Source organism: Azonexus sp., from assembly GCF_041909095.1.
Classification (GTDB): Bacteria; Pseudomonadota; Gammaproteobacteria; order Burkholderiales; family Rhodocyclaceae; genus Azonexus.
In genome coordinates this window covers 745,941-969,229 of sequence record NZ_JAYREB010000001.1, presented here as the reverse complement: position 1 = coordinate 969,229, position 223,289 = coordinate 745,941, and the positions used below count along the sequence as shown (strand labels likewise).

217 protein-coding genes, 2 other RNA genes, 1 pseudogene and 2 riboswitches (2 of these 222 cut by a window edge) are annotated in these 223,289 nt (G+C 65.5%); of the genes and pseudogenes, 99 read left to right on the top strand and 121 right to left on the bottom strand.

What is annotated here, in order from left to right; translation table 11 throughout:
• Together ACE3OV_RS04675 and ACE3OV_RS04670 are read right to left on the bottom strand one after the other, a co-directional pair.
• On the bottom strand, positions 1-549 hold the 5' portion of the coding sequence (locus ACE3OV_RS04675) for a hypothetical protein (protein WP_374325515.1). Its footprint begins 195 nt before the window's first position; the window shows 549 of its 744 coding nt (coding positions 1-549); it begins with the start codon at positions 547-549; its stop codon lies beyond the left edge, outside the window.
• Positions 550-563: 14 nt separating this feature from the next.
• Positions 564-1,157: a DUF2726 domain-containing protein gene (locus tag ACE3OV_RS04670; RefSeq protein WP_374325513.1), complete on the bottom strand. Its 594-nt coding sequence runs from the start codon at positions 1,155-1,157 to the stop codon at positions 564-566.
• A 93-nt stretch (positions 1,158-1,250) separates the two neighbouring features.
• On the opposite strand from ACE3OV_RS04670, the gene ACE3OV_RS04665 reads away from it, so the two are divergent.
• Positions 1,251-2,033, top strand: a complete 783-nt coding sequence (locus tag ACE3OV_RS04665) for a sulfite exporter TauE/SafE family protein (RefSeq protein ID WP_374325511.1) — start codon at positions 1,251-1,253, stop codon at positions 2,031-2,033.
• Here the strand turns inward: ACE3OV_RS04665 and ACE3OV_RS04660 are convergent.
• Genes ACE3OV_RS04660 through ACE3OV_RS04635 form a run of 6 tightly spaced genes read right to left on the bottom strand, consistent with a single transcriptional unit; the run spans position 2,023 to position 7,644 of the window.
• Positions 2,023-2,709 carry a 2-phosphosulfolactate phosphatase gene (locus ACE3OV_RS04660; protein ID WP_374325510.1) on the bottom strand — a complete coding sequence of 229 codons (687 nt, stop codon included), beginning with the start codon at positions 2,707-2,709 and terminating at the stop codon, positions 2,023-2,025. The two genes, ACE3OV_RS04665 and ACE3OV_RS04660, sit on opposite strands and share 11 nt — an antisense overlap.
• A gap of 37 nt (positions 2,710-2,746) precedes the next feature.
• Positions 2,747-3,586 carry a YihY/virulence factor BrkB family protein gene (locus ACE3OV_RS04655; RefSeq protein ID WP_374325508.1) on the bottom strand — a complete coding sequence of 280 codons (840 nt, stop codon included), beginning with the start codon at positions 3,584-3,586 and terminating at the stop codon, positions 2,747-2,749.
• 7 nt (positions 3,587-3,593) lie between these two features.
• Entirely contained in the window at positions 3,594-4,769 is a 1,176-nt protein-coding gene (locus ACE3OV_RS04650) for a DUF1615 family protein (protein WP_374325506.1), read from the bottom strand.
• Between the two features lie 8 nt (positions 4,770-4,777).
• On the bottom strand, positions 4,778-6,541 hold the full coding sequence (dsbD, locus tag ACE3OV_RS04645) for a protein-disulfide reductase DsbD (RefSeq protein ID WP_374326228.1): 1,764 nt from the start codon (positions 6,539-6,541) through the stop codon (positions 4,778-4,780).
• Between the two features lie 2 nt (positions 6,542-6,543).
• Complete coding sequence (gene cutA, locus ACE3OV_RS04640; RefSeq protein ID WP_374325504.1) at positions 6,544-6,861, bottom strand: divalent-cation tolerance protein CutA; 318 nt, start codon at positions 6,859-6,861, stop codon at positions 6,544-6,546.
• 9 nt (positions 6,862-6,870) lie between these two features.
• Positions 6,871-7,644, bottom strand: a complete 774-nt coding sequence (locus ACE3OV_RS04635) for an ABC transporter permease (protein ID WP_374325502.1) — start codon at positions 7,642-7,644, stop codon at positions 6,871-6,873.
• Positions 7,645-7,755: 111 nt separating this feature from the next.
• Here ACE3OV_RS04635 and ACE3OV_RS04630 point away from each other — a divergent pair, with 111 nt between their 5' ends.
• Positions 7,756-8,523, top strand: a complete 768-nt coding sequence (locus ACE3OV_RS04630) for a TIGR01458 family HAD-type hydrolase (protein WP_374325499.1) — start codon at positions 7,756-7,758, stop codon at positions 8,521-8,523.
• Positions 8,524-8,786: 263 nt separating this feature from the next.
• On the opposite strand, the gene ACE3OV_RS04625 is transcribed toward ACE3OV_RS04630, so the two are convergent.
• The 7 genes from ACE3OV_RS04625 to ACE3OV_RS04595 are packed head-to-tail and all read right to left on the bottom strand — an operon-like array spanning position 8,787 to position 14,144.
• The gene (locus ACE3OV_RS04625; RefSeq protein WP_374325497.1) at positions 8,787-9,704 is read right to left on the bottom strand and encodes an ATP-binding cassette domain-containing protein; all 918 of its coding nucleotides are present in this window, start codon (positions 9,702-9,704) and stop codon (positions 8,787-8,789) included.
• The gene (locus ACE3OV_RS04620) at positions 9,692-10,330 is read right to left on the bottom strand and encodes an alpha/beta hydrolase (protein ID WP_374325495.1); all 639 of its coding nucleotides are present in this window, start codon (positions 10,328-10,330) and stop codon (positions 9,692-9,694) included. Before ACE3OV_RS04620 ends, ACE3OV_RS04625 begins: the two co-directional genes overlap by 13 nt.
• On the bottom strand, positions 10,327-10,635 hold the full coding sequence (locus ACE3OV_RS04615) for a ferredoxin (protein ID WP_374325493.1): 309 nt from the start codon (positions 10,633-10,635) through the stop codon (positions 10,327-10,329). The genes ACE3OV_RS04620 and ACE3OV_RS04615 overlap by 4 nt, the downstream gene beginning before the upstream one ends.
• 44 nt (positions 10,636-10,679) lie before the next feature.
• Positions 10,680-11,753, bottom strand: coding sequence for a VanZ family protein (locus ACE3OV_RS04610; RefSeq protein WP_374325491.1), 1,074 nt, complete (start codon positions 11,751-11,753; stop codon positions 10,680-10,682).
• 31 nt (positions 11,754-11,784) lie between these two features.
• Positions 11,785-13,209: a sodium:solute symporter family protein gene (locus ACE3OV_RS04605; protein ID WP_374325489.1), complete on the bottom strand. Its 1,425-nt coding sequence runs from the start codon at positions 13,207-13,209 to the stop codon at positions 11,785-11,787.
• A gap of 42 nt (positions 13,210-13,251) precedes the next feature.
• Complete coding sequence (locus tag ACE3OV_RS04600) at positions 13,252-13,932, bottom strand: pseudouridine synthase (RefSeq protein ID WP_374325488.1); 681 nt, start codon at positions 13,930-13,932, stop codon at positions 13,252-13,254.
• Between the two features lie 2 nt (positions 13,933-13,934).
• Positions 13,935-14,144, bottom strand: a complete 210-nt coding sequence (locus ACE3OV_RS04595; protein WP_374325486.1) for a hypothetical protein — start codon at positions 14,142-14,144, stop codon at positions 13,935-13,937.
• 204 nt (positions 14,145-14,348) lie between these two features.
• On the opposite strand from ACE3OV_RS04595, the gene recA reads away from it, so the two are divergent.
• From recA to hprK, 7 genes are read left to right on the top strand one after another with little or no spacing between them, the layout of a single operon-like run.
• A complete protein-coding gene (gene recA, locus ACE3OV_RS04590; protein ID WP_374325484.1) occupies positions 14,349-15,377 on the top strand; it encodes a recombinase RecA in 1,029 nt (342 codons plus the stop codon).
• On the top strand, positions 15,370-15,804 hold the full coding sequence (gene recX / locus ACE3OV_RS04585) for a recombination regulator RecX (protein ID WP_374325482.1): 435 nt from the start codon (positions 15,370-15,372) through the stop codon (positions 15,802-15,804). Before recA ends, recX begins: the two co-directional genes overlap by 8 nt.
• Positions 15,801-16,535: an LPS export ABC transporter ATP-binding protein gene (lptB, locus tag ACE3OV_RS04580; protein ID WP_374325479.1), complete on the top strand. Its 735-nt coding sequence runs from the start codon at positions 15,801-15,803 to the stop codon at positions 16,533-16,535. The genes recX and lptB overlap by 4 nt, the downstream gene beginning before the upstream one ends.
• A gap of 27 nt (positions 16,536-16,562) precedes the next feature.
• Positions 16,563-18,020: an RNA polymerase factor sigma-54 gene (locus ACE3OV_RS04575; RefSeq protein WP_374325477.1), complete on the top strand. Its 1,458-nt coding sequence runs from the start codon at positions 16,563-16,565 to the stop codon at positions 18,018-18,020.
• A gap of 13 nt (positions 18,021-18,033) precedes the next feature.
• Positions 18,034-18,360, top strand: a complete 327-nt coding sequence (hpf, locus tag ACE3OV_RS04570) for a ribosome hibernation-promoting factor, HPF/YfiA family (RefSeq protein ID WP_374325476.1) — start codon at positions 18,034-18,036, stop codon at positions 18,358-18,360.
• A gap of 56 nt (positions 18,361-18,416) precedes the next feature.
• Positions 18,417-18,866 (top strand): PTS IIA-like nitrogen regulatory protein PtsN, encoded by a 450-nt coding sequence (gene ptsN, locus ACE3OV_RS04565; protein WP_374325474.1) that lies wholly within the window; start codon positions 18,417-18,419, stop codon positions 18,864-18,866.
• Between the two features lie 9 nt (positions 18,867-18,875).
• Complete coding sequence (hprK, locus tag ACE3OV_RS04560; RefSeq protein ID WP_374325472.1) at positions 18,876-19,811, top strand: HPr(Ser) kinase/phosphatase; 936 nt, start codon at positions 18,876-18,878, stop codon at positions 19,809-19,811.
• A gap of 21 nt (positions 19,812-19,832) precedes the next feature.
• Here the strand turns inward: hprK and ACE3OV_RS04555 are convergent, their stop codons facing one another.
• Together ACE3OV_RS04555 and ttcA are read right to left on the bottom strand one after the other, a co-directional pair.
• Positions 19,833-20,732 (bottom strand): FHA domain-containing protein, encoded by a 900-nt coding sequence (locus ACE3OV_RS04555; RefSeq protein WP_374325469.1) that lies wholly within the window; start codon positions 20,730-20,732, stop codon positions 19,833-19,835.
• Positions 20,733-20,787: 55 nt separating this feature from the next.
• Complete coding sequence (ttcA, locus tag ACE3OV_RS04550) at positions 20,788-21,657, bottom strand: tRNA 2-thiocytidine(32) synthetase TtcA (protein ID WP_374325468.1); 870 nt, start codon at positions 21,655-21,657, stop codon at positions 20,788-20,790.
• Between the two features lie 107 nt (positions 21,658-21,764).
• Between ttcA and ACE3OV_RS04545 the strand changes: the two genes are divergently transcribed.
• Positions 21,765-22,925, top strand: coding sequence for a class I SAM-dependent methyltransferase (locus ACE3OV_RS04545; RefSeq protein ID WP_374325466.1), 1,161 nt, complete (start codon positions 21,765-21,767; stop codon positions 22,923-22,925).
• Between the two features lie 51 nt (positions 22,926-22,976).
• Complete coding sequence (locus tag ACE3OV_RS04540; RefSeq protein WP_374325463.1) at positions 22,977-23,168, top strand: YjfB family protein; 192 nt, start codon at positions 22,977-22,979, stop codon at positions 23,166-23,168.
• Here ACE3OV_RS04540 and ACE3OV_RS04535 read toward each other — a convergent pair.
• The gene (locus ACE3OV_RS04535) at positions 23,158-23,964 is read right to left on the bottom strand and encodes an alpha/beta hydrolase (RefSeq protein ID WP_374325460.1); all 807 of its coding nucleotides are present in this window, start codon (positions 23,962-23,964) and stop codon (positions 23,158-23,160) included. The two genes, ACE3OV_RS04540 and ACE3OV_RS04535, sit on opposite strands and share 11 nt — an antisense overlap.
• 58 nt (positions 23,965-24,022) lie before the next feature.
• Here ACE3OV_RS04535 and ACE3OV_RS04530 point away from each other — a divergent pair, with 58 nt between their 5' ends.
• Positions 24,023-24,220, top strand: coding sequence for a DUF2905 domain-containing protein (locus ACE3OV_RS04530; RefSeq protein ID WP_374325457.1), 198 nt, complete (start codon positions 24,023-24,025; stop codon positions 24,218-24,220).
• Here the strand turns inward: ACE3OV_RS04530 and ACE3OV_RS04525 are convergent.
• From ACE3OV_RS04525 to ACE3OV_RS04510, 4 genes are all read right to left on the bottom strand, one after another.
• A complete protein-coding gene (locus ACE3OV_RS04525; RefSeq protein ID WP_374325455.1) occupies positions 24,185-25,423 on the bottom strand; it encodes a multifunctional CCA addition/repair protein in 1,239 nt (412 codons plus the stop codon). The genes ACE3OV_RS04530 and ACE3OV_RS04525 overlap by 36 nt on opposite strands.
• Before the next feature lie 16 nt (positions 25,424-25,439).
• Positions 25,440-26,402 carry a complex I NDUFA9 subunit family protein gene (locus ACE3OV_RS04520; protein WP_374325454.1) on the bottom strand — a complete coding sequence of 321 codons (963 nt, stop codon included), beginning with the start codon at positions 26,400-26,402 and terminating at the stop codon, positions 25,440-25,442.
• Between the two features lie 75 nt (positions 26,403-26,477).
• Positions 26,478-28,523 (bottom strand): DUF1631 family protein, encoded by a 2,046-nt coding sequence (locus ACE3OV_RS04515; protein ID WP_374325452.1) that lies wholly within the window; start codon positions 28,521-28,523, stop codon positions 26,478-26,480.
• Between the two features lie 91 nt (positions 28,524-28,614).
• The gene (locus ACE3OV_RS04510; RefSeq protein ID WP_374325450.1) at positions 28,615-30,546 is read right to left on the bottom strand and encodes a transglycosylase SLT domain-containing protein; all 1,932 of its coding nucleotides are present in this window, start codon (positions 30,544-30,546) and stop codon (positions 28,615-28,617) included.
• 14 nt (positions 30,547-30,560) lie between these two features.
• On the opposite strand from ACE3OV_RS04510, the gene ACE3OV_RS04505 reads away from it, so the two are divergent.
• A complete protein-coding gene (locus ACE3OV_RS04505; protein WP_374325449.1) occupies positions 30,561-31,139 on the top strand; it encodes a 5-formyltetrahydrofolate cyclo-ligase in 579 nt (192 codons plus the stop codon).
• On the opposite strand, the gene ACE3OV_RS04500 is transcribed toward ACE3OV_RS04505, so the two are convergent.
• The 4 genes from ACE3OV_RS04500 to ilvA form a co-directional block, all read right to left on the bottom strand.
• A complete protein-coding gene (locus tag ACE3OV_RS04500; protein ID WP_374325448.1) occupies positions 31,123-31,401 on the bottom strand; it encodes a hypothetical protein in 279 nt (92 codons plus the stop codon). The genes ACE3OV_RS04505 and ACE3OV_RS04500 overlap by 17 nt on opposite strands.
• Complete coding sequence (locus ACE3OV_RS04495) at positions 31,398-32,528, bottom strand: MalY/PatB family protein (protein WP_374325446.1); 1,131 nt, start codon at positions 32,526-32,528, stop codon at positions 31,398-31,400. Before ACE3OV_RS04495 ends, ACE3OV_RS04500 begins: the two co-directional genes overlap by 4 nt.
• Entirely contained in the window at positions 32,525-33,457 is a 933-nt protein-coding gene (gene cysK / locus ACE3OV_RS04490) for a cysteine synthase A (RefSeq protein WP_374325444.1), read from the bottom strand. Before cysK ends, ACE3OV_RS04495 begins: the two co-directional genes overlap by 4 nt.
• 95 nt (positions 33,458-33,552) lie before the next feature.
• Positions 33,553-35,085: a threonine ammonia-lyase, biosynthetic gene (gene ilvA / locus ACE3OV_RS04485; protein ID WP_374325442.1), complete on the bottom strand. Its 1,533-nt coding sequence runs from the start codon at positions 35,083-35,085 to the stop codon at positions 33,553-33,555.
• Positions 35,086-35,123: 38 nt separating this feature from the next.
• On the opposite strand from ilvA, the gene ACE3OV_RS04480 reads away from it, so the two are divergent.
• The 7 genes from ACE3OV_RS04480 (at position 35,124) to ACE3OV_RS04450 (ending at position 43,467) form a co-directional block, all read left to right on the top strand.
• The gene (locus ACE3OV_RS04480; RefSeq protein WP_374325440.1) at positions 35,124-35,549 is read left to right on the top strand and encodes a YqaA family protein; all 426 of its coding nucleotides are present in this window, start codon (positions 35,124-35,126) and stop codon (positions 35,547-35,549) included.
• A gap of 100 nt (positions 35,550-35,649) precedes the next feature.
• Positions 35,650-39,525: a DUF3683 domain-containing protein gene (locus tag ACE3OV_RS04475; RefSeq protein WP_374325437.1), complete on the top strand. Its 3,876-nt coding sequence runs from the start codon at positions 35,650-35,652 to the stop codon at positions 39,523-39,525.
• A 109-nt stretch (positions 39,526-39,634) separates the two neighbouring features.
• Positions 39,635-40,072, top strand: coding sequence for an HIT family protein (locus tag ACE3OV_RS04470; protein ID WP_374326227.1), 438 nt, complete (start codon positions 39,635-39,637; stop codon positions 40,070-40,072).
• Positions 40,062-41,663, top strand: coding sequence for a hypothetical protein (locus ACE3OV_RS04465; protein ID WP_374325435.1), 1,602 nt, complete (start codon positions 40,062-40,064; stop codon positions 41,661-41,663). The genes ACE3OV_RS04470 and ACE3OV_RS04465 overlap by 11 nt, the downstream gene beginning before the upstream one ends.
• A 56-nt stretch (positions 41,664-41,719) precedes the next feature.
• Complete coding sequence (locus ACE3OV_RS04460; RefSeq protein ID WP_374325433.1) at positions 41,720-42,136, top strand: gamma-butyrobetaine hydroxylase-like domain-containing protein; 417 nt, start codon at positions 41,720-41,722, stop codon at positions 42,134-42,136.
• A gap of 5 nt (positions 42,137-42,141) precedes the next feature.
• Positions 42,142-42,879, top strand: a complete 738-nt coding sequence (gene ubiE / locus ACE3OV_RS04455) for a bifunctional demethylmenaquinone methyltransferase/2-methoxy-6-polyprenyl-1,4-benzoquinol methylase UbiE (RefSeq protein ID WP_374325431.1) — start codon at positions 42,142-42,144, stop codon at positions 42,877-42,879.
• 12 nt (positions 42,880-42,891) lie between these two features.
• Entirely contained in the window at positions 42,892-43,467 is a 576-nt protein-coding gene (locus tag ACE3OV_RS04450; RefSeq protein ID WP_374325429.1) for an SCP2 domain-containing protein, read from the top strand.
• A 69-nt stretch (positions 43,468-43,536) separates the two neighbouring features.
• Here ACE3OV_RS04450 and thiC read toward each other — a convergent pair whose 3' ends face one another.
• Complete coding sequence (gene thiC / locus ACE3OV_RS04445) at positions 43,537-45,453, bottom strand: phosphomethylpyrimidine synthase ThiC (RefSeq protein ID WP_374325428.1); 1,917 nt, start codon at positions 45,451-45,453, stop codon at positions 43,537-43,539.
• 55 nt (positions 45,454-45,508) lie between these two features.
• Positions 45,509-45,607, bottom strand: a riboswitch (TPP riboswitch).
• A 127-nt stretch (positions 45,608-45,734) separates the two neighbouring features.
• On the opposite strand from thiC, the gene ACE3OV_RS04440 reads away from it, so the two are divergent.
• The 5 genes from ACE3OV_RS04440 to ACE3OV_RS04420 are packed head-to-tail and all read left to right on the top strand — an operon-like array spanning position 45,735 to position 50,244.
• Positions 45,735-47,183, top strand: coding sequence for a carbonic anhydrase (locus ACE3OV_RS04440; protein WP_374325426.1), 1,449 nt, complete (start codon positions 45,735-45,737; stop codon positions 47,181-47,183).
• 52 nt (positions 47,184-47,235) lie between these two features.
• Positions 47,236-47,868: a TetR/AcrR family transcriptional regulator gene (locus tag ACE3OV_RS04435; RefSeq protein WP_374325424.1), complete on the top strand. Its 633-nt coding sequence runs from the start codon at positions 47,236-47,238 to the stop codon at positions 47,866-47,868.
• 60 nt (positions 47,869-47,928) lie between these two features.
• A complete protein-coding gene (locus ACE3OV_RS04430) occupies positions 47,929-48,582 on the top strand; it encodes a protein-L-isoaspartate O-methyltransferase (protein WP_374325422.1) in 654 nt (217 codons plus the stop codon).
• Positions 48,582-48,905, top strand: coding sequence for a rhodanese-like domain-containing protein (locus ACE3OV_RS04425; protein ID WP_374326226.1), 324 nt, complete (start codon positions 48,582-48,584; stop codon positions 48,903-48,905). The genes ACE3OV_RS04430 and ACE3OV_RS04425 overlap by 1 nt, the downstream gene beginning before the upstream one ends.
• A 7-nt stretch (positions 48,906-48,912) precedes the next feature.
• Complete coding sequence (locus ACE3OV_RS04420; protein ID WP_374325420.1) at positions 48,913-50,244, top strand: TolC family outer membrane protein; 1,332 nt, start codon at positions 48,913-48,915, stop codon at positions 50,242-50,244.
• On the opposite strand, the gene waaA is transcribed toward ACE3OV_RS04420, so the two are convergent.
• Together waaA and waaC are read right to left on the bottom strand one after the other, a co-directional pair.
• Positions 50,210-51,478, bottom strand: coding sequence for a lipid IV(A) 3-deoxy-D-manno-octulosonic acid transferase (gene waaA, locus ACE3OV_RS04415; RefSeq protein ID WP_374325418.1), 1,269 nt, complete (start codon positions 51,476-51,478; stop codon positions 50,210-50,212). The two genes, ACE3OV_RS04420 and waaA, sit on opposite strands and share 35 nt — an antisense overlap.
• A complete protein-coding gene (gene waaC / locus ACE3OV_RS04410; RefSeq protein ID WP_374325416.1) occupies positions 51,478-52,431 on the bottom strand; it encodes a lipopolysaccharide heptosyltransferase I in 954 nt (317 codons plus the stop codon). Before waaC ends, waaA begins: the two co-directional genes overlap by 1 nt.
• Positions 52,432-52,553: 122 nt before the next feature.
• Here waaC and glmS point away from each other — a divergent pair, with 122 nt between their 5' ends.
• Positions 52,554-54,377, top strand: coding sequence for a glutamine--fructose-6-phosphate transaminase (isomerizing) (glmS, locus tag ACE3OV_RS04405; RefSeq protein ID WP_374325414.1), 1,824 nt, complete (start codon positions 52,554-52,556; stop codon positions 54,375-54,377).
• 194 nt (positions 54,378-54,571) lie between these two features.
• On the opposite strand, the gene ACE3OV_RS04400 is transcribed toward glmS, so the two are convergent.
• Positions 54,572-55,447, bottom strand: coding sequence for a toll/interleukin-1 receptor domain-containing protein (locus ACE3OV_RS04400; RefSeq protein WP_374325412.1), 876 nt, complete (start codon positions 55,445-55,447; stop codon positions 54,572-54,574).
• 389 nt (positions 55,448-55,836) lie between these two features.
• On the opposite strand from ACE3OV_RS04400, the gene ACE3OV_RS04395 reads away from it, so the two are divergent.
• The 3 genes from ACE3OV_RS04395 to ACE3OV_RS04385 all read left to right on the top strand — a co-directional run bounded on the left by ACE3OV_RS04395 (position 55,837) and on the right by ACE3OV_RS04385 (position 64,202).
• The gene (locus ACE3OV_RS04395; RefSeq protein WP_374325410.1) at positions 55,837-60,918 is read left to right on the top strand and encodes an MG2 domain-containing protein; all 5,082 of its coding nucleotides are present in this window, start codon (positions 55,837-55,839) and stop codon (positions 60,916-60,918) included.
• Positions 60,919-60,942: 24 nt separating this feature from the next.
• Positions 60,943-63,249 carry a penicillin-binding protein 1C gene (pbpC, locus tag ACE3OV_RS04390; RefSeq protein ID WP_374325408.1) on the top strand — a complete coding sequence of 769 codons (2,307 nt, stop codon included), beginning with the start codon at positions 60,943-60,945 and terminating at the stop codon, positions 63,247-63,249.
• 122 nt (positions 63,250-63,371) lie between these two features.
• The gene (locus ACE3OV_RS04385) at positions 63,372-64,202 is read left to right on the top strand and encodes a symmetrical bis(5'-nucleosyl)-tetraphosphatase (protein WP_374325406.1); all 831 of its coding nucleotides are present in this window, start codon (positions 63,372-63,374) and stop codon (positions 64,200-64,202) included.
• A gap of 190 nt (positions 64,203-64,392) precedes the next feature.
• Here ACE3OV_RS04385 and ACE3OV_RS04380 read toward each other — a convergent pair.
• The 9 genes and pseudogenes from ACE3OV_RS04380 to ACE3OV_RS04340 all read right to left on the bottom strand — a co-directional run.
• A pseudogene (locus tag ACE3OV_RS04380) lies at positions 64,393-64,713 on the bottom strand (lysophospholipid acyltransferase family protein); the annotation flags it as partial.
• 200 nt (positions 64,714-64,913) lie between these two features.
• Positions 64,914-65,675 carry a GNAT family N-acetyltransferase gene (locus tag ACE3OV_RS04375; RefSeq protein ID WP_374325405.1) on the bottom strand — a complete coding sequence of 254 codons (762 nt, stop codon included), beginning with the start codon at positions 65,673-65,675 and terminating at the stop codon, positions 64,914-64,916.
• A gap of 80 nt (positions 65,676-65,755) precedes the next feature.
• The gene (locus ACE3OV_RS04370) at positions 65,756-66,694 is read right to left on the bottom strand and encodes a carbohydrate kinase family protein (RefSeq protein ID WP_374325403.1); all 939 of its coding nucleotides are present in this window, start codon (positions 66,692-66,694) and stop codon (positions 65,756-65,758) included.
• A gap of 4 nt (positions 66,695-66,698) precedes the next feature.
• Positions 66,699-67,682 carry a DUF3426 domain-containing protein gene (locus ACE3OV_RS04365; protein WP_374325401.1) on the bottom strand — a complete coding sequence of 328 codons (984 nt, stop codon included), beginning with the start codon at positions 67,680-67,682 and terminating at the stop codon, positions 66,699-66,701.
• Positions 67,658-68,548 carry a 50S ribosomal protein L11 methyltransferase gene (gene prmA, locus ACE3OV_RS04360; RefSeq protein ID WP_374325399.1) on the bottom strand — a complete coding sequence of 297 codons (891 nt, stop codon included), beginning with the start codon at positions 68,546-68,548 and terminating at the stop codon, positions 67,658-67,660. The genes ACE3OV_RS04365 and prmA overlap by 25 nt, the downstream gene beginning before the upstream one ends.
• A complete protein-coding gene (gene accC / locus ACE3OV_RS04355; RefSeq protein ID WP_374325397.1) occupies positions 68,549-69,907 on the bottom strand; it encodes an acetyl-CoA carboxylase biotin carboxylase subunit in 1,359 nt (452 codons plus the stop codon).
• Between the two features lie 8 nt (positions 69,908-69,915).
• On the bottom strand, positions 69,916-70,380 hold the full coding sequence (gene accB / locus ACE3OV_RS04350; protein ID WP_374325395.1) for an acetyl-CoA carboxylase biotin carboxyl carrier protein: 465 nt from the start codon (positions 70,378-70,380) through the stop codon (positions 69,916-69,918).
• A gap of 59 nt (positions 70,381-70,439) precedes the next feature.
• Positions 70,440-70,922, bottom strand: coding sequence for a type II 3-dehydroquinate dehydratase (aroQ, locus tag ACE3OV_RS04345; protein WP_374325393.1), 483 nt, complete (start codon positions 70,920-70,922; stop codon positions 70,440-70,442).
• 39 nt (positions 70,923-70,961) lie between these two features.
• On the bottom strand, positions 70,962-71,552 hold the full coding sequence (locus tag ACE3OV_RS04340; protein ID WP_374325392.1) for a hypothetical protein: 591 nt from the start codon (positions 71,550-71,552) through the stop codon (positions 70,962-70,964).
• Between the two features lie 50 nt (positions 71,553-71,602).
• Here ACE3OV_RS04340 and mpl point away from each other — a divergent pair, with 50 nt between their 5' ends.
• Positions 71,603-72,949, top strand: coding sequence for a UDP-N-acetylmuramate:L-alanyl-gamma-D-glutamyl-meso-diaminopimelate ligase (mpl, locus tag ACE3OV_RS04335; protein WP_374325390.1), 1,347 nt, complete (start codon positions 71,603-71,605; stop codon positions 72,947-72,949).
• The gene (locus tag ACE3OV_RS04330) at positions 72,946-73,533 is read left to right on the top strand and encodes an SCO family protein (protein WP_374325388.1); all 588 of its coding nucleotides are present in this window, start codon (positions 72,946-72,948) and stop codon (positions 73,531-73,533) included. Before mpl ends, ACE3OV_RS04330 begins: the two co-directional genes overlap by 4 nt.
• Positions 73,534-73,590: 57 nt before the next feature.
• On the opposite strand, the gene ACE3OV_RS04325 is transcribed toward ACE3OV_RS04330, so the two are convergent.
• From ACE3OV_RS04325 to ACE3OV_RS04295, 7 genes are all read right to left on the bottom strand, one after another.
• Complete coding sequence (locus tag ACE3OV_RS04325) at positions 73,591-75,867, bottom strand: NADP-dependent malic enzyme (RefSeq protein WP_374325386.1); 2,277 nt, start codon at positions 75,865-75,867, stop codon at positions 73,591-73,593.
• A 129-nt stretch (positions 75,868-75,996) separates the two neighbouring features.
• The gene (locus tag ACE3OV_RS04320; protein ID WP_374325384.1) at positions 75,997-76,791 is read right to left on the bottom strand and encodes an energy-coupling factor ABC transporter ATP-binding protein; all 795 of its coding nucleotides are present in this window, start codon (positions 76,789-76,791) and stop codon (positions 75,997-75,999) included.
• Positions 76,784-77,338, bottom strand: a complete 555-nt coding sequence (locus ACE3OV_RS04315; protein ID WP_374325382.1) for a hypothetical protein — start codon at positions 77,336-77,338, stop codon at positions 76,784-76,786. Before ACE3OV_RS04315 ends, ACE3OV_RS04320 begins: the two co-directional genes overlap by 8 nt.
• On the bottom strand, positions 77,335-77,979 hold the full coding sequence (locus tag ACE3OV_RS04310; protein WP_374325380.1) for an energy-coupling factor ABC transporter permease: 645 nt from the start codon (positions 77,977-77,979) through the stop codon (positions 77,335-77,337). The genes ACE3OV_RS04315 and ACE3OV_RS04310 overlap by 4 nt, the downstream gene beginning before the upstream one ends.
• Before the next feature lie 9 nt (positions 77,980-77,988).
• On the bottom strand, positions 77,989-78,978 hold the full coding sequence (locus tag ACE3OV_RS04305) for a hypothetical protein (protein WP_374325378.1): 990 nt from the start codon (positions 78,976-78,978) through the stop codon (positions 77,989-77,991).
• Positions 78,975-79,400, bottom strand: coding sequence for a hypothetical protein (locus tag ACE3OV_RS04300; protein WP_374325377.1), 426 nt, complete (start codon positions 79,398-79,400; stop codon positions 78,975-78,977). The genes ACE3OV_RS04305 and ACE3OV_RS04300 overlap by 4 nt, the downstream gene beginning before the upstream one ends.
• Positions 79,397-80,089, bottom strand: a complete 693-nt coding sequence (locus tag ACE3OV_RS04295; RefSeq protein WP_374325375.1) for a DUF4198 domain-containing protein — start codon at positions 80,087-80,089, stop codon at positions 79,397-79,399. Before ACE3OV_RS04295 ends, ACE3OV_RS04300 begins: the two co-directional genes overlap by 4 nt.
• A gap of 264 nt (positions 80,090-80,353) precedes the next feature.
• Between ACE3OV_RS04295 and ACE3OV_RS04290 the strand changes: the two genes are divergently transcribed.
• The 5 genes from ACE3OV_RS04290 to ACE3OV_RS04270 all read left to right on the top strand — a co-directional run bounded on the left by ACE3OV_RS04290 (position 80,354) and on the right by ACE3OV_RS04270 (position 87,401).
• Positions 80,354-81,619 (top strand): nitrate- and nitrite sensing domain-containing protein, encoded by a 1,266-nt coding sequence (locus ACE3OV_RS04290; protein WP_374325373.1) that lies wholly within the window; start codon positions 80,354-80,356, stop codon positions 81,617-81,619.
• Between the two features lie 338 nt (positions 81,620-81,957).
• Complete coding sequence (gene nirB, locus ACE3OV_RS04285; RefSeq protein ID WP_374325372.1) at positions 81,958-84,474, top strand: nitrite reductase large subunit NirB; 2,517 nt, start codon at positions 81,958-81,960, stop codon at positions 84,472-84,474.
• A gap of 20 nt (positions 84,475-84,494) precedes the next feature.
• A complete protein-coding gene (nirD, locus tag ACE3OV_RS04280; protein ID WP_374325370.1) occupies positions 84,495-84,833 on the top strand; it encodes a nitrite reductase small subunit NirD in 339 nt (112 codons plus the stop codon).
• A 26-nt stretch (positions 84,834-84,859) separates the two neighbouring features.
• Positions 84,860-85,672 carry a formate/nitrite transporter family protein gene (locus ACE3OV_RS04275; RefSeq protein WP_374325368.1) on the top strand — a complete coding sequence of 271 codons (813 nt, stop codon included), beginning with the start codon at positions 84,860-84,862 and terminating at the stop codon, positions 85,670-85,672.
• A complete protein-coding gene (locus tag ACE3OV_RS04270) occupies positions 85,659-87,401 on the top strand; it encodes a protein kinase (protein WP_374325366.1) in 1,743 nt (580 codons plus the stop codon). The genes ACE3OV_RS04275 and ACE3OV_RS04270 overlap by 14 nt, the downstream gene beginning before the upstream one ends.
• Positions 87,402-87,413: 12 nt before the next feature.
• On the opposite strand, the gene ACE3OV_RS04265 is transcribed toward ACE3OV_RS04270, so the two are convergent.
• Together ACE3OV_RS04265 and nikR are read right to left on the bottom strand one after the other, a co-directional pair.
• The gene (locus ACE3OV_RS04265; protein WP_374325364.1) at positions 87,414-88,739 is read right to left on the bottom strand and encodes an ATP-binding protein; all 1,326 of its coding nucleotides are present in this window, start codon (positions 88,737-88,739) and stop codon (positions 87,414-87,416) included.
• Complete coding sequence (gene nikR / locus ACE3OV_RS04260; protein ID WP_374325362.1) at positions 88,714-89,178, bottom strand: nickel-responsive transcriptional regulator NikR; 465 nt, start codon at positions 89,176-89,178, stop codon at positions 88,714-88,716. Before nikR ends, ACE3OV_RS04265 begins: the two co-directional genes overlap by 26 nt.
• 152 nt (positions 89,179-89,330) lie before the next feature.
• Here nikR and ACE3OV_RS04255 point away from each other — a divergent pair, with 152 nt between their 5' ends.
• Together ACE3OV_RS04255 and ACE3OV_RS04250 are read left to right on the top strand one after the other, a co-directional pair.
• Complete coding sequence (locus ACE3OV_RS04255; RefSeq protein WP_374325360.1) at positions 89,331-90,296, top strand: AAA family ATPase; 966 nt, start codon at positions 89,331-89,333, stop codon at positions 90,294-90,296.
• 116 nt (positions 90,297-90,412) lie between these two features.
• Positions 90,413-93,355, top strand: coding sequence for a PAS domain S-box protein (locus ACE3OV_RS04250; protein ID WP_374325358.1), 2,943 nt, complete (start codon positions 90,413-90,415; stop codon positions 93,353-93,355).
• Between the two features lie 9 nt (positions 93,356-93,364).
• Here ACE3OV_RS04250 and speG read toward each other — a convergent pair whose 3' ends face one another.
• Positions 93,365-93,886 (bottom strand): spermidine N1-acetyltransferase, encoded by a 522-nt coding sequence (gene speG, locus ACE3OV_RS04245; protein ID WP_374325356.1) that lies wholly within the window; start codon positions 93,884-93,886, stop codon positions 93,365-93,367.
• Between the two features lie 324 nt (positions 93,887-94,210).
• Here speG and ACE3OV_RS04240 point away from each other — a divergent pair, with 324 nt between their 5' ends.
• Positions 94,211-95,422 (top strand): hypothetical protein, encoded by a 1,212-nt coding sequence (locus ACE3OV_RS04240; RefSeq protein ID WP_374325354.1) that lies wholly within the window; start codon positions 94,211-94,213, stop codon positions 95,420-95,422.
• 35 nt (positions 95,423-95,457) lie between these two features.
• On the opposite strand, the gene ACE3OV_RS04235 is transcribed toward ACE3OV_RS04240, so the two are convergent.
• Genes ACE3OV_RS04235 through ACE3OV_RS04220 form a run of 4 tightly spaced genes read right to left on the bottom strand, consistent with a single transcriptional unit; the run spans position 95,458 to position 101,046 of the window.
• Positions 95,458-96,879, bottom strand: coding sequence for a nickel-dependent hydrogenase large subunit (locus ACE3OV_RS04235; RefSeq protein WP_374325351.1), 1,422 nt, complete (start codon positions 96,877-96,879; stop codon positions 95,458-95,460).
• Complete coding sequence (locus ACE3OV_RS04230) at positions 96,876-97,871, bottom strand: HupU protein (protein WP_374325350.1); 996 nt, start codon at positions 97,869-97,871, stop codon at positions 96,876-96,878. The genes ACE3OV_RS04235 and ACE3OV_RS04230 overlap by 4 nt, the downstream gene beginning before the upstream one ends.
• On the bottom strand, positions 97,868-99,352 hold the full coding sequence (locus ACE3OV_RS04225) for a sigma-54-dependent transcriptional regulator (protein ID WP_374325348.1): 1,485 nt from the start codon (positions 99,350-99,352) through the stop codon (positions 97,868-97,870). Before ACE3OV_RS04225 ends, ACE3OV_RS04230 begins: the two co-directional genes overlap by 4 nt.
• On the bottom strand, positions 99,349-101,046 hold the full coding sequence (locus ACE3OV_RS04220; protein ID WP_374325347.1) for an enoyl-CoA hydratase-related protein: 1,698 nt from the start codon (positions 101,044-101,046) through the stop codon (positions 99,349-99,351). The genes ACE3OV_RS04225 and ACE3OV_RS04220 overlap by 4 nt, the downstream gene beginning before the upstream one ends.
• Before the next feature lie 144 nt (positions 101,047-101,190).
• Between ACE3OV_RS04220 and ACE3OV_RS04215 the strand changes: the two genes are divergently transcribed.
• Positions 101,191-101,397 (top strand): hypothetical protein, encoded by a 207-nt coding sequence (locus ACE3OV_RS04215; protein WP_374325345.1) that lies wholly within the window; start codon positions 101,191-101,193, stop codon positions 101,395-101,397.
• A 9-nt stretch (positions 101,398-101,406) separates the two neighbouring features.
• On the opposite strand, the gene hypE is transcribed toward ACE3OV_RS04215, so the two are convergent.
• From hypE to ACE3OV_RS04130, 17 genes are all read right to left on the bottom strand, one after another.
• Complete coding sequence (hypE, locus tag ACE3OV_RS04210; protein WP_374325343.1) at positions 101,407-102,459, bottom strand: hydrogenase expression/formation protein HypE; 1,053 nt, start codon at positions 102,457-102,459, stop codon at positions 101,407-101,409.
• Between the two features lie 671 nt (positions 102,460-103,130).
• On the bottom strand, positions 103,131-104,255 hold the full coding sequence (hypD, locus tag ACE3OV_RS04205) for a hydrogenase formation protein HypD (RefSeq protein ID WP_374325341.1): 1,125 nt from the start codon (positions 104,253-104,255) through the stop codon (positions 103,131-103,133).
• Positions 104,255-104,503 carry a HypC/HybG/HupF family hydrogenase formation chaperone gene (locus tag ACE3OV_RS04200; protein WP_341744018.1) on the bottom strand — a complete coding sequence of 83 codons (249 nt, stop codon included), beginning with the start codon at positions 104,501-104,503 and terminating at the stop codon, positions 104,255-104,257. Before ACE3OV_RS04200 ends, hypD begins: the two co-directional genes overlap by 1 nt.
• A gap of 21 nt (positions 104,504-104,524) precedes the next feature.
• A complete protein-coding gene (gene hybE / locus ACE3OV_RS04195; protein ID WP_374325338.1) occupies positions 104,525-105,022 on the bottom strand; it encodes a [NiFe]-hydrogenase assembly chaperone HybE in 498 nt (165 codons plus the stop codon).
• Positions 105,019-107,514, bottom strand: coding sequence for a carbamoyltransferase HypF (locus ACE3OV_RS04190; RefSeq protein WP_374325336.1), 2,496 nt, complete (start codon positions 107,512-107,514; stop codon positions 105,019-105,021). Before ACE3OV_RS04190 ends, hybE (ACE3OV_RS04195) begins: the two co-directional genes overlap by 4 nt.
• Positions 107,511-108,575 (bottom strand): hydrogenase nickel incorporation protein HypB, encoded by a 1,065-nt coding sequence (gene hypB, locus ACE3OV_RS04185; RefSeq protein WP_374325334.1) that lies wholly within the window; start codon positions 108,573-108,575, stop codon positions 107,511-107,513. Before hypB ends, ACE3OV_RS04190 begins: the two co-directional genes overlap by 4 nt.
• 17 nt (positions 108,576-108,592) lie before the next feature.
• Positions 108,593-108,934, bottom strand: a complete 342-nt coding sequence (gene hypA, locus ACE3OV_RS04180) for a hydrogenase maturation nickel metallochaperone HypA (RefSeq protein WP_374325332.1) — start codon at positions 108,932-108,934, stop codon at positions 108,593-108,595.
• On the bottom strand, positions 108,927-109,826 hold the full coding sequence (locus tag ACE3OV_RS04175) for a hypothetical protein (RefSeq protein ID WP_374325329.1): 900 nt from the start codon (positions 109,824-109,826) through the stop codon (positions 108,927-108,929). Before ACE3OV_RS04175 ends, hypA begins: the two co-directional genes overlap by 8 nt.
• Positions 109,823-110,293: a [NiFe]-hydrogenase assembly chaperone HybE gene (hybE, locus tag ACE3OV_RS04170; protein ID WP_374325327.1), complete on the bottom strand. Its 471-nt coding sequence runs from the start codon at positions 110,291-110,293 to the stop codon at positions 109,823-109,825. Before hybE (ACE3OV_RS04170) ends, ACE3OV_RS04175 begins: the two co-directional genes overlap by 4 nt.
• Positions 110,290-110,490, bottom strand: a complete 201-nt coding sequence (locus ACE3OV_RS04165; RefSeq protein ID WP_374325326.1) for a rubredoxin — start codon at positions 110,488-110,490, stop codon at positions 110,290-110,292. The genes hybE (ACE3OV_RS04170) and ACE3OV_RS04165 overlap by 4 nt, the downstream gene beginning before the upstream one ends.
• Complete coding sequence (locus ACE3OV_RS04160) at positions 110,487-111,350, bottom strand: hydrogenase expression/formation C-terminal domain-containing protein (RefSeq protein WP_374325325.1); 864 nt, start codon at positions 111,348-111,350, stop codon at positions 110,487-110,489. The genes ACE3OV_RS04165 and ACE3OV_RS04160 overlap by 4 nt, the downstream gene beginning before the upstream one ends.
• Positions 111,347-111,805 carry a hypothetical protein gene (locus tag ACE3OV_RS04155; protein ID WP_374325323.1) on the bottom strand — a complete coding sequence of 153 codons (459 nt, stop codon included), beginning with the start codon at positions 111,803-111,805 and terminating at the stop codon, positions 111,347-111,349. The genes ACE3OV_RS04160 and ACE3OV_RS04155 overlap by 4 nt, the downstream gene beginning before the upstream one ends.
• Positions 111,802-112,104, bottom strand: coding sequence for a HypC/HybG/HupF family hydrogenase formation chaperone (locus ACE3OV_RS04150; RefSeq protein ID WP_374325322.1), 303 nt, complete (start codon positions 112,102-112,104; stop codon positions 111,802-111,804). The genes ACE3OV_RS04155 and ACE3OV_RS04150 overlap by 4 nt, the downstream gene beginning before the upstream one ends.
• On the bottom strand, positions 112,104-112,715 hold the full coding sequence (locus tag ACE3OV_RS04145; RefSeq protein ID WP_374325320.1) for a HyaD/HybD family hydrogenase maturation endopeptidase: 612 nt from the start codon (positions 112,713-112,715) through the stop codon (positions 112,104-112,106). Before ACE3OV_RS04145 ends, ACE3OV_RS04150 begins: the two co-directional genes overlap by 1 nt.
• Before the next feature lie 78 nt (positions 112,716-112,793).
• Positions 112,794-113,498, bottom strand: a complete 705-nt coding sequence (cybH, locus tag ACE3OV_RS04140) for a Ni/Fe-hydrogenase, b-type cytochrome subunit (protein ID WP_374325318.1) — start codon at positions 113,496-113,498, stop codon at positions 112,794-112,796.
• A gap of 22 nt (positions 113,499-113,520) precedes the next feature.
• Entirely contained in the window at positions 113,521-115,317 is a 1,797-nt protein-coding gene (locus tag ACE3OV_RS04135; protein WP_374325315.1) for a nickel-dependent hydrogenase large subunit, read from the bottom strand.
• 1 nt (position 115,318) lies between these two features.
• Positions 115,319-116,413, bottom strand: a complete 1,095-nt coding sequence (locus tag ACE3OV_RS04130) for a hydrogenase small subunit (RefSeq protein WP_374325313.1) — start codon at positions 116,411-116,413, stop codon at positions 115,319-115,321.
• Between the two features lie 250 nt (positions 116,414-116,663).
• Here ACE3OV_RS04130 and ACE3OV_RS04125 point away from each other — a divergent pair, with 250 nt between their 5' ends.
• A complete protein-coding gene (locus ACE3OV_RS04125) occupies positions 116,664-121,283 on the top strand; it encodes an EAL domain-containing protein (protein ID WP_374325311.1) in 4,620 nt (1,539 codons plus the stop codon).
• Here ACE3OV_RS04125 and ACE3OV_RS04120 read toward each other — a convergent pair.
• On the bottom strand, positions 121,265-122,170 hold the full coding sequence (locus ACE3OV_RS04120; protein ID WP_374325309.1) for a hydrogen peroxide-inducible genes activator: 906 nt from the start codon (positions 122,168-122,170) through the stop codon (positions 121,265-121,267). The two genes, ACE3OV_RS04125 and ACE3OV_RS04120, sit on opposite strands and share 19 nt — an antisense overlap.
• Positions 122,171-122,332: 162 nt before the next feature.
• Here ACE3OV_RS04120 and ACE3OV_RS04115 point away from each other — a divergent pair, with 162 nt between their 5' ends.
• The 10 genes from ACE3OV_RS04115 (at position 122,333) to ccmI (ending at position 130,054) form a co-directional block, all read left to right on the top strand.
• Positions 122,333-123,331: a cytochrome-c peroxidase gene (locus ACE3OV_RS04115; RefSeq protein ID WP_374325307.1), complete on the top strand. Its 999-nt coding sequence runs from the start codon at positions 122,333-122,335 to the stop codon at positions 123,329-123,331.
• Positions 123,332-123,455: 124 nt separating this feature from the next.
• A complete protein-coding gene (gene ccmA, locus ACE3OV_RS04110; RefSeq protein WP_374325305.1) occupies positions 123,456-124,070 on the top strand; it encodes a cytochrome c biogenesis heme-transporting ATPase CcmA in 615 nt (204 codons plus the stop codon).
• A 9-nt stretch (positions 124,071-124,079) separates the two neighbouring features.
• Complete coding sequence (gene ccmB, locus ACE3OV_RS04105) at positions 124,080-124,748, top strand: heme exporter protein CcmB (RefSeq protein WP_374325303.1); 669 nt, start codon at positions 124,080-124,082, stop codon at positions 124,746-124,748.
• Positions 124,745-125,497, top strand: a complete 753-nt coding sequence (gene ccmC, locus ACE3OV_RS04100; RefSeq protein ID WP_374325301.1) for a heme ABC transporter permease CcmC — start codon at positions 124,745-124,747, stop codon at positions 125,495-125,497. The genes ccmB and ccmC overlap by 4 nt, the downstream gene beginning before the upstream one ends.
• Positions 125,494-125,682 (top strand): heme exporter protein CcmD, encoded by a 189-nt coding sequence (gene ccmD / locus ACE3OV_RS04095; protein ID WP_374325299.1) that lies wholly within the window; start codon positions 125,494-125,496, stop codon positions 125,680-125,682. Before ccmC ends, ccmD begins: the two co-directional genes overlap by 4 nt.
• Complete coding sequence (gene ccmE, locus ACE3OV_RS04090) at positions 125,679-126,167, top strand: cytochrome c maturation protein CcmE (RefSeq protein WP_374325298.1); 489 nt, start codon at positions 125,679-125,681, stop codon at positions 126,165-126,167. Before ccmD ends, ccmE begins: the two co-directional genes overlap by 4 nt.
• Before the next feature lie 2 nt (positions 126,168-126,169).
• Positions 126,170-128,167, top strand: coding sequence for a heme lyase CcmF/NrfE family subunit (locus ACE3OV_RS04085; protein ID WP_374325296.1), 1,998 nt, complete (start codon positions 126,170-126,172; stop codon positions 128,165-128,167).
• Positions 128,164-128,748 carry a DsbE family thiol:disulfide interchange protein gene (locus ACE3OV_RS04080; protein WP_374325294.1) on the top strand — a complete coding sequence of 195 codons (585 nt, stop codon included), beginning with the start codon at positions 128,164-128,166 and terminating at the stop codon, positions 128,746-128,748. The genes ACE3OV_RS04085 and ACE3OV_RS04080 overlap by 4 nt, the downstream gene beginning before the upstream one ends.
• Positions 128,745-129,224: a cytochrome c-type biogenesis protein CcmH gene (locus tag ACE3OV_RS04075; RefSeq protein WP_374325292.1), complete on the top strand. Its 480-nt coding sequence runs from the start codon at positions 128,745-128,747 to the stop codon at positions 129,222-129,224. Before ACE3OV_RS04080 ends, ACE3OV_RS04075 begins: the two co-directional genes overlap by 4 nt.
• Positions 129,221-130,054: a c-type cytochrome biogenesis protein CcmI gene (gene ccmI, locus ACE3OV_RS04070; RefSeq protein ID WP_374325290.1), complete on the top strand. Its 834-nt coding sequence runs from the start codon at positions 129,221-129,223 to the stop codon at positions 130,052-130,054. The genes ACE3OV_RS04075 and ccmI overlap by 4 nt, the downstream gene beginning before the upstream one ends.
• Positions 130,055-130,061: 7 nt before the next feature.
• Here the strand turns inward: ccmI and ACE3OV_RS04065 are convergent, their stop codons facing one another.
• The 5 genes from ACE3OV_RS04065 to scpA form a co-directional block, all read right to left on the bottom strand.
• The gene (locus ACE3OV_RS04065; RefSeq protein ID WP_374325288.1) at positions 130,062-130,322 is read right to left on the bottom strand and encodes a hypothetical protein; all 261 of its coding nucleotides are present in this window, start codon (positions 130,320-130,322) and stop codon (positions 130,062-130,064) included.
• Positions 130,323-130,394: 72 nt separating this feature from the next.
• Positions 130,395-132,407 carry an acetyl-CoA carboxylase biotin carboxylase subunit gene (locus ACE3OV_RS04060; RefSeq protein ID WP_374325286.1) on the bottom strand — a complete coding sequence of 671 codons (2,013 nt, stop codon included), beginning with the start codon at positions 132,405-132,407 and terminating at the stop codon, positions 130,395-130,397.
• Between the two features lie 112 nt (positions 132,408-132,519).
• A complete protein-coding gene (locus ACE3OV_RS04055; protein ID WP_374325284.1) occupies positions 132,520-134,055 on the bottom strand; it encodes an acyl-CoA carboxylase subunit beta in 1,536 nt (511 codons plus the stop codon).
• Between the two features lie 28 nt (positions 134,056-134,083).
• On the bottom strand, positions 134,084-135,094 hold the full coding sequence (gene meaB / locus ACE3OV_RS04050) for a methylmalonyl Co-A mutase-associated GTPase MeaB (protein WP_374325282.1): 1,011 nt from the start codon (positions 135,092-135,094) through the stop codon (positions 134,084-134,086).
• Between the two features lie 7 nt (positions 135,095-135,101).
• Positions 135,102-137,252: a methylmalonyl-CoA mutase gene (gene scpA / locus ACE3OV_RS04045; RefSeq protein ID WP_374325280.1), complete on the bottom strand. Its 2,151-nt coding sequence runs from the start codon at positions 137,250-137,252 to the stop codon at positions 135,102-135,104.
• 166 nt (positions 137,253-137,418) lie between these two features.
• Between scpA and ACE3OV_RS04040 the strand changes: the two genes are divergently transcribed.
• Positions 137,419-138,090 carry a GntR family transcriptional regulator gene (locus tag ACE3OV_RS04040; protein ID WP_374325278.1) on the top strand — a complete coding sequence of 224 codons (672 nt, stop codon included), beginning with the start codon at positions 137,419-137,421 and terminating at the stop codon, positions 138,088-138,090.
• 14 nt (positions 138,091-138,104) lie between these two features.
• Here the strand turns inward: ACE3OV_RS04040 and ACE3OV_RS04035 are convergent, their stop codons facing one another.
• The 10 genes from ACE3OV_RS04035 to ACE3OV_RS03990 form a co-directional block, all read right to left on the bottom strand.
• Entirely contained in the window at positions 138,105-138,809 is a 705-nt protein-coding gene (locus tag ACE3OV_RS04035) for a phospholipase D-like domain-containing protein (RefSeq protein WP_374325276.1), read from the bottom strand.
• The gene (locus tag ACE3OV_RS04030) at positions 138,806-144,076 is read right to left on the bottom strand and encodes a DNA repair ATPase (protein WP_374325274.1); all 5,271 of its coding nucleotides are present in this window, start codon (positions 144,074-144,076) and stop codon (positions 138,806-138,808) included. The genes ACE3OV_RS04035 and ACE3OV_RS04030 overlap by 4 nt, the downstream gene beginning before the upstream one ends.
• Positions 144,077-144,102: 26 nt before the next feature.
• The gene (locus ACE3OV_RS04025) at positions 144,103-144,651 is read right to left on the bottom strand and encodes a zf-TFIIB domain-containing protein (RefSeq protein ID WP_374325272.1); all 549 of its coding nucleotides are present in this window, start codon (positions 144,649-144,651) and stop codon (positions 144,103-144,105) included.
• A gap of 4 nt (positions 144,652-144,655) precedes the next feature.
• Positions 144,656-146,770 (bottom strand): hypothetical protein, encoded by a 2,115-nt coding sequence (locus tag ACE3OV_RS04020; RefSeq protein ID WP_374325270.1) that lies wholly within the window; start codon positions 146,768-146,770, stop codon positions 144,656-144,658.
• A gap of 40 nt (positions 146,771-146,810) precedes the next feature.
• Complete coding sequence (locus tag ACE3OV_RS04015; protein WP_374325268.1) at positions 146,811-147,452, bottom strand: hypothetical protein; 642 nt, start codon at positions 147,450-147,452, stop codon at positions 146,811-146,813.
• Positions 147,449-147,790 (bottom strand): hypothetical protein, encoded by a 342-nt coding sequence (locus ACE3OV_RS04010; protein WP_374325266.1) that lies wholly within the window; start codon positions 147,788-147,790, stop codon positions 147,449-147,451. Before ACE3OV_RS04010 ends, ACE3OV_RS04015 begins: the two co-directional genes overlap by 4 nt.
• Positions 147,787-148,494 carry a PspA/IM30 family protein gene (locus ACE3OV_RS04005; RefSeq protein ID WP_374325264.1) on the bottom strand — a complete coding sequence of 236 codons (708 nt, stop codon included), beginning with the start codon at positions 148,492-148,494 and terminating at the stop codon, positions 147,787-147,789. The genes ACE3OV_RS04010 and ACE3OV_RS04005 overlap by 4 nt, the downstream gene beginning before the upstream one ends.
• Before the next feature lie 11 nt (positions 148,495-148,505).
• On the bottom strand, positions 148,506-148,925 hold the full coding sequence (locus ACE3OV_RS04000) for a DUF2170 family protein (protein ID WP_374325262.1): 420 nt from the start codon (positions 148,923-148,925) through the stop codon (positions 148,506-148,508).
• Between the two features lie 195 nt (positions 148,926-149,120).
• Complete coding sequence (locus ACE3OV_RS03995; protein ID WP_374325260.1) at positions 149,121-150,788, bottom strand: cation acetate symporter; 1,668 nt, start codon at positions 150,786-150,788, stop codon at positions 149,121-149,123.
• Entirely contained in the window at positions 150,788-151,108 is a 321-nt protein-coding gene (locus ACE3OV_RS03990) for a DUF485 domain-containing protein (protein WP_374325258.1), read from the bottom strand. Before ACE3OV_RS03990 ends, ACE3OV_RS03995 begins: the two co-directional genes overlap by 1 nt.
• 115 nt (positions 151,109-151,223) lie before the next feature.
• Between ACE3OV_RS03990 and ACE3OV_RS03985 the strand changes: the two genes are divergently transcribed.
• Entirely contained in the window at positions 151,224-152,000 is a 777-nt protein-coding gene (locus ACE3OV_RS03985; protein WP_374325256.1) for an enoyl-CoA hydratase/isomerase family protein, read from the top strand.
• On the opposite strand, the gene ACE3OV_RS03980 is transcribed toward ACE3OV_RS03985, so the two are convergent.
• From ACE3OV_RS03980 to ACE3OV_RS03960, 5 genes are all read right to left on the bottom strand, one after another.
• Positions 152,001-152,807: a sulfite exporter TauE/SafE family protein gene (locus ACE3OV_RS03980; RefSeq protein ID WP_374325254.1), complete on the bottom strand. Its 807-nt coding sequence runs from the start codon at positions 152,805-152,807 to the stop codon at positions 152,001-152,003.
• A 5-nt stretch (positions 152,808-152,812) separates the two neighbouring features.
• A complete protein-coding gene (locus ACE3OV_RS03975) occupies positions 152,813-153,274 on the bottom strand; it encodes an EVE domain-containing protein (protein WP_374325252.1) in 462 nt (153 codons plus the stop codon).
• A gap of 67 nt (positions 153,275-153,341) precedes the next feature.
• A non-coding RNA gene (gene ssrS / locus ACE3OV_RS03970) (6S RNA) lies at positions 153,342-153,521 on the bottom strand.
• A 24-nt stretch (positions 153,522-153,545) separates the two neighbouring features.
• A complete protein-coding gene (locus ACE3OV_RS03965; RefSeq protein WP_374325250.1) occupies positions 153,546-153,872 on the bottom strand; it encodes a cell division protein ZapA in 327 nt (108 codons plus the stop codon).
• Positions 153,872-154,069, bottom strand: a complete 198-nt coding sequence (locus ACE3OV_RS03960) for a hypothetical protein (protein ID WP_374325247.1) — start codon at positions 154,067-154,069, stop codon at positions 153,872-153,874. Before ACE3OV_RS03960 ends, ACE3OV_RS03965 begins: the two co-directional genes overlap by 1 nt.
• A 113-nt stretch (positions 154,070-154,182) precedes the next feature.
• A riboswitch (cobalamin riboswitch) is annotated at positions 154,183-154,389 on the top strand.
• Positions 154,390-154,493: 104 nt separating this feature from the next.
• On the opposite strand from ACE3OV_RS03960, the gene ACE3OV_RS03955 reads away from it, so the two are divergent.
• From ACE3OV_RS03955 to ACE3OV_RS03930, 6 genes are all read left to right on the top strand, one after another.
• Positions 154,494-156,323, top strand: coding sequence for a TonB-dependent receptor domain-containing protein (locus ACE3OV_RS03955; protein WP_374325244.1), 1,830 nt, complete (start codon positions 154,494-154,496; stop codon positions 156,321-156,323).
• Positions 156,324-156,329: 6 nt separating this feature from the next.
• The gene (locus tag ACE3OV_RS03950; protein WP_374325242.1) at positions 156,330-157,307 is read left to right on the top strand and encodes a FecCD family ABC transporter permease; all 978 of its coding nucleotides are present in this window, start codon (positions 156,330-156,332) and stop codon (positions 157,305-157,307) included.
• Complete coding sequence (locus ACE3OV_RS03945; RefSeq protein ID WP_374325240.1) at positions 157,304-158,077, top strand: ABC transporter ATP-binding protein; 774 nt, start codon at positions 157,304-157,306, stop codon at positions 158,075-158,077. Before ACE3OV_RS03950 ends, ACE3OV_RS03945 begins: the two co-directional genes overlap by 4 nt.
• A 4-nt stretch (positions 158,078-158,081) precedes the next feature.
• Positions 158,082-158,672: a cob(I)yrinic acid a,c-diamide adenosyltransferase gene (gene cobO / locus ACE3OV_RS03940; RefSeq protein WP_374325238.1), complete on the top strand. Its 591-nt coding sequence runs from the start codon at positions 158,082-158,084 to the stop codon at positions 158,670-158,672.
• Positions 158,672-159,952 (top strand): cobyrinate a,c-diamide synthase, encoded by a 1,281-nt coding sequence (locus tag ACE3OV_RS03935; RefSeq protein ID WP_374325235.1) that lies wholly within the window; start codon positions 158,672-158,674, stop codon positions 159,950-159,952. The genes cobO and ACE3OV_RS03935 overlap by 1 nt, the downstream gene beginning before the upstream one ends.
• A gap of 99 nt (positions 159,953-160,051) precedes the next feature.
• Positions 160,052-160,924, top strand: a complete 873-nt coding sequence (locus ACE3OV_RS03930; protein ID WP_374325233.1) for a Tim44 domain-containing protein — start codon at positions 160,052-160,054, stop codon at positions 160,922-160,924.
• Positions 160,925-160,975: 51 nt separating this feature from the next.
• Here the strand turns inward: ACE3OV_RS03930 and ACE3OV_RS03925 are convergent, their stop codons facing one another.
• Genes ACE3OV_RS03925 through ACE3OV_RS03915 form a run of 3 tightly spaced genes read right to left on the bottom strand, consistent with a single transcriptional unit; the run spans position 160,976 to position 162,730 of the window.
• A complete protein-coding gene (locus ACE3OV_RS03925) occupies positions 160,976-161,338 on the bottom strand; it encodes a hypothetical protein (RefSeq protein WP_374325230.1) in 363 nt (120 codons plus the stop codon).
• Between the two features lie 2 nt (positions 161,339-161,340).
• Positions 161,341-161,706: a YajD family HNH nuclease gene (locus ACE3OV_RS03920; RefSeq protein ID WP_374325228.1), complete on the bottom strand. Its 366-nt coding sequence runs from the start codon at positions 161,704-161,706 to the stop codon at positions 161,341-161,343.
• Between the two features lie 13 nt (positions 161,707-161,719).
• A complete protein-coding gene (locus ACE3OV_RS03915) occupies positions 161,720-162,730 on the bottom strand; it encodes an MBL fold metallo-hydrolase (protein WP_374325226.1) in 1,011 nt (336 codons plus the stop codon).
• Positions 162,731-162,801: 71 nt separating this feature from the next.
• Between ACE3OV_RS03915 and ACE3OV_RS03910 the strand changes: the two genes are divergently transcribed.
• On the top strand, positions 162,802-163,026 hold the full coding sequence (locus ACE3OV_RS03910; RefSeq protein WP_374325224.1) for a hypothetical protein: 225 nt from the start codon (positions 162,802-162,804) through the stop codon (positions 163,024-163,026).
• On the opposite strand, the gene ACE3OV_RS03905 is transcribed toward ACE3OV_RS03910, so the two are convergent.
• Positions 163,023-164,123, bottom strand: a complete 1,101-nt coding sequence (locus tag ACE3OV_RS03905; RefSeq protein ID WP_374325222.1) for a YeeE/YedE family protein — start codon at positions 164,121-164,123, stop codon at positions 163,023-163,025. The genes ACE3OV_RS03910 and ACE3OV_RS03905 overlap by 4 nt on opposite strands.
• 1 nt (position 164,124) lies before the next feature.
• Entirely contained in the window at positions 164,125-164,802 is a 678-nt protein-coding gene (gene queC, locus ACE3OV_RS03900; protein WP_374325220.1) for a 7-cyano-7-deazaguanine synthase QueC, read from the bottom strand.
• A gap of 99 nt (positions 164,803-164,901) precedes the next feature.
• Between queC and ACE3OV_RS03895 the strand changes: the two genes are divergently transcribed.
• The 6 genes from ACE3OV_RS03895 (at position 164,902) to ACE3OV_RS03870 (ending at position 169,742) form a co-directional block, all read left to right on the top strand.
• On the top strand, positions 164,902-166,068 hold the full coding sequence (locus ACE3OV_RS03895) for an ABC transporter substrate-binding protein (RefSeq protein WP_374325218.1): 1,167 nt from the start codon (positions 164,902-164,904) through the stop codon (positions 166,066-166,068).
• A 156-nt stretch (positions 166,069-166,224) separates the two neighbouring features.
• Complete coding sequence (locus ACE3OV_RS03890; RefSeq protein ID WP_374325215.1) at positions 166,225-166,428, top strand: hypothetical protein; 204 nt, start codon at positions 166,225-166,227, stop codon at positions 166,426-166,428.
• On the top strand, positions 166,425-167,339 hold the full coding sequence (locus ACE3OV_RS03885) for a branched-chain amino acid ABC transporter permease (RefSeq protein ID WP_374325213.1): 915 nt from the start codon (positions 166,425-166,427) through the stop codon (positions 167,337-167,339). Before ACE3OV_RS03890 ends, ACE3OV_RS03885 begins: the two co-directional genes overlap by 4 nt.
• Positions 167,340-168,287: a branched-chain amino acid ABC transporter permease gene (locus tag ACE3OV_RS03880; protein ID WP_374325211.1), complete on the top strand. Its 948-nt coding sequence runs from the start codon at positions 167,340-167,342 to the stop codon at positions 168,285-168,287.
• Positions 168,280-169,035, top strand: coding sequence for an ABC transporter ATP-binding protein (locus ACE3OV_RS03875; protein ID WP_374325209.1), 756 nt, complete (start codon positions 168,280-168,282; stop codon positions 169,033-169,035). Before ACE3OV_RS03880 ends, ACE3OV_RS03875 begins: the two co-directional genes overlap by 8 nt.
• Entirely contained in the window at positions 169,032-169,742 is a 711-nt protein-coding gene (locus ACE3OV_RS03870) for an ABC transporter ATP-binding protein (protein ID WP_374325207.1), read from the top strand. Before ACE3OV_RS03875 ends, ACE3OV_RS03870 begins: the two co-directional genes overlap by 4 nt.
• Here the strand turns inward: ACE3OV_RS03870 and ACE3OV_RS03865 are convergent.
• The 10 genes from ACE3OV_RS03865 to ybgC form a co-directional block, all read right to left on the bottom strand.
• The gene (locus tag ACE3OV_RS03865; RefSeq protein WP_374325205.1) at positions 169,739-171,454 is read right to left on the bottom strand and encodes a putative bifunctional diguanylate cyclase/phosphodiesterase; all 1,716 of its coding nucleotides are present in this window, start codon (positions 171,452-171,454) and stop codon (positions 169,739-169,741) included. The two genes, ACE3OV_RS03870 and ACE3OV_RS03865, sit on opposite strands and share 4 nt — an antisense overlap.
• A 103-nt stretch (positions 171,455-171,557) precedes the next feature.
• Entirely contained in the window at positions 171,558-171,920 is a 363-nt protein-coding gene (locus tag ACE3OV_RS03860; RefSeq protein ID WP_374325203.1) for a PilZ domain-containing protein, read from the bottom strand.
• Between the two features lie 15 nt (positions 171,921-171,935).
• On the bottom strand, positions 171,936-172,574 hold the full coding sequence (gene queE, locus ACE3OV_RS03855) for a 7-carboxy-7-deazaguanine synthase QueE (RefSeq protein WP_374325201.1): 639 nt from the start codon (positions 172,572-172,574) through the stop codon (positions 171,936-171,938).
• On the bottom strand, positions 172,575-173,300 hold the full coding sequence (gene ybgF / locus ACE3OV_RS03850; protein WP_374325199.1) for a tol-pal system protein YbgF: 726 nt from the start codon (positions 173,298-173,300) through the stop codon (positions 172,575-172,577).
• A gap of 2 nt (positions 173,301-173,302) precedes the next feature.
• Positions 173,303-173,851 (bottom strand): peptidoglycan-associated lipoprotein Pal, encoded by a 549-nt coding sequence (gene pal / locus ACE3OV_RS03845; RefSeq protein ID WP_374325198.1) that lies wholly within the window; start codon positions 173,849-173,851, stop codon positions 173,303-173,305.
• Positions 173,852-173,870: 19 nt separating this feature from the next.
• Positions 173,871-175,139 (bottom strand): Tol-Pal system beta propeller repeat protein TolB, encoded by a 1,269-nt coding sequence (gene tolB, locus ACE3OV_RS03840; RefSeq protein ID WP_374325196.1) that lies wholly within the window; start codon positions 175,137-175,139, stop codon positions 173,871-173,873.
• 33 nt (positions 175,140-175,172) lie between these two features.
• Positions 175,173-175,931, bottom strand: coding sequence for an energy transducer TonB (locus ACE3OV_RS03835; protein ID WP_374325193.1), 759 nt, complete (start codon positions 175,929-175,931; stop codon positions 175,173-175,175).
• 4 nt (positions 175,932-175,935) lie between these two features.
• Positions 175,936-176,334 carry an ExbD/TolR family protein gene (locus ACE3OV_RS03830; RefSeq protein ID WP_374325191.1) on the bottom strand — a complete coding sequence of 133 codons (399 nt, stop codon included), beginning with the start codon at positions 176,332-176,334 and terminating at the stop codon, positions 175,936-175,938.
• Between the two features lie 3 nt (positions 176,335-176,337).
• Positions 176,338-177,015, bottom strand: a complete 678-nt coding sequence (gene tolQ / locus ACE3OV_RS03825) for a protein TolQ (protein ID WP_374325188.1) — start codon at positions 177,013-177,015, stop codon at positions 176,338-176,340.
• Positions 177,012-177,434, bottom strand: coding sequence for a tol-pal system-associated acyl-CoA thioesterase (gene ybgC, locus ACE3OV_RS03820; protein WP_374325187.1), 423 nt, complete (start codon positions 177,432-177,434; stop codon positions 177,012-177,014). Before ybgC ends, tolQ begins: the two co-directional genes overlap by 4 nt.
• A gap of 123 nt (positions 177,435-177,557) precedes the next feature.
• On the opposite strand from ybgC, the gene ACE3OV_RS03815 reads away from it, so the two are divergent.
• Positions 177,558-179,042, top strand: a complete 1,485-nt coding sequence (locus ACE3OV_RS03815) for a diguanylate cyclase (RefSeq protein WP_374325185.1) — start codon at positions 177,558-177,560, stop codon at positions 179,040-179,042.
• An 18-nt stretch (positions 179,043-179,060) separates the two neighbouring features.
• On the opposite strand, the gene ACE3OV_RS03810 is transcribed toward ACE3OV_RS03815, so the two are convergent.
• From ACE3OV_RS03810 to ACE3OV_RS03770, 9 genes are all read right to left on the bottom strand, one after another.
• Positions 179,061-180,662, bottom strand: a complete 1,602-nt coding sequence (locus ACE3OV_RS03810) for a diguanylate cyclase domain-containing protein (RefSeq protein ID WP_374325183.1) — start codon at positions 180,660-180,662, stop codon at positions 179,061-179,063.
• A 5-nt stretch (positions 180,663-180,667) separates the two neighbouring features.
• Positions 180,668-181,084: a hypothetical protein gene (locus ACE3OV_RS03805; RefSeq protein WP_374325181.1), complete on the bottom strand. Its 417-nt coding sequence runs from the start codon at positions 181,082-181,084 to the stop codon at positions 180,668-180,670.
• A gap of 7 nt (positions 181,085-181,091) precedes the next feature.
• A complete protein-coding gene (locus ACE3OV_RS03800) occupies positions 181,092-182,366 on the bottom strand; it encodes a hypothetical protein (RefSeq protein WP_374325179.1) in 1,275 nt (424 codons plus the stop codon).
• A gap of 104 nt (positions 182,367-182,470) precedes the next feature.
• Positions 182,471-183,529 carry a Holliday junction branch migration DNA helicase RuvB gene (gene ruvB, locus ACE3OV_RS03795; RefSeq protein WP_374325177.1) on the bottom strand — a complete coding sequence of 353 codons (1,059 nt, stop codon included), beginning with the start codon at positions 183,527-183,529 and terminating at the stop codon, positions 182,471-182,473.
• The gene (locus ACE3OV_RS03790; RefSeq protein WP_374325175.1) at positions 183,526-184,581 is read right to left on the bottom strand and encodes an AI-2E family transporter; all 1,056 of its coding nucleotides are present in this window, start codon (positions 184,579-184,581) and stop codon (positions 183,526-183,528) included. Before ACE3OV_RS03790 ends, ruvB begins: the two co-directional genes overlap by 4 nt.
• Positions 184,581-185,159, bottom strand: a complete 579-nt coding sequence (gene ruvA / locus ACE3OV_RS03785) for a Holliday junction branch migration protein RuvA (RefSeq protein ID WP_374325172.1) — start codon at positions 185,157-185,159, stop codon at positions 184,581-184,583. Before ruvA ends, ACE3OV_RS03790 begins: the two co-directional genes overlap by 1 nt.
• Positions 185,160-185,193: 34 nt before the next feature.
• Positions 185,194-185,727, bottom strand: coding sequence for a crossover junction endodeoxyribonuclease RuvC (gene ruvC / locus ACE3OV_RS03780; protein ID WP_374325170.1), 534 nt, complete (start codon positions 185,725-185,727; stop codon positions 185,194-185,196).
• A 139-nt stretch (positions 185,728-185,866) separates the two neighbouring features.
• A complete protein-coding gene (locus ACE3OV_RS03775; RefSeq protein WP_374325168.1) occupies positions 185,867-186,721 on the bottom strand; it encodes a DMT family transporter in 855 nt (284 codons plus the stop codon).
• Between the two features lie 41 nt (positions 186,722-186,762).
• Complete coding sequence (locus ACE3OV_RS03770) at positions 186,763-187,488, bottom strand: YebC/PmpR family DNA-binding transcriptional regulator (RefSeq protein ID WP_374325166.1); 726 nt, start codon at positions 187,486-187,488, stop codon at positions 186,763-186,765.
• Positions 187,489-187,624: 136 nt separating this feature from the next.
• Here ACE3OV_RS03770 and ACE3OV_RS03765 point away from each other — a divergent pair, with 136 nt between their 5' ends.
• The 5 genes from ACE3OV_RS03765 (at position 187,625) to ACE3OV_RS03745 (ending at position 191,900) form a co-directional block, all read left to right on the top strand.
• Entirely contained in the window at positions 187,625-187,960 is a 336-nt protein-coding gene (locus ACE3OV_RS03765; protein ID WP_374325163.1) for a hypothetical protein, read from the top strand.
• A gap of 292 nt (positions 187,961-188,252) precedes the next feature.
• Positions 188,253-189,833: a helicase HerA-like domain-containing protein gene (locus ACE3OV_RS03760; RefSeq protein WP_374325161.1), complete on the top strand. Its 1,581-nt coding sequence runs from the start codon at positions 188,253-188,255 to the stop codon at positions 189,831-189,833.
• Positions 189,834-189,863: 30 nt separating this feature from the next.
• Positions 189,864-190,529 (top strand): SMI1/KNR4 family protein, encoded by a 666-nt coding sequence (locus ACE3OV_RS03755; RefSeq protein WP_374325159.1) that lies wholly within the window; start codon positions 189,864-189,866, stop codon positions 190,527-190,529.
• 4 nt (positions 190,530-190,533) lie between these two features.
• Positions 190,534-190,962, top strand: a complete 429-nt coding sequence (locus ACE3OV_RS03750; RefSeq protein WP_374325157.1) for a hypothetical protein — start codon at positions 190,534-190,536, stop codon at positions 190,960-190,962.
• Positions 190,959-191,900 (top strand): LysR substrate-binding domain-containing protein, encoded by a 942-nt coding sequence (locus ACE3OV_RS03745; protein WP_374325155.1) that lies wholly within the window; start codon positions 190,959-190,961, stop codon positions 191,898-191,900. Before ACE3OV_RS03750 ends, ACE3OV_RS03745 begins: the two co-directional genes overlap by 4 nt.
• Here ACE3OV_RS03745 and ACE3OV_RS03740 read toward each other — a convergent pair.
• Positions 191,825-193,183, bottom strand: a complete 1,359-nt coding sequence (locus tag ACE3OV_RS03740; RefSeq protein ID WP_374325154.1) for a tetratricopeptide repeat protein — start codon at positions 193,181-193,183, stop codon at positions 191,825-191,827. The two genes, ACE3OV_RS03745 and ACE3OV_RS03740, sit on opposite strands and share 76 nt — an antisense overlap.
• A 184-nt stretch (positions 193,184-193,367) precedes the next feature.
• On the opposite strand from ACE3OV_RS03740, the gene ACE3OV_RS03735 reads away from it, so the two are divergent.
• Positions 193,368-194,288, top strand: coding sequence for a branched-chain amino acid transaminase (locus tag ACE3OV_RS03735; protein WP_374326225.1), 921 nt, complete (start codon positions 193,368-193,370; stop codon positions 194,286-194,288).
• A gap of 4 nt (positions 194,289-194,292) precedes the next feature.
• Here the strand turns inward: ACE3OV_RS03735 and ACE3OV_RS03730 are convergent, their stop codons facing one another.
• Complete coding sequence (locus ACE3OV_RS03730) at positions 194,293-195,186, bottom strand: LysR family transcriptional regulator (RefSeq protein ID WP_374325152.1); 894 nt, start codon at positions 195,184-195,186, stop codon at positions 194,293-194,295.
• 86 nt (positions 195,187-195,272) lie between these two features.
• Between ACE3OV_RS03730 and ACE3OV_RS03725 the strand changes: the two genes are divergently transcribed.
• The 7 genes from ACE3OV_RS03725 (at position 195,273) to ACE3OV_RS03695 (ending at position 202,836) form a co-directional block, all read left to right on the top strand.
• Positions 195,273-196,442 carry an MFS transporter gene (locus ACE3OV_RS03725; protein ID WP_374325150.1) on the top strand — a complete coding sequence of 390 codons (1,170 nt, stop codon included), beginning with the start codon at positions 195,273-195,275 and terminating at the stop codon, positions 196,440-196,442.
• Entirely contained in the window at positions 196,439-197,338 is a 900-nt protein-coding gene (locus ACE3OV_RS03720; protein WP_374325148.1) for a DMT family transporter, read from the top strand. The genes ACE3OV_RS03725 and ACE3OV_RS03720 overlap by 4 nt, the downstream gene beginning before the upstream one ends.
• 24 nt (positions 197,339-197,362) lie before the next feature.
• Positions 197,363-197,752 (top strand): PTS sugar transporter subunit IIA, encoded by a 390-nt coding sequence (locus tag ACE3OV_RS03715; RefSeq protein ID WP_374325146.1) that lies wholly within the window; start codon positions 197,363-197,365, stop codon positions 197,750-197,752.
• A gap of 3 nt (positions 197,753-197,755) precedes the next feature.
• A complete protein-coding gene (locus ACE3OV_RS03710; RefSeq protein ID WP_121458751.1) occupies positions 197,756-198,025 on the top strand; it encodes an HPr family phosphocarrier protein in 270 nt (89 codons plus the stop codon).
• Between the two features lie 5 nt (positions 198,026-198,030).
• Positions 198,031-199,773 (top strand): phosphoenolpyruvate--protein phosphotransferase, encoded by a 1,743-nt coding sequence (ptsP, locus tag ACE3OV_RS03705; RefSeq protein ID WP_374325143.1) that lies wholly within the window; start codon positions 198,031-198,033, stop codon positions 199,771-199,773.
• A gap of 117 nt (positions 199,774-199,890) precedes the next feature.
• Positions 199,891-202,191 (top strand): TonB-dependent receptor, encoded by a 2,301-nt coding sequence (locus ACE3OV_RS03700; protein ID WP_374325141.1) that lies wholly within the window; start codon positions 199,891-199,893, stop codon positions 202,189-202,191.
• A 69-nt stretch (positions 202,192-202,260) separates the two neighbouring features.
• Positions 202,261-202,836, top strand: a complete 576-nt coding sequence (locus ACE3OV_RS03695; RefSeq protein WP_374325139.1) for a Crp/Fnr family transcriptional regulator — start codon at positions 202,261-202,263, stop codon at positions 202,834-202,836.
• A gap of 17 nt (positions 202,837-202,853) precedes the next feature.
• Here the strand turns inward: ACE3OV_RS03695 and ssrA are convergent.
• From ssrA to ACE3OV_RS03675, 4 genes are all read right to left on the bottom strand, one after another.
• Positions 202,854-203,184, bottom strand: a transfer-messenger RNA (tmRNA) gene (gene ssrA / locus ACE3OV_RS03690).
• Between the two features lie 6 nt (positions 203,185-203,190).
• Positions 203,191-203,703: a hypothetical protein gene (locus ACE3OV_RS03685; RefSeq protein WP_374325137.1), complete on the bottom strand. Its 513-nt coding sequence runs from the start codon at positions 203,701-203,703 to the stop codon at positions 203,191-203,193.
• A 5-nt stretch (positions 203,704-203,708) separates the two neighbouring features.
• Positions 203,709-204,305, bottom strand: a complete 597-nt coding sequence (locus ACE3OV_RS03680) for a riboflavin synthase (RefSeq protein WP_374325136.1) — start codon at positions 204,303-204,305, stop codon at positions 203,709-203,711.
• A gap of 60 nt (positions 204,306-204,365) precedes the next feature.
• Positions 204,366-206,075, bottom strand: coding sequence for a response regulator (locus ACE3OV_RS03675; protein ID WP_374325134.1), 1,710 nt, complete (start codon positions 206,073-206,075; stop codon positions 204,366-204,368).
• 145 nt (positions 206,076-206,220) lie between these two features.
• Here ACE3OV_RS03675 and mnmG point away from each other — a divergent pair, with 145 nt between their 5' ends.
• From mnmG to ACE3OV_RS03580, 19 genes are all read left to right on the top strand, one after another.
• Positions 206,221-208,119, top strand: a complete 1,899-nt coding sequence (mnmG, locus tag ACE3OV_RS03670; protein WP_374325132.1) for a tRNA uridine-5-carboxymethylaminomethyl(34) synthesis enzyme MnmG — start codon at positions 206,221-206,223, stop codon at positions 208,117-208,119.
• Positions 208,116-208,733 carry a 16S rRNA (guanine(527)-N(7))-methyltransferase RsmG gene (gene rsmG, locus ACE3OV_RS03665; protein WP_374325130.1) on the top strand — a complete coding sequence of 206 codons (618 nt, stop codon included), beginning with the start codon at positions 208,116-208,118 and terminating at the stop codon, positions 208,731-208,733. The genes mnmG and rsmG overlap by 4 nt, the downstream gene beginning before the upstream one ends.
• Entirely contained in the window at positions 208,730-209,491 is a 762-nt protein-coding gene (locus ACE3OV_RS03660; RefSeq protein ID WP_374325128.1) for a ParA family protein, read from the top strand. Before rsmG ends, ACE3OV_RS03660 begins: the two co-directional genes overlap by 4 nt.
• On the top strand, positions 209,488-210,348 hold the full coding sequence (locus tag ACE3OV_RS03655) for a ParB/RepB/Spo0J family partition protein (protein ID WP_374325126.1): 861 nt from the start codon (positions 209,488-209,490) through the stop codon (positions 210,346-210,348). The genes ACE3OV_RS03660 and ACE3OV_RS03655 overlap by 4 nt, the downstream gene beginning before the upstream one ends.
• A gap of 96 nt (positions 210,349-210,444) precedes the next feature.
• The gene (locus tag ACE3OV_RS03650; protein WP_374325124.1) at positions 210,445-210,786 is read left to right on the top strand and encodes an ATP synthase subunit I; all 342 of its coding nucleotides are present in this window, start codon (positions 210,445-210,447) and stop codon (positions 210,784-210,786) included.
• 2 nt (positions 210,787-210,788) lie between these two features.
• Positions 210,789-211,655, top strand: a complete 867-nt coding sequence (atpB, locus tag ACE3OV_RS03645) for a F0F1 ATP synthase subunit A (protein WP_374325121.1) — start codon at positions 210,789-210,791, stop codon at positions 211,653-211,655.
• Between the two features lie 78 nt (positions 211,656-211,733).
• On the top strand, positions 211,734-211,988 hold the full coding sequence (atpE, locus tag ACE3OV_RS03640) for a F0F1 ATP synthase subunit C (RefSeq protein WP_076097435.1): 255 nt from the start codon (positions 211,734-211,736) through the stop codon (positions 211,986-211,988).
• Between the two features lie 42 nt (positions 211,989-212,030).
• Positions 212,031-212,501 carry a F0F1 ATP synthase subunit B gene (locus ACE3OV_RS03635; RefSeq protein WP_374325118.1) on the top strand — a complete coding sequence of 157 codons (471 nt, stop codon included), beginning with the start codon at positions 212,031-212,033 and terminating at the stop codon, positions 212,499-212,501.
• A 5-nt stretch (positions 212,502-212,506) separates the two neighbouring features.
• The gene (locus ACE3OV_RS03630) at positions 212,507-213,040 is read left to right on the top strand and encodes a F0F1 ATP synthase subunit delta (protein ID WP_374325116.1); all 534 of its coding nucleotides are present in this window, start codon (positions 212,507-212,509) and stop codon (positions 213,038-213,040) included.
• A 9-nt stretch (positions 213,041-213,049) separates the two neighbouring features.
• Entirely contained in the window at positions 213,050-214,588 is a 1,539-nt protein-coding gene (atpA, locus tag ACE3OV_RS03625) for a F0F1 ATP synthase subunit alpha (RefSeq protein WP_374325115.1), read from the top strand.
• 15 nt (positions 214,589-214,603) lie between these two features.
• Complete coding sequence (gene atpG, locus ACE3OV_RS03620) at positions 214,604-215,467, top strand: F0F1 ATP synthase subunit gamma (RefSeq protein WP_374325113.1); 864 nt, start codon at positions 214,604-214,606, stop codon at positions 215,465-215,467.
• A 37-nt stretch (positions 215,468-215,504) separates the two neighbouring features.
• Positions 215,505-216,908, top strand: coding sequence for a F0F1 ATP synthase subunit beta (atpD, locus tag ACE3OV_RS03615; RefSeq protein ID WP_374325110.1), 1,404 nt, complete (start codon positions 215,505-215,507; stop codon positions 216,906-216,908).
• A 25-nt stretch (positions 216,909-216,933) separates the two neighbouring features.
• Complete coding sequence (locus tag ACE3OV_RS03610; RefSeq protein WP_374325109.1) at positions 216,934-217,359, top strand: F0F1 ATP synthase subunit epsilon; 426 nt, start codon at positions 216,934-216,936, stop codon at positions 217,357-217,359.
• Between the two features lie 186 nt (positions 217,360-217,545).
• Positions 217,546-218,943, top strand: a complete 1,398-nt coding sequence (locus ACE3OV_RS03605; protein WP_374325107.1) for a chloride channel protein — start codon at positions 217,546-217,548, stop codon at positions 218,941-218,943.
• Positions 218,940-219,188, top strand: coding sequence for a YkgJ family cysteine cluster protein (locus tag ACE3OV_RS03600; RefSeq protein WP_374325106.1), 249 nt, complete (start codon positions 218,940-218,942; stop codon positions 219,186-219,188). Before ACE3OV_RS03605 ends, ACE3OV_RS03600 begins: the two co-directional genes overlap by 4 nt.
• A 30-nt stretch (positions 219,189-219,218) precedes the next feature.
• Positions 219,219-220,040, top strand: a complete 822-nt coding sequence (locus tag ACE3OV_RS03595) for an undecaprenyl-diphosphate phosphatase (protein WP_374325104.1) — start codon at positions 219,219-219,221, stop codon at positions 220,038-220,040.
• A complete protein-coding gene (locus ACE3OV_RS03590) occupies positions 220,028-220,594 on the top strand; it encodes a YqiA/YcfP family alpha/beta fold hydrolase (protein WP_374325102.1) in 567 nt (188 codons plus the stop codon). Before ACE3OV_RS03595 ends, ACE3OV_RS03590 begins: the two co-directional genes overlap by 13 nt.
• 7 nt (positions 220,595-220,601) lie before the next feature.
• Positions 220,602-222,503, top strand: a complete 1,902-nt coding sequence (locus tag ACE3OV_RS03585) for a ribonuclease catalytic domain-containing protein (RefSeq protein WP_374325100.1) — start codon at positions 220,602-220,604, stop codon at positions 222,501-222,503.
• Positions 222,500-223,289: the 5' portion of an energy transducer TonB gene (locus ACE3OV_RS03580; RefSeq protein WP_374325098.1), read on the top strand. 98 nt of this gene lie beyond the right edge of the window; 790 of the gene's 888 nt are visible here — the first part of the coding sequence; it begins with the start codon at positions 222,500-222,502; its stop codon lies off the right edge, out of view. The genes ACE3OV_RS03585 and ACE3OV_RS03580 overlap by 4 nt, the downstream gene beginning before the upstream one ends.

The following is a 223,289-nucleotide window of genomic DNA, read 5'->3' as shown; positions in this document are numbered from 1 at the left end:
GACCTGGCCGATCAGCCGGCCATAGGCCGGCAAGGCCCAGGGACTGAAGCCATGGACGACCGGGTAGGCCACCAACAGCGTGACGAAGCCGCCGATCACGGCAAGGATGACGACGGCAGCAGCATTGCCGATGGCGTAGGGCAAGGCGGCGCGCAACACCGCATCGTGGTGACCGGCGTGAGCACACAGGCATTGCATCGCCATCGGCACTACGCGCATGGCGACGAACAAGGTGGACGCCAGCGGCAGAACCTCGACGACGAAGACGCGCAGGATGGCTTCCAGCGCCAGGTGGGTCAGGCCGTAGCTGTCGGCGGTGACGGCGACGATGCGGGTCAGTACCGCACTGATCAGCAGGCTGGCGAGCAGGTAGCCGAGCAGCGGCTGCCAGGCGGCGGCGCAGAGCACGCGGGCGGTGTGGTTGCGGGTGGCGCGGTCATGAATGCGCGGCGAGCAGGCGGCGATGAACAGCAGGGCCGCAAAGCGCAGATACCGGTATTGTCCGTGTATCCAGACGGCAGTCTGGCGCAGGAGTTTCGGCGTTGGCACGGACCCGGCCAGGATCAGGCGCGCTCGGCCTCCAGCCGTTTGCGGCGCAGGATGGCGTCGGCGATCTCACGGCTGATGGTATCGGCTTCCGGCAGCTTGTTGGGACGGAAGACGATCAGCGGAACGCCCAGGCTCTGCAGCGCGACACGCTTCACTTCTTCCGAATTGTCGGTCTCCTGGGCGCTGGTCGGCCAGGCCAGCTCGATGGCGGCGACGATCGAGAAATCCTCGTCGCAGATCACGAAATCGACGCCGCGGCCGGCCATCCGGTTCAGGCGCTGCGCTTCCTGACGGCCGCGCGCCAGCGCCAGCTGGGCAACGCCGACCTGAGCGAAGACGCGCAGGTTGGGCACGGCTTCGCACAAGCGGTGGTAGAGTTCCTGCTCGCTGTCGTTGAGCAGGCGGTATTGCTTGCGTTTCGGCGATTCGATGAAGCGGGTTTCCGGATCGGCGTTTCTTGCCGGTCGCGGTTCGAGGCGCTCGGCGGCTTCCTGGCGGGGCGACGGCAAATCGGCCGGGCTGGCGGCCTTGCCGCGACGTGCGACAATCAGCAGAAAGCCGGCAATGATGGCGGCGGCGATCAGGATGCCCAGAGTCAGAGAGTCCATGCAACGTATCCTTGGTTCGATGCCGCATTATAACGAGATGGCATCCAGCCTGATCACCTTGGGCTCAGCTCACTCCCCTTTCGCAGAATCTTCATGGAACTGATTTTTTCCCCGCTCGGCTGGCTCATCCTGGCCGCTTTTGTCGCTGGCCTGGTCGATGCCGTGGTTGGCGGCGGTGGCTTGATCCAGATTCCGGCGTTGTTTGCCGCCCAGCCCGGCGTGGCGCCAGCGACGCTGTTCGGCACCAACAAGTTTGCCAGCGTCTTCGGTACGACTAATGCCGCCTGGCGCTACGCCCGTCGCGTCGACATGCCGTGGCGCACCATCCTGCCGGCGGCGGCCGCCGCCTTCGTCTTTTCCTACGCTGGCGCGGCCGCGGTCGCCTGGCTGCCCAAGGAAGCGGTGCGGCCGCTGATCCTGGCGCTGCTGATCTTTTCTGCCGCCTACACCCTGTGGAAAAAGGATTTCGGCCAGTTGCACCGGCCGGCCCACAGCGGTCACCGCGAACTGCTCTACGCGGTCCTGCTCGGCGGCGTGATCGGTTTCTACGACGGGTTTTTCGGACCGGGAACCGGCAGTTTCCTGATTTTTCTGTTCATCCGTTTCTTTGGCTTCGATTTTCTGCACGCCTCGGCCGGCGCCAAGGTGGTCAATGTAGCTACCAACGTTGCTGCCCTCGCTTTCTTCGTGCCGGCCGGTCACCTCCTGCTCGGGCTGGCGGTCGGCATGGCGCTCGCCAACGTCGCCGGCTCGGCGACCGGGACCTGGCTGGCGCTGCGCCATGGCAGCGGCTTCATCCGCGTCGTCTTCCTGCTCGTGGTCGGCGTGCTGATTGCCCGCTTCGCGTGGGATACCGTCGTCGCCGTCAGCGGATGACGAGCTGGCCGTCCTCGCGGTGGACCGGCAGCGCGAAGTCGTAGCGGTCGACGCTGGCGCACAGTTCGAGGTCGGCCAGCGGCAGGTTCGGCCAGTTGGGATCGCCGAAGCGGCGGCCGAAATCCGATTCGCGGACGCGCCGGGCGTAGATGGCGGGTTCCGGCTGCCCGCCGTCGAGCAGGGTTTCGATGTAGTCGGCGCAGGCAATGTCCTCGTCACCGTCGCGGTCTACCCATTCGCCGGTGATGACGAAGCAGACTTCCTGGGCGGCGCTGGCGCGGATAGCCGCTGCGGTGGCCGCGGCGCACACCAGGCTGGCGGCGAACAGGCGGCTGGCGCCGTGAAAGCGCTGCAAGCCACGCACCCCGGCGGCGGTGCTCATCACTACCGGACGGCCAGCGAAGCGAGCGGCAGCGAGGCGCGACGGCGAATTACCGAAATCGAAACCGGGAATCGGATCGCCGCCGCCGACGGCACCGATCGACAGCGCGCCGGGCAGGCGTGCCGCCAGCGCGGCGGCAGCCGCCGCCCCGTCGACCGGGTGGATTGCCGCTGCGCCGTTGGCCAGGGCGACCGCCGCCGAAGTGAAGGAACGCAGCACGTCGATGACGACGACGGTATCGGCGTGCGCTGGCGGTGTTAGCAGGCGGTTCAGGTAGAGCCGGGAAAAGCGCATGGCGGTGAGCGTCGCGGGTAACCGGATGCGGCCGATTCTAGCCCGCGTAGCCGCCCTGCTCTAGTTCGGCGATCACCTGGGCGCCGAGCAGCAGCAGGATGGCGGCGACTTCGAGGCTGAAGAGAAGGACGACGGTGCTGGTCAGCGAACCGTAGACGACGCCGATGCGCGATGCCGAGGCAAAGTACCAGGCCAGCCCGTGGCGGACGATTTCCCACAGCAGGGCGCCGGCGAAGCCGCCGATGAAAGCGTGCGCCAGGCGGGTGCGACCGACCGGCACGATCAGGTAGAGCAGGCCGAGCACACAGCCGACGAGGACAATGCCGGGCAGCGGCAACAGGGTGTCGGCGACGCTGGCGAGCGAGCGGCTGTCGCCGAACAGGAACAACTCGCGGTCGCCCAGCGCCTGCAGCGCGCTGACGCCGAGGGTGAGCGGCAGCACGGTCAGTACCAGCATCAGGACCAGCAGGTAGGGCAGCACCGCTGAAACGAGGAAATGGCGCGGCCGGCGCTCGCCGCGATGGGCGAAAATCACCGCCAGCGCCTTCTCCAGCACCGAGAAGGCGGAAGCGCTGAAGAACAGGAGGGTGCCGAACATGGTCGCGCCGATCGTGCCGCGATGGTCGAGGAAGGCGCTGACGTCGGCGAGCAGCAGGCCGGCCTGGTTGGGCAGCAGCCAGTCGAGGTTGCGGCCGATGGCGTCGAGCAGGAGGCCGGGCTCGACCAGTTGCGAGAGGCCGATGATGCTGAGGATCAGTAGCGGCAGCAGCGAGAGCAGCGCGTAGTAGGCGAGTGCGCCGGCCATCAGGAAGCCCTGGTTGCGGTAGAAGGCGACGGCGACCCGGCGCAGGAAGGCGAACAGGGTGGCGCCGGGCATCGCCGGGTCAGCGCTGGAAACGCCGGCCGCGGCCGAGGCAGCCGAGGTAGCGGTTTTCGACCCGCTTGGCGAACCAGCCGGTGGTCAGTTTGCGGGTGATCTTCGGACTCTTCAGCTGGATTTCCGGCAGTAGCTGGCGCGGCAGCGTCTTGCCGGCCTCGGCTTCGGCCAGTTCGAAGATCTTGAGGAAAAGCGGGCTGCGCGAGAAGGTCTCGCTCTTTTCCTGCAGCAGGTCGCGGCGAATCTGCGGCCGGCTCATGTCGAGCCGGTCGGCGAGTTCGAGGGTCAGCGTCTCCACCTCGCTCGGCGTGGCGGATGGCTTGCCGTCATCGTAGCGCAGCAGGTCGCCGTCGAGCCCGAGCTTGCGGCCGGTCAACCCGCCCAGCGCCGCCTGGAAGGCGGCGTTGCGGCTGCTGTAGCGGCCGGCGTTGAAATCGGCGAAGCGATAGACGATGTGGTCGTAAGGCACCGCGTAATCGAGCAGGATGGCGGCGCCAAAATAAACGCCGCCGCGCCGGGTGAACACCTCGTTGCGCAGCTTGCCCTCGTAGGCATACGGGTACTTGCGCTGGCGCACGTGCTGTTCGGCGAATTCGATCGATACCTGCATCGGTCCGCCGGTACGTACCGGGTTGAAGCCGCCGAGCAGCTTTCGGCCGAAGGGCAGTTCGCCGATCATGTCCTCGAACAGCGCGTTGAGCTGGGTCTCGGTCTTCAAGGCGGCGATCCGCGCCTCGTAGGTCCGGCCGTCGGGCGAGGTCTTGCGCAGCGCCGTGTCGACCACCAGCTTCGGGATACGGTAGCGCTCCTCGCGTTCGGCCAGCTCGCGGCGAACGATGCGCGGCAGGCCGGGTACCGGCGGATCGGCCTGGAAACTCGACTCCTGGTCGATGATGGCGATCGCCGCGCAATAGGTCTGGGTGGCGTGCGGTACGCCCAGATGCTCGTAAGCGGTGTGCAGCTCTTCCGCCCAACCCTGGCGATCTTTGGCGCGGGCGGGAATCAGGCGGACGATGCGGCGCAGCCGTTCGTCGCGGTCCAGGGTTTCCGGCCAGGCCGACGCGGTCTTGCCCTTGGCCTGGTGCGCCATGTCCGGCGGCAGTGCCGGGCCTTCCTTCTCGCTGTCGAACAGCGAGCAGCCGCCGAGCGCGGCAAGCAGGACGAACGGCAGCCAGCGACGCACGATGCGCTTTAGCCGTTTACGCGGTTAAGGCTGGCGAGGAAATGTTCGGCGTCCTGGAAGCCGACCACGCGCACGCCCTTGATTTCCTGACCCGCCGGATCGAAGAAGATGATGCCGGGCGGTCCGAACAGGCCGAAGCGGGCAAGCAGCGCCTTGTCGTCGGGACTGTTGGCGGTGACGTCGGCCTTCAGCAGCAGGAAACCGCCAAGCTTCTGGCGTACCGCCGGGTCGCTGAAGGTGAATTTCTCCATTTCCTTGCACGAGACGCACCAGTCGGCGTAGAAATCGAGCATCACCGGCCGGTCGGCGCTCGCCAGGCGGGCGTCGAGCTCGGCCAGCGAGCTGACTTTCTGGAACGGCAGGGCCGGCGTTTCGGCGGCGATCGCGCTGCCGCGCAGGCCGGCCAGTGGTTGCAGCGGGTCGCGGCCGCCGGCCAGGGCGCCGATCAACAGTGCCGCGCCGGTAAGCAGCATGAGGATGCCGATGCCCTTCCAGAAGCGCTGCCAGCCGCGCGCGTGCGGCGGTAGCGGATCGAGCGCGTGCAGGTAGATGGCCGGCACGATCAGCAGCACCGCCCAGCCGAGCATGCTGGCCAGCGCCGGGATCACCGGCGACAGCAGCCACAGTGCGGTGGCCAGCAGCAGCACGCCGAAGGCCCGCCGCACGCCTTCCATCCACGGCCCGGCCTTGGGCAGCAGCGAACCGCCGGCGACGCCGACGGCGATCAACGGGGCGCCCATGCCGAGCGCCATGACGAAGAGCGCGACGCCGCCGAACAGCGCGTCGCCGGTCTGGCCGATGTAGAGCAGCGCGCCGGCGAGCGGCGCGGCGACGCAGGGACCGACGATCAGCGCCGACAGCGCGCCCATCAGGAAGACGCCGATGCCGCGCCCGCCCTGCAGGTGGCCGGTTTCTTCCGAAAGTTTGCTCTGCAGCGCGCTTGGCAACTGCAGTTCGTAGAAGCCGAACATCGAGAACGAGAGGATCACGAAGACCAGCGCGAAACCACCCAGCACCCAGACGTTCTGCAGCGCCGCCGAGAGCAGCGTGCCGGTTAGGCCGGCGGCGACGCCAGCGGCGGCGTAGGTGACCGCCATGCCCAGCACGTAGGCGAGCGACAGCGCCAATCCCCTGCCCTTCGACGCGCGGTGGCCCTGGCCGGCGATGATGCCGGAGAGGATGGGGATCATCGGAAAGACGCAAGGGGTCAGCGACAGACCAAGGCCGGCGACGAAGAAGAGCGCCAGGCTGGTCCACAAACCGGCGTTCTTCAGCGTTTCGGCGATCATGCCACTCTCGTCGCCGGTCGTTGCTGGCGCCGTATCGCCCAGCGCCGGCGCGGCCGGCGTGCTATCCGGGTCGGGCAGCTTGAGCGTTACCGTCTGCGTTTGCGGCGGGTAGCAGATGCCGGCGTCGGCGCAGCCCTGCGAGACGAGGTCAAGGGTCAGCGGCAATTCCCCGGAACTGTTGCGCTCGACCGGTACGCGAAACGCCACTGCCTTGTAGAAGACCTCGACCCGGCCGAAGTTCTCGTCCTGTTTCTCCTTGCCCGGCGGCAGCTGCAGCGGGCCGAGGCCGATCGTTTCGTCGGCGGCGCGGACGCGGAATTTGTCCTTGTACAGGTAGTAGTCGGGGGCAATTTCGTAACTGACCTCGACCGTCCGGCCATCGAGCGCCCGCGCCGTGGCCTTGAAGGCGACGGCAGGATCGAGGAATTCCTGGGCGTGGACCAGGGAAGTCAGGAAGGCGAAGAGGAGGAACAGGAGGCGCATGGTCATTGGACGGGTTTTTCCGCCAGCCAGTTCAGATAGGCCGGCAAGCCCCGCGTGATGGGCAGGGCGATGATTTCGGGAAGCTCGTAGGGATGCAGTTCGGCGATCCGTTGTTCGAGCGCCGGGTAGTTCGCCGCACTCGCCTTGATCAGCAGCGGGACTTCCGACGCCGACTCGACGGCGCCCTGCCAGCGATAGATCGACTGCACGCGCGGCAGCAGGTTGACGCAGGCGGCGAGTCCTTCCTCGACGACGGCCAGGGCGATCGCGTTGGCGACGGCGTCATCGGGGCAGTTGGTCAGGATCAGCAGGTTGTCCATCAGCGAATTCTACTTGAGCAGGCGGCGCCGGGTCAGGCGCAGGGCGATGGCGAAGGCGAGCGCGCTGGTCGCCAGCAGCACGCCGACATGCAGCGCCGGGTCGGCCGGCCACTGGCCGGCGAGCAGCGGGCGGATCAGGGCGACGCCCTGGGCCAGCGGCAGCCAGCCGCCGACGGCGGCGAGCCAGGCCGGCAACTGGTCGGTCGGGAAGAAGACGCCGGAAATCAGCGTCATCGGCGTGATGAACAGCGTGAAGTAGTACATGAAGAAATCGTAGGACGGCGCCAGCGCGTTCCAGATCAGGCCGAGCGCGGCGAAGGCCAGCCCGGTGAGGACGATGGCCGGCAGGATGAGGAGCGCCAGCGGCCCGTGGGTAAGGCCCATGACGGTGACGACGACGAGGATGGCGCAGCCGGAGAAGAAGGATTTGGTCGCCGCCCAGAACAGCTCGCCGGCGACGACGTCGGCGAGGCCGAGCGGCGTGTTGAGGATGGCGTCCCAGGTCTTCTGCACATGCATGCGCGAGAACGACGAATACAGCGCCTCGAAGGTCGCCGCGTTCATCGTCGAGGCGCAGATCGTGCCGGCGGCAAGGAAGGCGATGTAGGGCTGGCCGCCGATTTCCGGGAGCATGGCGCCCAGGCCATAGCCGAGACCGAGCATGTAGATCAGCGGATCGGCCAGGTTGCCGAGGATGGAAGGCAGTGCGAGCTTGCGCCAGACCAGGAAGTTGCGCTGCCAGACGGGGAACCAGCCGGTGACGGCGAGGGAGGATGCAGACATGGTGCGGGCCGGGAGGGCGGAATGCGCATTCTACCGCGCCGCGCGGCAAACTTTTCGCGCTTGCCGCGGTCATCGCCTATGATGCATTTTCACGCCGCGCGGGAGAAGACGATGCCATTGCCGAGCCATCCGAAGGCGGTTCTGATCGACCTGGCCGGGGTCCTGCATACCGGCGACGCTGCCCTGCCCGGCGCCGTGGCGGCGCTGGCCCGATTGCGTGGCAGCGGTCTGGCGCTGCGTTTCCTGACCAACACGACGCGCACGCCGGGGAGCGTGCTGTTCACCAAGCTGTGCCGGATGGGTTTCACGCTCGCTGCCGGCGAGATTCAGACCGCCGCGCTGGCCGCCCGCACCCTGGTTCGTGAGCGCGGCCTGCGCCCGCACTGGATGGTGCATCCGAACATCGCCGAGGAGATGGGCGCCAGCCATCCCGAGCCGGATGTCGTCGTTCTTGGCGACATGGGTGAACACTTCAGCTACGCCGGTCTCAACCATGCCTTCCGCCTGCTGATGCAGGGCGTGCCGCTGCTGGCCATGGCGCGCAACCGCTATTTCATGGAGGCGGACGCATTGGCGCTGGACATGGGCGCCTTCGTCGCCGGGCTGGAGTATTCCGCTGGCGTCCGCGCCGAGGTTGTCGGCAAGCCGGCGCCGGCCTTCTTTGCCGCGGCGCTCGCCGAGCTTGGTGTGGCCGCCGAGGCTGCCGTGCTGATCGGCGACGACCTCGCCGACGACATCGGCGGCGCGCAGGACTCCGGCATTGCCGGCATCCTGGTGCGCAGCGGCAAGTTCCGTCCGGGTGACGATGCGCATCCGGAGATCCGGCCGGCACTCACCGTGGATGATTTTGCGGCGGCGGTCGAGGTGCTGATCGGCTAGGGCGTGTTTACAGTAATCTGCGGGACGGCGTTTGCCGTGGCGGGATGGGCGCCAAGGCGCGAGGCGCTGGGAATGGTTGTTCCATTCCCGAGCCGAGCAACGCCGGCGACCGCCCGCCACGGCAAACCCGAAGGGCAAGGGGTTGGCGGGGCGCATTGCCGCGTTGCCGCTCGCTGGTGCAGATCACTGCACGACGCGACCGGCGCCTTGCACTGCCTCCCCGCCAACCCCTTGCGCCGCCCGCTGCTTACTGTGAACACGCCCTAATCGCGCAGTTCGCGGCCGGTCAGCTTGATGAAGACGTCTTCCAGGTTGGCGGCGCGGTGCAGGTAGCGCAGGCCGTCGGCGCCGGCCAGTGCGGCGAGCAGCGGCTGGGCATCGCGGCAGTAGAAGAAGGCGGTCTCGCCGCTCGCCTCGACACGCTCGGCGCGCTGGCGATGGGCGTCGACGAAGGCCGGCAGCTTGCCGGCGGCTTCGTCGAAAACTTCGATCACCTGCGGTTCGATGTGCGTGGCGATCAGTTCGCGCGGGCTACCTTCGGCAATCTTGCGCCCGTGGTCGATGACGATCATACGATCGCACAGGCGCTCGGCCTCGTCCATGAAATGGGTGGTCAGGATCAGCGTCTTGCCGGCCGACTTCAGTTGCTTGAGGCGTTCCCAGATCAGGTGGCGGGCCTGCGGGTCGAGGCCGGTGGTCGGCTCGTCGAGGAAGACGATGTCGGGGTCGGCGACCAGCGCCCGGGCCAGGGTCAGGCGCCGTTTCATGCCGCCCGACAAGGTGGCGATTTTCGCGTCGGCCTTGCTCGCCAGGCTGGCGAAATCGAGCAGCGTCGGGATGCGGGCGCGCACGTCGGCGTCCTTGAGCCCGAAATAGCGACCGAAGACGCGCAGGTTTTCGGCGCAGGTGAAGTCCGGGTCGAGGTTGTCGAACTGTGGCACGACGCCGACCTTGGCCCGCGCCAGTTGCGCTTCGGCTGGAATCGGCCGGCCGGCCAGGGTGATCGTGCCGCCGTCCGGCGCGGTGAGGCCGAGGCAGAGGCGCAGCGTCGTCGTCTTGCCGGCGCCGTTTGGCCCGAGCAGGCCGAAGCAGGTGCCGGGTTCGACGGCGAACGACAGCCCGGCGACAACCTCGTTGTCGCCGTAGCGCTTGCGCAGTCCGGAAACGTCTAGTGCCGCCATGCGCGGGTGACGATGTCGCGGATCTGGTGCAGCCGCCGGTGGAAGAAATGGTCGGCGCCGGGGACGACGACGACCGGCAGGTCGAGCGGTTGGGCCCAGGCGAAAACGTTCGCCAGCGGCACCGTCTCGTCGGCTGAGCCGTGGATGACGATGCTGTCGTGCGGTACCGCCTCGGTGTCGTACTGGCGCGTGCCTTCGACGTAGCCGGCGGCGGTGCCGACCAGGACCAGGCGCTGCGCCGGATGGCCGCTTTCCTCCAGGCGCTTGGCGAGACGCGTCTGGCAGTAGGCGCCGAACGAGAAACCGGCCAGGGCGACCGGGATGTCGCCGCAACGCAGTTGGGCGTCGCGCAGCACGGCGAGCAGGTCGTCGGTCTCTCCCCTGCCCTCGTCGTGCACGCCCTCGCTGCCGCCGACGCCGCGGAAATTCGGGCGGAAGGCGGCGTAGCCAAGGCTGACGAAGGTTCGCGCCAGCGTGTAGGCCACCTTGTTGGTATTGGCGCCGCCGCCGATCGGGTGCGGATGGGCAATCAGCGCGATGCCGCGCGGCGCGTCCGGGCGCTCCATGATGACTTCGATGTTGCCGGCCGGACCGGCGACGTTGATCTTTTCTTCGGGGGCTCTCATAGCTTCAGGCGTTCGACGACGCGTCCGTTGATCAGGTGTTCCTGGATGATTTCCTCGACGTCCTCGTTATCGACGAAGCCGTACCAGGTCTCTTCGGGATAGACGACCATCACCGGCCCCTGGTCGCAGCGGCCGAGACAGCCGGCCTTGTTGATGCGCACGGCGCCGGGGCCGTTCTTCTTCAGTGCGCCGATGCGGTCCTTGGCGTAGGCGAAAGCCGCGCTGCCGCCAACGTTGTTGCAGCAGGCCTCACCGTTTTCGCGCTGGTTGGTGCAGATGAATACGTGTTGCTGGAAATAACTCATGGGGGAACCTCCTTGTTGTTGGATTATAAAGAGCGGCGCCAGTTTCACATGGAACGACCCGCTCCGTTGCGCCAGGCCAGCACCAGGAAGGGAAGCGTCAGGATCGGCCAGGAGCTCGCTACCAGCCGGGTCAAGCCGTTGAAATTGAGAAAGTGGCCCTGCCGCCAGGCGGCGAGCGCCGCTTCTGAATACGGGTTGGCCGGCGCCGCGTTGACCAGCAGCATGCCCCCCAGCAGGGCGACGACGGCCAGCGGCAGGCTGAACCTTGGCGGCAGCCACAAGCTCACGGCCAGGCTGGCGGCGGCGATCAGCAAGCCCTGGCGGGCGCCCGGGGTGAGCCAGGCCATGGCTTCTTCCGGGCCGATCAGGATCGCCGCGCCGAGCATGCGGACGACCAGGCCGCAGAGCAGGAACAGCGGCACCAGCAGGTAGGCGGTCGATGCCCGGGCCAGCAGGCGGCGCAGGATGAGACCGACGGCAAGCGCATTGCAGGCGACGACACCGGTTTCGACGACGGTGTGGTGATCGGCGGAAAACGGCAATAGAGGCTCGAAAGCAAACCACTGGCGAAGATCGCCGGCGCCGAACAGCAGGGTTTCCGGCGATAGCGGCACCATCAGCCAGAGACCGAGCAGGGTCAGCCCGAGTTCGCCGTGCGCCGCCGGCGCCAGCAGGCGATGGGCGGCGGCGTCGAGGCGGGCGAAGACCCGCGGGCCGACATGGTGCGCCCAGATGGCGCCGAACAGACCGCCCAGCGTGTTGCAGGCGAGGTCTAGATTCGACGGAATTCGGCTGGGCAACCAGTTCTGCAGCGTTTCGAGGCCGAGGCTGAGCGTGCCGCTCAAGAGTACGGCGCAGCAGAGCGCGGTGAAGCGGCCGGGCAGACGGTGCAGCGCGAGGGCGACGAAGAAGCCGAGCGGCAGGTAAACCGCGACGTTGGCGGCGAGATCGAAGACCGTCCAGTAACGCGGCCAGTCGCCTTCGAGGAAGATCCATGGCGAAACGCCGTTGTCCCGCCAGCCCGAAAAAGGATGCAGGCTGCCGTAAACGATCAGCCCGCACCAGGCGAGTGCCAGGTAGCGGGCCAGGATGAGCGGTCGTCGGCCATGTTGGAACATGGCTGAATTCTAGGCGCAGTCGGCGATTACGTCAGCCTTGCGCGGCTTCCTCCGTCCCCGGACGGGGAGCGAGCCAGGCGCCGAGCAGCATGCCGATGGCACTGGCGATCAGGCCGTACAGTTGCGGTTCGATGTCACCTTCCGGAACGAAGAGTTCCAGGGACAGCCAGGTACCGATGCCGAGAACGATCGCCAGGCCGGCGCCGAGATTGTTGGCCCGTTTCCAGAAAAGACCGGCAAACAGCGGCACGAAGGCGCCGGACAGGGTGATCCGGTAGGCACTCTCGACCATGTGGTGGATGGTGGCGTTGGTCGAAATGGCGTAGGTGGCGACCATGCAGGTGAAGACGATGACGGCGGCACGCGTCGCGAGCAGCAGCTGGCGGTCGGTCATCTGCGGGTAATGACCGCGCAGGATGTTTTCCGAGAAGGTGACGGCCGGCGCCAGCAGCGTGCCGGAGGCGGTACTCATGATCACCGAGAGCAAGGCGCCGAAGAAGATGATCTGGGCGCCGAGCGGCATGTACTGGATGATCAGTTGCGGCAGGATCAGTTGCGAATCCTCGGCCATCAGCCGCGTCACCAGTGCCGGATCGATCAGCGTCGCCGAATAGGCGAGGAAGAGCGGGACGGCGGCAAAGAAGAAATAGGAGGCGCCGCCCAGCGTGGTGCCCCAGACCGCGACCCATTCGTTCTTCGACGCGTTGACCCGCTGGAAGACGTCCTGCTGCGGGATCGAGCCGAGCGCCATGGTGAGCAGGGCGGCGATCCAGGAAATGATGTCGAGCAGGTCGGCGCTGGGCAGGAAATTCAGCTTGCCGTCGGCCGCCGCCTTGCCGACGACGGCCGAGAAACCGCCGGCCATGTCGCCAGCCAGCCAGGTGACGTAAAGCAGGCCGAGGACGATGACGATCATCTGCACGAAGGTGGTCATCGCCACCGACCACATGCCGCCGAACAGCGTGTACAGCAGGACGACGCCGGCGCCGATCAGGGTGCCCTGGGTGAGCGAGATGCCGCCGTCGCTGAGGACGTTGAAAACCAGGCCGAGGGCGGCCATCTGGGCGCCGACCCAGCCGAGATAGGAAATGATGATGGCGGTCGACAACGCGACCTCGACCTTGCGGTTGAAGCGGACCCGGAAGAAGTCGCCAAGGGTCAGCAGGTTCAGCCGGTAAAGCCGTTTGGCGAAGACCAGCCCGAACAGCATCAGGCAGATCGACGCGCCGAGCGGGTCGGAAATCAGGCCGCGGAATCCCTCGTCGATGAAGGTCGCGGAAATGCCGAGTACCGTTTCGGCGCCGAACCAGGTGGCAAAGACCATGGCCAGCACGATGGGAAACGGCAGGTTGCGGCCGGCGACGATGTAGTCGCGGGCATTGTGTACCCGGGTTGCGGCGTAGAGGCCGATGCCGATCGAAACGGCAAGATAGATGACGACGAACCAGATCAGCATGATGGCGGGTCGACTACGGCAAGGGGTTGAAAATGCGCGGAATTATAAGGTTATTGCGGCTTTTTCCAGCGGGATAAATGGCGCCGGGCAGTGAAAATTTATCAGTCGCCCATGCGCTGGGTGGGGGAAGGCAATTTCTGCCGCGTGCAGCAGCAGTCGTGCCGCCCGGCCGGCGGCGCTGCCGGCGTACAGATCGTCGCCGAGGATGGGGTGGCCGAGGGCGGCCAGATGGACGCGCAACTGGTGCGAGCGGCCGGTGAGCGGTTCCAGTTCGACCACCGTTGCATTCCGCGCCGGATCGCGGGAGAGGACGCGGAAACGCGTCAGCGACGGTTTGCCCAGTTCGTGGCTGACCATCTGCCGGGGCCGGTTCGGCCAGTCGCAGATCAGCGGCAGGTCGATTTCGCCCACATCGTCGGCGATCAGGCCGGCGACCGCGGCGACGTAGCGCTTGTCCACCGCCCGCTCGCGGAACAGGCGATACATTTCGCGTTGCATGGCTTCACCGCGGGCGACGACGAGCAGGCCGGAGGTGGACATGTCGAGCCGGTGGGCGATCATTGCTTCCGGCCAGTTGCGTTGCAGGCGGCTGATCACGCAGTCCTGCTTGTCGGCGCCGCGACCGGGCACGGAGAGCAGTCCGCTCGGTTTGTCGACGACCAGTAGCTGGTCGTCGACATGGACGACGCTGGGACCTTCGATGGGCGGGTGGTAAGCCTGCATGCTCAGGAGCGGCGGTCCGGAATGCTGCAGCGGGCGTCGCGGAACGGCCCCCCGCCATAAGTCCAGCCGGCACCAGGCGAGGTCTGCAGGCAGACTGTCGTCCCGTCGATCTTGCTGAACCAGCGGTGCCAGCTTGCCGGACGAGCCTGGGCGGCGAGGATGGAAAGACCGAGCAAGGTCGGGACCAGGTAGCGGAGAAGTCGATATTTCATGATCAAAAATACTGTATAGTTGTACAGTAAATGCTGTCCTTCAAGCAGGGGCGCAAAGCATACACCCCTGGTTGCGGCATTCCGCAGCAATTCGATTTGCCATTGGCATGTTCGCCGCCGATGGCGCATCATGATGCAGCCAGCAATTTTTGTTCCATCCCTGGCCCCTGTGCCATAATCCGCTCAACGTTTCGAGGTAAGAACATGGACGACAACAAGGCAAAGGCGCTCGCCGCAGCGCTGCAACAAATCGAAAAGCAGTTCGGCAAGGGTTCCATCATGAAGATGGGCGATGCCGAAATCGACGAAGGGCTGCAGGTTGTATCGACCGGTTCGCTCGGGCTTGATCTTGCGCTCGGCGTCGGCGGCTTGCCGCGTGGCCGTGTCGTCGAGATCTACGGCCCGGAGTCGTCGGGCAAGACCACACTCTGTCTGCAGGTCGTCGCCGAGATGCAGAAGCTGGGCGGCACCGCTGCCTTCATCGATGCCGAGCACGCGCTCGATCCGCAATATGCACAGAAACTTGGCGTCAATGTCGGCGACCTGCTGATCTCGCAGCCCGATACCGGTGAGCAGGCGCTGGAGATCGCCGACATGCTGGTGCGTTCCGGTTCCGTGGACATCATCGTCATCGACTCGGTCGCCGCCCTCACCCCGCGCGCCGAAATCGAGGGCGAGATGGGCGACCAGATGGTCGGCCTGCACGCCCGCCTGATGTCGCAGGCGCTGCGCAAGTTGACCGCCAACATCAAGAAGACCAATACCCTGGTCATCTTCATCAACCAGATCCGGATGAAGATCGGTGTCATGTTCGGCTCGCCGGAAACCACCACCGGTGGCAACGCGCTCAAGTTCTACGCCTCGGTACGCATGGACATTCGCCGCATCGGCGGGATCAAGAAGGGCGACGAGGTGATCGGCAACGAGACCAAGGTCAAAGTGGTCAAGAACAAGGTGTCGCCGCCCTTCCGTGAGGCCATCTTCGACATCCTCTACGGCGAGGGTATTTCCCGCGAGGGCGAGATTGTCGAGATGGGAGTCGCCCACAAGCTGATCGACAAGTCCGGCGCCTGGTATGCCTACCAGGGCGAGAAGATCGGCCAGGGCAAGGACAACGCACGCGAGTTCCTGCGCAGCCATCCGGAAACCGCCCGGGAAATCGAGGCCAAGATCCGCGAGGCCGCCGCCGCCAAGGTGCTCAAGCCGACCCGTTCCGCCGCTGGAGATGACTGAACTGCGCAATCGCGCCCTGCAACTTCTGGCCCGGCGGGAACACAGCCGGGCCGAACTGCATGCCCGACTGGCCTCCCAGGCCGAGTCCGGCGAGGCGTTGTTGGCGGTGCTCGATGCCCTGGAACAGCAGGGGCTGCTGTCCGACGACCGTTATGCCCGGCAACGCGTCGTCGCCCGTGCCGGTCGCTACGGCAATGCCCGTCTGCGCCAGGAACTGAAGCAGCGCGGCATCGGCGAGAGCGAGATCGAAGCGGCGCTGCCGGAGGCGGGCGACGAGCTGGAGCGCTGCCGGACAATCTGGGCCAGGAAGTTCGGTCAGCCGCCGGAAACACCGGAAGCGCGTGCAAAACAGACGCGTTTCCTGCAGTATCGCGGCTTTTCCCATGAAGCGATCCGCCATGTCCTGCGTGGAGTCGAAGACGAATGAGCCTGCCGTCAGCCACCCTGTCCGCCCATAACCTGAAAAAGCGCTACAAGGCGCGGACCGTCGTCGAGGATGTTTCCTTCGAAGTCAGGTCGGGTGAAGTGGTCGGTCTGCTTGGTCCGAACGGTGCCGGCAAGACCACCTGCTTCTACATGGTGGTCGGGCTGGTGGTCGCCGACGGCGGCGAGGTCTATATCGACGAGGAGCGTCTGACCCATCAGGCGATGCATGCCCGGGCCAGGCTCGGGCTCTCCTATTTGCCGCAGGAGGCGTCGGTCTTCCGCAAACTGAACGTCGAGGAAAACATCCAGGCGGTGCTCGAGTTGCAGAAGCTGACGCCGGCCGAAATCGAGGCGCGTCTTGAGGAATTGCTGAGCGAACTGCATATCGGCCACGTCCGCCACGTCAATGCGGCGGCGCTTTCCGGTGGCGAGCGGCGGCGCGTCGAGATTGCCCGGGCGCTGGCGACCAACCCGCGCTTCATCCTGCTCGACGAACCTTTCGCCGGCGTTGACCCGATCGCCGTGCTGGAAATCCAGAAAATCATCCGCTTCCTCAAGGAGCGCGGTATCGGCGTCCTGATTACCGACCATAATGTCCGTGAAACCCTTGGCATCTGCGATCACGCGGTGATCATCAACGCCGGCCATGTCCTGGCTTCCGGGCGACCGGAAGAAATTGTCGACAATGAAAGCGTGCGCAAGGTATACCTTGGCGAACATTTCCGGCTTTGATTCCTAAGTGGCCAGACCCTTCCTGCAATGAAACCGGCTCTCCAGCTCAAACTCTCGCAACATCTCGCCCTGACGCCGCAACTGCAGCAGTCGATCAAGCTGCTGCAATTGTCGACGGTCGAGATGCAGCAGGAGATCGAACGCTACCTGCTGGAAAATCCGATGCTGGAACGCGACGACGATGGCCCGGCGGAATCGTACGCGGCCGCCCAGCAATTCGATTCGCCGGACAAGGCAAGCTCGGCAGAGACGACAAGCGCACCGGAAAGCCACGAGGATGCCCAGGGCGAGCCGCCGATGACGCCGGACGACGTCGATGACGACCGCTGGTCGAGCGATGCCGGCACCTTTACCGGCGCCGGCCGCGACGAGGACGATGACAGCGATCCGCAGGACAGTCACGCCGCCAATGTCAGCCTGCGCGAGCATCTTGGCTGGCAATTGGGGATGACCCAGATGTCGGAGCGCGACCGCAGCCTGGTCCGTTTCCTGATCGAGGCCCTCGACGACGACGGTTATCTGGCGACGCCGCTTGAGGAACTCTGGGAGACCCTGCCCGTCGAGTACGAAGTCGAACTCGAAGAGCTCGATATCGCCCTGCATCACATTCAGAACTTCGATCCGACCGGCGTCGGTGCCCGCGATCTGCGCGAATGTCTGCTGCTGCAACTCAAGGTCGAGGAAGATTGCGCTGAACGCACCCTGGCCATGGCCATCGTCGACAAGCACCTGGAACTTCTGGCCGCCCGCGATTTCGCACGGATCCGCCGGCTCACCGGCTGCGACGACGAAATCCTCAAGGGCGCCCACGAGCTGATCACCAGCCTCAATCCGCGACCAGCCGCCGGCTATTCGCAGATCGAAGCCCGTTACATCACGCCCGACGTCATCGTCAAGAAACTCAAGGGCAAGTGGACCGCCTACATCAACCCGGATGCCTACCCTCGCTTGCGCATCAACCGCCTGTACGCTGAAATTCTCGCCAAACAGCGGCGTGGCAACGGCAACCTGAGCGGTCAGTTGCAGGAAGCGCGCTGGCTGATCAAGAACGTCCAGCAGCGTTTCGAAACCATCCACCGCGTCACCCAGGCGATTGTCGACCGCCAGCGTCAGTTCTTCGAGCACGGCGAAGTCGCCATGCGGCCGTTGGTCCTGCGCGAGATCGCTGACCTGCTCGGCCTCCACGAATCGACCATTTCCCGGGTGACCAGCCAGAAATACATGGCGACGCCGCGGGGAATTTTCGAGCTCAAATACTTCTTTGGCAGTCACGTATCCACTGATACTGGTGGTGCCTGTTCTGCCACCGCCATTCGTGCCCTGATCAAGCAGTTGATTTCGGCCGAGGATGGCAAGAAGCCCTTGTCGGATAGTCAATTATCCGAAATACTAGGCCAGCAGGGAATCGTCGTTGCCCGACGCACGGTCGCCAAATACCGCGAATCGTTGAACATCCCGCCGGTCAATTTACGAAAGACCCTGTAAGAGAGGAGAAAAAATGAATCTGCAAATCAGCGGTCATCACATTGAAGTTACCCCGGCCCTGCGCGAATACGTCGAGAACAAGCTCGAACCGGTCCTGCGTCATTTCGACAAGGTAACCGGCGTCAGCGTCGTGCTCTCGGTCGAGAAGCTCAAGCAGCAGGCGGAAGTCACGCTGCACGTGCCGGGCAAGGACATCCATGTCGAGGAAGGCGGCGACGATCTCTACGCAGCGATCGACGCCATGTTCGACAAGCTCGACCGCCAGGTCCAGAAGTACAAGCATAAGGTGCAGGATCACCACCGTGGTGAAAAGCCGTCGCAGCACCTTGAAGGCGAATAAGCCAGCCCTGACCGCAGCCACTTCCGGCTGCGGTCTTTTTGCTTCAACACTCTCCCATGAACCCCTTAGACAACATTCTGACTGCCGACCAGGTCCTGCTTGATTTGGATGCGAGCAGCAAGAAACGTGTTTTCGAACAGGCCGGGATGCTCTTCGAAGGTCGGCTCGGCATGGCCCGCACGCAGATTTTCGACAGCCTGTTTGCCCGCGAGAAGCTGGGCTCCACCGGCCTCGGCCAGGGCATTGCGATCCCCCATGGCCGTATCAAGGGTCTCAAACAGGCGGCTGGCGCGCTGATCCGCTTGGCCAACCCGATTCCTTTCGATTCGCCGGACGGTCGGCCGGTCACCCTGCTTTTCGTCCTGCTGGTGCCGGAACAGGCAACCGAGGAACATCTGCAGATCCTGTCCGAACTGGCGCAACGCTTTTCCGATCGCGCTTTCCGTGAAGCCCTGCTGGCGGCACCCGATGTCGCCACCGTTCTCGCCCTGTTCAAGAAGTCCTGATTCCGCGCCGTGCGCCACATCAGCCTCGAGCAGCTGTATCAGGACAACCGTGAGCAGTTGCTGTTCAACTGGGTGGTCGGTCAGCGTGCCGACCGCCGGATCGAACTGAAGGCGGCCAGCAATTACGGCGCCGACGTTGTCGGTCATATCAACATCATCCACCCGGAACGCCTGCAGGTCATGGGGCAAGCCGAATACGACTGGGCGATGCGGATCGGCGAGCGCCGTTTCGGCCAGTTGTTCAGCGATCTGTTGTCGGCGAGGACGCCGGCAATGATCGTCGCCGACGGACTGAAGCCGCCCGATTTCGTCCTCGAAGCCTGCCGCCAGGCCGATGTGCCGCTGATTCTGTCGCCCAAGCACTGTTCGGCAGTGATTGACCACTTGCGCATCTATCTTGCCGCCCGCCTTGCCGATACGGTCAGCCTGCACGGCGTGTTCATGGACGTGCTCGGCATGGGGGTGCTGATCACTGGCGATTCCGGGGTTGGCAAGTCGGAACTCGCGCTCGAACTGATTTCCCGCGGCCATGGCCTGGTGGCCGACGATGTCGTCGAAATGGCGCGGATCGCGCCAACCACGATCGAGGGGCGCTGCCCCGGCATGCTGCGCGATTTTCTCGAGGTGCGCGGGCTAGGCCTGCTCAACATCCGCACCATCTTCGGCGAAACCGCATCGCGCCGGAAAATGAAGCTGAAGCTGATCGTTCATCTGCAGCGGACGATTGCCGCCGAAGATGCGCCACGTCTGCCGCTCGATGCGCAGACTCAGGAGGTGCTGGGGGTTCCGGTGCGCAAGGTGGTGATTCCGGTCGCTGCCGGGCGCAACCTGGCAGTCTTGCTGGAGGCCGCGGTGCGTAACACCATCCTGCAGTACCGGGGAATCGATTCAATGCAGGATTTCATCGACCGGCAGAGCCGGGTGATGAACGACGAAACGCTGTAAACTGCGGCGCTGCCGCGGTTATTAAAGATGTTCGAACTCGATGCGCTCGGCGGCGGTGTCGTTCGCCGAACTGCCGAAGCAGATGACGCCCTTGCCGTCGAGCAGGGCCTCGTGCTTGCGCACCATGACTTCCCGTTTCCCCGGCAAGGTCAGGAAACTGCCATTGGTGCTGGTATCGACCAGATAGTAACCATCGTCACGGCGTTCGATGCGTGCGTGCTGGCGAGAGACGCGGCGGTTTTCCACCAGCAGCTTGCATGAGGGGTCGCGGCCGAGGCTGATCATCGGTGCCTTCGCATCGATCAGGTAGGCTTGTCCGCGGTAACGCACACAGAGCCGTTCGGCGAGCCGCGGAGCGTTGTGCGGGCCGAACATCGAATGATGCGGCGGAGCGGCAAGCGTTTTTGCCGGCCAGTTGATTTCGAAGACCAGAATCTGGTTATCCGCTTCCGACAAGCCATTGACGTCCGGTCGGGCGCGGGTGGTGATTACGCTGCTCGGCGGCAGCGCGGCAACGATGGCGCTGCTGCACAGGATTTGGTCGCCGTGCGCATGGCCGCCGATGCGCATCAGGTTGGCCAGCGTTTCTGGGCTTGTTACCTGCTCGGCTTCGTTGCCCTTGTCGTGCAAGGCGACGCGGATGCTCAACTTGTGTCCGGATACCGGCGGCAGATCGGCAATCCGTTGATGCATGTCGACTGCCGCGTGGCAGGCATCTTCCGGGCTCGAGAAGGAAACCAGGATTTCGTCACCCACTTGCTGCAGCAGTTGTCCGTTGTAAGCCTCGATGGCGCGCTGCATGCGCTTGATGCAGCGATCAATCGCCCGCTCTGCTTCCTGTTCATCCAGGCGCTGATGAAGCGAAGCGCTGCCGGTGATGTCGGCGACCATGATGACGGGGATCGGACACTGCGCGTTCATAGCTGGACTGGAGGGAAAGGACGTCCGATTATATGACGGCTTACATTTCCTGGCATCAGGCAAGCGGCGAAATCGGGATCGTGCGAGTGAATTCCAGGGGTTCGCTGTCGAAGGCGATGTCGCCCTCGTCGACTGGCGTATCCAGCGTCAGGCCGCGGAAATCGAACAGCGTGTTGTCGGCGAGATGCGACGGCACGACGTTCTGCATCGCAGTGAACACGGATTCGGTGCGTCCCGGATAGCGGCGGTCCCAGTCCCGCATCATTTCCTTGATCTTCTGCCGTTGCAGGTTTTCCTGCGAGCCGCAGAGGTTGCAGGGAATGATCGGAAAAGCCATGCCGCGGGCGAACTTGGCAATATCGTTCTCGCTGCAGTAGGCAAGCGGCCGGATCACGACATGGGCCTGGTCGTCGGTGACAAGCTTCGGTGGCATCGCCTTCATCTTGCCGCCGAACAGCATGTTGAGGAACAGGGTGTGAACCATGTCATCGCGGTGATGGCCGAGGGCAATCTTGTTCGCGCCGAGTTCCTTGGCAGTCCGGTAGATGATGCCGCGGCGCAGACGCGAACATAGCGAGCAGGTGGTTTTGCCCTCGGGAATCTTGTCCTTGACGATCGAATAGGTATCGGCCTCGACGATGCGGTGCTCGATACCGATCGATTCGAAGTAAGCGGGCAGCACGTCGGCCGGAAAGCCGGGCTGCTTCTGGTCGAGGTTCATCGCGATCAGGCGGAACTTAACCGGCGCCCGCTTTTGCAGCGCCATCAGCATGGCGAGCAGGGTGTAGGAATCCTTGCCGCCGGAACAGCAGACCAGCACGGTGTCGCCGTCGGCGATCATGTTGTAGTCCATGATCGCCTTGCCGGTACGACCTTCGAGGAATTTGCGGAGCTTTTGCAGGTTGGCGGAGACGACGGTGTCCATGATCAGCGATCTTTACTGGTGGGAGTGGCGGTTGTTGCGGCCGCAAGTTTACACGGATCGCCCGCGAACGCGTCGCTGGCCGTTAGAATGCGCCTATTTGCCCCGCCATGAGCCAGCTTCCCGCGCCCTCTCCCGAGGCGCTCGCGCACAGCGCCCGCCTGCAAGCCGAAATCCACCGCGCCATAGTCCAGCAAGGCGGCTGGCTGCCGTTCGCGAATTTCATGGAAATGCTGCTCTACGCGCCGGGTCTCGGCTATTACACGGCGGGTGCGCGCAAGTTTGGCAGTGCCGGCGATTTCGTCACCGCACCGGAAATGACGCCGCTGTTTGGCCAGGCACTGGCGCGCCAGGTGGCGCAGATCATGGCACTGTCTGCACCCCGGGTGCTGGAGGTCGGCGCCGGTTCCGGGCGTCTGGCCGCCGATCTTCTGCTGGCGCTGGAGCGCCTCGGGCAATTGCCTGAACGTTACGCGATCCTGGATCTCTCTGCCGATCTGCGCCAACGCCAGCAGCAGACGCTGGCCGACGCGGCACCACACCTGCTGGCCCGCGTCGAATGGCTCGATCACCTGCCCGACGAGTTCAGCGGTGTCGTGCTGGCCAACGAACTGCTCGATGCCTTGCCGGCCCATCTGGTGCGCTGGGATGGTGAGGAAATCCGCGAATGTGGCGTGGTCGGCGACGCCGCTGGCGGTTTCATGTGGAACGAGCGAGCTGCCGGCGGAAGCCTGCTTGCCGCGGCCCGCGAAATCGCCGACAGCTGCGACCTGGAACCCGGCTATCTGAGCGAAATCAGCCTTGCGGCGCGGGCCTGGGCGGCGGAATGGGGGCATCGCCTGCAGCGTGGCGCCCTGCTCCTGATCGACTACGGATTTCCCCGCCACGAGTATTACCATCCGCAGCGCAGCGCCGGTACCCTGATGTGTCACTACCGCCACCATGCCCATGGCGATCCCTTCTACCTGCCCGGCTTGCAGGATGTGACGGTGCATGTCGATTTCACGGCGATCATCGCCGCTGCCCACGCTGCCGGACTCGATCTGCTCGGCTACGCGAGCCAGGGGCAGTTCCTGCTCAATTGCGGCATGCTCGACCTGCTGGCGGAAATTACTCGCGACACCCCGGATTACGTCCGGGCCGCCTCGGCTGTGGGCAAATTGCTGATGCCTCACGAGATGGGCGAGTTGTTCAAGGTGATGGCGATCGGTCGCGGCATCGACGGCGGGCTGTCAGGTTTCGCCGAGGGCGATCAAAGTCGCCGATTGTGAGAAAGTGGTCTAAACTGAAAGCGCTTAATAGAAGCTAGCGGGAGCAGAATCATGGACACTTCGGGAATCGGCAGTTTGAATACGGCGATGAGCGCTGAGCAGACCAGCATGGCCGTGTCTACGGCCGTTCTGAAGAAGGCGATCGACATCGAAGCGCAGAACTCGATGCAGTTGCTGCAGGCCCTGCCGCCGACCTACAGCAACCCGCCGAATCTCGGTAATTCGGTCGATATCAAGGCCTGAGCGTTTCTAGCCAGTTCAGGATCAGCGCCGCACCCTTTTGCCAGTCCTTTTCGTGGGTGATCGCGTGGCCCATGTCGCGCAGGATGTGACAGGGCTCGCCGTAGGTCTGGGCTGTCGTCTGGGCGAGGAAGGCGGGAACCAACGCGTCCATTTCGGCGCCGACGACGAGCATCGGCGGCTTCTGCATGCGGTAGAGGTTAGGCAGGTTGAACATCGACATGTCCCAGATCGCCCGTTGCGACTCGTTCTGCATCCGGCCCAGCCAGACTTCCAGCATCTTCTGGTCGACCTCGCCGGCGAACAGGGCTTCCTTCAGCGTATCGGTCTCGGTGTAGTTGCCGGCCAGGATGCGGTTGATTTCCAGGTAGAGCTGGGGTTTCTGCAACAGCAGATGAAACTGGGCAGCGATCAAGCCTTGCGGTGGTACTGAGCAAAGCAGCGCAACCGCCGGTGCGGCGTGGTGTTCCAGATATTTCTGGACCACGAAGCCGCCCATCGAATGGCCCAGCAGCACAGGATCAATGGCAAGAGCTTCGACCACGGTGCGGACGTCCTCGACATAATCGGCGACCGCCAGCCAGTTGATGCGTTCGTGACCGTCGCTGCCACCATGGCCACGCAGCGACAGCGCGTGGCAGGGATAGCCGGCAGCCGCGAAGTAAGGCATGTAGGTTTCGGTCCACATCCAGGCGCCGGCAAAGGCGCCGTGGATGAACAGCAGGTCGGGCCGGGAAGCCGGGGTGTCGGGGAGGCAGGAAAAGATTTCAAGGCCTGCGATATTCTGTCGTTTTATCATCGTTCTACCATGGGTTCATGGGGTGGCCTGAAGCGTTGGCCGCGGGAGGGTCGGGTTGATGCTGAAGTGGTTGTTGACGCTGGTGGTTGCGATTTTCCTGCTTGGGCTGGTAACGCCGCATCTCGCGCGCTTCATCCGCTTCGGGCAACTGCCCGGCGATATCGCGCTGCGCTGGCGGGGCAGGGTTTACCACTTTCCTTTCGTCAGCATCCTGCTCTTCTCATTGCTGCTCTGGCTGATCGGGCGCCTCCTCTAGGGCCTGGCGGACGGCAGCGATGCGGGCGCGGCGGATGCGCTCGGCAATGGTGCTGGGGTCAGGACAGCTAGCGGCGATCTCACCGGCGTTGACGCTGTTGACCGCGGAAAGCGCCTTGTACAGTCTGGCCGGCGCCGTGTATGGCCGCTCTTCCCAGCCGCCACGGCCGGTGTAGTCACACAGGCAGGTATCGAGCAACTGATCGAAACGGGCGGGACGGCGCAAGGCGTCGCACTTTTCGAACAGCTCGACGATGGTCGCTGCCCGTAGTTCGCCTGCCCGGTGAATGCTGCCGTGGTGGCGGGCCATCAACAACGCCAGGTCGCGGCAATCCGTCGGGACCCGCAGGCGTTCGCCGAGCACCTGGCAGAGCTCGACGCTACGGGCTTCGTGACCGATGTGCCGGGGCAGGATGTCGGCGGGGGTGAGCGCCTTGCCCAGATCGTGGCAGAGTGCGGCATAGCGGACCGCTAACGGGAAGCCTCGGCGCGCCGCCTGATCGATGACCATCATGGTGTGGATGCCGGCGTCGATTTCCGGATGGTAGTCGGCGCGTTGCGGCACGCCGAACAAGGCATCGACCTCGGGCAACAAGCGGGCGAGCGCACCGCACTGGCGCAGGACTTCGAACATCCGCGACGGCTTGTCTTCCATTAGCCCCTTGGCCAGTTCCTGCCAGACGCGTTCGGCGACGAGGTGATCGACTTCGCCGCCAGCGACCATGTCCTGCATCAGGGCGACTGTTTCGGAGGCCACCGAGAAATCGGCGAAACGCGCCGCAAAACGGGCCAGACGCAGGATGCGCACGGGATCTTCGGCGAAGGCCGGACCGACGTGGCGCAGCACCCGGGCGGCAAGGTCGCCTTGACCGTTGAAGGGGTCGATCACCCTGCCCGCCGTATCGCGCGCCATCGCGTTGATGGTCAGATCGCGGCGCGCGAGGTCTTCTTCCAGCGTCACCTCGGGGGCGGTGTGAAAAGTGAAGCCGTGGTAGCCTGGGGCCGTCTTGCGCTCGGTACGGGCCAGCGCGTACTCCTCGTGCGTCTCGGGGTGCAGGAAGACCGGGAAGTCCTTGCCGACCGGCTTGAACCCCTGGGCGAGCATGGCTTCCGGGGTGCTGCCGACGACCACGTGATCGTGGTCGTCGCTGGGCCGTCCGAGCAAGGCATCACGAACGGCACCGCCGACGACGTAGACCTGCACGGCGTCGGTCGCCGGCTCAGCGGCCCGCGCGGAAGCGGAAGCTGTCGAGCTTGCCCTTCGGCGTATTGAGGGCGATATAGGTTGGCGCAACCGCTTCCAGCGCGGTTGGTTGCCAACCCTCGGGCAGGCGGCAATCGCCGGTGCAGACGCTGTCGACCTGCATCGAGCGCAGGTTGTCGGGCGACATCAGCGGCTTCGGCGCCAGCCACATCAGGCCGGCCTGCAGATAGGCGAGGCCTTCCGGCAAGGCGATGATGCGTGCCCGGCTACCGGTGAGTTGCGCGGTGTAGTCGACCAGTTCGCGCAGGGTGTAGGTCTTCGGGCCGACCAGATCGTAGGCCTGGCCGAAGGTGCTGGCATCGTCCAGCGCATCGACGAAGGCATCGGCGACATCGGCAGCCCAGACCGGCTGGAAGCGGGCGTGACCGAAACCGAGCGGGAAAATGGGGGCGATTTTCAGAATTCCGGCAAACATGGTCAGGAAACTGTCGCCCAGACCGAAGATCACCGAGGGTCGGAAAACGCTGACGTCGAGTTCGCCGGCCGCTGCCATGACGATGGCTTCGCCGGCCCCTTTCGAGGCCAGATATTCGGACGGCGCATCGGCAGCCGCTTTCAGCGCGCTCATGTGCACCAGGCGGCGGACTCCGGCGGCCTTGCAGGCAGCAACGATCTTTCTCGGCAGTTCGACGTGTGCCTGTGCGAAATCGTCGCTGTAGGGAAACTTGACGTCCCGGCTGTGCAGGATGCCGACCAGATTGATCACCGCATCTTGTCCCTGCATCAGCGACGCCAGCGTTGCCGGGCAATGGATGTTGGCTTCCGGCATTTCGACGCCCGGCTGCATGATCAACGCCTTGGTCCGTTCGCGTCGCCGGGTCGGTACAGTGACCTGGATGCCGCGCTGGGAGAGGCGGTTGACGATGTAAGTGCCGATGAAACCACTGCCCCCCAGCAGCAAGACCTTCTTGATACCCATCTGGAACCCCGCAATATTGTTCTGAGTAGCGCGATTTTAAGGCAAAGCCGCGCCGGCCGGGCAGCAGATGATCGATCAAGTCCCCGATATTCGCGCCAGCAGCGTGGCGAACAGGCCGGGTTGGCCCAGATGCCGGGAACTGCCCTTCTTCAGTTGCTCGGCCAGCAGTTGGGGATGGATGGCCAGGGCAAGGTTGTTTTCCGGATTGAAGAACAGGCAGCGGCCAGTGTTGGCGCTCTGCAGGCACAGGCAGAGTTGCTGATCGACATCCTCAACCTTGATCTCCATCCATTCACCGGCACTGTAAACCGGATTGCGTCCTTCCGTCGCCGGCGGCAGCAGGTAATCCATGGTGTGCAGGGCGCGGTTGCCGGCTTCCAGCCAGCCAATGCTGAGCTGGCGGATGCCGTGCCCCTGATGCACTTCCGCCAGCGCGACGCTTGCTCCGACCTGGGGCGGCGCTTCACTGCCGTTGGGGCGCATGGCGCGGGTCTGCAGTTCGAAACAGGTGTCGAGGATGCGGGTCTGCGTTTCGGCAGCAATGCCGAGCGTTTCCATGCCCTCCTTGACCGCCTGCAGCACGCCCGGCAGCTTTTGTGCCAGGCTCCGGCGCTGTTCGCCATCGGCTTTCGGGCGGAAACTCCAGACCAGCGCATTCAGCGTTTCGGTACGTTCCCGCCACGCCGGACCATCCTGGCCCTGCTCGAACCAGGCACGTTCGAGCAGGCGTTTCCAGTCCTGCAGGATGAAATTGCGCAGCAACTCGGGCAGCGTATCCAGATGCATCCGCGCGTAATACTCGGCGATCTCGCGGTCCGCCTGTTCGCGGCGGTCAAGCTGGCGCAGGAAAGGATGATAGGGCGCTGCTGCGTCGAAAATCTTCTGGTGCCGGGCATTGATCTGCGCTTCCAGTTCGGCGGCGGCGGCGGCGAAAGCGGCCGCATCGCCGGTGGTGTCCTGGCGCAGGCGGTCGCAGGTTTCGAGCATTTTCTGGCATACCGGGTGGCTGGCCGAAACGGTCAGCGGCAGACCGTACAGCAGTTTTGCCAGGCGGTCGATGAACTGGCGACAGGGGTGGTCGGTGTGACTGAACAGGTTGCGGTCGCGGACCGCAATGCGAGCGACGCGAACCTGCAGCTTGGCGACCGTTTCCTTGAGAATGTCGGGAATCGTCGGGTCGTTGAACAGGCTGTTGAAGAAGCGGCCGGTCAGGTCGATCGCCTGGCCTTCAAGGCTGTTGGCGGGAATGCCGAGGGCGTCCGATTGCAGGACCAGCGGTACGATTTCCGAAGTGCTGCTGCCGGCTTCGCCGAAGAGTTCGGGGATCAGTGACTCCAGATTGGGTGAGGTGGCGGTCAGGAAGTCGAGACTGTTTTGCTGGCTGCGTTCCATCTGGTCGAGGCGGAACATCAGGTTTTCAAGTGCGCCCTGGCTGAGCAGGGGATGCGTGGCGCTGGCCGGCCGCTCGCTGCCCGCAGGTGCGGTGCTGACGGCGACCTGGGGTTCCGGTTTGTGGGCTGCTGTGTGCGATGGGGGCTGGGTTGAGGCAATCGGCGGTTGCGTGACCTCGACGCCGATGCTTTGCAGGAAATCGTCCAGCTGGCCATAGATGCCGGGAAGGCTGGTGAGCAGCGCGACTTCGATTCTGTCCAGGAGTTCGAACTTCTTCTCGAGCGAACTGGCGCCGGCGGCACTGAACAGATCGTGCAGTCCCTGGGTCACGCCGCGTGGGCCGACCGGGTTGTCGTTCTTGGGCAGATCGGGGCGGCCGAGTATGGTGGCAAAACGCAGGTGCGTTTTCCAGAGCGGGACGCTGGTGCTTTCGATCAGCCGGCTGCACAGGTGGTCGAGGCGGATGTCCAGTTCCAGATCATCATCGCCGACCAGCGAGATGCGCGACGAGGTCAGGCCCCGGGCTTCTTCCTCGAAGCTGCCCAGGCGGCGCTTGTTCATCATTTCATCGAAATATTTTCCGCAGCCGCCGATCATCGCCGCGATCGCGGACTCCGAAATCAGTCGGCTGTCGCGCAACAGTTCGCTGAGATGATCGAGAAAAAACTTCCGGGCAGCTTGCGAGGACTGGAAGCGATCGATGTGGCTGGCGTTAGGCGCAGTATTCACGGACGCAGATTTCCAAGAAAAGGTTGAGAGATCGGAGTACGGACATGCTGAAGCGTTATTGTGTCAGCAAATTAACAATGCAATGCAGATTTTATGGTAGATCGGCATTTTTGGGGTTTTGTCCGGATGCCGGGGTGATGACGCCCAGGCGGGTTTTCAGCGAATCAGGCTTGCCGTTGAACAGGAAAGCGTAATAAACGGCGTTGCTCATGACCTTTTTCACGTAATCGCGGGTTTCCGAGAAGGGGATGGTTTCCGCATAGATCGCCCCTTCCAGCGCCTTTTCACCGCGCCAGCGCTGGGCCCGGCCGGGGCCAGCGTTGTAGGCGGCGGAGGCGAGCACCGGGTGATTGTCGAGGTTTTCCATGACGATGCGCATGTATGAGGTGCCGAGCAGGACATTGACGTCGGCATCGTGCACCTGGCTCGGGTTGAAATTGTTGAGGCCGATCTTTTTTGCCACCCAGCGGGCGGTGGCGGGCATCAACTGCATCAGGCCGGCGGCGCCGACGTTCGAGCGGGCGCTGGTGATGAAGCGGCTTTCCTGGCGCATCAGGCCGTACACCCAGGCATCGTCAAGCGCCTGCTGACGGGTGACCGGGCGGATGCTGTCGGCGAATGGCGAGAGGAAGCGCAGGCTGTAGTCGTGCTCGTGGCGGGTACGGTCGGCGGTGTTGATCGCCCGGTCCCAGAGCTGGTTACGGCGGGCGAGTTCGGCGGCGGCCAGCAACTGGCGGTCGTTCATCTCACGCAGCGCCCAGTTCCACTCGCGAACGGCTTCGGTGCGCATGTCCAGACGGAACAGGAGCAAGGCCCGCTGCAGGTTGGGATTGTCCCGGGCTGCTGCGATCTCCTCGGCGGAAGGCGGCGTGGTTGGCGCCGGGGCGCGCACCTGACGGCCCAGTTCCTCGTCGGCCAGATTGCCGTAGAAATGCGCCTGGCCGGCGATTTTGGCGAACAGGGCGTCGGCATCCGCGGTCCGCCCGCCGGATTTGTAGGCTCGCCCCAGCCAGTAGATCCACTCCGGTCGGGCGGCGAGTTCGGGCGGCATGGCCTGGATGGCGTCGCGGACCTGACCCCAGTTCAGGGCGCGCAGCGCGGCACGCACCCGCCACTGGTGATTTTCTTCGGTCAGCGGTGCATCGCCGGCACGGGCATACCAGATGCTCGCTTCTGCCAGATGTCGGCGCGCGCCGAGCAGCGCAATCTGGCTCCAGGCCCAGCTGGCCGCCGGGCGTTCGAGTTGTGCTTCGCGTTTCTCCAGTTCCACGGCGGCGATCAACGGGTCGTTGATCGCCACATAGCGGATCGCGATCGCCGCCAGCTCGCGGTTGCTGCGCTGGCGCTGCCAGTTGGCCCCCTGGCGGGCCAGGTAGGACATCGATTTTTTCGTCGCCGCGTCGAAATCGGTGGTGCCAGGAACCTGGCTGTCGGGAAGATAGGCAAGCGTCTGCTGGGCGGCGCTCGGGCGGTTGATCTCGATTTGCCGGCGGGCGCGCTGCCAGGCGGCATCGACATTGATGCGACCGGCAGCGACCAGCGCATCGAGCAAGGGTTTGCAGGCCTCGCCGGGTTCTAGCATGCTCAGCCAGTAAGCGGCAGCCTCGTCGAGGACGCGGCGATCGCCGCGCTGCAGGCGGGCTTGCTGCTGCAGGCAGGTGCGTTCGGTATCGGGGGCGAGTAGTTTGGCGTATTCGTTTTCGACGCGTGGCCAGTCGCCCTGTTTGGCAAGCCAGGTCAGCCAGTCGCTGCGCAGGCGTTCGGCGACGTTGTTGCCCTCGTTGCGGGCCAGGAAAGCCGGGATGCCGTCGGCGTCATTGCGCGCCAGGCGGTTGCGCAGGAAATAGTTTTCGGCGTAAATGGCTAGCGGATGGCCGCGGGTTTCGCCGACGGCGCTGGCCAGCCGGGCGGCATCGCCCTTGCGGAAGGCTTCGCGGGCGGCGATGAAGGCGCTGTCGTCGGCGCTCTGGGCAAAGGCGGAAACGCCCCAGACAAGCAGGGCGATGATGGGGGAAAACTTCATGCTGGATTCGGGTGATGACGGGTCGTTTTGAGGATAGCACGCTATGGCGTCGTGATTTGCGGCGCGACATGGTTGCCCGGCGCGAGATGCTGGGCGAGACGGCGCGTGCCCGCCTGTCGGCGGCAATCGTCGGCTGGTTGCGGGTCAGTTTCGCGGCGCCGGCGAGCTGTGCCTTCTGCTGGCCGATCAAGCACGAACCGGATGTCCGCGCCATCATTGACGAGTGGACCAGTCGCGGTACGCGGGCGGCGCTGCCGGTGGTGGTGGCCGAGGCGACGCCGCTGCAGTTTCGCGAATGGCGGGTCGGCGACCGCCTGCAGGGCGATCGTTACGGGATTCCGACGCCGGTCGCTGGCGACTGGCTGCAGCCCGAGCTGATCCTGCTGCCGCTCAACGGCTTCGATGCCGCCGGTTACCGTCTTGGCTACGGCGGTGGCTATTTCGACCGCACGCTGGCAGCGCTGACGCCACGGCCGCTGACGGTTGGCGTCGGTTTCGAGATCAACCGTCTCGCTGACATCCGTCCGCAAGCGCACGATCAGCGTCTCGACTGGATCGTCACCGAAGCCGGGGCTTTCAGGGTCGCCGGCTGAGGCCGCCGACGGCGATCGCCGAGAGCAGGCCGGCCGCGCCGATGAGCAAGGCCTGGCGCAGATCGTAAAGGCCGCTGCGTACCGCCAGCTCCAGCGCCTGAGTGTGGGCCAGCGCGAGCAGCAAGGCGGCGCCGGCGAGCGCCAGCCAGAGGCGGCGGCCGGCCGCCGCCCGCAGGCAGCGTTCGGCGGCCAATCCACTGGCGATGGCCTGGCCGACGAAGCCGACGATCAGCGCCAGCACGGCGATCTGGTAGCTGCTCATGCGGCGTGGCAGGCTTGCGCCAGACGTTGTAGGGCGTTGTCGAGCAGGCTCGCCGGGCAGCCGAAGTTTAGACGCAGCCAGCCCGGCGCGCCGAAATCGCGGCCGTCGGAAAGGCCGAGACCGTGAGCCTCGAAATGCGCGGCCGGATCGGCCCGGCCGAGACCGCGGACGTCGAGCCAGGCCAGGTAGGTGGCTTCGACGTGCGTCATGCGGATGCCCGGCAGATCGGCGACGGCGGCTTCCAGTCGGTCGCGGTTGCTGCGCAGCGCGGCGAGCAGCTGCCGGTGCCAGTCGGCGCAATCCCGGTAGGCGGCTTCGCAGGCGGCGAGGCCGAGCACATTGACGTGCGGCACGATGCCGTCCATCGCCTGCCGGAAGCGGCGGCGCAGCGCGGCATCGGGAATCACCGCGAAAGCGCAGCCGAGGCCCGGGATGTTGAAGGTCTTGGATGGTGCCATCAGCGTGATGCTGCGTCGGGCGGCGTCCTCCGACAGGCTGGCGAAGGGAAGGTGTTTCCTGTTTTCGTCGAGGATCAGGCCGCAGTGGATTTCATCCGAACAGACGATCAGGTCGCGGCTTTCGGCAAACTCGGCCAGCGCCAGCAGTTCGTCGCGGCTCCAGCAGCGGCCGACCGGGTTGTGCGGGTGGCAGAGCAGGAAGAGCCGCGTTTCCGGCGTCGCCGCCGCGTGCAGCGCCGGCCAGTCCCATTGCCAGCGGCCGTCGGCGCAGCGCAGGTCGGCGGTACGCAGGCGGCGTCCGGAATACTTCGGTGCCGACAGGAAAGGCGGATAGATCGGTGTCGCTGTCAGCACCTCGCCGTCGACCGCACGGCAGGCGAGATTGAGGCCACTGACCAGTCCCGGCAACCAGAGCAGCCAGTCGGCATCGATTTCCCACGTGTACTCGTCTTTCAGGTGAGCGAGTACTGACTCCGTCAGCGCCGGCCAGGGCTGGCCGTAACCGAAAACGCCGTGTTCGATGCGCCGGTGCAGCGCTTCGATGACGGCGGGCGGCGCCGCGAAATCCATGTCGGCGACCCATAGCGGCAGGATGTCGCGACCGGCGTACTTGCCCCACTTGATCGAATCGGAGTGGCGCCGGTCGGGGGCGGAGGCGAAGTCGTTCAAACGGCCAGGTGTTCGTAAAGGGCGGTGGATAGGTAGCGCTCGCCGAACGACGGGATGATGACGACGATCAGCTTGCCGGCGTTTTCCGGGCGTTTGGCGAGTTCGAGCGCGGCCCAGGTGGCGGCGCCCGACGAGATGCCGACCAGCAGCCCCTCTTCCGTTGCCATGCGGCGGGCGGTGGCGAAAGCGTCGTCGTTCTTCACCCGGATCACTTCGTCGTAGACGCCGGTGTTGAGGACGCCCGGCACGAAGCCGGCGCCGATGCCCTGGATCGGGTGCGGGCCCTTCTGGCCGCCGGAAAGCACCGGCGAGGCGTCGGGTTCGACGGCGACGATCTGCACGCCCGGCTTTTTCGCTTTCAGCACTTCGCCGACGCCGGTGACGGTGCCGCCGGTGCCGACGCCGGAGACGAAGATGTCCACTTCGCCGTCGGTGTCACGCCAGATTTCCTCGGCCGTCGTGTGGCGGTGGATTTCAGGGTTGGCCGGGTTCTCGAACTGCTGCGGGATGAAGTACTTCGGGTCGGCTTCGGCCAGCGCCTTGGCCTTGGCGATCGCGCCGCCCATGCCCTCCGGTCCCGGGGTCAGGATCAGGTCGGCGCCGTAGGCCTTCAACAGCAGCTTGCGTTCGCGGCTCATGGTTTCCGGCATCACGAACGCCGCCTTGATGCCGCGTGCGGCGCAGACCATGGCGAGGCCGATGCCGGTGTTGCCGGAGGTCGGCTCCAGCACCACGGTGTCCGGACCGATCTTGCCGGCAGCGATGGCGGCGTCGAGCATGGCGACCGCGATGCGGTCCTTGACGCTGTGCCCGGGGTTGAAGAACTCCAGCTTGGCGACGACGCGGGCGCCGGCGCCATGGGTGACGCGGTTGAGCTGGACCAGCGGCGTGTTGCCGACCAGTTCGGTGACGTTGTTGGCGATTTTCATGGCGGATACTCCGGAAGGGTTGATGGCTAGCAGTCTAGAGCTTGGGCTACCTTACCGGAAAGAATGAAATCGCAAATTCTTATGACGAATTTGCATTAGCCAAGAAAGAGCTTGTAGATCGGGTTTTCGCTTTCATCCCAGTGCGCGTAGCCGAGGTTTTTGAGGAATTCCCGGAATTGCGCCATCTCGGCCGGTGGTACCTGCATGCCGACGAGGACGCGGCCGTAATCGGCGCCATGGTTGCGGTAGTGGAACAGGCTGATGTTCCAGCCGGCGCTCATCTGGCTCAGGAAGTTCATCAACGCGCCCGGCCGCTCCGGGAATTCGAAGCGGTAGAGCAGTTCGCGCATCCCCTTCTCGCAGACCTGCGGCGCATGGCCGCCGACCATGTGGCGGATGTGGTTCTTCGCCATCTCGTCGTCGCTCAGATCGAGCGTCGGGTAGCCATGCTTCTGCAGGCTGTCGACCAGTTTCAGCGATTCCTTGCGGTCGCTGACCTGGACGCCGACGAAGACATGCGCTTCGTTGGCCGAGTGATAGCGGTAGTTGAACTCGGTGACGTTGCGCTTGCCGATCAGAGCCAGGAACTTCTTGTAGGCGCCGGGCTTCTCCGGCAGCGTGACGGCAAACACCGCCTCGCGCTGTTCGCCGAACTCGGCGCGCTCGGCGACGAAGCGCAGGCGGTCGAAGTTCATGTTGGCGCCGGAAGTCACGGCCACCAGGTTCTTCTCCTTCAGCTTGTGCTGACGGGCGTATTCCTTGGCGCCAGCGACGGCGAGCGCGCCTGACGGTTCGAGAATCGAGCGGGTGTCCTCGAAGACATCCTTGATCGCCGCGCAGATGGCGTCGGTGTCGACCAGCACGATGTCGTCGAGGTGTTCCTTGCACAGGCGGAAGGTTTCCTCGCCGACGAACTTCACCGCCGTGCCGTCGGCGAACAGCCCGACCTGCGACAGGCGGACGCGGTGGCCCTTGGCGATCGACTGCTTCATCGCGTCGGCGTCAAAGGTTTCGACGCCGATCACCTTGATCTCCGGGCGCAGGCGCTTGATGTAGGCGGCGACCCCGGCAGCCAGCCCGCCGCCGCCGATGGCGCAGAAGACGGCGTGGATCGGCCCGTTGTGACGCGAGTGCTGGCGCAGGATTTCCAGCGCCACGGTGCCCTGGCCGGCGATCACTTCCGGATCGTCGAAGGGGTGGACGAAGGTCAGCCTTTCGGATTTCTCCAGCTCCAGTGCATGGGCGTAGGCTTCGTCGAAGGATTCGCCGTGCAGCACGACCTCGCCGCCGCGCTGGCGGACGGCGTCGATCTTGATCCCTGGCGTCGAGGTTGGCATGACGATCACTGCCCGGCAACCGAGCTTGGCCGCCGACAGCGCGACGCCCTGGGCATGATTGCCGGCCGAGGCGCAGATGACGCCGCGTTTGAGTTTTTCGGCAGAGAGGCTGGCGATCTTGTTGTAAGCGCCGCGCAGCTTGAACGAGAACACCGGCTGCATGTCCTCGCGCTTCAACCAGATTCGGTTATGGACCCGGATGGAAAGATTGTCGGCCTGCTCCAGCGGGGTTTCGATGGCGACATCGTAAACCTGGGCGTTGAGGACTTTTTCGAGATAATCCGGGTGCATGATCGGTTTCGGTTTTGGGCAAAAGGGGAATTCTACGGGTGGAGTGGGTAAACGTCACGGCGGAACAAGGGCTTGCCGGCCTTTTCCTGAGCAGTTTTCTGGCTGCAACCCTGCTGCCAGGTGGTTCGGAAGCGGTGTTGTGGGGCGTTTTGCAGCTGCATCCGGAACAGGCGGTGGCGGCGCTGGCGCTGGCGACGCTCGGCAATACGCTGGGCGGCATGACGTCGTGGGCCTGCGGCCGTTTCCTGCCGCGCTGGCAGCGCCTGGAACGCTTGCCGCAGATGCACCACCTGCAACGCTGGGGCAGCTCCGCCCTGCTCTTCTCCTGGCTACCGCTGGTCGGCGATGCGCTGTGCGTCGCCGCCGGCTGGCTGCGTCTGCACTGGCTGCCGTGCACGCTGTTCATGGCCGCCGGCAAGTTCTTCCGCTACTGGCTGATCGCGCAGGCTGCGCTGGCAAATTGAAGCGATAGCTTGAACCGACAGGCCTTTTCCCGGTCTACCTGCGCCGCGTGTTGCGCCGCAATACGCTAAAATCCTGTTTTTGACAGATACCGGTTTGATCATGACCGCCCGCCTGCGCGAAATTCCGTACAACTACACCTCGTTTTCCGACCGCGAAATCGTCATCCGTCTGCTCGGTGCGGACAACTGGGCGATTCTTGACGAACTGCGCGGCGAGCGCGTCACCGGCCGCTCGGCGCGCATGCTTTACGAGGTGCTGGGCGACATCTGGGTGGTGCAGCGCAATCCCTACCTGGAAGACGATCTGCTCGACAACCGCGAGCGCCGCGATGCGCTGGTCAGCGCCCTGCGTCACCGTCTGAAGGAAGTCGAGAAGCGTCGCGCCGAGAGTGCGGCCGAGGATCCGGAACGCTCGGAAAAGGTCCGTCGTCTGGTTGTTGCCGCGCATGAGGCGGTGAACCGTTTCGAGGCCCGTTTCGGCGAGACCATCGACTTGCGCCGCAAGGTGCTCAAGGTCCTGGGCAAGCACACGCGCCGCGACAACATTGCTTTCGACGGCCTGGCCCGCGTCTCGCATGTCACCGACGCCACCGACTGGCGCGTCGAATACCCCTTTGTCGTCCTCTACCCGGACACCGAGGAAGAAATCGCCCACCTCGTGCGTGGCTGTTTCGAAGCCGGCCTGACCATCATCCCGCGCGGCGGCGGTACCGGCTATACCGGCGGCGCCGTGCCGCTGACGCCGCATTCAGCGGTGATCAACACCGAAAAGCTGATCGACATCGGTCCGGTCGAGGAACTGGTGCTGGCCGGCCATGAAACACCATACGCCACCATCCGCACCGGCGCCGGCGTCGTCACCGAGCGCGTTGCCGAAGCTGCCAGCGCGGCCGGGCGCGTCTTCGCCGTCGATCCGACTTCGGCCTCGGCCTCCTGCATCGGCGGCAACATCGCCATGAACGCCGGCGGCAAGAAGGCTGTGCTGTGGGGCACCGCGCTCGACAACCTGGCCTGGTGGAAGATGGTCGATCCGGACGGCAACTGGCTGGAAGTCGAACGCGTCAACCATAACTACGGCAAGATTCACGAGCAGGAAAACGTCGAATTCCGCGTCAAGCGCTTCGACCCCAGCGGCAAGAAGCTGCTCGGCGAGGAAGTCCTGGTCATGCCGGGTGCCGCTTGCCGCAAGACCGGCCTGGGCAAGGACGTTACCGACAAGTTCCTCGGCGGCATTCCCGGCGTGCAGAAGGAAGGCACCGACGGCATCATCGTCGCCGCCCGCTGGGTGCTGCACAAGATGCCGCCGGTGACGCGCACCGTCTGCCTCGAATTTTTCGGCCAAGTGCGCGAGGCAGTGCCGGCCATCGTCGAGATCACCGACTACTTCAAGCCGGGTGGCGCCGGTAACGCCGCTGGCGTGCAGCTGGCCGGCCTCGAACACCTCGACGAGCGCTATGTGAAGGCGGTCGGTTACGCGACCAAGGCCAAGCGCCACGGTCGGCCGAAGATGGTGTTGATCGGCGACATCGTCGGCCACGATGAGAAGGCCGTCATGGCTGCCGCCTCGGAAGTCGTGCGCATGTGCAACCTGCGCGCCGCCGAAGGCTTCATCGCCGTCGACGCCGAGACGCGCAAGAAATTCTGGCTAGACCGTTCGCGCACTGCCGCCATCTCGCGCCATACCAACGCCTTCAAGGTCAACGAGGACGTCGTTATCCCGCTGCCGCGCATGGGCGAGTACTGCGACGGCATCGAGCGCATCAACATTGAGTTGTCGACGCAGAACAAGCTGGCGCTGTGTGACGCGCTGGCCGAATTCCTCAAGGGCGATCTGCCGCTGCACTCAGGCGACGCCAACCTCGACAAGGACGTGCTGATCGGCGACCGCCGGCAGGCTGCGCTCGATTACGTCGAGGCCGTCCGCCTGCGCTGGGAATGGCTGCTGGAGAACCTCGATCTGCCGCTGGCCGAGGCCGAGTCGCGCTTCGCATCCTACGGCGTGGTCGCTGGCGAACTGAGCAACAAGGCGGCCAACCCTACCCTCTTCCACCGGCTGCAGGACTACTCCGTGCGTACCTCGTGGAAGCAGGAGCTGAAGGCGCGCCTGGCCAAGATATTTGACGGCACGGTCTATCGGCCGGTCCTCGAACGGATCGAGGCGATCCACAAGGAAGTCCTGCGCGGCCGCGTCTTCGTCGCCTTGCACATGCACGCCGGCGACGGCAACGTGCACACCAATATCCCGGTCAATTCAGACAACTACGCGATGCTGCAGACCGCCAACAAGGCGGTCGAGCGCATCATGCACCTGGCACGTGGTCTGGACGGCGTGATTTCCGGTGAACACGGGATCGGCATCACCAAGCTGGAGTTCCTGACCGACGACGAGATTGGCCCGTTCCGCGCCTACAAGCAGAAGGTTGATCCGGAAGGACGCTTCAACAAGGGCAAGTTGATGCATGGCGGCGACCTGAGCAACGCCTACACGCCGTCGTTCAGCCTGCTCGGCACCGAATCGCTGATCATGGAGCAATCCGAGATCGGCAAGATTTCGGATATGGTCAAGGACTGCCTGCGCTGCGGCAAATGCAAACCGGTCTGTTCGACCCACGTACCGCGGGCCAACCTTCTGTATTCACCGCGCAACAAGATTCTCGCCACCTCGTTGCTAGTCGAAGCCTTCCTCTACGAGGAACAGACCCGGCGCGGCATTTCGTTGAAGCACTTCGATGAATTCAACGATGTCGCCGATCACTGCACGGTCTGCCACCGCTGTTTCAAGCCTTGTCCGGTCGACATCGATTTCGGCGATGTTTCGGTGGCGATGCGAAATTTCCTCAGGAAGCAGGACAAGAAGCGCTTCAGCCCGGGCACCGCGGCAGCGATGACCTACCTGAACCTGAAGGATCCGGCGACGATCAAGCTGATGCGCGGCGTCATGATGGACTTCGGCTTCAAGGCCCAGCGCCTGGCGCACAAGGCGGCCAAGGCGTTGCATCTGGTGCAGGACACGCGCAAGCATCCGCCGGCCTCGCTCGGTGCGCCGACGGTCAAGACCCAGGTCATCCACTTCCTCAACCGGCCGATGCCGGGCAACCTGCCCAAGCGCACCTCGCGAGCGCTACTCGACATCGAGGACGACAAGGTCATCCCGGTGATCCGCAATCCGCAGAAGACGACCGAGGAGTCGGATGCCGTCTTCTATTTCCCAGGCTGTGGCTCCGAGCGCCTGTTCTCGCAGGTTGGTCTGGCGACGCAGGCGATGCTTTACGACATTGGCGTCACCACCGTGCTGCCGCCGGGCTACCTGTGCTGCGGCTATCCACAGAACGCTTCGGGCGACGCCGACAAGGACCAGAAGATCACCACCGACAACCGCGTGCTCTTCCACCGCGTCGCCAACACCCTGAATTATCTCGATATCAGGACGGTGATCGTTTCATGTGGAACCTGCATGGATCAATTGCAGAAGTACCAGTTCGAGAAGATCTTCCCCGGTTGCCGGCTGCTCGACATTCACGAGTACCTGATGGAAAAGGGCGTCAGGCTGGAAGGGGTGCAAGGTACCCGCTACATGTACCACGACCCCTGCCACACGCCGATGAAGGCCTACAACCCGCTTGCCGTGACCAAGGCGCTGGTTGGCCAGGAGGTGCCGCTGAACGACCGCTGTTGTGGCGATTCGGGCTCTTTCGCCTACGCTCGGCCGGATATCGCGACGCAGGTGAAGTTCCGCAAGCAGGAAGAAATCGAGAAGGGGGCGGAAAAATTGCGCGCCGACGGTTTCCAGGGCGAGGTCAAGATACTGACCTCCTGTCCGGCCTGTCTGCAGGGTCTTTCCCGCTACGACGACGATGCCGGCACGCAGGCCGACTACATTGTGGTCGAGGTGGCCAAGCACCTGCTCGGTGAAAACTGGATGGCGGATTACGTCGGCAAGGCCAATAACGGGGGCATCGAGCGCGTGTTGCTCTGATCCCGGATTTCCGTTCGCCTGGCCGTCATGACCGGTAAATGATCGCCGCCACTTGCAGGAAGTGGCGGCGGATGCAATCCTATGCAAAACGACGGGAATCAATGCGGTTATGGCAAGCGCTTGCGTACTATGTAGCGAACCAGGGGGGCGGCTGCTTTGGCAGTCGGCGCACTGTCGCGTCGTGCGCGTCGATGAGCCTGCCCTGCCCGGCTTCTGCCGGGTCATCTGGAATCATCATGTCGCAGAAATGACCGACCTTGACGTCGCCTCGCGGCAGTTGCTGATGCGCGTCGTTTTCGCCGTGGAAGCGGCGGTTCGTCAATGTTTTTCGCCGGACAAGGTCAACCTCGCCAGTTTCGGGAACGTCGTGCCGCATCTGCATTGGCACGTCATTCCCCGTTGGCGTGACGACCGCCATTTCCCCGAGCCGATCTGGGGCCGGCAACAGCGCGAGTCGACGCCGGCTCGTGCAATCGTCGAGGATGCCGCGCTGACGGCCATCATCACCGCCGAGTTGGCGCGAGAGGAAAATCGCCATGAGCAATGAGCAGAGCGCGCAGTTGTCGATCGTCGATCTGAACGACGGCATGAACTATCTGGCCAAGCTGATGCTGGCCAATCCGGGAACCGCCGAACGGCAGTTGATGGATTTCCTTGATGCGCTGCTGACGGCGCCGCCCGACCCCGGCATCCTCTTCGCCCTGCTTGAACAGACGCGAGCGCCGCTCTGTTTCGTCGAAGAGGAGATGGCCCGTCTTTATCACAACAAGCCAGTGCCGCTGAGCCACGACGAGGAGTCGGCTTTCCGCGCTGCCGTCGACGCCTGGCGCAAGATGGGCAAGGCCTACGCGCTGTGTGCCCGCCTCGAAGAGCCGGCCGTTGAGGCGCCCGGTTACAAGGAAATGATGGCGACCCTGCTGCACCGCTGTGTCTATTACACCGGGATGGTCATCATCGAGCATTATCGTGCCCACCGCGAACTGCCGCCCGGCATCTGGCTCGATCTGCATGGTTATTTTGAAACTGCCGAAGAATGGGGGATCGTGTTCACCCCGGTCAGCGATCCGCTGGAAAGCAGTACGCATGCGACCCATTGCGCCGCCGCTTACGTTGCCCTGCTGCTGATCGACGTGGCCAGTCCCTACAGCCACAGCGTGCGCAACCTCAACCTGATCCGCCGCTGGGCGGTGATGTGGGCGCCGCTGGTCGGCGTCAGTCCGCTCGAGAGCGATCTCGAGCTGCCACCTTATGTCATCGAGTTGATGAAGGATCAGCCCCTGCATCTGAGCGCTTCGGTCGAGGGGGCGGCCAATGATGTGCGGCGTCTGGATACGGCGCGGCTCGGCTTGCAGATCGATCATGCGATCAACCAGTTGCGCATGCGCTACACCCCGTCGCAACTCGGTCTCGGCGAAGAAACCAGCAGCCATGTGCTGAAACTGCTCGAGCAGCTCGTGCGCCCCTGGTCGCAATCGTCGTCGGCCCGGCGTTTCCGGCGTTTTGTCAGCGAGGGGACGGCGCGCGTCGCTACCGGCTTCAACCCGATGTTCTTTCACGTGAGCGGCGTGCCGTTCGAACAGCCGGACTCTGCCGCCGCCTATTCCCGGGGCGATTTCGAGCAGTTGTTCACCTTCCGTGACCGGGCCGATCCCGGCCAGACCCTGGTCATTCGTCCGCATGCCGACTATCCGGTCGAATACTGGTCGGTGATCAACCATTCGGCCAACGGTTTCCGGCTGGGCCGCAGTGGTGCCGGGCAACGCATCCAGCACGGGCAGCTGATGGCAGTCTGTCCGCATGACGGCGAGCATTTCCTGCTTGGCTACGCGACCTGGCTGATGCAGGAAGAGTCGGGTGGTTTGGTGGTCGGTCTGGCTACCCTGCCGGGGATGCCCCAAGGGGTCAGCTTCCGCTCGCTTGATGCCAAAAGCGCCAGCAGCGAACGTTACCTGGCAGGGTTCCTGTTGCCGGCGCTCGCAGCAATCGGCGAGGAACAGTCACTGATCCTGCCGCCGGGCAATTACCACGCCGGCCGCGATCTGGAAATCGTCATCGGGGAAGACAAGCGCAAGTTGCGCCTCAACCACATCCTGTTGCGGCAAGCCGATTTCGAGCGGATCAGCGTTGTCGAGCTGTAAGCTGCCGTTGCCGGCGGCTTCGGGGTAAACTAGCCGACCTGGCAAGGAGACCACAGATGGCCGGCATGGAAAAAGATACCCCGATCCCCGAGGCGATTCGTCTGCACACGAAAAGCCGGGTGCTGGAACTCGTCTATGGCGAAACGGTGTTTCGTCTGCCTTTCGAATACCTGCGGGTGATGACGCCGTCGGCCGAAGCCCGTGGCCACGGGCCGGGTCAGGAGACGCTGCAGGTCGGCAAGCGCGACGTCGAATTGCTGGCGGTCGAACCCTCCGGAACCTATGCACTGAAGCTGGTGTTTTCCGACGGTCACGACAGCGGTTTGTATACCTGGGATCTGCTTTACAACCTCGGCGTGCACCACGACGAACTGTGGGCGGAATACCTCCGTCTGCTCGAGGCGCAGGGCGCCTCCCGCGACAGCGACGACAGCCCCGCAGCCGTTGCGCGATCCTGTAGCCACCACCACTGAGAGCCATGAACAAGGAAACAACCCATTTCGGTTTCGAAACCGTAGCCGAGCAGGAAAAGGCGCGTCGCGTGCGCAGCGTTTTCGATTCGGTGGCAGGTCGTTACGACCTGATGAATGACCTGATGTCGGGCGGCATGCACCGGCTGTGGAAGGCCTTCACCATCGAGCGTAGTGGTGTCCGCGAAGGATCGCGGGTGCTCGACGTAGCGGGCGGGACGGGTGACCTGTCGCTGGCTTTCGCCAAACGTGTCGGCAAGACCGGCCAGGTCTGGCTGACCGACATCAACAACGCGATGCTGGCGCGCGGCCGCGACCGCCTGACCGACAAGGGCTACATGCTGCCGGTCGCCCAGTGCGACGCCGAGAAACTGCCCTTCCCCGACGACTGGTTCGACTGCGTGACGGTCGCCTTCGGTCTACGCAACATGACGCACAAGGAGCAGGCGCTGGCCGAGATGCGCCGCGTGCTGCGCCCCGGCGGTCGTCTGCTGGTGCTGGAGTTCTCGCAGATCTGGAAGCCGCTGGCGCCGGTTTACGACTTCTATTCCTTCCAGGTGATCCCGCGCATCGGCCAGCTGGTGACGCAGGATTCCGACAGCTACCGCTATCTCTCCGAGTCGATTCGCGTCCATCCGGACCAGGAAACGCTGAAGGCCATGATGGAAGGCGTCGGTCTGGAACGGGTCGAGTATTTCAACATGGCGCTCGGTGTCGTCGCGCTGCACCGCGGTTTCAAGTTCTGAGCGGAGCCGCCGATGTCCCTGTCCGACCGGCTGCTGCTCGTTCCTCTCAACCACCTGATCGCGCAGGCGCCCTGGGCGGCAGAGCGCCTGAGCCGGCATGCCGGGGCGCGGGTGGCGATTGTCGCCGGACCGCTGACCCTGCGCCTGACGATCGACGGCAGTGGCTTGCTGCAGGCGGCTGACGCGCTTGCCGAACCTGATGTTCGCGTCGAACTGCCGAACGATTTTGCGGTGCGTGCGCTGACCGATCGCAGCAAGCTGATGAGTGGTGCCCGCCTGAGCGGCGCCGCCGATGTCGCGGAGACGCTGGCCTTCGTTTTCCGCAACCTGCGCTGGGACGCCGAGGGCGACCTGGCGGCGCTGATCGGTGACATTCCGGCCCGCCGCCTGAGCCTGGCCGCCGGCGCCCTGGCCGGCAATGCCCGCGACGGACTGGCGCGGCTGGGGGCCAATTTTGCCGAATACGCCAGCAATGAAGGGGAGCTGCTCGCCGCTCCGACCGACGTCAAGGACTTCGTTGCCGCCGTCGATGCCTTGCGCGACGATCTGGCGCGCCTCGACAAGAGGGTCGAACGCCTGGGCGGTTGAGCAGGCTACGGTGCCGGAAATGGAAAAGGCCGCGATCGCGGCCTTTTCTCATTGCGGGTCGAATTCCCGTCACACCTTGCGATAGAGCTCAGCGCCGGTCTGCACGAACTCGACGGCCTTGGCTTCCATGCCTTTAGTGAGCGCTTCCTCTTCCTGCAAGCCCTGCGCTGCGGCGAAATCGCGCACATCCTGAGTGATCTTCATTGAACAGAAGTGCGGCCCGCACATCGAGCAGAAGTGGGCGACCTTGGCCGATTCCTTGGGCAGGGTTTCGTCGTGGAAGGACTTGGCCTTGTCCGGATCGAGGCCGAGGTTGAACTGGTCGTCCCAGCGGAACTCGTAGCGTGCCTTGGACAGCGCGTTGTCGCGGATCTGCGCGCCGGGATGGCCCTTGGCGAGGTCGGCGGCGTGGGCGGCGAGCTTGTAGGTGATGATGCCTTCCTTGACGTCGTCCTTGTCGGGCAGGCCGAGGTGTTCCTTGGGCGTCACGTAGCAGAGCATGGCGGTGCCGTACCAGCCGATCATGGCGGCGCCGATGCCACTGGTGATGTGGTCGTAGCCCGGCGCGATGTCGGTGGTCAGGGGGCCGAGGGTGTAGAACGGGGCTTCCTTGCAGTATTCGAGCTGCAGGTCCATGTTCTCCTTGATCAGGTGCATCGGCACGTGACCCGGGCCTTCGATGATGGTCTGCACGTCGTGCTTCCAGGCGATCTCGGTGAGTTCGCCCAGCGTCTTCAGTTCGCCCAGTTGCGCTTCGTCGTTGGCGTCGTAGATCGAGCCCGGGCGCAGGCCGTCGCCGAGGCTGAAGGCGACGTCGTAGGCCTTCATGATTTCGCAGATTTCCTCGAAATGCGTGTAGAGGAAGCTTTCCTTGTGGTGCGCCAGACACCACTTGGCCATGATCGAGCCGCCGCGGCTGACGATGCCGGTCATCCGGTTGGCAGTCATCGGGATGTAGCGCAGCAGCACGCCAGCGTGGATGGTGAAGTAATCGACGCCCTGCTCGGCCTGTTCGATCAGCGTGTCGCGGAAGATTTCCCAGGTCAGGTCCTCGGCCTTGCCGTTGACCTTCTCCAGTGCCTGGTAGATCGGCACGGTGCCGATCGGCACCGGGCTGTTGCGGATGATCCACTCGCGCGTTTCGTGGATGTTCTTGCCGGTGGACAGATCCATCACCGTATCGCCGCCCCAGCGGATCGACCAGGTCATCTTCTCGACTTCTTCCTGGATGCTGGAGCCGAGCGCCGAGTTGCCGATGTTGGCGTTGATCTTGGTGAGGAAGTTGCGGCCGATGATCATCGGCTCGCTTTCCGGGTGGTTGATGTTGTTCGGGATGATGGCGCGGCCGCGGGCGACCTCGCTGCGCACGAATTCCGGCGTGATCTCGGCCGGAATCGAAGCGCCGAAGCTCTGGCCCGGATGCTGGCGGGTGAGCAGCTTGGCCATCTTCTCGCCGGTCGGACCGGTGGCTTTCAGCGACTCGATGTAGGCGGCGCGATTGAGGTTCTCGCGGATCGCCACGTATTCCATTTCCGGCGTGATGATGCCTTTCCGGGCGTAATGCATCTGCGACACATTGGCACCGGCCTTGGCGCGGCGCGGTTTGCGGTGCAGGCCGGGGAAGCGCAGTTCGTCGAGCGCCTTGTCGGCGGCACGCTGGCGGCCGAATTCGGAGGACAGGTCGGGCAGTTCCTCGGTGTCGCCGCGTTCTTCGATCCACTTGGCGCGCAGCGCCGGCAGGCCGGAGCGGATGTCGATCTTCGCCGCCGGGTCGGAATACGGGCCGGAACAGTCATAAACGAAGATCGGCGGATTCCTCTCGCCGCCGAAGCCGGTCGGCGTGTCGGCCTGGGAGATTTCGCGCATCGGCACGTGCAGATCCGGGCGCGAGCCCTTGACGTAAACCTTGCGCGAATTGGGCAGGGGCTGGATCGCAGCCTCGTCGACGTGGGCGTTGGCGGCGATGAATTGTTCGTTGGCGTTCATGAGTGCTCCGTGCGGATGTTCAGCGGGGTAAGACGGGCAAGGAGCGAGACGGTTCCGCTGGCGGATTTCGTTTCCCTACGTCGGCATGACCCGATCAGGTTCGAAGGGTATTTCTCAGTCGAGCGCTGTATCGTCGACACCCCTAACGAGAGTGCTGCAAGGTACTGGAAACACAGGCAAAATGCAAGAAAGCACGGTGCTCGCTCAAGATTCCCGGAAAATGGTCGAAATATCTCCGACAAGCCCGTGAAAATTCGAAGAAAACAGACAGGAAATCACCCATGCGTTCGACGACCATCGCCATTTTGCTGGCCAGCCTGCCCTGCCTGGCCTGGGCCGCGCCCACCTGGCAGAACATTTCCAGCGAAGCCGGGCGCAGCATCGAACTTGACCGCACCACCCTCAAACGTACCGGCAACGTCGTCGAGGCGCTGAGTCGGGTGACGCTGGATCGCCCCTTGTCCGATACGCGGACCGGGACGCCTTATCGGATCATTGAAGCGACCACTCGCTATGACTGCGCGACGCGCAGTGCAAAAACCATCAAGCGCATCTACCGGCAGACCGAAAATGATGTCATCCGTGAGGAGGAGATTGCTGGCGCTGAATTGCCGGTGCGTACCGGCACCCTTGACGATCGCGTGTTGCGCGAGGTCTGTCGGCCGCCCAAGGAAGATCCGGCGGAACTCGCCAAGCGTGCCAATGAGGCGGCGAGCAAGCTGCAGGAAGCGAATGCAGCGCTATTGAAGAAGGAGCTGGCGAAGGAGCCGGCGCCGGTCGTGAAAACTGTCGACAAGCCCGACTCGCCGATTCCGTCGATCCGTCCGAATCTCAAGGCGGCAATGGAGGCGTCGCGCGGCGAGGCTGCAGCGCCGGTGGAAACCCGGCCGAAGGCTGAAGAAGCGCCGCCGCCTGCCAAGCCGAAACCAAGCCTCAGCGTTTCACATGGAACGACCCAGGTCGTTCATAACACCGCGCCGACGCCGCGTCCGGTCAAGCCAACCAGCGGGCGCAGCAGTGCCGGCTACATGCTCGAGCTGGTGACGCCGCACAAAGCGGTGACCTGGGGTTACGAGGGTGACGGTGCGCCCGAGAACTGGGTCAAGCTCGATTCGCGTAACGTCCTCTGTGCTGCCGGCAAGCGCCAGTCGCCGATCGACATCCGGGATGGCATCAAGGTCGATCTCGAACCGATCCGTTTCGATTACCGGCCGTCCACTTTCCGCATCGTCGATAACGGCCATACCGTTTCGGTCGCCGTTGGCGACAGCAGCTTCACCTTGACCGGCAAGACCTACGATCTGGTCGACATTCACTTCCACCGCCCTGGCGAGACGCGGATCAACGGCCAGCGTTACGACATGTCCGCCCATTTCGTGCATCGTTCCGTCGACGGGCAGCGGGCAGTGATCGAGGTGCTGATGACGCGCGGCAAAGAGCATCCGCAGGTGCAGACCCTGTGGAATCATTTGCCGCTTGAAAAGCATGTTCCGGTCGAGCCGCCGACCGCCGTTTTCGAGCCGGCCGCGCTTCTGCCTGGCAGCAAGCAGTATTACACCTTCATGGGGTCGCTGACGACGCCGCCCTGCACCGAAGATATCCTGTGGATCGTCTTCAAGCAGCCGATCGAGATTTCCGACGAGCAAGTGCGGATTTTCGGCCGTCTCTATCGCAACAATGCCCGTCCCGTGCAGCCGATCGGCGAGCGGCTCATCAAGGAGAGCCGTTGACCCCTGGCGCTGTGGGGTGTTAGCTTGATGACCCATTAGTCATTAAGCGACCATGAGCACTGCCAAACCCGTCCGTAAACGACGCAAGGAAGCCCGCCCCGGCGAGTTGCTGGCGGCGGCGCTGGCGCTCTTCGTCGAGAAGGGCTACGCCGCCACCCGGCTCGACGACGTTGCCGCCCGTGCCGGCGTCTCCAAAGGCACGCTCTACCTCTACTACGCCAGCAAGGAAGCCCTGTTCAAGGCGGTAATCCAGGAAGGCATCGTGCCGGTCCTGGCGGAGAACGAGGCGATTGCCGCCAGTCACGAAGGCAGCAGCTTTTCCCTGCTGGAAAAGCTGCTCGATCACTGGTGGACGCGTATCGGCTGCACGGCGTTTGCCGGCATTCCCAAGTTGATCGTCGCCGAAGCGCAGAACTTCCCCGAGATTGCCAGCTACTACACGACCAACGTGATCGCCCGCGGTCGCGCCCTGGTCGGCGCCGCGCTAAGCCGTGGCGTGAGCAGTGGTGAATTTCGCCCCTGCGATGTCGAGCAGACGATCGACGTCATCATCGCGCCACTGCTGATGCTGCTGATCTGGGAACATTCGTTGGTGCACTGTGGCCAGCCGGCGCTACAACCGCGCGCCTATCTGGCGACGCACCTGGCGCTGTTGCAGCGGGGCCTGTGCGCGGCTCGGGTATAATCAGGCTTTGTCAGAACCGATATATTAGAGTATTCTAATATTTAGTTTGCGGAGAATTTCATGAACATCGAACAAGCGCGTTTCAACATGGTCGAGCAACAGATCCGTCCCTGGGATGTCCTAGACCAGAAAATTCTCGACCTGCTCTTCATCGTCAAGCGCGAAGATTTTGTGCCGGCGGCGTACCGCAACCTGGCCTTTGCCGATATGGAAATTCCGCTCGGCGAAGGTCAGAGCATGCTGGCGCCGCGTGTTGAAGCCCGCCTGCTGCAGGAGCTCGGCATCCGCAATTCCGACCGCGTGCTCGAAATCGGCACCGGCAGTGGCTACATGGCGGCCTTGCTGGCGGCGCGCGCCGAGCATGTGATCACCCTTGAGTCGCGGCCGGAACTGGCAGCGATTGCCCGCGACAACCTGCAGCGTGCCGGTGTCGCCAACGTCACGGTCGAATCTGCCGATGGCAGCCTTGGCTGGGCGCAACGGGCGCCGTACGACGTCATCGTCATTTCCGGTGCCGTTCCCCGGATCCCGGCCGCGCTGCTCAAGCAGCTGCGGGTTGGCGGCCGCCTTGCCGCCATCGTCGGTGATGCACCGGTGATGGAAGCGCAGATGATCACCTGCGTTGCCGATGGCACCTATAACACCGTGAATCTGTTCGAGACGGTGGTGCCGTCGCTCGACAATTTCGCGCCGGCGCGCGAGTTCAGCCTGTGATGCGACAGATTCGGGCATCGCAACTGGCGGAATGGCTGGCCGACGGGAATCGCCAGCCGCCCTTGTTGCTTGATGTCCGCGAGCCCTGGGAACTGGCCTACTGTCAGATCGAGGGTTCGCTGCACGTGCCGATGCACCTGATTCCGCTGCGTTGCGCCGAATTCGATCCGCAACGTGAAATCGTCGTCATCTGCCACCACGGCGGTCGCAGCATGCAGGTCTGCATGTTTCTCGAACGCAAGGGTTACGGCACCGTGTTCAACCTTCTCGGCGGCATCGAAGGCTGGGCCTGTGAGGTCGATCCTGGAATGAACCGTTACTGAGGTCCGCATGAAACAAATCGCCTGGCTTTTGGCCACTTCCCTGACTGCTGCGCCGCTGCATGCGGCTGATCTTGCCCGGATTTACCGCGACGCCCAGGATAACGACCCGGTATATGCCGCGGCCCGGGCAACGCGCGATGCCGGACGCGAAAAAGCGCCGCAGGGGCTGGCCGGCTTGTTGCCGACGGTGAGCGTTTCCGGCAACACAGTGTGGAACGATGTCGATTCGGAGCCGCGTAACGCCCCGACGGCCGCCAGCAATGCCCAGTACAACACCAATGCCTACCAGTTGACCTTGTCGCAGCCGCTGTTCCGCTGGCAGAACTGGGTCGCCTACGGTCAGGCGAAGCAGCAGGTGGCGCAGGCCGAAGCCACCTTCCAGCAGGCCAGCCAGGATCTGATTCTGCGGGTGGCGCAGGCCTACTTCGACGTCCTCTACGCCAGCGAGAACCTGACCGCAGTGCGCGCCAACAAGGAAGCGATTGCCCAGCAGCTTGAACTGGCGAAGAAGAGCTTTGAGGTCGGTACCTCGACGATAACCGATACCCATGAAGCACAGGCCCGTTTCGACCTCGTTCAGGCGCAGGAAATCGCCGCCGAGAGCGAGCTTGAAGTGCGCCGCCAGGCCTTGCAGACGCTGATCGGCCAGGATGCCGGCAAGCTCGCTCCGCCGCGCAAGGATGCGGTGCTGGCGCCGCCCGAGCCGAACCGTCTGGCCGATTGGGTCGCCGCCGCGGAAAAGGACGCGCTGGCGGTGCAGATCCAGCAAGCGCAAGCCGAGATTGCCGCCCGCGAAGTCGACAAGCAGCGAGCCGGCCACTATCCGACGCTCGATCTGGTGGCCAACCGTGGCAAGTCGAAGGCCTATTCAAGTGCCGCGCTGGGCGCGGTTGATACCGACTTCGCGAATTACGGGCTGCAACTGAACATTCCATTGTTCCAGGGCGGCTCGACCACCTCGCGCCAGCGCGAGGCCGCCGCCAACAGCACAGCTGCCCGCTTCGGTCTGGAAGCGGCGCGCCGCAACGCGGCGCTGGCGGCACGTCAGTACTACCTCGGCGTCACCAACGGCCTGGCCCAGGTCAATGCGCTGAAAGCGGCGCTGGTGTCGTCGCAGTCGGCGCTGGAATCGAACAAGCTGGGTTACGAGGTCGGCGTGCGCATCAACATCGACGTGCTGAACGCCGAAAACCAGGTCTACGTGACACGGCGCGACCTCGCCAAGGCCACCTTCGACACGCTGATGGCGCAGTTGCGCCTGAAGGCGGCGGTCGGTGCGCTCGGCGAAGATGACGTGACGAAGATCAACGCGCTGCTCGACGACAGCGCCGCGCAATAAGCGCCAGCGTGCGCTGCGTTGCCCCGCGGTGAGCGGTGGCGAACGCGGCGCAGGCGGCGCGCATCGCCGCCAGTTCCCCGCTTTCCCGAAACAGCCGGTGCACGGTATCGACCAGCGCATCGGCATCGGCCACCCGCAGCGCGGCGCCGGCGGCGATGGCGTCCTCGGTGGCGCGCAGGAAATTGAAGGTGTGCGGGCCGACGATCACCGGGCAGCCGCAAGCCGCTGCCTCGATCAGGTTCTGCCCGCCAAGCGGTGCCAGGCTGCCGCCGATGAAGGCAAAATCGGCCAGCGCATAGTAAGCCGCCATTTCGCCCATACTGTCGCCGAGCCAGACCTGCGTTTCGGCCGTCGGCTGGGCGACGCTGCGGCGTTGCCAGCGCAGGCCGCGCTGTTCGAGCAGCGCGGCAACTTCCCCGAAGCGCTGCGGATGCCGCGGCACCAGGACCAGCAAGGCACCGTCCACGGGACGACGCAGCCAGGCATCGAGCAAGGGCCCCTCCTCGCCTTCGCGCGTGCTGGCGGCCAGCCAGACAGGGCGCGGCCCCAAGCCGGCGCGCCAGGCGCGGCCGGTGGCGAGACGTTCGGCGGGCGGTTCGACGTCGAATTTCAGGTTGCCGCAGACTTCGACCTGCGGCGCCGTCAGCGCGGCGAGCCGTTCGCCGTCGCCGGCGGTCTGTGCGGCGACCGCGGCGAGACGGGCGAAAGCCGGCCGGGTAAGGCCGCCGAAACGGGCGTAGCCGCGCGCCGAGCGCTCGGACAGGCGGGCGTTGACCAGCACGACGGGAATTTCGTGGCGCTCGGCAGCGGCCAGCAGGTTGGGCCAGATCTCGGTTTCCATCAGGATGCCGAAGTCCGGCTTGAAATGCCGGAAAAAGCGGCCGACCGCGTCCGGCAGATCGTAAGGCAGGTAGGCCTGGATCACGCGCTCGCCGAACACTTCGCGGCCGGCGGCACGACCGGTCGGCGTCATGCCGGTGAGCAGGACGCGGTGCGTCGGCCAGGCTGCCTGTAAGGCTTCTACCAGCGGCTGGGCGGCGCGGGTTTCGCCGACCGAGACGGCATGCACCCAGAGCAGCGGCGCCTCCCCGGCGGCGCGGCCGTGACCGTAGAAGCCGAAGCGCTCGCCGATGTTAGCCAGGTATTCCGGCTGTTTTCTCGCCCGCCAGGCGAGGCGAAGGAAGATCGCCGGGCTCAGCAGGTAGAGGCAGAGCGAGTAAAGCAGGCGCAGCATCAGCCCAGACCCTGTGCCAGTTCGGCCAGGACCGCGTCAACCTCGGGGCATTGCCCGCAGCCGCCCAGGTTGCGGTGGAAGGCGCTGCCGTAAACGCCGGTCAGGCCGGGTTCGGTGGCGGTGTACAGGGCGACGGTGGGCACCTTGAGCGCCACCGCCAGGTGGGTCAGGCCGGTGTCCACGCCGACTACACCGCGGGCGCCGGCGAGCAGCGCGGCCAGCGCTTCGATGCTCAGCGGCGGCGCGGCGACCGCCTGCGGCATGGCGGCGGCCAGGCGTGCCGCGCGCTCGCGTTCGGGGGCGCTGCCGGCCGGCAGCACGGTACTCAAGCCCTGATCGGCCAGCCGATGGCCCAGCTCGATCCAGCGCTCTTCCGGCCACAGCTTGTCGTCGCGGCTGGTTGCGGTGAGCAGGACGACGTGGTCGCCGGCCGGCAGCCAGTCGCAGCTGACGGCCGGCGCGGCAATCCCGTAATCGACCGTGGCGTCGGCCAGGTAACCGAGCGCCGCCGCCGCCAGTTGGCGGTTGCGCACCACCGCGTGCAGGTCGCGCGGGACGCTGTAATGGCGTCCGTAGAAAATTGCCGCCAGCGGTTCGCGGGCGGCGTCGAAGCTGTAGCCGGCGCGCGGCCCACGGGCCTGGATGGTGCACAGCCCGCTTTTGATCAGCCCCTGAGTGTCGATCACCAGGTCGTAGGCTTTGGCCCGCAGCGCCTGCCGGCTGGCGCCAATCTCGCGCCAGGTGGCGCCTTGCAGCAGGGACTTGCGCCAGCGCCGGATGGCCACCGGGATGACGCGATCAACATCGGGATGCAGGCGGGGAATCGCCGCAAAGACGTTTTCCACACACCAGTCGATGGTCGCCTGCGGAAAGTGTCGCCGGATGTCGCTGACGACCGGCAGATTGTGGATGACATCGCCGAGCGACGAGGTTTTGACGAGCAGGATGCGCATCGGCGCGGGACCGCAAAAACGAAAGCGCGATTATAGATCGCCCGGCGTGCGTGACGTGCATCGGCGGCGGCAGCACGCTCGCATGCGTTAAAATGCGCCCATATCGTTTTGCGGATTCCATCATGTGCGGCATCGTCGCGGCAGCAGCCGGCAGCAACATCGTTCCCGTCCTCGTCGAAGGGCTGAAGAAACTTGAATACCGCGGTTACGATTCGGCCGGGCTGGCCGTCGTTGGCGCCACCGGCATCGAACGCGTCCGCTCGGTCGGCCGGGTCGCCGAACTGGAAGCCGCCGCGGCCGGCACCAGCGCGCCGACCGGCATCGCCCACACCCGCTGGGCAACGCACGGCATCCCTTGCGAGCGCAACGCCCACCCGCATGTCTCGGGCGGCATCGCCGTCGTCCATAACGGCATCATCGAGAACTACGAAAGCCTGCGCCGCGAACTGACCGACCTCGGTTACGTGTTCACCTCGGATACCGACACCGAGACCATCGCCCACCTCGTCGAACACCTGCTGCGCGCCGAACCCGACCTCTTTCGCGCCGTCCAGCTCGCCTGCCGCCGCCTGGTCGGCGCCTACGCCATCGCCGTCATCGACCAGCGCCAGCCGGGCAAGGTCGTCGTCTCCCGGGAAGGCTCGCCGCTCCTGCTCGGCCGCGGCGAAACCGGCAACTACGCCGCCTCCGACGCCTCGGCCCTGCTCCAGGTGACGCGCAACATGGTTTACCTGGAAAACGGCGACATCGCCGAGCTGACCGCAGCCGGTGTGCGCATCGAACGCCTCGACGGCACGCCGGTCGAGCGCCCGGTGCATGTTTCCGAACTTTCCGCCGCCGCCGTCGAACTCGGTCAGTACCGCCACTACATGCAGAAGGAAATCTTCGAGCAGCCGGAAGCGCTGGCCAACACGCTGGAAATCGTCGGCGGCGCGAAAAGCATCCAGCCCGGCATTTTCGGCGCCGATGCCGGCAATCTGCTGCACGATGTCGACCAGGTGCTGATCCTCGCCTGCGGCACCAGCGCCCATTCCGGGATGACCGCCCGCTACTGGCTCGAAGCCATCGCCGGCGTCCCCTGCACGGTCGAGATCGCCAGCGAATACCGCTACCGGACTTCGGTCCCCGATCCGCGTCAGCTAGTCGTCGCCATCTCGCAATCCGGCGAAACCGCCGACACCCTGGCCGCGCTGCGCCACGCCAAGTCGCTTGGGCAGCAAAAGACGCTGGCCATCTGCAACGTGCCGGAATCGGCGATCGTCCGCGAATCGGCGCTGCGCTTCATCACCCGCGCCGGCCCGGAAATCGGCGTCGCCTCGACCAAGGCCTTCACCACCCAGCTCGCCGCCCTCTTCCTGCTCACCCTGGTCATGGCCAAGGTCCGCGGCCAGCTAAGCGAAGTGGACGAAGCCGCCTACATCGACCAGCTCCGCCACCTGCCGGTCGCGGTGAACAAGGTGCTAACGCTGGAAAACGAGATCGAAGCCTGGGCCCGCCGTTTCGCCGACAAGCACCACGCCCTCTTCCTCGGTCGCGGCCGCCACTACCCGATCGCCCTCGAAGGCGCGCTGAAGCTCAAGGAAATTTCCTACATCCACGCCGAAGCCTACCCCGCCGGCGAACTCAAGCACGGCCCGCTGGCCCTGGTCGATGCCGCCATGCCGGTCATCTCGGTAGCGCCGAACGACGAGCTGCTGGAAAAGCTCAAGTCCAACCTCCAGGAAGTCCGCGCCCGCGGCGGCGAACTCTACGTCTTCGCCGACGCCGACGCCGAAATTCCCAGCACCGAAGGCGTACACATGCTGCGCCTGCCCGAACACTACGGCCAGCTCTCGCCCATCCTGCACGTCATCCCGCTACAACTGCTCTCCTACCACGCCGCCCTGGTCAAGGGCACTGACGTCGATAAGCCGCGCAACCTGGCGAAGTCGGTGACGGTGGAGTGAAGGCCGGCGGAGCTTAGTGGTTGCGCTGTTGATTACGACAGGTTTTGGTGGGTGCCGCCAACGCGTACGGTGAGTTTCGGCTTTCGACCCATTGCCGCCGGTCGTGCCTTGGAAAAGCGGACGTTCAACGTTTGAATTCACCAGCCTTGCGCGGCTTTATGCGCAAGGCTGGTGAAATGATGGGTTGGGCATCGTCAGGTTCCCAGTGGGGCTTCCGCATCAAGCCACGCTTGATACGCCAAAGATGCAGGAGGCGGACTCGAAGTCATTGGCGTTTCCGAAGTATCGATGCCAGAGATAGAAAAACCCAGTAACTCAGCGAAAAGATCTCTCCGTTGCTCAGATGGTATGTGAGCGCGCTGGCATGCAATGAGATAGGCGCATGCAATATGCTCCCAAGCGGCAACTTCAGACGTGGGGTTGGCGTCGCGCTGAAAGTTCGTAATCATCTCAGTGAGATTCATGGGGACGGCATCACTGAGCACCGCATGAACTAACCGAATTCTGACAAGCAACGATATCGGTAGCGTTTCGTGACGAATTGGACTCGGTTTCAGATCGGCGATTGGCATTACTGTGGGGGTAGCCTTCTTTATGGCTTCCCGCCACAGCAACCAGCGTTGAAGATTCGCGAAAATTTCTGGACGGGCAACTTTGACAATTCGCAAACCGATTTGCTCGATTGACAGCGCGTCCGTGGCAACGGCCACTTTGTCGGCAAGCGTTGGGCTGACTTGACGAATATCGTCGGCAGCAACTTTGTGCCATACAGGAAGAATTGTCTTTCCGTAGGCAACCTCCTTCGATACAAGACCGGCAAGCTCGTGCTGAGGCCAGCCCTTCAAAAAGAAGGATGGGCTAAGAATCACGACTCCGAAACGGGAAGCTGCAAGCCCCTTGTCTATCGAGCGCGAGAGGCTATCTCCCATATCGAGAGTGAATTCGTCATACCAAACATCGACACCAAGAGATCGAAGGAATTCACTGAGCGGGCGAGCAACCTCTGCTTTATCTTCGGAGGCGTGAGAGATGAATACGTCGTATGGAGTCATGGGAGTGTAGATGCCCAACAGTGTTTACACGGACGCATGGGTCCGTATGACAATTGATGTTGTTGACGTGGGATTGGCTGCTCAAATCGCATTGTTGTCAGTGGGTTAGAGTTCTTGCGGTCAGTATAACAAAGCAATATACCGAACGGGTCCAAGAGGCGCTACGGCAGCTTTCTGGCAGCATCTTCGAAAGGCCGCTTCTGGCCGATTGCAGTCGTCAGTTTTTCTGAATGAACTCTGTGCTCCCCGACCGGCGGCAATGCGCCTCCCCGAGGCATCGGCTCACTCGCTACTGTATCGGTCAAGATTCCGCCAGGCAGCCTTTCCCGGCCATCCCGAAGTCATTTTCCGGTAGAGTTTGGCCCCATGACTTTTGAGGGGCGGCTTCGCTCCGGATCGGGGATGGCATGAAAACCGGATTTTCCTTTTCCTGGCGCGGCCTGCTGGTCGTCGTTCTGGCTTTGCTGGCGATTGCGCTTGGCGCGTATCTGCAGTTCGGATCGGGAGCGTCCGGCGATGAGGCGGCGGATGAAGGCGGTGCTTTCGAGGTCGTCGATGCGGCGCATCGCGAGTTCGATGGTTCGCCGGCGCTGGCCCTTTCCTTCAGCTTGCCGCTCGATCCCCGGGGCAATCCCGGCAAGTTCGTCGAAGTGCTCGAGATGCCGCCGCGCAAGGGTGAGCCGGTGGTCGGCGAGAACGACGAGGACAGCGCCGAGGCCAGCGAAGCGATGGAAAGCACGGTCAGCAGCAGCGAGGCGGATACCGTGCTCGACGGCGGCAAGCCGGTGGCCGGGGCCTGGGTGGTGGGCGAGAATCCGCGCCTGCTCTTCTTCCCGAACGTCAAGCCGCAGACCCGCTACATCATCCGCGTCCAGCCCGGCTTGCCGGCGCGCAACGGCAGCACGCTGGGCGGCGAGGTGCGTTATTCGATCCGCACCGCGGCGGTGGCGCCGGCCTTCTATTTTGCCAGCCGCGGCATGGTGCTGCCGGCCGGCCAGAACGGCGGCCTGCCGGTGAGCACGGTGAATGTGCCAGAGGTGGACATCCAGTTCCTCAAGGTCAAGCCGGAAGCCCTGCCCACCTTCCTCGACAAGGTGATCGCCGGGGCGCCGCTGCCGCGCAGCGAGTCGGCCGACGACGAGGATGAGGAGTCGTACTACGACTACGAGAACCGGACGACCAAGCTGCAGGGCGCCATCGACACCTGGACGCTGGACAACCTGAACAAGCTGACCACCAGCGCCTTCGTCGGCCGTTTTGTCACCGAGCAGAAGGCCAACCGGCGCAGCGTCACCTTCATTCCGGTCGAGAACATTCCGACCCTGCGCGAGCCGGGCGTCTATATCGCGGTGATGTCGCAGCCCAACCGTTTCCGCCAGGAATACCAGACCACCTACTTCTACGTCAGCGATCTCGGCCTCCACGTGCGCCGCCATGTTTCCGGCAGCGCCGACGCCTTCGTCAGTTCGCTGGTCGACGGCAAGGCGGTCGGCGGCGTCGAGGTTTCCTGGCTGTCCACCGACGGCAAGGTGCTGGCCCGCGCCACCAGCGATGGCGACGGTCGCGCCGCTTTTGCCGAGCAGCCGGCCGAGGCGCGGGTGATCGTCGCCCGCAAGGGTGAGCAGTTGTCGCTGATCGCGCTCAAGGAGCCGGCGCTCGACCTCTCGGAATTCGATGTCGGCGGTCTGACCTCGGCGCCGGTGCGGCTGTTCGCCTACAGCGGGCGCAATCTTTACCGACCGGGCGAGAGTTTCGACGTCTCGGTGCTGGCGCGCGATGCCGACGGCCGCCCGGTGCCGGCGCAGCCGGTCCAGGCCATCCTGCGCCGGCCGGACGGCAAGGCGCAATGGACGGCGAGCTGGACGCCGGACGCCAAGTTCCCCGGCTACTACCGGCGGCGCATCGAACTGCCGGCCGATGCCGCGACCGGCAACTGGTATCTCGAACTGCGCGGCGACCCGGCGGCGGCGCAGGCCAGCACGACGCTCGACTTCAACGTCGAGGAATTCCTGCCCGAGCGCATGAAGCTCGATCTCGGCGCCGACAAGACGCCGCTCAAGCCCGGCGATAGCTGGCAACTGGCGGTCACCGGCAATTACCTGTACGGCGCGCCGGCCGCCGGCAACCGCCTGCTCGGCGTGGTCAACACGGCGCGCAGCGCCAGCCCGCTCGCCGCCCTGCCCGGCTTTGTCTTCGGCGATGCCGATGAGGACAGCACGCGCAGCCGCCAGGAACTGGCCGAAAGCCAGCTCGACGACGCCGGCAAGGCGGCGGTCGACATCGATTTCTCCAGCCTCGAAGGCCGCCGCTCGCCGTTCTCCGTGCGCGCCACGCTGAGCCTGCTGGAAAGCGGCGGCCGGCCGGTGATCCGCAGCATCGAGCGGACCTGGTGGCCAGCGCCGGAAATGGTCGGCGTGCGGCCGCTGTTTAGCGGTGCCTACGCCCGCGAAGGCTCGCGTGCCGAATTCGAGGTGGTGCTGGCCGACAACGCCGGCAAGCTCAAGGCCGGCAAGGCGCTGCCGGTCCGCATGTTCCGCGAGAACCGCGACTGGTACTGGCGTTTCGACGACCAGCGCGGCTGGCATTCCGGCTACACCGAGAGCGACGAGCTGGTCGCCTCGACCCAGGTCAGCATGCCGGCCGGCGGTCGCGGCAAGCTGTCGCTGCCGGTCAGGTACGGCCGTTACCGGATCGAGATCGTCAATCCGGAAACCCAGATGCTCACCCGCTACCGCTTCTACGCCGGCTGGTCGGCGCAGGACGACGAAAGCCAGGGCGTGCGCCCGGACCGCGTCGGCCTCAAGCTCGACAAGGCCGCCTACAAGGAAGGCGAAACCGCCCGCCTGACGATCACCCCGCCGCATGCCGGCGAGGCGCTGATCACCGTCGAGGGCGACAAGCTGCTGTGGTCGAAGCGGATCAGCCTGGGCAGCGACGCCACCACCATCGACCTGCCGATTGCCGCCGAATGGAAGCGCCACGACCTTTACGTGACGGCGCTCGTGCTGCGCCCCGGCAACGCCGGCGCCAGCGTGACGCCGGCGCGGGCGCTGGGCATCGCCCACCTGCCGCTGGCGCGCGACGAGCGCAAGCTGGCGGTCAGCCTGGAAGCGCCGAAGAAGATGGAGCCGGACCGGCCGCTCAAGGTCAAGGTCAAGGTGCCGGGCGCCAAGGGGCAGAACGCGCTGGTGACGCTGTCGGCGGTCGATGTCGGTATCCTCAACATCACCAGTTTCAAGAGCCCCGATCCTTTCGCCTTCTACTTCGCCAAGCTGCGCTACGGCCAGGATTTGAACGACGTCTACGGGCGCCTGATCGAGAAGATGGGCGGCCGCAAGGGCAAGCTCAAGTGGGGCGGTGACGCGGCGCCGAAGGCGACGCGCAGCCTGCCGAAGAAGGTGCGGCTGGTCGACCTGTTCAGCGGTCCGGTCGCGCTCGACGCCAACGGCGAGGCGGAAATCAGCCTGCCGGTGCCCGACTTCAACGGCAGCCTGCGGCTGATGGCGGTGGCCAGCGCCGGTGAGCGCTTCGGCATGCAGGAGGCCGAGGTCACGGTGGCGGCGCCGCTCGTCGTCGAACTGGCGACGCCGCGCTTCCTCTCGGTCGGCGATTCGGCCCTGCTCGCCCTCGACGTGCACAACCTGGCCGGCAGCGAGCAGGAAGTGAAGATCCATGTCAGCAACGACGCCGGCCTGGTGATCCGCAACGGCGAGCAGAAGTTCTCGCTCAAGGACCAGCAGAAGCGCATCCTGCGCATTCCGCTGGAAGCCGGTACGGCGCACGGCCTGACCGAGGTGCGGGTGCACATCGAAAGCCCGCGCAGCAAGCTGGAGCGTACCTTCCCGCTCCAGGTCCAGGCGCCTACGCCGCGCCAGACGGTGATACGCCGTTACATCGTCAATCCGGGCGAGACGCTGGAAGTGCGCGACGCCGAGCTCGGTGGCTTCCTGCCGCAGACGGTCGGCGCTACGCTGGCGGTCTCGGACAAGGCGCCGATCGACGTGCGCAGCGTGGTCAAGGGCCTGCTCACCTACCCCTACGGTTGCGCCGAGCAGACCACCAGCACCGCCTATCCGCACGTCTTCATCGACGAGGCGGCGGCCCGCCAGTTCGGCCTCAAACCCTACACCCAGGCCCAGCGCGCCGAGACGCTCGACAAGGCGATCGGCCGCCTGGCCGGCATGCAGGCGCCGAACGGCGGTTTCAGCCTGTGGGGCAACTACTCCGAGTACCAGTACTGGCTCTCGGCCTACGTCGCCAACTTCCTGGTCGATGCTCGTGAACAAGGCTTCGCGGTGCCGCCGGAGATGGAGAAGAAGGCGCTCGACTTCCTGCTCAAGGGCCTGCAGGAAGGCGTCGCCGGCCTGCCGCGCGGGCCGCTCGCCTACAACGAGAACAGCGTCTGGAACGACTGGCGCTACGCCGGCTCCGGGCGCTTCGCGGTACTCGCCTACGGCGCCTACGTGCTTGCCACGCAGGGCAAGGCGCCGCTGGCGACGCTGCGCCAGCTGGCGGAGGCCAGTGAGCGCTCGCACTCCGGTCTGGCCTTGATCCACCTCGGCATCGCCCTCAAGCTGATGGGCGACGAGCCGCGCAGCAAGGCGGCGCTCGAGGCCGGCCTCAAGAAGCCGCGCGACAACCGCTACTGGTGGGGCGACTACGGCAGCAACCTGCGCGACTGGGCGCTCAACTACGTGCTGTTGCAGAAGCACGGCCTGGCGCCGGAAGGCCGCGACAACCTGGTCACCCTGGTCGCTGCCGAAATGGAGAAGCAGCATTACCTGAGCACCCAGGAGAAACTCGCCGTCTTCCTGCTCGGGCGCAGTTTTGCGACCCAGCCGAGCGGAGCCTGGCAGGCCGAGTTCGTCCACGGCAGCCTGCCGCCGGCGATCGGCGGCAAGGGCACCCAGTTCCGGCCACTCGACGGCGGCGAACTGGCGGCCGGGGTCAAGCTGAAGAACACGCACGGCGAACGCCTCTTCGTCGAACTCAACTTCAGCGGCAACCCGATCAAGGCGCCGGCTGCCAAACGCGACGTCTTCGACCTCGAACGCGAGTGGTACACCGCCGACGGCAAGCCGCTCGCCAAGCGTCCGCTGCGCGTCGGCGAAAGCCTGATCGTCCGCCTCAAGGTGAAGACGCGCGGCCGTTACGCCAACGCGCTGGTCGTCGATTACGTGCCGGCCGGATTCGAGATCGAGAACGCCAACATCGTCCAGGGCGAGCAGAACGAAACGGCGATCGGCGGCATCTACGCCAGCCAGGCGATGCAGGACGCGCGGATCAAGCACGTCGAGTTCCGCGACGACCGCTTCGTCGTCGCCGCCCGTCTCGAGGGCGACATGAGTTTCTTCTACCGCGTGCGGGTGGTGACGCCGGGCCGCTTCGTCGTCCCGCCGACCTACGCCGAGGACATGTACCAGCCGATGATTTACGGCTTGAGCAACGGCGGCGAGCCGATCAGCATCGGCGATGGTCAGGCGCAGTAAGCCGGCGCGCCGCGGCGGGGGGCGATGAAGCTATCCCGGCGCGGTCTGCGCTGGGCGCTGGCGGCCTTGCTCGGCGCCCTGCTGCTCGCCGATCAGCTGGCGCCGCCGCCGCTGCCCGGGCGCGACACGGCGCGCGCCCAGGTGGTGCTGGCGCGCGACGGCACGCCGCTGCGCGCCTTCCCCGACCGCACCCACATCTGGCGCCACCCGCTGCGCCTCGACGAGGTGTCGCCGCGTTACGTCGACGCCGTGCTCGCCTACGAGGACCGTTTCTTCTACTGGCACTTCGGCATCAACCCGGTGGCCCTGCTGCGCGCCGCCGGGCAGTGGCTGTGGCACGGCCACATCGTCTCCGGCGGCTCGACGCTGACCATGCAGGTGGCGCGCCTGCTCGAACCGGTGCCGCGCACGCCGGCTGGCAAGCTGCGCCAGATGCTGCGCGCCGTGCAGCTCGAACTGCGCCTGTCGAAGCGCGAAATCCTCGAGCTTTACCTGAGCTACGCGCCGATGGGCGGCGTCCTCGAAGGCGTCGAGGCGGCCAGCCGTGCCTACCTGGGCAAGCCGGCGTCGTCGCTGTCGCATGGCGACGCCGCCCTGCTCGCGGTGCTGCCGCAGGCGCCGTCGCGGCTACGCCCGGACCGCTACCCGGCGGCGGCGCGCGCCGCCCGCGACAAGGTGCTCGACCGCCTGATCCCGCGCTGGGGCGAGGCGGTCGTCGCCGACGCCCGGCAGGAGGCGGTGATCGCCCAGACCGTGCGCGAGCCGCTGCTCGCACCGCTGTTCGCCGAGCGCGTGCGCAAGCTGCATCCCGGCGTCGCCCGCATCGAAACGACCCTCGACGCCGCCACCCAGAGCAGCGTCGAGCAACTGCTCGGCAGCCGCCTCGGCGTGCTGCCGCCACGCGTTTCGATGGCCGCCCTGGTGGTCGATAACGCGACGCTGGAAGTTCGCGCCTACGCCGGTTCCGCCGATTTTTCCGACAACCAGCGTTTCGCCCACGTCGACATGGTGCTCGGTCGCCGCTCGCCGGGTTCGGCGCTCAAGCCTTTCCTGTACGGACTGGCGCTCGACGAGGGGCTGATCCATTCCGAATCCCTGCTCTCCGACGTGCCGCAGTCCTTCGGCGGCTACCAGCCGGGCAACTTCCAGGCGAGCTTTTCCGGGCCGGTCGGCGTCACCGAGGCCCTGCAGCGTTCGCTCAACGTGCCGGCGGTCGAAGTCCTCGACCGTCTCGGCCCGCAGCGCTTCGTCGGCCTGCTGCGGGCCGGCGGCCTCAAGCTCGATTTGCCGCGCGACGCCCAGCCCAATCTGTCGGTGATCCTCGGCGGCGTCGCCGTCAGCCTCGAAGACATGGTCGGCGCCTACACCGCGCTGGCCCGCGGCGGCATCGCCGGTCGGCCGCGCTACACGGCGGCGGCAGCGCTCGAGGAAAGGCGGATGCTGAGCGAAGGCGCCGCCTTCATCATCCGCGACCTGCTCGAAGCCGGCGGCCCGGTCGGCCGCCAGGTCGAGGCCGGCGTCGGCGTGCGCCGCGGAATCGCCTGGAAGACCGGCACCAGCTTCGGTTTCCGTGACGCCTGGGCGATCGGCGTCAGCGACCGCCACACGGTCGGCGTCTGGGTCGGCCGCCCGGACGGCACGCCCAATCCGGGTTTCTTCGGCGCCAACATCGCGGCGCCGCTGCTGGTCGATATTTTCTCGGCGATCGATGCGCTCGGCCGCGTCGACCGGCAGCCGCCGGCCAGCGTCAGCCAGGCCCGCATCTGCTGGCCGCTCGGCCTGCGCAGCACCGACACGCCGGCCGCACTCTGCCACCAGGAACGCACCGCCTGGCTGCTCAACGGCGCCGCGCCGCCGACCTTTCCCGACCGCCTGCGCAGTGGCGCCGCCCGCTACACCGATTACCGCGATGCCGACAGCGGTCTGCGCGTGCGTGCCGCCTGCGCCGCTGGCGAAATGCTCGCCGTCGACATGGCGCGCTGGCCGGCGGCGCTCGAACCCTGGCTCGACGCGACGACCCGCAGCCGCGCCCTGCCCCCGGCCTGGAGTCCGGCCTGTCAGCAGGCAGTGGCGCCGGGTGACGGCCTGAAAATCATCGGCATTAGCAGTGGCGAGACGATCCGCCGTGCCGCCAGCGGTGGCGCGCCGTTGCTGCGTCTCGAGGCGCGCGGCAGTCGGCAGCCGCTGATCTGGCTGGTCGACGGCCGGCAGGTCGGCCGCACGGTGCCCGGCAAGGCCCTGCCCTACCGCTTCGAAGAAGCGGGCCGGCACGCGATCACGGCGATGGACGACAGCGGTCGTTACGACCGGGTGGAAATCAGCGTCCAGTAGGCGTCTCGCCGACGAGCAAAAGCCGTCGGCATTTGTTATCGTTCGGGTAAAACACAACCCAGCCGCATGGCGGCCAGTTCAGCGATGAGTTCCTTCCTACAGCGCCGGCCGGAGTGCCGGTCATGAGCACCTACGCCATCGGCGACATCCAGGGCTGCCACGATTCCCTGCAACGCCTGCTCGATCTTTGCGCCTTCGACCCGGCGCTGGATCGCCTGTGGCTGGTCGGCGACCTGGTCAATCGCGGCCCGAAATCGCTGGAAACGCTGCGCCTGATCAAGTCCTTCGGCGAGGCGGCGGTGACCGTCCTCGGCAACCACGACCTCTACCTGCTGATGGTCGCCGAAGGCGGTGCCAAGTACCGCGGCAAGGACGATACGCTCGACGCCGTGCTCGGCGCGCCGGACCGCGACGAACTCCTCGACTGGCTGCGCCGGCAGCCGCTCTGCCATACCGAGGGCGATTTCTGCCTGGTGCATGCCGGCCTCTTGCCACAATGGACGGCCAAGCGCGCCCGCGAACTGGCGCGCGAGGTCGAGGCCAAACTGCAGGGCAAGGATTACCGCGATTTCATCCTCAACCTGTGGGGCAGCGAACCGGCGGCCTGGGACGATGACCTGAAGGGCTGGGCGCGGCTGCGGGTGATCGTCAACGCGATGACCCGGATGCGCTTCTGTACCAAGAAGGGGGTCATGGAGTTCAAGGTCAAGGGCAAGCTGAACAACGCCCCGGGCGGCTACCTGCCGTGGTTCGAGGTGGCGGGCCGCAAGAGCGCCGACAGCGTGCTGGTTACCGGCCACTGGTCGGCGCTTGGCCTGCGTATCACGCAGAATCTGCTGGCGCTTGATTCAGGCTGCCTGTGGGGCGGTCATCTGACCGCAGTGCGCCTGGAAGACCGCCGGGTATTTCAGGTGGATTGCTCGCCAGCGGAAGCCCTGCCGCTAAAGCAATAGCTTCGCGTGCGGCGGCGGCGACCTGCTTGCGGTCCTCGCCCCGGGTGCCGCGCAGCGGCGTCGTCACCAGGCGGGCGATGATGCGCGGCCGCTTGAGGATGGCGGTGGTGCATTGGCCAAGCGAGATCTCGCCGTCGTAGCGCGGCGCCAGACTGCGCTCGCCGTTCAGTTCCCAGTAGGAAATCGCCGCCGGCAGTACCGGCCGGCCGGCGGCCAGCGCCGGTTGCAGCAGCGCGGCGTGGAAATGCAGCAGGCTGCGGCCGTCGGTCGTCGTGCCTTCGGGAAAGACGGCGACCACCTTGCCCTGCCCCAGAATGCCGGCGATTTCCTCGTTGATCAGGCGGGCGTGGCCGCGGCTGCCACGGCGCAGGAAGACGGTGTCGTTCTTCCAGGCCAGCCAGCCGATCACCGGCCAGCGCCGGACTTCCTCCTTGGACACGAAGGCGGCCGGCACGGCGGCGTTGATGACGAAGATGTCGATCCAGGAAACGTGGTTGGCGACCAGCAGCACGCCGGGTGCCAAGTGGGTGAGGTCGGCTTCCACTTCGACGCCGAGCGCGTCGAGCAGCGCCGCCGACCAGCTCTGCTTGAGCCGCAGCCGGCGGAGGTCGCCGCAAATGCGGAAGACGGTCAACGACACCAGCGCGCCGGCCAGTACCAGCAGAAAAAGCCGGAACAGCCGGAAAGCGCGATGGAGGGCGGTGGTTTCTTTCAGTCTGCCTGTCCCAGGTAGTGTTTGGCGTAGCGGCTGGAGACCTTGGCCATCGGCATCAGGATGGGCAGGTCGGCCGTGTTGAAATCGGGATCCCAGGCCGGTTCGCCGCAGATCCAGGCACCGGCGCGCAGGTAGCCCTTGATCAGCGGCGGTACCTCGGCCGGGCGATCCTGCTGCAGCGCCGCCAGCGGCAGCGGGCAGCGCGGAAAGACGCGGTATTCCTGCGGTCCGAGATGATCGACGACCAGGCGATTATACAGGCTGGCCGCGGCGTGACCGCCGTCGGCCATGCTGATCGAGGCGCAGCCGATCAGGTAGTCGTGGCCGCGTTCGATCATGTACTGGGCAAGCCCCGACCAGAGCAGGGTGATCGTCGCGCCGGTGCGGTAGTCGGGATGGACGCAGGAGCGGCCGATTTCGACCAGACGCGAACGCAGGTGCTGGAGGCGGGTGAGGTCGAATTCGTTTTCCGAGTAGTAGCCGACCTGGCGGGCGTTTTCCGGCGGCAGGATGCGGTAGGTGCCGACGATTTCGCCGCTTTGCGTGTCGCGCACGACCAGGTGTTCGCAGTAGGGGTCGTAGATGTCGTGGTCGACGCCGGGGGTGCGGCTCGGCAGGTTGGCACCCATTTCGCCGGCGAAGACGCGGTGCCGCAGGCGCTGCGCGTCGAGGATGTCGCTGGCGCTGCGGGCGAAGCCGACGGCCAGGTGCTTGCGTTCGGGACGGCTGCGCTGCGCAGCGCGGTGCAGGTTTTCCATGTTGTTCTCCTTGTAGGCAGTGGAGAACAGCATGGAACAGGCGTGTTACACGCCGATTTCCCGCGGATGACGTCGCGGTTTCAGTCCTGCCAGGGCAGAACGCCGAAGGCCTGGCGGTAGCGTTCGCCGATTTCTTCGCGGCTCGGCTGGTGATTCTGGCCGCCGCGGTGGGCGATCTTGATCGATCCCAGCAGCGAGGCGAGGCGGCCGCAGCGCTCCCAGTCCCAGCCGTTGGCGATGCCGTAGAGCAGGCCGGCGCGGTAGGCATCGCCGCAGCCGGTCGGGTCGACGATGGCGTCGGGCGTGACGCAGGGGATGTCGTAGCGCCTGCGGTCGGCGTGGATGGTCGAACCTTCGCCGCCGCGGGTGACGATCAGCGCCTTCACCTCGTCGGCAAGTTGTTCGAGGCTGCGGCCGGTGCGGTCGCAGGCGAGCTTGGCCTCGTAGTCGTTGAAGCAGGCGTAGTCGGCAAGGCGCAGGAAGTCCATCAGGTCGTCGCCGTCGAACATCGGCAGGCCCTGGCCCGGATCGAAGATGAAGGGAACGCCGGCCGCCGCAAAGTCACGGGCGTGCTGGAGCATGCCTTCGCGGCCGTCGGGGGCGACGATGCCGAGCGTCGCGCCGGCCCGTTCGACCTTGTTCAGGTGCGAGAAGGCCATCGCGCCGGGGTGGAAGGCGGTGATCTGGTTGTCGTCGAGGTCGGTGGTGATGAAGGCCTGGGCGGTGAAGCTGCCGGGAATCGAACGGACCTGGGCGCGGTTCAGGCCGAGGCGGTCGAGGCGTTCCAGATACGGGGCGGCATCGTCGCCGACGGTGGCCATGATCGTCGCGTCGCCGCCGAGAAGCATCAGGTTGTAGGCGATGTTGCCGGCGCAACCGCCGAACTCGCGGCGCATTTCGGGAACCAGGAAGGCGACGTTGAGGATGTGGATCTGCTCGGGCAGGATATGGTTCTTGAAACGGTCTGGAAAGACCATGATGTTGTCGAAGGCCAGCGAGCCGCAGATCAGTGTCGTCATTTTTTCAGGGATAGAAGATGTACAGGCGATAGCCGGCGGCGCCGGTGTCTTTGGCATCTAGCCACAGCCGGACGGCGGTTTCGCCGTTGGCCGGGAAGGCGTTGCGGGGGGCGCCGGCGGACAGGAAATCGCGGGCGGCGATGACGCGCCGGGCGACCACCTGGTCGGCCGAATCGGTCAGCGTCAGTTCGAGGTCGGGCCAGGCCTGGGCGAAAGCGGCGCGGTTCTTCAGCGTCGCGTTGAGGACGAAGAGGCCGCGCGCCTGATCGGATTGCAGGTCCGAGGTTTCGATGGCGACCAGATGCTCCTGGCGCGGCAGCGGCACCGGTACGCCAAGCGTCGAGAAGACGGCGCCGGCGGCGGGCAGGCGCAGCACCAGCTCGCCGCGAAAGTGATAGGCCGCCTGCCAGGCGAGGGTCAGCAACAGCAGCAGCGTGGCCAGCCAGTACGGCCAGGTCAGCGGTCGCGCATCGTCGGCGAAGCCGGAGAGTCCGCCGTCGGCCAGGGGGCCAGCCGACCAGCGGTTGTAGGCCCGGCTGTCGGCGAGTTCGCGCACTGCCACCAGCCCCGCTTCACGGGCGGCCTGGGTGGTCTGTTCGGGGGTTTCCGGCGGTCCGGGCTGCGGCTCGGGTTCGTCGTCCAGCGCTTCGGCTTCCGGCCATGGCGGATCTTCTTCAAGGACCGGCATCGCCACGCTGTCCGGGCCCTCAGCAGCAGGCCTGTCGGCGGCTGCCGCCGCTTCTTCCACAGCTGGCAGTTCGGCGAGCGGCGGGCTGGGTGGTGCCGCCAGCTTGCCGGCATCGGGCTCGATGTCGGTAATGGCCGGCGTTTCCAGCGGCAACAACTGGTCGAAGGCGTTGAAGATGCCGTGGCAACTGCCGCAGCGGACCTTGCCCGCCTTCAGTCGCAACTGCTCGGACGTGACACGGAAGACCGTGCCGCATTCCGGGCAGCGGGTGCGGGTCAGGAGCGGACCCCGGCCAGGCATATCCAGTCCTCGCGGGTGTCGGCCACCTGCAGCGCAATCCAGGGGGCGTATACGCCAATGATCTCGTCAGCCTGCTCACGCAGGATGCCGGACAGGGCGAGCTTCCCGCCGCGCCGGACATGGGCGCAGATGGCGGGAGCGAGGACGCGCAAGGGATTGGACAGGATGTTGGCCACGACGACATCATACTCACCGGCGAGCGCCTGTCCAGAATCGCAGAAGCGCGCGGCAACGGCGTTGCGTTCGGCGTTGGCGACGGCGGCGCTGACCGCCTGCGGATCGATGTCGACGCCGGCAACATCGGCGGCACCGAGTTTGCCGGCGGCGATGGCGAGGATGCCGGAGCCGCAACCGTAGTCGAGCACGCTGTCGCCGGGGCGGACGGTGCGTTCCAGCCACTCCAGGCAGAGCCGCGTCGTCGGGTGCGAGCCGGTACCGAAGGCCATGCCCGGGTCGAGGATCAGGTTGATCGCCGCCGGATCGGGCGATTCGTGCCAGGAGGGGACGATCCACAGGCGGTCGGAGACGCGGATCGGGTCGAATTGCGACTGGGTCAGCTGCACCCAGTTCTGTTCCTCGACGGTTTCCGAGCAGTACTCGGCTGGCGCGCTCAGGCCGGCAGCGGCGGCGGCGGCGGCGAGCATGGCGTCAACGGCGGCGTCGGCCTCGAACAAGGCGACAATGCGCGAGCGGTCCCAGCCCGGCGTGGTCACCGAACCGGGTTCGCCGAATTGCGGCTTTTCCTCCGCGGTACCGGCGTCGGCGTCCTCGATCGACGCCGACAGCGCGCCGTTTTCGAGCAGCGCGTCGCAGAAGGGCTCGGCGCTGGCCGCATCGCTCGGGAAACTGACGCTCAGCCAGGCCATTTACTGCTTGACCTCGTTCATCGCCGCCAGCTTCTGCTCCAGATAGTGGATGCTGGAGCCGCCCTCGATGAAGCGGGCGTCGAGCATCAGTTCCTGGTGCAGCGCGATGTTGGTCTTGATGCCCTGGATGCTCATCTCGGACAGCGCGACGCGCATGCGGCGGATCGCCTGCTCGCGGGTGTCGCCGTAGGCGATTACCTTGGCGACCATCGAATCGTAGTGCGAGGGGACGCGGTAACCCTGGTAGATGTGCGAATCGACGCGGATGCCGGGGCCGCCGGGCGGGTGATAAAACTCGATCTTGCCGGGAGATGGCACGAACGTGAAGGGATCTTCGGCGTTGATGCGGCATTCGATGGCATGACCGCGGAAGCTGACATCCTTCTGGCGGTAGCGCAGCTTCTCGCCGGCGGCGATGCGGATCTGTTCCTGGACGATGTCGATGCCGGTGATCATCTCGGTCACCGGGTGTTCGACCTGGACGCGGGTGTTCATCTCGATGAAGTAGAACTCGCCGTTCTCGAACAGGAATTCGAAGGTGCCGGCGCCGCGGTAGCCGATCTTGCGGCAGGCTTCGGCGCAGCGTTCGCCGATGCGCGAGATCAGGCGGGCCGGAATCAGCGGCGCCGGCGCTTCCTCGATCACCTTCTGGTGGCGGCGCTGCATCGAGCAGTCGCGTTCGCCGAGGTAAATGGCGCTGCGGTACTGGTCGGCAAGGACCTGGATTTCCACGTGACGCGGATTTTCCAGGTACTTTTCCATGTAGACGGCAGGATTGCCGAAGAAGGTGCCGGCTTCCTGGCGGGTCATGCCGACCGCGTTGACCAGCGCTGCTTCGGTATGGACGACGCGCATGCCGCGCCCGCCGCCGCCGCCGGCCGCCTTGATGATCACCGGGTAGCCGATGGCGCGGGCGATGCGGACGATTTCCTTGGGATCATCGGGCAGCGCGCCTTCAGAACCGGGAACGCAGGGCACGCCGGCCGCCTTCATCGCGTCCTTGGCCGAGACCTTGTCGCCCATCAGGCGGATCGTTTCGGCGCGCGGGCCGATGAAGACGAAGCCCGAGGTTTCGACGCGTTCGGCGAAGTCGGCGTTCTCGGATAGGAAGCCGTAACCGGGGTGGATCGCCTGGGCGTCGGTGACTTCGGCGGCGGAAATGATCGCCGGCACGTTCAGGTAGCTCTGCGCCGAGGCCGCCGGGCCGATGCACACCGATTCGTCGGCGAGCTTGACGTACTTGGCCTCGCGGTCCGCCTCCGAGTGAACGACGACGGTCTTGATGCCCATCTCGCGACAGGCGCGCTGGATACGCAGGGCGATTTCGCCCCGGTTAGCGATCAGGATTTTCTCGAACATCGGCATGATCAGCCAATCACGAACAGGGGCTCGCCGAATTCGACCGGTTCGCCGTTGTCGAGCAGGATGGCCTTGATCGTGCCGTCGACCTCGGCTTCGATCTCGTTGAGCAGCTTCATCGCTTCGATGATGCACAGCGTGTCGCCCTTCTTGACGACGCTGCCGACCTGGACGAAAGCGTCGGCACCGGGCGATGGCGAGCGGTAGAAGGTGCCGACCATCGGCGACTTCATGACGTGGCCTTCCGGCAGCTCATCCTCGTCGTCGAGATTGACCGAGCTGGTCGCCGGGGCGCCGGCCGCGGGCATCGGCATCGGCATCGGGGCCGGCATGGCGTAGTGCTGGACGGGGGCGGCGACGGCACCGAAATGCTTGGCGATGCGGACCTTTTCCTCGCCCTCGGTGACTTCGAGTTCCGAAATGCCGGACTCCTGAACGAGGTCGATGAGTTTTTTCAGCTTGCGCAGATCCATGATGACTCCCTAAATTTTTCGCGCACGATGGGCGCATGATCACGACAGTTGTCGCTAGATTACTGATCCAGATTGATTCTGTTGAGGAGGAATTCGAGGGCGAAGCGGTAGCCCTCGTGACCCAGTCCGCAGATGACGCCGATGGCCAGGTCGGAGAAATACGAATGGTGCCGGAAGCTTTCCCGGGCGTGCACGTTGGACAGATGCACTTCGACGAAGGGAATGGCAACGGCGGCCAGTGCGTCGCGCAAGGCAACGCTGGTGTGCGTGTAGGCGGCGGGGTTGATGATGATGGCGCGCACGCCCTGCTCGCGGGCGGCGTGGATGCGTTCGATCAGCGCACCTTCGTGATTGCTCTGGAAGGCTTCCAGTTCGACGCCGACACTTTCCGCCAGGCGCGCCAGCGCCAGGTTGATGTCGGCCAGCGTCATGCGGCCGTAGTGTTCGGGTTCGCGCGTCCCAAGCAGGTTCAGATTCGGGCCATGAACGACCAGGATACGGGCCTTATCCGCCGGCTTGGAAGCAGTTTTTCGCTTCGTCATGGCGGCAAGTTTGCCGCAAATCGCTGCAACTTGTCCAGTCTATTCCTTAAGTAGGAGGTGTAGTTCGGCTGCCCGCATGCGCTCGCGCGGCCGGCCGTCGCGGTGCTTCAGGCTGACTCTTTCGAGGTGGGGCGGGAGGATGATCAGGTTGGCGTCCACGGTGTCGGTTTCCACCTGCAGCACGGCTTCGACCTTGTCGTTGCGGGGCTGGGCGTGGCTGACGTCGATCCCGCGATTGAGCAGGAAAATCTCCACTTCCTTGGCGCTGTCGGCGAACAGCAGGATGTCGATCGATGAGTGCTCGCCGGCCGTGCCGTCGAGCACCGAGCCGGTCAGCCAGGGATTGAAGGCGGTCAGCAATTCCATCAGTTCGAGCGCCGAGTGGCGCATCGCCGCCAGCATTTCCGGGTGGATGTCGCCCTGATAGAGCTCGCGGTAGGCGCGCAGTTCGGCCTCGACCTCGGCGTTGTCGGGAAAGCCGACATTGTCCGGCAGGCCGAGCTGGCGGGCCGCTTTCTTCTTGGCGTGGTGGTAGTCGCTGATGCCGTCTTCGGCCATCAGCCGGGCGGCGGCGGCGGCGATGGTGGACCGGACGCTGGAACCGTTTCGCAGCCTGTCGTGGCGGGGCATGGTGTCTCGCTCGGGGTAGAATCGGGTTCATTCTAACCACAGTCAGCGCCATGCACATTCACATTCTCGGCATCTGCGGCACCTTCATGGGCGGCATCGCCCAGCTTGCCGTTGCCTCCGGACACCGTGTCACCGGATGCGATGCCAACGTCTATCCGCCGATGAGCGATCAGTTGCGTCAGGCCGGTATCGAACTGATCGAGGGTTTTTCCAGCGAGCAACTGGCGCTGGCGCCGGACGTGTTTGTCGTCGGCAACGCGATCTCGCGCGGTAATCCGCTGCTCGAGGCCATCCTCGACCGCGGCCTGGCCTATGTTTCCGGGCCGCAATGGCTGGCCGAAAACGTTCTGCAGGGGCGCTGGGTGCTCGGCGTCGCCGGTACCCACGGCAAGACGACGACCAGCGCGATGCTGGCCTGGATTCTCGAGGACGCCGGCCTGGCGCCGGGTTTCCTGATCGGTGGCGTGCCGCTGGACTTCGGGGTCTCGGCGCGGCTCGGCGACACGCCTTTCTTCGTCATCGAGGCCGACGAATACGACACCGCGTTCTGCGACAAGCGTTCCAAGTTCATCCACTATCGGCCGCGGACGGCGATCCTGAACAACCTTGAATTCGATCATGCAGATATTTTCGCCGATCTGGCGGCGATCGAAACGCAGTTCCACCATCTGGTGCGGACCATGCCGGCTTCCGGGTTGATCGTCGCCAACGCTGGCGAAGCCAGCCTGGAACGCGTCCTGCAGCGCGGTTGCTGGACCCCGGTCGAGCGTTTCAACGCGCCCAACGGTTACCGCACGACCGGCGACGACGCCGACGGCAGCCTGATCCTGCATGACGCGAACGGCGAGATCGGCCGCTGCCAGTGGCAACTGACCGGCGACCATAACCGCGCCAACGCCTGCGCCGCCCTCCTGGCGGCGCGCCATGTCGGCGTGCCTTTCGCCAAAGGCTTGGAGGCGCTGGCGCGCTTTGCCAATGTCAAGCGGCGCATGGAAGTGCGCGGCGTGGTCAACGGCGTCACCGTCTACGACGATTTCGCGCATCACCCGACGGCGCTGGCGACGACACTCGCCGGCCTGCGCCGCAAGGTCGGCGCGGCGCGTATCCTGGCTGTCTTCGAGCCGCGTTCCAACACGATGAAGCTGGGGACGATGAAGGCGCTGCTGCCGGATAGCCTGCGCGACGCCGACCTCGCCTTCTGCTACGCCGGCAACCTGGGCTGGGACGCGGCGGCAGCGCTGGCGCCGCTGGGCGAACGTGCCATCGTCGAGGAAGACCTGGCGGCACTGGTTTCCGCCATCACCGCGGTTGCGCGGCCGGGCGATCATCTGCTGGTGATGAGCAACGGCGGCTTCGGTGGCATCCATCACAAACTGCTGGAGGAACTTGCCCGATGAATCGTCGTGACTTCATCACCCTGGCCGCTGCCTTGGCGCTGACCGCCTGCGGCGGCGAGGCACCTGGTTTCCGGAACACCGATCTGTCGTCGGGGCAGCTATTTCCCCGGGCGATGCTCTACGACGGTAAGGGCCGCGCCCGCAGTTTCGAGGAATTCCGTGGCAAGGCGGTGATCGTCTTCTTCGGTTACACCAGTTGTCCGGACATCTGCCCGAGCGCGCTGCGCAAGTACGCCAGCCTGCTGCGCACGCTGCGCGACCGCGATGCGGCGCGGGTCCAGGTGATTTTCATCTCGGTCGATCCGGAGCGCGATACCCCGGAGCGCACCGACACCTTCGTCAAGTGGTTCCATCCCGATTTTCTCGGGCTGTCCGGCACGGCCGAGCAGATCGCCGAAGTTGCTACCCAGTTCAAGGTGGTTTATGGCAAGAAGGAGATCGGTGGCGGCATGGGCTACGTCATCGACCATAGCGCCGCTGCCTACGTTCTCGATCCGGCCGGCCAGTTGCGCCTGATGCTGGCCGAGACGGCGCCGCTGGAACCGATCATCGCCGACCTGCAAACTTTGCTGACGGCACCATGAAAAAGGCCCCGCCGCTGGCGGGGCCTCGTCGTACAGCGATCCGGCGGTAGCCGACGCTCAGCGTTCCATCGATTCGACGACGGCCAGCGCGGTCATGTTGACCAGGCGGCGGACGGTTGCCGTCGAGGTCAGGACATGCACCGGGCGCGCCGCACCGAGCAGGATGGGGCCGATGGTGACGCCTTCGCCGCCGGTCATCTTCAACAGGTTGTAGGAGATGTTGGCGGCGTCGATGTTGGGCATCACCAGCAGGTTGGCTTCGCCCTTGAGCGGCGAATCCGGGTTGGCTTCGCGGCGGATTTCCTCGTTCAGTGCCGAGTCGCCATGCATTTCGCCATCGACTTCGAGTTCGCCGGACGACATCGCCGAGATCAGGCCGGCGGCAACGCCCATCTTGCGCGCCGATTCCGAGCTGCCGGAACCGAAGTTGGAATGCGAGAGCAGCGCGACCTTCGGCTGGCTGCCGAAGCGCTTGACCTGTTCGGCCGCCATCAGCGTCATTTCGGCGATTTCCTCGGCACTCGGGTTCTCGTTGACATGGGTGTCGCAGATGAACAGCGAGCGGCCCGGCAGCATCAGGTAGTTCATCGCGGCCAGCGTGTTGACGCCGCTGCGCTTGCCGATGATCTGGTTGATCACACCCAGGTGATGGCTGTACTGGCCGGTCATGCCGCAGATCATGCCGTCGGCGTAGCCGAGCTTGAGCAGCATGGCGCCGATCACCGTCGGCTTGCGGCGCAGCGATTCCTTGGCGATTGCCGGCGTCACGCCGCGGCGCGCCATCAGCTTGTGGTAGGCGGTCCAGCACTCGCGGTAGCGCTCGTCGGACTGCGGATTGACGATGTCGAAATCGACACCCGGCTTGATCCGCAGCTTGGCCTTGTCGAGGCGGTGTTCGATGATGTCGGGGCGGCCGATGAGGATAGGACGGGCGAATTTTTCCTCGATCACCACCTGAACGGCGCGCAACACGCGCTCTTCTTCACCTTCCGCGAAGATGATGCGCTTGCCCTTGGCCTGCCGGGCGGCCTGGAAGATGGCGCGCATGCCGACGCCGGTGTGATAGACGAATTCCGACAGCTTGGCGCGGTAGGCGTCCCAGTCGGTGATCGGCCGCGTCGCGACACCGGAATCGATCGCCGCCTGGGCGACGGCCGGGGCGATCTTGACGATCAGGCGCGGGTCGAAGGGCTTGGGAATCAGGTATTCCGGGCCAAAGGAGAGAACGGCGCCCGGGTAGGCCATGGCCACTTCGTCGGTGACTTCGGCTTCCGCCAGTTCGGCGATGGCCCGTACCGAAGCCATCTTCATCTCTTCGGTGATGCGGGTGGCGCCGACATCGAGCGCGCCGCGGAAGATGAAGGGGAAGCAGAGGACGTTATTGACCTGGTTCACGTAGTCGGAACGGCCGGTGGCGATGATCGCCTCCGGGCGGACTTCCTTGACCAGTTCCGGCATGATTTCCGGGGTCGGGTTGGCCAGGGCGAAGACCATCGGCTTTTCAGCCATGCTCTTGACCATGTCCTGCTTGACCACACCGGCTGCCGACAGACCAAGGAAGACGTCGGCACCGACCATCGCATCGGCGAGCGTGCGCTTGTCGGTATCCTGCGCGTAGCGGGCCTTGGTTTCGTCCATGCCGCCTGGGCGGCCGACGTAGATGACGCCCTTGGAGTCGCAGATGGTGATGTTCTCGCGCTTGACGCCAAGGTCACACCACAGGTTCACGCAGGAGATCGCGGCGGCGCCGGCACCCGAAACGACAACCTTGATTTCGTCGATCTTCTTGCCGACGACCTTGAGGCCGTTGAGCATGGCGGCGCCGGAGATGATCGCGGTGCCGTGCTGGTCGTCGTGGAAGACCGGGATGTTCATCCTTTCCTTCAGCTTCCGTTCGATGTAGAAGCATTCGGGGGCCTTGATGTCCTCCAGGTTGATGCCGCCGAGCGTCGGCTCGAGCGCGGCGATCATGTCGATCAGCTTGTCCGGGTCGTTCTCGGCCAGTTCGATGTCGAAGACGTCGATGCCGGCGAACTTCTTGAACAGGCAGCCCTTGCCTTCCATCACCGGCTTGGACGCCAGAGGCCCGATGTTGCCGAGGCCGAGCACGGCGGTGCCGTTGGTGACGACGCCGACCAGGTTGGCGCGCGAGGTGTACAGCGCGGCGGTTGCTTCGTCCTCGACGATGGCGTCACAGGCGGCGGCGACGCCCGGCGAGTAGGCCAGCGCGAGGTCGCGCTGGTTGGTCAGGCCCTTGGTCGGGCGGACGGAAATCTTGCCCGGGGTGGGCCAGCGGTGATATTCGAGTGCGGCTTCGCGCAAATCCTTTTCCACGGATAATCCTCGGCAAACGTGTTGGGGAAAACCCTGTAGGTTACTCCAAAGCTTGGTGACAGGGTGTGTAATTATGAATTATGGGGGAGCCCGCCGCTTTTGACTACTGGCGGAAAACGGGCGTCCGGATCACGAAGATTCCCAGTCATGCACGTGCAGATGGGCATGCGTTGCGCCGCCGTGGCGATGCCGGTGGCGGTGCGCCAGGCCTGCCGCCAGCAGCAGCGGCAGGTCGCCCAGCGCCGGTTCGAGCGGGCCGTCGTAGAGCAGGCGGCCGCTGCCGTCGAGAATCAGCGCGCGTTCGCCGAGTTCGGCGGCGAGGCCGAGGTTGTGCGTGCTGATCAGCAGGGTCCGCCCGGAATCGAGCAAGGTGTCGATCAACCAGCCGACCGTCGCCGGGTCGAGCGAGGCGCTCGGCTCGTCGAGGGCGAGGAATTGCGGGTCGAGGGCGAGCAGGCAGGCCAGCGCGACCTTCTGCTTCTGGCCACCGGAGAGCGTGAACGGCGCCGCATCGAGCAGCGTTTGCAGGCCAAGCTCGGCCGCCCAGCGGTCAACGCGGGCGGCGCTGTCGGCAAGGCCGAGCTGCTGCGGGCCGTAGGCGATTTCCTCGCGTACCGTCGGGTTGAACAGCATCGCTTCCGGGTGCTGGAAGAGCAGCACGTTGGCCTGCCGGAAGTCGCGCGCGAAATCGCGCTGGCGCAATAGCGACGGGCTGAGCGATCGACCCTGCCAGGCAACGCTGCCGCCGCTCGGGGGCAGCAGGCCGTTGGCGAGGCGCAGCAGCGTCGACTTGCCGGCGCCGTTGGCGCCCAGCAGGACCACCTTCTCGCCGGCGGCGATGCGAAAGCTCAGGTCGGCGAATACCGGCCGGCCGTCCGGCCAGGCATAGGCGACGTTGGTAAATTCGAGCAGCGCGTCAGGCATCGAAAGCTCCCCGGGAACGCATCGCCTGCGCTGCCTGCTCGGCGTCGTGCAGGGATTTGTCGAGCAAGCAGCCGGCTTGCGCGCCGGCATGCCGGAGCATGGCGGCGGCGCTAGGCGGTGCCGGGTTGCGGCTGCGGAAGGCGAGCCGGAAGTCGTCGAGCAGCCGGCGATAGACGGCGATCTGGCCGAGTGCCAGGGTGGCGATCATCGACAGCACGGGCCAGCCGGCCAGCGCGTCGAGCAGGCGCACGCGGTCGACCAGCCAGAAGCCAAGGAAAACCAGCAGCAATACGCGCAGGTTGATCAGCAGCAAGGCGTCGCCGAGCGGCCTCCCCTGCCACCAGGCAAGCCCGGCGTAGGCCAGGCTGACGCTGGCGTTGACCAGCAGCAGCGCCAGCGCCGCCCGCTTCAGCAAGCGCCAGCGCGCGCCGCCGGCGCCGACCAGGGCGACGGCCAGCCCGGCGGCGAGCGCCACCGGCTGGTGCACGCAGGTGATCGCCACCACGGCGCCAAGATAGGTGAGCAGCCAGGCGCGTGCCCGGTTCATCCGGCGACCCAGCCCTTGCGCTTGGCGTAGCGCCAGACGAGGACGGTCAGCGCCGCCTCGCCGATACCGATCAGCAGGTGCGGCAGCAGCACGGCCGGCACGGTGACGGCGAAGCCGAGGGGGAAGAACAGTGGGCTGCCGTCCTCGCGCTGGGCGATCAGCGGTTGCACGCCGAGCACCAGGGCGATCAGCAACGCCGACACCTGCAGCGAGACGAAGGCGGCCAGCGCCACCGCGACGTTGTCGCCGCAGCCGGCGAGCAGACGCCGAACACCGACCGCGACGGCGGCGCCGAGCAGGCCGAGGGCTAGCGCATTGACGCCGAGCGCGGTGATGCCGCCGGCGCCGAAGAGCAGCGCCTGCAGCAGCAGGACCCCGCTGTAGGCGAGAAAGGCCAGGCGGACGCCGAAGATCAATGCCAGCGCGGCGACGCCGATGGCGTGCCCGGAGGTTCCGCCGGGCAAGGGCAGCATGATCAGGCCGAGCGCATAGGCCAGCGCGGTGAGCATCGCCAGCCGCGGCACCAGGGTCTCGTCCAGCCGTTGCGCCAGGCCGCGGCCGGCCCAGGCCCAGGCCACCGTCGCCACGCCCCAGGCCGGCAGGTAGGTCTGCGGCGACAGGAATCCGTCGGGAATATGCATCGATCAGCCTTAGAACATCAGCGAAGCGGAGAAGATCAGGCGGTATTTCTCCTTGCCTTCGGCGCCTTGCTGGGTGCTCGATTCGTTGAGGTCGGTCCACACCGGCTTCTTGATGCCGAGCGCGAAGCTGGCATTGTGCCAGTAGGCGCGGACGCCGGGCACCAGATAGACCATGCGGCCGCCGGTACCGTCTTCGCCGACACCGTTGCTGCGATCGCGGCCGATGCTCAGGTACTGCACTTCGAGCACCGGGTCGAGGCGGAAGGATTTCTCAGGCACGGTCAGCGCCCGCCAGGCGAGCGCCGCGTTGAGGCGGTTTTCGGCGCCGAACTGCACACGTTCGCCGCTATCGTAGGTATAGGGCTGGAAGCGGAAAGTCGATGCTTCCAGGCTCAGGGTCAGCGTCCGGCTCAGCATCTTGCTGGCGGTGACGCCGAGCGTCCACGCCGGCTTGCCGAAGCCGAGCGATTTGCCGGCATCGATCGAGCCGTCGCTCAGGCGGTGGTTGGGGGCGCCGGTCGGCAGCGTGGCGCCGGCAAAGACGCTGAAGTGCCAGTCTTCGAGATCGTCGAGGCTTTCATTGGCTGGATTCAGGCGCCAGCCGTCCTGGTCGTATTTGAAGCCGACCTGGCCCATCAGCGACATGTCGGCCCAGCCGCGCGAATCGAGGCCACCGGATTCCTCGACCTTGGTGTTGTGCGGCACGAAGGCGTAGGCGGAGAACCACGGCGTGACGCCGTAGCCGAGGCCAAGCATGGTGAAGCGAGCGTAGTCGGCGTTCGGCGTTGCCCAGCCGTACTGCTTGAAGCGCGCCTGATCGACCTTCAGGTAGGCGAGCATGCCGCCTTCGGGGAGGACCGAGGAAGCCGCTGATTCGATCGGTGCTCCCGGTCCCTGCAGGCCGACGGCGCCGACACCGGCGACGCCGTGGTGGGCGAAAGCCGGTTGAGCGGCGCTCGCCGCAAGTAAACCCAAGCCATAGAAGTAGAATTGTTTCACCGTTTTTTCCTCCCCAGATAGAGTTGCAGCAGCCCGAACAGGCCGAAGATCGTTCCCAGACCGCCCAGCCAGAGCGCGCCACGCGGCGTTTCGGCGGCGGGCGCCGTGGCTGCCGCCGGGTCGCCGGCGAGCGCCGTGAGTTTGCGGTCGACGCCGTGGCCGTCGTCCGACCAGGCCTTCAGGCGCCATTCGCCGGCCGTGTCGGCAAGCAGCGCGATACGGCCCTTGCCGTCGGTGCGCCCGACCTGGCCCGGCGTTTCGCTGCCGGCCGGGTAGAGTTCGTAGGCCTCGAAGGCGAAGGGCTGGCCATCGGCGTAGTGCAGCGTGATCACGGTGGCACTGGCACCCGAGACATCGAGCCGGATCTCATGGGCTGGCGCCGCCGCTGCGGCGAACAGCGCGAGCAAGGGCAGCCACCTCATGGCGCGATCTCGAACTGCAGCGTCGCGCTGCGCAGCGCGCGGTCGGCCTTGCCGTCGGTGAGGGGCGTTTCCTGCGTCGTCGTGATCAACTGGGTGCCGCCGTGGCGCAGGCGGATGGCGATCTTGCCGTCGCTGTCGCTGACGCCGCGGGTGTCGTCGCCGTAGGCCACGGGCAGACCGGCCACCGGCTTGCCGTCGTCGCTGACCAGCACGGTGAGCTTGTCGCCCGCTTGCAGTGGCAGCGGATCGCGCAGTGGCGTGATCTCGAGGCCACGGCCAAGCGGTTTGCCGGCGGCGGGAATCCACTGGCCGATGCGCTTCACCGATTCGGCCGAATGCCAGCTGCGCAGCACGCCCGAAATCCCGGTTTTCGGGATGTTCTTCGTTTCCCAGGCCGTCTTGGTCCAGTAGCCGGAAACGTAATCGGCCTGCAGCACCGCGCAGGGACCGGCGAAGCGTACCGGGGCGCTGTTCGATGGCGCGGCCGGGCGCGCTTTGCCCGTGCCATCGAGGCACAGCGAACCGCTGACCTTGCGGCCATCGTAGTCGATGGTATCGGCACCGGCATGGCTGGAATGGCGGTGCCCCTGCAGCAGCAGGTAGTCGTTGCCCTCGGGGGCGAACCACAGGTCGTGGGCAAAGCAGGCCGAAGACGTCAGGCAGAGCAGCAGGGTGAGTGTGCGGCGCATGATGGGGTGGTTGTATGAAAGAAGTTAATATCTTCATACAAGTTCCGTGCCCAGACAATAAGTCATTGAACGTATTGCCCACTGGGGCGATTCCGGGGGGAGTTGCGGGCGGAAGTGGAAGCTCACTTTCCGTTCCTGTGGAAGATGGCTGTCCGCTGTCGTTTGTCGGGGCGAACCGGATCTCGCGCTCTGGTTTGCATCTTGCTTGATCATGAAGGCGGCAGGCGATCGGGCGGTGCCGCGATCGACCTCCTGGAAAATGCAATGAACAGCGTCCTGAGTTACCTGGCGGCCGCACGGCGCAGCGAAGAAAGCGAACTGGAAAACCTGGCGCGCACCTGTGACCTGGTTCTGGCGACGAGCGAACTGGTGCATCACCTGCAGCAGGAGCGCGGCAGTTCGAATCTCTTCCTGGCTTCGGGGGGGCGCCGCTTCGCCGAGCTACGGGCGCAGTGCATGGCCAGCAGCGACCAGGCGGTGCTGCAGCTCGATGCCTGGCTGGAGCGCCGTGAAACTCGGGATGGCATGAGCGGCGGCGCCCGTTTCTACACCCGGGTGGCGATCGCCCTGCAGGCGCTGGCCGGCCTGCCGGAAATCCGCCGTGGCGTCACCGCGCTGGCGCTGACACCGGCCCAGGCGAGCGAGCAGTACAGCCAGCTGGTCGCCACCCTGCTCGCCCTGGTTTTCGAAGCCGCCGACGTTGCCATTGATCCGGCCATCTCGCGCCTGCTGATCGCCCTCTTCCACCTGATGCAGGGCAAGGAGTCGGCCGGTCGCGAACGGGCGACCGGTGCCGCCGCCTTCGCCGCCGGCCGGATCGGCGAAGCCGACGTGCAGGCGATCGAGTACCTGATCGAGATGCAGGAAAACTCCTTCCGGCATTTCGTCGCCTTCTGCGACGAACTCGGTGCCGAGTGGCGCGCCCTGCAGTCCCTGCTGCCCCTCTCTTCGCTCGAACGGCTGCGCCGCAAGCTGCTGTCCGGGCTTGGGCGGCCGCTCGACAGCGCGTTGGCGGACGAATGGTATACCTGCTGCTCGGCGCGGATGGACGAACTGCATCGGGTCGAGAACCATCTCGCCGGCCTGCTGCAGGGGCTCTGCCGGCAGCGCATCGAGCAGTTGCAGCGCGATAGCGCCGACCAGCAGCAACGTTTGTCGGAACTTCGCGAATCGCTCCCGCTGCCGCCGCAGGCGGCGTTCGCCGCCGGCATCGGCGGGCCCGTCGCCGCTGCTGGCGACGGCATCGGGCCACACCTGACGCAGGCGGTGGTCGACATGCTGCAGTCGCAGTCGCAGCGTCTGCAAAGCCTGACCGACGAACTGGCGACGGTGCGCGCCAATCTCGAGGAGCGCAAGCTGATCGAGCGGGCCAAGGGCATCCTGATGGCGACGCAGGGCCTCGACGAGGCGGCCGCCTACCGCTTGCTGCGCCAGAACGCGATGAACCAGAACCGGCGCCTGGCCGACGTTGCCGAAGCGCTGCTCGGCGTCGCCGGCCTGCTGCCCGCTCCGACCGGGCTGGAGCGTTAGGCCGGCATTTTCGGCACCAATTTGGCGGGCGACGCACAGGCCTGGTGCAGAAAAATCCCGGACGGGACCGCCATCAAACCCGGAAGCCCTTGCCCAGTGGGCGACAGTCAGTTCTGGCATGCTAGCTGCTAATCACTCCCTGCCCGCGTGCAATGTTGCATCGGGCAACAGCCTCCGCCAATGACGGTGGAATCCGGCAGCCGCAACCCAAGTTGCGTCGGCCGTCATTTCAAACCGACATAACCGCCTAGTGCGGGGGCTTCCATGCAGGCGACGGGTTTCAGTGCCGTCGCCCGGGTATCACGGAGTCTCCGCCGAAGCGAGAGAGTGATACCGACATGAAGATCATCGTCATCGGCCACGGCATGGTTGGCCACAAGTTTCTCGAGGAACTGCATCAGCTTGGCCTGTCCGGCGCGGAAGTCAGCGTGCTCGGCGAGGAAAGCCGCGCCGCCTACGACCGCGTCCACCTGTCCGAATTCTTTGCCGGCAAGAGTGCGGAAGACCTGTCGCTGGTCGCCCCCGGCTTCTTCCAGGCCAGCGGTTTCACGCTGCGACTGGGCAGCCGGGCCGTCGCCATCGACCGCCGGGCGCGCACGGTCACCACGGCGGACGGCCAGACCCTCGCCTACGACAAGCTGGTGCTGGCCACCGGCTCCTATCCCTTCGTTCCGCTGCTCAAGGGCAACGACCGCCCCCACAGCTTCGTCTACCGGACGCTCGACGACCTTGAGGCGATGCGCGCCTCGGGCGCCGTCTCGCGCAGCGGCATCGCCGTCGGCGGCGGCCTGCTCGGCCTAGAATGCGCCAAGGCGCTGCGCGACCTCGGCCTGCAGACGCATGTCGTCGAATACGCGCCGCGCCTGATGGCGGTGCAGGTGGACGATGACGGCGGACGCATCCTGCGCGCCAAGATCGAGGCGCTAGGGGTCAAGGTCCATACCGAGCGCAACACGGTCGACATCCGCGACGGCGCGACGGCGCGCCACCGCATGGTGTTCAGTGACGGCACCCACCTCGAGGCCGACATGATCGTCTTCTCGGCGGGCATCCGGCCGCGCGACGAACTGGCGCGCAATAACGCGCTGGCGGTCGGCGCGCGCGGCGGCATCGCCATCGACGACCACTGCCGGACCAGCGATCCCGACATCTACGCGATCGGCGAATGCGCTGCCTGGCAGGATCAGTTGTTCGGTCTGGTCGCGCCAGGTTACGAGATGGCCCGTGTCGCCGCCCGCCATCTGGCCGGTGAGGCGAGCGCCGCCTTTGCCGGCGCCGACATGAGCACCAAGCTCAAGCTGATGGGCGTCGACGTCGCCAGCATCGGCGATGCCCAGGGGCGCAGCGCCGGCTGCCGCAGCTTCCGCTACATCGACGAGGCCAAGCAGATCTACAAGAAGATCGTCGTCAGTGGCGACGGCAAGCGCCTGCTCGGCGCCGTGCTGGTCGGCAACGCCGACGAATACGGCACGCTGCTGCAGATGGCGCTGAACGCCATCGCCCTGCCCGCCGATCCCGAGTTCCTGATCCTGCCGGCCAGCGATGGCAAGGCCAAGCCTGGCCTGGGCGCGGACGCGCTGCCCGACAGCGCGCAGATCTGTTCCTGCAACAACGTCAGCAAGGGGCAGATTGCCGCCGCCGTTGCCGACGGAGCGACGACGATCGGCCAGATCAAGGCCTGCACCAAGGCCGGCGCCACCTGCGGCGGCTGCGTGCCGCTGGTGACGCAGATCATGAAGGCGGAAATGGCGCGCCGCGGCATGACGGTCAACAACCACCTGTGCGAGCACTTCCCCTACTCCCGTCAGGAGTTGTTCCACCTGATCCGCGTCGGCAACATCCGCAGCTTCGCCGACTTGCTGGAAAAGCACGGCCAGGGTCTCGGCTGCGACATCTGCAAGCCGACCGCGGCGTCGATCTTCGCCTCGTGCTGGAACGACTTCGTGCTGCAGGGCGAACTGGCCAGCCTGCAGGACAGCAACGACTACTTCCTCGGCAACATCCAGAAGAACGGCACCTACTCCGTGGTGCCGCGCATGCCGGGCGGCGAAGTGACGCCCGACGGGCTGATCGCGGTCGGCCAGGTGGCCAAGAAATACGGCCTCTACACCAAGGTCACCGGCGGCCAGCGCGTCGACCTGTTCGGCGCCCGCGTCGAGCAGTTGCCGTTGATCTGGGAAGAGCTGATCGCCGCCGGCTTCGAATCCGGTCACGCCTACGGCAAGTCGCTGCGTACCGTGAAGTCCTGCGTCGGCAGTACCTGGTGCCGCTACGGCGTCGATGACTCGGTCGGCCTTGCCGTCGAACTGGAACATCGCTACAAGGGCCTGCGCGCGCCGCACAAGATCAAGTTCGGCGTCTCGGGTTGCACCCGCGAGTGCGCCGAGGCACAGGGCAAGGATATCGGCATCATTGCCACCGAACGCGGCTGGAACCTCTACGTCTGTGGCAACGGCGGCATGAAGCCGCGCCACGCCGAACTGCTCGCCGCCGACCTCGACAAGGCGACGCTGATCCGCCTGATCGACCGCTTCCTGATGTTCTACGTGCGCACCGCCGACCGCCTGCAGCGCACCAGCACCTGGCGCGAAAGCCTGGAAGGCGGGCTCGACTACCTGAAGTCGGTGCTGCTCGACGACACGCTCGACCTCTGTGGCGAACTGGAAGGGCAGATGCAGCACGTGGTCGATACCTACCAGTGCGAGTGGAAGACGGCGGTCAGCGACCCCGACGTCCGCAAGCGCTTCCGTACCTTCATCAACGACGAGCAGGCCGACGCCGGCATCGTCTTCGTCGACGAGCGCGGCCAGAAGCGGCCGGCGCGCGCCGACGAATGCGCCGTGTCGCTCGCCTGAACTGCCCGGAGAACCCCGCCATGAAAGCTCACGAACCACTCTGGCTGCCGGTCTGCGGCATCGCCGACATCCTGCCCGGCACCGGCGTCTGCGCCCTGCTCGACGCGCGTCACATTGCCGTCTTCCGCATCGGCGATGAGCAGCTTTTCGCCATCGACAACATCGACCCGCGATCCGGGGCGAGCGTCCTGTCGCGCGGCCTGACCGGCAACCTCGGCGAGCGCCTGGTCGTCGCCTCGCCGCTCTACAAGAACCACTTCGACCTGCGCACCGGCGAATGCCTGGAATCCCCCGAGCATTCGGTCGGCACCTACCCGGTGCGAGTCTGCGACGGCGTCGTCTCCCTTTCCCTTTCCTGATCCACCCCACCTGAGAGGTATTCACCATGGCCTACCTAGCTCCCGCCGAATTCGTCACCAAAATGATCGACGCTGGCGAATCCAAGCTCCTGATGTCCACCCGCGACACCCTGATCCGTTCCTACATGGCTGGCGCCATCCTCGCGCTGGCCGCGGCCTTCGCCGTGTCGATCACGGTCAACACCGGCAATCCGCTGATTGGCGCCCTGCTCTTCCCGGTCGGCTTCTGCATGCTCTACCTGCTCGGTTTCGACCTGCTCACCGGCGTCTTCACGCTGGCTCCGCTGGCGGTACTGGACAAGCGCCCGGGTGCTACCTGGGGCGGCGTGATGCGCAACTGGTCGCTGGTCTTCTGCGGCAACTTCGCTGGCGCGCTGACCGTTGCCGTGTTCATGGCGATCATCTTCACCAATGGCTTCACCGGCGATCCGAACGCCATCGGCCAGAAGATCGGCCATATTGGTGAAGGCCGTACCGTCGGTTATGCCGCCCTCGGCGCGGCCGGCATGCTGACCCTGTTCGTGCGCGCGGTGATGTGCAACTGGATGGTGTCGACCGGCGTCGTCGCGGCGATGATGTCGACCTCGGTGTCGGGCAAGGTGATCGCCATGTGGATGCCGATCCTGGTCTTCTTCTACATGGGCTTCGAGCACAGCATCGTGAACATGTACCTGTTCCCGTCCGGCTTGATGATGGGTGGCAACTTCACGATCATGGACTACCTGATCTGGAACGAGATCCCGACCGTGCTCGGCAACCTGGTCGGCGGCCTGACCTTCGTCGGCGCCACGCTCTACTCGACGCACTACAAGACGGCGCCGAAGCGTGCCATCGCCTGATTCCGGAACGCAGGTTTCGCTCGGCCAGCACTCGCTGGCCGGCGAGCATCCGGTCAACCAGGATTTTTACGGCGCGCTGCTGCCCGGCGGCCACCTGCTGGCCGCCAAGGGCATCGCCCTCGCCATCGCCGACGGCATCAGTTCGAGCCAGGTCGGCCATATCGCCAGCCAGACGGCGGTGCGCAGTTTCCTCGACGACTACTACGCCACCGCCGAGGCGTGGACCGTCCGCCGCTCGGCGCAGCGCGTGCTCGACGCCGTCAATGCCTGGCTGTACAGCCAGACCATGCACGGCGACGGCCGCTTCGACCGCGACAGCGGTTACGTCTGCACCTTCAGCGCGCTGATCCTGAAAGGCCGCCAACTGCATCTGCTGCACGTCGGCGATGCGCGCATCTACCGCTTGCATGCGCAGGCGCTGGAACAACTGAGCGAAGACCATCGCGTCCGCCATTCGCCCGACGAGAGTTACCTGGCGCGCGCGCTCGGCATCGGCAGCCATGTCGAGATCGACTACCGCTGCTGGGACGCCGAGCCGGGCGAGATCTACCTGCTGGCCACCGACGGGGCGCACGAATTCCTCGATGCCGCCAGCGTGCACGCCGCGCTGGATCGGCATGGCGACGCGCTCGACGCCGTCGCCGCCAGCCTGGTCGAAGCGGCGCGCGCCGCCGGCAGCCGCGACGACGCCAGCGTGCAACTGCTGCGCATCGACGCCCTGCCGGCAGCGGAGGCCGACCAGTTGCGCGCGCAACGGCAGGCCTTGCCGTTGCCGCCGCCGCTGCGGCCGGGAATGCATTTCGAGGGCTTCAGCATCGTCCGCGAGCTGCAGGTCAGCGCGCGCAGCCATGTCTATCTGGCCGAGGACGAAGCCAGCCGGATGCCGGTCGTGCTCAAGCTGCCGTCCACCGATCTGCGGGAAAACGCCGCCTATCTCGACGGCTTCGTGCTCGAAGAGTGGGTGGCGCGGCGCGTCGACAACCCGCACGTGATCAAGGCCTGGCCAGGCACGCGGCCGCGCCATTCGCTCTATGTGGCGATGGAGTACATCGCCGGCCAGACGCTGGCGCAGTGGATGATCGACCATCCGCAGCCGCCGCTCGACGCGGTGCGTGGCATTGTCGCCCAGCTGGCGCAGGGCCTCCAGGCGCTGCACCGGCGCGACATGCTGCACCGCGACCTGCGCCCGGAAAACGTCATGATCGACGCCAGCGGCACGGTCCGCCTGATCGACCTGGCCAGTGTCCAGGTCGGCGGCCTGGCCGAAGCCGGGCAGGCCAATGAGGCCGCGCCGCCGGGCACGCTGCAGTATCTGGCGCCGGAATGCCTGACCGGCGAGCCGGCGAGTCCGGCCGCCGACCTCTACGCGCTGGCCGCCATTGCCTACCGCATGCTGAGCGGCGAACTGCCTTACGGGCTGGCCGCGGCACGCGTCCGCACGCTGCCCGAGGCACGCCGTCTGCGCCGGCTGCCGCTGGCCACCTTCCGCCCCGATCTGCCGGCCTGGGGCGACGCCGTGTTGGGCAAGGCGCTGCAGGTCGATCCGCGACGGCGCCAGGAGGCGTTGAGCGAGTTCGTCCGCGACCTGCAGCAACCCGGGCCGCAATTTCTCAGCACGCGCCGCCTGCCCCTGCTCGAACGCGATCCGCTGCGTTTCTGGAAACTGCTCAGCGCCGGGCTGGGCCTGCTGGTTTTCGTCCTGCTCTGGCGCTGCTGCTTGGGTGGCTGAGGCGGTGGCGCCTCAGAGTGGCAGGCGCAGGACGAATTCGGCACCCCCCTGCGAGCGGTTGCCAGCGCTCAGGCTGCCGCCGTGGCGTTCGACGATGCCGTAGCTGATCGACAGGCCGAGGCCGGTGCCCTGGCCGACCGGCTTGGTCGTGAAGAAGGGTTCGAAGATGTGCGCCAGGTTCGTCTCCGGTATCCCCGGCCCGTTGTCGGCGAAACGCAGGACGATCTGCTGTTCGGCGATCTCGCCGCTGATGCGCAGGCTGGCGTCGGCGCGCTCGGCGGTGGCGTCGCAGGCGTTCTGCACCAGGTTCATCACCACTTGCTGCAGTTGTCCCGACGAGCCGCGGCAACGCATGGCCGGCGGCAGGTCGAGATCGACCGCGAACAGCCCCGGACCGCTGCGCGTCACCCAGCGCACCGAGCGCTCGATCACTTCGTTGAGATCGACTTCTTCCGGCGCCGCCTTGTCCACCGCCGAGAAACGCTTCAGTGCGTCGACGATGTCGCGGGTGCGTTCGGCGCCTTCGATCATGCCGTCGATCAGGTTGGGCATGTCGGCCAGGATGCGGTCGATGCGCAACTCGTCGCGCAGCGCCGGCAGGCCGTCGTGCTCACCGGCGCCGCTGTCGTGCACGGCGTCGAGGTAGCGGCCGAGGCGGGTCGCGTAGCGCTGCAGCGAAAGCACGTTGCCGAGGACGAAGCTGATCGGATTGTTCAGTTCGTGGGCGACGCCGGCGACCAGGCGGCCCAGCGACACCATCTTCTCGGCGTGCAGCAGTTGCCCTTGCGTCCGCTTCAGGTCTTCGTGCGCCTGACGCAGCGCCTGGTAGGCCTTGCGCAGGTCGCCGACCGGCCGGCCGGTGACGACGACGCCCATCAGCTTGCCGGTCTGCGAGACGCGCGGCGTGCAGTTCATCGACACCGGCACCGTCGAACCGTCGCTGGCGCGCAGGAAGAACTCGCAGTCGTGCAGGCCGTCGCGGGCGTAACGCGCGAAGGCATCGCGCGCCTTGGCCTGCTCCGTTTCGTCGGCGAAGAGGTTGAACACCGGCGTGCTGACCAGTTCCTCCGAGGAGCGGCCGGCGAGGTGGCAGAGCGCCGGGTTGACCTCGACGATGCTGCCGTTGCGGTCGCAGACGATGAGGATGTCCGACATCGCCGCCAGCACGCTTTCGATGAACTGGTGCGATTCCTCGAGCGCGGCGTTCTTTTCCTCGAGCGCCACTTCGTACTGCAGGAGGTCGTTGTACACCTCGTCCATCTTCTGGATCACCTCGATCCAGGCCTGCTCGCCGGTGGCGGCGAGCAGCGGGTCAGCGGGTGGGATGGTAGTGGACATGGTCGCTGCCCTGCGCGTCGTGGGCGTGGTGGTATTCGGCCTCGAGGGCGATCACGTTGAGCTTGCCGTGGCGCACGCCGCGCTCGGCGATCATGGCGTCGGCGAATTGTCGGACAGCGGCGGTCGATCCTTTGAGAATGACGGATTCCAGACAATGGTTGTGGTCGAGGTGGGCGTGCATCGCCGCCACGGTCAGGTCGTGGTGGTCGTGCTGCAGGCCGGTCAGGCGCTCGCTCAGTTCGCGTTCGTGGTGGTTGTACACGTAGGACAGGTTGGCGACGCACTGGCCGGTCGGCTCGCCCTGCTGGCGGTCGTGCTCGATGGCGCCGCGGATCAGGTCGCGCACCGCTTCCGAGCGGTTGACGTAGCCGCGGGCGGCGATCAGTTCGTCGAACTGGCGGGCCAGCGATTCATCGAGCGAAATGGTGAAGCGTTCCATGGCGTTCCTGCGGTCGGGGGCGATGCAACGCATTATTTCCCAAACCGGCTGGAACGGGAAATGCTTGTTGAAACCGGGGTGGCCGGATTCAACCCCGGCCATCGTCCACCCGTTAAGGCAGTCAACTGCAGTCGCGTCAGGAGGAAGTCATCATGGCAAGCACCGACATCCGTCTCACCGTCGCCGAAGAGCGCACCATCTACGACGTCGCGGCGATCGACCGCGCCCTCGAGGACGCCGCCGGCAACCGCAACGAAGCGCTGGCCGCCCTCTACGAGAAGATGAAGCAGCGCGGCGGCGGCCGTTTCCTGATCCGGCCGAGCGGCACCGACATGCTCGACGAGCTCTACGATAGCTGCCCGAACTTCGGCGAGGTCGTCGACGACCTGCGCAAATACCTGGCGCTATCGGTCGCCGGCAACGAACCGATGCATTTCACCCCCATCCTGCTGCTCGGCGAGCCGGGCATCGGCAAGACCCACTTCGCCCGCGAACTGGCGGCCCGCCTGGGGACCGGCCACGAATTCGTGTCGATGAGTTCGCTCACCGCCGGCTGGGTGCTGTCCGGCGCCTCGGCGCGGTGGAACAACGCCCGCCCGGGCAAGGTGGCGCACACCTTGGTGCATGGCGACTACGCCAACCCCATCGTGGTGCTCGACGAGATCGACAAGGCCGGCGGCGATTCCCGCTACGACCCGATGGGCGCCCTCTACAGCCTGCTCGAACACGACACGGCGAAGGCCTTCAAGGACGAGTTCGTCGATATCGACATCGACGCCTCGCACATCCTCTGGGTGACGACGGCCAACGACGAACGCGGCATTCCCGAACCGATCCTCAACCGGATGAACGTCTACGAAGTGCCGCGTCCCGACGCCGACGCCTCGCTGGCCATTGCCCGGACGCTGTACCGCGACTGCATCGCCGAACACGACTGGGGTTTCCCGGCGCAGGCCGAAGACGAGGTGCTCGAACGGCTGGCCAGCCTGCCGCCACGCGACATGAAGAAGCGTCTGCTGGCCGCTTTCGGCACCGCCAAACTGGCCGGCCGCAGTTGGCTGGAAGCCGGCGATTTCGAGCAGGCACGCAGCGGGCGCACGCGCAAGATCGGATTTTAGTGCGCGCCCGCCGCGGCTGGCGCGGCATGCCGGAGAGGAGTAACCTGAGACGCTGAAGAGCAAGGACTCAGGGGGGTCTCGTGTCGCCTAGCAAGCATTCCGTCAGCCGGCCTGCCGTGCCCGCCACCCGCCTGCCGCTGGCGGGCTGGTTGCTGGCCGGCATCCTGCTGATCAATGCGTTGGTGATCACGCTGGGCGCGCTGAACCTGCTCGACAGTTACCAGCACAAGTTAGAAGCGGTGCGTGGCAATACCGCCAACATCGCCCGCCTGCTTGAGAGCAATCTCGCCGAATCGGTTCACCGCATCGATCTCGGGCTGCTCAACGTGGTTGATTATCTGGAGCACGAATTGCGCCGCGGCAGCCTGGACGGTGCCGAACTGGAGGCCTTGCTGCGCCGCCAGGCGGCGCGCATGGATTCGGTCGATGCGATGCGCGTCACCGACCCCCTGGGGGGCGTGCGCTGGGGTGGCAAGCCGGGGGCCGGCGTCTCCTTTGGCGACCGGGACTTCTTCAAGCAGCACCAGCAGTCGGCGACGTCGGCGCTGGTCATTTCCTCGCCGCTCGCCGGTCGCCTCGAGGCGCGGCCACTGGTCGCCTTCAGCCGCCCTTACTACCTGCCCGACGGCCGCTTTGGCGGTGTCGTCACGGCGGCCGTGCCGATTGCCTGGTACCAGAACCTGCTCTCCAGGCTCAATCTCGGCCCGCACGGGTCGGCCGTGATCCGCGGCCTCGACTTCGCTCTCATCACCCGCTACCCGCCGGTCGCCGGCAAGGCGGGAGAAACCGGCAACAAGGGGGTGTCGCCGGAATTCAGGGCGCTGTTCGACAGCGGCACCGAAGCGGGGTATTTCCACACCCCGCAGGCCCCGGACGGCTATGCGCGGACCTATGCCTTTCAGCGCATCCGCAACATGCCGGCCCTGCTCACCGTCGGCATGGCGCCCGAGGACTATCTCGAGCCGTGGTGGCGGGAGGTCTGGAAGACGGTTTCCCTGCTCGCCGTCTTTGCCGCGGTCACCTTGTTTGCCGGCTGGCTGGTCTGGCGCTCCTGGCGCCGCCACGAGGCCGACACGCGCAAGCTGCAAGCTAACGAGGCGCTGCTCGAGCAGATTTACCAGGCTTCTAGCGTCGCCATCTTCCTGGTCGACCCGGCCGGCCGCATCACCCGTGCCAACCAGCGGATGGCCGACATGTTTGGCGTTTCCCTGGGCGAGCTTTGCGGCGCCGAGTACGTTTCGCTGATCGATCCCAGCGAGCGCGAGCTGGGTCGGGGCCGGATGCTCGCCCTGCTGGCCAGCCAGACCGACGCGGTTGACCTCGAACGGCTCTACTGGCGCAGCGACCGCACGCAGTTCTGGGGGCATCTCACCGGCCGCCGCCTGCTGGCGCCGGATGGCAGCCTGCAGGGGCTGGTCGGCGTGATCGCCGACATCAACGAGCGCAAGCTGGCCGAAGCGGCGTTGCGCGAGAGCGAACAATACTTCCGCACCCTGGCCGACGGCGGCTCGGCGCTGATCTGGACTTCCGGACTGGACAAGGGCTGCGATTACTTCAACCAGCCCTGGCTCGAATTCACCGGCCGCGCCCTGCGCCAGGAACTCGGCAACGGCTGGGCGGAAGGCGTGCATGCCGACGATTTCGCACGCTGCCTGGAGATCTACGTTGGCCATTTCGATCGCCGCCAGGCGTTCTCGATGGAATACCGCTTGCGTCACCACAGCGGCGAATACCGCTGGATCCGCGACGACGGCAACCCGCGCTACGACAGCAAGGGCAACTTCCTCGGCTTCATCGGTTTCTGCTACGACATCACCCGGGAAAAGGCAGCGGCCGAGGTGCTGGCACTGCACCACCAGCAACTCGAACAACTGGTCGAGCAGCGCACCCAGGACCTGCGCCAGGCCAAGGAGGCAGCCGAGGCCGCCAACGTCGCCAAGAGCTCCTTCCTGGCCAACATGTCGCACGAAATCCGGACACCGCTCAACGCCATCACCGGCATGGCCTACATGCTGCGCAAGAGCGGCCTCGACGCGCGGCAGTGCGATCGCCTGGACAAGCTGGAAGCGGCCAGTCATCACCTGCTCGACATCATCAACGCGGTGCTCGACCTGTCGAAGATCGAGGCCGGCAAGTTCGCCCTCGATGAGATCAGCCTCGACGTCCGTTCGCTGGTCGCCAATCTTCTTTCCATCATGCAGGGCAAGGCAGCGGAAAAGGGCTTGGTCGTGCACAGCGAGGTGCCTGCCGATCTGCCGGCTTTTCTCGGTGACCCGGTCCGTCTGCAGCAGGCCTTGCTCAATTTCCTGGCCAACGCGGTCAAGTTCACCGATCAGGGGGCGATCGCCATCGCGGTCGAAGTGCTCGAACAAACACCGGAGAGCATGCTGCTGCGTTTCTCCGTCAGCGATACCGGCATCGGCATCGCCGCAAGCGACCTGCCCCGCCTGTTCCAGGCTTTCGAGCAGGCCGACAACTCGCTGACCCGACGTTATGGCGGCACCGGGCTGGGCCTGGCGATCACCCGCAAGATTGCCGAAATGATGGGCGGCACCACCGGCGTCGAAACCCAGCCCGGCGTCGGCAGCCGCTTCTGGATGACGGTGCGGCTGCGCCTGGCCGGCGCAAGCAGCGCCCGCTGCAGCCGCCAGGGCGATGCCGGCGCCACGCCGCTCTTTGCCGGCCAGCGCTTGTTGCTGGTCGATGACGAGCCGGTCAATCGCGAAATCACGCTGCAGATTCTCGAGGACAGTCAGCTCGACATCAGCCTTGCCGAAGATGGCGAAGCCGCCGTCGCCGCCGTTGCCAAAGACGATTACGCGCTGATCCTGATGGACCTGCAGATGCCGAAGATGAATGGCCTCGACGCGACGCGGGCGATCCGCGCGCTCGGCGCGCGCGGCGCCATGCCGATCATCGCCATGACCGCCAACGCCTTTGCCGAGGACCGGGAACAATGCCTGGCCGCCGGCATGGACGATTTCATTGCCAAGCCGGTGGCGCCGGACGAACTGCTGGCCAAGCTGCAGCAGTGGCTGGCGCAGCGCGCCCAGCCTTAGGCCGGGCCTTTACTTGCCGCGGGCGCGCAGGTATTCCGGCTGGAAGATCGCCATCCGCAGCACGTCGCGATACTCGCCGCCGACGAAGAACTCGTGGCGCAGCCGCCCTTCCTCGCAGAAACCGAGCTTCTGATAGACGCGGGTCGCCCGCTCGTTGTCGCAATCGACGATCAGGTAGAGCTTGTACAGGTTGAGCACGGTGAAGGCGTAATCCATTGCCAGTTGCGTGGCGAGCGTGGCGTAACCCTTGCCCTGGTGGGATGGCGCGATGATGATCTGGAACTCGGCACGGCGGTGGATATGGTTGATCTCGACCAGTTCGACCAGGCCGACCCGCTCGCCGCCGACTTCGGCGATGAAGCGGCGCTCGCTCTGGTCGTGGATGTGGCGGTCGTAGAGATCGGCCAGTTCGACGAAAGCCTCGTAAGGCTCCTCGAACCAGTAGTGCATGACCGTCTCGTTGTTGTCCAGCTCATGGACGAAGCGCAGGTCTTCGCGCTCCAGCGGGCGCAGGATCAGGGATTCCGGCATGGGGGCTCCAGGTGGTGGAAGACCTCCCGGATTCTACGCTGCAGGCTCGGTGGACCGTACACACCATGCGCAGCCCGGCCGGATGTCGTTTTCCGCCCAGGGAGGTGGGTTTGAGTGCCTTTGCAGGGTCTCACGGGCACGGCAAAAACGCCCAGTTCAGGAGACTACGAAACAATGGGTTAGCTTCAGGTTTCCTGAACAAAACGGCCTGCCAAGCGCGAAATGCGGAGCCTTCCGCGGATTACGTGTGGGTTTTCACGAACAATTATTTCTTGCATGGTAAATTACGTCGTCAAAAATAATTCAACGTAATCGGGGGTTCCAATGACCATCCTGAATTCGCAATTCATCTACCACCGCAAGGAGCTGGCAGAGGAATACTGCCGGATCCTCTCGGGTCGCAGTCCCGCCAACAATGCGACAAGCGGCCTGTTTCTTGCAGCTCCCCGGCGGACCGGCAAATCCACTTTTCTCCGCCAAGACCTGGTTCCCGAAGCGGAAAACCTGGATTGGCTTCCGATATACGTCGACCTCTGGGCAGACAAGGCTCGCAACCCGGCCGAACTGATAGCGGAAGCGATTGCGGTCGAACTCGACAACCACGCTCCTGCGGCCAAACGCGTATTGCGGGCGGTGGGTATCTCAAAAGTGGGGGCGGCCGGGACAATGATCGACATCGGCGACGGCAAGACCCAAGGCGGAATCAGCATCGGCGCCGCACTCAAAAAGCTTTGGGAGAAATTGCTGAAACCGATCATGCTGGTGATCGATGAAGCCCAGCATGCCCTGACGAGCCCTGAAGGGGAAAAAGCCCTCTTCGCCCTCAAAGCTGCGCGCGACGAACTCAACCAGGAAGCCGGCAAGGGAATTCGCTTGCTTCTCGTGATGACAGGGTCCAGCAGGGACAAACTGACGTTCATGGTTGCGCACCGGAAACAGGCCTTCTATGGCGCTGAGATCACGCGCTTCCCATTGCTCGACGACAAGTTCGTGGAAGCCTACGCGAAAGACTTCAACCGACAGTTCAACACTGCGCACCAATTCCACCTGGACGCCATGAAAAAGGCCTTCGAACTGGTCGGCTGTCGCCCCGAGAAGTTCAGAGCGGCCGTTTCGGAGGCGGTTGCCAACTGCCTGGGGCCGGATGGCCTCGCGGAAATGGTTACCACCGGCGCCGAAAAATTGCAGAAGGCTGCCTGGGACGAATTCTCGAATTCCTATGCACGCCTGACGCCGCCGCAGAAGGCGGTACTGGACGCGATCGCTCGTTTGACGCCAAATTACGAACCGTATGGCGCCAAGGCCATGGAGGCTTACCAGAAGGTGCTTGGATCGGAGCCGAAAAGCTCGACGATACAGGGTGCAATCAAAGCACTGCAGGTCCGGGAATTGGTCTGGCAGTCAGCGCGCGGAAGCTATGCCTTTGATGACGAACTGCTTCGGGATTACTACTTGAAACAGATCTATCCCGAACCACCGAATCTCGCGCTTGCAGGACAATCTGCCAGTCGTTCGGGATTACGAAGCAAAAAATAATTTGACGTAATCAAACAACAATCAACGATTTACACCTAATGCACCGTACACACCATGCACGGATCGAAGCTGCGCACCACGTGCTGCACGGTCGGTGGAGCGTCGTCGCCGGCGGGCAGGCCGACCAGGGCCTGTTCGAGGGCGCCGGGGGTGCCGGCGGCGTCGCGCGGGGAGAAGTTCCAGGTGGTTGGGGCGATGATCTGGTAGCGCTCGATGCGTCCACGCCGGACGCTCAGCCAGTGGCCGAGGCTGCCGCGCGCGGCTTCGACCAGGCCGACGGCGTGGCCGCTGTCGGGCAGTGGCGCCGGCAGGCAGAAGGGGGCACCGGGTTCGATGGCGCGCAGCCAGTCCTCCATCGCCGGCAGGACGCGGGCGACTTCGATCAGGCGGGCGACGATGCGGGCGACGACGTTGCCGCCGTGGCGGGCGACCAGCGAGTGCAGCAGCGGCTGGCCGGCGACTAGCTGGCGGGCGAGCGCGCCGGTCTCGACGACTTCGCCGCCGTAGCGCGGCGCCTTGCACCAGGTGTAGGCGCCGGCCTTGTCGGCTTCGACGCGGGTTTCGCCCTGCGCCGGCGGCAGCGGCGCGTCGCCGTAGAGCCAGGTGTGGCTGACATCTTCGGCGATCCTGCCGGTATCGAGGGCGGATGCTTCACCGCCGGGCTGCCAGACGCCGGCCGGGAACAGTTCGTAGGCGCCGTAGGAAAGGAAGCGCTCGCTACCGCGACCGATGGCATCGAGGCCGAGGTCGGCGGCGGCGCGCAGGAACAGCGCGGCGTCGCTGTTGCGAGCAGCGGCCCAGGCCTGCAGGGCGTCGGCGTCGGGTAGCGCGGCGAAGGCTTCGAGGCGGTCGCCGAGCAGTCGCTCCTCGACGAAGGCGCGGAATTCGCGCAGCAGCGCCTGGATGCGGATGCGCTCGCCGGCGCCGATCGCCTTGGTGCTGCCGCCGGCCTGCAGCGCCAGCGTGTGCGGCCAGCGGCCGGCGAGGAAACCGGCCAGGTTGAACAAGCGGGCGCGCGCTTGCAGCCAGGGGGCGACGGCGCTGCCGGTCTGCGCCGTGAAGCGTTCGGCGGTGGCGGCGTGCCAGGGCCGGTCGCCATAGGCCGGACGGCAGAAATCCGGCATGAAGAAGAGGTAGAAATGGGTCAGGTGGTCGGCCAGGTTCTCGGCCGCCAGCACCAGGCGGCCGGCGAGTTCGCCGTTCGGCGGCGGCGCGACGCCGGCCAGCCGGCTCAGCGCGTTGGCGGCGGCGGCCGACTGGGCGACCGAGCAGATGCCGCAGATGCGCGGCACGACGGCCAGCGCGTCGGCCGGATGGCGACCGACCAGGACCTGCTCGAAACCGCGGAACAGCGGCGAATTGACGCGCGCGGCGACGACCCGGCCGGCGTCGACGTCGAGGCCGATCTCGAGGTCGCCCTCGACGCGGTTGAAGGGGCCGACCTGGATCCGCTTCACTTGCCGCCCTTCTTGACGCCCGGACGGACCACGGTGTGGTCGACGACGGCGTTGTCGCGCACCCGTTTCGGCGTCGCCGACTTGGACAGCGCGGCGAGCGCGACGAACCAGGCCTTCGGCATGTCGGCCGGCAGGCCGATCGGGATGCCGGCCAGCTTGGGCGTTTCCTGGAAGGCGTGGCCGGGCGATTCGAAGCCCGGCTCGGTGCAGGCGATGCAGGCGTAGCCGCCTTTCAGGCAGGAGCCGGCGCCGTTCCACGGCCGCGTGTTGCAGTCGGCGTGCGCCTGGGTGCCCTTGCAGCCGAGGTTTTCCATCATGCAGCCGAGGTCGGAGTGTTTTTCGGCGCTCGCCTTGAATTCGTAGAACTCGTTGCGTGGACAGCCGTGGTGCACCAGTTGCTCGGCGTAGAGCAGCGGGCGGCCGAGCTCGTCGAGATCGGCGGCGCTCAGCCCTTCGAGCGCCAGCTTTTCCAGGGTATCGACGATCCAGCCCGGATGCGTCGGACAGCCGGCGAGATTGACCACCGGCAGGCCGCCGGCCGAGCGGAAGGTCTTGCCGAGCAGGCCGCCCGGCGTGTCTGTGTCGTACTGCAGGCCGCAGGCTTCCAGCGGATTGCCCGGCGTATTCGCCGAAAAGCCGCCCCAGGCGGAGCAGGAGCCAATCGCGAACACCCATTTGGCGCGTTCGGCGAGGCGCTGCACCCATTCGGTCAGCGGCCGGCCGCTGCCGGCCATCAGGTGGAATTTGCCGCTGCCGTTGGGGCCGCGCAGCATGGCGCCTTCGATGCAGAGGACGTCGAAATCGCGGCGACCGGCGGCGCAGTCGTCGAGGATGGCCAGCGCTTCCTCGCCGCTGGCTTCCGACAGCGCCGGATGCCAGACGAACTCGATGCCGGCGCCGCGCAGCTCGTCGAACAGCGGGCGTGGCTCGTGGCAGAGCAGCGACTGGGTGCAGCCGCCGCAGCCGCCGCTTTGCAGCCAGAGCACTTTCATTCGTCGCCGCTCCCGTCGTCGGCGATGCCGTGGCGGACCAGCTTGGCACGCAGGCCGACGCGCGACAGGCCGAGTTCGTTGGCAGCGCGCGACTTGTTGCCGTGGTGGCGCTGCATTGCCGCCAGCAGCACGCGGCGTTCGAGCTGGTCCATGCGTTCGCGCAGGTTGCCGGCGACGTCCTCGGTCCACGCCGTGGCTGCCGGCGCCGGCACTGTCGGCCCGTGCAACAGGCGCGGCGAGAGCAATTCAGGGCCGAGCAGGTCGTCGTCGGCAAGCGCCACCAGGCGCAGGATCTCGTTCTGCAGTTCGCGCACGTTGCCCGGCCAGGCGTAGGCGGCGAGCCGGGCCAGCGTTGCGTCGGCGAAACCGCGCACGCGCTTGCCTAGCGTCGCGCAGCTCTGTTCGAGCAGGCGGGCGGCGAGCAGCGGCAGGTCCATCGGCCGCTGGCGCAGCGGCGGCACATGCACCGGGATGGTCGCCAGCCGGTAATAGAGGTCCTCGCGGAAGCGGCCGGTACGGACGTCTTCTTCGAGGTCGCGGTTGGTGGCGGCGATCACCCGCACATCGACCGAGACCACCTTGTTGCTGCCGAGCGGACGGAACTCGCCTTCCTGCAGGGCGCGCAGCAGCTTGACCTGGAAGGCCGGGCTGGTTTCGCCGATCTCGTCGAGGAAGAGCGTGCCGCCGTCGGCCTGCTGGAACAGGCCGATGCGGTCGTCGACGGCGCCGGTGAAGGCACCGCGCTTGTAGCCGAAGAGCTCGGATTCGAGCAGGGTGTCGGGGACGGCGCCGCAGTTCTCGGTGATGAAAGGCTTGTCGGCGCGGCTGCTCTCGTAGTGGATGGCGCGGGCGACCATTTCCTTGCCGGTGCCGGATTCGCCGGTGACCATCACCGACAGGTCGTAGGGCGCGATGCGCGCGACCAGCGCGCAGACCGGCTCGATCGGGCTGCCCTCGGTACGTACCAGGCCGGCCAGCCCGAAGGCGCTGCGCAGCTTTTCCTGCTTGCCTTCGACCCGGCGGCGCAGCGTCGGTTCGGCGGTGCGCAGGTCGAGCGATAGGCGTTGGTTTTCCTGCTGCAGGCGCCAGAGTTCCGAAGCGCGCTGCAGCGTCAGCAGCAACTGCTCGGGCTGCCAGGGCTTGAGCAGGTATTGCCAGATACCGGCTTCGTTCACACCGCTGATGATGTCCTCGGCGTCGGTGTAGCCGGAAAGGATGATGCGCACCATGTCCGGCCAGCGTTGGCGGACTTCCTTGAGGAACTGGACGCCGGTGGTGCCGGGCATGCGCTGGTCGCAGAGGACGACGCGGATGCCGGCGGTGGCTTCTTCCATCTCCAGGATTTCCCAGCCTTCGGCGGCGCTGGACGCGCAGAACACCTCGAAATCCTCTTCCAGCGTGCGGCGCAACGCTTCCTGCGAGCGCAGCTCGTCGTCGACGACGAGGACGGCAGGCAGGCGGCGCAACACGGGTGAATTCATGCGGGGATGTTCCAGTCGAGATCGCGGTGCCGGGCGAGATGGCGCGGCGTCCACGAATGCGGGCTCTTATGGACGAAATGATAACGCGCGACGTGGTAGGCCGGATCGAAGCCGTAAAAATTGCGCCGCATCGCCGCCAGCTCCTCTTCCCGGTACTGCGCCAGCGGCTTCACCGCCTCGTCGGCGGCGCGCCGTGCCGCCTTGTTCGCCAGTTGCGTGGCGAAATCCGGCGCCTGCGCCATTTCCAGCGCCCGCCGCGCGACATCGACGGCAAAGCCGGGCGAAGGCAGGCAGGCATCGTAGAAGCCGCTGGCGACCGCTTCAGCGGCAGGCATCGGCAGGCGGTGCTGCATGATCGCCCGGGCGCCGTCGGCGCCGACGCGCGGCGGCAGGAGGTAGGTCCAGAACTCGGAACCGTAGAGGTTGCCCATGTTCTTGTAGTGCGGGTTGAGGACGACGCCGTCGCGCACCCAGACCTGATCGCAGGCGCGTGCCAGGAAACAGCCGCCGGCCCCGGCGTTGCCGCCGACGGCGGCGACGGTCAACTGCGTCTCGCAGCGCAGGATGGCCTCGGCCAGGTCGTCGATGGCGTTGATGTTGGCCCAGGATTCATCGGCCGGGCTGTCGGCGGCCTCGATCAGGTTGAGGTGGATGCCGTTCGACCAGAAATCGCTGCCGCCGTCGAGGACGATCACCCGCACTGGCCGCGTCGTCGCCCAGCGGAAAGCCTCGGCCAGCCGGCGACACTGTTCCGTACCCATCGCCCCGTTGTAGAAGCGAAAGGACAGGAAACCGACACCGTCGGCCTCGCGCCAGGCGATGTCCTGCCAGGTCGGGTAATCGGCGTGCCACCAGCCGGTCAGAGGCGCCTCGGGCAACTCAGCCGCTTCCGGGAAGGCGACGCTGGTCGGCAGCTTGATCCCGCCTCGTTTCTTGACGTGGCCGATCCATACCGCACCGTCGGCGGTCGCCCGGCACAATGCCGTCTCGCGGCGCGCCAGCAGCGTCCCCGGCGTACCGCGTAGCTGCCCTTCCGGCCAGGCGTCGAACAGATGGCAAGGCTCGCCGAACAGTTCGTCGGCGACGCCGGGGAAACCGTCGGCGGCGCGCAGCCTAGCGAGGACGTCGGCGGTCGATTGCGTCGTCCAGTCGATCTTGCGGTCGGCCTGGCGGATCGCTGGATGCGCCACACCGGGCACGCGCTGCGGCTGGAAATTGCCGGCGGCGAAACGCTCGACCGCAAGCAATACGGCGCGCACCGCCGCTTCGGTGACCTCGTTGCGGTAGAGCGAGCCCTTGCTCGCCGGGCGCATGGCGAACTCCGCCGAGGCCCACACCGGGCCGGCATCCATTTCCGCCTCGGCCTGCAGCACGGTAACGCCCCAGCGCGCCTCGCCGCGCTGGATCGCCCAGTCGAGCGCGGCCGGACCGCGGTCGCCGGGAATGCCCGGATGGACGATGAGGCAGGGCACGGTCGACCACACCGATTCGGGAATCGCCCGTTTCAGGAAGGGCGCCAGCATCAGATCGGGACGGAAACGGGCGACGGCTTCCTCGGTGACCGAATCGGCGATGTCCAGTTCGATGCTGATTTCGTGGTCGCGCGCAGTCAGTTCGCTGAAAAGGCGTTGCGTCAGGCTATTAAAACTATGCGTAACGAATAATGCGCGAATGCTGCAAGAATTTTTATTCATCATGTTTTTGTCATGGATGGTTTGCTGGCGCGGGTTTGCCGCGGTGAGCAGGAATCAAAACGCTAGCTTTATGACTTTCGCGCTATTTTTCAGTGCATTGGCTTTGGTTAGGATGCGAAAAAATGTTACAGGGAGCTTGTCATTATGGTTGCTACACAACGGAAACAGTCTCGTCCCCGGACCCGGCCCGTCGCCCGCAAGACCGTCGAATACATCGCGGCCGTCCGTTACCTCGACGGTAGACGCGAACTGTTCTACGTACGCAACGCCGACAATCTGGCCGATGCCCGCGAGTTGGTGATGCTCGAAGTCGATGATGTCAGCAGCCTGATGATCGCCGAACGACACTGAATTCCTGCCTCAGCAGATTCTTGGCAGTTGCTCGCCGGACAGCCAGTCCACGATGCGGCGGCCACCGAAAGCGGTGGTCATCTGGACAAAATGGTGATCGTCTGCGTGCACCTCGCCGATGATCGCGGCATCCCTGCCCAGAGGGTGCAGGCGCATGACGTTTAACAATGTTGCGGCATCCGCCGCTGCGCAGATCGCGATCAGTTTCCCTTCGTTGGCCACATAAAGCGGGTCCAGCCCGAGCAGTTCGCAAGCCGCATTGACCGCCGGCTTCACCGGCAGCGCCTTTTCCTGCAGCATCATGCCGACGCCCGACTGGCGGGCGATCTCGTTCAGTGTCGTGGCCAGCCCGCCGCGCGTCGGGTCGCGCAGCACGCGCAGGTCGGCGCCCGTCGCCAGCAGCGTTTCGATCAGCCCGTGCAGCGCCGCCGTGTCGGAAACGATCGGTGATTCGAAGCCGAGGCTCTCGCGTTCGGCCATGATCGCCATGCCATGGTCGCCCAGCGTGCCGGAAACCAGGATGACATCGCCCGGCCGCGCCTGCCGCCCGGACAGCTCGCGCCCCGGCGGCACGACACCGACGCCGGTGGTGGTGATGAACACCCCGTCGCCCTTGCCACGCTCGACCACCTTGGTATCGCCGGTCACCACCGGCACGCCGGCGGCACTCGCCGCCGCCGCCATGCTCTGCACTATGCGGGCGAGATCGCCGAGCGGAAAGCCTTCTTCGAGGATGAAACTGGCCGCCAGGTAAAGCGGCTTGGCGCCCATCACCGCGACGTCGTTGACCGTGCCATGCACCGACAGGCAGCCGATGTCGCCGCCCGGAAAGAACAGCGGCGAGACGACGTGGGCGTCGGTCGCCATCACCAGCCGGCCGTCGCCCGGCAGCGGTAGCACGGCGCCGTCGTCGCCCTGACCGAGGTATTCGTTGCCGAGGTGGCGGGCGAAAAGTTCGTCGATCAGCTGCGCCATCGCCCGGCCGCCGGAACCATGGGCCATATCGACCTGGCCGTGTTTTAGGTCGAGGGGGCGGATGTAGGGTTTACGGGAGGTGCTCATGGTTTTGAGTTTGGCTGTGGGTTTTTTGGGGCGCTCACCGGGGGTGGTCCGTTGATTTCCGCGGTTTCCGGCGGGCGGCTTTGGTTTTGTTAACGCTGTGTTCCGCGCCTGACGCGCGGGCGTACTTTTTCTTGTTTGGCCAAGAAAAAGTAGCCAAAAAGAAGGCCACCCCTAGGTCGGCGCCCGCTGCGCGGGTACCCTGCGCTACTCGTCGTTGGCGGGGGCTGCGCAACTCGGGGCTGCGCCCCTCAGACAGTGCTCGCCCTTTTTCCGCCAACGCCTGCGTTGCTCGGCGCCTCCCAAGGGGCCCGGCAAACCGATCGCTGCTGAAAGCACAACGCTCTTTCAACCGTAAGCCGTCGCATACCGCTGGTTTTCGGGGCCCCCCTGAGAGGCGCTGAGCAACGCAGGCGTGCCGGGGGAAGTCGGCGAGGACTGTCTGAGGCCCGCAGGGCCGAGTTCCGCAGCCGCCCGGCGCGCCGAGTAGCGCAAGGGACCGGGCGTAGCCCGGCGCCGACCTGGGGGTGGCTTTTTGCCTTCGGCAGCGATACACCCCGCCTTTGGCTACTTTCTTTTTTCCATAAAAAAGAAAGTACGCCCGCGCGTCAGGCGCGGAAAGCTGCGCATCAGAACAGCAGGACGTCGGCAGGGCGGCAGCGGAAGCCAGCGCATCAAACATCCTTATACCGCCCATAAGTGTAATGCGCCGCACAAGCCCCCTCCGACGACACCATGCACGACCCCACCGGATTCTCCGGCGTACAAACCGTCCCGAAGATCTTGCAGTCCTGCGGCCGCTTCACCCCGCGCAAAATCGCTCCGCATTCACAGGCCTTGTGATCCGCCACGGATGTATAGCGAACCTGAAAGCGCTTCTCCGCGTCAAATTCGGCGAACGCACCGCGAATGCGCAAGGCCGAGTACGGCAAAACATTCAAACCCCGCCATTCGAAGTGCTTGCGCATCTCGAAGACCTCGGCGACCAAGGCCTGCGCTTTCAGGTTGCCGTCACGGTCGACGGCGCGCGAGAACTCGTTTTCGACTTCAGCGCGGCCGTCGTTCACTTGGCGAATCAGCATGCGGATCGCCTGCATCACGTCGAGCGGCTCAAACCCGGCGATGACTACCGGCTTTCGGTATTCCTCGGCGAAGAATTCGTAGGGGCGGCTGCCGATGATCGTCGACACGTGCGCCGGGCCGACGAAGCCGTCGAGCGGCACGGTGCCCCACTGGCGCACCTCCGGCGATTCGAGGATGCTGGAAATCGCCGACGGCGTCAGCACGTGGCAGCAGAGCACCGAGAAATTCTTCAGGCCGAGCGCCGCTGCCTGCTTGATCGCCACCGCCGTGGGCGGCGTCGTCGTTTCGAAGCCGATGGCGAAGAAGACGACCTGTTTGTCCGGGTTCTTCTGCGCTAATGTCACGGCGTCGGCGCTCGAATAGACCATGCGGATGTCGCCGCCCCGGGCCTTGGCTTTGAGCAGCGACAGGCTGTCGGAGGCCGGCACGCGCAGGCAGTCGCCGTAGGTGCACAGCGTCACACCCTCGTCGAGGGCCAGGCGAATGGCCTGGTCGACGCGGCCGATCGGCAACACACAGACAGGGCAGCCGGGGCCGTGGATCATGCGCACGTTGGCCGGCAGCAGGTCGGAGACGCCGTAGCGCGAGATGGCGTGGGTGTGGCCGCCGCAGAATTCCATGAAATGGTAATCGCGGTTCGGGTCGGCCTCGGCGCGGATGCTGGCGGCGATCTTCTGCGCCACCTCGCCGTCGCGGAATTCGGCTATGTACTTCATCAGTGCAGCGTCAGTCCGTCGCCATCGGCGGTCAACTGGCCCATTTCGGCGAAGAGCTTGAGCGTCTGCTCGGCTTCTTCCGGGTCGAGCTTGTTCAGCGCAAAGCCGACATGGACGATGACGTAGTCGCCGACGGCGACGCCTTCGACCAGCGACAGCGAGATTTCCTTGCGCACGCCGGCAAGATCGACGACGGCGTTGTCGCCGTCACGCAGTTCGACGACCTGGGCGGGAATCGCGAGACACATGGGGCTTCCTTTCGGGGGAGTTCAACCGCGCCCGGCCAGGCGGCGGAAGAAGCCGCGCCGGTCGACCGGTTGCGGCTCGGGGTTCGTGGGCGTCGGCGCGGCGGCCGGCGGTTCGAAAAGCAGGTGCAGCGCGTCCATCGCGGTGCGCAATGCGGCGTCCTGGTCGGCGAGTTCGTCGACCGGCGCCAGGATGGGGACGAAGAAGCTCGCCGGCAGGTCGGCGTCGTCGCTGCGTTCGCTGATCAGGTCGAGATCGCCGGCCGGGAAGCCGACGCGCAGGGTCTGTTCGACCGGCAGTTCGCGCCACAGTTCGCCGCCGCCGGGGAGCAGCAGCAGATGGATGAACCACGGGGTGACGACGGCGCCGATCCAGTCGCCGCGATAGCGCCGGAAACCGGCGATGTCGACCGAGAGGCCGGGATGACCGCCGCTCAGCGCTACCTGCCAGCGCCGGTAGCGGGCGAGCACGCGCGGCGCCGGGTTGTCGGTGTGGATGGCGGCGCTGGCTGGTGCGTTCATGCGTTGTCTCCGTGCATTCGCCGCGCGATCCAGGCCTGGCCCAGCGCCAGGCCGCCGTCGCCGGCGGGGACGGCGCGCGCTTCGAGGACTTCGATGCCGGCCGCTGTCAAACGGCGGCGCAGCGCGTCGAGGAGGATCGCGTTCGCCGTGCAGCCGCCGCCGACCGCCATTTTCGCAAGTTTTTCGCGGTCGACCGCAAACATCGCCCACTCGGCAAGGCCAGCGGCGACGGTGGCGTGGAACAGCGCGGCGCCTTGTCCGGCATCCGTGCAGTCGAGCAGCGCCGGCAGCAGCGGCGAGAAGTCGAGCACCTCGCCGGCTATCCGCCAGCCGTCGGCCAAGGGTTCGACCGGGCCGTGCGCCGCCGCCCGGCCTTCGAGTTCCATCGCCGCCTGCCCTTCGTAGCGCGAAACGTCGCGCACGCCGAGCAGGCCGGCGGCGGCGTCGAACCAGCGGCCGAGGCTGGAGGTCGGCGGGCAGCGCAGTTGGCGGTCGAGCAGCGTGAGCAGCGGGCCGGCCTCGCGTTCCGGCCAGGTCTGTGCCAGCCAGCCGGCGATCTGGTCGCCGAGGCCGGCACCGTGCAGCGCGGCAATCGCCATCCGCCACGGCTCGCGCGCCGCGCGGTCGCCGCCGGGTAGCGCCAGTGGGCGCAGATGGCCGAGGCGGCGGCAGGTGGCGCCGTCGACGCGCAACAGTTCGCCGCCCCAGGCGCTGCCGTCGGGACCGAGGCCGACGCCGTCGAGCGCCAGCCCGAGCAGCGGGCCGTTGACGCCATGTTCGGCGCAGATCGCGCCAATATGCGCATGATGATGGCCGACGGCGAGTGCCGGCAGGCCGAGTTCGCCGGCCAGACGCAGGGCCAGCGCGGTCGACGCGTAATCCGGATGTAAATCGTGGGCGATCAGCGCCGGTTTGACGTCGAGCACGGCGAGCAGATGGGCGACGGTTTCTTCCAGGAAAGCCAGCGTCGCCGCGTTGTCGAGGCTGCCGATGTGCTGCGAGACGAAGGCCTCGCGCCCGCGCAGCACGCAGACGGCGTTCTTCAGGTGAGCGCCGAGCGCCAGTACCGGCGGGCCGTCGTCGGCGAGCGGAATCGGCAGCGGCACGTAACCGCGAGCCCGGCGCAGGAAGGCCGGCGCAAAGCCCGAATGGCCTGCTGCTGCCGGTGAGCCGGGCGGCACGGTGCTTGGCGCTACGCCGGGAAGCTTGGCGCCAACCGCCGGGTTTTTTGGCGGCGGCTCTGCTGGCGTGTCGTCAGCGCCGGTCGGTGCCGGAAACACCGCGCGCACCACCGAATCGTCGCAGCGGACAACGATATCGCGGTCGTGCACAAGAAAGGCGTCGGCGATGCCGTTCAGCCGTTGCAGCGCTTCGGCGTTGCCGGTGACCAGCGGTTCGCCCTGCGGGTTGGCGCTGGTCATCACCAGCAGCAGCTCACTGGGTTCGGCGAGCCAGTCTGTGCCGGCGGGACGGCCGGCGGCTTCGTGCCAGAGCAGCAGGTGCAAGGGCGTTGCCGGGCGCATGACGCCGAGCCAGGGCAGGCCGGGGGCGACGCCGGCCAGTTCCTCGCCGCCCTTGCGGCAGAGAACGATGGGCGCGGCGAGGTCGGCGAACAGCGCCCGTTCGCCATCGCCGAACTGCGCGTAGGCGGCGAGTGCGGCGGGGTTGAGGCCCATCACCGCGAAGGGCTTGGCCTCGCGCGCCTTGCGCCGGCGCAGTTCTGCGATGGCCGCCGGGTTGCGCGCATCGCAGGCGAGGTGGAAGCCGCCCAGGCCCTTGATCGCGACGATGCGGCCGGCGCGCAGCAGGGCGAGCGTGGCCGATATCGGGTCGGATGCGAGGCCGGATGTGGGGTCGGCTAACGCGGCGGATGGCGGCGTGCCACCTATTTCCGGGTTCCTGGAGTCGGGCGCTAGATCGCTACCCGTTCCGTCGAGCAGCCGCAACTGCGGGCCGCAATCCGGACAGCAGGTGGTTTCGGCGTGGAAGCGGCGGTCGGCGGGATCGGTGTATTCGCTCGTGCACGGCGCGCACAGCGGGAAAGCGGCCAGGCTGGTACGGGCGCGGTCGTAGGGAATGCCGGCGCTGACGGTATAGCGCGGGCCGCAGTGGGTGCAGGTGGTGAAGGCGTAGCGCCAGCGGCGGCCGCTCAGGTCGCAGAGGTCGGCGATGCAGTCCGGGCAGATCGCCGCATCGGGGCCGATGGCGGTGCGCACCGCGCCGGCGACGCTGTCGCGGATGACGAAGCCGGGCGCCGGGCGCTCGTCGCTGGCCGCGCTGTCGATGGCGTCGATGCGGGCGAGCGGCGGGATTTCGCGCGGCAGGCGGGCGAGGAAATCGTCCAGTCGCGCGCCGGCGGCGAGCAGCGTGACGCCGGCGCCGTCGTTGCGCACCCAGCCGGCGATGCCGAGTTCACCAGCCAGCCGCCAGACGTAGGGGCGGAAACCGACGCCCTGGACGAGGCCGCGAATGTGCAGCAGGCGAGCGCTCACTTTGCCGCCAGTTGTCGCTCCAGGTCGGCGATGCGCGCCTTCAGCGCGGCGACATTGTCGACCAGGCGGGCGCGCTGGGCGGCGACACCGGCTTCGATCCAGGCCAGCCAGTCGGCCATGCCCTCGCCCGTGGTGGCCGAGACGCGGAACACGGTCAGCCTGGGATTGACGCGGCGGGCGTTGGTTTCGGCGAGGTCGGCGTCGAACTGCAGGTAGGGCAGCAGGTCGCACTTGTTGAGCAGCATCACGTCGGCGGCGGCGAACATGTCCGGGTACTTGAGCGGCTTGTCCTCGCCCTCGGTGACCGAGAGGATTGCCACCTTGTGCTGCTCGCCGAGGTCGAAGGCGGCCGGGCAGACGAGGTTGCCGACGTTCTCGATGAGGAACAGCGAGCCGTCGGCCGGCTGCAGGCGTTCCATGGCGTGGCCGACCATGTGCGCGTCGAGGTGGCAGCCCTTGCCGGTGTTGATCTGTAGCGCCGGGGCGCCGGTGGCGCGGATGCGCTCGGCGTCGTTGGTGGTCTGCTGGTCGCCTTCGACGACGGCGATGGCCAGCCGCGCCTGCAGCGCCTCGATGGTCTTGACCAGCAGCGTCGTCTTGCCCGAACCGGGGCTGGACACCAGGTTGAGCGCGAAGACGCCGTGCTCGTCGAACCAGGCGCGGTTCCTGGCAGCGTAGCCGTCGTTCTTCGAGAGGATGTCGCGCTCGATCTGCACCATGCGCGCCTGGCTCATGCCGGGCACGTGGGCGCGCGCCGGGCCGCTGCCGTAGTCGAGGTCGCCGTGGTGGTGATGGTGGTCGTGCTCGTGACTGTGCGCATGACCGTGGTCGTGGGTGTGCTCGCCGTGATGGACGTGCTCATGCACATGCGTCGTGCCGTCGGCGTGCGTGTGCGGGTGGCCGTGGGCGTCGGCGATCTCGCCGTCGTGGCTGTGCGCATGCTCGTGATCGTGCGCGTGGCCGTGTTCATGCACCGTTCCGTCGGCATGGACATGACGGTGCGCGTGCGCCCCGCCTTCGATTTTCACTTCGCCGTCACCGCAGCCGCAAACTGTACACATTCCTGTCCCCTTGTTATCTAGTCGATGGCGATTTCCCGCACCCGCATCTCGGTGCCGGCCGTGGGTTGGACCTGGTGGCTGCCGCAGACAGGGCAGGCACCGTAAAGCTCGCTGATCGGCACCGTTGCCCCACACGGCATGCACCAGCCGGCGCCGGGCACGGCGACGATCTCCAGCGCCGCGCCGTCGGCGATGCCGCCTTTGGTGACAACGTCGAAGCAGAAGCGCAGTGCTTCCGGTTCGACCGACGCCAGTTGGCCGATCTCCAGCACGACCAGGCCGACCCGGGCGGCGTTTTCGCGCCGCGCGGTGTCCTCGACCAGTTCGATGATGCCTTCGGCCAGCGACATTTCATGCATCTTGCCACTCCACTTGGTAAGGCAGGCAGGGATCGAGCGCCAGGATGGCTGCCTCCAGTCCCTGACGGGCCGCATCGGCTGTCGCATAACGACGGTCGACGAGCAGCGCCGCGAGCTTATCCGGCCGGGCGAAACACGCATCGGTCGGTGCTTCGAGATGATACCGCGCGACCTTGCCGTCGCGCAGCGCGATCGCGTGCGTCAGGACGCCGCGCGCGGTCAAGGTCTGGGCGACGCCGAGGCCGTCGCCGCCAGCAGCGGCGAGCGGAAAGGCGGCGTTCGATTCGAGCGCGGCGGCAGCGCGGGCCACGTCGGCGACGCGGGCCAGGTAGGCGGCGGCAATGTCGGTCGTGCTCACCATCGCCGGTCGTTCGCCGGCCGCCTTGTGCCACCAGTCGAGCCAGGCAGCGACGTCAAGTTGTGGCCAGGTCGGCGCGACGCCCCGGTCGTCGAGGACGATCCGGCAGCGCTCGACCAGCGGGCACAGCGTTGCCTCGATCAGGTGGCGGGTGGCGCCGTTACCGTCGACGCCGAGACGGGCAGTACGCCAGGCGGCGAATTCCTCGCGCGCCGCCGGCAGGCCGCAGGCCACCGGCCAGTCGAGGAGCAGCCGCCACAGGTTTTCGTGCAGCACTTCCAGCCACAGCAGACGGGTGTCGATTGCGTCGCAGGCGGCGCTGCGCCCTTCGGCGGCGGCCAGGGCGGCGCGCGCGGTGACGCGCTGCGCCTCGCTGCAAAGTGCGTAGAGATGCGGTACCAGTCGTACTGCCGCATCCGGATTCTGGCCGACGAAGAGGCGCGTCATCGCCGGCCGTTCGAGGACGACGCCGTCGATGCGCACGCTGTTGCCCGTGAAACCGGCACGGACGGTCAGGCTGCCGGCCGGGTTCATCCGCGCAGGCCGAGGAAGGCGCGCCGGCTGGCGGGCGGCGTGGCGGCCGCCGCTGGCGCCGCCAGCGGGTCGTTGAACAGCGCGGTGATCGCCGCCAGCGCGGTAAGCCGCGCCTGTTCGTGACTGGCGAAATCGCCGGCCGGCGAGAACAGCGAGCAGAGGTGATAGCGGCCGAGCCGGTCCTCGTCGGCGACGATGAACTCATAGACGCCGGACGGAAAGTGCCAGTCGCAATGGCTGCCGGCCGCGGCGGCCGGCCAGTCGTCGGTGCCGGGCAGGCACAACAGGTTGATCGCCCACGGCGTGACCAGCGCGCCGACCCAATGACCGGATTCGGCGCGCCGGAAGCCGAGCGCTTCGACCTGCAGCGCCGGGTTGCAGATCGGCAGGCCGGCCATGCGCGTCGCCGCGATGTCGGCGAAGACGTCTGCGATGTCGGCCGTCGGATCTTCCGCCCAGGGTTTCACGCAGCAATCACCATGAACTTGTGCTTCGGCGCGTCGCAACCCGGGCAGCACCAGTCGTCGGGCAATTTGGCGAAGGGGGTGCCGGGGGCGATGCCGCGCACGTCATCGCCCTGCGCCGGGTCGTACACCCACCAGCAGACGCCGCATTCGAGGCGGTCGTCGGCTTGCACGGCGCGGAAGCTGCCTTCGAAGATCACAGCGGCTCCGCCATCATGTCGAGGTATTCGCGCAGGCGTTCCAGCGAATCGGCGAAGTCGTCGTCGGCGGCCAGCGCCACTTCCGGCATGCCGACGATCTCGATCGAATTGAGGATCAGCGCGTCCATGCTGTTGAAGTATTGCACCCACCAGACGTTTTTCAGTCGCGTGCTGGTGATCCGGCAGTTGCCGTAACCGCGCGACAGGATCGACACCTCGCGGTGGCCGAGCCAGCCGTAGAGCGCGTCGAGGTCGCCTTCGCTGACCGGCAGCAGGCTCAGGTTGATGACGTGAGCGGCGTCGCCCGGCTGCCAGGCGGCGGCCTGCATGCGGATTTCCTCGACCAGGGCCGGTGCGTTCATGCAATCGGCGGCGTATTCCGGCGCGGCGAGGACGCTGCTGGCGCATTCCTGCATCGCGTCGACGAGGACGGCGGGAATGCTGGCGGTTTCCAGGCGGTCGGCGAGGATGGCGCCGTCGTCGGCGATTTCCAGCACGCGCCAGACGCCGGCGAAGGCGGTTTCCTGGACCCGCCAGTGGCGCGGCGCGGTGGTGAAGGCGCTGACTTCGCCGAAACCGAGCGACTGGGTGATCACGTCGCGCACGCCGGCCGGCAGTCCGGCGAGGTCGGCCGTCGCGCCGCCGTCGAGACCGGCCTCGGTGGCGCGGACGACGAAATCGCCGAGCAGCTGCATCACGGCGGCGACGGTTTCGGGTGCCACGTTTTCCGGCAGGTAGGGCGCCGCGAAGGTCTGCATGTCCTTCGGCATCGGCAGGTAGTCGGGCGCTTCATCGCCCTGGGAGCCGGGCCCCATGGCGACGACGGAAATCGGGAAGGGACGCAGGGTGGACGGGTTCATGCGCAGGCTCCGGGTTGGCCGGCGCCGAGCACCGGGATGGAAATCGGGCGCGGCCGGGCCGGGCCGGCGGCGAGACGGGCGACTTCGTCGCGGTATTCCTGCCAGTTGCGGATGCCGTTCAGGCTGCCGAGATAGTCGCCGTCGCGCAGGAAGACGACGGCCGGCGCGCGCGCCACGGCAAAGCGCTGCAGCAGCGCGGCGGCGGCATCCGGGCCGGCGACCAGGCGGGCGACGTCGGCGCCCAGTGCGAGCAGCGCTTCCGGCAGGATGACGCAGGCGTCGAGCACTTCCAGGTTGCGTTGCGGGTCGTCGGTCAGCAACAGCGCCGCCAGACCGGCCGGGAAAGCCGGCTGGTCGGCGCTGACGCGGACGAAGCCATGCTTCTGCTGCATGCGGGCGATGGCGGTTTCCAGGCGTTCGAGCGAGGTCGGGCCGGCTTTCAGTTCGAAACTCATGGGTGCGTCGTCCTCAGGAAGTCGGGCAGTTGGGGTTCGCGGTCGAGGTCGGCGAAGAAGGCGGAAAGATCGGTCTCTCCCGCGTTGACTGCGGCGAGTGCGGAAAGTGCAGCGGTGATGGCGGCGGCGCGTTCGGCGTCGATCACCTCGCGCGCCGCGTCGAGAAAGCAGAGCAGCCAGGTGCCCGGCGCCTGGGCGCCGACCAGGCGGATGTCGATGCGCAGTTCCTCGCCTCGGCTGCGGCAGCGCGCGTAGTGCTCACCGCACTCGACGACCTGCGCCGGAATACCGAGGCACATCAGGCGGCCTCCAGGTTGAGGAAGCGGGCGTCGCCCAGGCGGTAGGCCTGGTCGGCGGGCGGCCGTTCGCCTTCGTAGACGTCGATGGCCAGCGCCGCGTCGGTGATCGGTTCGGCTTCGCTGTCGCGCAGGCGGCCGGCGGCACCCCAGCGCTCCAGCCAGTCGAGGGCGAGGTTGAGCGCCGGCGCCATCTGCGCCTTGACCACGTCGCGCAGGCTGCCGCCGTAGTCTTCCAGTTCTTCCGGCTGGACGCCGATCAGCACCAGTTCGGCCGGCAGCTTGCCGGTCAGTTCGGCGGCCATCAGCACTTCCTGGAAGCCGGTCTGGTGCAGGCTCATCTTCTTGGCGCCCATGAAACGCGGCACCTGGTCGCCGACCACTTCGCGCAGGTCGCCCGGCGTGTCGCCGTAATCGACCGCGTCGAAGACCAGCAGGCAGTCGGCTTCCTGGACGTAGGGCAGGAGATAAAGGCCCTGCGTGCCGCCGTCCATCAGCGTCACCTGCGGCGGAAACTGCCAACTGGCGTTGAGCGCCTCGACGCAGCGCACGCCGAAGCCTTCGTCGGCCCACAGCAGGTTGCCGATGCCGAGTACGAGTATGCGTTTTTCCATCTCTCTTCCTCTGGGGGAAAAAGCCCCGGGCACCAGAGTGCGCCGGGGCAAGCCTACGCAAGGTGAAGCCTGCTCCGCTCAGTCCTTGAACATCCGCCAGCCCGACACCATGGTCGAGATCAGCGACTGCCGGCTCATGATGTCTTCGCGGACCGCCGCGTAGATATGGACGACGGCGAAGGTCATCATGATCCACATGCCCAGCCGATGCAGGTTATGCACCTGCAGCGAACCACCGAGCGCCGGGATCACCCAGCCGAACAGCGTGTCCTGCCAGCTGCCCAGCCCGGCGCCTTCGCTGTACAGCGCGAAGCCGGTGAACACCATGCCGACGGCCAGCACCGTGAAGAAGAAGAACATCATCAACTGTGCCATCGGGTTGTGGCCGACGTACTTCTTCGGCGTCTTTTCCAGGAAGAGATACCAGCGCAGTTCGAAGAAGACTTCGCTCCACCATTGCGGGTTGGTGATCGGCAGCTTGAAGATCTGCCGCGCGTGGTGGTTGCCGACTGCCGCCCAGTAGATGCGACCGAGCAGGCCGACGGCGAAGATGTAGGCGGCGGCAAAATGGGCGAAACGGATGTAACCCATGACGAAGTTCTCGGCCGCTTCGCCGGGGACTGTCGGCAGGGGTTTGCCGATGAAGTAGCCGGTCACCGCCAGCACCACCATCGCCAGCGCGTTGATCCAGTGCCAGAGGCGCACCGGCGCCTCGTACACATAGATCGAACGCACCTGCCGACCGTGCCGTTCGGCCTCCAGCATGTCCTGTTGAGAGAGCATGATTGCCTCCTTTCCGGACCGCTTAGCGGACCTTGACCGACGTCATTTCCTGACCGTCCGGGCTCATCACGTGCGTCGAGCAGGCCAGGCAGGGATCGAAGGAATGCAGCGTGCGCAGGATTTCCAGCGGCTCGTCGGCCTTGGCCACCGGCGTGTCCATCAGCGATGCTTCGAAGGCGCCGATCTGCCCCTTGTGGTCGCGCGGACCGCCGTTCCAGGTGGTCGGCACGACGCACTGGTAGTTGTCGATCTTGGTGTCCTTGATCTTGATCCAGTGGCCGAGCGCGCCGCGCGGGGCTTCGGTGAAGCCGGCGCCCATGGCCTCCTTCGGCCAGGTGGCGGGTTCCCATTTCTCGATGTTGGCGGTGTTGAGATCGCCGGCCTTCAGGTTGGCCATCAGCTTGGCGAACTGTTCCTGCTGGAGTTTGACGCAGTACGCCGTTTCCAGGCCGCGGGCGGCGGTTCGGCCGAGCGTCGAGAACAGCGCGGTGACCGGCACGTCGAGATGCTTCAGGGCGCCGTCGACCAGACCATGGATTTCCGGATACGCCTTCGGTTGCAGGTAGCCGAGCACCATCCGGGCGAGCGGGCCGACTTCCATGGCGTGGCCGCGCCAGCGCGGGGCCTTGATCCACGAATACTTGGCGCCTTCGTCGAGTTCCTTGATGTTGGTCTTGGTCCCCTTGGTATTCGGGCCGAGCACGAAGTTGGGCTCGGTGACGCCGTCGAAGGGGTGCAGGCCCTTGGTTTCGTCCGGGTACTTGTACCAGCTATGGGCGACGAATTCCTGGATCTGCTCGGGGTCCTTGAGGTCGACCGGGTGAATTTCGTCGAGCTTGCCGTTGATGATGGCGCCGCGCGGCAGCAGCAGGTTGGCGGCTGAATAGTCGTTGGCAATCTGCGGGATGTCGCCGTAGGAGAGCAGGTTCTTCGACGACAGGCCGCCGCCGTGCAGCCAGCCCTTGTAGAAGGAACCGATAGCGAGCAGGTCGGGAATGTAGACCTGTTCGACGAATTCGGTGCAGCGGTCGATGATGCTCTTGACCAGGTTCAGGCGCTCCATGTTTACCGCGCCGACGGCGCCGGTGCCTTCGAGGTTGATGGCGCAGGGCACGCCGCCGACCAGCCAGTTCGGGTGCGGGTTCTTGCCGCCGAAGATGGTGTGCACCTTGACGATTTCCTTCTGGAAATCGAGCGCTTCGAGGTAGTGGGCGACCGCCATCAGATTGGCTTCCGGCGGCAGCTTGTACGCCGGGTTGCCCCAGTAGCCGTTCATGAAGGGGCCGAGCTGGCCGGATTCGACGAACTTCTTCAGGCGGTTCTGGATGTCGCGGAAATAGCCCGGCGATGACAGCGGCCACGACGAGATGCTCTGGGCCAGCGTCGAGGTCGCCTTCGGATCAGCCTGCAGCGCCGAGACGACGTCAACCCAGTCGAGCGCGTGCAGGTGGTAGAAGTGCACCAGATGGTCATGAATGTAGAGGTTCAATTGCATCAGGTTGCGGATGGTGTTGGCGTTCTCCGGAATCTTGATCGCCAGCGCATCCTCGACGGCGCGCACCGAGGTCAGCGCGTGGGTGCCGGTACACACGCCGCAGATACGCTCGGTGAAGGCCCAGGCGTCGCGCGGATCGCGGCCCTTGAGGATGACTTCCAGACCGCGCCACATGGTGCCGGTGGACACCGCGTTGCGGATGACGTTCTGGTCGTCGAGGTTCACTTCCACCCGCAGGTGGCCCTCGATGCGGCAGACCGGGTCGACGACGACGCGTTTGCCGGTGTTGTCGAGCTTGAAGCCCTGGGTTTCGTACACGCCCATCTCAGTTTTCTCCCTGTTGTTCGGTTGCGGACTCGCCGGCCTTCTGGCGGGCGCGGGCCAGCGCGGTCACCGCGGCATGGGCGGCGATCGCAGCGCCGACGGTGCCGGCGGCGGCCTTGCCGATGGTGTCGGCGTTGGATTCGGCGCCGAACGGCGTGATCGAGGTGACCCGGTCGTAGAAGCTGCCCTTGTCCCAGAAGCCCTCTTCCGAGCAGCCGATGCAGCCGTGGCCGGACTGCACCGGCCAGCTGACGCCGCCGTTCCAGCGCATCGACGAGCAGGCGTTGTAGGTGGTCGGGCCCTTGCAGCCCATCTTGTACAGGCAGTAGCCCTTGCGCGAACCTTCGTCGTCCCAGGCTTCGGCAAACTGGCCGGCGTCGAAGTGGCCGCGGCGGTAGCACTTGTCGTGGATGCGCTGGCCGTAGAACATCTTCGGCCGGCCCTGGCGGTCGAGCTCGGGAATGCGGTCGAAGGTCAGCATGTAGGTGACGACGCCGGTCATCACTTCGGCGATCGGCGGGCAGCCCGGGACGTTGATGATCGGCTTGCCGGAAATCACCTTGTGCACTGGCGTGGCGCGCGTCGGGTTCGGCTTGGCCGCCTGCACGCAACCGTACGAGGCGCAGGCGCCCCAGCTGATGATGGCCTTGGCGTCGGCGCAGGTTTCCTTCAGCACTTCGACGAAGGGTCGGCCACCGTGGATGCAGAACATGCCGTCCTCGTTGAGCGGCGGGTTGCCTTCGACGGCGACGATGTAGTTGCCCTTGTACTTCTTCTTGACCTCTTCGATGATCGCTTCGGCCTGGTGGCCGGCGGCGGCCATCAGCGTGTCGTCGTAGTCGAGCGACAGCATCGACAGCACGACGTCCTTGGTCAGCGGATGCGCCGAGCGGATGAACGACTCCGAGCAGCAGGTGCATTCGAGGCCATGCAGCCAGATCACCGGCGTGCGTGGTTTGGTCTCCATCGCGTGGGCGATGCGCGGCGCGGCGGCGCTGCCCAGCCCGAGCGAGGTTGCGGTCAGGCTGCAGAATTTCAGGAAGCTGCGCCGGGTGATCCCCTGGCGACGCAGCACTTCATAGAATGTTTCAGTCACTTTGCTCCCCCCGTGGTCGGACTTGCGGTGATGAACTTCTGCAAGGGGCGTGCCATGCCGGATGCTGCTGTGATTAGTCTTGAAAACCAAAGCTTTGCCGAAATGTTGTGGTTGCGGCCGGAATCCCCGGAGAACGGGGGGTGAAAGTATTTTTGCCGCTTGTGGAAACTTTCCTTGCACTTGTTGCTGGTGCCCCGAGAATCTTGCATCGGATCAACACAAGCCGGCTGCGCCTGAATAGAATCGGGGAATGCCGACCGTAGCCGACCTGATGACCCTGCACGCCGACAGCGTGCCTCCTTCCGCAACGCTTGCCGAAGCGGCGGCGCTGATGGTCGAGGCAAGGATTTCGTCGGTGGTGGTCGTTGATGGCGAGCAGGTGGTCGGCATCCTGACCGAGCGCGACATGCTGCACGCAATGCGCCGGCACGAGGATCATGGTCGGCCGGTGGCGCATTTCATGACCGCGCCGGTGCATACGGTAAGTCACGATACCGAGGTACGTAGCGCCGTTCGACTGGCGGCGCGGCTGGCGATTCGCCATCTGGTGGTGATCGGCCATGACGGGCGCCTGCTCGGCATCGTCAGCGAGACCGACTTCCGCCGCTTCTTCGGGCTCGATTTCTATCGTCAGCTCAATACCGTCGAAGGCCTGATGGACCGGGTCTTCCCCCGCCTGCCGCGGCAGGCGACGCTGGATGAGGCGCTGGCGGCGATGGAGACGGCGCGGGCGACCAGCGTGGTCGTCATCGATGGCGGCGCTGCCTGTGGCATCGTCACCGAGCGCGATGTCGTCCGCCTTTACCTGCAGACGTCGGGAAATCCGACCCTGGGCGAGGTGATGACGCAGCCGCTGACCAGCGTCCTGCCCGAGACTTCGGCCGCCGAAGCGGCGGCGCTGATGCTGGAAAGCCGCATCCGTCACCTCACCGTGGTCGACCGCGAAGGTCGGTTGCTCGGCCTGCTCACCGAGCACAGCCTGATCCGGCCGCTGGAAATGGACCTGCTCGACGAGACGATCAGCGAGCAGCGCGGCCTGCAGACCCGCTACGACGAGGCGCTGCTGATCCGCAACGCGGCGATGACCGGCATGCTGCGCGGCGAACGGCTCGCCGGCCTGCTCGAACTGATCGCCCTCTCCGCCGAGCACGAGGTGCCCGGCATCATCTGTTCGATCATGCTGGCCGATGCCGACGGCGCCCACCTGCACATTGCCGCCGCCCCCGGCCTGGCCGAGGAGGTGCGCGCCCTGCTGGCGAAGATGCCGGTCGCCGAAGGGATCGGCGTTTCCGGGACGGCGGCCTGGCGGCGCGGTGAAGCCTACATCGAGAACATCCACGAGCATCCCGGCCCTGTCGACTATCGCGATTTCGCCCGCCGGATCGGCGTCACCTCCGGCTGGGCGGAAGCCCTGCTCGGTCCCGACGGCCGCCTGCTCGGCACCTTTGCCGTCTACCGCGAGCAGGCCGGTCGCCTGCCCGACGGCAGCCGTGAAACGATCCGCCAGGCCAGCCGCCTGGCAGCCCTGATGATTGCCCACCAGCAGCAGGCCGATGAGCTCGGGCGCAGCCAGCAGACTTTCCGTGATCTGTTCGAATCGGCGGGCGACGCGCTCTTCGTCCTTGATGTCGAGGGGCGCTGCCTCGACGCCAACCCGGCGGCCGAGCGGATGACCGGCTACCGGCGCGAGGAACTGCGCGGTCATGCGCCGGATTTCCTGGCCGCCCAGGGCTTGAACGACCTGGCACAGACTGCTGCGGCGATCCGTGCGGCGGCCGAGGGGGTGCCGCAGGAACTGGAGTTCTGGGGCCGGGATCATGACGGACGCCTGCTGCTGGTCCGTCTGCAGATCTCCGCCACACAGTACGGCGGCAAGCCGGCACTGATCGTCACCGCGATCGACATCAGTGTCAGCCGCGCCGAGCAGTTGCGTCTCGGCATCGAGCGCGATCTGGCCAACGCCCTGAATGCCGAGGCCGACCCCGAGGCGCTGCTGGCGACGATGCTCGACCTCGCCTTGCGCTATCCGGAATTCGACAGCGGCGGTTTCTACTGGCAGAACGCCGGCGGTGACTACGAATTGCGCGTACACAAGGGGCTGTCGCCAGCGTTCGTCGCTGCCGCCCGCTGCTGCATGGCGAACTCCCGGCAGGCCGACCTGATCCGCAGCGGCAAGGTGGTTTGCAGTTGTCATTCCTGCTGTCAGCAACTCGACCACTGCCGTTTGCTTGATCCCGGGCAATACGCCAGCGAAGGCCTGCGTTGCCTGATCGCCCTGCCGATCATCGTCAACGGCCGGGCAGTTGCCTGCCTCAACCTGGCCGGGCACCGCACGGCGCAGATTTCCGTCGCCACTTGCCAGGCGGTGCAGCATCTGGTCAGCCAGTACGCGATGGCGCTCGAACGCATCGAGGCCCGTGAGGCGGCGCGGCAGTCGCGGGACAACCTGGGTGGCTTGTTCGCCTCGCTCGACGACTTGATCTTCGTCATCGACGCCGGTCGGCGCATCGTCCATTACAACCCGGCGGTCGATCAGGCGCTCGGCTACGCACCGGGCATGCTGCATGGCGAGCCCGCTACCCGGCTTTATCCGGCAGCCTGGCGAGAACAGGCGCAACGTGACCTCGACGAGATGTTTGCCGGTCGCCTGAGCGCCTGTCCGGCGCCCTTGCTGGCGGCCGACGGGCGCCTGGTGCAGACCGAATTGCGGGTCGTGCACGGGCACTGGAACGGCAAGACGGCGCTGATCGCCGTCGCCCGCGACGTCGGCGAACGGCTGGCGGCGGAAGAGCGGCTGCGTCTGGCGGCCAGCGTCTTCGCCAACGCCCACGAAGGGATCATGATCACCGATGTTGCCGGGCACATCGTCGAAGTCAATCCGACCTTCAGCGAACTGACCGGCTACAGCCGCGACGAGGCGATCGGCCAGAACGCCGGCATGCTCAATTCCGGCCATCACGATGCCGCCTTCTATCGCAACATGTGGGAGGCGATCCGCGACCACGGCCACTGGCGCGGCGAAGTCTGGAACCGCAAGAAATCCGGCGAGATCTTCGTCGAGTTGCTGACCATCTCGGCGGTGCGCGACGCGCAGCGGACGATCACCCACTTCGTCGGCATATTTTCCGACATCACGCTGCTCAAGGAGCACCAGCAGCGTCTCGAACGTCTCGCCCATTTCGACGCCCTGACCCAGTTGCCCAACCGCATGCTGCTCGCCGACCGGCTGCAACTGGCGATGGCCAATGCCGCCCGCAACCGCGGCCTGCTGGCGGTCTGCTATCTCGACCTCGACGGTTTCAAGCCGGTCAACGACCGCTTCGGCCATGCTGCCGGCGACCGTTTGCTGGTCGAAGTCGCCCAGCGTCTGCGCAACTGCGTGCGCGGTGGCGACACCGTGGCCCGGCTGGGGGGTGACGAGTTCGTGCTGCTGCTGTCCACGCTCAACGACCTCAATGAGTGCGATCAGGCGCTGAACCGGATTTCCGGGTCGCTGACCCAGCCTTTCGCGGTGGCCGGCGAGAACGTGACGATTTCGGCCAGCATCGGCGTCACCCTCTACCCGCACGACGGCTCGGACGCCGATACCCTGCTCCGCCACGCCGACCAGGCGATGTACGTTGCCAAGCAGGCGGGGCGCAACCGCCACCACCTGTTCGATCCCGAGAAGGACCGCCGGGCGCGGCGGCGTCGCGAGGACATCACCCGCATCGGGCAGGGGCTGGCGGCCGGCGAGTTCGTCCTGCATTACCAGCCCAAGGTCGATATGCGGCAGGGGCGCGTGGTCGGCGCCGAAGCCCTGATCCGCTGGCAGCATCCGCAACGCGGTTTGCTGCTGCCGCAGGAGTTCCTGCCGGCGATCGAAGGCAGCGAAACGGCGATCGATGTCGGCAACTGGGTCATTGCCACGGCGCTTGACCAGCTGTCAGCCTGGACCGCAGCTGGCATCGACCTCAAGCTGAGCATCAACATCGCCGGTGAGCATCTGCAGCATCCCGGCTTTGCCGCCGAACTCGGCCGGCAACTGGCGGCGCATCCGGAGCTCGATCCGTCGCGGCTTGAACTGGAAGTGCTGGAAACCGCGGCGATCGAGGATGTCGGCCGCGTCGCCCAGTTGTTCAGCAAATGCCGCCAGCTCGGGGTCAGTTTCGCCCTCGACGATTTCGGCACCGGCTATTCGTCGCTCACCTATTTCCGTCGCCTGCCGGCGGAAATCCTGAAGATCGACCAGTCCTTCGTGCGCGACATGCTCGACGACCCGGAAGATCTGGCCATCGTCGAAGGGGTGATCGGCCTGACCCGCGCCTTCCACCGTCAGGTGATCGCCGAGGGTGTCGAATCGATCGAACACGGTCTGGTCCTGCTGCTGCTCGGCTGCGACCTGGCGCAGGGCTTCGGCATTGCCCGGCCGATGCCGGCGGCGAGTCTGCCGCAATGGATGGCGGAGTTTCGTCCGGACGAACTGTGGTCCTCAGCTTCCGCCTTCACCTGGGCGCGCGAGGATCTGCCGATGCTGATCGCCGAAGTCGATCACCGGCGCTGGATGAAGCAGCTCGAAGCCAGCCTGGCGGTGCCGCCGGGGGAAGACGCGGCAGTCGAGCTCGATCATCTGGCTTGCGGTTTCGGGCGCTGGTATCAGGGCTTGGGCCGGAAACGCTACGGCGGGATGCCGACCTTTGCCGCAATCGATCCGATCCACCAGCGCCTGCACATGCTTGCCCGGCAGATGCTCGATCAGCATCAGGCTGGCAGCGAGGAATCGCTGGCCGATTGCTGGGAGATGCTGCATGCGGCCAGCCGGGAAATGAGCGAACTGCTGCAGCAACTGCAGGCCGAAATCCTGATCGGCAATCAGACCAGCAAGCGGTAGGCCGGCGAATCCAGGCCACGGACGGCGGCGAGCAAGGCATCGATTGCCTTTGGCCGGACGAAGCAGCTGCGCCAGGCGAGCGCGACGCGTCGCGACGGTTGCGGGGCGAGGAAGGGAATGACGCTGATCATGTCGTTGCTGTAAGGCTCCTGCAGCGCACTTTCCGGCAACACCGAAATGCTCAGGCCGGAGGCCACCATGCAGCGGATGGTTTCGATCGAATGGCCGAGGCGGATGTCGGTCTCCGGGCTGCTCACTTGTGGACAGGCGCCCAGCACCTGGTCGCGGAAGCAGTTGCCGGCCTTGAGCAGCAGTACCTCGTCGCCGGCCACTTCCTCGGGGGCGATGGCGCTGCGCTTTTCCCAGGGGTGGCCGCGCGGCACGATGACCTTGAAATGCTCGTCGTAGAGGGGGCGGGTCAGCACCCCCGGCAGGTCGAAAGGCAGCGCGATGATGGCGATGTCGATGTCGTTGTCGCGCAGCATGTCGGCCAGGTTGGCGGTCATGTTTTCTTCGATCGCCAGCGGCATGTTCGGCGCGATCGTCTTCAGCGAGTGGATCAGCTGCGGCAGCAGGTAGGGGCCGATGGTATGGATGACGCCCAGGCGCAGATGACCGTCGAGTTGATCGCGGCCGCGCTGGGCGATCTGCCGCACCTTTTCCGCCTCGCTGAGCGCCAGTTGCGCCTGTTCGACTACCTTGCTGCCGACCAGGCTGGGGCTGACGAAGCCTTTGCCGCGCTCGAACAGTTGCACACCAAGCTCGTCCTCGAGACGCGCGATGGCGACGCTCAGCGTCGGCTGGCTGACCGAGCAGCGCTCGGCGGCACGGCTGAAATTCTTCTCCTGGGCAAGCGCCACGATGTAACGCAGTTCGGTCAGGGTCATGCCTGTTTCCTCCTCAGACCGGGGATCATACCCGTGTGATTTATAGGGGATACCTATGGTTAGTATAGGGAAATCCCATAAAAACCATTGATTTGGATCAAACTTACAAATCTCTCAAGGGTGAGAATGGTCCGGCAAATTTCACAACGAGGGAGATCAATAATGAAACGTACCGTCCTTTCCGCAGCCATCGTCCTGCTGTCCGGTATGGCCGTCCAGGGTGCCGTGCAGGCCGCCAGCGATGAGCCAATCCAGCCGATCAAGCCGCCCGCCAGCATCAACGTCGGCATGGTCGAACTGGGCAAGAAGCTGTATTTCGATCCGCGCCTGTCGAAGTCCGGCATCATGTCCTGCAACACCTGCCACAACCTGTCGATGGGCGGTACCGACAACATCCCGACCTCGGTCGGCGACAAGTGGCAGCAAGGCCCGATCAATTCGCCGACCGTCCTCAATTCCAGCCTCAACGTCGCCCAGTTCTGGGACGGCCGCGCCGCCGACCTCAAGGCGCAGGCCGGCGGTCCGATCGCCAACCCGGGTGAAATGGCGTTCACGCACACCCTGGCGGTCAATGTGCTGCAGTCGATTCCGGGCTATGTCCGCGAATTCAAGATGGTCTTCGGCAAGGACAAGATCGACATCGATCAGGTGACGCAGGCCATCGCCGAATTCGAGAAGACCCTGGTCACGCCGAATTCGCGCTTCGACCAGTGGCTGCTCGGCAAGAAGGACGCGCTGAGCAAGGACGAACTGGAAGGTTACGCGCTGTTCAAGGATAGTGGCTGTGTTGCCTGCCACAATGGCGAAGCCGTCGGCGGCAATTCCTTCCAGAAGATGGGCATCGTCGAGCCGTACAAGGGCAAGATGACCGACGGTCGTGCCGCCGTCACCGGCAAGGATGAAGACCGCTTCAACTTCAAGGTGCCGACCTTGCGCAACGTCGAAATGACCTATCCGTACTTCCATGACGGTGCCGCCAACACGCTGACCGAAGCGGTCGATGTGATGGGTCGTCTGCAACTGGGCAAAAAGTTCACCAAGGAGGAAAACGCCAAGGTCGTCGCCTTCCTGAAGACCCTGACCGGCGACCAGCCGAACTTCACGATGCCGATCCTGCCGCCGTCTTCCGACGCGACGCCGCGTCCGACGCCGTTCAAATAAGCAGCAGTACCGCCTCTCAATTTTCGGGGGCTGCGGCCCCCGTTTTTTTCGATTTGATTCACCGCAAACTGCCGGTACACTGGCGCGTCCATAATACCTACCGGATAGATCCCGGGCCCTGACCATGCTGGAAGCTGACAATCTGGAATGCGTGCGCGGCGAGCGTCGCCTGTTCGCAGGCCTGAGTTTCAAGCTGGAAGCCGGAGAATTGCTTTATCTGCAGGGCCGTAACGGTGCCGGCAAGACCAGCCTGTTGCGCATGCTGATCGGCCTGCTGCCGCCGGAAGCCGGCGCCATCCGCTGGCAGGGCGAAGCAATTGCTCGCCGCCGCGACGACTACCACGCCGCCCTTTGCTATCTCGGCCACCTCAACGCGATCAAGGAAGAACTGACGCCACTCGAGAACCTGCTGGCCGGCGCCCGCCTGGCCGGTGAGACCTTGTCCGAAGATGACGCGATCGACGCCCTGGAACAGGTCGGCCTCGCCGGACGCGAGGATCTTGCCTGCAAGTACCTGTCGCAGGGACAGAAGCGGCGCGTTGCGCTGGCCCGCCTGGTGATCGACCGGCGGCCGCTGTGGATCCTTGACGAACCCTTCGTCGCCCTCGATGTCGGCGCGGTCGACTGGCTGGCCGGGTTGATCTCGGCGCACCTGCAGCGCGGCGGCATGGCGGTAATGACGACGCACCAGCCGGTGGCGATTCCCGCCGGCACGGTGCGCGAACTGCGCATCGGTTGAGGCTGGCAGATGTTCGATATCGTTTTCACCGTCATCGCCCGCGACCTCAAACTGGCCATGCGTCGCCAGGCCGACATCGTCTCGGCGCTCTTTTTCTTCATCATCGTCGTCAGCCTCTTCCCGCTCGGCATCGGCCCGGAACTCGACCTGCTGCGCCAGCTGGCGCCCGGTGTGCTGTGGGTGGCCGCTCTGCTGGCGACGATGCTCTCGCTGCCCCGCCTGTTCGCCGACGACCTGCGTGACGGCACGCTGGAGCAGCTGGCCCTGTCGCCGCACCCGCTGGGCCTCGTGGTGACCGGCAAGGTGATCGCCCACTGGCTGGTGTCCGGCCTGCCGCTGGCGCTGATCGCGCCGGTGCTCGGCATCCAGTTCGATCTCTCCAGCGACGCCCTGTTCGTGCTCACCGCCGCCATCCTGCTCGGCACCCCGGCGCTCTCCGGCATCGGTGCCATCGGTGCAGCGCTGACCCTGGGGCTGCGCGGCGGCGGTGTACTTTTATCGTTACTGGTTCTCCCGCTCTATATTCCAGTGCTAATATTCGGCGCTGGCGCAGTTGATGCGACGGTGTCCGGTCTCGGGGGGGAAGGACACCTGTCACTGCTCGCTGCCATGACCATCGCTGCAATCGGTTTCGCCCCCTGGGCGTCGGCTGCGGCCCTGAAGATCGCCCTCGAATGAACGACCGCTTCAATCTTTACCGTTTCGCGTCGCCAGCCACTTTCTACCCGCTGGCCGGCAAGATGATTCCCTGGTTCGTCGTCCTCGCCATCCTGTTCGGGATCGCCGGGCTATATGTCGGCATGCTGGTGGCGCCGACCGACTTCCAGCAGGGCGAGGGTTACCGGATCATCTTCATCCACGTGCCGGCTTCCTGGATGAGCATGTTCATCTATCTGGTGATGGCTTTCTGGGCGGCGATCGGCCTGGCCTTCAATACCCGCCTGTCGGGGATGATGGCGCGGGCGCTGGCGCCGACCGGTGCACTGATGGCCTTCCTCTCGTTGTGGACCGGCGCCTTGTGGGGCAAGCCGATGTGGGGCGCGTGGTGGGTCTGGGATGCGCGCCTGACCTCGGAACTGATCCTGCTCTTCCTCTACATCGGCTATCTGGCGCTGGTTGCCGCGATCGACGATGCGCGCCGCGCTGACAAGGCCGGCGGCATCCTGCTGCTGGTCGGCGTGGTCAATGTGCCGATCATCTATTTTTCGGTGAAATGGTGGAACACCCTGCACCAGGGCTCCAGCATCAACCTCGCCAAGTCGTCGATGGCCGAGGTCATGTTGTGGGGCATGCTGCTGATGGCGCTGTCGTTCTGGATGTACAGCATCGCTGTCGCACTGGCCCGGGTGCGGACCCTGATGCTCGAACGCGAGCGCAACACCGACTGGGTCAGGGCGGAACTGATGCGGACCGGGGAAATGCAATGATCTACTGGAACAGTTTCGCCGATTTTATTGCCATGGGTGGCTACGGACTTTATGTCTGGGGCTCCTTTGGCGTTACCGCGCTGGTCATGCTGATCGAACCGATCGCCGTCGGACGCTCGCGCAAGACGACCATCGCCCGCCTGAAGCGCCAGTTGCGCGCAGAATCCCGGAGCAAGGAAGCATGAAATCCCGCCACAAGAAACTGGCCCTGATCGTCGGGGCGCTGGCGCTCGTCGGTGCCATTTCCGCCTTGGTGCTGAACGCCCTGAACAGCAACATCGCCCTCTATATTTCGCCGACCGATGTCGCCCAGGGCAAGGCCCCGCAGAACAAGTTGTTCCGCATCGGCGGCCTGGTCAAGGAGGCGAGCATCAAGCGCCAGGGCGATGGCGTGACCATCCGCTTCGTGGTCACCGATACCGAGAATGACATCGTCGTCGACTACGTCGGCATCCTTCCCGACCTGTTCATGGAAGGCAAGGGCGCCGTTGCCCAGGGGCGGATGATGCCGGACGGAACGTTCAAGGCGCAGGAAGTCCTGGCCAAGCACGACGAGAACTACATGCCGCCGGAAGCTGCGCAGGCGCTCAACGATGCGCACGAGCGCGGGGTCCAGAAAGCGGCCACCCAGGCAGCGCCGGCACCGGCTACGCAAGCGGCGGGTAACTGAGCATGATTCCTGAACTTGGTCATTTCGCCCTGATCCTGGCGGCGCTGGTTGCGCTACTGCTGGGCAGCCTTCCCCTGATCGGAGCCCACCAGGGGCATCAGCCCTGGATCGCGCTGTCGCGGCCGGCGGCTACCGCCTTCTCGCTGCTGGTGACGATCTCCTTCGCCTGCCTGACCTGGGCCTTCGTCGCCAACGACTTTTCCGTCGCCTATGTCGCCCAGCATTCCAATTCCCTGCTGCCGCTGGCCTATCGCGTGGCGGCAGTGTGGGGCGGGCACGAGGGCTCGCTGCTGCTGTGGATGCTGATGCTTGCCTGGTGGCTGCTGGCGGTCCGCTTCTTCTCCCGGCAACTGCCGGAAGTGATGCTGGCCCGCGTGCTCGGCACCCTCGGTCTGGTTTCCTTCGGTTTCCTGCTTTTCATCCTGATTACCTCGAATCCCTTCGAGCGCCTGCTGCCGGGTGTTGCCGAAGGGCGTGACCTGAATCCGCTGCTCCAGGATCCGGGCATGGTCATCCACCCGCCGCTGCTCTACATGGGCTACGTCGGTTTCTCGGTGGCCTACGCCTTTGCCATCGCCGCCCTCCTCTCCGGCAAACTCGATGCCGCCTGGGCGCGCTGGTCGCGGCCGTGGACGACGGGGGCGTGGATCTTCCTCACCCTCGGCATCGCCATGGGTTCCTGGTGGGCCTATTACGAACTGGGCTGGGGCGGCTGGTGGTTCTGGGATCCGGTCGAGAACGCTTCCTTCATGCCCTGGCTGGTCGGCACGGCGCTGATTCACAGCCTGGCGGTCACCGAAAAGCGCGGCAGTTTCAAGAACTGGACCGTGCTGCTGGCGATTTCGGCGTTCTCGCTGTCGCTGCTCGGCACCTTCCTGGTCCGTTCCGGCGTCCTGACCTCGGTGCATGCTTTCGCCACCGATCCGACACGCGGCGTCTTCATCCTGGTCTTCCTGGTTGCCGTGATCGGCACCTCGCTCGCCCTGTTCGCCTGGCGCGCGCCGTCGGTCGGCCTGGGCGGTCGCTTCGGCCTGATTTCGCGCGAGTCGCTGCTGCTCACCAACAACGTGCTGCTGGTCGTCGCCTGCGCCACCGTCCTGCTCGGCACACTTTACCCCCTGCTGATTGACGCCCTAGGCATCGGCAAGATTTCGGTCGGCCCGCCGTATTTCGACACGGTCTTCTTCCCGGTCATGGTGCCGGTGCTGTTCCTGATGGGGATCGGCCCCTTCGCCCGCTGGAAGGAAGCATCGCTGGGCGAGATCGCGCGCCTCCTGCGCTGGGCCTTTGCCGTTGCCGTCATCGTCGCGATCGCCCTGCCCCTGCTCTATGGGGAATGGAAGGCACTGACCGCGCTCGGCCTGCTGCTGGCGGCGTGGATCGTCGTCACGGCAGGCATCCATTTCGTCCGCCGCGTCAACCAGACCCGCGGCGGCCGCGGTTTCGTCGCTGCCGCACTGGACCAGCCTGCCAGTTTCGTCGGCATGCATGTCGCGCACATCGGGATTGCCGTCTTTGTCGTCGGCGTCGGCATGGTCAGCAGCTACGAGCAGGAAAAGGACGTCAAGATGGCGCCGGGCGATGTCGTCGACGTCGGTGGCTACCAGTTCCGCTTCAATGGCGTGCAGTCGCTGCAGGGGCCGAACTACCAGGCGGCGCAGGGCGATTTCGACCTGCTCCTGAACGGTAAGCTGGAGCGCAAGCTGTTCCCGGAAAAGCGCAACTACTTCTCGTCGTCGATGCCGATGACCGAAGCGGCGATCGACGCCGGCCTGATGCGTGATGTTTACGTGTCACTCGGTGAGCCGATCAATCCCGATCAGCCGCAGGCGGAATGGGCGGTTCGCGTTTATTACAAGCCCTATGTGGACTGGATCTGGGGCGGTTGCGTGATCATGGCCCTGGGGGGGCTGCTGGCCATCCTCGACCGCCGCTACCGCAAGCGGCGCAAGGTCACCGGTGAAGTTGCCGCAAACGCGGCAGGGGGAAGTCAGGGATGAATCGTTATTACTGGATACTCGGCGCCTTTGCCGCGCTGGTCGTGCTGCTTGCCGTCGGCCTCAACCTGAACCCGCGCGAAGTACCGTCGCCGCTGGTCGGCAAGCCGGCACCGGCGTTCCGTCTGGCAGTGCTGGGCAAGGAAGGCGCGACGATGGGGCCGGAAGACATGAAGGGCAAGGTCTGGCTACTCAACGTCTGGTCCACCTGGTGCGTCTCCTGCCGCCAGGAACACCCGGTGCTGGTCGAGTTCTCGCGCAACGGCCAGGTGCCGGTGGTCGGCCTGAACTACAAGGAACTGCGCGGCGACGGCGAGATCGACATGCGCCGCGTGCCGCCCGAGCAGGAAGTGCCGCTGGCCCTCAAACGGGCGCAGGGCTGGCTGACCGAGCACGGTAATCCCTACCTGCTGACGGTGATGGACATCGACGGCCGGGTCGGCATCGACTACGGCGTCTATGGCGTTCCGGAAACCTATGTCATCGACAAGACGGGCGTGATCCGCATGAAGCATACCGGGCCGATCAGTCCGCAGGTCCTGAGCGAAAAGATCCTGCCCCTGGTGACGGAGCTGAATCGATGAACTACGCCCGTATCCTGTTCCTGGTCCTCAGCCTGCTGTCGACGGCGGCCTACGCCTCGCGCACCAACGAAGCGGCGGTGGCCGACGACCCGGTGGCCGAGAAGCGCCTGCAGGAGCTGTCCAAGGAGTTGCGTTGCCTGGTCTGCCAGAACGAGACGATTGCTGATTCCAATGCCGAACTGGCGGTGGATCTGCGGCGGGAAATCCGCGGCATGATCCATGACGGCAAATCCAACGCCGAGATTCTCGATTTCATGGTCAGCCGTTACGGCGATTTCGTGCTCTATCGGCCGCCGGTCAAGGGCATCACGATGCTGCTCTGGGGCGGTCCGCTCGTCCTGCTGCTGATTGGCATCCTGGCCATGCGCTCCTATCTGAAACGGCGCAGCCAGCAGACCGCCGCGCTCGCCAAGCCGCTCTCGGTCGAGGAAACCCGCCGCGCCGAGGCGCTGCTCAAGGAAATCGAAGATAAATGACCCAGTTTGCCCTTTTTGCCACCCTGCTCGTCGTCATCACGGCGGCGTTGATCCTGCCCGGTCTCTGGTTCGGCCGCCGCCGTTCGAGCGCCGATGCCGACCGCAAGGCCGCCAACCTGGCGATCTTCCGCGACCAACTGGGTGATCTCGAACGCGAGCGTAACGAAGGCAACCTCGGCGAGGCCGATTTTGTCCAGGCCAAGGCCGAACTGCAGAAGCGCCTCCTCGAGGAGGTGGACGATGGTCAGGCGGCCAATGCCGGGCCGGCGACCAGTCGTCGCACCGCCGTGCTGCTGCTGCTGCTCCTGCCGCTCCTGACCGTCGGCGCTTACCTTCTGCTCGGCAATCCGCAGGCGCTCGATCCGGTAGCGACAGCGCCGCAAAAGCAGATGACCGCCGCAGATATCGACGCCATGGTCGCCAAGCTGGCGGCCCGCATGCAGGAGAACCCGGACGACATGAACGGCTGGCTGATGCTGGCCCGGTCGTACAAAATGCTGGGCCGCTATGGCGAGGCGGTCGACGCCTATGCCAAGGCCGAGCCGGCCATCGAGAAGGATCCGGAATTGCTGGCGAGCTATGCCGAGACGCTGGCGATGGCGAACGGCAAGGGATTGACCGGTAAGGCCAAGGAGCTGATCGACCAGGCGCTCAAGCTCGATCCCAAGCATGCCCACACCCTGTTCCTGGCCGGTGCCGCAGCGATGGAAGCCGGCGACCGCAAGAACGGCATCGCCTACTGGGAAGCGCTGCTGCCGCAGGTCGAGGCCGGTTCCGAACTCGATCAGATGCTGCGCAAGGGCATCGAGGAAATGAAGAAGGGCGGCTGAGCGGCGCTCAGCTTTCGGTCGCCACCGGCAGCAAGGGAGGTGGCGACATGCCCTGCTCGATCATCTCTGCTTCCACCTTGATGCGCAGGATGAGCAGGCCGCGCAGCGACTCCCGGGCCTTGTCGTCGGCCCAGGTAGCGTGATGCTCGGCCAGGCAGGCGTCGATCTCGTGCCGCTTGCTGAGGTCGACACCACAGAGCATCGCGTATTTGTGGATCTCATGGTCCAGACTGGCAATTTCCTGCTGGTAGTGTTCGAAACCGCTCATCGTCGTTATCCCTGAAAAGAAAAGGGCCTGTTCGCGAACAGGCCCTTTTGCTGCTTGACCGCAAGCGGCAGTTTATTCGAACTCGATGATCACCTGGTCGACCGACAGGCTTTCGCCGACGGCGGCGGACACCTTCTTGACCTTGCAGTCCTGCTCGGCCTTGAGAATGTTTTCCATCTTCATCGCTTCGATCACTGCCAGCTTCTCGCCGGCCTTCACTTCCTGGCCAACCGAGACGGCAATTTCGCGCAGCAGGCCGGGCATCGGCGAGAGCAGGAACTTCGACAGGTCGGGCGCCGGCTTCTCCGGCATCAGCGCCAGCAGTTCAGCGGCACGGGCGCTCATGACCATGAAGTCGGCGCGCGTGCCCCAGTGGAACAGCGAGTACTTGGTCTTGTGACGCTCGACCTGCAGCGTGAATTCCTGACCGTTGCAGGTGCCGGTAAACAGCGACTCGCCGAGTTTCCAGTCAGACAGGATCTCGTAGGGCTGGCCGTTGTATTCGACGTGATAGCCGCCGGGGATCGGCCGTGCCGTGACCGGATGATTTTCCTTCTGCTCGCCATTCAGGCGCACCACCATCCAGTGGTCGCCGACGATGCGCTCATGGCCTTGCAACTGGCCGGTGATCGACGCCGAGCGGTCGGTGAAGGCGCGGTAGACGTAGGCGGCGACCGAAACCAGCAGCGCCGGATCATCGTGCGGCACCATCGAGGCGTCGAAGCCGGTCGGGTAATGCTTGGGGATGAAGCCGGTGTCGAAGATGCCGGAATGGAACACCGGGTGCTGCATCAGCGCGGCCTGGAACGGGATGTTCGACGAAATGCCGCGGATCACGAAGCCGTTCAGCGCGTCGCGCATGCGGGCGATGGCGGCGTTGCGGTCCTTGCCGTGCACGATCAGCTTGGCGATCATCGAGTCGTAGAACATCGAAATCTCGCCGCCGTCGTAGACGCCGGTGTCGACGCGGGTGGTGCCTTGGGCGTCGGTCGATTCAGCCGGCGGCAGAAACTTGACCAGGCGGCCGGTGGAAGGCAGGAAGCCACGGAAGGGGTCTTCGGCGTTGATCCGGCATTCCATCGCCCAGCCGTCGATCTTGACGTCGGCCTGGGTCAGCGGCAGCTTTTCGCCGTAGGCGACGCGGATCATCTGCTCGACCAGGTCAAGGCCGGTGATCAGTTCGGTAACCGGGTGTTCGACCTGCAGGCGGGTGTTCATTTCCAGGAAGTAGAACTCCTTGGTCGCGCCGGAGACGACGAACTCGACCGTACCGGCCGACTCGTAGTTCACCGCACGGGCCAGGGCCACGGCCTGCTCGCCCATCGCCTTGCGCATTTCCGGATCGACGAAGGGGCTCGGTGCCTCTTCGATGACCTTCTGGTGGCGACGCTGGATCGAGCAGTCACGCTCGTTCAGGTACACGTAGTTGCCGTGGCTGTCGCCGAGCACCTGGATTTCGATGTGGCGCGGTTCGAGCACGTACTTTTCGATGAAGACGCGGTCGTCGCCGAAGGAGTTGCGCGCTTCGTTGACGCAGGAGGAGAAGCCTTCGTGCGCTTCGGCGTCGTTGTAGGCGACGCGCAGGCCCTTGCCGCCGCCGCCGGCGGAGGCCTTGATCATCACCGGGTAGCCGATCTTCCTGGCGATTTCCACGGCGGCGTCGGGGCCGTCGATGGCATCGTTGTGACCGGGGATGGTGTTGACCTTGGCTTCGATGGCCAGCTTCTTCGATTCGATCTTGTCGCCCATCTTGGCGATCGAGTAGTGCTTGGGACCGATGAACTTGATGCCTTGTTCTTCCAGGCGACGCGAGAATTCGGCGTTCTCCGACAGGAAGCCGTAGCCCGGGTGCACCGCTTCGGCACCGGTCTGCTTGCAGGCAGCGATGATCTTGTCGGCAACCAGGTAGGATTCCTTGGAGGCGGCCGGGCCGATGCAGACGGCTTCGTCGGCCAGGTCGACGAACAGGGCGTCCTTGTCGGCCTCGGAATAAACGGCGACGGTGGCGATGCCCATCTTGCGGGCAGTCTTGATGACGCGGCAGGCGATTTCACCGCGGTTGGCAATCAGAATTTTCTTAAACATGGATTCAAACCCTTTCACCGCAAAGACGCCAAGTCGCAAAGGAAACGCAAAGTTTTTTCTTTGCGGAACCTTGGCGTCTTTGCGCCTTGGCGGTGGATGTTATGCATTTTGATCAGAGTGGAATGTTGCCGTGCTTGCGCCACGGATTTTCCAGTTTCTTGTCGCGCAGCATGGCCAGCGAGCGGGCGATCCGCTTGCGCGTGGCGTGCGGCATGATGACGTCGTCGATGAAGCCGCGGGCGCCAGCGACGAACGGATTGGCGAACTTTTCCTTGTACTCGGCTTCGCGCTGGGCGAGTTTGGCCGGATCGTTCTTTTCCTCGCGGAAGATGATCTCGACCGCACCCTTCGGGCCCATGACGGCGATTTCCGCCGACGGCCAGGCGAGGTTCACGTCGCCGCGCAGGTGCTTGGACGACATCACGTCATAAGCGCCGCCGTAGGCCTTGCGGGTGATGATGGTGACCTTGGGCACGGTACATTCGGCGTAGGCGTAGAGCAGCTTGGCGCCGTGCTTGATGATGCCGCCGTATTCCTGCTGCGTGCCCGGCATGAAGCCCGGGACGTCGACGAAGGTGACGACCGGAATGTTGAAGGCGTCGCAGAAGCGGACGAAACGGGCGGCCTTGATCGACGACTTGATGTCCAGGCAACCGGCCAGCACCAGCGGCTGGTTGGCGACGATGCCGACCGGGTGGCCGTCCATGCGGCCGAAGCCGATGATGATGTTCTTGGCGTAATCGGCCTGCAGTTCGAAGAAATCGTTGTCATCGACGACCTTGATGATCAATTCCTTCATGTCGTACGGCTTGTTCGCGTTGTCCGGCACCAGGGTGTCGAGCGAATAGTCGAAGCGGTCGACCGGGTCGTTGGTCGGGGTGACCGGCGGCTTTTCCTTGTTGTTGGCCGGGATGAAGTTCATGAAGCGGCGCAGCATGGAGAGTGCTTCGACGTCGTTTTCGAAGGCCAGGTCGGCAACGCCGGATTTGCTGGTGTGGGTCACGGCGCCACCCAGTTCTTCGGCGGTCACGTCTTCGTGGGTCACGGTCTTGACCACTTCCGGACCGGTCACGAACATGTAGGACGAATCCTTGACCATGAAGATGAAGTCGGTCATCGACGGCGAATACACCGCGCCGCCGGCGCAGGGGCCCATGATCATGGAGATCTGCGGCACGACGCCGGAGGCCATGACGTTACGCTGGAAGACGTCGGCGTAGCCGCCGAGCGAGGCAACGCCTTCCTGGATGCGGGCGCCGCCCGAATCGTTGAGGCCGATCACCGGGGCGCCGACCTTCATCGCCTGGTCCATGACCTTGCAGATCTTCTCGGCGTGAGTTTCCGACAGCGAGCCGCCGAAGACGGTGAAGTCCTGCGAGAAGACGAAGACGAGACGGCCGTTGATCGTGCCGTAGCCGACGACGACGCCGTCACCCGGGGTCTTCTCGGCCTGGTCCATGCCGAAGTCAACGCAGCGGTGTTCCTTGAACATGTCCCATTCTTCGAAGGACTCCGGGTCAAGCAGCAGTTCGATGCGTTCGCGGGCGGTCAGCTTGCCCTTCTTGTGCTGGCTGTCGATGCGCTTCTGGCCACCGCCTAGGCGGGCCAGTTCGCGCTTCTTCTCAAGCTGGCGGATGATGTCATGCATGGAAAAACTCCCTCAATGGAACGGGTGATCAGTGTTTCAGATAGTCGAGCAGCGCATACGCGGCGGCGGCCGGGGTCGTATATCCTGCTTCGACGGAACGGGTCAGCGCGGGCAGGTTTTCCTGCACGCGCGGATGATTACGGAAATGCTGGCGCAGGCCGGCATCGATCAACTGCCACATCCAGGCCAGCGACTGGTGCTGGCGTTTGGCGGCGAATTCACCGGTTGGCTTCAGGGCAGCCTGGTATTTCTCGACTTCGCCCCAGAACTCGGCGATGCCCTGCTTGTGCAGCGCCGACAGCGCGATCACCGGTGGTGCCCAGTTGGGCGAGGCCGGACGCAGCATGTGCAACGCATTGCGCCACTGGGCACGGACAACGGCGGTAGCCTGCTTGTCGATGTCGGCCTTGTTGATGACCACCATGTCGGCGATCTCGACGATGCCCTTCTTGATCGCCTGCAGGTCGTCGCCGGCATTCGGCAACTGCAGCAGGCAGAACATGTCGACCATGCCGGCGACCGTCGTTTCCGACTGGCCGACCCCCACGGTCTCGATGATGATTACGTCGTAGCCGGCCGCTTCGCAGAGCAGCATGGCTTCGCGCGTCTTCTCGGCGACGCCGCCGAGCGAACCGGCCGACGGACTGGGCCGGATGAAGGCTTCCTCGCGCTGCGAAAGCTGCTCCATGCGCGTCTTGTCGCCGAGGATGGAACCGCCGGAGACCGATGACGACGGATCGACGGCGAGTACGGCGAGCTTCTTGCCCTGCCCGATCAGCCAGACACCGAGGGCTTCGATGAAAGTGGACTTGCCGGCCCCGGGCACGCCCGAGATGCCGACCCGGATCGCGCCGCCGGTCTTCGGCAGCAGCGCGGTCAGCACCTGCTGGGCGCGCTGCTGGTGATCGGCGCGGGTCGATTCGATCAGCGTGATCGCCTTGGCCAGCGCCCGGCGCTGACCCTGGCTCACGCCATCGACCAGCTGCCGGTCGGCATCCGAGAGGAGATTTGCCTTCACCGGCGCCTCGTCCAGTTTCATCCCGGCCTTAGCCGCGCGCCTTGCGGATTTCTTCAAGCACGCGCTTGGCCGAATCCTCGATCCGGGTGCCCGGGCCGAAGATCGCCTTGGCACCGGCCGCGTACAGCGCATCGTAATCCTGCGCCGGGATCACACCACCGGCGAAGACGATGATGTCGTCGGCGCCCTGGTCCTTCAGGCACTGGATGATCTGCGGCACCAGGGTCTTGTGACCGGCGGCCAGCGACGAGCAGCCGATGGCGTGCACGTCGTTCTCGATGGCCTGGCGGGCGGCTTCTTCCGGGGTCTGGAAGAGCGGACCCATGTCGATGTCGAAGCCGAGGTCGGCGTAGGCCGTGGCAACGACCTTGGCGCCGCGGTCATGGCCGTCCTGGCCGAGCTTGGCGATCATGATGCGCGGGCGACGACCTTCTTCTTCGGCGAACTTGGCGACGTCGGCCTTGATCTGCTCCCAGCTTTCCTGGCCTTCGACGACACCACCATAAACGCCGGAAATGGTCTGGTTGTTGGCACGGAACCGGCCGAAGACCTTCTCCAGCGCATCCGAGACTTCGCCGACCGTGGCGCGCAGGCGGATCGCCTTGACCGTCAGGTCGAGCAGGTTGCCTTCGCCGCTTTCGGCGGCCTTCGTCAGCGCGTCGAGCGCGGCATTGACGGCGGCGCTGTCGCGGCTGGCGCGAATGCTCTTGAGGCGGGCGATCTGTGCTTCGCGGACGGCGTGGTTGTCGATGTCAAGGATGTCGATCGCGTCTTCCTTGGCCAGCTTGTACTTGTTGACGCCGACGATGACGTCCTTGCCGGAGTCGATGCGCGCCTGCTTGTCGGCGGCGCAGGTCTCGACCTGCATCTTGGCCCAGCCGGATTCGACGGCCTTGGTCATGCCGCCCATGGCTTCGATTTCCTGGATGATGCCCCAGGCCTTGTCGGCCATGTCCTGGGTCAGCTTTTCCATCATGTAGGAACCGGCCCACGGATCGATGACGTTGGTGATGTGCGTCTCTTCCTGGATGATCAGCTGGGTGTTGCGGGCGATGCGGGCCGAGAACTCGGTCGGCAGCGCGATGGCTTCGTCGAGCGCGTTGGTGTGCAGCGACTGGGTGCCGCCGAAGACCGCCGCCATCGCTTCGATGGTGGTACGGACGACGTTGTTGTACGGGTCTTGCTCGGTCAGCGACCAGCCGGAAGTCTGGCTGTGCGTGCGCAGCATCATCGACTTCGGGCTCTTGGCATTGAAGCCGGACATGATGCGGTGCCACAGCAGACGCGCCGCGCGCATCTTGGCGATTTCGAGATAGAAGTTCATGCCGACCGCCCAGAAGAAGGACAGGCGGCCGGCGAAGGTGTCGACGTCCATGCCGGAAGCGATGCCGGTGCGCACGTATTCCATGCCATCGGCGAGCGTGAAGGCCAGTTCGATGGCCTGGTTGGCGCCGGCTTCCTGGATGTGATAACCGGAAATCGAGATGGAGTTGAACTTCGGCATGTTCTGCGCCGTGTAGGCGAAGATGTCGGCGATGATCTTCATCGACGGCTTGGGCGGATAGATGTAGGTGTTCCGCACCATGAATTCCTTGAGGATGTCGTTCTGGATCGTGCCAGACAACTGCTCCTGCTTCACGCCCTGTTCCTCGGCGGCGACGATGTAGCCGGCGAGGATGGGCAGCACGGCGCCGTTCATCGTCATCGACACGGAAATCTTGTCGAGCGGGATGCCGTCGAAGAGGATCTTCATGTCCTCGACCGAGTCGATGGCTACGCCGGCCTTGCCGACGTCGCCGGTGACGCGGGCATTGTCCGAGTCATAGCCGCGGTGTGTGGCCAGGTCGAAAGCGACGGAAACGCCCTGGCCGCCGGCGGCGAGCGCCTTGCGATAGAAGGCGTTGGAGGCTTCGGCGGTGGAGAAGCCGGCGTACTGGCGGATGGTCCACGGCTTGACCGCGTACATCGTCGGCTGCGGGCCGCGCAGGTAGGGCGCAACGCCCGGCAGGGTGTCGGCGAACGCGAGGTTGTCGACGTCCTTTTTCGTGTACAGGGCCTTGACGGCAAGGCCTTCGGGGGTATTCCACACCAGATTGTTGACGTCGCCACCCGGGGACTGCTTGGCCGCAGCTTTTTCCCAGACATCCAGGTTATTGGAATCAAAGAACTTTTCAGACATGAAACACCTCCGCCGATTCGATTTTTTCGGGCCGATGATGCAGAATGCAAAATTCTACGCTTTCAGGGCCCAGCTTGACATGGTCAGCCCTACATAATACTTTATCCATAATTACAGAGGCAAGCCGGCGACGTACCGGCCTGTCCGGCTCACAACTCTCGAGACAATGAACCGCATCGCTCCCACCGCGCTTTACCAGGAAGTCGCCGAACGTCTGCGACAACGCATCTACGCTCACGAATTGCCACCCGGTACCTGGATCGACGAACAGAAGCTGGCCGAACAGTATGGCATCTCCCGCACGCCGCTGCGCGAAGCCCTGAAAGTGCTGGCTTCGGAAGGTCTGGTCGAATTGAAGCCGCGCCGTGGCTGCTACGTTACCGAAATTTCCCGCCAGGATCTCGACGAGATTTTTCCGTTGATCGCCCTGCTCGAAGGCCGTTGCGCGGCGGAGGCCGTGAAGCGAGCCAAGGCGGCGGACCTGACGGCGCTCCGGGCGATCCACGACAAACTCGAAGCGGCGGCGCGCGAGGCGCGCGTCGATGCCTTCTTCGAGGCCAATCAGGAATTCCACCGCAAGATCCAGGAGTTGTCCGGCAACCGCTGGCTGCTGTCGGTGATTCAGGATTTGCGCAAGGTGCTGAAGCGTTCCCGTCTGCATTCCCTGTCGCTGGAAGGCCGCCTGCAGCAGTCGCTGGAAGAGCACCGGGCAATTCTCGCCTGCATGCTGGCCGATGATGCGAACGGCGCCGAGCGGCAGATGTACGAGCACCTGCTATCCGGGCGCGAGGCACTGGCCCGGATCGACGAGCAACCCGGGGGAAGCAAGGCCGCCTGAGCCGGAGGCGGCGGTCAGCCGCCCAACTGGCGCCAGAGTTTCTCGAACTGCGCCGAGAATTCCCCGAGCAGTTGGCGGTCGTTGCTGAGCACCAGGTTCTCCTCGTTGTACTGGCCGGCGCTGCGCGTCCAGTTGTAGCTGCCGTTGAGCAGCCTGGTGCCGTCGAAAATGGCGAACTTGTGGTGCATGTGGGCGTCGGTGCGGTCGACGACGACGGCGATGCCGGCATCGCGCAGGCGGGCGATGTCGCTGCCGGCGTCGTATTCCTTGTCGTTGTCGGTGATGATGCGGACCGCGACGCCGCGCCGGTGGGCGGCCAGGACTTCTTCGGCGATGCGGTCGTCGGACAGCGTGAACACGCAGATGTCGATGCGCTGGCGGGCGTGGCGCAGGCAGCGCTGGATCGTCTGCAGGCAGTCGCTGCCCGGGCTGAAGCTGGCTTCCTGGGTGATCGGCGCGACCGGTAAACGTTGCCCGTCCAGGCTGCGGACGACGTCTTCCAGCCATTTCAGCAGGGCCAGTTGCAGGGGATCGGCGAGGCGTTCGCGGACCAGATCGAAAGCGTTGTTACGTAGCCGGCGCAGGTCCTCGTCGCGTAGCGATGCGGCATCCAGGGCGGTGGCCAGTTCGTGTTTTTCTTCGTCGCTCAGCCGGCCGTCGGCGATGCCGCCGGCGAGCAGGGCGAGGATGTCTTCGATGCTGATTGCGGTGCTGCTCATGCTTTGCTCCGGGGCTTGGGTTTTTCCGGCGGCGGGTTGTTGCCGGCTTCTTTCTCGAGCTTGTCGAGGTAGCTGCTGACCCGCTTCATCTCGTCCCACATCGAGTGGTCGAGGCGGATTTTGTGATAGGTCGCGGTGACCAGCGGCAGCAGCACCTTTTCGTAGGCCTTGACCATGTCGCCGACGACGCCGGCGAATTGCGAGAGGTCACCGGCCTCGACATGGACGCTCGGCTTGACCGCGCGCAGCCCGGCCTCGATGCGCTCGAGACCATCACCTAGGCGGTCGGCCAGCGCGTTGTCGGGCTTCAGGCCGTCGACGGCGCGGGCGACATCGAGCAGCGAGGCGGCGATGCGGGTACCGGGATCGCTGTCGTCGCCACCCAGTTTGCGCTGGCGGACGAAGGCTTCCTTGATCGCGGTCCACCGTGCCTGCTCGTCGGCACCTGGCGTGCCGAGCAGTTCGGCCAGCTTGAGCAGGTTTTCCTCGGCGCCGGTGGTCAGCGTCTGCGCTTCGCCGCGGTAATGGTCGCGCAGCAGGGCGTCGATCTCCCCGTCGCGCATGATTGCCGTGACCTTGCCGGCGAGCTTGGTCATGTTGCGGTAACTGCCCTGCAGCTTGAATGGGGGTTCGCTGCGGTAAGCGTCCTTCTGCGCCGCCGACTCGATGTAGGCCAGGTTGACCTTGAGCAGCAGGTCGCGGATGCGGAACAGGCGCCGCATCAGGGCGACCAGTTCCTCCTGTTCGAGGGCGCTGTACGGATGGCTGAAGGCGCTGCCCGGGATTTCCTCGCCTTCGGCCAGCCGGACTAGTAGCTGGACATCCTTGGGGTCGCGCGAGGCGAGCGGCAGCAGCGCCGGGTTGGCGGTTAGGCTGTTCTCGATGTAGGAGAGCGCGAACAGCGCTTCGCGCCCGTCCAGCACGTCGCCCAGGTTGTAGATGTCGGCGCGGTTGGCCAGCATGTCGGGAATCTTGAAGACGTCGCCGGACTCGGTGTAGGGGTTGCCGGCCATGACCACCGCGAAGCGCTTGCCGCGCATGTCGTAGGTGCGCGCCTCGCCCTTCCAGACGCCTTCGATGCGGCGCGTGCCGTCGGCCAGGGCGATGAACTTCTGCAGGAATTCCGGGCTGGTGTGCTGGATGTCGTCGAGATAGAGCATCACGTTGCTGCCCATGGCCAGGCCGAGGTTGAGCTTCTCCAGCTCCTGGCGCGCGGCGCCGTGGGCGGCCGCGGCGGGGTCGAGGGCGGTGACGTCGTGGCCGAGCACCGGGCAGTTGATGCGCACGAAAACCAGGCCGAGGCGGTCGGCGACGTATTCCATCAGCGTCGTCTTGCCGTAGCCGGGCGGCGAGATCAGCAGCAGCAGGCCCATGCGGTCGGTGCGGTTGCCGGCGCCGGCGGTGCCGAGCTGCTTGGCCAGGTTGTCGCCGAGCAGCGGCAGGTAAACCTCGTCGATCAGCCGGTTGCGGACGAAGGTCGACAAGGGTTTGGCCTGGAACTGGGCGAGCCCCAGCCGGGCCTTCTCGGCGCCGAGCAATTCGTGGCGCAATTGGTGGAACTGCTCGAAAGCGGGAACGATGCGGCTGCGATGGTCGTGGAAGCGTTGCCAGAAATCGTTGAGGTTGAGCCCCAGACGACCGTCGATGATGCGCGGATGCTCGCTGCGCAGGCCGTCGATGCTGAGCGCCAGGTCGGCGTTGATGCGCTGGCGCGGCAGGGCGACGGCGAGGCGGCCGGCGGCGTCGTCGATCCAGTCGGCGGCGCCGGCATGCTGCGCAGCGGCAAAGGCCGCCACCCAGGCGCGTGCCAGTTGCCAGCGTTCGGCCGGTTCGGCGCTGTCGAGGTCGCGCTGCCAGTCGGTCAGTTGCTGCGTGCGTTCGAGTTCCTTGACCAGGGCGTCGGCGAGGTCGTCGGCGGCGCCGGCGATGACCCAGCCGGCGTCGGTGCGTGCGCTGGCGAGCTGCCGGATCAGGTAGGCCGCCGCCTGCGCGCAGCGTACCGTCAGTTGTTCGCTGGCCGTTTCCTCCGATGCGGGCAGGAAGTCCCGGGCGAAGCGCAGCAGCGCCTCGGCGGTGGCGGCTTCGAGCCGGCTCAGGGCGTCGCCGGCGGCGAAGCGCTGTTGCAGTTGCAGGGCGCTGCGCGCCTGACGCAACAGCGCCTCGCGTTCGCCGACGAAGCAGCCGTGCTGCCAGTAGAGCAATGCCAGCACGCGCTGTTGCGGACTCCAGGCGAGCAGGCCGGCTTCATCCTGCATGCGGATCAGCGCGCCGAGCAGGCGGGCCGCGTCGTCGTCGTGGATGCCTTTCTGGTAACCCTCGCGGTAACGCGTCGCGGCGTGCTGGCGGACCAGGGCCGGCAGCGTCGGCGGGTCGCCTGCCGCGGCCTGCTGCAGTTCCGTCCAGGCCGGTCCGTCGGGCAGGCCGTTGAGGGCGGCGTACAGCAGGCTGCCGGCCAGGTATTCGGCACGCGCCAGCGCCGGCGTTTCGGAGACCAGCGGCTGTTCCCAGAAGGCGCGGTAGGCGGCGAGCCGGCTGTCGTCGACCGCGTCGTAGTAGTCGGTGCCGGTCAGGTGCCAGGCCAGCGCGTTGTCGCGCGGTACCAGCGTCAGGTCGAGCGCCTGCTGGCTGACGGTGAAGGCGTGGCGGCCGAAGCGCAGCGTGTTGCCGTCGTCGCTGAGCAGTTCGCGGCGGTCGCGGACGCTGCGCAGGGCCTGGTCGCGGGCGGTCTTGATGCGCGTGTCGAGGTCGTCGGCGGCGACGCCGTCGCCCAGCGCGCGCAGATCGTCGACCAGCTTCTGCAACTTGCCGATCAGTGGATCGGCGGCGAAATAGGCATGAACTTCGGCGATTTCCTGGAACTTGGCGACGCGCCGGGGGATGCCGTCGAGGATGCGGGCGCCAGCTTCGTTGAGCGAGCGGACGCGGCGCTGGCGGGCGTCGAGCAGGCTCTGCCGGCGCGCCGACAGCGCTTCATAGACGGCTTCGCGCTGGCTGGCGATGTCGGCGAGGAAGTTGTCCTGTTCGGCAAAGCGCCCTTCCAGTTCCTCCAGGCGGGCGAGCAGGCGGGTCAGCGCCTCGTCGCATTTCTCCGGCGTGTCGGCGAATTCCAGCGCGCTTTCGACGGTCTGGCCGAAGAGTTTGAACTGGGCGCCGAATTCGGCGGCGGCTTCGGCGCTGCCCAGGTTGCGCCGGCGGTTGCGGGCTTCGGCGCGCAGGCGGTTGGTTTCGGCGTAGAGCGCCGAGATGCGGTCGAGGATGTCGGTACGCAGCACGGCGTCGCCGCCGGGCAGGCCGCCCAGTTGTTCGCTCAGCAGGTCAAGGCCGGCGGCGATGCTGTCAAGTTCGCCGAGGATCTGCTCGAGCGCCTGGGCGCTTGCCGCCTGCGGGATGCGGGCGGCGAGGCCGTCGAGCAGCTGGCGCTGGCCGGCGAAGGCATCGGCGGCGGCGAGGAACTGCATGGCGCGCTGGCCGACCCGGTGCTGCTCGTCGGCCAGTGCCTGATCCATCGCCTCGATCCGCGGCAGGTCGGCGTAGCGCAGTTCCTTCAGCGTCTGCAAGTGGCCGCGCCGTTCCCGCAGCAAGTTGAGGGCGCTGACGAATTCGTCGGAACTGCGCCACAGCATGCCGGCGATGCGGTTCACCAGTTCGCGCTGTTCGGCTTCGGCAGCGGCCAGCGCCTGCGCCGTCTCGCGGCGGATGCTGTCGACCTTCTCGAATTCGGCCAGGGTCAGGCGGGCGCCGTCGGCGATTGCCCGCAGTTCGTCGCCGAGACCGCCGGCTTCCGGCTCGGCGATCCAGAAATAGGCGTCCTGGGCACGGCCGCACTGGCGGATCAGGTCTTCGTAGGCGGTGCGCGTCGGCACCTGTTCGCGCACGGCGCGGGCGATTGCGTTCAGTTCGGAGATGCCGCGCACCAGGTCGGCATTGCCGATGCGGCCAAAAAAGCCCTGGCCGGCGGCCTGCTTGCCGGCATGTTCGTCGCTGCTGAAGGGCGTTTGCCACAACTGCATCGGATGGACCCGGGTCGGCTCGCCGCCGTCGGCCTGGAAAACCAGGATGCGGCCGTCGGGGAAACGGGCGTAGCCGTTGCCGAGGATGGGGGCACCGAGGGTCTTGTCGATCAGGTTGTAGGTGAACAGCGCGTAATGGCCGAGGCCGGGCTGGTAGAAGATGTAGAGCACGTCTTCGCCGTTCGGCGAGCGCAGGACGCGCTTGAAGCGCAGCTTGTCGAGCATCGCTTCCGGCAGGTCGAAACGCTTGTGCTCGCCGGACTGCAGGTAATAGCCGCCGGGGAAGATGATGCCGTGGTCTTCCGGCAACTGGATGCAGGAGACGCCGATGGCGTCGATGCGGGTGACGCTCTGCGTGCGCGTGTTGTAGACCAGATAGCGTACCGTCTGCTCGCGGTAGGGCTTGATGCGCAGCAGGATCAGCAGGCCGAGCCGGGCGTAGGCGATTTCGGCGTCGGCCAGCGACTGCGTCTTGTCCTCGACCGGCTCGCTGTAGATGCCGAGACCGCTCTCGGTGTTATTTTCGATCTTCACCGTCAGGTCGCCGCCGACGGTCTCGACGAAGACGGTGTCGAGAATGTTGATGTGCGGATGACGGCCGCCGACCTGGTCTTCGCGCCGGGTCGGCGTCCATTCGAAGTCGTGGGACGGCGGCAGCGCCATGTCGCGCTCGCCGCGATTGTCGATGTAGCGCAGTTCGCCGTCGTTTTCCAGGCTCCAGCGGAAGACGCGCAGGTCGTGCAGTTGTTGGCCGATCTGGAAGGCGGCGAGCAACTTGTCCTGGGTGACGCGCAACTGGATCAGCGTCGCCTGCTTGTAATAGGCGTGCAGCTCGCGGAAATCGGAAACGAAGCGCTGGTCCTCGAGGAAGCTGCCGGCCAGCGGCAGCGCTTCGAGTTCGTCGCCGGCGCCGGATTCGGCCAGCCGGTAGAGGGCGAAGACGTCGCCGACCGCGGTTTCCTTGCGCAGGCCGATGAAGACGTTGTAGCCGAAGAGCAGGCGGTCGCCGATGCGGACGATGTCGCGGGCGACGCAATTGTTCTCGGTGCGGGCGCGGGTGCGCAGGATCAGCGACTGTTCGTTGCGCCCGAATTCGGCGACGCGCGCCGCGTTCAGCGCCTGGGTCCGGGACAGCAGCGCGTCGCCGTGGGCGGCGAGGCGCTTTTTCAGCAGCTCGTAACTGCCGCTACCGCCGACCATTTCGTCGGTCTGCTGCTCGGCCGGCGTGTCGGGCACGGAGGTGTTCGTGGAAACCATGGCTGGGCTTGCCCCCTGGATTTGTTTCAAATGGGCTCGCCGCTGAGGAGCGCGAGCAATTCGCCACTATTTGGCCGTTGCTGCAGCCAGGACTGGATGCGTTGCAGTTCGTCGACCACCTCGTCACCGAGCCGTTGGCGCAGGGTCGTTTCCCGTCGTTGCCGCGTTTCCTCGGCCTGGATGCGTTTCTGCCAGGCGTCGGCCAGGATGCTGTCGAGCCGATCGATCAGGCCGGACTCGACCAGCGCCGGCCATTCGCCGCCATCGAACCAGACGAGCTGGCAACGAGCGCAGCGATCGAGCCGGAAGCTGCTGCCCGGCGCCACCCGGTAGCGGGCCATCGGCGCGCCGCAGGCCGGGCAGCGGCGTGCCTTGCCCGTATCTTCGGGCAGTTCCGGCAGCGCCGTGGTCGGCCCGGCGGCGGGCAGGCTAGCCGACTGGCGCCAGAGACGATATTCGTCGAGCGCCAGCAGCGTGCCGCCACAGGCCGAGCAGGTCCTGGCCGGCAGGCCGGGAGCCAGTTCGCGGGTAAACAGCGCCGCGCCGCAAGCGCAAGCCAGCGACTTGGGTAGCATCGCGTCAGGCGCCGCCGGACTTGCCGACGCCCGCCAGCAGCGTGCGCAGGGCGGCCTGTTGTTCGGCGCTGCCGTCGCGCATGACCTTGCTCAGCAAGGCGGCGACCGAGAGGTTCTGCAGCTCGCCGGCCGACCCGCCGAGCGCGCCGACGATGTCGCGGACGTCGCCGACCAGGTCGCGGTCGCCGCTCAGGTGATCCTTGAGCGCCACCTGCAGCGTGCTGCTCTTGCCGATCGTCGCGTCGATACCCTTGCCGATCGACAGCGCATTGACGAAGCGATCGAAGTAGTCGCCCTCGCCACCGACGATGTCGATCTTCGCGTTGGCCAGCGCGGTGCCGAGCACTTCGGCTTGCTGGCGGGCGATCGAGGTCTGTGCGTCGATCGCCTTCAGGGTGGCGATCTGCGCGTTGTCGAGGCGCATGCGGAACTCTTCGTGTTCGCGGGTGGCCGGGTTCATCGCCTGCATCGCTTCGAACTTCTCGCGCAGGCCCTTGGCTTCGGCCTGGAAGCGGGCTTCGACGACTTCCGCCTCGGCGTGGCCGGTCTTGGCGATGACTTCGGCGTCGGCGGCACGCACCGTGACCTCTGCCAGGCCGAGCTTTTCCTTGCCCTGGGCTTCGGCTTCCAGCTTGGCGCGCAGCGCCTCGGCCTCGGCCAGGCCGAACTTGCTGACCGCGTCGGCGTCGGCCATCTTGACCTTGGCGGCGACCATGCCCTGCTTTTCCTCGGCGTCGGCGGTGACCATCATCACCTTGGCCTGGGCCAGGCCGGTGGCGGCGGCCAATGCCTCGACGCCTTCGGCCTCGCGCTTCTTGGCTTCGGCTTCCTTCTCGGCGACCTTGAGGTGGGCTTCGGCCAGCGTCTGCTCCTCGGCCGCCTTGTGCCGGGCCTTGCGCTCCTGCGCCTCGGCCGCCTTGACTTCGAGCACCAGTTTTTCTTCCGCCTGGCCCTCGGCCAGGATGACGACCGATTTCTTGGTGCGGTCGGCTTCGGCGACGATGCGCACTTCCTTGATCGCCTCTTCCTGTTCGGCGACCGTGCGCTCAACGATCACCCGTTCGCGGATGACGTCGGCGATCGCCTTCTTCTGCACTTCGACGGCACGGTCCTTGTCGATGCGCTGCAGGGTGACTTCCTTCTCGCGGTCGACGATTTCCAGTTCGCGGGCGCGGGTGACCTTTTCTTCCTCGACGGCGACTGCCCGCTTGCGGTTGTTCTCCGCCACTTCCTTTTCGCGCTGCACGTTTTCCTGCTGCACGGCGATCGCCTGTTCGGCGAGCAGGCGGGCGAGTTCGGCCTTGGTGTGTTCCTCGGCCTGGATCTTGGCCGTTTCCGCCTGTTCGCGGGCACGTACCGACGCGACCTCGCGCTGCTGGCGCGACTGGGCGTCGGCCTGCTGGCGTTCGAGTTCGAGCAGCGCTTCCTGGGTTTCGACGTCCTTCTTCTTGATCTGCATTTCCTCGTTGCGGCGCAGCTCGTTGGTGCGCACGTGCTCGACGGCGGTCAGTTCGGTGATCTTCTTGATCCCCTGGGCGTCGAGGATGTTGTTGGTATCCAGCTTCTGGAGCGGGGTTTGTTCCAGGTAGTCGATGGCGGCATCTTCGAGCACGTAACCGGAAAGATCATCGCCGATCTGGCGCACGATCTCGTCGCGGAAACGGTCGCGTGCCTGGTAGAGCTCGATGAAATCCATCGCCTTGCCGACCGTCTTCAGCGCTTCGGAAAACTTCGCCGAGAACAGGTCTTCGAGGATTTCCGGGCTCGAGGCGCGATCACAACCGATCCCCTGCGCTACCTTCAGGACGTCCTCGGCGGTCTTGTTGACGCGGACGAAGAATTTGACCTTGATGTCGGCGCGGATGTTGTCCTGGCAGATCAGGCCTTCGCTACCGGAGCGGTCGATCTCGATGGTCTTCAGCGAGATTTCCATCAGCTCGGCCTTGTGGATGATCGGATAGACCATGCGGCCGGTGAAGGTGACTTCGGGTTCGGCGCGCAGCGTGTTGACGATCATTGCGTAACCCTGTTCGACCTTGTGATAGAACTTGGCGAACAGCGCAATCATGCCGAGGCTGAGCAATACCAGCACCGCGACGGCGATTATTACCGGCTCCATGGATTTCCCCTTGCTTGAGTTTGAATGAATTGAAAAAAGGTCAGTCGCTGCTGTCGTCGGCGGCGATCAGGTAGCGGGCGCCGTCCGCGTCGTAGTCGAGAATGCGGGCGCTCGCGCCCTTGCCCAGAGTGTTCGGCGTTTCCGCCCAGACCCGGATGTTGACCGGGGCGCCACGGGTGGCGACTTCGGCGCGGCCGAACTTCTCGTCCACCGTTGCCGTCAGTACCTTGCACGACTGGCCGACCAGCGCCGCGTTGGAGATTGCGGTGTGGGTCACGAAGAGGCCGCGCAGCGGGCGGATCAGGCGGGCGGTGACGGGAATTGCCAGGGCCAGCGCGACGAGCATGACGGCCAGTCCGGCGACACCGCGCAGCAGGCTGGTCGGGACCAGCGGCAGCAACCACATCGCGGCCAGGCAGGTGACGGTCCACGAGACCAGCACGAGCAGGCTGAGGACGACCGAGAACGGCACGCCGTTCAGTCCCAGGCCGACCAGATAGCTGGCGAGATCGCCGATCTCGTCGACATCGGCGTCGGTGTGCAACTCGGCCTCGATCACCGGCCCCGAATCGATATCGACGATGCCGACCAGCGACAGCAGCCAATACACCAGGACGACGCCAAGCAGCACCGTGTAGATGACGCTGGGAAAGGAGGTTGCTGCGTCGAGGAAACCGATCATGGTGTCTGTCTTTCTGTCCTGGCGTTGGCAAAGTCGATCAGTACGCGGGTCACTCGTTCCTTGATCGCCAGCCGGTCATCCGTCGCCAGCCCGTAGCGTTCGGCCAGCAACGCGTAGTCGGCGGCGGTCAGCGAGACGGTCAGGCGGGGACGCTTCGGCCGGCTGGCGGTGGGCAGGCCGAGCAGGTGGCGGATCTGGTCGGAGGTCGAGCGGTTGGCCTCGAAAGCGGTGCGGCGCACCGTTTCGAGCACCTTCTCCTCGACGTCGAAGGCCACCTGGACGGCCTTGATCGCCGCGTCCGAGCTTTGCCAGCGTGCCGGTTTGCGGGTGACGCTCATGCCTCGCCGGTCGGTTTTGCCTGGCGGGCGCGGATGCGCTCCATGACCTTGCGCTGGCGGTCGGCATCCTGGCCGATGCCGGCTTCGGCGAGCTTGGTCGCCAGCGCCTTCTCGCCCAGTTCGCGGTCGAGCTGGTCGGCCGCCTGCATGCGGTCGGCCAGGTGCTCGTGGCGCTGCTTGATGCGCTCCAGCGATTCGCGAGCGCTGGCCAGCCGCGAGCCGCTGCTGCCAATGTTGTCGGAAATCGACTGGGTCGCCTTGTAGACGCTTTCGGTGGTCTTGGCGATGGCGATTTCCCGCTCATGTTCGCGGATCTTCGTTTCCGACGCCTTGATCAGTTCCTTCAGCTTGCTCACCTGGGCGGCGAACGAGGTCTGCGCCTTGCGCTGTTCCTCAAGCTCCAGTTCGATTGCAGCCACCTTGCCGGCGACTTCCTCGGCCAGCGCTTCCTGGGACTTCTCCAGGGCTTCCAGGGCCAGACCTTCGTAGCGCGTCATCTCGCCTTCCAGGCGGGTGACCGCACGGCCGCTCTGCATTTCCTTGGCCATCACGTCGGCCAGGCTGCTGCGTGCTTCGAGGATGCTCTGCTTGGCGTCGATGATTTCCTGCTCGTAGATGCGCGTGGCGTTGGCATCGACAACGTTTTCAGCCAGTTCGCGGGCGCTGCCGCGCAACAGGGTCACCACTTTCTTGATCACGGACATGTTCGTCTCCTTCAGTGCAGAAATTCGGACAGGGCGTCCAGTGCATCGAGCGCGTTGTCGCTCAGGGCGGCGACGTCCTGCGCGATGTCCTCGCCGCGCGCGTCGCGCGCCAGGGCGCCGGACAGCACGTAGCGCTCGCCGATGCGGCCGAACGCGGAAAGCGGCACCGACGGGTTGAGGTCGAGCAGCGTTTCGAGCAGTTCGGTGCGGCGTTCCGGCAAGACTTCGCTGTCGCTCCACAGGTAGCAGAGGCACAGGATTTGTGAATCGGAACAGGTGATGAAGATCGGTAGTTCCTCGCGCGTCTCGATGCTGACCTGGACCACCGGCACCGGTCCGGCAATCGGATGCAACTGCACGGCGAGGCCGCCCATCAGGCCGCCGACCAGCTTGTCCAGCCCATCCAGCTTTTCCTTCAGTGTGTTTTCCATGTTGTCCTCGTTATGGTTCGTGTGGCATCCAGACTAGAAGCTACGACATAAGATGTCAAGACATTTTATGTCGGGTGACGCATGTCGCTATGATATGACATTTGCCGATGGTTCATGGCGCGGGTGTGAGGCGCAGGCAATAAAAAACCCCGACCGGCGAACCGGTCGGGGTTTCGGGTGAAAGCCGCAGCGGGTTTAGTGCTTGGCTGCGCCAGCAGCGCCGTAGCCGGTCTGGGCACGGACGTACTGGTCTTCGAAGGCTTCGATTTCGCTCTTGGCGCGGACGCTCGTGTCGCTCTTCGAGAAAATGAAGGCGAGCAGGAAGGCGACCGGCATCGCGAACAGCGCCGGCTGGGTGTAGGGGAAGAGCGGGGCGGCATTGCCCAGCACGTCGACCCACACCGACTTCGAGAACAGCACGAACAGCACCGCCGAAATCAGGCCGCCGTAACCGCCCCACAGCGCGCCGCGGGTGGTCAGGCCCTTCCAGTACATGGAGAGGATCAGCACCGGGAAGTTGGCGGCGGCAGCGACGCCGAAGGCGAGGCCGACCATGAAGGCGATGTTCTGCTTCTCGAAGGCGATGCCGAGGATGATGGCGACGAAGCCGAGGGCGATGGTGGCCATCTTGGAGACGCGGATTTCCGCAGCTTCGGAAGCCGTACCCTTCTTGATCACGCGAGCGTAGATGTCGTGCGAGATCGCCGAGGCACCGGCCAGAGCGAGACCGGAAACGACCGCCAGGATGGTGGCGAAGGCAACCGCAGCGAGGAAGCCGAGCAGCATGTCGCCGCCGACCGCCTTGGCCAGGTGCATGGCAACCATGTTGCCGCCGCCGATCAGCTTCTTGCCAATCTCGCCACCTTCGAAGAACTCGGGGTTCTGGCCGACGATGATGATGCCGGCAAGGCCCATCAGGAAGATGACGTTGAAGAAGTAGGCAACGAAACCGGAAGCGTAAAGCACCGACTTGCGGGCTTCCTTGGCGTCGGTGACGGTGAAGAAGCGCATCAGGATGTGCGGCAGGCCAGCGGTACCGAACATCAGGCCGAGGCCGAGCGAGATCGCGGTGACCGGATCGGCGAGCAGGCTGCCCGGGTGCATCAGCTTTTCGCCCAGGGTATGGACCGACATTGCCTGATCGACCAGCGCGCCGAACGAAAAGCCGAACTGGCTCATCGCCAGCACCATGACCAGCGTGCCACCGGCCAGCAGCATGCAGGCCTTGATGATCTGCACCCAGGTCGTGGCAACCATGCCGCCGAAGGTGACGTAAACCATCATCAGGATGCCGACGGCGAAGATCGCGACGTTGTACTCGAGACCGAAGAGCAGCTTGATCAGCTGACCGGCGCCGACCATCTGGGCGATCAGGTAGAAACAGACGACGACCAGCGAGGATACCGCGGCCATCGTCCGCACCTTGCCCTGATCCAGGCGGTAGGCGGTGATGTCGGAGAAGGTGAACTTGCCCAGGTTGCGCAGGCGTTCGGCCATCAGGAAGAGGATGATCGGCCAGCCGGCGAAGAAGCACAGCATGTAGATGTAGCCGTCGTAGCCCTTGCTGTACACCATGGCGGTCAGACCGAGCAGGGTGGCGGCGGACATGTAGTCACCGGCGATCGCCAGGCCGTTCTGGAAACCGGTGATGCCACCGCCGGCGGTGTAGAAGTCGGACGTCGACTTGGTGCGGCTGGCCGCCCAGTAGGTGATGCCCATGGTCATCGCGACGAACAGGCAGAACATGATGATGGCGTGCCAGTTGGTCGCTTGCTTTTCGGTCGGGCCGAGGGCGTCGCCGGCGGCAAAAGCCAGAGTGCTCAGGCCGAGCAGGCCCAGCGCGGGAATGATCTTGCGCAGCATTATTTGTTCTCCTTCCAGGCGTCACGCACCACTTCCTGGGAAAGGGCGTCGAATTCGGTATTGGCGCGGCGGACATAGACCGCGGTCAGCACCCAGAAGAAAATGAACATGAAAAGTTCGGCGACGACGCCAATGGTCCATCGCGAACCTTCGGCAATCGGCTGGCCCAGCGACGCGGGCGCGAACGCCACGATCATCACGAAGCCGTAGAACATGGTCAAAACGATCGCGGCCAGGGTCCAGGCAAAGCGTCCCCTTTTTGCAACCAGTTCCTGGAATTTGGGATTGACCCGCATCCTCTCGTACATCACGCTGCTCATATCTGTTCTCCTTATTAATAATTACCGCTGCACGGCGAGTGCATTGTATCTTATATAAGACCCAACAACCTTACAGCGTATGTAAGTTTACGCATGCGTAATTCAGGACCCGAAGATGAGCAGCATCGACCTCAAGATTGACGGCGAAATCGCCACCCTGACCCTGAACAACCCCGGCAAGCTGAACGCCATCGACCTGGCGATGTGGCGTGCCTTGAGCGGCCACATGGCGACCCTCGCCGCCGATTCCGCCGTGCGCTGCATCGTCCTGCGCGGTGCCGGCGAAGCCGCCTTTGCCGCCGGTGGCGATCTCGAGGAATTCGTCAGCGCCCGGACCACGCTCGAGCAGGCGCTGCTCTACCACGGTGAGGTCGCCGCGGCGCTCAACGCCATCGCCGACTCGCCGCACCCGACGGTGGCGCTGATCCAGGGCGCGTGCATCGGCGGCGGCCTGGAAATCGCCGGCGCCTGTGACCTGCGCATCGCTGGCGAAGGCGCCAAGTTCGGCGCACCGATCAACAAGCTCGGCTTCTCGATGTATCCCGGCGAAATGGAAGGCCTGCTGCGCCTCGCCGGCGCCGCCGTGGTCAAGGAAATCCTGCTCGAAGGGCGCATCCTCGGCGCCCGCGAGGCCTACGAGAAAGGCCTGCTGACGCGCGTTGTGCCCGACGTCCAGGTCTGCGACGAAGCCTATGCCAGCGCCCGCCGCATCTGCCAGGGGGCGCCGCTGGTTGCCGGCTGGCACAAGCAGTGGATCCGCCGCCTGCAGGACGGTCGGCCACTGAGCGACGCGGAAAAGGCCGCCTCCTTCGCCTTTCTCGACACCGAGGATTACCGCGAGGGACTCGCCGCTTTCCTCGAGAAGCGCAAGCCGCAGTTCAAGGCGCGCTGATCAGCCGCCAAAAACCGTGTGCAGCATTTTCGTCGACAGCAGGACCAGGACGGCGGCGAAGATCTTCTTCAAGGTTGCCACCGGCAGTCGGTGGGCAAGCCGGGCGCCGAGCGGCGCGGTGAAGGTGGACACCAGGCTGACCGCGACCAGCGCCGGCAGATAGACGAAGCCGACTGAGCCTTCCGGCAAGCCATCGCTGCCCCAGCCGTTGATCAGGTAGCCGGCGGCGCCGGCCAGTGCGATCGGCAGGCCGATTGCCGCCGAGGTGCCGATGGCGTTCTGCATCCTGACGTTGCACCAGGTCATGAACGGCACCGACAGCGAGCCGCCGCCGATGGCGACCAGCGCCGAGACGATGCCGATGCCGCCGCCGACGCCGGCCAGCCCCAGCGGGCCCGGCAGTTCGCGGGAAGGCTTGGGCTTGACGTTGAGGATCATCTGCAGCGCGACGTAGGCCATGAAGCAGCCGAAGAAGATGGCGAGCGGCGCGCTCGCTACCCGCGACGCGACGAAGGTGCCGCCGAAAGTACCGAGCAGCACGCCCGGCGCGATGCCGCGCACGATGTCCCAGCGCACGGCGCCGTGCGCGTGGTGGGCGCGCAGGCTGGAAATCGAGGTGATGACGATCGCTGCCATCGAGGTGCCGAGCGCGACATGGACCAGGTGTTCGGGGGGGAAGCCCTGGGCCGCGAACATCGTCGTCAGCACCGGCACCATGATGCCGCCGCCGCCGACACCGAGCAGTCCGGCGAAAAAGCCGACGAAGGCGCCGAGGGCCAGGTAGGCCAGTATCCATTCCGGGGTCATGTGTGTTATTCTTGGTCGGGAGGGGCAAGCAGTTGCCCGGTGATGAACTGCCATTCCGCCTCTGTCACCGGCGTGATCGACAGCCGGTTGCCGCGTGCCAGCACGCGCATGCCGGCCAGTTCCGGATGGCGGCGCATCTCGCCGAGGCCGAGCAGTCGGGTGCGGCGGACGAAACGCACGTCGCGCAGCCACCAGCGCGGCTGCTCCAGGCTCGATTTCGGGTCGTGATATTTGTCGGTGGCGGAAAACTGGGTCGGGTCTGGATAGCAGTCCGAGCAGATCTCGCAAATGCCGGCGATGCCCGGCGTGGCGCAGCCGGAATGGTAGAAGAAGGCGAGGTCGCCGGGCTGCATGGCGTCGCGCATGAAGTTGCGGGCCTGGTAGTTGCGCACCCCGGTCCACGGAAAGGCGCGCTGCGGCGCGGCCGCCAGGTCGTCGATCGAAACCTCGTCGGGTTCCGATTTCATCAGCCAGTACTGCATCTTCCGGTCACAAAATGAAAACAGGTGGCAGACCAGCTGCCACCTGTCAAAAAAAGCCCCCGCGAGTGCCGTCAGGCCGGCATCCTGAACCTGGGTTCAGAGTGGCTGCTTTCCTTCCGCATCAGGCACGTTCGACGAAGAGCGCGCACAACAGCGGGTTACTGGTCCGCAACCGATGCCAATCAGCATTGGTTCAAGGAATATATGGCCTTAACAAACACCGCAGGGGACACTCGGCGGGCCACCCCGCAACCGGTCAGAAGTCCAGTTGCTGCTGGGGTGCCAGCACGGCATCCAACCGTGCTCCCATGGCTTCGATTCTACGCTTCGTTTCCGGCGACGCAACCGTTTCTTGGTTGTCTTCCGCCACGGGTTGGCCCAGGTGTTCGTGGGCGATGTTGAGCGCCGCCATCACCGCGACGCGTTCGGCGATCGTGCTGCGCGTCCGCTGGGCGATGTCGCGCATCTTGCCGTCGACCATGTCGACCGCCGCCAGCAGGGCATCACGCTCTTCAGGCAGACAGGCGACGCGGTACTCGCGGCCCATGATCTTGACGTCGAGAAAATTCTGCTCGCCGCTCATCAGGCATCCTCGGGAATCTGTTCGATCAGGCCTTCGAGGCGTTCGCGGGCGGCCGTCATGGTCGAGCGCAAATGCAGGCGTTCCGCTTCGGCAGCGGCGATCTGGTTTTTCAAGACTTCGTTTTCGGCGCGCAACTGGTGTACCAGGGCGACGACCTGATCGATCTTGGCTTCGAGCGCTTCGAGTTCGCTATTCATGGGCCGCACTATAGAGGGATAAATGTAGTCTGGTCAAGGACTAAGCGGCTATTTTCAAAGTGATTTATCGCTTTTGCGTGGGTGCCTGCTCGCGCTGCTCGAAGCGGCGATGTAGAATGCGCGGCTTGTCAGGTGCCGTACGCGGAATTCATTCCATACGGTTAAACGGGAAAGCGGTGCGTCTCCAACGAGACCAAGCCGCTGCTGCCCCCGCAACGGTAAGCAAGTGCGGGCGTATCACGAGGCCACTGGGGAAACCTGGGAAGGCGATGCGTCAAGACTTGCGAGCCCGGATACCGGCCTGCCATGCCTCACGGAAATGCCACGGGGTGGTGGCGCCGGTTTCCCGACCTGCGCCCTGCCCCCGCGTTTCCTTTTCAACGCATTCCGGCATGCGGGGACGCCTGCCGGGAAAGGGAAAACCATGTCCATCCGTTTCCGGCCCCTGCTGGGCCTGGCGCCGGCCGCTTGCATCGCGCTCGCCAGCGCCGCCGAAACCGTCAAGCTCGACGACGTTGTCGTCACCGCCACCCGTCAGGCGATGCGCGCCGACGAAGTGATCACCGATACGACCGTCCTCGAACGCGCCGAGATCGAGGCTGCCGGTCATTCCAGCCTGGAAGAGATCCTCGCCGCGCAGCCCGGCATCCAGATGGCGGCCAACGGCAGTCCGGGCGCGGCGTCCTACCTGTACATCCGCGGCACCAATCCGAAGCACGTCCTGCTGCTGGTCGATGGCATGCGCGTCGGCTCGGCAACTTCCGGCGAGCCGACCTGGTCGCGCCTGCCAGCGGCGCAGATCGAGCGCATCGAGATCGTCCGCGGCCCGGCGTCGTCGCTTTACGGGAGCGACGCGATCGGTGGCGTGATCCAGGTGTTTACCCGGCGCGGCAGCGGGCCGCTGAAATTTTCCGCCGCCGCTGGCGGCGGTAGCGATGGCGCCCGCTCGGCCAGCGCCGGGCTGGCCGGCAGCCAGGGCGGCTGGCGTTACGCGCTGAATCTGAGCGAGGACGCGAGCGACGGCTTCAACAGCAAGCCGAAGGACCCGAAAGCCAATCCCGACCGCGATGGTTTCCGCAACCGGGCGGCGGCCGGCAGCCTCGGCTACCGGTTCGCGCCCGGCCACGAACTGGGCCTGAGCATCCTGCATGCCGAGGGGCGCAGTCGCTATGACGGTTCCGGCGCCAAGGTGAACTGGGTCAACAGCACGCGCAATGGCGCGGCCAGCTTGGTCCTGCAGAATGCCCTGAGCGATCACTGGACCAGTCGCCTGAGTGTCGGCCACAGCATCGACGATTCCAGCAACCTCAAGGATGGCATCCGTAACAGCCGCTTCAATACCGAACAGCGGCAATACGCCTGGCAGCACGACATTCAGGGCCGCCTCGGTAATTTCCTGTTCGGTGTCGAGCGTCTCGAACAGGAAATCGACACCAGCGGCAACTATGCCCGCGACGAACGCCACAACGACGCCGTTCAGCTCGGCTGGAACCGGGGTTTCGGTGCGCACCGGCTGCAGGCCTCGGTTCGCCACGACGACGATTCGCTGTTCGGCGACAAGACTTCCGGCTCGCTCGCCTACGGCTACCGCTTCTCGCCCAACTGGCGGGCCAGCCTGAGCGCCGGCACCGCCTTCAAGGCGCCGACCTTCAACGAACTCTACTATCCGGCGAGCGGCAGCTACGTCGGCAACCCGGACCTGCGCCCGGAATCGTCGCGCAACCGGGAAGCGGCGCTGCATTACGAAACCGGTACCCAGCACGTCTCGCTGACCTGGTACCTCAACCGGATCGAGGACATGATCGTGTGGACCAAGGTCGGCGCGCTGAATCAGCCGACCAACGTCGAAAACGCCCGCATCGAGGGCACGACGCTCGCCTGGCAGGGGCGGCTGGCCGGTTTCGACCTGCAGGCCAGCCACGACTGGCTGGACGCAGAAGATCGCAGCAACCATCGCCAGTTGCCGCGCCGCGCCCGGCACACGCTGGCGGCGGCGGTCGCCCGCAGCGTCGGCGACTGGGATTGGCGGGTCGAGCTGACGGCGAGCGGCAAGCGCTACGAGTACAAATCGAATGCGCGCGTCGGCCTGAGCGGCTACACTCTCGCCAACCTCTACGCCGCCTACCGTTTCTCGCCGGACTGGGCCGTCTTCGCCCGCGTCAACAACCTGTTCGACCGCGACTACACGCTCGCCGACGGCTATGCGACGGCGGGACGCAACGCCTTCATCGGCATCCGCTACAGTCCTAAGTAATCCCGCATGCCGACCCGTCGCCGCGCCTTCCTGATCCTTGCCTCGCTCGCCCTGCTCAGCCTGGCCAGTTTCGCGCTGGCGCTGGCAGCCGGCAGCCTGCGCGTGGCGCCGGCGGAAATCGTCGCCGCCCTGTTTGGCCAGGGCGACGGGACCGCTGCCATGGTCGTCCAGTTGCGCCTGCCGCGCGCCCTTGCCGGCTTTGCCTGTGGTGGGCTGCTGGCGCTGGCCGGCGCGCTGATGCAGGTGCTGCTGCGCAATCCGCTGGCCGATCCCTACGTGCTGGGAATTTCCGGCGGCGCCGGGGTTGGCGCGATGTTCGCGATGCTGCTCGGGCTGCCGCTGCTCGCCGTCGACGGACTGGCCTTTGCCGGTGCCTTCGGCGCGATGTTCCTGGTTTTCGGGCTGGCGCACGGCGACGGCAGCTGGACGCAGACCCGCCTGCTGCTCACCGGCGTCATCGTCGCCGCCGGCTGCGGCGCGCTGATCGCGCTGATGCTGTCGATCGCCGAAGAGAGCAAGCTGCACGGCATGCTCTTCTGGCTGATGGGCGATCTCGGCCAGACCTACACCTGGTGGCCGGCGCTGCTGGTGCTGATCCTGGCCCTGGCGGCGGCGATGCCTTTTGCGCGCGAGCTCAACCTGCTGTCGCGCGGACTGATGCAGGCGCAGGCGCTCGGGGTGGCGATCGACCGCCTGCGCGTCGCCATTTACCTGCTCGCTTCGCTGGCCACCGCCGCTTCGGTGACCACCGCCGGCTCGATCGGCTTCGTCGGCCTGGTCGTGCCGCACCTGGTGCGGCTGGCGCTCGGCAACGACCAGCGCCTGCTGCTGCCAGCGTCGGTGCTGGCTGGCGGTTCCTTGCTGGTCTTCGCAGATACTGCGGCGCGTACCGTGATTGCCCCGCAGCAACTGCCGGTCGGCGTCCTGACCGCGCTGATCGGCGTGCCGGTCTTCCTCTTCCTGTTGTCGAGGCAACCGAAGTGAGCGCTCCCTTGCTCGAAGCTCGCCAACTGAGCGTCGATATCGGCGGCAAGACCGTTGTCGACCGCCTGAACCTGAGCCTGCAGCCGGGCGAGCGTCTGGCCATCCTCGGCCGTAACGGCGCCGGCAAGTCGACCTTGCTGTCCACGCTGGCCGGCCTGCGTCCGCCGCAAGCTGGCGCCGTGCTGCTCGACGGCGAGGATTGCGCCCTGCTGCCGCCGCGTCAGGCGGCCTTGCGCCGGGCCTGGCTCGGTCAGTTCCAGAACGACCCGTTCGGTTCGACCGTGCTCGAAACCGCCCTTACCGGCCGTCATCCGCATCTCGGCCGCTGGGACTGGGAAAGCAGCCGCGACGCCGAACTGGCGCGCGGCGCGCTCAAGGCGCTCGGCCTGGCCGGCATGGAAGCGCGCCAGGTGCACACGCTGTCCGGCGGCGAACGCCAGCGCCTCTCCATCGCCACCCTGCTGACCCAGGCGCCGCCGCTCTACCTGCTCGACGAACCCTTGTCGCATCTCGACCTCAACCATCAGATGGCCGTCCTCGAACTGTTCGCCGGCGCCGCCCGTGATTGCGGCGCCGCCGTCGTCATGGTCCTGCACGACCCGGCGCTGGCCCACCGCTACTGCGACCGGGCGCTGCTGGTCTACGGCGATGGCCGCTGCGAACAGGGTACGGTCGATACCGTCCTGACGGCGGCAACGCTGTCCGGACTTTACGGCTACGGCCTGCGCCAGATCGAAGACCGCGGCCAGCGCTGTTTCATCCCGGAGTAAGCCCATGGCGATCAGCCACGAACAACGCATGCAGAAGAAAAAAGCCGTGATCGACGGCAAGATCGACGCCGCCCAGGAGGAACGCGGCGTGCTGGTGATCAATACCGGCAACGGCAAGGGCAAGTCGTCGGCCGCTTTTGGCGTCGTCGCCCGGGCGCTCGGCCACGGTCTCAAGGTCGGCGTCGTCCAGTTCGTCAAGGGCCGTTCGGATACCGGCGAGGAAGCCTTCTTCCGCCGCCAGCCGGATGTCGCCTGGCACGTCGGCGGCGAAGGCTTCACCTGGGAAACCCAGGACAAGGAGCGCGACGCCCAGGCCGCCCAGGCCGCCTGGGAAGTCGCCTGCCAGCACCTGCAAAATCCGGAGATCGGCCTCGTCGTCCTCGACGAAATGACCTACGCCTTCAAGTACGGTTGGCTCGACCTCGACGCGGTGATCGCCAAGCTGCGCTCGCGCCCGGCCCTGCAGCACGTCATCGTCACCGGCCGCGCCGCGCCGCAGGCCTTGCGCGACGCTGCCGACACGGTGAGCGAGATCGGCATGGAAAAGCACGCCTTCCAGGCCGGCGTGAAAGCCATGCCCGGGCTCGAGTACTGATGCCCGCCTGTCCCGCCCTGCTCGTTGCCGCCCCCGCTTCCGGCCAGGGCAAGACTACCGTCACCGCCGCGCTGGCCCGGCTGCATGCGCGGCAGGGGCGGCGTGTCACCGTGTTCAAGTGCGGGCCGGATTTCCTTGATCCGCAGATTCATGCCTTCGCCAGCGGTCGACCGTGCCAGAACCTTGACCTCGGCATGTGCGGCGAAGCCGATGCGCGCTGGCGACTGGCGCGGGCGGCGGCGGAATCCGACCTGATCCTGGTCGAAGGCGTGATGGGCCTGTTCGACGGCCAGCCGTCGGCGGCTGACATCGCCGAACGCTTCGCCATCCCGGTGCTGGCGCTGATCGACGCCGGTTCGATGGCCCAGACTTTCGGCGCCGTCGCCCACGGGCTGGCGACTTACCGGCCCGGCCTGCCGTTTGCCGGGGTGCTGGCCAACCGCGTCGCCAGCCCGCGCCACGCCGCCATGCTCCAGGAAAGCCTGAAGCCCGGCATGGGCTGGTTCGGCGCCTTGCCGAAAAGCGGCGACAGCCTGCCCGAACGTCATCTCGGCCTGCTCCAGGCGACCGAGATCGACGACCTGGAGAGCCGTCTCGACCGCCTGGCCGACGCACTCGCCGACAGTGCCACGGTCGACCTGCCTGCGCCGGTGAATTTCACCGCCGCGCCGCCGCCGGTTCTGCCGCCGCTGCTTGCCGGCCGGCGCATCGCGATCGCCTGCGACGCGGCCTACGGTTTCATCTACCCGGCCAACCTGGAAACCCTGCAGGGGCTGGGCGCCGAACTGCGCTTCTTCTCGCCGGTTGCCGGCGCTGCGCTGCCTGAGTGCGACGCCGTCTGGCTGCCCGGCGGCTATCCGGAACTGCACGCTACCGCGCTGAGCGCCAATGTCGGGCTGTGGCAGGCGCTGCGCGCCCATGTGGATGCGGGCAAGCCGCTGCTTGCCGAATGCGGCGGCATGATGAGCCTGTTCGAGGAAGTCGTGGACAAGGCCGGCCAGTCCCACCGCTTCGCCGGCCTGCTGCCCGGTCGGGCCGTGATGCAACCGCGCCTGACTGCGCTCGGCACGCAGTTTGCCGATTTGCCGGAAGGCCGGTTGGCTGGCCACACCTTCCATTACTCGAAGAGCGAGACGCCCTTGCCGCCGTTGTGCCGCGCCTTGACCGCCGAAGGCCGTGAGGGCGAGGCGATCTACCGTCGGCAGCGGTTGACCGCCTCTTACGTGCATTTTTACTTCCCGTCGCAAGCGCAGGCGGCGGCAGCGCTGTTCGGTGCCTGAGATTCCGGTTTTTTCGGACCGTAAATTAGTGTCACCCTGTTTTTTTGGAAGGCGTTGGCTGCGTACAATGCCCTCACTTGTTCCCCAAAGGAGACATTCATGAACAAATTCATCGCCATGGCGGCGGCCGTCATTCTCGGCCTGACGCTCAACATCAACGATGCCGAAGCCAAGCGCCTGGGCGGTGGCAGCTCCCTGGGCATGCAGCGCCAGGCCACGCCGCCGAGCCGTAATGTTCAGCAGGCGCCGCCCCAGGCGCCCGCCGCGGCGCCGCAAGCCCAGCCCAAGCGTTCGTGGATGGGGCCGATCGCCGGCCTCGCCGCCGGTCTAGGTCTGGCCGCGCTGGCCTCGCACTTCGGCTTCGGCGAAGGACTGGCCAACTTCATGATGATCGCCCTGCTGGCTTTCGCCGTGATCGCCGCCATCGGCTTCTTCATGCGCAAGAAGGCAGGCGCGCCGGCTCAGGGCATGCAGTACGCGGGCGCTGGCGCCAATTACGGCGGTCAGCCGGGCAAGGTTGCGCGACCGGACTTCGCCCCGGCGGGTGGTTCGTCCTTCACGCCGGCGGCGCAGGCCGTTGAATCGACTGGCGGCAACATCCCGGCCGATTTCGATGTCGAAGGCTTCGTGCGCAACGCCAAGGTCAATTTCATCCGCCTGCAGGCTGCCAACGATGCTGGCAACCTGGATGATCTGCGTGAATTCACTTCGCCGGAAATGTTCGCCGAGATCAAGATGGCGATCAGCGAGCGCAACGGTGCCAGCCAGGAAACCGATGTCGTTCATCTCGACGCCCAGGTCATCGACGTGGTCGAGGAAACCAACCGCTATATCGTCAGCGTCCATTTCAGCGGTCAGGTCCGCGAGGAACGCAACGGTCCGGTCGAGAACTTCTCGGAAATCTGGCACATGAGCAAGCCGCTCAGCGGCGATCGCGGCTGGGTCATCGCCGGCATCCAGCAGGTCCAGTAATTTCCGGCAGCAGCCGATGGCAGGCCGGCGGGGAAACCCGCCGGCCTTTTTTCAATCGTCGAGCAGGCGCTCGCACTCGACCATCAGCGTCCGGGCGAGCTCGGAATGGTAGTTGGGATCGAGCGCCTGCATCATTTCGTGGGCGGTGAATAGCCCGGCCTCGCGGGAGAGCGTGCTGCGCATCGTGCTGGCCATGTCCTCGCTCAAGCGTGAAAGGTGAAGACGCTCTTCCTGCGCCAGGCTACGCCCGCTGCGGGCGAGCCAGTCGGCGGCAAGGGCGGCGCCCTGGGCCGGCGTGAGCTCCCGGCCGTGTTCGTAGAAGCTGTCCAGGCGCTGGGCGAGCAGCGCAAACAGCAGGGCGATGCGGGTTCCCCGGTCGGTGGCCGCCGGGGGCTGGCGTTGCGGGCGCTGCATTGTTACTTGTCTTTGTCGAGCAGTGATTTCAGCGCCGCGAACGGCGAATGGGTGGCCATCGGGGCGTTGTTGCGGCTGTCGGTATAGCCGCGGTCGGCCTCGATCTGCTTCTGGTGTTCGTTGTCGTGGCAATACAGGCAAAGGAGTTCCCAGTTGCTGCCGTCGGCCGGGTTGTTGTCGTGGTTGTGGTCGCGGTGATGGACGGTCAGTTCGCGCAGGTTGGTGTGCGTGAATTCGCGGGCGCAGCGGCCGCAGATCCACGGGTAAAGCTTCAGCGCCCGCTCGCGGTAGCCCTTGGCGCGCTCGTCGGCGGCCTTGCGGGCGTCGGCGACGACTTTATCGAGGCGCTGGTGGTTGATCTCTTTCATGCGTCTTTCCAGTTCAGAAGGCGGCCGCTTCGGCTTCCAGGTAGGCGAGACTGACGTACTTGCCGATGTTGTTGTCGAAGCCCTTGGTTTCCTTGGCCCGGCTGGCGACGCGCGGGTCGCGCAGGACCAGCGCCTTGGCTTCTTCCATCGGCTGACCGGCCTGCACGGCCTTGACGCAGCTTTCGTAGATGCCGGCGAACAGTTCGCGGTTCCATTGCAGGACGCCGGAACCGGCTTCGCCGTGGCCGGGCAGCCAGATTTTCGTTTTGGTGTTCTTTTCCAGCGCCTCGTAGGCTTTCAGCGTGCCCTGGTAGGAACCGTCGTCCATGTTGGCGATGCGCCCGTTCATCGCCACGTCGCCGACGCAGGTGAGGCCGTCGCCGACGACTTCGACGCAGATGTCGGACGGTGTATGCGCCTTGCCGTAGTGATGCAGGCGCAGGACGACGTCGCCGAATTTGAGTTCCTGGCCGTGGTCGACCGCAATGGTCGGTGGCACGACCTTGGTGCCCATCGTCGCCTGGTTGGTCCATTGCTCCATCAGGCGGCGCCAGGTGTTGCCTTCCATGCCCTTGATCTGTTCGATGGTGCCGGCGTGGGCGTGGATCGGCATGTCGCCGTAGGCTTCGACGAAGGCCTGGTTACCGAGGAAATGATCGCCGTGGTAATGGGTGTTGATGATCGCGACGACTGGTTTCTTCAAGGTCTTCTTCAACTGGCGGACGGCCATTTCGCCGATCTGCACCGAGGCGCCGGTATCGACGGCGACCAGGCCCTTCGGCGTGTCGATGAAGGTCAGGTTGCACATCATCCCCTGATTTTCCGGGGTCGGGAAACCGTCGGGCGAGAAGATCATCCACACGTGCTTGGACACTTGGCGCAGCGGGTGATCCTTGACCGCCGGGCCGCGCACGAAGTTGTCGAGTTCCTGGGCAAAGGCGCTGACGGCATGCCAGGGGGTGAATTCGGCGGCGCCAGCGGCGCCCAGTACGGCCAGCGTGCGGAGGAATTGGCGGCGCTTCATCATTGTCTCCTGAATTATTAAAATGCCCGGCTATCTTCGCGCCGAAGCCCGCGCTCGTCTACACTTGCCGCATGCGACGTTACCCGACTTCCTTCTTGCTGCTTTCGGCGCTCGGCGCGCTTTGTGCGCTGATTGGCGCGATCAGCGTTGCCGGCTTTGGCGCCCTGCTGCACCCGGTGCTCGACGACCCGATGGCCGGCCTCGCCTTCCTGGTTTCCGCGGTCGCCCTGATCGGCTCCGGCGCCTTCCCGCTGGTCATCGAAAAACTCAAGGAAGGCGACGGCGCTTCGGGTTAGTCGCGCATCAGCCGCCAGTACTGGACCTTGAGCGCAATCACCGAGCCGGCGATGATCGCCGCCAGCGCGATGAAGGAGCCGAGCGCCAGCGTGGAGACGCCGGTGATGCCCTGGCCGACCGTACAGCCAAAAGCGGTGACGCCACCGAAACCCATCAGCGCGGCGCCGATCAGGTGGCTGGCAGTATCTTCGACGCTGGCGAAGCCTTCCCAGCGGAAGTTGCGGGTGGCCAGCGACCAGGCGGCCGAGCCGGCGATGACGCCGAGCACCGAGACGATGGCGACGGTCAGGACGCGGCTGGTATCTGACCAGAGCATGAACAATTCAAGCGTGTAACCGACCGAGGCGACGAAGGTCAGCGATTCCATGCGCCCGCTGTTGGTGGCGAGGAAGGCTTCTTCCAGGGTGTCCGGATGTTCCGGCAGATAGCCGAGATGGCCGCTGACGTACCAGACCAGCACCACCAGCAGCCCGGTGCCGAGACCGCCGAGCAGGTTGTCCAGGGTCCAGAAGTCGCGGCGCAGCAGGCAGAAGGCGAGCAGGCCGCCGCCGATGGCGAGGACGGCCAGGGTGGCGCCAGTCGTTTCGGCGATGCCGAAGCCGGCGAGCAGCGAGGGAATGTCCTGGCCTTGCGGCAGGTTCACCGCCACCGGGTCGAGATAGGTGACGCGGAAGACGCCGAAGACGCCGCGCATCGTCATGTAGGCGAAAAGGCCGAGGACGAGGAAGACGACCAGCGACTTCAGGTTGCCGCTGCCGATGCGGATCAGCGTCTTCGAGCCGCAGCCGGAGGCGAGCACCATGCCGACGCCGAAACAGAAGCCGCCGACCAGATAGGATAGCCAGGTCAGGCTGGTGCTGCGGTAGATCGACTTGTCGAGGTCGATCAGGCCGCTTGCGTGCAGCGCGCCGGCACCGAGGATGGCGACGGCGATGGCGAGCAGCCACATGCGCATGCGGCTCCAGTCGCCCATGTTGAGGATGTCGGAAACCGCGCCCATGGTGCAGAAATGGGTTTTCTGGCCGATCGCCCCGAAGATGAAAGAGATCGCGAAAGTCAGCCAGAGTACGGTATTGGGGGAAACGTCGACGTCCATGTCAGGTCCGGTAAGGCGTGGGATCGGGAAGGCCGGCGGCGGCGAAACCTTCGGCGCGCAGCCGGCAGGAGTCACAGACAGCACAGGCGCGTCCGAGTTCATCGGCCTGGTAGCAGGAAACGGTGAGCCCGTAGTCGACGCCCAGCGCATGGCCGGTGCGGATGATGTCGGCCTTGGAAAGGTCGATCAGCGGCGCGTGAATGTGCAGTTTCTGCCCTTCGACGCCGGCCCGGGTCGCCAGGTTGGCCATTTTCTCGAAAGCGGCGATGTATTCCGGGCGGCAATCCGGGTAGCCGGAGTAGTCGACCGCGTTGACGCCGACGAAGATGTCGCGGCTGCCCAGCACCTCGGCCCAGGCCAGGGCCAGCGAAAGCATGATGGTGTTGCGCGCCGGCACGTAGGTGACCGGAATGCCCGGCTGCACGCCGGCGGTCGGCACGGCGATCGAGGTGTCGGTGAGCGCCGATCCGCCGAACTGGGCGAGGCCGAAATTGATCACCCGGTGCTCGGCGGCACCGAGCGCCTTGACCACGCGGTCGGCCGCCTGCAACTCGGCGCTGTGCCGCTGCCCGTAGTCGAAGGACAGGCAGTAGCAGTCGAAACCCTGGCTGCGGGCGATGGCGAGGCAGGTGGCGGAGTCCAGGCCGCCGGACAGAAGGACTACGGCTTTTTCTTTCATGGGGCGCGAATATACCCGAATTTGCCCGTCGACCGGGACGGTATCTGCTTGTTCCTGCGCTACAATTTGCCGCTTGTCACCCTTGCCACGGAGAACAAGATGCCGATCCGCCTGACCGCCCTCGCCGCCGCCCTGATGCTGGCCGGCGCCGTCCACGCCGCCGACCAGATCAAGGTCGGTTTCGTTTCCACCCTGTCCGGTCCCGGGGCCGGTCTCGGCGTCGATATCCGCGACGGTTTCCAGTTGGCGATGAAGCAACTGAACGGCAAGCTCGGCGGCCTGCCGGCTGAAGTCCTGGTCGCCGACGACCAGCAGAACCCGGATGTCGCCAAGCAGGCGACCGACAAGCTGCTGAAGAAGGACAAGGTCGATTTCATGACCGGCATCGTCTTCTCCAACCTGATGCTCGCCGTCGGCCCCGCCGTCTTCCAGAACCAGACCTTCTACATCTCGGCCAATGCCGGCCCGTCGCAGTACGCGGGCGAGCAGTGCAACCCCTTCTTCTTCAACGTCGCCTGGCAGAACGACAACCTGCACGAGGCGGTTGGCAAGGTCGTGCAGGACAAGGGTTTCAAGAATGTCGTCATCGTCACCCCGAACTACCCGGGCGGCAAGGACGCGGTGTCGGGTTTCAAGCGTTATTACAAGGGTCAGGTCAGCGAGGAGATCTACACCAAGCTCGGCCAGCTCGATTACGCCGCCGAACTGGCCAAGGTCCGCGCCGGCAAGCCGGACGCGCTGTTCTTCTTCCTGCCGGGCGGCATGGGCATCAACTTCGTCAAGCAGTTCGTCGCCGCCGGCCTGTCGCGCGACACCCAGTTGTTCGCGCCGGGCTTCTCGGCCGACGAGGACGTGATCAAGGCGGTCGGTGCGCCGATGATGGGCATGTTCAACTCGTCGCACTGGGCGCACGACATGGACAATGCCGAGAACAAGCGCTTCGTCGCCGCCTTCGAGAAGGAATACGGCCGCCTGCCGTCGCTCTACGCCTCGCAGGGCTACGACGCGGCGCTGATGATGGACGCCGCGGTGCGCGACGTGAAGGGCAACGTCGCCGACAAGAAGGCGCTGCAGAAGGCGCTGGAAGCCAAGCGCTTCAAGTCGGTGCGCGGCGACTTCAGGTTCAACAGCAACCACTACCCGGTGCAGAACTACTACCTGCGCGTGATCGGCAAGGATGCCCAGGGGCGGGTCACCAACAAGACGATGGGCAGCATCTTCACCAATCATGCCGATGCCTACGTGGCGCAGTGCAAGATGAAGTGATGGCCGCCGGGGAAACGACTGGAAACCCTGCTCGCGCCCTTCCTCCTTGTCATTCCGCTGGCGCTGGCGGGGACTGTCTGGCGTCTCTGGCAATGGTGGCGGGGCGATCTGCCGCGACGGCCGGGGTGCCGGCTGCTGCGGCGCGGGCTGACGGCGGTGCACGCGGTGGTCGCCGGCTGGCTGCTCTGGATGGCGGCCAGCTGCATCTGGCCCGGGCAATGCGGCGAGAGCTTCGGCGCCGGTTTCGCAGCCGGTGCGGTGGCGCTCTTCGCCGCACTGTGGGCGGCAATCTGGCTGCTCAGCGAGGGACTGATGCTGATCTGCCGGGAGCCGGCATCGCCGCCTTCGTCTGACCGATGACGCAACTGATCCTCGAACAGGCCCTCAACGGCCTGCAGTTCGGCCTCATGCTGTTCCTGCTTGCTGCCGGGCTGACGCTGGTGTTCGGCATCATGGACTGCATCAACCTGGCGCACGGCTCGCTGTACATGGTCGGCGCCTATTTCGTCGCCGCCGCGGCGCAGGCTGCCGATTCGTTCTGGCTCGGGCTGGGCGTCGGTGTCGCCGCCACCGCCGGGCTCGGCCTGCTGCTCGAACTGACGCTGTTTCGCCAGCTCTACCGGCGCGACCACCTGTCGCAGGTGCTGGCGACCTTTGCCCTGATCCTGATCGCCAACGAGGCGGTGCGCCTGATCTGGGGGCCGGCGCCGCTCATGCTCAATCCGCCGGAAGCACTCGCCGGGCCGGTCGAGATCGGCGGCTTCTTCTATCCGGCCTACCGACTGCTGATCATCGGCTGCGGCCTGGCGGTTGCCGCCCTGCTCTACCTGCTGGTGGCGAAGAGCCGGGTCGGCATGTGGGTGCGCGCTGGCGCCGCCAACCGGGAGATCACCGAAGCCCTCGGCATCAACGTGCGGGCGCTGTTCACCGCCGTCTTCGTTTTTGGCGCCGCCCTCTGCGCGCTCGCCGGCGGCCTGCTCGGGCCGCTGCTGGCGGTGCAGGTCGGCATGGGCGAGAGCGTGCTGATCCTCGCCTTCGTCGTCATCATCATCGGCGGCATCGGTTCGATCCGTGGCGCCCTGGTTGGCGCGCTGATCGTCGGTGCGGTCGACACCCTCGGCCGGGCCTTGCTGCCCACCCTGCTCGGCGCCGTCCTGCCGGCCGACGCGGCGGCAACGCTGGGGCCGGCGCTGGCGTCGATCCTGATCTACCTGCTCATGGCCGGTATCCTCTTCTTCAAGCCGCAAGGCCTTTTCCCGGCGCGCGCCTAGATGGCTTTCCACCGTTCCGCTCCCTGGCAGCCCGTCGCTGCCCTCGTCGCCCTGCTGGCGCTGGGCGCCCTGCCCCCATTGCTCGATGCCTTCGAGCAGAGTTACTACCTCGGCCTGGCGACGCGGATGCTGATCTTCGCGCTGGCCGCCAGCAGCCTCAACCTGGTGCTCGGCTTCGGCGGCATGGTGTCGCTCGGGCACGCCGCCTTCCTCGGTATCGGCGCCTACGTCGCGGCGATCTGCCACCAGGCCGGCATCCAGCAGGGGCTGCTGGTGTTGCCGCTGGCGATGGCGGTGGCCGGGCTGTTCGCGCTGCTGGTCGGGGCGATCAGCCTGCGCACGCGCGGCGTTTACTTCATCATGATCACCCTGGCCTTCGCCCAGATGGTCTATTACCTGTTCGTTTCCGCCAGCGCTTGGGGCGGCGACGACGGGCTGCCGATCTATGAGCGCCTGCAGTTCGGCAGCTTCAGTCTGGCCGGCGACGCGGCGCTCTACTACACCGCGCTCGGCGCGCTGGCGCTCGCCATGTTCCTTTTCGGGCGCCTGGCCGAGGCCCGTTTCGGGCGCACCGTGCAGGCGATCCGCGAGAACGAGACGCGCATGGAGGCGCTTGGCTACCCGGTGTTCCGCTACCGCCTGGTCTGTTTCGCGCTCGGCGGCGCCTGCGCCGGTCTGGCCGGGGCGCTGCTCGCCAACCAGAGCGGGCTGGCCAGCCCCAGCCTGCTGCAATGGACGCAGTCGGGTACGCTGCTGGTGATGGTGATCATCGGCGGCGTCGGCTACCTCTACGGCGGCGTCGTCGGTGCCATCGTCCTGCTCGGTCTGGAGGAGCTGCTGCTGAGCTGGTTTGCGCACTGGCACATGGTGCTTGGCGGCCTGCTGCTCGGTATCGTGCTGTTCGCGCCCAAGGGGGTCGCCGCGCTGTTCGGGAGCTCGCGTGACTGAGAACCTGCTCGAAGTTGCCGGGCTGACGCGCCGCTTTGCCGCGGTCGAGGCGCTGAAGGCGGTCGATTTCGCGGTCGCCGCCGGCGAGGTGCATGCGCTGATCGGCCCCAACGGCGCCGGCAAGACGACCTTCATCCACCACCTGTCGGGGGCGCTGTTCCCGGACGCCGGCTGCGTCCGCTTCGCCGGCCGCGACGTCACCCGGCTGGCGATGCACGATCGGGTGCGTGCCGGCATGGCGCGTTCCTACCAGATTACCAACGTCTTCCTTGGCCTGTCGGCGCTCGACAACGTCGCGCTGGCCGTCCAGGGGCGGCCGGATGCCGGCAGCAGCTTCCGCTTCTGGCGGCCGGTGCGGCGCGAGGCCCGGCTGTTCGACGAAGCCCGGGAATTCCTCGGCCAGGTCGGCCTCGCTGACAAGGCAACAACGCTTGCCGGCAATCTCTCGCACGGCGAGCAGCGGGCGCTCGAACTGGCGATGGCGCTGGCGACCAAGCCGCAACTGCTGCTCCTCGACGAGCCGATGGCCGGCACCGGCCCCGAGGAATCGGCGCGCATGGTCGAGCTGATCGAACACCTCGCCCGTCACGTCACCATCCTGCTCGTCGAACACGACATGGACGCCGTGTTCCGCCTGGCCGACCGCATCTCGGTGCTGGTCAACGGCCAGTTGATCTGTACCGGCACGCCGGACGCAGTGCGCAACGACGCCGATGTCCGCCGCGCCTACCTGGGAGACCACCTGTGAGCGCGCTGCTCGAAATCGTTGGCCTGGAAGTCGCCTACGGGCCGAGCCAGGTGCTGTTCGGGATCGACCTGACGATGGCCGAGGGCGAGGCGGCGACCTTGCTCGGCCGCAACGGCATGGGCAAGACGACGACACTGCGCGCGCTGTGCGGCCTGCAGCCGGTACGCGCCGGCAGCATCCGCTTCGCTGGCGAACGGATCGACGGCTGGCGCCCTGACCGCATCGGCCGTGCCGGCATCGCGCTGGTGCCGGAAGGCCGCCAGTGTTTCCCGAACCTGACGGTGGACGAGCATCTGGTGGCGTTCCAGGCCAACCGGCGCCGTGTTGCCGGGCCGTGGACGCCAGCCCGCGTCTACGAACTCTTCCCGCGCCTCGCCGAACGTCGCAGGAACCTCGGCAACCAGCTCTCCGGCGGCGAGCAGCAGATGCTGGCGATCGGTCGGGCGCTCGTCACCAACCCGCGCCTGCTCGTCCTCGACGAGGCGACCGAGGGTCTGGCGCCGCTGATCCGCGACGAGATCTGGGCCTGCCTCGACCGCCTGCGCGGCGCGGGACAGAGCGTCCTGGTCGTCGACAAGTACGTGGAAAAGCTGATCGCGCTGGCCGACCGCCACACCATCGTCGAACGCGGTCGCGTCGTCTGGGCGGGCAGTTCGGCCGAGCTCGATGCCGATCACGCGATCTGGCATCGCTACCTGGGGATTTAGGGCGCCGCTTCGAAGTCCGTCAGCGGTACCGGCCGGCCGAACAGGTAGCCCTGGAAGGCGCGGCAGCCGTGTTCGGTGAGGTAGGCGTACTGGGCCTCGTTTTCGACCCCCTCGGCGACGACATCAAGGCGCAGCGCGTCGCCCATGGCGACGATGGCGCGGACGATCGCCGCATCGTCGGGGTCGCTGGTGATGTCGCGGATGAACGAGCGGTCGATCTTCAATTGCTCGAAGGGGAAGCGCTTCAGGTAGGCGAGCGAGGCGTAGCCGGTGCCGAAGTCGTCGAGCGAGAAACGCACGCCGAGCGCGTGCAGCGCCCGCATCTTGGCCACCACCTCGTCGACCTTGTCGAGCAGCAGGCTTTCGGTCAGTTCGAGCTTCAGGCGTTGCGGCGCAATGCCGTGGCGGGCCAGTGCGCCGGCCACCTGTTCGACGAAGTCGGGCTGGCGGAACTGCCGGGCGCTGACGTTGACCGCCAGCGCCAGCCCGGCGCGTCGCGGGTCGGCGGCCCAGCGGCGCAGCGTGGCGCAGGCGCTGTGCAGCACCCAGAGGCCGATCGGCACGATCAGGCCGCTTTCCTCGGCGAGCGGGATGAAATCGTTGGGCAGCACCAGCGGTCGATCCGGCGGCTGCCAGCGCAGTAGCAGTTCGGCGCCGCTCAGGGCGCCCTCGGCGTTGACCTGCGGCTGGGCGTAGAGGACGAATTCGTCGCGCGCCAGCGCGTGGCGCAGGCCGGCTTCGAGGCCGGCGCGGTGGTCGAGCGTCGTCTGCATCGCCTGGTCGAAGAAGCGGGTCGCGTTGCGGCCGGCTTCCTTAGCCTTGTACATGGCAATGTCGGCTTGCTTGAGCAGGGTGTCGACCGATTTCTCGCGGCCGCGGAACAGGGTGACGCCGATGCTCGCCGTGCAGTAATGCTCATGACCTTCGGCCAGCGGGACCGGATGGGAAAGCACTTCGCGGATCTTTTCGGCGATCGCTCCGGCACTGACCGCCGCCGATTGCGGGTGGGGATCGAGGTCTTCCAGCATTACCGCGAACTCGTCGCCCCCCTGGCGGGCAGCGGTGTCGCATTGCCGGATGCACTGCCGCAGGCGGCAGGCGATTTCAATCAACAGGTGGTCGCCGATGTCGTGGCCGAGGGTGTCGTTGAGGATCTTGAAGTTGTCGATGTCGATGATTAGCAGCGCCCCGTGCTCGCCCCGCCGCTTGCCGACCATGCAGGCCTGCTGCAGGCGGTCGCGCAGCAGGCGGCGGTTGGGCAGCGCGGTCAGTGGGTCGTAGAAGGCGAGGTGCTGGACTTCCGATTCGGCATGTTTCAGCTTGCTGATGTCGGAGAAAGTCGCGACGTAGCCGGAGAGATCGCCGGCTGCATCATCGCAGCGATTGATGATCAGCCATTCCGGGTAGATTTCGCCGTTCTTGCGCCGGTTCCAGATTTCGCCTTCCCAGTGTCCGGTGCTGTCGAGCGCCTGCCACATGCGCGTATAGAAGATCGCCGACTGGCGGCCGGAAGCGAGTATTTTCGGGGTCTGGCCGACGATTTCCTCCGGCCGGTAACCGGTCAGACGGGTGAAGGCGTCGTTGGTCCAGACGATGCGCTCGTCGGCATCGGTGAACATGACGGCAGCACCAATCTGGTTAAGGATGGCATGCTGATCCCCCGCAGCGAGGGGATTATCAGCAGGTGCCTCCGGAAACTCGAAGTCCGACATGACACTCCCTCATGTCTACGGTTCTGAAGTTATATTCCATCTCTAAAGGATGGCTAATCGCAGTATGCCTTAAGTGATAGTGGCGCAGCAAGAACGCTTCTCATCAACCGCGGGAGAGCAGGCCGATTTCGCGTTCGAGAATGGATTCGTCGCCGAGGTTCAGTTCGACCAGGCGGCGCAGGTGAGTCACGCTGTCGAGGTCGATTTCATGGCAGGCCAGGCCGTAGGCGTCGCCTTGATGATGGACGACGGTGACCGCCATGCGGATGTCGGTTTCACCGCCGTCGAGGCGCAGATGGAGCACACCCTGGCCACCGATGCGGGTGTACATCGCGGCAGTAGGACGGATCAGTGCGCCCTTCAGGGAGAGGTCGAGCACTTCGACCGGATGTTCGCCATCGGCCAGGAACAGGCGGGCCGGCCCGGAAAACCCGATGCGGGTGAATTGCCTGCGATTCTCGGCCATGCTTGTCTCCAGGGGCTATTTGCCCTGAATGTTACCCCAAAGCAGCTTGTGCAACTGCAACTGGAAGCGCACCGGCAGGCCGTCTTCGAGGATCCAGCCGGCCAGTGCCACCGGCTCGACGCTGCCCTGCGCCGGCGAAAAGAGGACCGGGCAGCGGCTGTCGAGGGCGTGCGCGTGCACGACTTCGCGCGCCCATTCGTAATCCTCGCGCGAGGCGATGACGATCTTGATCTCGTCTTTTGCCTGCAGATGCGCCAGGTTGGCCCACAGATTCTTCGCTGCTTCGCCGGAATCGGGTGCCTTGATGTCCATGATGCAGGAAACCCGCGGGTCGACCGGGGCGATGTCGAAGGCGCCCGAGGTCTCCAGCGAGACGTCGTAGCCGGCGTCGCACAAGGCCGTCAGTAGTGGCAGGCATTCCTTCTGGGCCAGCGGCTCGCCGCCGGTGACGCAGACCTGATGCGCCGGGTGCCGGGCGACGGCGGCCAGGATCTCGGCGATTTCCATGATCTCGCCGCCGCTGAAGCTGTAGGTGGTGTCGCACCAGGTGCAGCGCAGCGGGCAGCCGGTGAGGCGGACGAAGACGGTCGGCAGGCCGACCCGCGAGGCCTCGCCTTGCAGCGAGTAAAAGATTTCGGTGATGCGCAGCGCCACTTAGTTCTTCTTCAGACGTTCCCTGGCCTTGTCGGCGGCCGGTGAGGCAGGGTATTTCTGGAGCAGGGTTTCCAGCGATTGCGCGGCGCCCTTGCGGTTGCCGAGTTCCTGTTGGCAGGTCGAGATCGCCAGCAGCGCGTCTGGCGCCTTGTCGCTGTCCGGGTAGCGGGTGATGACCTGGCTCTGCGCTTCGATCGCCTTGTTGCAGTTGCGCTGCGCGAACCAGGCATTGCCCAGCCAGTACTGCGCGTTGGGCGCCAGCGTGGCAGTCGGATGCTGTTGCACGAAGCTGGCGAAAGCGGCCGCCGCTTCCGCGTATTTCGCCGCCTTGAACAGGTCGAGGGCAGCGTCGTAGCTGCGGGTTTCCGTGCCCTGGTCACCGGCCACCGCCGCCTGCGGGCCGCCAGCGCTGGCGGCCGTTGGGGCGGCCTCGAAGCGGCGCAGCCGGCTGTCGAGGTCGAGATAGAAGTCCTGCTGCCGCTGCTTGGCCTGCTCCAGTTCATGGCTCAGGGTTTCGACCTGGCCGCGCAGGCGGGCGATTTCTTCCGCCTGGCGCTGGATCTGCGCCGAGAGTTCGAGTTGGGCCCGGGCCTGCTGATCGAAGCGCGCCTCGCTGGCGATCTTCAGGTCAGCGATCTGGCGCCGGGCCTCGTTGTCGTCGAACAGCGCCCAGGCAGGCTGGCTGCCCAGGAGCCCGACCAGCATCAGCAGCGGCAGGCGGCGCATGATCAGAACTCGCCGCGGCCGTCAGGGGCGCGATAGAGGATGTCGGCGCGACGGTTTTCGGCGAAGGCGGTTTCGTCATGGCCCGGGTTGCGCGGCTTTTCTTCGCCGAGGCTGACCGATTCGACCTGATCTTCGCGGGCGCCGAGCAGGACCAGGGCACGCTTCACCGCGTCGGCACGCTTCTGGCCGAGCGACAGGTTGTATTCGCGGCTACCGCGTTCGTCGGTGTTGCCTTGCAGCAGCACCTTGAAGTCGCGGTTGGCGACCAGGAATTTGGCGTGGGCGGCGACCAGCGCCTGGTATTCGCTCTTCACTTCGTACTTGTCGAGATCGAAGTAGATGCTGCGTTGCGAGAGCTGGCTCTTCGGGTCGGTCAGGACGCGCGGCAGGCCGCTGGCGTCGAGGCCGTCGGCAACCACCGGGGTGACGTCTGACTGCTGGCTGCCGGTGCGGCTTTCAACCGGGGCGCCAGCGTTTTCGTCCGGGGTGGGGGTGGTGCTGCAACCAGCGATCAGGGCGAGCAGCAGGGAAATCGACAACAGTTTCTTCATGAGTTTCTCCGACGAGGTTCTATTTCAGGAATGGCCCCCAAGCCGGCTCGCGGACGTCGCCAGCGGCAATGGTGAGGCGTTGTTTTATGCGACCGTCGGCGGAGACGGCGGAAAGTACGCCGCGCCCGCCAGTTTCCGTGGCGATCAGGATCATCCGGCCGTTCGGGGCAAAGCTCGGCGACTCATCCTTGGTCGAATCGGTGAGTACCTGCACCTGGCGGCTGGCGAGGTCCATGACCGCCAGCTGGAAACGTCCCTCGCGCCGGGAGATGAAGGCCAGCGTGCGGCCGTCCGGCGAGGGACGGGGCGAAACGTTGTAGCTGCCTTCAAAGGTGACGCGCTGGGCGGAGCCCCCATTGGCGTCGATCCGGTAGATCTGCGGACTGCCGCCGCGATCCGAGGTGAAATAGATGCTCGAACCATCCGCTGCGTAGCGCGGTTCGGTGTCGATGCCGGCGGACTGGCTCAGGCGCTGCAGGCCACCACCGTCGGCGTTGACCGTGTACAGCTGGGAATTGCCGTCCTTGGAGAGGACGACGGCGAGCTTGCGGCCGTCCGGCGACCACGCCGGTGCCGAGTTGGAACCCTTGAAGTTGGCGACGATGCGGCGCTGGCCGGAAGCCAGCGAATGCACGTAGATCATCGGTTTCTTCTTCTCGAAGGAGACGTAGGAGAGGCGGCTGCCATCCGGCGACCAGACCGGCGAGATGATCGGTTCGGCCGAGGTCAGCGCGGTGGCGGCGCCCTGACCATCGGCATCGGCGACCTGCAGCAGGTACTGACCGCGCGACTTGACGACGTAAGCGATGCGCGTCGAGAAGACGCCGCGTTCGCCGGTCAGCTTCTCGTAGATGAAATCGGCGATGCGGTGGCCGGCCATGCGCATCTGCGCCTTGCCGGTGACGTAGACGGCGCCGCCCAGCGGCTCGCCCTTCTGTGTGTCGTAGAGGCGGAAGCGTGCCTCGATGCGGCCGTCGGCCGCGCGCAGCACGCTGCCGGCGGCCAGTGCATCAGCGCCACGGGCTTTCCAGGCGGCATAATCGACTGGCGCGTTCTCGTCCATCGTCCCGCTGGGCGGCACGATGCGGAACAGGCCGCTGCGTTCGAGATCGGCGCGGACGACGCTGGTGATGTCGTGCGACAACGCGGCATCGCCGGCAAATTCGGCGATGCTGACGGGAATCCGGCTGGCGCCGGCGCCGGTGATCTCGATCGACAGCTGGGCCTGGGCCAGGCCGGCGCCGAGCAGGCCGAAAATCAGGAAGATGCGACGGGAAATTCTGGACATTGTGATGTCGGCTTCATGGAATGGGTTGCGATTCTACTCTTCAAACGGCTTGTATTTGATTTCGAGCGTGCGCTGAAACTGGCTGGGGTCGTCGGGCTTCGGCAGTGGCGAGGATTTGCGGATCGCCCTTTCGATCGCTTCGTCGAGCGCCGGCACGCCGCTCGAGCGCTTGAGGCGGATCGATAGAACGTCGCCGCCAGGCAACTGGTTGACCTCGAACACGGCTTCCGGGTTGCCCGGCAGGTTGGGCGGCAGCACGATGTTGCCGCGCACCTTGGTGCGGATCTTCGCCGCGTAGCCTTCCAGCCCGCGCCGGTTGGCCGCTGCTTTCTGCGCCTGGTCGGCCAGTTCGGCGAGGTGGTCCTGTTCGGCGACGACCTGGCGTTGCCGGTTTTCGCGTTCGAGCATTTCCTTGAACGGATCGTTCTTCGGCTTCGCTACCGGTTTGGCTTCGGGTTTCGGCGCCGGTTTGGGCGGCTCGGGCTTGGGTTCCGGCTTCTTCTTTTCTTCCTTGACGACGATCGCCGGCGGCTTTGGCGTTTCCAGTTTTTTCGGCGGTTCGGGCTTCGGTTCCGGTTTGGGCTTGGGTTCTGGCGCCGGTGCCGGTTCCGGCGGGGCGACGCGTGTCGCCTTCTGCGGTGTTGGCGACCATAGCTCGACCTGCATCGCCTCCGGTTCGCTGCGTTTCCACTGCACGCCGAGGAAAAGGGCGCCGATCAGTGCCAGGTGGACCAGCAGCGTGAAGGTCAGCGCCTTCTTGCGGCCAGGTTCGGCGGGGGCTTCCGGGCGCATTGCCTTACTTGACCGCAGTTTCCAGCGCGACGCGGGAGAAGCCGGCCTTCTTGACCTCGTCCAGCACGCGGATCACTTCCTTGTACGGCGCTTCGCCGTCGCCAGCCACCAGTACCGCCGTCTCACGGGCTTCCTGGCGACCGGCGAGCTGCTCGCGCAGCTCGCGCATGCCGGCCAGCGGGCGCTCCTTGCCGTCAAGGTCGAAGAGGACCAGGGCGCCGTCCTTGTCGACCTGCACCTTCAGGTACTTGTCGGGTTTCTGCGGCGCCGTGCCGGCGCTCGGCAGCTCGACCGAGCCGGTCGTCATCATCGGCGTCGCCACCATGAAGATGACGAGCAGCACCAGCATCACGTCGATGTAGGGGACGACGTTGATTTCGTTCTTGAGTCGGCGCTGGCGCATGGTTTAACGCATCTGCCGCTGCAGGATGTTGGAGAACTCTTCCATGAACGACTCGTAGCGCACCGCCAGGCGGTCGATGTCGTGCGAGAAGCGGTTGTAGGCAAGCACCGCCGGGATCGCCGCGAAGAGGCCGATCGCCGTCGCCACCAGGGCTTCGGCGATGCCGGGGGCAACCGAGGCGAGGGTTGCCTGGCCAACGTTGGAGAGGCCGCGGAAGGCGTGCATGATCCCCCAGACGGTGCCGAACAGGCCGATGTAGGGCGACACCGAGCCGACCGAGGCGAGGAAGGCGAGGTGCGCTTCGAGGGCATCCATCTCACGCTGGTAGGTGGCGCGCATGGCGCGCCGCGAACCGTCGACCACGTCTTTCGAATCGAGGTGCTTCTGGCCGCGCAGCTTGGTGAATTCGCGGAAGCCGGCTTCGAAGATGCGTTCCATCGAACCGGTCTGGTGACGGCCTTCGACCGCGCTCTGGTAAAGGTTGCTGAGGTCGCCGCCGGACCAGAAGTCGCGTTCGAAATCCTCGGTCTTGGCGCGTGCCTGGCGTACCGCGAACCATTTCATCGCGATGTAGTACCAGGACATGAAGGAGACGCCGGCAAGCAGCGCCATGACGATCTGGACGACGGCCGAAGCCTCGAGGATCAGATGGAGGATGGAGAGGTCCTGGGTGACGTTCATTTGAGTTGTTCGAGCCGGGTATGCAGGAAATCGGGAATCGGGGCGGGGGTCATGGTCGCCATGTTGACGCAGGCGATTTCAACCTCGCCGGTGACTAGCTCCTCGTCGCCACGGCGTACCGACTGGCGGAAAACGACGCGGACGCGGGTGAGCTTCTCGACGCTCAGGCCGACCTCGATCAGATCGTCGAGGCGCGCCGGTTTCAGGTATTCGCAACTTGCCTTGCGGGCAACGAAGCCGATGCCGGCTTCGGCGGCGAGCTGGGCCTGGCCGTAACCGGCGTTGCGCATCCATTCGGTGCGGCAGCGTTCGAAGAAGCGCAGGTAATTGGCGTAGTAGACGACGCCGCCGGCATCCGTATCCTCGTAGTAAACGCGGACCGGGATCGAGAAGCTGGGCTGGTGGGGCTGGGATGACATCCGGCGATTTTATCTTGTGCTGGAACATCCTATTGTAACGGCTTGTTTCCACGAAAATATCGCCATTTTGAACTGTCATCAGGGAGGCTGGTCTTCTGGCGGTCCCTTGCGCATAATGCCCCCATGCCCGGAAAACTCCGCCTCATCGATCGCCGCAGCCTGATTCTGCTGCTCGGCCTGCTGCTCAGCGTCGGCTTCTTCGCCACCACGCTGTTCGGCTACTTCGTCTCGCGCGAGGCGATCCGCAGCGCGATCATCGGCCAGGACCTGCCGCTGACGGCGAGCAACATCTATTCGGAAATCCAGAAGGATCTGGTGCGACCGGTACTGATCTCGTCAACCATGGCGCACGACACCTTCCTGCGCGACTGGGTGCTCGGCGGCGAACGCGACGTCCGGGCGATGACCCGTTACCTGCATGAGATCAAGCTCAGGCACAAGGCTTTCAGCAGCTTCTTCGTCTCGGAAAAAACCGCCATCTACTACACCGGCGACGGCATCCTGAAGCAGGTGTCGCCGAGCGAGCCGCGCGATGTCTGGTATTACCGGGTGCGCAAGATGAGCGAGGATTACGAGATCAACGTCGATCCCGACCTGGCCAACCGCGACGCGCTGACCATCTTCATCAATTACCGGGTCTTCGATTTCGACAACCGCTACATTGGTGCCACCGGCATCGGCCTCACCGTCGACTCGGTGCGCCGCTTGATCCGCGAGTACCAGGCGCGCTTCAAGCGCACCATCTACTTCACCGACGCCAGTGGTCGCGTCGTCGTCCAGGGCGATCAGGTGCCGCTACCCAACCTGCGCCAGCGGCCGGGGCTGGCGGCGCAGCTCGACGCCATCCTCAAGCAGGGCGGCGGCATTTACCAGTTCGTCGATGAGGGCGACAACCACATCCTCAACGTCAATTACCTGCCCGAGCTGCAGTGGTACCTGTTCGTCGAGCAGAACGAGGACGTCGCGCTCGCTGGCGTCCGCCAGACCCTGTACATCAACCTGGCGATCAGCCTGCTGGTGACGCTGATCGTCACCTGGCTCTGTTACATCACGCTCGGTCATTACCAGTCGCGGATCGAGAAGATGGCGTCGACCGACAAGCTGACCGGACTGCTCAACCGCCACGCCTTCGGCATCCTGATCGACAAGCTGATCGCCAGCTACCGGCGCAGCCCGCGGCCGATCAGCTTCCTCCTCGCCGACATCGACCACTTCAAGGCGGTCAATGACGGTTACGGGCATCGCGTCGGCGATCGCGTTCTGGTCCAGGTTGCCGCCGCACTGCGTACCCAGTTGCGCGAGGCTGACTTTGCCGTGCGCTGGGGCGGTGAGGAATTCCTGCTGGTCCTGCCCGGCTGCGCTGCCGGGGAAGCACGCGCCGTCGCCGAGAAGTTGCGTCAGGCGGTTGCCGAGTCGATTCCCTGCGCCGAATGGCAGGAACTGCGGGTGACGATCAGCATCGGCGTCAGCGAATTCGACGGCGAGGAAACCCCGGATCAGGCGATCGGCCGCGCCGACAACGCGCTTTACGCAGCCAAGCACGCGGGGCGCAATACCATCATGCTGTCCCAGCCGGGGGCCGCCCAGGGCGTCTGCGTGGCCGGCTGAAGCTGCCGCTAAGCTGGCTCAACAGGAAATGGCTGCTTGGGGTCGGGCAACCGCGTACGCATTTTTTCCGCTGCCCTTGACGTGATACATGGCGACATCAGCGGCATCAAGCAGCTGACGACTGTTTTCGCCATGCTCCGGGAACCTGGCGATGCCAACACTGGCTCCGACCGAGACAGTGCAGTCTTTGCCCACGGTAATCGGCGCAGAGAGTAGTGAGACAAGCTCCCCGGCCAGGCCTTCCAGCATTCTGATGCCGGCATTGCCTGGTCCGATGATGATGACGAATTCGTCTCCGCCCAGTCGGCTGACCAGGTCGTGGTTCCGCCGCAAAATGCTGCCCAGGCGTTCGCCGACAACCTTGAGCACGCAATCGCCAACCAAATGGCCGTGAGTGTCGTTGATCTCCTTGAAACCATCCAGATCGATCAACATCAGGCCAAGGTCATTCCTGTGGGTATGGGCGTAGGACACGGCGTTCTCGAGAAACAACTCCATGGCCCGGCGATTAGGCAGGCCGGTTAGTGGATCGACCTCGGCTGCGCGCTGCGCTTCCTGTTCGCGCATTCTTCGTACCGTGACATCGTAGAGCACTCCTTCGATCAATTCGATATCACCCTGCGCATCGACGGTGACCGAAATCATGCAGTGGGCCCAGCGTTCACTGCCATCGTGACTGCGCAACTGCAGGTCACTGGCAACCGACTGGCCGCAGTCGTGCGCTTGCCAGACCATCAGCCAGGCCTGCTCAGGCAAACAGAAGATGGTCCCGATCAAATCGGCATTTCCGTCAGCGCTGGCGGTGTCGAAGCTGATGCCGACAATGCGCGTCATCAACGTGGAATTGCAGTTCAGCAATCTGCCGTCTGGTTTGAGGATCATGATGCCGACGTTGGTCGTCTCGAAAATCCGCCGGTAATGGGCTTCCATTTCCGCAACTTCCGCCTGCAGACGGCGCTCTTCGAGAATGGCGGCCTCCACGGCGGAGAGCAGGGTATTCCCACTGCGCACCAGCAAGCCGATTTCATTGCGTTCATGGCCGGCGGGGACCGGAATCCGTCGACTGCTTCCCGGTCGAATTGCTTCAAGCTCGCGGGCGACCCGGGTCAAGGGGTGCCCGACAACGCGTCCGAAGAGGATCATCAGCAAGCCTGCGGAAATCAGCACCTGCAACATCAGCAGCATGGCATAACGCAGGGCTGACGCCCGAGCCTGCCGATTGACCTCTGCCTCGGTCTGCCAGACCAGCAGGCGACCGATAGGGTCCTGTTGGTCGACAGGCGACAGCAGGGGGTACTCAACCGGCAGACCGCGGCTTTCATCTCGCTGCTGCTCGTGCACGAAACCCCGCGACGATTCAATACGCACCCCCTGGATGATCGGGTTGGCCAGCAGACCTTCGGCTACTTCGGCAGATATTTCCCGATTGCCGACAAAGGCGCCGACTGCAGCAGAAGCCTGAACTGTGGCAACCAGTTGGTCCTGCAGCGTTCGCGCCTGCGTATGCTGGGAACGGTATTCGAGCACAAAGGAAATCAGGCCTACCGCTGCGGCAAATGCCAGAGAGCCCACGGCGACAGACAGCGCCAGTCGTTTGTGGATACTTTGGAAGGGGGGCAAGGGCTTCAATCCTTGAGGTGCAGAACTGTCCTGACCCCGGCGTCCTGAGGCACGAATCCGATATAGCCGATCGCCCCGGAATTGCGCCGGACGATGTCGATTACCGCTTGTTCATTCGGCAAGGGTTGTGGCGGAATTTCCTGTCCGGAGAACATCAGGCGTGACCAGTAAGTATTCACCTGGCTGATGCCCATGCTGGCTACCGCCCTGAAGAAGCGCTGGCGCAGTTGGTTGTCGCGGGGGAGGTCGAAGACCAGGGCGTACTCCCCGGATGGGAAGGTTCGGGTTCGCGCCAGATAAAGCGCGGCGACCTCTTCTGCACTCAGGCTTTTCACCGGATTTCCGGCATTGACGATAATTGCAATGTCGGCCATCAGGGGCAGGGGCAGGGCCAGACAGAGAACGAGGAGCAATCGTTTCATTGCCGCCTCAGAAGACAAAGTCCAGCGTGGTGGTCAGCACATTGACTTGGTCTGCTGCCGGGTCCGAGGTCGCCTGTGGCGACCACAAGCCCCAGCCATGATTGCGCACGCGGACATGGTCCCATTGCAACTTGAAGGCAGCCTGACTATGGAAGTCCCAACGCAAGCCGAGCGAGGTCGTCGTTTGCGCCGAACGTTGAGCGTTGAGTAGTCTGAGCGTCCAGGATTGCAGCAACGGCCCCTGGGGGATTCCCGACCAGTCGGCCTTGACCCGCTTGAGCGGCTCGGCTCGCGAACCGCTGAACATCACGTAGGGAAGGAAATTGCCAAAGCGATAACCGGCACTCAGGTAGGCCTGTTCGCCACGAGGGAAGAGGATGGTTTCAGAAGAAAGCTTGCTGACTTCTCCTTGCAGCATCCAGCGGCCATTGTCGTAGGCAAAACCGGCCGAGGCAAAACTGACCCGGGCGCCCTTCATTTGCAGTTCGTCGCGCAATTCCCTGGCCTCGGCGATGGCCGCCGGGAACAGAAGACCGGCCAGCGGATTGCTGATCAGTAAGTTGAGCGAGGGCTCGACGAGCAAGGCCCCTGTACTCTCCTTTTCGAGGTGGAAACTGGTGTAGCCGACGCGGACCTTCAATGGCCCCTGTTCGTGAATCAGCGCCAGGCCCCACAGATCCTTGCCTTCCAGGGGATAATCCTGAATTGGTGTGCCCTGGGGAATCGTGGCCTTGATCCTGCCGCCCATCGCCTTGAGTCGCCAGACTCCGCCGGCCTGCGGCAGACTGTAGGTAACATCAAGTCCATCGTAGTAGTGCATGGCGATGAAGCCGTACGACTCAAGCGGCGGACGCACCCAGGGGAAGGCATACCCGACCTCAAGGTAGTCCGACATCAGGAAAGTGGCGTCGGCCATCCGCCCCAGGCGGAAATGCAGGTTGGGATCGGGACGATAGCCCACGAAAGCGCGCGACACCGAGTTGGCGAGCGAGTTATCGGCCTGCTCGCGTGCGCGCACTTGCCCGATGAACTGCCACTGGGGACTCAGGGTATAGGAAAGCTGCAGCCCCAGCATGCTGTCCGTATGAAACGAAGTGTTTTTCCCGGGTTCGCCGTTTTGCCCGATATCGCGAACAAACCCGTGCTCATCATTCGGGTTGTGCACCAGCCCCACGGTACCGAAGCCGCTGAGCACCAAATTACTGGACTCGGGCTCCGCTTGCGCGCACAGCGGCAAGGTCAGGAGGCCAGAACACAACAGGAGGGCGCGAAAACGCTTCATTCACTGACCTGGGAAGTTGCCGGATTAGCGGCCTCGGTCGAATCGTCAAAAACTGCAAAATCAACAAGCACAAGGCTTTATTAGACTACACCATGACGTTTAAATCAATTCTCCGACAGCAAGTCTTTCGTCATGGTGGCAGCGGGTTCCTGCAGGCCGAGGTGGCGGTAGATAGCCGGCGTCGCGATGCGCCCGCGCAGCGTGCGCTGCAGGTAGCCCTGCTGGATCAGGTAGGGTTCGAGCACATCCTCGATCGTGTCGCGCGCCTCGCCGATCGCCGCCGCCAGGTTGTCGACGCCGACCGGGCCGCCGCCGAACTTGTCGATCACCGCCGACAGCAGCTTCCTGTCCATCAGGTCGAGGCCGGCCGGGTCCACGTCGAGCATGTGCAGGGCGCGGTCGGCGATGTCGCGGCCGATGCTGCCGTCGCCCTTCACTTCCGCGTAGTCGCGCACCCGGCGCAGCAGGCGGTTGGCGATGCGCGGCGTGCCGCGCGAGCGCTTGGCGATTTCCAGCGCGCCGTCAGGGTCGATCGGCGCGTTCAGCAGCGATGCCGAGCGGCTGACAATGCTGCGCAACTCTTCCGCGTTGTAGAACTCGAGGCGGGCGACGATGCCGAAGCGGTCGCGCAGCGGGTTGGTCAGCATGCCGGCGCGGGTGGTCGCGCCGACCAGCGTGAACGGCGGCAAATCCAGTTTCACCGAGCGCGCCGCCGGGCCTTCACCGATCATGATGTCGATCTGGAAATCTTCCAGCGCCGGGTAGAGGATTTCCTCGACCACCGGGCTCAAACGGTGGATTTCGTCGATGAACAGCACGTCGTGCGGTTCGAGGTTGGTCAGGATGGCAGCCAGGTCGCCGGCGCGTTCGAGCACCGGGCCGGAAGTCTGGCGCAGGTTCACCCCCATTTCGGCGGCGACGATGTGGGCCAGCGTCGTCTTGCCCAGGCCGGGCGGGCCGAACAGCAGCACGTGGTCGAGCGATTCGCCGCGCTTCTTCGCCGCCTGGATGAAGATTTCTAGCTGTTCGCGGATCTTCTGCTGGCCGGTGTAGTCGGCCAGGCGCTTCGGGCGCAGGGCGCGTTCGAGCGCTTCTTCCTGGGCGGATTTGGCGGTCGGCGCGATGATCCGCTCGAGCGGCGCCAGCTTGTCGGTTTCGATCATGATGTTGGTTCCTCGCGCAGCCAGCGCGTCAGGAGCAGTTGACCGAGCGCCAGCAGCACCGGGCCGAGGAAAATGCCGATGAAGCCGAACACCAGCACGCCGCCGAACACGCCGAGAGCGACGATAAGCACCGACAGGCCGGCACCGCGTGCCATCAGCAGCGGCTTGACGACATTGTCGATGCTGCTGATGATGAGCAGGCCGTAGAGCGCCATGAAGATCGCCCAGCCGGTCTGGCCGTCGCTGTAGAGCCACAATGCGGCGCCGCCCCAGACCAGCGGCGGGCCGACCGGGATCATCGACAGGAAGAAGGTGGCGAAGCCGAGCAGCACCGGCGCCGGCGCGCCGGCGACGAAGAAGCCGAGCATTGCCACCGAGCCCTGCGCGGCGGCGGTGCCGACGATGCCGAGCATGACGCCGAATACGGTGCCGCGCGCCTTGTCGACCAGGCCGGCGCCGAGTTCGCCGCCGAGCTTGCGGGCGCCGCCGTAGAGCGCGGCGGCAACGACTTCGCCGTCGCGGTAGAGGAAGAAGACGACGAACAGGACCAGCGCCAGTTGCAACAGACCGTTGGCGACGACGCCGCCGGCGGCGATCAGGAACTGGCGGGCCGGCGCCACGCCCTGCGCGAGAAGGGTGTTGAGCGCTTCCCGGCTGCTCGCCACTTCATGCCAGAAGTCGATCATCCGCTGGCCGAACAGCGGCACCTCGGCGAACCAGGCCGGCGCTTCGGTCGGCAGGCCCTGGTCGACGTAGGGCTTGATCAGGTCGATCAGGTGATCGGCGCCGCTGGCCAGCGCGCCGGCCAGAAAAATGGTCGGCACCAGCAGGATCAGCACCAGCAGCACGACCATCAGCGCGGCGCCCACGGTATCGCGTCCGCGCAGTCGCGGCAGCACGCGCTCGCGGTAGCTCTCCCAGGTGCACACCCAGATCACCAGCGCGAACAGCAGGGCGCCGACGAAGGGCAGCAGCACGGCGATGCAGCCGACGATGATCAGCACCACCAGCGCGATCTGCGCCAGCCGTTTGGGTTCGTCGTCGAGCAGCATCAGCCCTTGGACAACAGCTTGAGTGCCTGGCGGATGCCGTCGGAGGTGCCGACGTCAGCCGGCAACTGCTTCAGCGCGGCGGCGGCTTCCTTCTCGTTGTAGCCAAGCGCCAGCAAGGCATTGGAAATGTCGGCGCGGGCATCGTCGGCCGCGACATTGAGCGATACGCCGCCGACCTGGGCAAGCTTGCCCTTGAGTTCGAGCAGCAGGCGTTCGGCGGTCTTCTTGCCGATCCCGGGAATCTTCACCAGGCGGCCGAGTTCCTGCTGCGCCACGGCCGCCGCCAGGTCATTGACCGACAGCCCGGAGAGCACCGACAGCGCGGTGCGCGCGCCGATCCCCGAAACCTTGAGCAACTGGCGGAAGGCGAAACGCTCAGCCTCACCGAGGAAACCGTAGAGGAAATGCCCGTCCTCGCGCACCGCGAAGTGGGTGAGCAGGGTCACTTTCTCGCCGACCGAGGGCAAGTTGTAGAAGGTGCTCATCGGCACGTCGAGCTCGTAGCCGACGCCGTTCACGTCAAGCACGATCTGCGGCGGGTTCTTTTCGACGACGAGGCCGGTGAGTCTTCCGATCATGGGGCAATCCGATACTGTATGTCCAAACAGGTTCTCATCCTATCAGCCGCCCGCCGCGAACGCGATACCCCGCCGTCGCCAGCGCCCCCAGACCCTGCCCGCCGTGCGCGTGACAGATCGCGCAGGCCAGCGCGTCGGCGGCATCCGCCGTTGGCGCACCGGGCAGGTTGAGTAGGCGGACAACCATCTCCTGCACCTGCTCCTTGGCCGCCTTGCCGTGCCCGACCACCGCCTGCTTGACCTGCAGCGCGGTGTATTCGGCCACCGGCAGCCCGCCATGGACCAGCGCCGACATCGCCGCCCCGCGCGCCTGGCCGAGCAGCAGCGTCGATTGCGGATTGACGTTGACGAAGACCTTCTCGATCGCCGACTGATCCGGCCGATAGGTCGCGATCACCTCGCCGATGCCGGCGAACAAGGTGCCGATGCGCTCGGGCAGCGATTCCTTGTCGTTCGACTTGATGCAGCCGCTGGCGACGTAGACCAACTGGTTGCCGTGCTTCTCGATGACGCCAAAGCCGGTCACGCGCAAACCGGGGTCGATGCCGAGGATACGGGGCGCGCTCATCGCAGCGTCCTCCTGTATCGCGCGTGGTCGGCTTCAGCGCAGGCTGACCGGCGCCGCCGGTCAAGCGGGCGAAGCCCGCGGCCGCAGCTAAACCTGGGCACGCGCAGGCCGGGGTCGATGCCGAGAATGCACACGCCGCTCACTTCGCCGGCCTCGCCACCAGATACACGCCACCGACCGCCACTGCCATGCCGAGCACCGCGACCGGCGTCAACGTCTCGCCGAACACCGCCCAGGCGATCAGCGCCGTCGTTGGCGGCGTCAGGTAGAAGAGGCTGGCGACATTGACCGCGCTGCCGTTGCGAATCAGCAGATTGAGCAGGCTGATTGCACCAAGCGACAGGACCAGCACCAGCCAGCCCAGCGCAAACAGGAATTCGCCGCGCCAGTCGATGCGGTAATCCTCGAACAGCGCAACGGCGATGGCCGTCACGATGGCTGTCGGCACGAACTGAATGACCGAACCGGTGCGCAGGTCGAAGCGGGCGCAGAAGCGCTTCTGGTAGAGCGTGCCGGCGGTGATGGCGAGCAGCGCTACCAGCGCCGGCCACAGCATGGGGCCGAGCGCGCCGTCACCGAGCTTGCCGGACACGACCAGGCCAACGCCGACGAAACCCATGGCCAGCCCGCCCCATTGGCGAGCGCTTACTTTCTCGCCGAGTAGCCAGCCGGCAATGCAGGCGGTCAGCAGCGGTTGCATGCCAACGACCAGGGCGGTGATCCCGGCCGGCAGGCCGTGGCCGATGGCGACAAAGACGCCGCCCAGGTAAAAGGCATGGACGAGCACGCCAGAGACGCCGATGTGCAGCCACTGCGCCGGGTCTTTCGGCCACGGCGCGCGGGTCAGCAGGGCAATCGCCAGCATCAGCACGATCACCAGCCCGTAGCGGGTGAGCAGGAAGGACAGGGGTTCAGCGTAAGGCAGGCCGAACTTGGCACCGATGAAACCGGTGCTCCACAGGAAGACGAAGAGCAGGGGGTAGGCGCGTTGCATGGCCTAAGCTCCCCGTGCCCTGTCGCTCCCCGCAGTTGCGATCACTCCTCGATGACCGCCGTGGTGTAGATTTCCTGAACGTCGTCCAGGCCTTCCAGCGCGTCGAGCAGCTTCTGCATCTTCACTGCATCCTCGCCGGTAAACACGTTCTCGCCTTCCGGCTTCATCGTCACTTCCGAGAATTCCGGCGTGAAACCGGCCGCTTCCAGCGCGTCCTTGACGGCGATGTAATCGGCAGCGGTGGTGATGACTTCGATCGACCCGTCTTCATCGGTCGCCACATCCTCGGCGCCGGCCTCGATGGCGGCATCCATCAGCGCCGCCTCGTCAGTGCCCGGGGCGAAGATCATCTGGCCACAGTGCTTGAACTGGAAAGCCACGCAGCCGTCGGTGCCCATGTTGCCGCCGTACTTGTTGAAAGCGTGGCGGACTTCGGCCACCGTGCGGGTCTTGTTGTCGGTCAGGCAGTCGACCATGATCGCTGCGCCGCCGATGCCATAGCCTTCATAGCGGATCTCGATGTACTCGACGCCTTCCAGCTCGCCGGTACCCTTCTTGATCGCCGTGTCGATCTTGTCCTTGGGCATGTTGACGCCCTTGGCCTTGTCGACCGCCACGCGCAAGCGCGGGTTGAAGCTGGGATCGCCGCCGCCCATCTTGGCCGCGACGGTGATTTCCTTGGCGATCTTGGAGAAAGCCGCACCGCGCTTTTCGTCCTGACGACCCTTGCGGTGCTGGATATTTGCCCATTTCGAATGACCGGCCATGCTGTTTTCCTGAATGCAAATAACGAAGAAGCGGCGATTTTACCCGTCCGGCGTTTTCCCGTCAGGCCGCCGCACTGCTTTTTGGGTGCGCTTGTTGCTTGCTCAGGCGATCTCCCTTACGGAACCCGCCCGCATCATGAAGAAACCCACCCTCAGTCAGAGCCTCAAAGCGCGGCGCCGCAGCCGGCAGATGGTCATCGGCGTCACCTGGTACACCCCGGAAACCTGGGCCCGCGTCAAAGCCACGGCGACCGATCCGGCATGCTTCGAAGACAGCTTCGACAAGTGGAAAGCCATGGCCGTCGCGGCCCGCCGCAATTTTCAGCGCTCCGGCGTGATGGCCCTGGAATGCCAGATCGACCCCGACGAATTCGCCGCTTGGTGCGCCGCCAACCAGCAGGAGAACAACTCGACCTCGCGTGGCGAGTTCGTCTCGGTCGTGCTCAGCGCTGCGCACGAGAAAACCGGCTGAAGCCGTCATGCTTGTCGCAAAGGAGACAAGGGGGCGCAGTCGCGCTGCTGCCTGCCGTCTGCAAGCTTCCGGTGTGGCGACGTGTTCATCTTGCGAGGTGATGAGCGATGCAGTCATGCTTCTGACTTGCAGCGGCTAATTCGGCCAGCCCGGCCAGAGAAGTTCGGGGCAATTTACTGCAAGGTGCTGCTTGCCCCGTACGAGTCCCGTTCGCCGCTTTACCCTCCTTCACCCCAGCCCGCCGCCCCGGCGCTAGAATGCCGGCATCTGATCCTGCCCGGAGTTTTTCCCCATGTCCGAACCGCTCTACCTCGCCAAGTCCGCCGACGGCTACCCCGCCCTGCTGCCGCAGATGACCAATCGCCACGGGCTGATCACCGGGGCGACCGGGACCGGCAAGACGGTGACCCTGCAGACGCTGGCCGAGCGGCTGTCCTACATCGGCGTGCCGGTCTTCATGGCCGACGTCAAGGGCGACCTGTCCGGCATGGGGGCGGTCGGTACGCCCAGTTCCAAGCTGTTGAAGCGCGTCGAGGAACTGGGGCTGGAGGGCTATGCCAATTACGCCAATACCGTTGCCTTCTGGGATGTCTTCGGCGAAAACGGCGTGCCGGTGCGGGCCACGGTGTCCGACATGGGGCCGCTGCTGCTGGCCCGCCTGCTCAACCTCAACGACACCCAGTCCGGCGTGCTGCAACTGGTGTTCAAGATCGCCGACGACCAGGGCCTGTTGTTGCTCGACCTCAAGGACCTGCGGGCGATGGTCCAGCACGTCGGCGACAACGCGGCGCAGTTCAAGACCGAGTACGGCAACGTGTCGACGGCGTCGATCGGCGCCATCCAGCGCGGCCTGCTGACGCTCGAGGAGCAGGGCGGCGACGTTTTCTTCGGCGAGCCGATGCTCGACATCGCTGACCTGATGCAGGTCGACAGCAACGGCCGCGGCGTTATCAACGTGCTCGCCGCCGAGAAGCTGATCCATGCGCCGGCGCTCTACTCGACCTTCCTGCTCTGGCTGCTCGCCGAACTGTTCGAACAGTTGCCGGAAGCCGGCGACCTCGACCAGCCGAAGCTGGTCTTCTTCTTCGACGAGGCGCATCTGCTCTTCGACGGCGCGCCGGCGGCGCTGGTGGACAAGGTCGAGCAGGTGGTGCGGCTGATCCGCTCGAAGGGCGTCGGCGTCTTCTTCGTCACCCAGAACCCGCTCGACGTCCCGGAAAAAATCCTCGGCCAGCTCGGCAACCGCGTTCAGCACGCGCTGCGTGCCTTCACGCCGCGCGACCAGAAGGCGGTGCAGTCGGCCGCCGAGACGATGCGCGCCAACCCCAAGTTCAACGCCGCCGAAGTGATCACCGAACTCGGCGTTGGCGAGGCGCTGGTTTCCTTCCTCGATGAGAAGGGGCGGCCCAACATCGTCGACCGCGCCTTCATTTTCCCGCCCGCTTCGCGCCTCGGCCCGCTGAGCGTCGATGAGCGGCGCGCCAGCATCGAGGCTTCGCCGCTGCTCGCCACCTACGGGACGACGATCGACCGCGAATCGGCCTACGAAATCCTGCGCGGCCAGCCGGCGGCGCCGAAGAAGGCCGGCCCCGGCGCCATTCCGGCGCCGGCCGCGCCCGGCGGCCCGGCGCGGCCGACGGCGATGCCACGGCCGCAGCCGGCGCCGGAGCCGGCATCCTCGGGCGGCGGTTTCCTGGGCGGCCTGGGCGACATGCTGACCGGTACCACCGGCCCGCGTGGCGGCCGCCGCGAAGGCGTGCTCGAAGCCGCCGCCAAGAGCGCCGCGCGCAGCGTCGCCGGTACGGTCGGTCGCGAGATCGGCAAGCAGATCCTGCGTGGCGTGCTCGGCTCCATCCTCGGCGGTCGGCGCTGAGCGCGGTCCCGGCCTACGGATGGCGCCGCAATGGTAAAACCTCGCTACTCGCTGCAAGAGGTGGTGCGCCGAGCCGGCGAGGCCATGCTGGGCGTCGATCGGGCGGTGAGTGCGGCGGCGGCCGGCAAGGATCGCCCGCCCGGCGAAATGATCGAGCTCTGGCTGGACAGCAAGCTGCTGCAGGCGTCGGGTCTGGCGCCGCAGCGCCAGCCGGCGGCGTCGGCGACGCAGATCGCGGCGGCCGAAGCGCGGCTGGGCTGGCCGCTGCCGGCGCAGTTGTGCGATTTCTATCGGGCCAGTAACGGCATCGCCTGGTCCGCCGTGGGCGAAATCGGCGGTTATTTTCCGGCACTCGACCAGTTGGCCACCGGTGGTGAGCTTGTCCCGCCGTTGTCGGCGCGCCAGGAGGCGCACTGGCGCAAACATCGGGCAAAAACTGGCGAAGGCCGGCGAATTGGCCTCTATCCGCCGGGGGTTTTCAGCGTTCTCGGGGAGCCGGAGTGCTGGCTCGACTTCGCCGAACTCGACCCTTTCCTTGCCCTGCAGCAGGTGAGCACTTCCTGTTGTCTGCTGATCGCGCAGCGTCCCGGTCTGGCCGTGCCGGTCGGCCATGTGCTTGACGTCGAGAACCTGATGGCGACCCATTTCGAGAGTCTCGCCCACTGGTTGTCGGTGCAACTTTGTCTGGGGGAGTGAAGAAATGCGGATCGTCCTGCTGCTGCTGTTTCTGGCCCTGTTGTTTGCCGCCTATCGCCTGCTGCGCCGCTCGCGTTCCGGTTTTGACGCAGCGTTAGAGGATTACGCCAGACAGCGTGCCGCCGAAGACGCGACGCAGGAAAGCGCTCCCTGGTTCGGTCGCACCGGCCTGCCGGACGCCGACGAGCGCGAGCTGCCCCGCTACCTGCGCCGGGAATTCGGCGAGCTGCTCGCCGCGCCCGGCGCCTTGCAGGCCGCCGATCTGGTCTATCTTGGGCAGTTCGCCGATGGCGCGGGCAGCGTTCATTTCTGGCGCATTCCCCGGCGCGACGGAGAAACCGACTACTACGCCTACATCGAGGTCGATGCCGGCGGTGAGACTGCTGCCTTCGGCTGGGGCGACCGCAGCCCCGAGCCACTGCCGCCGCAATGACCGAGCTGCCGCCCCTGCACACGCTGCCTGCTTTCGAGGCGGCGGCGCGCCTAGGCAGTTTCCAGGCGGCGGCGCAGGCGCTGCACCTGACACCGTCGGCGATCAGTCATCGCATCCGGCTGCTCGAGGAACACCTCGGCCAGCCCTTGTTCGAACGCCGCCACCGGGCGGTGGCGCTGACTCCGGTTGGTCGCCGCTACCTCGCGGTGGTACGCGATGCGCTGTTACGTCTCGACGAAGCAAGCGCTCACCTGCGCTCGCCGCGCCAGGAGCGCCTGCGCATTTCGGCGGCGCCGGCGCTCGGCAGCCAGTGGCTGGTCGGTCGTGTCGCCGCTTACCAGGCGCGTCACCCGGCGCTGGAATTCGCGCTTGCCACCGCCACCGGGCTGGGGCCGCTGCTCGCCGGCGAGGCCGACATCGGCCTGCGTTATGGCGAGGAGGAATGGCCCGGCCTGCTCGCCTGGAAGCTGTTCGAAGAGCGCGTCTTCCCGGTGTGCAGCCCGGCGCTGGCCGCCGGCCTGAGTACTCCAGGCGATCTCGACGCCTGTCGCCTGTTGCGCCATCCGTTGTTGTCGTGGGCGCGCTGGTTCGCCGCCGCCGGCTTGCAGCGGCCGGAGCCGGCGAGCGGGCCGTGGTACGAGGACGCGCTGCTGATGCTCGAAGGTGCTGTCGCCGGGCACGGCGTGGCGTTGATGGCCGGCAGCCTGGCTGCGCCCTATCTGGCCGACGGGCGCTTGTGCCGCCCATTTGCCGCCGATTGTCCGGATCGCAGCTTCTACGTCGTGGCGCCGCCAGCGATCCAGGAGCGGCCGGCGGCGATGGCCTTCATCCGCTGGCTGGTGCGCGGCGCGCACGACGCCGTTCAGGCGCTGGCGAATTCGCCGAGCGCGGCGGCGACGGCGGCGATCACCGGCGACCAGCCGCCGCCCGCCGGCTGACGGAAGAGCCGGACGACGCCCGGATACCACGGCGTATCGTCGCGCCCGTCCAGCCAGCGCCAGTCGGTCTTGTAATCCGGCAGCAACACCCAGCACGGCTTGCCGAGCGCGCCGACAAGATGGGCGACGGCGGTGTCGACGGTAATCACCAGGTCGAGGTTGGCGACGATCGCCGCCGTATCGGCAAAGTCGCCGATGTCCGGCGCCAGGTCGGTGAGCGGGAAGGGCGGTGCGGCTGCCTCGTCCTCACCGGCGCCTTTCTGCAGGCTGAAGAAACGCAGGCCGGGAAGGTCGGCCAGTGGTGCCAGCGTATTCAGCGACGGTAGCGAGCGCTCGCGGTCGTTTTCGAAGCGCGGGTTGCCCTTCCACACCAGGCCGACGCGGCGTCCTTCGCCAGCGCCCAGGCGGGCGGCCCAGGCAGCGACGGTGGCAGGCTCGGCGCTCAGATAGGGGAGTTCGCCGGGGATCGAGTCGAGCCGGGTGGCAAAGCGGTAGGGCAGGCTCAAGGGCGGCGTCCAGAAATCCCAGTGCGGGTCGGCGACGCCGTCACCGAGCGCGATGCTGTCGTCCACCCCGGGCAGGCGGCGCAGCAGGCGCGCCAGTGGCGGGTGGCAGAGGATCGAGACGCGCCGCGCGCCGGCCGCCTTCAACTGCGCGGTGTAGCGGCAGAACTGGATCATGTCGCCGTGGCCGGCTTCGAGGCCGATCAGGATCGCCTTGCCGGCGAGCGGCTCGCCCTGCCAGCGCGGCAGCGCCAGCGCCCGGTCGAGCGCCGCGTAGCGGTCGCGCGCTTCCAGTCGCTGCCAGCCCTCCTCGTAATGCCCCTGGCGCAGCAGCACATAGGCCAGGTTGAAGGCGGCGCTGGCGTGCCCGGGGTTCAGCGCCAGCGCGGTGCGGTAGCACTGTTCGGCCTCGGCTTCCCGTTTGTGGCTGGCGTAAAGCACGCCCAGGTGGTTCCAGGCATCCACCGACTGCGGATCGTCCTGCAGGGCGCGCAGGTGGCAGGCCTCGGCTTCGGCAAAACGCTTCTGCGTGGCGAGCAGCAGGCCGAAATTGAGGCGCGCCTGCAGCAAGCCCGGGGCCAGTGCCAGTACCCGTCGGTAAGTGGCTTCGGCCAGCTCGGCGCGCCCCTGCCGGTCATAGAGCAGGGCCAGGTTGGCCTGCGCTTCGACCAGGTCGGGGGCTTCGTGCAGGATGTCGTGTAGCAGCACCTCGGCGGCGGCGAGTTCGCCGCTGGCAAGCAGGCGGCTGGCACACTCGAAACTGGCGGCGAGATCGCTCATCGGACGGCGGCGCGGGCGTGGTTCATGGGGTCTCCTCGGCGGCGGGGGGGCGGCCCGCCAAGCATACTGGAAAGGGAGGTCCGGCAGTTAATGCACGAATTGTATTCATCTGAAGCGCGCTCAATTCGTTTGAACGTGATCCAGCGCGCCGGCATTCTGCCTGCTCCGACCATTGATCAGGAGCATCACCATGCAGGACCGCGACGGATTCATCTGGCTTGACGGCGACTGGCTCCCCTGGCGCGAGGCCAGGGTGCATGTGCTGACCCACACCCTGCACTACGGCTACGGCTGCTTCGAGGGCCTGCGCGCCTACGCGACGCCGGCCGGCCCGGCGATCTTCCGGCTGGCCGAGCACCTCAAGCGCCTCGAAGACTCGGCGCACATCCTGGCCATCGACCTGCCATTCGAGCGGGCGACGCTGGCCACCGCCTGCCGGGAAGCGGTGACGCGCAACGGCCTCAAGAGCGGCTACATCCGGCCGCTGATTTTTCTCGGTGCCGAGAAGACCGGTGTGGACCCGGCCGGCGCCGCGACCCACGCCATGGTCGCCGCCTGGGACTGGGGCGCCTACCTTGGCCGGACGGCGCTGGAGAACGGCATCCGCGTGCGTGTTTCGTCCTACGCGCGGCACCATCCGAACGTGCAGATGTGCCGGGCCAAGGCGATTTCGATGTACGCCAATTCCATCCTCGCCGTGCGCGAAGCACGCCGCGACGGCTACGACGAGGCGCTCCTGCTCGACACCGAGGGCTACGTCGCCGAAGGGTCGAGCGAGAACCTCTTCCTGGTCCGCGACGGCGAATTGCTGCAGCCGGAAACGACGTCGGCGCTTGACGGCATCACCCGTCGCACGGTGTGCACGCTGGCCGGCGAACTCGGCCTGGCGTTGCGCAGCAAGCGCATCACCCGCGACGAGCTGTACTGTGCCGACGAGGTCTTCCTGACCGGCACCGCCGCCGAAATCACGCCGGTGATCGAGGTCGACCGGCGGAAAATCGGCGACGGCCGTCCCGGCCCGCTGACCCGCCAACTGCAACAGGCCTTCTTCGCCTGCGTGCGCGGCGAGGATGCGCGCCACGCCGACTGGCTGACACCGGTCTGAGTCCTCAGCCGCCCATCGCCGCCAGATGGTCGAACAGCGCGCGCGCCGCCGGACTGAGCGCGCTGCGCTCGCGAATGCATAGGTGGAGGTCGCGCGGTGCCCAGGCGTCGGCGATTTCCACCGTCTGCAGGCGCTCGTCGGCGGCGACCGACGAGCGCGGCACCATGCCGATGCCGACCCCGGCGCCGACCATGCGGCAGACGGCGGCGAAGCTGCGCACCTGGATGCGTACGTCTAGCCGCCCGCCAAGCCGCGCCGCGTGATTCATCATGAAGGTGTGGATGGCGCTGCCGGCGTGCAGGCAGACGAAGGCCTCGCTGAGCACGTCGGCGAAGGCGATTTCGGGCTTGCCGGCCAGCGGATGGCTGGCGGGAACGATCAGCACCAGCCGGTCGCGCCGGTAGGGCGTGACTGCCAGGCCGCCGAAATCGCCCTCGGCGGCAACCACGCCGATATCGACCTGGCCGGCGGCGACGGCGCCGACGATCGCCGGGCTCGGCTGCTCTTCGAGGCTGACGCGAATCTGCGGGTGCTCGCGCAGGAAATCGCCGAGGTCCTCGGGCAGGAAGCAGTTGATCGCGTTGGTGTTGGCAAACACGGTGACCTGGGCGTTCAGGCCACTGGCGTAGGGGGCGAGGTCGGCGTGCATCTGTTCGAGCTGGGCGAACACCTGGCGGGCATGACGCAACAACGACTCGCCGGCGACGGTTGGCGTCAGACCGCGCGCGTGGCGTTCGAAGAGAGCCACGCCAAGGCTCGCCTCAAGCTGGCTCAAACGATGGCTGGCCGACGACGGCGCCAGGTGCACGCGCTCGGCGGCACGGCTCAGGGCGCCACAGTCGGCGATCGCGGCGACGAGCCGGAGGTCGGGAAGGTCGTAATGCAAGGTTTCGTCCACATCGAAGGCTCGCTTGCGATAATACCAATTGCCGAAGGCGTCGGCCCGGCGTTCAATCGATCCCCTGAACCTTGTCGGGAAACGCCTTGTCTTCGCCTCTTTCGTTCCGCATCACGCTGGCCCTGTCGCTGGCTGGATTTTCCTGCTTCCTGCTGCTCTACGGCACGCAGCCGTTGCTGCCGCAACTGACGGTCGCTTTCGGCGTCACGCCGGGCAACGCCAGCCTGGCGGTGACTGCTGGCACCGGTGCGATGGCCTTGCTGTTGATTCCGCTCAGCCTGATCGCCGACCGCTGGGGGCGCGAACGGCTGATGCGCCTCGGCCTTGCCGGCGCTGCCGTCTTCTCGCTGGCCTCCGCCTGGGCGCCCGATTTCTGGCTGCTGGTGCTGGCCCGCGCCGGGCTCGGTATCTGCATCGCCGGCGTGCCGGCGGCGGCGATGGCGCATCTCGGGGAAGAACTGCCAGCCGCCGAACGGACGCGGGCGATGGGTCTCTACATCGGTGCCAACGCGCTCGGCGGCATGGCCGGCCGCCTGCTCGCCGCCGCCGTCAGCGACTGGGCCGGCAACTGGCATGACGGCCTGCTCGCCGTCAGCCTGCTCGGTCTTCTGGTCGCCGTCGCCTTCTGGCGCCTGCTGCCGCCGGCCGAGCATTTCCAGCCGCATTCCCTGCAGCCGCGCCAGTTGTTCGCCGACGTCCGCCGCATCTATGCCGATCCCGGCCTGCCCTGGCTGTTTTGCACCGCCTTCCTGAGCATGGGGACGCTGGTTGCGCTTTACAACTTCCTGCCCTTCCGTCTCGGCCAGGCGCCGTACGAACTGGGGCCGGCGGCGATCGGCAGCATCTTCCTGCTCTACGCGGTGGGTAGCTGGTCGTCGGCCTGGGCCGGCCGCCAGGTCGCCCGCCACGGCCGTCAGCGCATGCAGCTACTGATGGCGCTGCTGATGACCGCCGGTATCGCGCTGACGCTGGCGATGCCGCTGTGGCTGATCATTGGCGCGCTGGCGCTGTACACCTTCGGTTTCTTTGCCGTCCATTCGGTCGCCAGCGCCTGGGTCGGCCACCGCGCCGGGCCGCGCCGCGGTCTCGTTTCGGCGCTCTATCTGTCGAGTTACTACCTCGGCGGCAGTGTCGTCGGCACCGCCACCGGCTGGGCCTGGAGCCACGCCGGCTGGCCGGGCGTCACGGCGGCGGCGCTGCTCTGCGGCGGGGCGGTGATCGGCATCGCCTGGCATTTGCGGCGGCTCGCGCAATGAGCGGCAAGGGCAGTGCCGAACGCCTCGGTCTCCTGCTGGCGCTGGTCGGGGCGCTCGGCTTTTCGCTGAAGGCGATCTTCATCAAGCTCGCCTATCCTTACGGCGTCGACGCGATCACGCTGCTCGCGCTGCGCATGGGCTTCTCGCTGCCGGTCTTCCTGTGGGCCGGCCTGTTGCGCCGCCACGGCGGTGTGCCGCTCGGTGCCGGCGACGCCTGGCGCCTGTTGCTGCTCGGCGTACTCGGTTACTACGGCGCCAGCATCCTCGATTTCTGGGGGTTGCAGTACATCTCGGCGGGCCTGGAGCGGCTGATCCTGTTCACCTACCCGACGCTGACCCTGCTCATCGGCGTCCTCTTCCAGGGGCGTCCGTTCACCCGCCGCGAACTGCTTGCCGTCGTCCTCTGCTACGCCGGCATCGGTTTCGCATTCGCCCACGATCTGGCCTTCGCCGACGCCCGCAGCGTGTTGATCGGCGGCGGCCTGGTGTTCGCGTCGAGCGTTGCCTATGCCCTCTACCTGGCCGGCAGCGGGGCGATGATCCAGCGCCTCGGGGCGATGCGCTTCTCGGCGCTGGCGATGCTGATGTCGACCGGCGTCACCCTGCTCCACTTCGTCGTCGCCCAGCCGCTGTCCGCGCTCGTCCAGCCGCTGCCGGTCTATGGCTGGGCGCTGGCGATGGCGGTGCTGGCGACGGTGATCCCGGTCTTCGCGCTGGCCGGGGCGATCCACCGCCTTGGCGCCGGGCGCGCCGCGCTTTACGGCATGGTCGGGCCGATCCTGACCATCGGCTTCGGCTGGTGGCTGCTTGCCGAGCCAGTTTCGGCGGCGCAACTGGCCGGCGCGGCGCTGGTTGTCGCCGGGGTTTTCGTCGTTGGCCGGGGGCGCAACAAATAGGGCTCGCGGGTTAGAATGGCCCGCATGATTGGCATCCTCCTCATCACCCACGGTTGTTACGGCGAAGCGCTGGTGCAGGACGTCTGCAACGTCCTCAACCAGCGGCCGCCGCTGCTGGCCCAGCTCGGCGTTGCGCCGCAGGACGATCCGCTCGACCTGCTGCCGGCGGCGCGCGAGCTGCTGGCCACGGTCGATCGCGGTCGTGGCGCGCTGGTGCTGAGCGATCTGTTCGGCGCGACGCCGGCCAATCTTGCCCTCAAACTCCTGCAGCCCGGCCGCGTCGTCGGTCTGGCCGGGGTCAACCTGCCGATGCTGCTGTCGGCGCTGACCCACCGCGACAAGGACCTCGAAACCCTGCTCGTGCGCGCCCGCGACGGCGGCCGCAACGGCATCCTCAACCTGCTCGACCACTGAACCATGCTCACCCGGGAAACCCAGATCATCAACAAGCTCGGCCTGCACGCCCGGGCTTCCGCCAAACTCACCCAACTCGCCGGCAAGTTCGCCTGTGAAGTCTGGATGAGCAAGGGCAGCCGCCGCATCAACGCCAAGAGCATCATGGGCGTCATGATGCTGGCCGCCGGCAAGGGCTCGACGGTCACCATCGAAACCGACGGCAAGGACGAAGCCGAGGCGATGGAAGCCCTGCTGGCGCTGATCGCCGACTATTTCGGCGAGGGAGAATAGGCGCGATGAGCTTCATCCTGCACGGACTTGGCGTTTCCACCGGTATTGCCATCGGTCGTGCGATGCTGATGTCGCACGCGACGCTGGAGGTGTCGCACCTGACGCTGGCGCCGCGTCTGGTGGACAAGGAAATCGCCCGTTTCGACGCCGCCGTCGCGGCGGTCAAGCAGGAACTGGTGCAGATGCGTGAGCACGCCGAACACGCGCCGGCCGAACTGGGTGCCTTCATCGACATCCACACGATGTTCCTCGAGGACAATGAACTGGTCGGCAAGCCGCGCGAGATCATCCGCGAGCGGCGTTGCAACGCCGAATGGGCGCTGGTCCAGCAGATGGAGCATCTGGTCGGGCAGTTCGAGGAGTTCGACGATCCCTACCTGCGCGAACGCCGTTTCGACGTCATCCAGGTGGTCGAGCGGGTGATCAAGGAACTGCTTGGCCATCCCGGGCGCGCTTCGCTGAAGGCCGGCAAGCAGACCAAGGAAGAATCGCTGATCGTCGTCGCCCACGACCTGTCGCCGGCCGACACCATCGCCTTCAAGGACCACCGCTTCGCTTCCTTCATCACCGATGTCGGCGGCGCCACATCGCACACGGCGATCCTCGCCCGCAGCATGGCAATTCCCGCCGTGCTCGGCCTGGAGAACGCGCGCGCGCTGATCCGCGACGGCGAGCAACTGATCGTCGACGGCTTGCGCGGCGTCGTCATCGTCAATCCCGATGCGCGCGTACTTGACGAATACCGGCTGCGCGCCGAGCAGATCGAACTCGAGCGAACCAAGCTGCGGCAACTGCGCAGTGCGTCTACGCAGACCATCGACGGCGTCGAGATCGCCCTGCACGCCAACATCGAACTGCCCGGCGACGTGCCCGACGCGCTCGACGACGGTGCCGAGGGCATCGGCCTGTTCCGTACCGAATTCCTCTTCCTCAACCGCGGCGACATGCCCGACGAGCAGGAGCAGTTCGAAGCCTACAAGAAGGTGGTCAAGGGCATGGCCGGCCGGCCGGTGACCATCCGCACTTTCGACCTCGGCGCCGACAAGGACCTCAAGCCGGAAGCCACCGCCGGCGACCGCGTCAAGACCAATCCGGCGCTCGGACGGCGGGCGATCCGCCTGTCGCTGGCCGAACCGAAGATGTTCCAGACGCAGTTGCGCGCCATCCTGCGCGCCTCGCGCTTCGGGCCGATCAAGCTGCTGATTCCGATGCTGGCGCACGCGCACGAGATCGACCAGACGCTGGCCGCCGTCGAGCAAGCGAAGTCCAGCCTGCGCGGCGAAAAGATCGCCTTCGACGAGCACATCCAGATTGGCGGCATGATCGAGATTCCGGCCGCCGCGCTGGCCGTCGGCATCTTCCTGCGCCGCCTCGACTTCCTGTCGATCGGCACCAACGACCTGATCCAGTACACGCTGGCGATCGACCGTTCCGACGAGCAGGTTGCCGCGCTCTACGACCCGCTGCACCCGGCGGTGCTGATGCTGCTGGCGCACACCATCTCCAGCGCCGAGAAGGCCGGCGTGCCGGTCTCGGTATGCGGCGAAATGGCCGGCGACCCCAAGCTGACCCGTCTGCTGCTCGGCATGGGGCTGCGCATCTTCTCGATGCATCCGTCGCAGATCCTCAAGGTCAAGAGCCGCGTCCTCAAATCGGAACTCGCCGAACTGGCGCCCAATGTGCGCAAGATGCTGCGCCTGGACGAGCCGGCCCGTCTGCGCGAGGCGCTGGAAAAGCTCAACGCCTGAAGCGGTGGCGTGATGCTCGCTGCCGCAGGGCTGCGACGATTTGTCACATTCCCGTGGACAGCTTCCTTGCCGACAATCGCCCCCTTGTCGTCAATCAAAATAAAAATCGGGGGTTCCATGTCCTTTTTTGTCCGGCCGCTGGCAGCGGCCATCGGCTTAGCCTTTTCTTCCTTCGTCCTGAGCACGCCGGCAACGGCGCAGACCCTCGGGGAAATCACTGTCAGCGCCGAGCGCGACAAGAGTGCCGGCAGCACTACCCAGCTCGATGCGGCTGAATTGCGCCAGCGCGGCGCCCGCAACAGCGATGCCGCCTCGCTGCTGCAGGATGTTCCCGGCGTCAGCTTCTACGGCGCCGGTGCCGTCTCCAGCCTGCCGGCGATCCACGGCCTGGCCGACGACCGCCTGCGCATCAAGGTTGACGGCATGGACTTCATCGCCGCCTGCCCCAACCACATGAACCCGGCGCTCTCCTATCTCGATCCGAGCCAGGTCGGCGCGCTCACCGTCTATGCCGGGATCAGCCCGGTCAGCGTCGGCGGCGACAGCATCGGCGGCAGCATCGTCGCCGAGACGCGGGCGCCGGAATTCGCTGCGCCCGGTGAGCGCCTGGTCAAGGGCGAAGTCGGCGCCTTCTACCGCAGCAACAACGACGCCAAAGGTATCAACGCCAGCGCCACGGTCGCCAGCGAGAACCTCAGCCTGAGCTATACCGGCGCCTACAGTGCCGCCGATAACTACAGCGCCGGCGGCAATTTCAAGAACTACACCGCCACCGGCCGTGCCGGCCACCGCCTCGACCGCGACGAAGTCGGCTCGACCGCCTACCAGACCGGCAACCATACCCTCGGTCTGGCCTTCCGCAACGCCAACCACCTGTTCGAAGCCAAGCTCGGCTACCAGGACATGCCGGAGCAGCTCTACCCGAACCAGCGCATGGACCTGCTCGACAACGAGCAGAAGCGCATCAACCTGCGCTGGCTCGGCGACTACGACTGGGGCAAGCTGGAAGCCCGCGTCTATCACGAGACCGTCGATCACTTCATGGACTTCGGCGACGACAAGCGCTGGTGGTACGGCATGGCTTCCGGCGGCGGCGCGGCGATCGATCCGCTGGCCTGCGGAGCGATGAGCAATACCTGCGCCCAGGGCATGCCGATGTATACCGAAAGCAAGACCACCGGCGCCAGCCTGAAGGCCGACGTCAAGTTGGGTAGCAAGGATCTGCTGCGCCTCGGCGGCGAACTGCAGAAATACCGCCTCGACGACTGGTGGCCGGCTTCCGGCAGCGGCATGTGGCCGGGCACCTTCGTCAATATCAACGACGGCGAACGCGATCGCCAGGCCTTGTTTGCCGAATGGGAAAGCCGGCCGAATGCGCAATGGACGACCCTGCTCGGCCTGCGCTACGAGCGCGTCAGCATGGATGCCGGTGATGTGCGTGGCTACGACGTCGACCCGGCGCCACCGGGAAGTTTTGCCATGACCAACGCTGATGCCACGCGCTTCAACGCCAGCGACCGTTCGCGTCACGACAACAACTGGGATTTCACCGCCCTCGCCCGCTACGCCGCCAACACCGGGCTGGACATCGAATTCGGCCTCGCCCGCAAGACCCGTTCGCCCAGCCTGTACGAAGCCTATCCCTGGTCCACCTGGCAGATGGCGGCGCTGATGAACAACTTCGTCGGTGATGGCAACGGCTATGTCGGCAACCCGGACCTCGATCCGGAAAAGGCCTATACCCTGTCCGCTACCTTCGACTGGCACGACGCGACGCGGCAGCGTGAGTTCAAGCTGACGCCGCATTACACCCATGTCAGTGACTACATCGACGCCATCCAGTGGGATGGTGCTGCCAACTTGCCGCGTGCTGTCCCGTTGCGCGATCAGTTCACGGTGCTGCGTTACAGCAATGCCTCAGCCCGCCTCTATGGTCTTGATGTTTCCGGCAAAATGCCGCTGGCCAAAACCGCCGCCGGCGAACTCGGCGTGCAGGGGATGCTCAGCTACACGCGCGGCAAGAACCGCGACAGCGGCGATGACCTCTACAACATCATGCCGCTCAATGCGAAGCTGACGCTGACCCACAAGCTCGGCGCTTGGGATAATGCGCTGGAAGTGCTCGGCGTGGCGGGCAAGCGCAAGGTGTCGGATGCGCGCAACGAAATGAAGACGGCCGGCTACGGGCTGGTCAATCTGCGCTTGAGCCACAGCTGGAAGCAGGTGCGCCTCGATTTCGGGGTCGAGAACCTTTTCGATCGCCATTACGAGATGCCACTGGGCGGTGCTTACCTCGGTCAGGGGACGACCATGATGGCGACCGCCAACAATGTACCGATGGGCGTCGTTTCCCTGTGGGGAACGCCGGTGCCCGGCATGGGACGCTCTTTGTATGCCGGCATCAACATCAAGTTCTAAAGTAGTCATTGCCTGAAATGACCCCGGTCGATTCCGACCGGGGTCTTGTCGTTTGTGGAGGAGTGGAAGATGGGTTTGTTCAGGATCAATCGCCAGACGCCAACCGTTACCGGGCCGCGGCGTCTCGACTGCGGCGCCAGCCTCTACCGTGCTGGCGACGAAGGGCAGGCCTGGCGCCTGCGTCGCGGCGTGCTCCGTCTCGACACTCCGCAGCCGGGCGGCGAGCGTTTTGCCAGTCTGGCCATTGCCAACGACATCGTCGGTTGCGAGACCCTGCTGTTCGGTGTTTATACCTTCTCGGCGAGCGCCCTGACCGATTGCGAGCTGATTCCCTGGCCGGAGGGCGAGGCCGGGCTGGCTGGCGATTCCCTGCTTGCCACGCTGGCCCGTGTCCAGCAGCGGGCGGCCGAGGTGGTGGCGCTGCGCGGCGGCCAGGCGGTCGATCGCATCCTGGCGCTGGTCCGACTTCTGGTCGAAGGCGACGGGCAGGTGGTGCTGCCGACGCGGCAGGCGATCGCCGACATCACCGACCTGCGCTTCGAGACGGTGTCGCGGGTGATCAAGCAACTGGAGCGTAGCGGCGTCCTCAACCCGGCGCGCGTCGTCGGCGTGCACGCGACGCGCAGCTTCCATTACGCCGGCTGAATCGCCGGCCGTAAACGTGACGACGGGGACCGAAGTCCCCGCCGGCTGTCTTTGGTAACAAGGCTTCAGCAGCCCCGGCTATCCGTTTTTAGGCGGCAATAGCGAATTGCTCATCGTTGGCAATTATGGATTTGCGCGGATTACGTCCGTCGCCTTTCGAGTTGCCTGCGCACCTTTGTCCGCCCTGTCGAAACCAGTACACCCCCATCGCAAGGACACTCCTCGAATGTCCTTGGGTGGAGGTGAGGGGAATCGAACCCCTGTCCAGAACGCCTCCAGATTGCCGGAATTACAACCATGCTCTGGATTATGGGGGCGGCCCCTGGCTTTTTCAAGGGCGCTGCGAAAATCGTTTCAGTGGCTGCACCAGCCGCGGAAATCGCCGAACCCGTTGAGGCCGCGCAGATCCTCGGAGGCGGCATAAGTCGAGCGGACGCGCCGGGTACGGCCGTCGAACATGACGTCGAAGCGGGCGGGTTCGTTCCAGTCGTCGCAATAGCGCCACTCCCAGACCAGTTCGTCGCGCGCTTCGAAGTAGGTGGTCCACTGTGGGACCGGCGGGCCGAGCAGGCGGAGGACTTCCTCTTCGCTCATCTGCGGCCGGATTTTCGCGAACTGCGCGGCGACCAGCACGTTGTCGCGGGCGATGACGCGGCCGTCGGCATCGCTGCGCACGAACCAGGTTCGATAGCCCGGCGGCCCTTCCGGGTAGGCCAGGGTTTCGCTGCCGTCCGCCGCGGTCCAGCGCATGGCGGGGGCGCCGAGACGCTGTTCGAGCTGGGCGACGGTGGCACTTCCGCTGAACGTTCCGCTGCCGGCGCAGCCGGCGAGCAGGACGGCCGCCAGCAGACTTGCGGCACCGCGCACCGGGTTCAGCCCTCGCGGTCGGCGCTGAGCAGGCGCTCGCAGTAGCGGGCGATCAGGTCCACCTCGAGATTGACCTTGCTGCCCGGTTGCAGGCGGTTGAGCGTGGTGTTTTCCAGCGTGTGCGGGATCAGGTTGATCGTGAAGTCGGTGCCCTTGACCTCGTTGGTGGTCAGGCTGGTGCCGTCGACGGCGACCGATCCCTTGCGCGCGATGTACTTGGCGATCTCCCGTGGCGCGCGGATTTCGAGCAGGCGGTTGTCGCCGACCGCGTCAAAGCGCAGCACTTCGCCGACGCCGTCGACGTGGCCGGAGACCAGGTGGCCGCCGATGACGTCGGCCAGGCGCAGCGCCTTTTCCAGGTTGACCGGGCCGGGGGCGTCGAGGCCGACGGTGCAGGACAGGGTTTCCGGCGAGACATCGACCATGAAACTGTTGCCTTCCTTGCCGACGACGGTGAGGCAGACGCCGTTGTGCGCCATCGAATCGCCGATGGCGAGGTCGCTGATGTCGAGTTTGCCGGCGTCTACGGTCAGGCGGTAGCCGACTTCGCGCGGTGTGAGTTGGGTGATGCGGCCGACGGCCGCGACGATTCCAGAGAACATGGCAGGGTCCGTGGTGGGAAAGAGGGCGACTTTATCACGCCGATTCCGGCCCGGGATGCCTCAGGTGTCGGGCCCGACACCGTATTTTTTGGCCACCGCCAGTTGCATCTGCTTGGCCGACGCCACTTTCGGACTCTTGCGGTCCTTCTGCTGGGCGCGCGCCAGATATTCACCGGCGCGTTGCGCCAGTTCGTCGTTCCAGCCGCGCTTGTCGAGCAGGGTGTAGATCGCCTTCGCCGCGTTGACCAGGAACTGCAGGTTGGGCATCTGGTCGGCGGCCTGCATCAGCAATCTGACCGATTCTTCGAAATTGCCGGCGCGGGCGCCCATCACGCCCTCGTTGTTGAGGCGGATGATCTCCTTGCTGACTTCGGCGAGCAGCGCCTTGCCGGCCTCGGCCTGGCCGGTCTTTTCGAACACGTTGTGGATGTGGCCAAGCAGGTGGTCGTCGTCGTTGTTCTCGGCGGCGACCTGGCGCATGATGCGTTCAGCCTCAGTCTGCTTGCCGGTGGCGATGCAGGCGTGGGCGAGATCGATGGCGAGGCGCTGGGAGACCGGGCGGCCCTTCTCGGCGGCTTCGGCAGCCAGTTCCTGCTGCATCTCCAGCGCCTGATCGATCAGTTGCGTGGCCTTGGCCGGTGCTCCCTCACGTTCGAGGCAGAGGCTTTCGACAACCAGGGCGGCGAGTGCTGCCTGCTTGTCGCCGCGCAGTTCGCGCTTCATTTCGCCGACGATGCGCCGTGAGGCTTCGACGTCGCCACGTTCGACGAGGACGCGCGACAGGTTGGCGAAATCGTCCACGCTGCGCAGCGTCGATCCGCGGCTGCGCTCCATGACCTTGCCGTAGGCCTTCTCGGCGACCAGGAAGTCCTTGTTGCGGGCGGCGACATCGCCCACCAGGCGCTGCCGAACGGTGTTGTGCGGCGAGGCGTCGGCGGCCCGCTGCAGAATCTGCTGTGCTTCGTGCAGGCGCCCCTGGGCTTCGTGGACTGAGGCCAGGAAGTCGTAGGCGGAGAGAAACTCCGGGGCTTCGAGCAGGACCTGCTCGGCGAGCTGCTTCGCTTCGTCGAGGGCGTTGCGGTCGCGCAGCGCGCCGGCCAGGCCCATCTTCGCCCAGGGCACGACGCGGCCTTCGAGAACGCGCCGATAGACCGCCTCGGCCTCCTGGGTGCGCCCCAGCTGGTGCAGCAGTTCGCCCTTGAAACGCAGCGCGTCGTACATGTACAGCGGTTGCTGCTGGATCACGCGGTCGCAGGCGGCGATCGCCTCCAGCAGTTCGCTGGCTTCGATGTGCTCGTAAATCTTGCGCAGCACATGTTTCTTGTAGATGGCACGAACCAGGCGACCCTGTAGTTGCTCGGCGGTGAAAGGCTTGATCAGGTAATCGTCGGGGGCCAGCTCGGCGAGGGCGACGACGTTGGTGTAGGCGCGTTCGCTGGTGATGATCATGTACACCGTAGACAACGGGATCAGGTGGGCGTGGCGCAGTTCCTCGAGCAGTTGCTGGCCGTCGCGGCCATCGTCGAGGACGAAATCGGAAAGGATGATGTCGAAGCGGTTGGCCTTGACCTGGCGGATCACTTCGGCCGAATTGCCGGCGCCATGCACGGCGGTGACGCCGAGCGCGCCGAGCATCAGGCGCAGGGCATCGCGTGCCGGCGGGTGGCGGTCGATGAGCAGGACACGTTTCTTGGTCAGCGAATGCTGGAGGACGAGGAGCATTTCCTCGTCGTCGAGCGGGCTGCTGTTGCCAGCGGTTTTTCGATTCATTTCCGGAAAATTACTGGAGAAGCGGGCCGACGGCAAGTTGCAAGCCGGTGTGGCGGCTGCCTGGGGGCTGCTTAAGTCTGTGATTTTCCAGCCGCCTGACGTAAAATCGCCGGTCCCATACTGCGCCGCAACAAGACCTTTTCCCATGCTTTATCCCACCCGTTTCGATGTCATCGTCGTCGGCGGCGGTCACGCCGGCACCGAGGCTGCGCTTGCCGCGGCGCGGGCCGGCGCGGCCACGTTGTTGCTGACGCACAATCTCGAAACCCTGGGGGCGATGAGTTGCAACCCGTCGATTGGCGGCATCGGCAAGGGCCATCTGGTGCGCGAGGTCGATGCGCTGGGCGGGGCGATGGCGGCGGCGACCGACGAAGCTGGCATCCAGTTCCGCATTCTCAATGCGTCGAAAGGCCCGGCGGTGCGCGCGACGCGCGCCCAGGCCGACCGCGTTCTGTACCGCCAGGCGATCCGTGCGCGCCTGGAAAATCAGCCCAACCTGACACTCTTCGCGCAGGCTGTCGACGACTTGATCGTCGACGGCGACCGCGTCTGCGGCGCCATCACCCAGCTCGGCATCCGTTTCATGGCCGACGCCGTCGTGCTCACCGCCGGCACCTTCCTCAACGGCAAGATCCACGTCGGGCTGGAGAACTACACTGGCGGGCGCATGGGCGACCCGGCGGCGGTCTCGCTGGCCCATCGCCTGCAGGAGCTGCAGTTGCCGCAGGGGCGCCTGAAGACCGGCACACCAGCGCGCCTGGACGGCAAGACCATCGATTTCTCGGTGATGGAAGAGCAGCACTCGGACGACCCGCTGCCGGCCTTCTCCTTCCTCGGCAACGCCGCCCAGCATCCGCGCCAGTTGCCGTGCTGGATCACCGAGACCAACGAGCGCACGCACGAGATCATCCGCGGCGGCCTCGACCGCTCGCCGATGTACACCGGGGTCATCGAGGGGGTCGGTCCGCGCTACTGCCCGTCGATCGAGGACAAGATCCACCGCTTCGCCGACAAGACCAGCCACCACGTCTTCCTCGAACCGGAAGGCCTGGGGACGCACGAAATCTACCCGAACGGGATTTCCACCAGCCTGCCCTTCGACATCCAGCTGGCGCTGGTGCGCTCGATCCGTGGCCTGGAAAACTGCCACATCTTGCGTCCCGGCTACGCCATCGAATACGACTTCTACGATCCGCGTGGGCTCAAGGACACGCTGGAGAGCAAGGCGATCGGCGGCCTCTTCTTCGCCGGCCAGATCAACGGCACCACCGGTTACGAGGAAGCGGCGGCGCAGGGGCTGCTCGCCGGCATCAACGCGGTACGTCACGGGCGCGGCGAGGCCGGCTGGTGTCCGAAGCGCAACGAGGCCTACCTCGGCGTGATGGTCGATGACCTGGTGACGCGCGGCGTCGCCGACCCGTACCGGATGTTCACCAGTCGCGCCGAGTACCGGCTGAGCCTGCGCGAGGACAACGCCGACCTGCGCTTGACCGAGCAGGGGCGCGCTCTTGGCCTGGTCGACGACGTGCGCTGGGCGGTTTTCTGCCGCAAGCGCGACGCGATCGCCGCTGAGCAGGAGCGGCTGAAGGCGACCTGGGTCAATCCGAAGATCGTTGCCGCCGACGACTGTCAGCGCGTGCTGGGCAAGCCGATCGAGCACGAATACAGCCTCTTCGAGCTGCTCCGGCGGCCGGAGGTGGCCTGGCGCGAGCTGGTCTCGCTGCCGATCGACGGCGTCTTGCCGGCGGCGCCGGAAATCGACGCGGCGGTGATCGAGCAGCTGGAGATTGCCGCCAAGTACCAGGGCTACATCGACCGCCAGGCCGAGGAAGTGGCGAAGTCGGCCAGCTACGAAAACACCGAGCTGCCGGCCGATCTTGATTACGCGGCAGTCGCCGGTCTGTCCAACGAGGTTCGCCAGAAGCTGCAGCAGCACCGGCCGCAGACCATCGGCCAGGCTTCGCGCATCCAGGGCATCACGCCGGCGGCGATCTCGCTGCTGCTGATCCACCTGAAGCGCCTCAACCTGTCGCGGGCGGCATGAGCGCGATCACCCTCCCGGCAGGTCTCGCCGCGCTCGGCATCGACCTGCCCGACGCCACACAGCAGCAACTGCTCGCCTTCCGCGACCTGCTGCTGAAGTGGAACAAGACCTACAACCTGACGGCGCTGCGCGATCCGGCGCAGGCGATTTCGCATCACTTGCTCGATTCGCTGGCGATCCTGCCCTACGTCGGCGACGGCGCGCTGCTCGACGTCGGTTCCGGCGGTGGCCTGCCCGGCATCCCGCTGGCCATCGCCCGTCCGCAACTCTCGGTGCGCATGGTCGATACCGTGCAGAAGAAGGCGACCTTCCTGCTGCAGGCGGCCATCCAGCTCGGCCTGAAGAACGTCGCGGTTGATCATGCCCGGGTCGAGGAACTGAGCGGCCAGTATGCGCAGATCAGTTCGCGCGCCTTCGCCGAACTCAAGCTCTTCGTTGAACTCACCCGTCACCTGCTGGCCCCCGACGGCCGCTGGCTGGCGATGAAGGGCGTTCGCCCCGATGATGAAATCGCCGCTTTGCCGGCCAACATCGTCGTCGACCGCATCGTTCCCTTGTCCGTTCCCGGGCTGGACGCCGAAAGACACCTGATCATCCTGAAAGCGGGCCAATGAAAGTACTCGCCATCACCAACCAGAAGGGTGGCGTCGGCAAGACGACGACCGCCGTCAATCTCGCCGCCTCGCTCGGCGCCGAAGGTCAGCGTGTGCTGCTGATCGACATGGATCCGCAGGGCAACGCAACGACCGGTTCCGGCATCACCAAGAAGGAGGCGCTGCCGACCGTTTATCAGCTACTGATCGGCGCCGCGACGCTGACTGAGGTCTGCATCAAGACCGATTTCGCCTTTGACGTGCTGCCCGCCAACCGCGAGCTGGCCGGCGCCGAAGTCGAGCTGATCGAACTCGATCAGCGCGAATACCGGCTGAAGAACGCGCTGCAGCAGAACCACGACGAGTACGACTTCGTCCTCATCGACTGCCCGCCGGCGCTCAACATGCTGACGGTCAACGCGCTGGTCGCCGCCGATTCGGTGTTGATCCCGATGCAGTGCGAGTACTACGCGCTGGAAGGTCTGTCCGACCTTGTCGAGACACTGCGCAAGGTGCGCCACCACCTCAATTCCCGGCTCGAAATCGAGGGCCTGCTGCGCACCATGTACAACGGCCAGAGCACGCTGACCCAGCAGGTTTCGAACGAACTCGAAAGCCACTTCGGGCGCAAGGTCTACCAGACCATCGTGCCGCGCAACGTCCGTCTCGCCGAGGCGCCGTCCTACGGCAAGCCGGTCAATGCTTTTGACAAAAACTCCAAGGGGGCGCAGGCCTATACCTCGCTTGCCCGCGAAATTCTCGAAAGGGTCGCCAAATGATCAAGATGAAGGGACTCGGCCGCGGCCTCGACGCGCTGCTCGCCGGCAGCGATGCGAAACCCGAGGAGGAATTGCGCAACCTGCCGGTTGACCGTCTGAAGCCAGGCAAGTACCAGCCACGCACGCAGATGGACCCGGAGTCGCTCGCCGAACTGGCGAGTTCGATCAAGGCCCAGGGTGTGATGCAGCCGATCCTGGTGCGCGCCGTCGACAAGACGCCGGGCGCCGAACGCTACGAGATCGTCGCCGGTGAACGCCGCTGGCGTGCGGCGCAGCAGGCCGGGCTGAGCGAAGTGCCGGTGCTGGTGCGGGTGATTCCCGACGAGCAGGCGCTGGCGATGGCGCTGATCGAGAACATCCAGCGCGAAAACCTCAATCCGCTCGAAGAAGCGCAGGGCTTGCAGCGCCTGATCCAGGAATTCGGCCTGACTCACCAGCAGGCGGCGGACGCCGTCGGCCGTTCGCGTCCGGCAGCTTCCAACCTGATGCGCCTGCTGCAGTTGTCGGCGCCGGTGCAGGAGTTGCTGATGAGCGGCAAGCTCGACATGGGCCACGCCCGCGCCCTGTTGCCGCTGCCCGGCGCGCAGCAGGTGGCGGTGGCGCAGCGGGTGGTGCAGAAGGAACTGACGGTGCGCGAGACCGAGCGCCTGGTGCAGCAGATCGTCAATCCGCCCAAGAAAGCGGCGACACCAGCCGTCGATCGCGACCTGGTGCGCCTCCAGGAAGAGCTCTCGGATGCTGTCGGGGCGGCCGTCGCCATCCGCAGCAACAAGAAGGGGGCGGGCAAGGTGACGATCGAATTCGGCAATCTCGACCAGCTCGAAGGCATCCTCGGCAGGTTGCGTCAAGGAACTTAGATTGCGGTAAACCCTTATTTTTCATTGACGCTATTTTTTGAAGTCTTGTATCATTTAGGTCTGTGTGGCTAAGCCGGTCAGCGATTGCGTGACACCATGTTGAAAGCGATATACCTACAACTTGGTGCAGCATTGATAACAGCGATCGCGGCTGGTGCTATCGTGGGAACCCGGGGGCTGGTTTCGGTTGGGATTGCGGCATTCGCCGCCATCGTGCCCAACCTGTTCTTTGCTGTCCGGCTGACGATGTTGAAGAATCGCGCGGGGGCGTCCTACGCAGCGAACTTCTTTGTCGGCGAATTCCTCAAGATCGGCGCCACCATAGGAATACTGGCAATCGCCATCAAGGGGTATCCCGGGATGCACTGGCCCAGCTTGCTGATTGGTCTGGCGATTGTTCTACATGCTGGTTTTATTGCGTTTTGGAAGAAATCCTGATCATGTCTACAGCAGGCCACGAAGCAGCAGCGAACGCGCCCACCGCCGGCGAATATATCGTTCACCACCTGACCCATCTCAACAGTACGGGTCATGCGCAGAAGAGCATCATCGACTTCAGCGTCATCAACCTCGATACGGTGGTTTTCTCCGTTCTGATGGGCGTTCTCGGCCTGTTTGTCATGTGGCGAGTCGCCAAGAGCGTGACCTCCGGTGTGCCGGGTCGCATGCAGGCCGCCGTAGAAATCGTTCTCGAGATGGTCAATGAGCAGGCCAAGGGCATCGTTCATAGCGCCGAGTCGCGCAAGGCCGTTGGCCCGCTGGCGCTGACCGTGTTCATCTGGATCTTCCTGATGAACTCGATGGACTTCCTGCCGCTCGACCTGCTGCCGACGATCTGGCAGACCGTCACCGGCGATCATCACGCCTACCTGCGCGTGGTGCCGACCGCTGACCTGAATGGCACGCTGGGCATGTCGATCGGCGTCCTGCTCGTCTGTCTCTACTACAACGTCAAGATCAAGGGCTTTGGCGGCTGGATGCACGAACTCTTCACCGCGCCCTTCGGCAGCCATCCGCTGCTCTACCCGATCAACTTCGCGATGCAGATGATCGAGTTCCTAGCCAAGACGGTTTCGCACGGCATGCGGTTGTTCGGCAACATGTACGCCGGCGAACTGGTGTTCATGCTGATTGCCCTCATGGGTGCTGCCTGGGCGGGTACGACCACCGGCGTCTTCCTGTTCATCGGTCACATCCTGTCGGGTTCGATCTGGGCTATCTTCCACATCCTGATCGTCGCCCTGCAGGCCTTCATCTTCATGATGCTGACCCTGGTCTACATCGGTCAGGCTCACGAAGCACACTAAGACTCACCCAACAGATTTTCCTGTAGTAACCCTGTTTTCGCTTTACCTTTTCATTACTTAAACTAGCAAGGAGTTGTCATGGAACACGTTCTCGGTTTTGTTGCTCTGGCTGCCGGCCTGATCATTGGTCTGGGTGCTATCGGCGCCTGTATCGGTATCGGCCTGATGGGCGGCAAGTACATTGAAGCTTCGGCTCGTCAGCCGGAACTGATGAACGCCCTGCAGACCAAGATGTTCCTGCTGGCCGGTCTGATCGATGCCGCCTTCCTGATCGGCGTTGGTATCGCCATGATGTTCGCCTTTGCCAACCCGTTCCAACTGGTCGCAGGTTAATTACTCCTCTTCCGATCAACCCTTTAGAAGAGGACTAACACCGTGAATCTGAACGCAACGTTGTTTGCACAGCTCGTTGTGTTCTTCATTCTGGCGTGGTTCACGATGCAATTCGTGTGGCCCCCCATTGTGAAGGCGCTCGACGAGCGTGCGAAGAAGATCGCGGATGGTCTGGCTGCTGCTGAACGCGGCAAGCAGGATCTTGAACTGGCCACCAAGCGTTCGACGGATGCTCTCCGCGAAGGCAAGGAAAAGGCTGCAGAACTGATCGCCAACGCTGAAAAGCGCGGCGCCCAACTGATCGAAGAAGCCAAGGCGAACGCCAAGGTTGAAGCTGACCGCATCGTCGCCGGTGCCAAGGCTGAAATCGAACAGGAGGCCGTCCGTGCCAAGGAACAGCTGCGCGAACAGGTCGCTGCCCTGGTGGTCACCGGCGCCGAACAGATTCTGCGCCGCGAGATCAATGCCCAGGCTCATTCCGACATTCTGGCCACGATCAAACAGGATCTGTAACGCTTATGGCTGAATCCGTCACCATCGCTCGCCCCTACGCCGACGCCGCTTTCAAGCTGGCCAAGGAAGGCGGGGCCCAGGGCATCTGGTCGCAGCGCCTGCAAAGGCTGGCGCTGATCGCCCAGGACGGGGACATGGCTCAGGTCATGGGCAATCCCCGGCTCTCCGCTGAACAGATTGCAGAATTGTTCATTTCGCTGTCCGACGACAGCGACCCGATTCTCGCCAATTTTGTTCGTACCCTCGCAGAAAACCGGCGTCTCGCACTCCTGCCGGAGATTTCCCGGCTTTTCGATCTGGCCCGCAGCCAGGAAGAAGGGGTCCAGGAGGCGGTGGTGTATTCCGCATTTCCGATTGACGACGCCCAGGTCGCTGCTCTGCTGCAGCAGCTGGAGCCGCGTTTCGGAACCCGCCTGACCGCCCGCGTCGAAGTCGATGCGAGCCTGATCGGTGGTGTGCGGGTTACCGTCGGTGACCAGATGCTGGATGCTTCAGTCCGCGGCAAGCTTGACGCGATGGCCGTGGCACTGAACAACTAGGAGATTTTCATGCAGTTGAATCCTTCCGAAATTTCTGAACTGATCAAGAGCAAGATCCAGAACCTGCAAGGCGCATCGGAAGTGCGTACGCAGGGCACCGTGGTTTCCGTCACCGACGGTATCTGCCGCGTGCATGGCTTGCAGGACGTCATGCAAGGTGAAATGCTGGAATTCCCCGGCAACACCATCGGCATGGCGCTCAACCTCGAACGCGACTCCGTCGGCGCTGTTATCCTGGGCGAATACGAGCACATCTCCGAAGGCGACACGGTCAAGACGACCGGCCGCATTCTGGAAGTGCCGGTTGGTCCGGAACTGCTCGGCCGCGTGGTCAACACCCTCGGCCAGCCGATCGACGGCAAGGGCCCGATCAATGCCAAGGAAACCGACAAGCTGGAAAAGGTCGCCCCTGGCGTCATCTGGCGTAAGTCGGTTTCGCAGCCGGTGCAGACTGGTCTGAAGTGCGTCGACTCGATGGTTCCGGTTGGCCGTGGCCAGCGCGAACTGATCATCGGCGACCGCCAGACCGGCAAGACCGCCGTTGCTGTCGATGCGATCATCAACCAGAAGGGCAAGAACCTGTTCTGCGTTTATGTCGCCGTCGGCCAGAAGGCTTCCACCATCGCCAACGTCGTGCGCAAGCTCGAAGAGCACGGCGCCATGGAATACACCATCGTCGTCGCCGCCTCCGCTTCGGAATCGGCCGCGCTGCAGTACCTGGCCCCGTACGCCGGCTGCTCGATGGGTGAATACTTCCGTGACCGTGGTCAAGATGCCCTGATCATTTACGACGATTTGACCAAGCAGGCTTGGGGCTATCGTCAGGTTTCCCTGCTGCTGCGCCGTCCGCCGGGCCGTGAAGCCTACCCAGGCGACGTCTTCTACCTCCACTCCCGCCTGCTGGAACGTGCTGCCCGCGTTTCCGAAGCCTGGGTCGAGCGTTTCACCAACGGCGCCGTGACGGGCAAGAGCGGTTCGCTGACCGCACTGCCGGTCATCGAAACGCAAGCTGGTGACGTTTCCGCCTTCGTTCCGACCAACGTGATTTCGATCACCGACGGTCAGATCTTCCTGGAAACCGACCTCTTCAACGCCGGTATTCGTCCCGCGATCAACGCCGGTATCTCGGTGTCGCGCGTCGGTGGCGCTGCCCAGACCAAGCTGATCAAGAAGCTCGGCGGCGGTGTCCGTCTGGCCCTGGCCCAGTACCGCGAACTCGCGGCCTTCGCCCAGTTCGCCTCCGACCTCGACGAAGCGACCCGCAAGCAGCTGGAACGCGGCCGTCTGGTCACGGAACTGATGAAGCAGCCGCAGTACGCCCCGATGAGCATCTCCGACATGGCCGTCACGCTGTACGCAGCCGACAAGGGCTACTTCGACGACGTCGAAGTCAAGCGCGCGCTCGAATGCGAAAAGGCCATGATCAGCTACCTCAAGGCCAATCACGCCGAAGTCATGAACACCATGGAATCGTCGGCCGATCTGAGCGGTGATACCGAAAAGGCGCTGGCTGCCGGCATCCAGGCTTTCAAGAGCACCTGGGCCTGATCTTAGGAGAACGCCATGCCTAGCGGCAAGGAAATTCGCAACAAGATCAAGAGCGTAGAAAACACGCGCAAGATCACCAAGGCCATGGAGATGGTGGCCGCATCCAAAATGCGCAAGGCGCAGGACCGGATGCGGGCTGCCCGCCCCTACGGCGAGAAGATCCGGCGCGTGGCCAGCAACTTGTCGCATGCGCTGACCGAGTACAAGCACCCCTTCCTCGAAAAGCGCGAGCAGAAGGCGATCGGGATTGTCCTCGTCACCTCCGACAAGGGTCTTTGCGGCGGTTTGAACTCCAACGTCCTGCGCCTGGTTCTGGGCAAGATGAAGGAGTTGGACAGCCAGCAGATCAAGTTCCAGGCAACCTGCATCGGCAACAAGGGTCTGGGTTTCATGCAACGCGCCGGCGCGAAGGTTGTTTCGCACGTCGTCGCGCTGGGTGATACCCCGCACCTGGAAAAGCTGATCGGCCCGCTCAAGATCCAGCTCGACGCCTACATGAAGGGCGAAATCGACGCGCTGTACATCGGCTACACCCGCTTCATCAACACGATGAAGCAGGAACCGGTTTTCGAAAGGCTGCTCCCGCTCGCTGACGACGTCGTCAAGACCGATCATCAGCCGGGTTGGGATTATGTCTACGAGCCGGAAGCCCAGCCAGTTATCGACGATCTGTTGATCCGCTATGTCGAAGCTTTGATTTACCAGGCCGTGGCTGAAAACATGGCCTCCGAGCAGTCTGCCCGGATGGTCGCCATGAAGTCTGCTTCCGATAACGCCAAGAACGTCATCGGTGAATTGAAGCTGGTCTATAACAAGGCCCGTCAGGCCGCGATTACCAAGGAACTCTCGGAAATCGTCAGCGGCGCCGCCGCAGTCTGACGCCAGCGCGCAGCTATTAATTATTGGGGATTTGAATATGAGTCAAGGTTCCATCGTTCAGTGTATCGGCGCAGTTGTGGACATCCACTTCCCGCGCGACGCGATGCCGAAGGTCTACGACGCACTCAAGCTCGACGCCTCCGAAGAAAACGGCATGGTTGAAACCGGCCTGACCTTCGAAGTGCAGCAGCAACTGGGTGACGGCGTCGTCCGTACCATCGCCATGGGTTCATCCGACGGCCTGCGCCGCGGCATGAAGGTTAACAACACCGGTGCCGGCATCTCGGTGCCGGTCGGCATGGGCACGCTGGGTCGCATCATGGACGTGCTCGGCCGTCCGATCGACGAAGCTGGTCCGATCGACAGCGACGAACTGCGTGAAATCCACGCCGCTGCGCCGAAGTTCGACGAACTGTCGTCCTCCGTCGATCTGCTCGAAACCGGCATCAAGGTTATCGATCTGATCTGCCCGTTCGCCAAGGGCGGCAAGGTCGGTCTGTTCGGTGGCGCCGGCGTCGGCAAGACCGTCAACATGATGGAGCTGATCAACAACATCGCCAAGCAACACTCGGGTCTGTCCGTGTTTGCCGGTGTTGGTGAGCGTACCCGCGAAGGTAACGACTTCTATCATGAAATGAAGGACTCCAACGTTCTCGACAAGGTCGCGATGGTGTTCGGTCAGATGAACGAACCCCCGGGCAACCGTCTGCGCGTCGCGCTGACCGGTCTGACCATGGCCGAGCGTTTCCGCGACGACGGTCGTGACATCCTGTTCTTCGTCGACAACATCTATCGCTACACGCTGGCCGGTACCGAAGTGTCCGCACTGCTCGGCCGCATGCCTTCCGCGGTGGGCTACCAGCCGACGCTGGCCGAAGAAATGGGCCGTCTGCAAGAGCGCATCACCTCGACCAAGGTTGGCTCGATCACCTCGATCCAGGCCGTCTACGTGCCTGCCGATGACTTGACCGACCCGTCCCCGGCCACCACCTTCCTGCACTTGGACTCGACGGTCGTGCTGTCGCGTGACATCGCCTCGCTGGGTATCTACCCGGCCGTCGATCCGCTCGACTCCACCTCCCGCCAGCTCGACCCGCAAGTCGTCGGCGAAGAGCACTACGGTGTTGCCCGTGCCGTGCAGATGACGCTGCAGCGCTACAAGGAACTGCGCGACATCATCGCGATTCTGGGTATGGACGAACTGTCGCCGGAAGACAAACTGGCCGTCAGCCGCGCCCGCAAGATCCAGCGCTTCCTGTCGCAGCCCTTCCACGTTGCCGAAGTGTTCACCGGTTCCCCGGGCAAGTTCGTTCCGCTCAAGGAAACCATCAAGGGCTTCAAGGGCATCGTCAGCGGCGAGTACGATCACCTGCCGGAACAGGCCTTCTACATGGTCGGCGGCATCGAAGAAGCTGTCGAAAAGGCGAAGACGCTGCAGTAATGCGGCCTCAGCATAGGAGCCAGTAATGGTTATGACCGTTCATTGTGATGTCGTCAGTGCCGAAGAATCGATTTTCTCCGGCCTGGTGGAAATCGCAGTGTTCCCCGGCGAAGCCGGGGAACTCGGCATCCTGCCGCAACATACCCCGTTGCTGACCCGTATCAAGCCCGGCACCATTCGTCTCAAGGTGCCGGAGCAGAGCGAGTTCGAACTGGTGTATGTCTCCGGCGGCATGCTGGAAGTCCAGCCCAACATGATCACCGTGTTGGCGGATACCGCGATTCGTGCCCATGACCTCGACGAGGCCAAGGCAATGGAAGCCAAGAAGCACGCCGAGGAAGCGCTGGCCAATCGTCAGGCGGAGATGGATTACGCCGCGGCGGAAGCCGAACTGGCGCAAGCCATTGCCCAGTTGCAGGCGATTCAGCGTCTGCGCAAGCACACCCACTGATCCGGGTCGTGTCCTGCATAAAGAGCAGCCTGCGGGCTGCTTTTTCATTTTCCCGATCTCCGTTCGACTGCCGGGATGGCCCTGGCGGGCTGTGTCCGCCTGGAGAATCCTGTCAGAATGGCGCCATGGACCGTTCGTCATTTCGTGCCAGTTGCCTGATCTTCCTTCAGGAGACGGAGCCTTGCCGTGGCTGAGGCAGGCGATGAAGTGATGGGCCTGGCCGGAAAGCTTCGCCGTCTCTTGCTGGAGAAGTTTGCCCAAGGGCAAACCTACGTCCGCGCCAACCAGAATTATCTGCTCGCGCAACTGCGGATCTGGCTTGGGCGGATGGTGTTCTGGGGGTGCGGCATTGTTGTCGGACTCGCAGCGGTCGCCTTTGCCCTGCTCAGCGATGCTGCGGCAGAAGGATTCGCCCACTGGGCGGCACTTCATCCCTGGTTGCCCTTCGTCATAACGCCGTTGGCTGGCGCCGCCCTGCTCTGGCTGACCCGTAACCTCTTTCCCGGCGCCCAGGGCAGCGGCATTCCCCAGGTCATCGCCGAACTGAAGCGACCCGCCGTGACGCAATGGAAGCCGCTGGTGTCGTTGCGCATCGCCTGCGGCAAGATCCTGCTCGGTGTTGCCGCGGTCGGTGCCGGCTTCTCTTTCGGGCGCGAAGGGCCGACGGTGCAGATCGGCGCCAGCCTGATGGCCGCCGCCGGGCGTTACATTCCGGCGACCCTGCGCATCCACCGTCAACACCTGCTGGTTGCTGGCGGCGCCGCCGGGATCGCTGCCGCCTTCAACGCCCCGCTGGCGGGGATCGTTTTTGCCATCGAGGAGTTGTCGCGCTCCGTCGAGTCCCGCCTGAGCGGCGTCGTCATTGCGGCGATCGTGCTGGCCGGGGTGATCGCCCAGCATTTCCTCGGCAGTGACAACTATTTCGGGCGCGTCGTGGTGTTCGGTGAAAGTGGCGAATTGCTGACGACCATCCTCACCTGCGCCGTCGTCACCGGTGTCGCCGGCGGGCTTTTCGCCCGCATGCTGATCGTTTCGGCCACCGCCTGGAAGGGCTCGCTGGCGACTTTGCGGCAGCGTTATCCCTACGTGTTCGTCGCCTGCTGTGGTTTGCTGCTGGCCGCCCTCGGCTGGGTGACGGGCGGTGTCACCTGGGGCAGTGGCTTTGCCGAAACCAAGGCCTTGCTGATTGGCCAGGCCGACATGCCCTGGTATTTCGGACCGGCGAAATTCGTCGCCACCGTGGTTTCCTATCTGAGCGGCCTGCCCGGCGGAATTTTCGCGCCCTCGCTGGCCATTGGTGCCGGCATCGGCCAGGACCTGGTTCCCGTGCTCGACGGCCAGGCCTTCCCGACCACCATCATCGTCCTCTGCATGGTCGGTTTTCTGGCGGCGGCGACCCAGGCGCCGATCACCGCATTCATCATCGTCATGGAAATGGTCGATGGCTATTCGCTGGTGATCGGCCTGATGGCGACCGCGCTGATCGCCTCGGCCGTCTCCCGGATGTTTTCGAAGTCGCTGTATACGACCCTGGCTGAACACATGCTGCGCCAGCAGTTGCCGGCTGAGCCGCCGCCGCGATGACGAACATCTGTCGTTCCGGTTGTGGCGCCTGCTGCATCGCGCCGTCGATTTCCTCGCTCGCCAAGCCGGCTGGCCTGCCCTGCCCGCATCTCGACAACGCGATGCGCTGCCGCATCTTTGGCCGCCCGGAGCGTCCGGGGTGTTGCAGCGGTCTGCAGCCTTCGCTGGAAATGTGCGGAGAGACCCGGGAGCAGGCATTGCGCTGGCTGGCCGATTTGGAGGCGGTGACGCGTCCACCGGGGTAAAATGCGCGCTCTTGTCATAGCGCCGCCCAAATGGATCCGATTCTTCTCCTGAAAGCCCTGTTCCTCGGCATTGTCGAAGGGCTGACCGAATTCCTGCCGATTTCCTCGACCGGCCACCTGATCATCGTCGGCAGCCTGCTTGATTACACCAACGAGCAAAGCAAGGTGTTCAAGATCGTCATCCAGCTTGGCGCCATCCTCGCGGTCTGCTGGGACTTCCGTGAACGGATCGGCAAGGCCCTGGGCGGGCTTGGCAGCGATCCGGTGCAGCAGCGTTTCGCTGGCCTGTTGCTGACCGGTTTCTTGCCCGCCGCCGTCCTCGGCCTGCTTTTCCACAGCACGATCAAGACCTACCTGTTCAACCCGCTGAGCGTTGCCGGCGCGCTGATCGTCGGCGGTTTCCTGATCCTCTACATCGAACGCAAGGCCTACCATCCGCGCGTCAACAGTATCGACGACATGCGCTGGCCAGATGCCCTGAAAGTCGGCTTCGCGCAGGCGATGGCGATGTTTCCCGGGACTTCGCGTTCCGGCGCGACGATCATGGGCGGCCTGATCTTCGGCCTGTCGCGCAAGACGGCGACCGAGTTCTCCTTCTTCCTCGCCATCCCGACCATGTTCGCGGCCACCGTGTACGACGTCTACAAGAACTGGTCCTTGCTGCACATGGCCGACCTGCCGGTCTTCGCCATCGGCTTCGTGGCTTCGTTCGTCGCCGCGATGCTGACCGTCAAGGCCTTGCTGCGCTATGTGTCGAACCATGACTTCACGGTGTTCGCCTGGTACCGAATCGTCTTCGGTGTGGTTGTGCTGCTGACGGCGGAGATGGGCTGGGTCGAATGGACGGCCTGATCCTCTACCTGCACGGTTTCTGTTCGTCGCCGGCGTCCTGGAAGGCCCGCCTGCTCGGCGAGGAAATGGCCCGCCGCGGGCTGGCGGCGCAGTTCGTCTGTCCAGCCTTGTCGCCGGTTCCTGCGCAGGCGATTGCCGACCTGTCGCGCTTCCTGGAAAGCGTCGGGCGGCCGGTGACCCTGATCGGCTCATCGCTGGGCGGTCACTACGCCAGTTATCTGGCGGCGCAGTTCGGCCTGCCGGCGGTACTGATCAATCCGGCGGTGGTCAGCGCATTGTCGGCTGAGCTGTTCATCGGCGAGCACAACAATTTTCACAGTGGTGAGCGCTTCGTGTTCACTGCCGAACACGCGGCGCAGCTTGCTGCCCAGGTGGCTCGGCCCGATCTGGCGCGGCTCTGGTTGCTGCTGGAAACCGGTGACGAGGTGCTCGACTACCGCGCCGCCCAGACGCACTGGTTCGGTTGCCGGCAGAGCGTCTTTGAGGGCGGCGACCACAGCTTCACGCGGTTTCCCGAATTGATGCCGCAACTCATTGAATTTGCCGGGTTATAATCCGCCGATGAATGTATTGTTTGAAGAAGACGGCGGTTTCAAGGCGGGCAGCATCCTGGCCGACAACGACAGTTCGTTGCAGGTCGAAATGCCCTCGGGCAAACGCAGCAAGATCAAGGCGGCCAGCGTTCTGCTGCGCTTTGCCCAGCCGGCCTCGGGAGCCTTGCTCGAACAGGCGACGCCGCTTGCCGCAGAAATCGAGGCGGATTTCCTCTGGGAGTGTGTCAGCGATGGCGAATTTTCGTTTCTGGATTTTGCCCGTGATTACTACGGACACGATCCCGTGCCGGTCGAAGCGACGGCGGTGCTGCTTGCCCTGCACGCCGCGCCCGTCTATTTCCACCGCAAGGGCAAGGGCCGCTTCCGCAAGGCGCCCGCCGACATTCTCGCAGCTGCTCTGGCCAATCTTGAAAAAAAGCGTCAGCAAGCGCTGGCGATGGAAGCCTGGCTCGCCGAGCTGAAGGAATTCCGCCTGCCGCCGGAGATTGCCGCGCTGACCGACGCGCTGCTCTATGCCCCGGATCGCAACAAGCCGGAAACCAAGGCCTTCGAGACCGCTTGCGGCGAAACCGGCCTGTCCGCCGCCCAACTCCTGTTCAAGTGTGGCGCCATCAAGTCGGCCTACCACCTGCACTACAAGCGCTTCCTGCACGAGCAGTTCCCGCGCGGCACCGCTTTCCCGGCGCTCGATGCGCCGGCGCTGCCGGTTGACCTGCCGCGCGCCGAAGTGCGCGCCTTCTCGATCGACGACGCCCACACCACCGAGATCGACGACGCCTTGTCGGTTACCTGGCTGCCCGGTATCGGCAGTCGTATCGGCATCCACATCGCGGCGCCCGGGCTGGCCATCGAACACGGTTCGCCGCTCGACGGCGTCGCCCGCGCCCGCTTGTCTACGGTGTACATGCCGGGCAACAAGATCACCATGCTGCCCGAAGCCGTGGTTCAGAACTACACGCTGGCTGGCGGCGTCGATTGTCCGGCGGTGTCGCTCTACCTGACGGTCAATGAGCAGTACGAAGTGCTGTCGCACGAGTCCTGCATCGAACGCGTGCACATTGCCGAGAACCTGCGCCACCACGATGTCGAGCCCTGGTTCAACAGTGAGACGGTCGGCGCCGTGCTGCCGGACGAGCCCTTCGCCCGCGAACTTCTCCATCTCTGGCACTTCGCCAACGCCTGCGAAGGCCGGCGCGGCAAGCCGTCGGCGATGCAGGGCGTGAACGACTACAACTTCGCGATCAGCGGCGACCTCGCCGACCCGGAAAGCTGCAGCGTCGACATCAGCGAACGCAAGCGTGGCAGCCCGCTCGACAAGCTGGTTGCCGAGTTGATGATCGTCGCCAATTCGACCTGGGGCGGCCTGCTCGCCGAGCGCAACATCGCCTGCCTGTACCGCGCCCAGACCCAGGGCAAGGTGCGCATGACCACCTCGCCGCTGCCGCACGAAGGCCTGGGCGTGCCGCAATACGCCTGGATGACCTCGCCGCTGCGCCGCTACTGCGACCTGGTCAATCAATGGCAGCTAATCGCCTGCCTGCGGGAAACGCCGCCGCCCTTCCCGCAGAAGTCGGCCGAGCTGTTCGCGGCAATGCGCGATTTCGAACTGACCTACGCCGCCTACGCCGAATTCCAGCGCCTGATGGAGCGCTACTGGTGTCTGCGCTGGCTGCAGCAGCACGGCATTGTCGAGATCGACGCCACGCTGCGCCGCGAGCAGACGGTCAAGCTCGATCATCTGCCGCTGCTGGCGCGCGTCGCTTCGGTACCCGCCGACCTGCAGCCTGGCCAGCGCATGCATCTGGCGATCGAGAGCATCGATCTGCTGCAGCCCGAAGTCGCCCTGCGTTTCGTTGCCCTGCTTGACGCCGACGAGCCCGCCTGCGACCTGGAGGAGGACGCCGCGTGACGCGCCAGATCCGCCCGCTGATCAGCACGCCGAGCGATCGTCGCCTGTGGCTGGCGATTGGCGTTTCCCTATTGCTGCATGGCCTGCTGCTCAGCCTGCATTTCGCCTTTCCGGAAGCCTCGCGGGTGGCCCGCGAGAAGGCTCTCGACATCATTCTGGTCAACGCCCGCGCCCAGCGCCCGCCGGCCGATGCTCAGGCCTTGGCGCAGGCCAATCTCGACGGTGGTGGTAACACCGACGAGAACCTGCGCGCCAAGACGCCGCTGCCAGCGACCGAGCAGCAGTCCAGTGGTGAAGAAATGCAGCAGATGCGGCGTCGGGTGCGCGAACTCGAGGCGGCGCAGCACAAGATGCTGACCCAGGCGGCCAATCTCGCGCGTGTCGCGGCTGCCGAAACGCGCAGTGAACAACCCGAGCCCTCGCCACAGCTGACCGGTACCGACCTCGCCGATACGGCACGGGCGATGGCCCGCCTCGAAGGCGAGATCGCCAAGTCGATCGAGGAATACAACAAGCGCCCGCAGAAGAAATTCATTGGCGCGCGTACCAAGGAATACCGCCTGGCACCGTATTTCGACGCCTGGAAGCAGAAAATCGAGCGCATCGGCACGCTCAATTACCCGGAGGCGGCGCGCGGCAAGCTCTACGGCAAGGTGGTGATCTTCGTCGAATTGCGGGTCGAGGACGGCAGCCTGTACAACGTCGAGATTTCCCGCTCGTCCGGGCACAAGCTGCTCGACGAAGCGGCCCTGCGCATCCTGCGCATGGCAGCGCCGTTCGGGCCGA

Bases quoted from the DNA above. Each gene is read 5' to 3' on its own strand.
- ACE3OV_RS04670 (WP_374325513.1), bottom strand. From the start codon at position 1,157: ATGGACTCTCTGACTCTGGGCATCCTGATCGCCGCCGCCATCATTGCC.
- ACE3OV_RS04665 (WP_374325511.1), top strand. From the start codon at position 1,251: ATGGAACTGATTTTTTCCCCGCTCGGCTGGCTCATCCTGGCCGCTTTT.
- ACE3OV_RS04660 (WP_374325510.1), bottom strand. From the start codon at position 2,709: ATGCGCTTTTCCCGGCTCTACCTGAACCGCCTGCTAACACCGCCAGCG.
- ACE3OV_RS04655 (WP_374325508.1), bottom strand. From the start codon at position 3,586: ATGCCCGGCGCCACCCTGTTCGCCTTCCTGCGCCGGGTCGCCGTCGCC.
- dsbD (WP_374326228.1), bottom strand. From the start codon at position 6,541: ATGCGCCTCCTGTTCCTCCTCTTCGCCTTCCTGACTTCCCTGGTCCAC.
- cutA (WP_374325504.1), bottom strand. From the start codon at position 6,861: ATGGACAACCTGCTGATCCTGACCAACTGCCCCGATGACGCCGTCGCC.
- ACE3OV_RS04635 (WP_374325502.1), bottom strand. From the start codon at position 7,644: ATGTCTGCATCCTCCCTCGCCGTCACCGGCTGGTTCCCCGTCTGGCAG.
- ACE3OV_RS04630 (WP_374325499.1), top strand. From the start codon at position 7,756: ATGCCATTGCCGAGCCATCCGAAGGCGGTTCTGATCGACCTGGCCGGG.
- ACE3OV_RS04625 (WP_374325497.1), bottom strand. From the start codon at position 9,704: ATGGCGGCACTAGACGTTTCCGGACTGCGCAAGCGCTACGGCGACAAC.
- ACE3OV_RS04620 (WP_374325495.1), bottom strand. From the start codon at position 10,330: ATGAGAGCCCCCGAAGAAAAGATCAACGTCGCCGGTCCGGCCGGCAAC.
- ACE3OV_RS04615 (WP_374325493.1), bottom strand. From the start codon at position 10,635: ATGAGTTATTTCCAGCAACACGTATTCATCTGCACCAACCAGCGCGAA.
- ACE3OV_RS04610 (WP_374325491.1), bottom strand. From the start codon at position 11,753: ATGTTCCAACATGGCCGACGACCGCTCATCCTGGCCCGCTACCTGGCA.
- ACE3OV_RS04605 (WP_374325489.1), bottom strand. From the start codon at position 13,209: ATGCTGATCTGGTTCGTCGTCATCTATCTTGCCGTTTCGATCGGCATC.
- ACE3OV_RS04600 (WP_374325488.1), bottom strand. From the start codon at position 13,932: ATGCAGGCTTACCACCCGCCCATCGAAGGTCCCAGCGTCGTCCATGTC.
- ACE3OV_RS04595 (WP_374325486.1), bottom strand. From the start codon at position 14,144: ATGAAATATCGACTTCTCCGCTACCTGGTCCCGACCTTGCTCGGTCTT.
- recA (WP_374325484.1), top strand. From the start codon at position 14,349: ATGGACGACAACAAGGCAAAGGCGCTCGCCGCAGCGCTGCAACAAATC.
- recX (WP_374325482.1), top strand. From the start codon at position 15,370: ATGACTGAACTGCGCAATCGCGCCCTGCAACTTCTGGCCCGGCGGGAA.
- lptB (WP_374325479.1), top strand. From the start codon at position 15,801: ATGAGCCTGCCGTCAGCCACCCTGTCCGCCCATAACCTGAAAAAGCGC.
- ACE3OV_RS04575 (WP_374325477.1), top strand. From the start codon at position 16,563: ATGAAACCGGCTCTCCAGCTCAAACTCTCGCAACATCTCGCCCTGACG.
- hpf (WP_374325476.1), top strand. From the start codon at position 18,034: ATGAATCTGCAAATCAGCGGTCATCACATTGAAGTTACCCCGGCCCTG.
- ptsN (WP_374325474.1), top strand. From the start codon at position 18,417: ATGAACCCCTTAGACAACATTCTGACTGCCGACCAGGTCCTGCTTGAT.
- ACE3OV_RS04555 (WP_374325469.1), bottom strand. From the start codon at position 20,732: ATGAACGCGCAGTGTCCGATCCCCGTCATCATGGTCGCCGACATCACC.
- ttcA (WP_374325468.1), bottom strand. From the start codon at position 21,657: ATGGACACCGTCGTCTCCGCCAACCTGCAAAAGCTCCGCAAATTCCTC.
- ACE3OV_RS04545 (WP_374325466.1), top strand. From the start codon at position 21,765: ATGAGCCAGCTTCCCGCGCCCTCTCCCGAGGCGCTCGCGCACAGCGCC.
- ACE3OV_RS04540 (WP_374325463.1), top strand. From the start codon at position 22,977: ATGGACACTTCGGGAATCGGCAGTTTGAATACGGCGATGAGCGCTGAG.
- ACE3OV_RS04535 (WP_374325460.1), bottom strand. From the start codon at position 23,964: ATGATAAAACGACAGAATATCGCAGGCCTTGAAATCTTTTCCTGCCTC.
- ACE3OV_RS04530 (WP_374325457.1), top strand. From the start codon at position 24,023: ATGCTGAAGTGGTTGTTGACGCTGGTGGTTGCGATTTTCCTGCTTGGG.
- ACE3OV_RS04520 (WP_374325454.1), bottom strand. From the start codon at position 26,402: ATGGGTATCAAGAAGGTCTTGCTGCTGGGGGGCAGTGGTTTCATCGGC.
- ACE3OV_RS04510 (WP_374325450.1), bottom strand. From the start codon at position 30,546: ATGAAGTTTTCCCCCATCATCGCCCTGCTTGTCTGGGGCGTTTCCGCC.
- ACE3OV_RS04505 (WP_374325449.1), top strand. From the start codon at position 30,561: ATGACGGGTCGTTTTGAGGATAGCACGCTATGGCGTCGTGATTTGCGG.
- ACE3OV_RS04500 (WP_374325448.1), bottom strand. From the start codon at position 31,401: ATGAGCAGCTACCAGATCGCCGTGCTGGCGCTGATCGTCGGCTTCGTC.
- cysK (WP_374325444.1), bottom strand. From the start codon at position 33,457: ATGAAAATCGCCAACAACGTCACCGAACTGGTCGGCAACACGCCGCTG.
- ilvA (WP_374325442.1), bottom strand. From the start codon at position 35,085: ATGCACCCGGATTATCTCGAAAAAGTCCTCAACGCCCAGGTTTACGAT.
- ACE3OV_RS04475 (WP_374325437.1), top strand. From the start codon at position 35,650: ATGACCGCCCGCCTGCGCGAAATTCCGTACAACTACACCTCGTTTTCC.
- ACE3OV_RS04470 (WP_374326227.1), top strand. From the start codon at position 39,635: ATGGCAAGCGCTTGCGTACTATGTAGCGAACCAGGGGGGCGGCTGCTT.
- ACE3OV_RS04465 (WP_374325435.1), top strand. From the start codon at position 40,062: ATGAGCAATGAGCAGAGCGCGCAGTTGTCGATCGTCGATCTGAACGAC.
- ACE3OV_RS04460 (WP_374325433.1), top strand. From the start codon at position 41,720: ATGGCCGGCATGGAAAAAGATACCCCGATCCCCGAGGCGATTCGTCTG.
- ubiE (WP_374325431.1), top strand. From the start codon at position 42,142: ATGAACAAGGAAACAACCCATTTCGGTTTCGAAACCGTAGCCGAGCAG.
- ACE3OV_RS04450 (WP_374325429.1), top strand. From the start codon at position 42,892: ATGTCCCTGTCCGACCGGCTGCTGCTCGTTCCTCTCAACCACCTGATC.
- thiC (WP_374325428.1), bottom strand. From the start codon at position 45,453: ATGAACGCCAACGAACAATTCATCGCCGCCAACGCCCACGTCGACGAG.
- ACE3OV_RS04440 (WP_374325426.1), top strand. From the start codon at position 45,735: ATGCGTTCGACGACCATCGCCATTTTGCTGGCCAGCCTGCCCTGCCTG.
- ACE3OV_RS04435 (WP_374325424.1), top strand. From the start codon at position 47,236: ATGAGCACTGCCAAACCCGTCCGTAAACGACGCAAGGAAGCCCGCCCC.
- ACE3OV_RS04430 (WP_374325422.1), top strand. From the start codon at position 47,929: ATGAACATCGAACAAGCGCGTTTCAACATGGTCGAGCAACAGATCCGT.
- ACE3OV_RS04425 (WP_374326226.1), top strand. From the start codon at position 48,582: ATGCGACAGATTCGGGCATCGCAACTGGCGGAATGGCTGGCCGACGGG.
- ACE3OV_RS04420 (WP_374325420.1), top strand. From the start codon at position 48,913: ATGAAACAAATCGCCTGGCTTTTGGCCACTTCCCTGACTGCTGCGCCG.
- waaA (WP_374325418.1), bottom strand. From the start codon at position 51,478: ATGCTGCGCCTGCTTTACTCGCTCTGCCTCTACCTGCTGAGCCCGGCG.
- waaC (WP_374325416.1), bottom strand. From the start codon at position 52,431: ATGCGCATCCTGCTCGTCAAAACCTCGTCGCTCGGCGATGTCATCCAC.
- glmS (WP_374325414.1), top strand. From the start codon at position 52,554: ATGTGCGGCATCGTCGCGGCAGCAGCCGGCAGCAACATCGTTCCCGTC.
- ACE3OV_RS04395 (WP_374325410.1), top strand. From the start codon at position 55,837: ATGAAAACCGGATTTTCCTTTTCCTGGCGCGGCCTGCTGGTCGTCGTT.
- pbpC (WP_374325408.1), top strand. From the start codon at position 60,943: ATGAAGCTATCCCGGCGCGGTCTGCGCTGGGCGCTGGCGGCCTTGCTC.
- ACE3OV_RS04385 (WP_374325406.1), top strand. From the start codon at position 63,372: ATGAGCACCTACGCCATCGGCGACATCCAGGGCTGCCACGATTCCCTG.
- ACE3OV_RS04375 (WP_374325405.1), bottom strand. From the start codon at position 65,675: ATGGAAAACCTGCACCGCGCTGCGCAGCGCAGCCGTCCCGAACGCAAG.
- ACE3OV_RS04370 (WP_374325403.1), bottom strand. From the start codon at position 66,694: ATGACGACACTGATCTGCGGCTCGCTGGCCTTCGACAACATCATGGTC.
- ACE3OV_RS04365 (WP_374325401.1), bottom strand. From the start codon at position 67,682: ATGCCTGGCCGGGGTCCGCTCCTGACCCGCACCCGCTGCCCGGAATGC.
- prmA (WP_374325399.1), bottom strand. From the start codon at position 68,548: ATGGCCTGGCTGAGCGTCAGTTTCCCGAGCGATGCGGCCAGCGCCGAG.
- accC (WP_374325397.1), bottom strand. From the start codon at position 69,907: ATGTTCGAGAAAATCCTGATCGCTAACCGGGGCGAAATCGCCCTGCGT.
- accB (WP_374325395.1), bottom strand. From the start codon at position 70,380: ATGGATCTGCGCAAGCTGAAAAAACTCATCGACCTCGTTCAGGAGTCC.
- aroQ (WP_374325393.1), bottom strand. From the start codon at position 70,922: ATGACGAAGCGAAAAACTGCTTCCAAGCCGGCGGATAAGGCCCGTATC.
- ACE3OV_RS04340 (WP_374325392.1), bottom strand. From the start codon at position 71,552: ATGCCCCGCCACGACAGGCTGCGAAACGGTTCCAGCGTCCGGTCCACC.
- mpl (WP_374325390.1), top strand. From the start codon at position 71,603: ATGCACATTCACATTCTCGGCATCTGCGGCACCTTCATGGGCGGCATC.
- ACE3OV_RS04330 (WP_374325388.1), top strand. From the start codon at position 72,946: ATGAATCGTCGTGACTTCATCACCCTGGCCGCTGCCTTGGCGCTGACC.
- ACE3OV_RS04320 (WP_374325384.1), bottom strand. From the start codon at position 76,791: ATGCCTGACGCGCTGCTCGAATTTACCAACGTCGCCTATGCCTGGCCG.
- ACE3OV_RS04315 (WP_374325382.1), bottom strand. From the start codon at position 77,338: ATGAACCGGGCACGCGCCTGGCTGCTCACCTATCTTGGCGCCGTGGTG.
- ACE3OV_RS04310 (WP_374325380.1), bottom strand. From the start codon at position 77,979: ATGCATATTCCCGACGGATTCCTGTCGCCGCAGACCTACCTGCCGGCC.
- ACE3OV_RS04300 (WP_374325377.1), bottom strand. From the start codon at position 79,400: ATGAGGTGGCTGCCCTTGCTCGCGCTGTTCGCCGCAGCGGCGGCGCCA.
- ACE3OV_RS04295 (WP_374325375.1), bottom strand. From the start codon at position 80,089: ATGCGCCGCACACTCACCCTGCTGCTCTGCCTGACGTCTTCGGCCTGC.
- ACE3OV_RS04290 (WP_374325373.1), top strand. From the start codon at position 80,354: ATGAACAGCGTCCTGAGTTACCTGGCGGCCGCACGGCGCAGCGAAGAA.
- nirB (WP_374325372.1), top strand. From the start codon at position 81,958: ATGAAGATCATCGTCATCGGCCACGGCATGGTTGGCCACAAGTTTCTC.
- nirD (WP_374325370.1), top strand. From the start codon at position 84,495: ATGAAAGCTCACGAACCACTCTGGCTGCCGGTCTGCGGCATCGCCGAC.
- ACE3OV_RS04275 (WP_374325368.1), top strand. From the start codon at position 84,860: ATGGCCTACCTAGCTCCCGCCGAATTCGTCACCAAAATGATCGACGCT.
- ACE3OV_RS04265 (WP_374325364.1), bottom strand. From the start codon at position 88,739: ATGTCCACTACCATCCCACCCGCTGACCCGCTGCTCGCCGCCACCGGC.
- nikR (WP_374325362.1), bottom strand. From the start codon at position 89,178: ATGGAACGCTTCACCATTTCGCTCGATGAATCGCTGGCCCGCCAGTTC.
- ACE3OV_RS04255 (WP_374325360.1), top strand. From the start codon at position 89,331: ATGGCAAGCACCGACATCCGTCTCACCGTCGCCGAAGAGCGCACCATC.
- speG (WP_374325356.1), bottom strand. From the start codon at position 93,886: ATGCCGGAATCCCTGATCCTGCGCCCGCTGGAGCGCGAAGACCTGCGC.
- ACE3OV_RS04240 (WP_374325354.1), top strand. From the start codon at position 94,211: ATGACCATCCTGAATTCGCAATTCATCTACCACCGCAAGGAGCTGGCA.
- ACE3OV_RS04230 (WP_374325350.1), bottom strand. From the start codon at position 97,871: ATGAAAGTGCTCTGGCTGCAAAGCGGCGGCTGCGGCGGCTGCACCCAG.
- ACE3OV_RS04225 (WP_374325348.1), bottom strand. From the start codon at position 99,352: ATGAATTCACCCGTGTTGCGCCGCCTGCCTGCCGTCCTCGTCGTCGAC.
- ACE3OV_RS04220 (WP_374325347.1), bottom strand. From the start codon at position 101,046: ATGAATAAAAATTCTTGCAGCATTCGCGCATTATTCGTTACGCATAGT.
- ACE3OV_RS04215 (WP_374325345.1), top strand. From the start codon at position 101,191: ATGGTTGCTACACAACGGAAACAGTCTCGTCCCCGGACCCGGCCCGTC.
- hypE (WP_374325343.1), bottom strand. From the start codon at position 102,459: ATGAGCACCTCCCGTAAACCCTACATCCGCCCCCTCGACCTAAAACAC.
- hypD (WP_374325341.1), bottom strand. From the start codon at position 104,255: ATGAAGTACATAGCCGAATTCCGCGACGGCGAGGTGGCGCAGAAGATC.
- ACE3OV_RS04200 (WP_341744018.1), bottom strand. From the start codon at position 104,503: ATGTGTCTCGCGATTCCCGCCCAGGTCGTCGAACTGCGTGACGGCGAC.
- hybE (WP_374325338.1), bottom strand. From the start codon at position 105,022: ATGAACGCACCAGCCAGCGCCGCCATCCACACCGACAACCCGGCGCCG.
- hypB (WP_374325334.1), bottom strand. From the start codon at position 108,575: ATGTGTACAGTTTGCGGCTGCGGTGACGGCGAAGTGAAAATCGAAGGC.
- hypA (WP_374325332.1), bottom strand. From the start codon at position 108,934: ATGCATGAAATGTCGCTGGCCGAAGGCATCATCGAACTGGTCGAGGAC.
- ACE3OV_RS04175 (WP_374325329.1), bottom strand. From the start codon at position 109,826: ATGAACCCGGCCGGCAGCCTGACCGTCCGTGCCGGTTTCACGGGCAAC.
- ACE3OV_RS04160 (WP_374325325.1), bottom strand. From the start codon at position 111,350: ATGAACCCGTCCACCCTGCGTCCCTTCCCGATTTCCGTCGTCGCCATG.
- ACE3OV_RS04155 (WP_374325323.1), bottom strand. From the start codon at position 111,805: ATGAGTTTCGAACTGAAAGCCGGCCCGACCTCGCTCGAACGCCTGGAA.
- ACE3OV_RS04150 (WP_374325322.1), bottom strand. From the start codon at position 112,104: ATGTGCCTCGGTATTCCGGCGCAGGTCGTCGAGTGCGGTGAGCACTAC.
- ACE3OV_RS04145 (WP_374325320.1), bottom strand. From the start codon at position 112,715: ATGGAAAAACGCATACTCGTACTCGGCATCGGCAACCTGCTGTGGGCC.
- cybH (WP_374325318.1), bottom strand. From the start codon at position 113,498: ATGCTCTCTCAACAGGACATGCTGGAGGCCGAACGGCACGGTCGGCAG.
- ACE3OV_RS04135 (WP_374325315.1), bottom strand. From the start codon at position 115,317: ATGGGCGTGTACGAAACCCAGGGCTTCAAGCTCGACAACACCGGCAAA.
- ACE3OV_RS04125 (WP_374325311.1), top strand. From the start codon at position 116,664: ATGCCGACCGTAGCCGACCTGATGACCCTGCACGCCGACAGCGTGCCT.
- ACE3OV_RS04120 (WP_374325309.1), bottom strand. From the start codon at position 122,170: ATGACCCTGACCGAACTGCGTTACATCGTGGCGCTTGCCCAGGAGAAG.
- ACE3OV_RS04115 (WP_374325307.1), top strand. From the start codon at position 122,333: ATGAAACGTACCGTCCTTTCCGCAGCCATCGTCCTGCTGTCCGGTATG.
- ccmA (WP_374325305.1), top strand. From the start codon at position 123,456: ATGCTGGAAGCTGACAATCTGGAATGCGTGCGCGGCGAGCGTCGCCTG.
- ccmB (WP_374325303.1), top strand. From the start codon at position 124,080: ATGTTCGATATCGTTTTCACCGTCATCGCCCGCGACCTCAAACTGGCC.
- ccmC (WP_374325301.1), top strand. From the start codon at position 124,745: ATGAACGACCGCTTCAATCTTTACCGTTTCGCGTCGCCAGCCACTTTC.
- ccmD (WP_374325299.1), top strand. From the start codon at position 125,494: ATGATCTACTGGAACAGTTTCGCCGATTTTATTGCCATGGGTGGCTAC.
- ccmE (WP_374325298.1), top strand. From the start codon at position 125,679: ATGAAATCCCGCCACAAGAAACTGGCCCTGATCGTCGGGGCGCTGGCG.
- ACE3OV_RS04085 (WP_374325296.1), top strand. From the start codon at position 126,170: ATGATTCCTGAACTTGGTCATTTCGCCCTGATCCTGGCGGCGCTGGTT.
- ACE3OV_RS04080 (WP_374325294.1), top strand. From the start codon at position 128,164: ATGAATCGTTATTACTGGATACTCGGCGCCTTTGCCGCGCTGGTCGTG.
- ACE3OV_RS04075 (WP_374325292.1), top strand. From the start codon at position 128,745: ATGAACTACGCCCGTATCCTGTTCCTGGTCCTCAGCCTGCTGTCGACG.
- ccmI (WP_374325290.1), top strand. From the start codon at position 129,221: ATGACCCAGTTTGCCCTTTTTGCCACCCTGCTCGTCGTCATCACGGCG.
- ACE3OV_RS04065 (WP_374325288.1), bottom strand. From the start codon at position 130,322: ATGAGCGGTTTCGAACACTACCAGCAGGAAATTGCCAGTCTGGACCAT.
- ACE3OV_RS04060 (WP_374325286.1), bottom strand. From the start codon at position 132,407: ATGTTTAAGAAAATTCTGATTGCCAACCGCGGTGAAATCGCCTGCCGC.
- ACE3OV_RS04055 (WP_374325284.1), bottom strand. From the start codon at position 134,055: ATGCATGACATCATCCGCCAGCTTGAGAAGAAGCGCGAACTGGCCCGC.
- meaB (WP_374325282.1), bottom strand. From the start codon at position 135,094: ATGAAACTGGACGAGGCGCCGGTGAAGGCAAATCTCCTCTCGGATGCC.
- scpA (WP_374325280.1), bottom strand. From the start codon at position 137,252: ATGTCTGAAAAGTTCTTTGATTCCAATAACCTGGATGTCTGGGAAAAA.
- ACE3OV_RS04040 (WP_374325278.1), top strand. From the start codon at position 137,419: ATGAACCGCATCGCTCCCACCGCGCTTTACCAGGAAGTCGCCGAACGT.
- ACE3OV_RS04035 (WP_374325276.1), bottom strand. From the start codon at position 138,809: ATGAGCAGCACCGCAATCAGCATCGAAGACATCCTCGCCCTGCTCGCC.
- ACE3OV_RS04030 (WP_374325274.1), bottom strand. From the start codon at position 144,076: ATGGTTTCCACGAACACCTCCGTGCCCGACACGCCGGCCGAGCAGCAG.
- ACE3OV_RS04025 (WP_374325272.1), bottom strand. From the start codon at position 144,651: ATGCTACCCAAGTCGCTGGCTTGCGCTTGCGGCGCGGCGCTGTTTACC.
- ACE3OV_RS04020 (WP_374325270.1), bottom strand. From the start codon at position 146,770: ATGGAGCCGGTAATAATCGCCGTCGCGGTGCTGGTATTGCTCAGCCTC.
- ACE3OV_RS04015 (WP_374325268.1), bottom strand. From the start codon at position 147,452: ATGATCGGTTTCCTCGACGCAGCAACCTCCTTTCCCAGCGTCATCTAC.
- ACE3OV_RS04010 (WP_374325266.1), bottom strand. From the start codon at position 147,790: ATGAGCGTCACCCGCAAACCGGCACGCTGGCAAAGCTCGGACGCGGCG.
- ACE3OV_RS04005 (WP_374325264.1), bottom strand. From the start codon at position 148,494: ATGTCCGTGATCAAGAAAGTGGTGACCCTGTTGCGCGGCAGCGCCCGC.
- ACE3OV_RS04000 (WP_374325262.1), bottom strand. From the start codon at position 148,925: ATGGAAAACACACTGAAGGAAAAGCTGGATGGGCTGGACAAGCTGGTC.
- ACE3OV_RS03995 (WP_374325260.1), bottom strand. From the start codon at position 150,788: ATGCTGCGCAAGATCATTCCCGCGCTGGGCCTGCTCGGCCTGAGCACT.
- ACE3OV_RS03990 (WP_374325258.1), bottom strand. From the start codon at position 151,108: ATGAGCAGCGTGATGTACGAGAGGATGCGGGTCAATCCCAAATTCCAG.
- ACE3OV_RS03985 (WP_374325256.1), top strand. From the start codon at position 151,224: ATGAGCAGCATCGACCTCAAGATTGACGGCGAAATCGCCACCCTGACC.
- ACE3OV_RS03980 (WP_374325254.1), bottom strand. From the start codon at position 152,807: ATGACCCCGGAATGGATACTGGCCTACCTGGCCCTCGGCGCCTTCGTC.
- ACE3OV_RS03975 (WP_374325252.1), bottom strand. From the start codon at position 153,274: ATGAAATCGGAACCCGACGAGGTTTCGATCGACGACCTGGCGGCCGCG.
- ACE3OV_RS03965 (WP_374325250.1), bottom strand. From the start codon at position 153,872: ATGAGCGGCGAGCAGAATTTTCTCGACGTCAAGATCATGGGCCGCGAG.
- ACE3OV_RS03960 (WP_374325247.1), bottom strand. From the start codon at position 154,069: ATGAATAGCGAACTCGAAGCGCTCGAAGCCAAGATCGATCAGGTCGTC.
- ACE3OV_RS03955 (WP_374325244.1), top strand. From the start codon at position 154,494: ATGTCCATCCGTTTCCGGCCCCTGCTGGGCCTGGCGCCGGCCGCTTGC.
- ACE3OV_RS03950 (WP_374325242.1), top strand. From the start codon at position 156,330: ATGCCGACCCGTCGCCGCGCCTTCCTGATCCTTGCCTCGCTCGCCCTG.
- cobO (WP_374325238.1), top strand. From the start codon at position 158,082: ATGGCGATCAGCCACGAACAACGCATGCAGAAGAAAAAAGCCGTGATC.
- ACE3OV_RS03935 (WP_374325235.1), top strand. From the start codon at position 158,672: ATGCCCGCCTGTCCCGCCCTGCTCGTTGCCGCCCCCGCTTCCGGCCAG.
- ACE3OV_RS03930 (WP_374325233.1), top strand. From the start codon at position 160,052: ATGAACAAATTCATCGCCATGGCGGCGGCCGTCATTCTCGGCCTGACG.
- ACE3OV_RS03925 (WP_374325230.1), bottom strand. From the start codon at position 161,338: ATGCAGCGCCCGCAACGCCAGCCCCCGGCGGCCACCGACCGGGGAACC.
- ACE3OV_RS03920 (WP_374325228.1), bottom strand. From the start codon at position 161,706: ATGAAAGAGATCAACCACCAGCGCCTCGATAAAGTCGTCGCCGACGCC.
- ACE3OV_RS03915 (WP_374325226.1), bottom strand. From the start codon at position 162,730: ATGAAGCGCCGCCAATTCCTCCGCACGCTGGCCGTACTGGGCGCCGCT.
- ACE3OV_RS03910 (WP_374325224.1), top strand. From the start codon at position 162,802: ATGCGACGTTACCCGACTTCCTTCTTGCTGCTTTCGGCGCTCGGCGCG.
- ACE3OV_RS03905 (WP_374325222.1), bottom strand. From the start codon at position 164,123: ATGGACGTCGACGTTTCCCCCAATACCGTACTCTGGCTGACTTTCGCG.
- queC (WP_374325220.1), bottom strand. From the start codon at position 164,802: ATGAAAGAAAAAGCCGTAGTCCTTCTGTCCGGCGGCCTGGACTCCGCC.
- ACE3OV_RS03895 (WP_374325218.1), top strand. From the start codon at position 164,902: ATGCCGATCCGCCTGACCGCCCTCGCCGCCGCCCTGATGCTGGCCGGC.
- ACE3OV_RS03885 (WP_374325213.1), top strand. From the start codon at position 166,425: ATGACGCAACTGATCCTCGAACAGGCCCTCAACGGCCTGCAGTTCGGC.
- ACE3OV_RS03880 (WP_374325211.1), top strand. From the start codon at position 167,340: ATGGCTTTCCACCGTTCCGCTCCCTGGCAGCCCGTCGCTGCCCTCGTC.
- ACE3OV_RS03865 (WP_374325205.1), bottom strand. From the start codon at position 171,454: ATGTCGGACTTCGAGTTTCCGGAGGCACCTGCTGATAATCCCCTCGCT.
- ACE3OV_RS03860 (WP_374325203.1), bottom strand. From the start codon at position 171,920: ATGGCCGAGAATCGCAGGCAATTCACCCGCATCGGGTTTTCCGGGCCG.
- ybgF (WP_374325199.1), bottom strand. From the start codon at position 173,300: ATGCGCCGCCTGCCGCTGCTGATGCTGGTCGGGCTCCTGGGCAGCCAG.
- pal (WP_374325198.1), bottom strand. From the start codon at position 173,851: ATGAAGAAACTGTTGTCGATTTCCCTGCTGCTCGCCCTGATCGCTGGT.
- tolB (WP_374325196.1), bottom strand. From the start codon at position 175,139: ATGTCCAGAATTTCCCGTCGCATCTTCCTGATTTTCGGCCTGCTCGGC.
- ACE3OV_RS03835 (WP_374325193.1), bottom strand. From the start codon at position 175,931: ATGCGCCCGGAAGCCCCCGCCGAACCTGGCCGCAAGAAGGCGCTGACC.
- ACE3OV_RS03830 (WP_374325191.1), bottom strand. From the start codon at position 176,334: ATGCGCCAGCGCCGACTCAAGAACGAAATCAACGTCGTCCCCTACATC.
- tolQ (WP_374325188.1), bottom strand. From the start codon at position 177,015: ATGAACGTCACCCAGGACCTCTCCATCCTCCATCTGATCCTCGAGGCT.
- ybgC (WP_374325187.1), bottom strand. From the start codon at position 177,434: ATGTCATCCCAGCCCCACCAGCCCAGCTTCTCGATCCCGGTCCGCGTT.
- ACE3OV_RS03815 (WP_374325185.1), top strand. From the start codon at position 177,558: ATGCCCGGAAAACTCCGCCTCATCGATCGCCGCAGCCTGATTCTGCTG.
- ACE3OV_RS03805 (WP_374325181.1), bottom strand. From the start codon at position 181,084: ATGAAACGATTGCTCCTCGTTCTCTGTCTGGCCCTGCCCCTGCCCCTG.
- ACE3OV_RS03800 (WP_374325179.1), bottom strand. From the start codon at position 182,366: ATGAAGCGTTTTCGCGCCCTCCTGTTGTGTTCTGGCCTCCTGACCTTG.
- ruvB (WP_374325177.1), bottom strand. From the start codon at position 183,529: ATGATCGAAACCGACAAGCTGGCGCCGCTCGAGCGGATCATCGCGCCG.
- ACE3OV_RS03790 (WP_374325175.1), bottom strand. From the start codon at position 184,581: ATGCTGCTCGACGACGAACCCAAACGGCTGGCGCAGATCGCGCTGGTG.
- ruvA (WP_374325172.1), bottom strand. From the start codon at position 185,159: ATGATCGGAAGACTCACCGGCCTCGTCGTCGAAAAGAACCCGCCGCAG.
- ruvC (WP_374325170.1), bottom strand. From the start codon at position 185,727: ATGAGCGCGCCCCGTATCCTCGGCATCGACCCCGGTTTGCGCGTGACC.
- ACE3OV_RS03775 (WP_374325168.1), bottom strand. From the start codon at position 186,721: ATGCAACGCGCCTACCCCCTGCTCTTCGTCTTCCTGTGGAGCACCGGT.
- ACE3OV_RS03770 (WP_374325166.1), bottom strand. From the start codon at position 187,488: ATGGCCGGTCATTCGAAATGGGCAAATATCCAGCACCGCAAGGGTCGT.
- ACE3OV_RS03765 (WP_374325163.1), top strand. From the start codon at position 187,625: ATGAAGAAACCCACCCTCAGTCAGAGCCTCAAAGCGCGGCGCCGCAGC.
- ACE3OV_RS03760 (WP_374325161.1), top strand. From the start codon at position 188,253: ATGTCCGAACCGCTCTACCTCGCCAAGTCCGCCGACGGCTACCCCGCC.
- ACE3OV_RS03755 (WP_374325159.1), top strand. From the start codon at position 189,864: ATGGTAAAACCTCGCTACTCGCTGCAAGAGGTGGTGCGCCGAGCCGGC.
- ACE3OV_RS03750 (WP_374325157.1), top strand. From the start codon at position 190,534: ATGCGGATCGTCCTGCTGCTGCTGTTTCTGGCCCTGTTGTTTGCCGCC.
- ACE3OV_RS03745 (WP_374325155.1), top strand. From the start codon at position 190,959: ATGACCGAGCTGCCGCCCCTGCACACGCTGCCTGCTTTCGAGGCGGCG.
- ACE3OV_RS03740 (WP_374325154.1), bottom strand. From the start codon at position 193,183: ATGAGCGATCTCGCCGCCAGTTTCGAGTGTGCCAGCCGCCTGCTTGCC.
- ACE3OV_RS03720 (WP_374325148.1), top strand. From the start codon at position 196,439: ATGAGCGGCAAGGGCAGTGCCGAACGCCTCGGTCTCCTGCTGGCGCTG.
- ACE3OV_RS03715 (WP_374325146.1), top strand. From the start codon at position 197,363: ATGATTGGCATCCTCCTCATCACCCACGGTTGTTACGGCGAAGCGCTG.
- ACE3OV_RS03710 (WP_121458751.1), top strand. From the start codon at position 197,756: ATGCTCACCCGGGAAACCCAGATCATCAACAAGCTCGGCCTGCACGCC.
- ptsP (WP_374325143.1), top strand. From the start codon at position 198,031: ATGAGCTTCATCCTGCACGGACTTGGCGTTTCCACCGGTATTGCCATC.
- ACE3OV_RS03700 (WP_374325141.1), top strand. From the start codon at position 199,891: ATGTCCTTTTTTGTCCGGCCGCTGGCAGCGGCCATCGGCTTAGCCTTT.
- ACE3OV_RS03695 (WP_374325139.1), top strand. From the start codon at position 202,261: ATGGGTTTGTTCAGGATCAATCGCCAGACGCCAACCGTTACCGGGCCG.
- ACE3OV_RS03680 (WP_374325136.1), bottom strand. From the start codon at position 204,305: ATGTTCTCTGGAATCGTCGCGGCCGTCGGCCGCATCACCCAACTCACA.
- ACE3OV_RS03675 (WP_374325134.1), bottom strand. From the start codon at position 206,075: ATGAATCGAAAAACCGCTGGCAACAGCAGCCCGCTCGACGACGAGGAA.
- mnmG (WP_374325132.1), top strand. From the start codon at position 206,221: ATGCTTTATCCCACCCGTTTCGATGTCATCGTCGTCGGCGGCGGTCAC.
- rsmG (WP_374325130.1), top strand. From the start codon at position 208,116: ATGAGCGCGATCACCCTCCCGGCAGGTCTCGCCGCGCTCGGCATCGAC.
- ACE3OV_RS03660 (WP_374325128.1), top strand. From the start codon at position 208,730: ATGAAAGTACTCGCCATCACCAACCAGAAGGGTGGCGTCGGCAAGACG.
- ACE3OV_RS03655 (WP_374325126.1), top strand. From the start codon at position 209,488: ATGATCAAGATGAAGGGACTCGGCCGCGGCCTCGACGCGCTGCTCGCC.
- ACE3OV_RS03650 (WP_374325124.1), top strand. From the start codon at position 210,445: ATGTTGAAAGCGATATACCTACAACTTGGTGCAGCATTGATAACAGCG.
- atpB (WP_374325121.1), top strand. From the start codon at position 210,789: ATGTCTACAGCAGGCCACGAAGCAGCAGCGAACGCGCCCACCGCCGGC.
- atpE (WP_076097435.1), top strand. From the start codon at position 211,734: ATGGAACACGTTCTCGGTTTTGTTGCTCTGGCTGCCGGCCTGATCATT.
- ACE3OV_RS03630 (WP_374325116.1), top strand. From the start codon at position 212,507: ATGGCTGAATCCGTCACCATCGCTCGCCCCTACGCCGACGCCGCTTTC.
- atpA (WP_374325115.1), top strand. From the start codon at position 213,050: ATGCAGTTGAATCCTTCCGAAATTTCTGAACTGATCAAGAGCAAGATC.
- atpG (WP_374325113.1), top strand. From the start codon at position 214,604: ATGCCTAGCGGCAAGGAAATTCGCAACAAGATCAAGAGCGTAGAAAAC.
- atpD (WP_374325110.1), top strand. From the start codon at position 215,505: ATGAGTCAAGGTTCCATCGTTCAGTGTATCGGCGCAGTTGTGGACATC.
- ACE3OV_RS03610 (WP_374325109.1), top strand. From the start codon at position 216,934: ATGGTTATGACCGTTCATTGTGATGTCGTCAGTGCCGAAGAATCGATT.
- ACE3OV_RS03600 (WP_374325106.1), top strand. From the start codon at position 218,940: ATGACGAACATCTGTCGTTCCGGTTGTGGCGCCTGCTGCATCGCGCCG.
- ACE3OV_RS03595 (WP_374325104.1), top strand. From the start codon at position 219,219: ATGGATCCGATTCTTCTCCTGAAAGCCCTGTTCCTCGGCATTGTCGAA.
- ACE3OV_RS03590 (WP_374325102.1), top strand. From the start codon at position 220,028: ATGGACGGCCTGATCCTCTACCTGCACGGTTTCTGTTCGTCGCCGGCG.
- ACE3OV_RS03585 (WP_374325100.1), top strand. From the start codon at position 220,602: ATGAATGTATTGTTTGAAGAAGACGGCGGTTTCAAGGCGGGCAGCATC.